This is a genomic window from Propionicimonas sp. T2.31MG-18 (assembly GCF_964266745.1).
Classification (GTDB): Bacteria; Actinomycetota; Actinomycetes; order Propionibacteriales; family Propionibacteriaceae; genus Propionicimonas.
In genome coordinates, this window is record NZ_CAXWGX010000026.1 from 56571 (window position 1) to 284123 (window position 227553).

The window sequence follows — 227553 nt, forward strand, 5'->3', positions numbered from 1 at the left end:
GTCCGGGTGACACCTCCCCGCCCGCGGGTTCCCCGGACGGTATATTGACAAGGCCCGGGCAGCAACCAAGGGGAAAGTGATGCGCACGACATCGACGCCTCGTCGTCTCGCAGGACTCGTCGTCGCCTCGGTGGGCCTGGTGCTGCCGCTGGCGGTCACCGCCGCACCGCCGGCCGTGGCGGCGGACAGGACGAGCACCACAGAGGCCCGTCGCGTCGACCGCGTCAAGACCCCGAAGATCAGCTGGGTCGAGGACGTGGAGCGCGGTGGCTACACCGGCAAGGCCAAGCTCCCGCTCGACTACGACAAGCCGACCGGGTCCACCGTCACCGTCGCCCTGTTCAAGGTGCCCGCCGCCGACCCGTCCCGGAAACTCGGCACGCTGTTCCTGAACCCCGGAGGCCCCGGTGCCTCGGGCGTCGACATGGCCGCCGACGCGGTGAACTTCCTCTCCCAGTCCGTGCTCGACCGGTTCGACATCGTCGGCTTCGACCCGCGCGGGACGAACCGCTCCACCGAGGTGACCTGCTTCTCCAGCCCCGGCGCGCAGGCCTCCGCCCTGTCGGGGCTCAGCGGCGCGTTCCCGGCGGCGTCGGAGCAGTCCGCCTTCCTGGCCTCCAAGGCGAAGCTCGGGTCGGCGTGCTCCACCTACGGCGCGAAGCTGGCCTCGGCGATGTCGACCGCCCAGGTCGCCCGTGACCTGGACGTGCTGCGCCGGGCCGTCGGCGACAAGAAGCTGAACTACCTGGGGTTCTCCTACGGCAGCTACCTCGGCGAGGTGTACGCCAACCTGTTCCCCGACCGCTTCCGGGCGATCGCCGTCGACGGGGTCCTCGACCCCGTCGCCTACGCAGGGACCAGCCTCACGAAGGGGACACCGGCGAGCATCCGTCTCAAGAGCGCCGAAGGTTCGTGGGCGGCGCTGCGCGCCGGGCTCGAGGCCTGCGCGGACGCCGGAGAGGACTACTGCCTGCTCTCCGACCCCCAGGCCGACTTCGACCAGGTGGCCGCGGCCATGAAGGCGTCGCCCCTGACGATCGGCGACGGCGACGCGTCCTACCAGTACCGCTACGCCGACTTCGTCTACGACATGCTCAGCCTGCTGTACTACCCCGAGGGCATGAACTACGTCGTCCAGACCGTCGCGGCGCTGAAGCAGATGATCGACGACGGCACCCAGACCACCTCCGGCAAGGAGGCCGGCGATCGCGCCGCCGGCCTGGTGCTGGCCCTGCACGAGGCCACCGCCTCGCTGGACGCCGGCTACGACAACGGCCTCGAGGCGTACTCCAGCGTGCTGTGCACCGACGCCTACCAGCCCTCGAGCACGAGCACGTGGCTGGCCGCCACCGCCAAGGCCAACGCCCGTGCCCCTCACTTCGGGCAGCTGTGGGGCTGGACGGACGTGCAGTGCGCGACCGGCTCCTGGAAGGCGAAGGACGAGGACGCCTACCACGGCACCTACAGCCGGAACACGGCGGCGCCGGTGCTCATCGTGGGCAACTACCACGACCCGGCCACCAACTACGGCGGCGCGGTGGAGGCCAGCCTGCTGATGCCGAACAGCGTGCTCCTGCGCAGCGACTCGTGGGGGCACACGGCCTACGGCACGTCCGACTGCGTCACCGACCGCGTGGACGGCTACCTGCTCACCGGCGCGGTACCCGCCGGCACCGCCGACACGGTCTGCACCGGTGACGTGCAGCCGTTCGCGATCCCGCTGGTCGGCGACCCCGGTTCCGGCGGCGCGGGCACCATCAAGGTGCCGTCGCGCGACGGGCTGCCGAAGGTCCAGCTGCCCTGGGAGCGCACGGACGGCTGAGGGTCACTCCCGGCGCAGGAGGTCCTTGCGCAGGTGGACGAGCGTCACCTTGTCGTCCACGCGCGCCCGCCGCTGTTCGACGTAGCCCGCCGCCCGGTAGAGCCGCAGGTTCCCCTCGCTGAGGTGTCCGGTGAACAGGAGCGCCTCCGTGGCGGGAGCGGCAGCCTCCGCCCGGGCCAGCAGCGCCGAGCCGATGCCGCGCCCCTGCAGGGCCGGACGCACGGCCAGCCGGCCGATCGCGAGGCTGTCCCCGTCCACCCGCACGCGCACCGAGCCTGCGATCCGCCCGTCCCACAGAGCGACGAAGCCGTACCCGCCGGTCAGGTCGGCGAGGACGCCGTCGGCCTCCTCGCGCAACGGCGGCAGCGCCGGGTCGTCGTAGAGGCGCGCCTCCACGGCGAACGCCTCCCGCTGCACCTCGAGCACGTCCGCCACGTCGTCGGCCCCCATCGGCCGCACGATCAGTCCCTCCATCACGCCCTCCCGGCGGCATCCTTGCGCATCGGGCGGCAATCATGCGTAGTTCTACGACGGCCCAACGGCCCATCGCGGCCCTCCGGAGGCCTTATGGTGAAATGCAACCAGGGGGAGGCAACTGCCACTGGGTAGCCCCCGGGGCTTGCACGAACTGGGGGGCGAGTGCAGGGAACGCCACCACGAACCCATCCGACTCGAGCGTCCGGCAGGTTTGACTGGCCTCAATGGCCGGCCGCTCGAGTTCCGGTTCGGTGAGTTCCCGCCACTCCGGGGCTACCTGAGGGCAGCGCCTCAACCAGGCAAGGCGACGAGGAGGACCGGTGGGGGCCGGGAATCCTGGGGGCGTCGTCGAGTGACACCGGGGGCCGTACCCCGATGCACAGTTCCCACCCTCCAGAACGAGCTCGGGGGAGCCGCACTGGGTGGGACGCATCGCACGGACGGTTTTCAGCAGGCAGCTACCCGGTCGAACAGCCTGGAGGAGGACTGAGCCTCGGCCGGCCCGGAACAATTCCGGGCCGGTTTGGCTTTTCCCCTCTGTGTCGCTCCGGTGCGTGACGCTCCCGCGACCCGCGCCCGCCGCGCCCAGAACCACTCCTCGCGACCCGGAGGCCGAACCATGACCGCCACCAGAGACTCCCTGCCCGACGTGCAGTCCGACCGGCTGCCGGACGGGGCGGTGCGCGTCCTGGCCGTCCTGCTCATCGGCGCGTTCGTGGTGATCCTCAACGAGACGGCGATGAACGTGGCGCTCTCGCGGATCATGACCGACCTCGCCATCGACGAACGCACAGCGCAGTGGCTCACCACCGGGTTCATGCTCACCATGGCCGTGGTCATCCCGATCACCGGCTGGGTCATGCGACGACTCTCCGCGCGTGCCGTCTTCACGCTCGCGATGTCGCTGTTCAGCGCCGGCACCCTGATCGCCGCGCTCGGCTGGGCCTTCCCCAGCCTGCTCGCCGGCCGCCTGGTGCAGGCCAGCGGCACGGCGATCATGATGCCGCTGCTGATGACGACCGTGATGGAGCTCGTCCCTGCGTCCCGGCGCGGGCGCGTGATGGGCACGATCAGCCTGGTGATCTCCGCCGCGCCCGCGGTGGGCCCGACGATGTCCGGGCTGATCCTCCAGTTCCTGCCGTGGCGGTTCGTCTTCGTCCTCGTGCTGCCGATCGCCCTCACCATCCTCTTCGTGGGCATGCGGCTCGTGCCCACCCTGAACGAGCCGGACCCGGTGAAGCTGGACGGGCTGAGCGTCCCGCTCGCCGCGCTGGGCTTCGGGGGGCTCGTGTACGGGCTGAGCCTCGTCGGCAGCCCGACCGCAGGGTGGACGCTGGAACTGGCGCTGGCCATCGGCACGGCCTCGCTGGGCCTGTTCGTGTGGCGCCAGCTCGTGCTCCAGCGCACGGACGCGGCGCTGCTCGACCTGCGCACCTTCACCCACCCGATCTTCACCACCGCGCTGGGCGTGATGGCGATCGCCATGGCGGTGATGTTCGGCACGATCATCGCCCTGCCGCTGATCCTGCAGCAGGTCCTGCACGCCGAGCCCCTGTCCGTCGGCCTGCTCCTGCTGCCCGGCGCGCTGCTCACCGGCCTCCTCGGCCCGGTCGTGGGACGGCTCTACGACCGCGTCGGGCCCCGCTGGCTCACCGTCCCCGGCTCGCTGGCAGCCCTCACCGCCCTGGTCCTGTTCGCCCAGGTGTCGGTGGCCACCCCGTGGTGGTTCCTGCTCATCGCCCACCTCTGCCTCAGTCTCGGCCTGGCGTTCATGTTCACCCCGCTGTTCACGATCTCGCTGGGCGCGCTGCCGCCCCACCTGTACGGGCACGGCTCGGCGATGGTGGGCACCGTCCAGCAGGTGGCCGGTGCCGCCGGCACCGCGCTGTTCGTCACCGTGATGTCCACGGTGGCGGCCCGCCAGCCGCTCGGCACCACGTCCGCAGAAGCGCTCGCCGCCGGCGCGCGGACCGCCTTCCTCAGCGTCGCGGGCCTGTGGCTGATCGGCATCGCGGCCACGTTCTTCCTGCGCAAGCCGGCGGACGCCGCAGCACCGCACGCCACCCACTGAGCGCGGGGCGACCCGCCGGAGGCACACGGCCGTAAGCTCGTCTGGTGCCGACACCCGAGTTCATCCTCGCCCTGCGCGAGAAGGTGGGAACCACGCGCCTGTGGCTGTCCGGGGCGACCGCCGTCGTCGTCCGCGAGGGCGCCCGCGGCGAGGAGGTGCTCCTGGTGCGCCGCGCGGACAACGGCGAGTGGACGCCCGTGGCGGGCATCGTCGACCCCGGTGAGCACCCCCGGCTGACCGCCGTCCGCGAGGTGGCCGAGGAGACAGCGGTGACCGCGGAGGTGGTGCGGCTGGTGTGGCTGGGGGTGAGCGACGTGATCGTCTACGACAACGGCGACGAGACCCAGTACATCGACCACGTGTTCCGCTGCCGCTGGGTGGACGGCGACCCGTTCCCGGCCGACGGCGAGGCGTCCGAGACCGCCTTCTTCGCCGTCGACGCGATGCCGCCGATGTCCTGGCGGCACGCCGAGCAGGTTCGCCTCGCCCTGGCCAACCTGCCGGAGGCACACCTGGGTTGACGTCCGTCCCGACCCTCCGCGGGAGCCGGGGCGCGTGGTCGGCCGGGGCGAGCGCACCCGGCCGGGGAAGGAGCGCGATGAGCCTCGAGGTCGTCGGCATCGTCGGGGTGCTGGTGGTGGTCGCGGTGACCGCGCTGGCGCCCCGCCTGGGGGTGGCCGCACCGCTGCTCCTGGTCGGGCTGGGCCTCACCCTCGGCGTGCTGCCCTTCGTCGAGGACGTCACCGTCTCGCCGGAGTGGATCCTGGCCGTCCTGCTGCCGCCGCTGCTCTACTCGGCAGCGGTCAACACCCCCACCATGGACTTCCGGCGCGACTTCCGGCTCATCTCCGGCTTCTCCGTGGTTCTCGTGGCCACCTCGGCGGTGGTGATCGGCCTGGTGGCCACCCTGCTGATCCCCGGGCTGCCGCTGGGGTACGGGATCGCGCTCGGTGCCATCGTCAGCCCGACCGACGCCGTCGCCACCAGCATCGTGCGGCAGGCGGGCGTCACGCCGCGCGTGGTCACCGTCCTGGAGGGCGAGAGCATGCTGAACGACGCCTCGGCCCTGGTGCTGCTGCGCTCCGCCGTGGCGGCGGCCGGGGTGTCGGTGTCGCTGTGGCAGGTCGCGGGCCAGTTCCTGTGGGCGGTCGGAGCCGCGGTGGCCATCGGCTACGCGGTCGGTCGGCTGAACCTGGCCGTGCGCTCGCGGATCAGCCAGGTGCCCGGCAACGTCGCCCTCTCGCTGGTCGTGCCCTTCCTCGCGCACCTGCCGGCCGAGCACCTGGGCGCGTCCGGCCTGGTCGCGGTGGTCACGGCCGGGCTGGTGACCGGCCACGGCGCTCACCGCAGCCTGACCGCGGAGGACCGCCTGGCCGAACGCGCCGTGTGGCGGACGATCGAGCTGCTGCTGGAGAGCGCCGTGTTCCTGCTGGTCGGGCTGGAGGCCCCGGCACTGGCCGAGGACCTCGTCGCGCAGGGCGGGAGCCTTCCCGTTGCGGTCCTCGTCGCCGTGGTGGCCGGCGGCATCGCGCTCGCCATCCGTGCGGGGTTCGTGGCGTGGTCGGTGTGGTCGCTGGCCCGGCGCGCCCGGCACTTCCCCGCGCTGCGGGAGCGGCTCACCACCATGCAGGACCGGCTCGACGACGGGCAGGAGCCGCTCCCCGCGGCGGAGGCCGGGCGCGGGACCCGCCGCACGGCCCGGCGCCTGGCGCTCAAGGCGCGGGGCGCGTCAACGACGCCGCAGGAGCGGATCGGTCGCTGGCAGCGCATGGTGGGGCAGCGCCTGGCCGACCTCGACTACCTCGCCGCCCAGCAGTTCGGCTGGCGTGACGGCGTGATCCTGGTCTGGGCGGGGATGCGGGGCGCGGTGACCGTCGCGGCGGCCCAGACCCTGCCGGCGCAGGCGCCCCACCGCTCCCTGCTGGTGCTGGTGGCCGCGGTGGTCGCCGTCGGCAGCCTGCTGGTGCAGGGCATCAGCCTGGGAGCGCTGGCGACCCGCCTCGGGCTCACGGGGCAGGCCGGCGGCGACGACCCCGAGCTGTGGGCGGCCCTCCAGGCCGAGCTGGGACGCGCGGCGCTGGCGCGGCTGGCCGGCGAGCCCGACGCCTACCCGCCGGAGTTCGTGGAGCGCGTCCGCCGCAGCCTCGGCCGTGCGGCCGGCGACGACGACTTCGCCCCGGCCGGTCCCGCAGCCCGGGAACGCCTGGCGCGGCTGCGCGCGCTGCGCCTGGACCTGATCGCCGTCCAGCGGGAAGAGCTGCTGGCCCTGCGGGACATCGGCAACTACCCCTCCGGGATGCTCGATGCGGCGCTGTCCCAGCTGGACGCCGAGCAGCTGGGCCTCGAACTGCGCCGAACCTGAGTAGCATCGCCGCCAACCGACCACAGGAGGGCCCGCCGATGCTCCCGTTCGCCGAACTGCACCTCCACCTCGAGGGCACGCTCGAGCCGGAGATGGTGTTCGAGCTGGCCGAGCGCAACCGGGTTGCGCTCCCCTGGCGGGACGCGGACGACCTGCGCGGGCGCTACTCCTACGGCTGCCTCCAGGACTTCCTGGACCTGTACTACGCGAACATGGCGGTGCTGCGCACCGAGGCCGACTTCGCCGAGCTGACCGACGCCTACCTCGCCCGTGCCGCGCGGGCCGGCGTGGTGCGCGCAGAGGTGTTCTGCGACCTCCAGGCGCACACGGCGCGTGGCGTGCCGGCGCCGGTCGTGCTGTCCGGGGTGGCGGACGCCCTCGGGCGCGCGGAGGCCGACCACGGCGTGAGCGCCGGGCTGATCCTGACCTTCCTCCGCCACCTGCCCGCAGAGGACGCGGCCCGCAGCTACGCCGAGGCGATCGCGACCGGGGTGGACCTGTTGGGCGTGGGCCTGTGCTCCTCCGAGATCGGGTTCCCCGCCGCGCCGTTCGCCGACCTGTACGCGCGGGCCAGGGCCGACGGCCTGCACACGGTCGCCCACGCCGGCGAGGAGGGCGGGCCGGACTCCGTGTGGGAGGTGCTGGAGCACCTGCGGGTCGAGCGGGTGGACCACGGGATCCGGGCGATGTCCGATCCGGAGCTCGTGCGCCACCTCGCAGAGCGGCGCATCCCGCTCACCGTCTGCCCACTGTCGAACGTGCGCCTGCGCGCCGTCGGCGAACTGTCCGCGCACCCGCTCCCGGCAATGCTGGACGCGGGGCTGGTGGCCTGCGTGAACTCCGACGACCCGGCCTACTTCGGGGGCTACCTCGACGACAACATCGCCGCGGTCACCGACGCGTTCGGCCTGACGCCCGACCAGGTGGCCACGCTGGCGCGCAACAGCATCGAGGCGTCGTTCCTGCCGGCCGCCGACAAGCAACGCCTGCTCTCCACCGTGCCTGCCTGACGCGCACGGCCGGGAACCGGCGCTCGGCGGGTCAGAGGTTGCGGACCCACGCGTCGGCGAGGGGCCACAGGAACGGCACCTGGTCGGCCTCGATGAGCGCGATGACCACCGCCACGACGGTCCAGCCGATCCAGGCGCCGAGCACGTCGACGATCCGGTTCGCGAGGATCTCGTTCTCCCCGAAGCCCGGGACGTACTTCTCGAAGAACTCCCAGGCGATCGTGATGACCGCGACCAGCAGCAGGGGGACGCCCCACAGCCCGAACATGCAGCCGGCGGTCGCGTGGACCCACGACCAGCGGTCGAAGGCCACCCGGTCGATGTCCTGGGGGCCGTCGCCCTTCTTGGCGACGATGTCGCGGTAGCCCAGCAGCAGGGCGAACACCACCCAGGCGACGGTGCCGGTGATCCGGATCACCCACGTGACGGTGCTCACCCGCGGGTCGAACGTGGCCAGTGACAGGCCGAGGAAGACCAGGACGACAACGGCGAACCCGATCGCGCTCGCCCACGGGACCCCGAACGGGGAGTTCTTCTGCACCACTGCTTCGGACATGGCGGCCGATCCCTCCCGAGCCCCCACGGGCTCGTCGCCACCAGCGTGCTCCGCGGCCCGCGCGCCCGCACTGGGCAAGTGTTCTCGCCCCACCGCTGTATCAGGAAGCCGGCATCGCGCCTCGGGCACGTGGGGCCCGGCGGTGGCTCACCGGCTTGTCAGGCGCCGTCTCGGCTGGGGCCTTCCGGCACCTGACAAGCCGGGAGGGGTGACGGCCGCCGGTTGGACCCCGGGACTCCCGTGCGCGAAAAGCGCACCTCAATTCACCACTCACGCAACCCCGTGCCCACCGGACGGGGCGGCCGCGACGTGCTCCAGTTCACGTCGGCCACTCCACCACGCGTCCTGCCGGGGGTGCGTTCCCACCTGTCGAGCACTCATCCTCGGCGGGATCGACGAGGTCGGCAAGGTCAGAGGATTGCCACCGCACGACGGTGGGGCAGCCCTCGGGATTTCACCGGCGCGGGTGTACCCTCCCGCCGTCAGGCGAGCAGGTCGGCGTAGCCGGGGTTCCGGTCGAACCAGTGCACCACGTACGGGCAGACCGCGCGGACGCGCCACCGGCCCGCGGCGCGCACGTCGTCCATCGCGTACCGGACGAGCCGTCCGGCGACGCCCCGTCCGCCGACCTCCGGGAGCACCTCGGTGTGGTCGAAGGCTGCCACGTCGCCGGTCAGCTCGTAGTGCGCCTCCCCGACCGCGCGGCCGTCGATGAGCACCTCGTAGCGGTTCGCCTCGCGGTCGTGGCGGAACTCCTCTGCCATTGAGGCTCCCGTCCTCCGGCCCCACGGCCGGTGCAGCAACTGTCGCACCCCGCACCAGGTCGGCGGGGCCACCCACCCCTTACCCACCGCTATGGTCTAGAGGTGCGAACCCAGGGCGTGGCCGTGCACCCGGCGCTCCGGGCAGGGGCGCTCGCCCTGGCCGCGACCGTGCTCGTGGGGTGCCAGGCCGTCGCCGGGGTGACGCCGCCCCCGGTGTCCGCGGTGTCCGGCGCGGCCGTCCCGCCGCAGGGCGCCACCGACGCGTCCGCCTCCCCTGCCACCGCTACCGCCGTGGCCTCGGCCACCGCCACCGAGCCCGCCCCGGGGTCGCAGCACCCGACGCCGGAGGCGTCGTTGGCGGGGCGCGTGATCGTCATCGACCCCGGGCACAACGGTGTCTGGACGCGTCGCGAACTGCGGGAGGTGCCCAGCGGTAACGGGCGCACGAAACCCTGCAACTCCTCGGGGACCGCCACCAACGACGGCTATCCCGAGCACGCCTACAACTGGGCGCAGGCGAAGGCACTGGCCGCCGCGCTGCGCGCCCGCGGCGCCCGGGTGCTGCTGACCCGTCCGGACGACCACGGCGAAGGGCCGTGCGTGAACCGGCGCTCGACGCTCGCCAACGACGAGCGGGCGGACGCGCTGGTGTCGATCCACGCCGACGGCAGCTTCGCGTCGGGAGCGCGCGGGTTCCACGTGATCGTGAGCACCACGATGGCGGGCGGCTCCCCTGTCGAGAAGGCGTCCCTCGCGCTGGCCAGGACGCTGCGGCACGCGCTGGAGAGCGGGACGCCGATGCCCCGCTCCACCTACATCGGAGGGGGCAGCGCGCTCAGCCTGCGCAGCGACCTCGGCACCCTCAACCTGTCGATGCGGACGGCCGTGATGCTCGAGATGGGCAACATGCGCAACGCCAGGGACGCCCGCCTGCTGCGCTCGGCGTCCTTCCGCGAGAAGGCGGCCGAGGCCCTGGCGGACGGCCTGGTGGCCGCGCTCGCCTGAGCCGTCGGCTCACTCCTGCTCGCGCCGCTTCCGTCCCACCACCAGCAGGCCCGCGCCGGCGGCGAGGGCGACCAGCCCGACGCCGAGCGCGCCGAGGTCGGCACCGGTGTAGGCCAGGCCGCCACCGCTCGTCCCGCCGTGGCCGTCGCCGTCGTCGTCGTGGGTCGGGTCGACCACGGCCGGGGTGGTCACGAGCGCCGCCGTGCAGGTCTCGGGGCAGGAGCCGCCCGCGCCCGGGACGGCGGTGTTGGTGAACGAGGCGTTGTACGCGTCCTCGTCGACGGTGACGGTGTAGGCGAGGGTCGCCTCCTCACCCGGCTGGAGCGTCGGGACCGCCCAGGTGAGCACGGTGCCGTTCAGGGTTGCCCCGTCGGGCAGGTCGCCGAGCACCGCCCAGGCGAGCACCTCGGTGAGGTCGTCGGTCACGGTGGCCCCGGTCATCACGGCGCGCGAGGTGTTGCGCACGCGCAGCGTGTAGGTGACGTCGCTGCCGGGCACCACGGTGCTGCCGGCCACCGGGTCGGACGTCTTCGACAGCGACCAGGCCGGGCTGAAGTGCTCGGTGAGGCAGCCGTCGGCCCCGGGCTGGAGGCCGCCGGGCCCGGCCGCGCACGCGACGGCCCCGGCGCCCTCGCCCCGGGCCGCATTGGCGAGCGTGCTGCCGAACGCGTTGTCGGAGACGACCACCGAGTAGCGGAGCTCGGCGGTGCCGCCGACCGGCACGTCGGGCACCGACCAGGTGAGCTGGTCGCCGTCGAGGGCGGCCCCGTCGGGCAGGGCGCCGGTGAGGGCGGCGTCGTCGAGCAGGTCGGACATGTCGTCGTGGACGATCGCCCCGGCGACCACCACAGGGCCGGTGTTGGTGACGGTGAGCGTGTAGGTGATCACGTCACCCGGCACGACGGTGGCGCCGCTGCCGGGGTCGCTGGACTTGGCCAGCGTCCAGGCCGCGGTGTAGGCGGTGGTCTCGCAGCCGTCCACGACACAGGTGCCACCGACGCCGGCGGGAGCGGCCCGGTTGTGCAGCGTGACGCCCCGGGCGTCGTCGGCCACCCGCACCTGGTAGGTGAGCTCGGCGGTGGCGCCCGGACCGATCTCCGGCACCGCCCAGGTGAGCGTGGTGCCGTCGAGCGTGCCGCCCTCGGGCACGGCGACGAGGGACGCGTGGTCGAGGACGCCGGAGAGGTCGTCGGTGACGGCCGCGCCGGTCAGCGCGGTCCACGCCCGGTTGGTGACCGTGAGCGTGTAGGTGATCACGTCGCCCGGCGACACCACGGCGCCCGGAGCGGCGTCCGAGGTCTTCTCCAGCGTCCACGACGGCGTGTAGGCCGTGGTGCTGCACCCGTCGGGGCACGTGCCGCCGGCGGAGGCCGGGGAGGCGGTGTTCGTCACCCGCGCACCGGCGGCGGTCACGGTCGCGGTGTAGGTGACGGTGGCGCTGCCGCCGACCGGCACGTCGGGGACCGCCCAGGCCAGCGCGTCGCCGTCCCGGGTGAGCCCGGCCGGCAGCGCGCCCAGGGTGGCGTCGTCCACCACGTCGGAGACGTCGTCGGACACGGTGGCGCCGCTCAGCACGACCGGGCCGGTGTTGGTCACCGTCAGCGCGTAGGTGATCACGTCGCCGGGCTGGAGCAGGGCCGCCGGGCCGCGGTCGCTGGTCTTGGCCAGCGTCCAGGCCACCGAGTGGGACGTGGTCGTGCAGGTCGCGCACGACCCACCCACACCCGAGGGCACCACCGTGTTGGTGACCGTCGCACCATCAGCGGTCACCGTCACCGCGTACGACACCGATGCCGTCTCGTGCGCAGCCAGCGTCGGGATCGCCCACGTCAAGGTGCCACCATCGAGGCTCACACCCGCCGGCAACGCACCCAGCGTCGCATCGTCCAGCACGTCGGACAGGTCGTCGGAAGCCGACGCACCAGCCACCACACCATCGGAGGTGTTCACCGCGGTCAGCGTGTAGGTGATCACATCACCCGGCACCACGACCGCCGGCGCATCCGACGACTTCGACAACGTCCACGCCGGTGTGTGGGTGAGCGTCGCGCACGAACCCACGCACGACCCGCCCGCCGACGCCGGGGACGCCGTGTTCCGCAGGCTCACGCCCAGCGCACCCGGCCTCACCGTCGCGGAGTAGTCCAGCGACACCGACGCGCCCGGCGCCACGTCCGGCACCGCCCAGGTCAGCGTCGAACCCACCAGCGAGGCACCCGGAGGCAACACCCCGAGGTCGGCGTCGTCCAGCACATCGGACAGGTCATCGCCCACCAACGCACCACGCAACGCCGCAGGACCCGTGTTCGTCACCCTCAACGTGTAGGCCACGACCGTCCCGGGAGCCACCGTCGCGCCGTCCAGCGGCGAGGACTTCGCCAGCGTCCACGACGGCGTGTAGGTGGTCGTGGAGCACTCGTCGGGGCAGGTCCCGCCGGTCGAGGCCGGGGTCGCGGTGTTGCGCAGGGTCGCCCCCGCCACGGTGACCGTCGCGGTGTAGGTGGCGCTGGCCGTCCCTCCCGGAGCCACCGCGGGCACCGCCCAGGTGAGCGTGTCGCCGCCCCGGGTCAGCCCGTCGGGCAGGGTGCCGAGAGTGGCCTCGTCCACCACGTCGGAGACGTCGTCGGACACGATCGCACCGTTCAGCGGGGCCGGGCCGGTGTTCGTCACGGTCAGCGTGTAGCCGACCGTGCTGCCGGGTGCGACGACCGCGCCGGACGCCGGGTCGGAGGTCTTCGCCAGCGTCCACGACGGCGTGTACTGGGTGGTGGAGCAGCTGGTGCACGAGCCGGCGTCGCCCACCGGGGCGACGGTGTTGGTGATCGTTGCGCCGTCCGCGGTCACCACGGCGGTGTAGCTCACCGACGTGGACGCGCCGGGCGCGAGTGCGGGGATCGCCCAGGTGAGGGTGTCGCCCAGCAGCGTGAGCTGCGGGGAGCTGAAGGACACCGAGGCGTCGTCGACCACGCCCGACAGGTCGTCGCGGGCGAAGGCGCCCGACACGACCGCGCCGGAGGTGTTGGTGGCGGTGAGGGTCCAGGTGATGGTGTCACCGGGCACGACGATCGCGCCGTTGCCGGGGGTGCTCGACTTGGCGAGCGTCCAGGCGCCGGTGTGGGCGACGGTGGTGCAGGCGCCGGCGCACGAGCCGCCGGTGGTGGCCGGGTACGCACTGTTGGCCAGGGTGGCACCGGTCGCGCCCGCGTCCACGACGGCGGTGTAGGTGACGGACGCCGTTCCGCCGACCGGCACCTCCGGCACCGACCAGGTGAGGGTGTCGCCGGTGCGGACCAGGCCGGCCGGCAGCGCGCCCAGCGTCGCGTGCGTGACCAGGCCGGACAGGTCGTCGGACGCCTCGGCGCCGGTCAGCGGTGCTGCGCCGGTGTTGGTCACCGTGAGCGTGTAGGTGAGGGTGTCACCCGGGGCGACGGTGGCGCCGTCGGCCGGGGTGGAGGTCTTGGCCAGCGTCCAGGCCGGGGTGGCCTGCGTGGTGGTGCAGCTGTCGCAGCGCCCACCGCTGGTCACCGGGGCGGCCGTGTTGGTGAGCGTCGCGCCGGAGGATCCGGCGGCCACGGTGGCGGTGTAGCCGACCGACACCGTGCCGCCGACCGGCACGTCGGGCACGGCCCACAGCAGGGTGGTGCCGGTACGGGCGAGGCCCGCGCCGAGGTCGCCCACCAGGGCGTCGTCCAGCACGTCGGACAGGTCGTCGGACACGACGGCGCCGGACACCGTGACCGGGCCGGTGTTGGTGAGGGTCAGCGTGTAGTGGATCGCCTGCCCGGGCAGCACCTGGGCGCCCGCGTCCGCGGTCTTGGAGAGCGTCCACGCGCCGGTCGACTGCGTGGTCGCGCACCCGCCGGTGCAGCGTCCGCCTGCTCCCACGGGCACCACCGAGTTCACCACGGTCACGCCGTCGGCGCCCGTCTTCACGGTGGCGGTGTAGGTGACGCTCGCATGCTCGCCGGGGGCGAGGGTCGGGATCGCCCAGGTCAGCGTGGTGCCCGAGAGGTCGAGACCGTCGGCGGTGGCCGAGACCGCCGCGTGCGGCAGGACCCCGGACAGGTCGTCCACCGCGAGCGCGCCGCGGATCTCCGCCTGGGAGGTGTTGGTGGCGGTCAGCGTGTAGGTGATCACGTCACCGGGCGCCACGGTCGCCCCCGTCGCCGGGTCGGAAGACTTCTCCAGCGTCCAGGACGGGGTGTGCGCGACGGTGGCGCAGGTGTCGGGACAGGTGCCGCCGACGCTGTCCGGCGCGGCCGTGTTGGCCAGCCGGACGCCGTCCGCGCCGGCCTTGACGACCACGCGGTAGGCCAGCGTCGTCGTGGCGCCGGGGGCGACCTCGGGCACCGCCCAGTCCAGGGTGGTGCCGGTCAGCGTCGCGCCGGCGGGCACCGCCGGGAGGTCGGCGTCGTCGAGCACGTCGGACAGGTCGTCGGTGACGCGGGCGCCGGTGAGCGCGAACGGACCGGTGTTGGTGACGGTGAGCGTGTAGTCGAGCGTGGCGCCGGGGGTGACGGTGGCACCCGGTCCGGCGCTACTGGCCTTCGCCAGGGTCCAGGACGGCGTGTACTGCGTAGTAGTACAAGTAGTGCAGCTCCCCCCGGCGGAGGCGGCCTCAGCGGTGTTGCGCAGGGTGGCGCCGAGGGCGTCGTCGTGCACCCGCGCGGCGTAGGTGACCGATGCGGTGCCGCCGACCGGCACGTCCGGCACCTCCCAGGTGAGGGTGGTCCCGGACCGGGTCAGCCCGGACGGGAGACTGCCGAGGTCGGCGTCGTCGACCAGGGCGGAGACGTCGTCGGTGACCGTCGCGCCGGCGACGGCGACCGGGCCGGTGTTGGTCACGGTGAGCGTGTAGTGCACGGTGTCGCCCGGGTTCACCACGGTGGTGGCGTCCGTGGTCTTCGCCAGCGACCACTGCGGGCTGTAGGCGACGGTGGAGCATCCCGTGCCGCAGGCGCCGCCCTCGCCGTGCGGGGTGGCGCTGTTGGCGATCACGGCGCCGTCGGCGCGCACGCGTGCGGTGTAGGTCACGGTGCGGGTCTGGCCGGGGGCCAGCGTCGGGACCGCCCAGGTGAGGGTCGTGCCGTCCCGGGTGAGCTCGTCGCTGGTCGCGGTGACGTCCGCGCCGGCGAGCACGCCGGACAGGTCGTCGACGGCGGTGGCGCCGGTCACCGGGACACTCGAGGTGTTGGTGGCGGTCAGCGTGTAGGTGATCGTCCCGCCGGAGGCGACCGTGGCGCCGGAGGCCGGGTCGGACGTCTTCTCCAGCGTCCAGCCGGGCGTGCTCGACGTGGTGGTGCACTCGAGGCAGCGCCCGCCGGGCCCGACCGGGCTCGCGGTGTTGCGCAGGGTTGCGCCGTCGGCGTCGACCGTCACCTGGTAGGCCAGCGTGGCCGTGGCCCCGGGGGCGACGTCGGGGACCGGCCAGGTCAGCGTGGTGCCGGACAGGGTCGCCCCGTCGGGCACGGCCACCAGCGTCGCGTCGTCCAGCACGTCGGACAGGTCGTCGACGGCGCTCGCACCGTGCAGCGTCGCCGGACCCGTGTTGGTCACGGCGAGCGTGTAGGTGATCGTGTCACCGGCGTGGACGACCGGGCCCGCGTCACTGGCCTTGGCCAGCGTCCAGGCCGGCGTGGTCGCCGTGGTGGTGCAGGTGGTGCAGCCGCCGCCGGCGGAGGCAGGGGACGCGGCGTTCGTGAGCGTCGCGCCACGGGCGTCGGCGTCGACGGTCACGGTGTAGGTGACGGACGCGGTCCCGCCGGGAGCGACGTTCGGCACCGCCCAGGTGAGGGTGTCGTCGGAGCGGGTCAGCCCCGTGGGCAGCGTGCCGAGGGCGGCGTCGTCGACGAGGCCGGAGAGGTCGTCGGTGACGGTCGCGCCGGTGAGCGGCGCGGGACCGGTGTTGGTCACGGTGAGGGTGTAGCCCACCACGTCGCCGGGGTTCACGACGGCGCCGGAGGCGGGGGTCGAGGTCTTCGCCAGCGTCCACTCCGGCGTGGTGTGCGTGGTGCCGCAGGACGCGCCACAGGTGCCGCCGGACCCGCCCGGCACGACGGTGTTGGCCAGGATCGCGCCGTCCGAGCCGTCGCGGACGGTCGCGGAGTAGGTGACCGTCCGGGTCTCGTCCGGTGCGAGGTCGGGGATCGACCAGGTGAGCGTCGTGCCGGTGAGGTCCAGCTGCGCGGAGGTGGCGGTCACGTCGGCCGCGGCGAGGACGGAGGCCAGGTCGTCGGTCGCCGTCGCGCCGGAGATCGTCGCCCGGGACGTGTTGTGGGCGGTCAGCGTCCAGGTGATGGTGTCACCGGGCTCGACCACGCCGCCGGCCGGGTCGGACGTCTTCTCCAGCGTCCAGGCCCCGGTGTAGGCGGTGGTGGCGCAGGCGGCGTCGCAGGTGCCGCCGGTGCTGGCGGGGAACGCGGCGTTGTGCAGGCGGACGCCGGTGGCGCCGGCGCGCACGACCGCGTCGTAGGTGAGGGTCACGCTGTCGCCGGGTGCGACGTCCGGCACCGCCCAGGTGAGGGTGGTGCCCGACAGCGACGCGCCGGCGGGCACGGCGCCGAGGTCGGCGTCGTCCACCACGTCGGCGAGGTCGTCGACGACCGTGGCGCCGCGGAGCGTGGCGTGCCCGGTGTTGGTGACGGTGAGCGTGTAGCCGATCGTGTCACCGGGTTCGACGGTGGCGCCGTCGCCGGGGGTTGCGGCCTTCGCCAGCGTCCAGGCGTCGGTGTAGGCGGTGGTGGTGCAGCCGAGGACGCAGTGGCCGCCCGGGCCCTGGGGCACGGCCGAGTTCGTCAGCACCGCTCCGCGCGCGTCGGCGTCCACGACCACCGGGTAGCTGACGGAGGCGACGCCGCCGACGGGGATCGTCGGCACGGTCCAGGTCAGGGTGGCGCCGTCCAGCGACAGGCCGGCCGGCAGGGCGCCGAGCGTGGCGTCGTCGAGCACGGCGGACAGGTCGTCGCTCACCCGGGCGCCGGAGACGGGCACCGGGCCCTCGTTGGCGACGGTGAGCGTGTAGGTGAGCGTGTCACCGGGTTCGACGGTCGCCCCGGACGCCGGGTCGGAGGTCTTCGTCAGGCTCCACTTCGGCGTCGACTGGGTCGTCGAGCACGCCAGGCAGGTGCCGCCCGGGCCGTTCGCTGTCACCGAGTTGGTCACCGTGACACCGGAGGCCAGCACGCGGGCGGTGTAGGTGACCGACGCGTGCTCTCCGGGCAGCAGGGTCGGGATCGCCCACGTGAGCTGGTCGCCGTCCCGGCTCAGCTGCGGCGAGCTGAACGCGACCTCTGCGTTGGCCAGGACGCCGGACAGGTCGTCGGCGGCGGTCGCGCCGGAGACGACGCCGGGCCCGGTGTTCGTGGCGGTCAGCGTGTAGGTGATGGTGTCGCCCACCGCGACGGTGGCGCCGGAGGCCGGGTCGGAGGTCTTCGCCAGCGTCCAGGCCGGCGTGTACTGGGTGGTCGTGCACGTCGCGCAGGTGCCGCCGGTGCTGGCCGGGCGCGCGCTGTTGCGCAGGGTCGCGCCGTCGTCGGTGACCCGTACCTGGTAGGTGAGGGTCGCCGTCTCGTCAGCGGCCACGTCGGGCACCGACCAGGTGAGGGTGCTGCCCGCCAGCGTCGCGCCGTCGGGGACGGCCACGAGCGCGGCGTCGTCCAGCACGTCGGACAGGTCGTCGGTGGCGGTCGCGCCGTGCAGCGTGGCCGGCCCGGTGTTGGTGACCGTGAGGGTGTAGCTGATCGTGTCGCCCGGCAGGACGGTGCCGCCGTCGGCGGCGCTGCTCGCCTTGGCCAGCGTCCAGCTCGGCGTGTACGCCGTCGTGGTGCAGGAGCCCGCGCAGTGTCCACCCGTGCCGGCCGGCGTCGCGATGTTGCGCAGCGTGGCGCCGAGCGCGCCCGCGGACACGGTCGCGGTGTAGGTGACGTCGGCCGTCGCGCCGGGGGCCAGCGCAGGGACCGCCCAGGTGAGGGTGTCCCCGGAGCGGGTCAGGCCGGCGGGCAGGGCACCGAGGACGGCGTCGTCCACCACGTCGGAGATGTCGTCGTGGACGGTGGCGCCGGGCAGGGCCACCGGGCCGGTGTTGGTCACCGACAGCGTCCAGCTGATCTCGTCACCGGGGGCGACGACCGTGCCGGAGGCCGGGACGGAGGTCTTCGCGAGCTCCCACTCCAGCGTGGAGGAGGTGGTGGCGCAGCCGCCGATGCAGGAGGCGCCCGCGCCGTGCGGCGTGACCGTGTTGCGCAGCACCGCGCCGTCCGCGCCGTCCTTGACGCGCGCGGTGTAGGTCACCGTCCGGTGGTCACCGGGGGCCATCGTCGGGATCGCCCAGGTGAGCGTGTCGCCGGCCCGGCTGAGCTCCGGCGAGGTGAACGCGACGTCGGCGTCCGCCAGCCCGGAAAGGTCGTCGGTCGCGGTGGCGCCGGAGACGACCGCGCCGGAGGTGTTACGCGCCGACAGGGTGTAGGTGATCACGTCGCCCGGCTCCACGACCGAGCCGCTGGCCGGGTCGGAGCTCTTGGCCAGCGTCCACGACGGCGTGTGGTGGACGGTCGTGCACGCGCTGCCGCAGGCCGGCGGGTTGGTCTCGCCGGTCGCCGACACGGTGTTGGTCAGGTCGAGGCCGGCCACGCCCGCCTTCACGGTGGCGGTGTAGGCCAGCGTCAGCACGGCGCCGGCACGGACGGTGCCGACCGTCCAGACCAGGTCGGTGCCCGACAGCGCCGCGCTGCCCTGGCTGGCGGCGATGTCGGCGACGTCGGCGTTGCCCAGGACGCCGGCGAGGGCGTCGGTGACCACGACGTCACGGGTGAAGCCCGTGCGCGCGCCGGTCACGGTGACCGTGTAGTGGATGGCCTGGCCCGGGACGACGGTGGCGCCGCTGGCCGGGTCGGAGGACTTGGCGACGGTGAAGCTGCCCTTGGTGCGGGTCAGCGTGTTGGTCACGGTCACCGACACCGGGGCCGCGCCGCCGGGGAGGTCGAAGCTGATCGTCCGGCCGGAGGTGGTGCCGGTCGCATTGGCGGCGCTCAGCTGCGTGGTCCAGGCGTAGGACGGGTCGTCCGGCGCGGGCGGGGTGTCCTCGGTGACCTGGCAGGCGCTGCCCACCGGGACGTCGTCCGGGGCGTTCCACGTGCTGCCCGCGGTGAGCGAGAAGGTGCCCGGGGCCGCGGCAGGGAAGCGGTCGCCATTGGCGGCCGTGCAGCGCCACGAGAACTGGTAGAGCGCGGCAGGGTCGATCGCCTCGGTGTCCCCGGTGAGCACCTTCGTCACGCCGAACGAGCCGGTGACGCGGCTGACCGGGTTGGTCACCACGATGCCGGAGCCGGTCGTCGCGACGGTGACCGGGCTGCCCAGGTCGGGCGTGCCCCACAGGTAGGAGTCGTCGGTCTTGGACGGGGCGGGCGGCTCGTCCTCGCCCGTCACCGAGCACCGGGAGCCGGCCAGGACCGGCGGGCTCGTCCACTCCGCACCCCCTGCGACCGGGCCCCAGTCGCCGGTCACCGGGTCGTCGCCCTCGTGGGTGCAGCGGTAGCGCCCGGAGAAGGTCAGGTCGGACTCGAGCGCCGCGGCGTCCACGCCGTTGCCGAGCTCGACGTTCTTGGCGACGGTGAAGGTCGCCCGCACCCGCTCGACCGTGTTGGTGACGGTCACGGACGCGGTCTCGCCGGCGGCCACCTCGACCGTGCCCGAGGCCGGGGAGTACGTGGCCGGCTGCCACGCGAAGGACCCGTCCGTGAGCTGGTCGGGCGAGAGGGTGTCCTCGACGACGGCGCAGCTCGCCGAGGCAGGGATCACCTGGTCGGACGGCCGCGCGACGACGAGGGTGCCGCCCGAGGCGGGCAGCTGCCAGCTGCCGGACGCCGCGACGGTGCCGCGGTACGTGCACGCCCAGGAGCCGCGGACGGTGAGGTCGGCGGCGAACGCCCCGGCCGGGCCGTCGTAGGCCTTCGTGATCTCGAGCCCGGACCAGCGGCGGGTCGCGGTGTTGGTGACGACCAGCTGCGCCGGCTCCGCGGCCGAGGCCACCTCGACGGTGCCGCCGAGGTCGGGCGCGGCCCAGGTGTAGGACGTGTCCAGCAGGGCGCTGTCGGACGGGGCGTCCTCCGTGGCCGTGCACTCCGCGGTGAACGGGATCAGGGTGTCGCCGGTGAGCGTGGCGGGGCCGTCCCCGGTGACCGACCAGGTGCCGGTGTAACGCTCCTGGCCGTACGTGCACGCGTAGGCGCCGGTGAACGCGGTACCCGGGCGCACGGCGTCCGCCGTGCCGCTGCCGTAGGCCTTGCTGACGGCGACCTGGCCGTAGACGCGGCGGATGCTGTTGGTGACGACGGCCTGCGGCGCGTCGTTGCCGGCCGTCACGACGGTGGTCGGGGTGCCGTTGCCGAACGCCACGGTCTGGAGGTCCCAGGCGTAGGACGCGTCGCGCAGCTGGCCGGGGGTCGGGAAGGAACCCTCGCTCACCGTGCAGGTCCAGCCGTACGGGACGCCGTCGATGGCGGTGGCCGACTCACCCGGCCGGACGGCGACGGTGGCCTCGAGGCGTCCGCTCTCGTCCGGGTCGTGCAGGTAGCAGCGCGCGGTGACGCTGAACCCGGCGAAGCTTCCGGACGGGGCGTAGCCGCCGGTCTCGCCGGCCAGCTCCTTGGCGACCGTGACCCGGCCGGTGTCGCGGCGCAGCGTGTTGGTGACGGTGAGCCGGTTCGGCTCGCCCGCCTCGACGGTGACGCCGTGGAAGGACGGCGTGGCGTCCCAGCGGTAGGACGGGTCGTCGCTCGGCGCGCCGAAGGACGTGTCCTCGGTCACGGAGCACTCGGAGCCGACGAGCACGTGCCCGGCGTCCCCGGTGAGCGTGGCGACGGTGCCCGCTGCGCTGCCGGTGGACGACCACGTGCCGCTCACCGGGTCCTCGCCGCGGTAGCGGCAGGACCACTCGCCGCTGAACCGCTGCCCGGGGTCGGCCACGCCGGCGAAGCCGCCGTCGTCGATGATCTTGGCCACCTCGACACCGGCGTAGACGCGGCTCACCGGGTTCGAGATCGCGATGTCGGCCGTGCCCGGGTCGGAGAGCTTCACCGCGTCCCCGATGGTCGGGTCGCCCCAAGCGTAGGAGCCGTCGAGCAGGCCTCCGTGGGTGGCGCCCTCGCTCGCCGAACAGGTGGAGCCGACCGGGATCCCGTCGAAAGTCACGCTGTCGCCGCCGGCGACGTCCCGCGTCCCCTGCACGCCGGTGTCACAGGTCAGGGTGACGGGGAACACCGCGCCCCCGGTGTAGCCGGCGGTCTCGCCGGTGACGGTCTTGGTGACCCGGACGCTGCCGGTCTTCGCGCTGATCCTGTCGACCGCGCGGACGCTGACCGGCTGGGCGTCGTCCGTGGTGGTGAAGGTGATGCTCCGCCCGTCCTGGCCGGTGTGCGAGGCGTCGCCGGACACGGCCAGGTCGACGCCGTCCCAGCGGTACGGGTCGATGGTCCCGGGGTCGTCGAGCTCGGTCACCGTGCAGGTGGACCCGCCGGGGACAGCCTCTGCGGGAGCCTTCGCGTCCCCGGCGTTCACGGTCAGGGTGCCGGAGATCTCGTCGCCGCTCAGCGGCGTGCAGTGGTAGCTGAAGCGGAAGTCGGCGCCGGCCGGGAACGCTGTGCCCGCCGTGCCTCCGTCCACGCTCTTGGCCACGTTGAACGAGCCCTCGGCCCGGTTCAGCGTGTTCACGACGGTCGCCTCCGCACCGTCGGTGCCGACGGCGGTCGCGTCCGGGGTCTGGGTCGACCAGGTGTAGGAGCGGTCGCCGTCCACGGGCGCGCCGGGGGTGTCCTCCGTCACGGTGCACACCGAGCCCACGAGCACGTCGACGGTCCTGGCCGTGCCCTGGCCGGTGATGCTCCACGAGCCCGCCTCCACGGTCTCGCCGTTGTTGTAGTCGCAGCGGTAGCCGCCGGAGAACGACGCGCCGGCGGTGCCCACGCCCGTGTGGTTGACGATGTCCTTGCGGATCGTGAACGGCGCGGTGACGCGGCGGATGTCGTTGGTGACCGTGACGTGCTTGGGCGCCTCGGTGTCGGGCACCTTCGCCGTGGCCGCGTCGGGGGCGGACTTCCACGCGTAGGACGCGTTGGGCAGTCCCTCGTTCCCGGTCGGGGCGTCGGTCTCTGCGACCGTGCAGGAGGCCCCGGTCGGCAGGTACGGGGTGATCGCGGTGACCGCGGACGGCCAGCTCAGCGTGAACGTCTCCGCATAGTCGGACGCCGCGCCCTGCGCGGGGGCGTTGCAGGAGACGCTGACGTCGAACGTCGTGCCGTTGGCCACCTGCGTGCCGAAGCTGTCGATCGCCTTGGTCACCTGGAGGCGCCCGTAGCCGATGCTCGTGGGATTGGTGACGGTGACGGTGCCGCTGCCGCCGCGCGGAACGGTGATCGTCCCGCTGGTGAGCCCTGCGTAGGTGGGGTCGCCCCACACGAAGCCGGCCCGCAGCAGGCTGTCGGACGGCGCCTGCTCGGCGACGGTGCAGGCCACGCCCGCGGGGACGCTCACCGGCTGCGAGCCACCGGCGGCGACCTGGACGGTGCCGCTGTACGGCGCACCGCAGTCGTACGCGATCCGGAAGTCGGCCCCGGAGCCCGCGTAGCCGGCGCCCGTGACCTCCTTGGCGAGGTTCAGGGTGACCAGGTCACGGCGGAAGTGGTTCGTGACGGTCAGCGTGCTGGTGGCGTTGTTCGCGATCGTCACGGCGCCGCCGGCGGTGTAGCCGTCCCAGGCGTAGGACGCGTCGAGGAAGTCGCCGGCCTTCGCCGACTGGTCCTCCGACGTCACCGAGCAGGTGCTGGACGCCGGGATGCCCGGGATGGTCACCGGCGTGCCGGTCGACACGTCCACCGTGCCGGAGGCGACAGTACTGCCGCCGAGCTGGCAGGAGTACGTCAGCGGGAAGGTGCGGGTCGAGCCGCCGGAGTACCCGCCGCCGGGCACGCCGGAGCGGGGCGCGACGGCCTTGGAGAGCTGGAGCGACCCCACCTGGCGCGCGTTCGGGTTGGTGATGTTGACCGTCGTGGTCGCGTCCATGGCGATCGTGACCGCCGCCGGGTTGGCCGGCGACCCCCACTCCCAGGAGGGGTTGGTGAGGTCGGTGGACGTCCCGGTGGGCGGGCTGGTCTCGACGACGGTGCAGCTGCTGTTGGCCGGGATGTAGTCGACCACGACCGGAGCCCCGGCGGTGCCGTTGGTGGCGCCGGGGTGGAGGGTCACCGTGCCCGAGCGCACTGTCGCGGTGCCGTTGGTGCAGGTGTAGGACGCGGAGAAGGCCTTCGCGGTGCCGCCGGTGTAGCCACCGCCGGTCACCGTCTTGGTGATCGCGAGCGTGCCGTAGGCGTACTTGTTGCGCACGGTGCACGTGGCGCTCTGGCCGGCGGCGAGCGTGAGGCTCGTGCCGCTCAGCGTGCCACCGGTGCAGGTCCAGGCGCCGTCCTGCACGTAGCCCGCGGTGGTCGCGGGGTTGGCCGCCACCTCGGCGAGGCTGTAGCTGCCGGCGATCACGGTGCGCGAGGTCACCGCCGCGCTCCCGCTCGCGCCGGAGATGCTGGAGGTGCCGGTCGCGGACAGCGTCCAGTCGGCCGGGGTGGCGAGTGTGCCGCTCTGGCCGGTGGTGGTGACCTGCTTGACCAGCGTCAGCGTGGCGTGCGGGGTGTAGGTGTTGGTGTAGGTGCACGTGATCGGCGCCGCGGCTGCGGACGACGTGGAGTAGTCGCCGGAGAACCGGATGCCGGCGCCGCTCACCGTGAGGCCGTCGATCACGGAGCTGCCCGACCCGTCCACGCAGGTCAGGGACGTGAACGCCCAGTCGGTGGCCGTCGGCGCGACCTCGGCGATGTTGATCGTCTGGCCGGTGACCAGGTTCGCCTGCCGGGTGGCCCGCCCCGCCGTCCCGGTGCCGGTCGGGGCGAGCGTGAAGGCACTGCCCCACGGCGAACCGGTGAGGTCGCTACTGGCGGTGTAGCTGAAAGCCGGGTACGCGGCCGGAGCGCCATACGGCGCGAGCGCCTGCTTGGCGATGGTGAGCGTGCGGACCTGCTGCACCTGGGCGTACAGGCACCCGGACGTGGTCGCGCTCTCCGGCGTGGTGAAGGTGGTGGTGACCGAGCTCAGTGATGCGACGGTGGCGTTGCACGTGCTGCCCGACTGCGGGGCCGTGAAGCCCCGGATGAGCAGGGTGTAGGTGAGCCCGTCGTAGGTGAAGGTCTGGTCGCTGATCTGGTTGAGGAACGTCGTGGTGTCGGGCACGTCAGTGCCCGAGGTCTCGTTCATCTCGTAGCTGTAGGACAGCGCCATTCCCATGAACTGGAGGTTCAGGTTTCCCCGGAAAAAGGAGTTGCCGGAGTTCAGGTAGATGCCGGTGTTCTTGTGGGCCATGCGGCCCAGGTTGAAGATCGTGCCCGGCGAGATCACAGACACCGAAGCGGGCGCGAACCCCAGCGCGCTCTGGGAGTCCAGGCTGAGTTTTTGATAATCGGCGCTGAAGCGGGAGTTGTTGGGGCAGGTGGTGCCGTTGGAGTTGCTGGTGCCGTGCGCGGCCCACACCATGCTGCCCGAGGACACGTAGGCCGTGTCGCCCGTGGTCGCGCTCGAGATCGCCGTGCCGCCCGTGTTGGCGAGGTTGCCGGTCGTCGCCGTGCCGGTCTCACTACCCAGCCGCAAACAGTCGCTGGCTTGGTAGTTCGCCGTGCCGCCGCTCGCGGACGCTGCGGTCGACCCGTAGTGCAGCGCCATCTGGGCCTGCACGTTCTGGGCAGCTGAAACTGTGATCGTCGTCGCGGCGGCGGCCGTGGTCGGGAACACGACCAGGCCGACGCAGGCCAAGGCCAAGGCCAGGACCCACGACACCCCTCGGTTTTTCAGCATGCTCATCCTTTCCCCTAAAAGAGATGACCATGTCGATGCAAAGCTATACCAAAGCTCCGCGCAATTCCAACTCTTTGACCTAATCAACCCCGTACAACGTGTGATTTGTCACCCGTTCTGGGGACAAAACAACTGCATTGTCCCCTCTTCGGGGGACGGCATTATTGGGCCATTTGTCACCATTTCGGGTGACCAGGCCCACCGCTGTTTTCACGCGCGCCGAACAGCCGGCCGGGCGTGGCCCGGCGGAGCCGTGGGGTGAGAGGCCCTGCGTGTGTCGTCCGCGTCTGGCGGGGCAGGGACGCCGGAAGCCTAGCGTCCGGCGGATGGCGACGGTGACCGCGACACGCTGCCCGGACAGCCAGAAGGGGGGCCCGCCGCCACGGGTCCCCCGGTGCGGTCCTGCTAGTCGCTGACCCCCGGCACCTTGATGAACTTGGTGTTCCCGGTGATCGAGGCCACGGCAGCGGCGAAGATCGAGGACAGGTCGCCCGCGGACGCTGCGCAGAAGTAGTTGTCGCCGTCGGAGTTCTCCAGCGCGGTGTTCCCGCTGAGATTGCAGTTCACCGCGTCGCTGTTCGCACCGCTGGCCTTGGGCGAGGCCACCTTGGCCAGCACGTCACGGACGTTGCCCTGGGTGCCGCACGTCGCGGTGTTCACGTCACCGACGCCGATCGTGATGATCTTGATGCCCTGCGCCTTGGCCAGCGTGGCGATGTCGAGCAGGTTCTTGCACGACTGCGCGAGGCCGTTGCCGACGTCCGAGCCGCCGGTGTAGCCGATGTCGTGGCTGTCGCCGAGGGAGATCGCGCTGGAGGAGCTGTTGAACAGCTCGGACGGCGCACCGTCGGTCTCGAAGATGATGACCTTCTTCGGGGTGCCGTACATCGAGCGGTCCGGCAGGCCGGCACCGGAGCTGGGCGTGTTCAGGATGTACCGCGTGGCGCCCTTCAGCGCCGCGGCCAGGTGCGTGCCCTCGTTGGTGGAGACCTTGTAGCCGCTGCTCGCCGCGGGGTAGTCCACTTTGCTGTCGGAGTAGTCGAGACAGTTGATCGCCTTGTAGATGTCCGAGCCGGTGTTCACCGCGAGGTTGTTCGTGGTCGGCGAGCCGGTCGTGTAGTTGTACGAGTAGCCGACCGGAACCCAGTTGCCGTTGAAGGTCCACAGCTTGTTGGTCTGGGGGACCTTGCTCTTGGTCGTGGCGATCGTCGTCGGGTTCTCGGCGAATGCGTTCGGGTACGAGCTGCCGCTCGCGTTCGTGGGTTCCGCCGAGAGACACGTACTCGTCGGCACGCTCTTGGCGATGGTGCCGAACGCCACCAGCTGCTGGTCGCGGTTCATTGTGAGCAGCATGTCCTTCAGGGACTGCTTCATGTTCGCGAAGGCACTGGTGCCGTTGTTCATCGATGGCGTTCGGTCCGCCATCACCACGATGTCGAGCGGGTTGGGCGCGAGCGCGCCGCACATGCCCTTGCAGGACGCGGAGCTGACGGCACCGGTGGTCCCGGTCGGGATGCCGATGGCCGGCGCGAAGACGAAGTTCACGACCTTCTGGTACGACACCTTGATGGTGTTGCACGCCGCGCCGGAGCCGCCGCAGGGCAGCAGGCAGATCTGGCCGTTGCACGCCGTGGCGGCCTGGCCCTTGACCCACGCCGTGCCCGGGTTGCAGATGCCGGGCACCTGATTCTCGTCGGGAGAGTTCGTGGTGCCGGTCTTGACCGCGACCGCGCAGTAGAGCTTGACGTCGAGCTTGGTCTTGTCGAGCTTGAGGTCGGGCGCGCTGTTGACCAGGAACTCCTTGGCGTCGGAGACGGCGGTCGTCGCGTCGGGGAGGGCGTAGCTGCCCGCCTGGGCGGCCGCGTCGACGGCGGCGCGCAGCGCCTGCCGCTCGTAGGCCAGCTTGGCAATGTCCATGCCGAGCGCCGCGCCGGCCATCAGGATCAGCATCACCAGGGCGAGGACCAGGGCCGTGGCCCCCCGCTCCCGCTCGCGGATGATCCGCCTCCGGGCCTCGCTCATTCGATTCTCATCTCGCTCGTCTTGGTGATCACCGACGTGTTCGGCAACCCGAGGAGCGCCGGGGTGAGCCAGTTGTGCGTGTAGGAGATGTTCACGATCACGGTGCCGCCGGACTCGCGCTCGGCGTCGTAGTTGCTGGAGCACGCGGTGCCCGGGCTGCCGGGCTTGCGGCAGGTCACGGTGACGACGACGTTGCTGACGGTCGGCAGGAACTTGGTCTCCGAGGTCACCACGGTCTCGATCTCGGACTTCGTGCCGAAGAAGCTGCCCGTGCGGGCAGCGTCGCGGGACGCGTTGGCGAACACCGCCTGGTTGCTGATCATGAGCCCGAAGTCGACGACCCCGAACACGAGCATGATCAAGATGGGTACGACCAACGCGAACTCAAGTGCAGCCGCACCACGCTGCAACTTGCGCGAACCCCGCAAGGTAGACACGCGCACTCCAAATTCTGCCGTATTTCGTTACTCCGGACCCCTCCAGAATTAATGCGAGTCTAGGCCCGCACCCGAACACTGTCAATGCGCTGGCGAACGGGCCAGATTAGCCCACCGGAACCTCCCGGAGGCCCAACCTCGTCCGGCGTGTCGCGCGATGATCCGAACATAAGACCTAGTCAGCGGTACTTGTGGCGAAAGGCGGCCGCGCGGGGCCGCCGGGAGGGTCACCCCTCCGGGCTACGTCAACAATTCCTAGCCGAAGCGTCCTTTTCGGGCCGCGCAAAACGGCGGTGTCACCCGTACGGGCGACATTGGACCAATTATCGTGTCACCCGTTCGGGTAACACGCTGCGACGCATTTGTCACCCGGTCGGGGGACAAAGTGCGTCGATTAGCCCTCCGCGTCGGGACGCGGCAGCCCGATCTTGTCGAGAATGCGCCGGCGTCCGCTGGTGTAGCGCAGCTCCAGGTCTCCGAAGGGCACCGATCCCCCGTCGTGCACCAGGCCGCGCGCGGTGGTTTCGCCCAGCTTCACGTCCACCCGAACGGCTCCCTCCTGCGCAGAGGCCCCCCGGGCACCGCGAGCCGAGCCACGCAGGCCGGTGAGATCGATCGCCGCGGTCGGGGCGACCAGCTTCATCCGACGCCCCTTCAGCACGATCTCGGCCACGTCGCGGCCGTCCCTACGGAAGGTCAGCAGCCCACTCATCACCGGCGTCGTCAGCATCCGTGCGATCAGCAGCACGAGTACGACGCCGGCGAGGAGGCCGACGATGCCGCCCGCCACCGGCACCAGGGTGGGCGGGAGCTCGATGGGTGCTGCGGGCACCGGCGCGGTGCCGCTGAGTTCTGGCGCGAAGGTCATGCCCAGATCGCCCTCCATGACCGAGAGCCACGGGGAACCGATCTTCGCCGACAATCCGACGGCGGCGTCGCCCCCGCCCGTCCCCGTCACCCGCGCCGTGGCGGTCAGGGTGGTGGTGCCACCCGGCGCGAGCTCCACGGAGTCCGGCAGGCCCGACAGCTCCACCTGGAGGCCGGGCGTCGGCCGGGGAGCGAGCTCGGACAGGGTCACCGGGACGTGCGGGTACACGGAGCTGATGGTCAGCTGCACGTCCACCGGCGTCCCCTTCGCCAGCGCGGCGCCCAGGTCTCCGGCCCAGGAGACGGTGAGGGGCTGGGAGACCTCGTGGTTGAGGATCTCCGCCGCGCGCAGCAGGACGAGGTCCTCACCGACGTGGGAGAACCGCTCGCCCACCTGGGAGGCCGACACCTCGCGGGCGTCCGGGAAGACCTTCTTGAGCAGACCGGCATCGGTGCTGGCCTGCAGCGAGACGGCGTAGGCAGCCACCTGGTGCTCCGCGGACAGGCCGGCGGCCCGGGTCCGCAGCGACTTCCACGCCGGCGACTTCACCGACTCGTAGTCCGAACCCGGCGCATCGAGGACGCCGTCGGTGATCAGGATCAGTGCGGCCAGCCGCCGGGTGTCGGCGCGCTCGAGTTCGGTGAGCCCCGACGCGATCGCCGTACCGAGGTCGGTGTGCTTCCCCTTGGCTTTGGCCGGCAGGCCGGCCAGCACCGCGGACCGGTTCGCGCCGACGAGGCCGCGGAAACGGCTCTTCGCCTTCGTGTCGAAGGTGAGCAGGGAGACGCGGTCGTCGGAGTCGAGGCTGTCGACGAGCTTGCCGAGCTCGCGGCGCACGCTGTCGTACCGTCCGCCGGCGTTCATCGATCCGGAGGTGTCGACCATCACCACGTAGTCGGCGGCCTCGGACGTCACGTCGAGCCCGAGCGCCGCGATGACGTCCTCGACGCCCGTCGCGGGGGCTGCGGAGGCCGGCAGGGACGCCAGCAGGGCCGCCCCGGCAATGCCCACGACAGCGGCGACCACCCTCGACCAGTTGTGCATCCTGCCCCTCTTATGTCCTCTTCCGGGTGACCGGGACTGGGAAAACATATGCATAGATGTCCTCTTTCGGGGGACCCGAACAGACGTTGTTGCACTACTTTAATACGAACTTGAGACTTCTTCGACCAAACCTTTTGACAAGCCCACCGGGCCGGTGTAATCATTCTTCTCGAAGTGACCCAGGGGGGGATGGTTTTCCGGGGTCACAGGCGGAAACCTATCCCACACACCTGAAAGGGGTCTCTCATGAAGAACCTGCCCGCAAAGATCGTCGGCTCCATCGTCGCCAAGAAGGAGCGGGGCGCCACCGCCGTTGAGTACGGCATCATGGTCGCGCTCATCGCCGCCGTCATCATCACCATCGTGGCTACGCTCGGCACCAACCTGACCACCATGTTCAGCGGTGTCGCGGACGCCATCTGATCGACCACCAGCCTGTAGCGAGGCGCCCCGGGCCGCGCCCGGGGCGCCTCGCTCGTGTAGGGGCCGGCGGCAACACCTGACGGAACCATTCCGTGCCGCCGGTTCCTGCAGAAAAATCATTGACAACTAAATACAGTCACCCGCAGGGAGGACAAATGTCACCCGGGTGGAGGACAAATGTCACCCGGGGTTCGATGTCCCCCTCACGGAGGACAACACACGAGTTACACAGCTGTTCTTTTGTCACCCGTTCGGATGACAAAATGCTCTGCCCCACCCCGGGTAGCCTGCCAAGGACCCGGCTCAAGGAACCAATACTCGCCGAACCTGCTGGCGGCAGGAGGGCGAGCGCCACCCGGCAGCACCGCTGCTGAACATTGCCATCCACTCGAGTCCTAGGCGGTCCCAATGCAACGCCGAATCATCGCCGCGGTCGCCGCGGTCCTCCTCGCCGGCATCGGCGCGGTCCTGCTGTACAGCTACGTCAACACCGCGGAGGCCCGCGCCATGTCGAACATGGCGCCGACGAGCGTCCTGGTCGTCACCAAGGTCATCCCGGCCGGCACCAGCGGCAGCGGCATCGCCCCGTACGTCGAGCTGAAGAAGCTGCCCCAGGTGGCCGTGGTCCCGGGCGCGCTGACCGACATCTCCTCGATCACCACCCTCGTCGCCGCCTCGGACATCCAGCCCGGCGAGCAGGTCCTTCCCCAGCGGTTCGTGGCCGCGGACACCACCGCCAACGGCGACGTCCAGGTGCCCACCAACATGCAGCTGGTCAGCATCCCGCTGGACGCCCCGCGCTCGGTCGGCGCCACCGTGCTGCCCGGGGACAAGATCGCCGTGTTCGTCTCCGGCGACGACACGTCCGGCAAGCCGGTCACCGGCCTCGCCCTCCGCGACGTCCTCGTGGTGAAGGTCCAGGGAGCGACCGCCGGCGACGACGGCGCCGTGCCGTCGGGCAACCAGATCGTCACCGTCGCCCTCCCGCCCGAGGACGCCACCCGCGTGGTCTTCGCCGCAGAGCACGAGCACGTCTGGCTGGCCCTGGAGCCCAAGGACGGCGGGCAGGGCACCATGATCGTGACCGGGAAGACCGTGCTGAAGTGAGCCCCGTCCTCGTCATCAGCCGCAACCCCCAGGTGGTGGGCCTGGTGCAACAGGCATGGGGTCCTGACGGCTACGCGATCGCACCCGAGCAGTTCCCGGACAACGTCCAGGTCCTTCTGGCGCACCTGCAGGGTGCGCCCCTCCCCGCCGTCGCGGTGCTCGACCCGGCCGACCAGGTCGTGGCAGCACTCGCGCTCGCGGTGGATCTCGACCGGAACTTCAGCATCGCCTCTGTGCTGGTCAGCGACCAGCCCACGCAGGTGAGCCTCGACGCCATGCGGGCCGGCGTGCGCGACATCGTCGCGCCGACCAGCCCTGTCGAGGAGATGAAGAGCGCCTTGGAGCGGGCCGCCACCCACTCCGGGCCGCGTGTGGCGCAGCAACCGGCTACAGGTGTGCCGGGTGCCGCTGCCCAGCGGGGGAAGGTGGTCACGGTGGCTTCGCCCAAAGGTGGCGTGGGCAAGACCACCGTGTCCACCAACCTCGCTGTGGGCCTCGCGCAACGCCTGCCGCAGTCGACCGTGCTCGTCGACCTCGACGTGCACTTCGGCGACGTGGCCAGCGGGCTCAACATCACCGCGGAGTTCACCCTCCCCGACATGGCGCACGGGCCGGCGGCCCAGGACGCGCTCGCGCTGAAGACCTACCTGTACCTGCACCAGACCGGCCTGTACGTCGTGCCCGGCTCGGAGTCGCCCGCCGCGGCGGACACCGTGACCAGCAGGGACATCACGAACCTGCTCGACACCCTCGCCACGCAGTTCAAGTACGTGGTCGTCGACACCGCCCCCGGCCTCAGCGAGCACACGCTGGCCGTGCTCGACCAGACCGACATCCTCGTGCTGGTCACCAGCCTCGACGTCCCCGGTGTCCGCGGGCTCCGCAAGGAACTCGACACGCTGCGCGACATCGGGCTGTTGCTGGAGTCGCGGTCGGTGGTCCTGAACTTCATGCACCCCAGCCGTGGCATCTCCGTGGCGGACGTCGAGGCGTCCATCGCCCGCAAGGTCGACTTCCAGATCCCGCAGTCCAACTCGGTGCCCATCTCGGTGAACCAGGGCATCCCGCTGCTCCAGAGTGGCAGCAGGGATCCCGTCGCCAAGCAGCTGCGTGCCCTGGTGGACTCCATCGACAACCACGAGAAGGCCGGCAACAAGGGTCGCCGGTTCCTCGACTTCGGTCACCGGAAGGAGGCGCAGCAGTGAACCTCGCAGAACGCGTCCTCGCCGCCCAGAAGGGCGAGCGCGGCATCCCGCGGGACCCCGGCGCCCCGCGGACGGTCTCCACGCCCGCCCGGGCGTTCGAGACCGGCGGCGCCCCCGTCCCCGCCGCCCCGGCGCAGGACAACGCGCCGCCCGCACCGTGGCTCCCCGTCCCGGAGTCGGCGGCCGCTCCCGCCACCGCGACGCCGGCGGTCACCTGGTCGCCCACGCCCGCCAACGGCACGGACGAGCACCGACTCGCCGCCCGCGCGCCGAGCCAGCCGATCGTCGTGGAGACCCACGACGCGCTGGCGCGGATCAAGGAGGACGCGGTCGAGCAGCTGTTCGAGCGCATGGGCAACCGCCTCAACGACCCCAACCTGGACGAGTCGGCCCTGCAGAGCCTCGTGCAGCAGGAACTCAACGGCATCATCGAGGGCGGCAAGCTTCCGCTGACCGCCCGCGAGCGGCAGCGGCTGATCCGCGAGGTGCATGACGACGTCCTCGGCCTGGGTCCGCTCCAGCCGCTGATCGACGACAAGGGCGTCACCGAGGTCATGGTCAACGGCCCGTACAAGGTCTACATCGAACGCGCCGGACGGCTGACGCTCAGCCAGGTGCGCTTCAAGGACGAGCCGCACCTGCGGCGGGTCATCGAGCGGATCGTCACCAAGGTCGGCCGCCGCATCGACGAGTCCTCGCCCCTGGTGGACGCCCGCCTGGAGGACGGCTCACGCGTGAACGCGATCATCCCGCCCCTGGCGGTGAGCGGCTCGACGCTGACCATCCGGAAGTTCTCCAAGGACGCGCTGACCGTCCCGGACCTGATCGAGAAGCACTCGCTCACGCCCGAGATCGCCGAACTGCTCAACGCCTGCGTCGTCGCCCGGCTGAACATCATCGTCTCCGGCGGTACCGGCACCGGCAAGACGACCCTGCTGAACGTGCTGTCCAGCTTCATCCCCAACGACGAGCGCATCGTCTCGATCGAGGACGCCGTCGAGCTCCAGCTCCAGCAGGACCACGTGGTGCGGCTGGAGTCCCGTCCGCCCAACGTGGAGGGTAAGGGCGAGGTCACGATCCGCGACCTGGTCAAGAACTCGCTGCGTATGCGCCCCGACCGCATCATCGTCGGCGAGTGTCGTGGCGGCGAGGCCCTGGACATGCTCCAGGCCATGAACACCGGCCACGACGGCTCGCTGTCGACGATCCACGCCAACAGCGCCCGCGACGCGCTCGCGCGCCTGGAGACGCTGGTGCTGATGGCCGGCATGGACCTGCCCCTGCGGGCCATCCGCGAGCAGGTGACCAGCGCCATCGACGTGATCGTGCAGCTCACCCGCCTGCGTGACGGCACCCGCCGCGTCACCTCCGTCACAGAGGTGCACGGCATGGAGGGCCAGACCATCACCATGCAGGACGTGTTCGAGTTCGACTACTCCGCCGGCGTCGCGCCGGACGGCCGTTTCCTCGGGACCATCCGGCCCACCGGCGTCCGCCCGGGCTTCACGCAGAAGTTCGACGACCTCGGCATCCGACTCTCTCCCGGCGTGTTCGGCAACGGCCAGCTCTGGAGCGGGGGGCACCGCTGATGGAGTTCCTCGCCTCGCAGACCGCGCTGACCCTCGGCTGGGCTCTGCTCGCCATCTCCGGCCTGACCACGGTCGTGCTGGTGACGCTGCCGAGCAACCGCCTGCCGATGTCGCGACGGCGTCCCGGCAGCGCCCAGCAGGGCTCCGGCATCCAGCGGATGGCGGACGCGGCCACCGGGACGGTGGAGAAGTTCATGCGCGGCCGCAGCGGCTCGCTGGACGCGATCCTCGACGAGGCCGGCGTGACCACGCCGGCCAAGGACCTGATCGTGATCGTCGGGGCAGCGGCCCTGGCCTGCTTCGCGCTGGGCCTCGTGCTCGGCCAGGCCGTGATCGGCGTGCTGCTGGCCCTGATGTGCCCGATGGTCGGGCGGATGATGCTGTCGGTGCTCGCCGACCGCCGCCGCCGCGCCTTCGCCGGCCAGCTGGACGAGATCCTGCAGATGATGGCCGGCAGCCTCCGCGCCGGCTACAGCCTCCCGCAGGCCGTGGCGACGATCTCCCAGGAGGCCGGGCAGCCGGTGGCCCAGGAGTTCGCGCGGGTCACCAACGAGACCCGCGTGGGCCGGTCGATGATCGAGTCGCTGGACGACGTCGCGGCCCGGATGCGCAACGAGGACTTCTACTGGATCACCCAGGCCATCGGCATCAACCGTGAGGTCGGCGGCAACCTCGCCGACGTCCTCGACTCGGTCAGCGAGACGATCCGGCAGCGGGTCCAGATGAAGCGCCAGGTGGCCTCGCTCGCCGCGGACGGCAAGCTGTCGGCGATCATCCTGATGCTGCTGCCGTTCGTGGTGGCCCTGTTCCTGTTCTTCCTGAACCCCAACTACATCATGAAGCTGTTCGCAGAACCGCTCGGCTGGATGATGATCGGGGCGGGCTTCGTCATGCTGGCCATCGGCGGCTTCTGGCTGACCAAGATCATCAACCTGAAGTACTGAGGGGAGTCACGTCATGCAACCGGTCGCCTACGCAGCCATCGCCGCGTTCACCCTCGGGCTGGGGATCCTGCTGTGGTTCGCCTTCGGCGGGGCCACCGCCGTCCGGCGGCAGACCCTGACCAACCTCAGGCGCAACCTGGACAAGCCGAAGGAGGTCGTGGCGGTCGCCCCGAACGGGCAGCGCAAGCGTCCCGGTCTCGCGGACGCCATGCGCCGCGTGGTCCCGGTGCCCCTGGTTCGGTCCATCACCAAGCTGTGGGCGGGCGCGGGACGCCCGGAGAACAACACCCCCGACCGGATCCTGTCGACGATGGCCCTGCTCGGGCTGGCCGGCAGCGTCCTCGGCGTCATGGTCTCCCGGCTGGTCCTGCCTCCGCTGGGGATCGTCGTCGGCATCGGCGTCGCGCTCCTCGGCTTCTTCTTCCCGATGGTGCGCCTCCAGAGCGTCGGCGAGGACCGCAAGAAGGCGATCACCCGGCAGCTCCCCGACACCCTCGACCAGATGAGCATCGCGGTCAACGCCGGCCTCGGCTTCGACGCGGCCATGATCCGGGTGGCCAAGAACGGTCGCGGCGAACTGGCCAACGAGCTGGTCCGCACACTGCAGGACATCCAGGTCGGGCAGACCCGGCGGGCGGCCTACGAGGACCTCGCCGAGCGCACCGGGGTGGAGACCCTGCGGCGCTTCGTCCGCTCGATCATCCAGGCGGAGGCCTACGGCATCGCGCTGTCCGACGTGCTCCAGACCCAGGCGGACGAACTCCGCCTGGAACGGCGCCAGTACGCCGAACGCAAGGCCATGGAGATCCCGGTCAAGGTGGTCTTCCCGCTGATCCTGTTCATCATGCCGGCCATGTTCATCGTCGTGATGGGGCCCGGCGTGCTGGGCATCATCCACGCCTTCTCCGGGCTGGGCTGAGCGGGTGCTCGTCCTCGCCGCGGCGGTGGTCGCCGGCCTGGCCGCGTGGGCGCTGACGCCGTTCATGCGCCGGTGCGCGACCGCCGACGCCCCGATCCTGCACGCCTGGTGGCACGTCGTGGTCGCGACCGGGCTCGGCGCCCTCGCCGGCCTGGCTCCCAGCCCGGCGGAGACGGCGGCGTTCGTCGTACTCGCGGTGGCGTCCGGCCTGCTCACGGTGATCGACCTCGCCGAGGAGCGGCTGCCCGACCGGATCGTGCTGCCGCTGATCGGTCTCACGGCCGTGATGCTCACCCTGGCCGCCTGGTCGACCGGGGCGTGGGGGTCGCTGGCCCGCGCCGGGATGGCCGCGCTCGCCCTGTTCGCGCTCTACTTCGTGATGATGGTGTTCTCGCCCGACCTCGGCTTCGGCGACGTGAAGTTCGCGGCCGTCGTGGGCGGGTTCGGCGGCTGGTTCGGCTGGGGTGCCGTGCTGCTCGGCTTCGGCGCGGCGTGGGCCACCTTCGCCGTGGCGGGCATGGTGCTGCTGGCCGCCCGCAAGCGCGACTGGAAGGGCTCCCTGGCGTTCGGCCCGTTCATGGTCCTCGGCGCGGTGCTCGGGGTGTTCTGGGCCGCGTCCCTGCTCACCTGGTAGGCGGCGGTCAGGCGTCCGGGGCGATGACCTGGTCCAGCGGCAGGCTGCGCGGCGGTGCCTGGTCGCCGCTGCGGCGGCGCGTCACGAGCACGTCGCAGTGGGCGTGCTCGACGACCTGGTCGCTGACCGAGCCCAGCAGCAGGCCGGAGAAGCCGCCAAGCCCGCGGGTGCCCACGACCACGACCTGCGCGCCCTCAGACGCCCGGATGAGTTCCCGTCCGGCGGCGCCGTGCGGTGCGGAGTAGGTGACCGGCACATCGGGGTACTCGGCCACGACCGGAGCGGTCTGTGCCTTGAGCTGCTCGAGGACGGCCTCTGCGAAGTCGTCCACCGGCGGGACGTAGCCCGGGGCCCAGGTCTTCGGACGGGGCGCGTTGCTGATCGTCCACGCGCGCACCACCACCACGGGGCCGCCGATCCTGGACGCCAGCCACAGGCCCTTGCGCAGGGCTTCGCGAGAGAAGTCGGAGCCATCGAAGCCGACCACGACCGGAGCGTGTTCCATGGGCTGACTCTAGTGCGGCGGTGGGCAACAATGGGGACAGGAGGGAGCCGCCATGAGGATCCTGATCGTCGGTACCGCCGGCCGCGATTTCCACGTCTTCAACACGATCTACCGCCAGGACCCCGCCCATCGCGTGGTCGCCTTCACCTCTGCCGAGCTCTCCGCGGGCGAACGCGGGACCTACCCCGCCTGCCTGGCCGGCCCGCTCTACCCCGACGGCGTGCCGATCGTCGCGGAGGCGGAACTGGAGGCCACGATCCGGGAGCACGGCGTCGACGAGGTGGTCTTCGCCTACTCCGAACTGGGCTGCGCGGAGGTGGCCGGCCTCGCCGCGCGCGTGCTGGCCGGGGGCACCGACTTCCATCTCGCGAACCCCCGGCGGTCGATGCTCGCCGCCAGCCTGCCGGTGATCGCCGTGACCTCGGCGCGGTCGGGTGCGGGCAAGTCGCCCACCGTCCGCTACCTCGCCGAGATGCTGCGCTCCTGGGGGCACCGCGTCGCCGTGGTGCGCCACCCCTGGCGCGCCCAGCGGTTCGGGACCGACCACCAGCACACCTTCGTCCGTGACGACGGCCACGAGGTGGACGCCTGCGGGGAACCGCAGCGCGAGCCGTTCGACGCCCTGCCCGGCATCGACGTGGTCTCCGGGCTCGACTACCAGGCCATCCTCTCGGTCGCGGAGGAGTTCGCCGACGTGATCGTGTGGGACAGCGCGGGCAGTGACCTGCCGTTCCTTCGTCCCAGCCTGCACGTCCTCATCACCGACCCCCTGCGGGTGCCCGACTCCCCCGACGACTTCCCCGGCGAGGTCGGGCTGCGCATGGCCGACGTGGTGCTGATCAGCAAGTGCGACGCCGCCGGACCGGGCCAGGTCGCCCAGGTCGAGGACGCCGTCCGACGCATGAACCCGTCCGCGGCCGTGCTGCGGGCCGACTCGCCGGTGGTGGTGGAGGGGGCGGAACGGATCGCCGGGTGCACGGTCGTCGTGGTGGAGGACGAGCTCACCCTCGACCTCGGCCCGCTGCGCCCCGGCGCCGGGGTCGCCGCCGCCCACCAGGCCGGCGCGTCCGGCATCATCAGCCCGCGCCCCCAGGCGGTCGGGAGCCTGGTGGAGGTCTACGCCCGGCACGCGGAGGCGCAGTCTGTGCTGCCGGTCACCGGCTACCGCGCGTCCGACCTCGAGGACGTGCGGGCGACCCTCGCGGCCACCCCGAGCGAGGCCGTGATCGACGCGACGAGGATCGACCTGGCGGCCACGCTCGGGCTGGAGCGTCCGGTGGCGAAGGCCGCCTACGCCATCCGTCCGCACGACCCCGACCGCCTGGCCGGGCTGGTGAGGGCGGCGCTGGGCTGAGCCCGCGCGCCGTATGATGGCTGGCCTAGCAAGGAAGGACAGCATGACGAAGGCGCGCAGCGCTGCGCAGCAGCGGGCGATCGAGCAGATCGAAACCTACGGATCCCACAACTACCACCCCCTGCCGGTCGTGGTGGAGAGCGGGTCCGGCGCCTGGCTCACCGACGTCGACGGCAACCGCTACCTGGACTTCCTCTCCGCCTACTCCGCGGTGAACTTCGGCCACTCCAACCCCGACCTGGTGAAGGTCGCCGTCGAGCAGCTCGGCAGGGTCGCGATCACCTCGCGCGCGGTCTACTCGGCCACCTACGGGCCGTTCATCCAGGCACTCGCCACCCTGTGCGGCAAGCAGATGGTGCTCCCGATGAACACCGGCGTCGAGGCCGTCGAGTCCTCCCTCAAGCTCGCCCGCAAGTGGGGCTACGAGGTGAAGGGCGTGCCGGAGGACCAGGCGAACATCATCGTGATGGAGGGCAACTTCCACGGCCGGACGATCAGCGTCATCTCGTTCTCCGACGACGACGACGCCACAGGCAGCTACGGGCCGTTCACGCCGGGCTTCCTGAAGGTGCCCTACGGCGACCTCGACGCGATCGAGGCCGCCATCGACGAGCACACGGTCGCGATCCTGGTCGAGCCCATCCAGGGCGAGGCCGGCGTGATCACCCCGCCGCCGGGGTTCCTGCCCGGCGTCCGCGAGATCGCCACGCGGCGCGGCGTCCTGATGATCGCCGACGAGATCCAGTCGGGCCTCGGCCGCACGGGCAGCACCCTGTACTGCCAGCAGGTCGGGGTGGTGCCCGACCTGTACCTGCTCGGCAAGGCCCTCGGCGGCGGCGTCGTCCCTGTGTCGGCCGTGGTGGGCGACGAGGAGGTGCTCGGGCTGCTCCGTCCGGGTCAGCACGGCTCGACCTTCGGCGGCAACCCGCTGGCGGCCGCCGTCGGCCTCGCCGTCGTGCGGCTGCTGGAGACCGGGGAGATGCAGGCCCGCTCCCGGGACCTCGGCGCGTACCTGCACGAGCGCCTGGCCGGCCTGGTCGGACGGGGTGTCACCGAGGTCCGCGGCATCGGCCTGTGGGCCGGGGTGGACGTCGATCCCGCACTCGGCCCGGCACGGGCGATCTGCGAGCGACTGCTCGACCGGGGGATCATCGCCAAGGACACCCACGGCCAGACGATCCGCATGGCCCCGCCCCTGGTGATCACCCGCGAGGAGCTCGACCTCGCCGTCGACGCCCTCGCGGAGGTGCTGGCGGAGGTGTCCTCGGAGCTGGGGCTCACTCCCGTCGGCTGAGCCCGGCGGCCGCGTTCACCGCGGCTCCCACAGCTCGACGCCGTTCTCCGTGGCCGCGAGGCGCCAGTCCGTCGACGCCTCCAGGCGCGCGCGCAGCCCGCGGGTGAGGCGTGTGGACGGGTCCAGCAGGACGCAGCCCGTTCCGTCGGGAACGACGTCGGCGGCCTCGCCGGTGTAGAAGGCGATGCTGCCCAGCAGGAACTCCCGCCCGAAGAAGTCCGCCCGTCCGTCGATCCGGACGGGGGCGTCCGGGCGGAGCAGCACCACGACGCCGCCGATGTCCGGCGCGGAGAAGACCCGGCAGCCCGCGGGAAGCCGGGCCACCACCGCCTGCTCGCGGGGCACGCCGTGCTCCGCGGCGAGGACCAGCGCGACCGGCGCGAGCACGGCCAGCACGACGGTCAGCACCACGCGCCAGAACCGCCCGGCCGTGTAGTCCCGCAGCGCGACCGCGAGCCGGCCCTGCGCGGGTCGCGGGCCACGCGGACGACGGAGCCGGTCCACGAGATGGGTGGCCACGGCGGCCACGACCGGGGCGAGGGTGACCGGCCCGATGCCGAGGAACCTGAGGGCGACCATGCCGGCCGCCGTCGCCGGCACGCCGATCATCGCCAGTGCGGCCAGGACGCGGATGTCGGAGCCCCGGCGCCACTCCCGGTACAGCCACCAGACGGCGGCGACGGCGACCAGCAGCGCGGCCACGGCCATCACGTCCCACTGGCCGCCCTGGACCGGGGCGAAGGGCGAGCTCCACTCGGTGAGCAGTCCCTGGCTGGCGTCCTGCACGGCCCGGGCGCGCTCCAGCCCTCCGGTCAGGCCGTAGGGGGACAGCAGCGGGCCGAGGACCCAGCCCGCGCCGCCGCCGGCGATGACGAGGGCGCGACGCGAGCCCGTCACCCACGGGGTGAGCGCCCAGACCGCCGCCCAGACCACCGCGAGCCCGGGGCCGAGGACGAGGAACGACAGGTGCAGCCAGTTCCCGAGCACCGACAGCACACCGGCCGCCGCCGTCGTGGTGGCCACCAGGGCCGTCGTGGACAACCCGTCGGCCCGGTCACCCAGGGCGACGACGACGCACACCGCGACGAGCAGCAGCACCTGCGCCCCCAGCGTCGCGCGGGCGCCGAGGTAGGGCAACGCGCCGGCGAACACGGCGAACAGCGCGACCAGCCCCGGAAGCGGACGGGCGCCCAGCCGCCCTCCCAGCGCCACGACCAGCGCCAGCAGCAGGACCAGCACGAGCGAGATGAAGGCGAAGAAGCCCCAGAAGCCACCCGTGGAGTAGGACAGCGCGAGCAGGACGTTCCACAGCGGGGAGTTCGGATACCAGTCCCCCGGCACGCCCGACCACGTCCAGGTGTCGGGCCGGGCGAGGGGCACGCCCGCGAGGTTCTCCGCGCCGGCTCGGATCTGCCAGTAGGGGTCGCGCTCGGCGACCCGGCCCGCGCGGGTGAGGGCGAAGGCCGCGACGAAGCCGACCAGCAGGACCCGGTCCCACGGCCGTATCGCGCGCCAGCGTCCCTTCACCCGTCCACCCCGCGTCCTCCCGACCCGTGCTGCACCAGGTGCAGCAAACCACAGGGGAGGGGAACGGACGTGGGCCGCCACGCTGGAGGTCCAGCGGTGGCGGCCCACGGTGGAGGGTCGGCGCCCCCCGATTCCGACCCGGCTCAGGCGCGGACGGCGGACACCTCGAACTCGAGGGTGACCTTGTCGCTCACCAGCACGCCGCCGGTCTCCAGTGCGGCGTTCCAGGTGAGGCCCCAGTCCTTGCGGTTGACGACGACGGAGCCCTCGAAGCCGATCCGGCTGTTGCCGAACGGGTCGACGGCCGAGCCACCGAACGTGAAGGGGACGGTGACAGCGTGGGTCACGCCCTTGATGGTCAGGTCACCGGTCACCTCGACGGTCTCGTCGTCGACGACGGCGAAGCCGGTGGCGACGAAGGTGATCGTCGGGTAGGTGGCGACGTCGAAGAAGTCGGGGCTGGCGAGGTGGCCGTCCCGGTTCGCGTCACGGGTGTCGATGCTGCCGGCCTGGATGGTGACCTCGAGGGTCGAGCCCGCCGGGTTCGAGCCGTCGACGGTGGCGGTGCCGCTCACCTCGTTGAAGGCGCCCCGCACCTTGGCGATCATCGCGTGGCGGGCGACGAAGCCGATCCGGGAGTGGGACGGGTCGAGGGTGTAGGTGCCGGCGATGTCCTGGACGCGGGTGGCGACTGCTGTGGTCATGGGGGGTTCCTCCTGATGTTGTTGAAGTCTCAACTAAAACGATAGGCGCAGATGGTTGAGATGTCAACTACCTGCCCGGATCACGGGCGTCCTCCGTCCCTCCACGGCGGTGCGGGCGCGGGGGTATGGTGACTGCACCACCGCCCGGACGGATCCCGCCCGGGCGTCCCTTCGACGGAGGATGCATGAGCAACGCGATCTTCAGCCACGACGACGTGAGCCTCGAACTGCCCCTCGCACCCGCCACCCAGGGCAACAACGGCTACGACATCACCCGGCTGCTGGGCGCGACGGGCGACACCACCCTCGACGTGGGCTTCGCCAACACGGCGTCCTGCCGCTCGGCCATCACCTTCATCGACGGCGACGCCGGCATCCTGCGCTACCGCGGGTACCCCATCGAGCAGCTGGCCGAGCACTCCACGTTCCTCGAGGTCTCCTACCTCGTCCTCCACGGCGAGCTCCCCACGCAGCAGCAGCTGGACGACTTCTCGGCGAAGATCGCGAAGTACCACGTGGTCGACGAGCGCATGCGGGAGATGTTCCGCTCGCTCCCCCGCAAGTCGCACCCGATGCCCGTGCTGTCCGCGGCCATCAACGCGCTGTCCACCTTCGCCACGTCCCGCTACGGCGAGGACGCCTTCACCCCCGACCGCGCGACCCACCTGCTGCTCGGCTCCGTGCCGACGCTGGCTGCCTACGGCTACAAGAGCTCCGTCGGCGAGCCGTTCCTCTACGCCGACTCCTCGCTGAGCTACATCGAGAACTTCCTGCGCATGTCGTTCGGGCTCCCGACCGGGCCGTACCCCTTCGACGACGCCATCACCCGCGCACTCGACGTCCTGCTGATCCTGCACGCCGACCACGAGCAGAACTGCTCGACCTCGACCGTCCGCATGGTCGGCTCGTCGGGCGCGAACATCTATGTCTCGGTCGCCGCGGGCGTCAGCGCCCTGTCCGGGCCGCTCCACGGCGGCGCCAACCAGGCCGTCCTCGAGATGCTCCAGGGCATCAGGGACGAGGGCGGCGACGTGAAGAGCTACATCAACAAGGTGAAGGACAAGAAGGACACCACCAAGCTGATGGGCTTCGGCCACCGGATCTACAAGAACTACGACCCGCGCGCGGCCATCGTGAAGCGGCACGCGGACGCCATCCTGAAGACCCTGACCGGCCAGGACGAGCTGCTCGACATCGCGCAGAGCCTGGAGGAGGCCGCGCTGGCCGACCCGTACTTCCAGGAGCGCAAGCTCTACCCCAACGTCGACTTCTACACCGGCCTGATCTACCAGGCGATGGGTTTCCCGCAGAACATGTTCACCGTCCTGTTCGCGCTCGGCCGGCTCCCCGGCTGGATCGCCCACTGGCGCGAGCAGTACACCGACCCGGCCACCAAGATCAACCGGCCGCGACAGGTGTACGTCGGTGAGGTCCAGCGGGACTACCGGGAGATCGACGCCCGCGGCTGACCGCCGCTGCCGGTATCACCGCCAGCGCGACCGGCTCCTGAAGGGGTGACGACGCCCTTCAGGAGGATCGATGCGCCCCATCAGGACAGCCGTTCTCATCGCCGCCCTCGCGCTCGCCGCGGGACTGCTGGTGCCCTCGGTGCAGGCCGCCGGAGCGGCCCCGCACACGCTGCCCGCCGTCGCCGTGCGCACCGTCGCGGTGGACGTGGACGGTGACGCGGTCGCCGACACCGTCACCGTCACGCCGCTGGCGGCGACGTCCTACTCGGTGGCCGTGCAGACCGCCGACGGCGAGGTGGCCTCCGCGACCGTCCACTCCACCATCGCCGGCGACTGGGGCGTCGAGCCCTGGTACGGGGCTGCCCGGCTCGACGGCGTCCGGGGCCACGAACTGCTGCTGCTCACCTCGGGCGGGGACGGCGTGATGTTCCGCGTCCTCACCTGGAGGTCCGGGACGCTGGTGCTCGAGGGTGCCCCGCGCTCCCTGGCGAAGGGGACGTACGACTGGTACCTCGCCGACCTCGACCAGGTGCGGTTCGGCTACCGGTTCTCCACCAGGGACGGCCGGCGGTTCGTGAAGGACGTCGAGCTGTTCGCCAGCGGCAGCCGCTGGAAGGGCACGATCGTGACCTCGGTCTGGAAGGCCGGCGCCTGGAGGCGCACCGCGACGAAGAAGGTCAGCCTGACCGCGTCCCAGGCCGCGGCCTACCGCGGGCTGGCCGGCGTCACGGTCGTGGCGAAGCCCTGATCTCCACCGGCGCCGAGCAGGGCGGCCAGCCCGGCGTCCAGCGCCGCGGCGAGGCGATCGAGGTCGGGGACGGCCTCCGGATCGGCCATCGCGGTGATCGACAGCGTGCCGGCGTAGGAGAACACGGCGAAGGCCACGGTGAGGTTGCCCGTGGCGACCGTCAGCGGCACGATCCGCTCGACCGGGCAGCCGGCCAGCAGCAGCGGCGTCACGGGACCACGCACGTTGGTGACGATGGTGTTCACCCGGCGCTGGGAGTCGATGTAGCGGCGGAACCACCCCGTACGCACCAGGAGCCGGAACGCCGGGCGCAGGATCGCGTTGCCCAGCGCCCGGGGACGGCGCTTGGCCGCCGCCGTCACCGCGGCTGTCGCGGCCACCCGCTCCGGCACGCTGCCCCCGGCTGGGACGGCCAGCGGCATGACCGCGCTGGCGTTGCCGCGCGGGCTGCCCGGCGCGTGGTAGGCGAAGGGCACCGAGCACACCAGCGTCGCCACGTCCTCCCCGCGGGCACGCAGCACGTCGCCCAGGGCTCCGGCCACCACGGCCAGCGCGACATCGTTCACGGTCCCGCCGCACCGGTGCGCGGCCGCGCGGACGGCGTCCAGGTCGCGTTCCACGGTCACGAGCCTGCGCCGTGGCCCTGTCGGCCGGTTCAGCGATGACGTCGCGACGGCGCCCGAGCCCACGACCAGCCGGACGGCCATGACCAGTTCCCACGCGGCGACCGGAAGGCGGCGGAGGCCGGCGAGGCGCCCGGCGATGTTGTCTGCCCGCAGGGCCGCGCGCGAGGGGAGCGGCTGGGGGAACGCCCCGGCGACCGGCGCCGATCCGTCGGCGAGGGCCGCCAGCACGGCGAGAGCCGCCAGCCCGTCCGCGAGAACGTGGTGCACCACGAGGACGAACGCGCGCACCGACCCGTCCGCGGCGACCGCCATGGTGGCCGCCCACAGGGGGCGGTCCCGCGGCAGCGGGGTGGTCAGCAGCGCGATGGCGAGGTCGTCGACCTCGGTGTCCCCGGCGGCCGGCCGGACGGCGAGGTGCGCGTCCAGGTCGAAGCCGGGGTCGTCCACCCACACCGGGCGCCCGCAGCCGGGCGGCACGCGGCGCATCACCTGGCGCAGGCGCGGCGCGGCCGGCAGCCGGGCGGCGAGGTGCGCGCGCAGCTCGTCCGGGCGCAGCCTCCCCTGCTCCAGCCACAGGACGCCGCCGACCTGCATGGGCACCGTGCCGTGGTCGCCGTCCAGCGACATGAGGTCGTCGGCGCTGAGCCGGTCGATGGCTGCGGCCATCCGTGGCGCCCCGGCGCGGGCCCGGCGGCTAGCCGCGCGGGGTGAGGTGGAGGACGGTCGGCTTGCTGACGTCGGCGAAGAAGTCGTTGCCCTTGTCGTCCACCACGATGAACGCCGGGAAGTCCTTCACCTCGATCTTCCAGATCGCCTCCATGCCGAGCTCGGGGTACTCCAGCAGCTCGACGCTGGTGATGCAGTCCTGGGCGAGCCGGGCGGCCGGGCCGCCGATCGAGCCGAGGTAGAACCCCCCGTGCGCCTGGCAGGCGTCCGTGACGGCCTTGCTGCGGTTGCCCTTGGCCAGCATGATCATCGAGCCGCCCGCGGCCTGGAACTGGTCGACGTAGGAGTCCATCCGGCCCGCGGTGGTCGGCCCGAACGAGCCGGACGCGTAGCCCTCCGGGGTCTTGGCCGGCCCGGCGTAGTACACCGGGTGGTCCTTCAGGTACTGCGGCATCTCCTCGCCGGCGTCCAGGCGCTCCTTGATCTTGGCGTGCGCGATGTCGCGTCCCACGATCACGGTGCCGTTCAGGCTCAGCCGGGTCTTCACCGGGTACTTGCTCAGCTCGGCGAGGATCTCGGGCATCGGCCGGCCCAGGTCGATCTCGACGACGTCGCCACCCTCCAGGTGCTCGTCGGTGGTCTCGGGCATGAAGTGCGCCGGCTCGGTCTCGAGCTGCTCGATGAACACGCCGTCGGGGGTGATCTTGCCCAGGCACTGCCGGTCGGCGGAGCACGACACCGCGATCGCCACCGGAAGGGACGCGCCGTGGCGCGGCAGCCGGACGACGCGGACGTCATGGCAGAAGTACTTGCCGCCGAACTGGGCGCCGATGCCCATCTGCCGGGTCAGCTCGAGCACCTGCTCCTCCAGCTCCACGTCGCGGAAGCCGTGGGCGCTCATCGAGCCCGAGGTGGGCAGCGAGTCGAGGTACTTCGCCGAGGCGTACTTCGCGGTCTTCAGCGCGAACTCCGCCGACGTGCCGCCGACGACGATGGCCAGGTGGTACGGCGGGCAGGCTGCGGTGCCGAGGCTGCGGATCTTCTCGTCGAGGAACTTCATCATCGACGCCGGGTTCAGGATCGCCTTGGTCTCCTGGTACAGGTAGCTCTTGTTGGCCGAGCCGCCGCCCTTGGCCATGAACAGGAACTTGTAGGTGTTCTCGTGCCCGGGGGCGGTGTCGGCGTACAGCTCGATCTGGGCGGGCAGGTTGGAGCCGGTGTTCCTCTCCTCCCACATCGTCAGCGGGGCGTTCTGCGAGTAGCGCAGGTTCAGCCGCGTGTAGGCGTCGAAGACGCCCTTGCTCAGCGGACGCTCGTCCGTACCCTCGGTGAGCACCTGCTGGCCGCGCTTGCCCATGATGATCGCTGTGCCGGTGTCCTGGCACATCGGCAGGATGCCGCCGGCGGAGATGTTGGCGTTCTTCATCAGGTCGAGCGCGACGAACTTGTCGTTCGGGCTCGCCTCGGGGTCATCCAGGATCTTCCGCAGCTGGGCCAGGTGGGCCGGGCGCAGGTAGTGCGCGATGTCGTGCATCGCGGTCTCAGCGAGCAGCTCCAGCGCCTCCGGCGCGACCTTCAGGAACGTCCGGCCGTCCGGACCCTCGACGGTCTCCACGCCCTCGGTGGTGAGAAGGCGGTACGGGGTGGGATCGTCCCCGATCGGCAGCATGTCCTCGTAGCGGAAATCGGCCATGACACTCCTTTGCTCTCGCGCCCCGCGCCACCCTTCCTCGTCGGTGAACGCGGGCAAGCCCGCCTCACTTCGTCGTCGGGTCGAACCACCGAACATCCTCCCACGGGGCGCGCGGCATCATCGCCGTTCCGGCGTACCCGGACGCCGTCGTGGGTACGATCAAAACTGTGCCGACGACGAGGTCGGTGCGGATGCTCGCGGAGGTGTGATGTTCGGCCAGCCTCGATTCGCGGCGATGAACGCCCTGATCAACGACGTCTTCGAGTCCGAGCGGGTGGTGGTCGTCGCCCATCGCGGCAGTGGTGGCGGCAGCGTCGCGGTGAACACCGCGCTCGCCGTCCGGGCGGCCCTCCTGCAGGGCGCGGCGATGGTGGAGCTGGACGTGACCGCGTCCGCGGACGGCGAGTTCTACTGCTTCCACGACGGCTACGAGGCCGAGTCGCTCGGCATCGACACCAACCTCCAGACGCTGAGCGCCGCCGAGATCGACAAGCTCTCCTACCTGTGGATGGACCGCCCGGGACGGACGGCGCGCGTGGAGCACCTGCTCCCCCTGCTGAAGGGGTTCGCCGACACCCGGGCGCTGTTCAACATCGACCGCTCGTGGTGGCGCTGGCCGAACCTGCTGAAGGCGCTGGACGGGCTGTACATGGCCCACCAGCTGCTGCTGAAGTGCCCGGCCTGGGAGGACGCGGCGCTGCAGCGGCTGCGCCAGTTCGACGTGAAGTTCCCGTTCGTGCCGATCTGCGCGACCCCCGACGACGTCTACAAGGTGGTGAACGACCCGAAGCTGAACACCGTGGGGGTCGAGCTGATCACCAACACCCGCCAGCACCCGTGGTTCTCCGCGTCGGTGGTGGAGGAGTTCCACGCCCTGGGCGTCTTCGTGTTCGTGAACACCGTCACGCTGACCACCGGCATCCCGCTGTTCGGCGGCCTCGACGACGAGCTGGCCGTCGCGTCCTCCCCCGAGGAGGCGTACGGCCCGGTGCTCGCGCTCGGGGTGGACGCGATCCAGACCGACTGGCCGGCCATCGTCCGCGACTACCGGGACGCCTGGCTGCCCACCGGCGGACGCCGCGTCGCGACCGGCTAGGACGCCGCGGGCGCCGCGGGCGCGACGGACCCGGCGGGCGCGGGGAGCACCCGTTCGGGGCGCAGCACCAGCCACAGCCCGGAGACCAGCCCGGTCAGGTAGAGCGGGTCACCCAGCGTGGAGTCGCCGAGCACGCCCCACGGTGTCGGGTCGAGGTCGGTGCCCAGGCCGCGGGTCAGCGTGACGAACGCCAGTCCCGTGGCCGCGAACAGGGTGTTGGCGAGGAACAGCAGCACGCGCGTCGACTGCGGGTAGCGGGGCGACGAGTCCGCCGTCACGTTCGCCTCGGTGGCCACGCGCCAGGCCAGCCCGAACACCAGCACCACCGGCCCACTGAAGGCCAGCGCCGCAGTGAGGGGCTCGGAGATCAGGGCGCGGTGCGGGTAGAGCACGGCGAGCAGCACCACCGTCATCACGCCGACGGCGGTCCGACGGTCGAACTCCTTGCGGGCCAGCGCCACCAGCGCCGCCACGAGGGCGACGGAGGCGGCGATCAACCCCAGGGCGTCGGTGCTGCGGTCCTGGAGCCAGCGCATGCCCGGAACCATCCCGACGAGGTCCATCAGCACCAGGACGGAGAACGCGCCCAGCGCGACCGCCTCGGCCAGCCGGGAGCGCGCGGCCAGCCGCCAGGCGACGACCAGCATGATCACGCCGAGCACGCCCCGAAGCACCACCCCCGGGTTGTTGTCCAGGAACACGTTCAGCACCGCGTCCGCGGCCGAGGAGACGCCGGGAACCCCGACGGTCGCGCTGACCGCCTGCACCACGATCAGGGGGAAGGTGACCACCACGGTCAGCGACATGGCCACGGCCAGCGGGTAGAGCCAGGCGCCCCACACCTGCGGGTAGTGCCGCGGCTGTGGCGGCGTCGCGACCCGGGCCCGGCCCAGCAGCAGCGCCGTGAGCGCCGCGGCCGCCCCCAGTGCCATCACCGCGCCGCCGAAGGCCTGCGCGGACAGCGCGTCCGAGCCGATTCCCCCCCAGGTGGCGACGGCCAGCCACACCACGGTGAGCCCGAAGCCGGCGACGAAGAGCCGGGTCCCGACCGGGCGCGAGGCCGTCGCCTGCGCACCGGTGACGACGATCTGCGCCGGCGCGGAGCCGGCCACCATCATCGCCGGCAGGATCAGCGGCTGGAGCGTGGCCAGGGCGCCCTGGAGGATCGCCGGGCGGGTGTCCATGCCCCAGTCACCCCCGGGTGCGATGATCCACGGCCCGAGCGTGGCGAGCAGCACCAGGGCGGAGACCACGAGGAGCTCCCACCACGCGTAGGCGAACCGGGCACGGACGAGGGTGAACACCACCAGGGCGAGGAAGGCCGTCACGGTGACCGCCAGCACCCGGAGGTCCAGCAGCGACCGGATCGAGAAGAACACGACGACGGACCCCCCGAGCAGCAGCAGGCCGGTCCGCATCCACCACGAGGTGTGCAGCGCGGCGGTGCTGGTCAGGATGAACGTCAGCAGCGTTGCGGCGAAGAGCAGCGGGACGGCCAGCGACGGCAGGCTGGTGGCCGCGTCGGCCGACAGGGTCAGCTCGCCGAGGCGGCGCAGCGGCACAGCGAACAGGATCGCCAGCGCCAGCAGGCCGAACAGGATCGTGGTGGCCAGGCCGACCTCGCGCAGCCCCTTCGGCCACGCTGACGGGCGGGGGCGGCCCTCGCTGACCGGCTCGACGAAGGTGATCCGGAAGACGTCGCGCCCGGCGGCGAGCAGTTCTGCGAGCACCGCCTTCACGGCAGCACCCCCACCTGGAGGCCCGCGGCCCCGTAGACGACGAGCCGCTGCTGTGAGGCAACGAGGTACGGGGTGGACCGGGTCGGGTCGCCCACCGACAGCGACCACTCCTTCACCACGCCACCGTCGGCGTCGAGCAGCACCAGCCCGGCGGCGGTGAGCATCAGCACGCGTCCCCCGCCCCCGGTGCCGGCGTAGGTGCGGGCCCCCGCCCACCTCCAGCGCCGGGCCCCGGTGAGCGGGTCGAGGGCCAGCGTCTGCGCGTCGTCGCGCAGGGCCACGACGTCACCGAGGGCCACGACGTCGTCGGCGTCCGCGTCCTCACGCACGCGCCACAGCCGGCTGCCGTCCTCCAGCGAGAGCCCGCGCACGTGGGAGCCGCCGCCCTCCGGCACCACCACGACGGACGGGCGTCCGCCGGTGCCCGCCCAGACGCCGAGGTGCTCCACCAGGCCGGTGTCGGCCGTCCACAGCTCGGCGCCGGTGGCGTCCAGGCAGCTCAGCTGGCCCGCCTGGTCGGCCACCAGGACGCGGTCGCCGGTGACCACCGGCGGCACCCGGACCTCCGCGGAAGCGGTGGAGCTCCACCGCTTCTCGCCCGTGGCGAGGTCGAAGGCCGTCACCTGCCCGTCGAGCGTCGGCACGACGACCAGCCCGCCGAGCCGGGCCGGGGTGACCACGGCGAGGTCGCCGAGCGGCTGGTCCCACAGCCACTGCCCGGCCGGGCCGTAGGCCACCAGCCGGCGGCCGGTGCCGGCCGCGACGGTGACGCCCCCGAACGTGGCGGTGGCGGTGGTGCGTCCGCCCGGACGGCCGCGCCAGGCCGCCGGCGGCGGGTCGACGGCTGTGTCGAGGGCCAGCACGTCGTGGCTGGTGACGTGGTTGTTGAACACCAGCCGGCCGTCGGGCAGCACGCCGGGCGCGCTCAGTGGGCTGAGCAGCACATTCGCCGCACCCACCTGGTTGACGGTGAGCGGGGTGAAGGTGAGCTGCTCGGCGCGGGCCCAGTCGAAACCCGGGTCGTCGGTCGCGACGGACGGCGAGGCGGGGGTGGCCGGCGCCCAGCGGCCGGCCGGGCCCTGGAAGGACGCGATGCCCGCGCCGCGGCACCACGTCACCTCGCTGTCCACCACCGGCCGGTCCCCCACGGCGTGGCGCATCGCGACGACCACGCAGCCCCGCGGGATGAGGGAGGTGTCGGCAGGGCGGAGCGCGGAGTACTCGGAGCGGTAGTCGAGGCGCTGTTCGCCGGCCGGCGTGGTCTCGACGACGACTCCGGAGGACGTCCAGGTGGCGCCGGCGGCGAGGGCTCCCGGCACGTCCAGGCGTCCGGGCAGGTAGATGCGGGTGGTGCCGTCGGAGACCACCTCCGCTTCGGCGCGGAGCCCGTCGGGGGCGACGCTGTACAGGTCGTCCTCGCGTCCGAGCGGCTCGCCCGACGGCGACTCGAACACCGTCGACAACCGGGCCAGCGCCGCGGTCTGCCAGTCGACGCCGGTCTGGCCGAGCCAGCTGTAGAACGCGGTCGGGCCCGAGCCGAGCAGCGGGGGCGCCTGGTCGAGAGCCCACTCGCTGGCGAAGGTGCCGGTGGCGCTGGCGTACCGCTGCCGGGTACCGTCGGGCGGCAGCCAGGCGGCCGCGCCGTCCTGCGGATAGGTGGTGGGACGGCCGAGCACGGCGGTGGACGCGAGCAGGGCGACGACGAGGACACCCGTCCAGACCGCAGGCGCAGCCCCCCGGCGGGGTGCGGTGCGGCTGGCCACGCGCGCAGCCTACTGAGCGGGCCCGGACGAGCGGGAGACCCGGTGGCCCGCGCCGGTCACCTCCCGCAGTTGTGCGGATCCCGGTCAGGCCCGGGCCCGGACCTGGCCCTCGATCACCTCCTGGCACAGCTGCACGGTCCCGGGCAGCAGGTCGACGCCGAGGAGCCGCGCCTGCCGGGTGACCTGGTTGACCAGTCGCCCGACCTCCGCGCCGTTGCCCGCGCGGTGCTCGGTGCGGATCCGCGCACACATCAGCAGCTCGTCGCCGGCAGCCGCGACGAGGGCCCGGGAAGCGGCCCACCGGGCCAGGTCGAGGTCGCCGCGCGCAAGTGCGCGGTCGGCGAGGACGACGCCCACGTCACGCAGCGCGCAGGCCAGGTCGGTGCGCAGCTCCTCGGCCCAGTGCCACTGGCCGGGAGCGGCGTCGGCCAGGGGTGCGCCCCGGACGAGGTCCAGCGCGGCCACGAGGGTGCTCTCGCCCACCCGGTCGATGCCGGGGGAGAGCAGCACGCGCAGCCGGTGCCAGTCCGACGTCACCCCGGGATGCAGCAGCACCCGTCCGGAGTAGGCGTCCGGGAGGTATGCCGAGCCGTCCGGCGCGGTACCCAGCCAGGCGCGGAGCCGGCTCAGGTTGGACCGCCGGGTGCCCTCCGCCACCGCGAGGCCCGCCGCCATCGCCGTGGCCGTGCTGCCGGGGTGCTCCAGCAGCCACGCGCACAGCTCGATCAGCTGCTGGCGGGAGCGGGCCGGCTCGGGGCCGGTCGCGCCCCGCAGTTCCGTGGGCCCGAGCAGCAACACCTGCGGGTGTGCCACGGCCGCCACGACTTCGACGATGTCCACGTCCTCACCTCCTGGGTGCACGCGCGCGGGAAGGGCCACCACGTTGTCGTCGCCCGCGACCTCCGGCCCGCCCCACCAGGGGGCGCGCGTCGTCGCCGGGTCGTCGGCCGCGCGGAACAGCTCGGCCACCGAGGCCCGGGTCGCCTCGGGGATGGCGTGCGCGAACAGCGCGCCCGGGGCCCCCCGGAGCCGGCCGCGCGGGGCGTCCACCGCGCCCGTCACCTGCCAGTCCGCGCCGGCGGCCGGGGACGCCGGCACGATGGCCGCCACTCCGACCGGGGGCCCGGCCAGCAGTTCGTCCAGGCGGGCGGCGACGTCGGGAGCGGCATCCCCCAGCACGCACAGGACCACCGGGGCCACGGCCTCCGCCCGGTCAGGATCACGCCGCAGCACCGACAGCGGCTCGGACCCGAGCGCCGACCGGCGGGCCTCGAGCAGCGTGCGCGCCCCGTCCAGCAACTCGTCCACGCTCGCGGCCTCCTGCACGCGCTCCGCGCCCGCGGCGCGCACCAGTCCGGCGTCGGGGCCGAGGATCACCAGCCGCGCGTCGGCCGCCCACGGCGCGCACGCGAGCTCCACCGCCATCGCTGCGAGGGAGGAGCGCCGCAGCTCGGGGTCGTCCGCGGCGACGCCGAGCACCCGGGAACGCTCCACGTCGACCAGCACCAGTTCGCCGTCCCCGGTGCTGCCGAGGCTGACCACCGCCGGGTACGGGCAGGGGTGGTCGGCACCGTCGGGCGCGGCGTCCACGTCGACGGTCCAGCGGGCCGGGTCGCCCCCGAAGCCCGGCGGCGGTTCGTCCGCCGGGCGTGCCCACTCCAGCGTGATGAGGACGTCCGACACGGTGATTCTGGCCAGCTCGGGCAGGGGGAGCCGGTGGTCGAAGCAGTGCTTCCCGATCCGGCGCAGCGCCGCGTCCAGCACCGACAGCCGGTCGGGCCGCTGCGTCGCACCCAGCGCCGTGCGGACGCGGACGGCGGCCTCGGGCGCAGGCAGGAACCGCCGCCCGACCGGGCGCTCCCGCAGCCTGAGGAAACGCCGGGCCTCGACCGCGCCGAGGATGGCGGCGGCCGCCAGGCTGCCCACCGTCCCGAGCAGGGGCAGGCCCGGCTGCCCTGTGTCGTCGTCGGGGGCGTCGTCGTCCGGGCCGTCGGTCGCCGCCGCGGTGCTGCCGCCCGCGACGGTCGAGGTCGACGTCGGTGCCCCGATGCCGGGGGTGGCGCCGGCGGTGGCGGCAGCCGTCCCGGTGGGCCCGGGCCCGGGCGCCGGCGACCCGGACGCCTCCGCCCCCACCGTCGGCTCGCCGGTGGGGGGATCCGCCTCCCGCTCCGGCTGCCGCTCGTGGCGGCGTGGCTCGGCGCGGTGGACGGGCTCGGGGACGGTGAGTCTCCAGCCGACCTCGATGTGGTCGGGGTCGTCGATGAGGTCGGGGTTGGCGGACGCGATCCGCGGCCAACGTCCGGCGGCGCCGAGGTGTTCGAGGGCCAGGCCGCTCAGCGTGTCGCCGCGCTCGACCGTCACCCGATGGGGGCGCGCGCCCCGGTCCTGCGCTCCCGCCGGGAGCGCCAGCCGGGTGCCGGGGGTGAGCTGGCTCGTCGGGTCGCGCAGCAGGTCGGGATTGGCGGCCACCAGGTCGCGCCAGCGCGCGCCGTCCCCGAGGGTGCGCTCGCTGACCGTCCACAGGTCGTCGCCCGGCTCGACGAGGTAGCCACCGGTCACCGCCGGCCCGGCCGGCGCATCCGGACCGGGCACGGCGGGAGGAGCCTGCGGAGCGGCGCGCAGGGACGGCTGGGGCTCGGGCGCGTCGACGCCCCGCGGTGCCAGCACCAGGACGGCGAGCAGCAGGCCGGCGCTCACCTGCTGGAGCCGGCCCAGCAGCGGGATCCGGACGTGTCGCCGGGCCACCAGCCCGACCACCTCGGCCACCGTGGACGCCGCGAACGCCAGCCAGGCCAGCCACCCGAGCAGGGTCAGGGCCGCGAGGAGGAGCGCCCCGTCGTCCGGGCGGCCGAGTACGGCCCAGTCGGTGGGGAGTCGTCCCCACAGCGCCAGCGCGACCGGCGCCCCGAGCAGGCCGAGCGCGAGCACGAGCAGGGCGCCGAGCGCGCGCGCCCGGCGTATCACGGCCGCCCCCGGTAGCGGTCCACGACGGCGGACGCCTCCGCGCGGACGTCGACCGCGCCCGGCCAGCCGGGCACGAGCACGTCGGACAGCGGGACCGTGCACGACACCGTGGCCGTCACCCAGGCCTGGGTCCCCACCGGCGAGGTGAGCCCGCGGGCGTCCACGTCGACGATCCAGCGGTCGCAGCGCAGCCCGCCGACGGCCGACTGGGCGGCGGCGAGGTCGCGGGCCTCACGCTCGGCCTCCGCAGGGGTGCGTGCCTGGGACGCGCCGCGCGCGGCGGCCGCTGCGGCCTGCTCGACCGCGCCGCGAGCCAGCCACGTCCGCGCGCCGCCGACGACGAGGCCGAACAGCAGCACGAGCACGGGTACCACCATCGCGAACTCGAGCGCCGCCGACCCCCGCTGGTTCACCGGGTCACCTCTTCCAGCGGCAGGACGGCCCTCTCGGAGATCGCCCCCTGACCGATGTCGAGGAACAGCGGGGCGCGACCGGACACGGTCACCACCAGGTGGCCGCCCTCGGCGTCCACGCTGACCTGCACCTGCTGGAGCCCGCCGGCGACGGCGACGCGGCGTCCCGCCTCCCTCGCGGCGTCGTCCGCCGCCGGGCCGGTGGCCCGGAGGTCGGCGACCGTTGCGGCCGCCTGCGCGGCGACCGTCCGCGAGTACAGCCAGACGCCCACCTGCACCAGCCCCAGCACGAGCAGCAGCAGTGTCGGCATCAGGATCGCCCACTGGGTGGACTCGGCCACCCCGCGCTGGTTCACGGCCGGGGCAGCTTGGCGTTCACGTAGATGGTGACCGCAGCCACCACGATGGCCGCGACGGCGACCGCGCCGCCGAGCAGGATCGCGGTCTCTGTGGACTGCGACAGGCCGCGTTCGTCGCGCCGCGGCGGCGGGCCGACCAGCGCCGCCACGAGCAGGTGCCAGTACCTCATCTCTTCTCCTTCACGGTGGATGGGTCAGCCCCCGACCAGCCGGAGCACCGGCGGGACGAGGAAGAACATGCCGAAGACCAGCGAGGGGATGACCATGAAGAAGGCCATCCGCTCCGAGACGGCGGACGCAGCGATCCGCGCCTGGGTGAGGTGGGCGTCCCGCAGTTCCCGGACGCGCGCCCGCAGCGCCCCCGACAGGGAGGCACCCGCGTCGTCGAGCGCCATGACGTCCGCGATGTCGACCAGCGCGGGCAGCTCCAGCTCCGCCCCGAGGCGACGGAGTTCGGGGTAGGGGGCTCGCTGCTCCAGCCGCGCGCGTTCCAGCGCGTCCCTGATCACGGCGAACACCGTGACGTCGCTGACGGCAGCGGCCGACCGCAGCGCCTGGCTGCCGGAGGCGTTGGCGAGCCGCTCCAGCGTCACCAGGTCGAAGTAGGTCAGCAGCGACTCGGTGGCGTCCTCGGTGAGCTCGCGGTCGGCCCCCCTGAGCACCAGGTCGGGCAGGAAGAAGCCGAGCACGCCGCACAGCAGCCCGGCGAAGGCCGGGACAGCGAGACCGGTTCCGGCGACGGCGGCGAGCACGGCACCCAGCAGGGCGGGAACGACCAGTCCGACCAGCGCGGCCACGACCTTGTGCGCGTAGTGGCGGTTGACGCTGCGGCCCGCCATCCGCAGGCGCCGGCTGGTGGCCGCGGGCACGGGGCGCCGCAGGCGCGCCCGCACCCAGGCGCCGACCTTCTCCGCCCGTCCGGTCGCCGGCTCCTCCTCGTCGAGGAGGGCGCCGTCGAGCAGGTCGAGGGCATCGGCCAGTCTCGGACGGGCCGGAAGGAGCGTCCCGGCGAGCGCCCAGGCGCCGAAGCCGAGCAGGACGCCGGTGAGGGTGGCGAGCAGCAGGGCACTCATGCCGCCCTCCGGAGGATCCGCTGCCGCGGGCGCGGAAGCGTGAGCCGGCGCAGGAGGAGCAGGGAGCCGAGGTAGGCGGCGACAAGGGCGGCCAGGAGCGCCTGCCCGAGCCCGGTCGCGTACGGAGCGAAGAACGACCCGCCGAAGGCCAGAGCGAGGCCGAGCACGACGACGGTGATGACCGTCACCTGCCGTACGACGATCCTCGGCTTGGCACGCTCGGTCTCGATCTCGCGCAGGGCGTGGAGGCGGTCCTGGATGTTGTCGGCGAGCGCGGTGAGGGTGGCACTCGCCCCGGTCCCGCCACGGCGGGCGGCCAGCGCCAGGGCGGCGAGCACCGCGTCCGCGTCCGCGCTGTCGAGCTCGTCGGCCAGCGCGAACAGCGCCTGCTCGATCGTCCACCGGTCGTCGAGGCGGACGCTCAGCACGCGCAGGTGGGGCGCGAGCAGCGCGGGCGCCTGCCGCGCGGAGACCCGGATGGCGTCGGTGATCGAGCGGCCGGTGGGCAGCAGCGAGCCCAGCGTGCGCACCCACCGGTCGAGTGCCTCCAGCAGGGCGAGGTCGCGATTCGGCGGCGCGGACAGGACGACCGGGATCCCGAAGGCGACCACCGGAACCAGCACGACCAGCAGCGGCCACCCTGTGACGGCTCCCGCCACCAGCCCGGCGAGGACGGCGGCGAGCACCTGCCACCACCGGCGGCGGACCGCCCGTCCGCCCCTTCCGTCCACAAGACTTTTCCACACCCTTGTGGACGAAGGCGGGGCACCTGTGGGCGGGCTGTGGACACCGGCGACCAGCAGGACCATTCCTCCGCTCACGAGCATCCCGCACACCGTGGCGAGCAGGGCGGTCATGCGGCATCCCAGGCGTGGGCGAAAGGCGCGAGTTCGGCGAGCAGCGCCGGGTCGGGGCTGAACCAGTCCTCCGCCTCGCCGCTCCGGTAGGCGAGGTGGGTCACGGGGCGTCCGTTCTCGATGCCGCCGGTGAGCTGCCGGATCTCGGCGACGGCCCGCGTACGCAGGCCGCCGCGCCAGGTGTCGTCCACCAGGCGTACATGGATCAGCAGGTCGATGTGGTGGGCGATCTGCCGGTAGGCCTCCTCGATGCCGAGCACACCGCCCTGCGCCACCCGCGAGGCGAGCCGGTCGATCGTCGACCCCGCGGAGTGGGAGTGCGTCGTGCTCAGCGTGCCGGCCCCCGCAGTCATCGCCTCGAACATCGCTCCGGCCTCACTGCCGCGCACCTCGCCCACCACCAGCCGGGAGAGGTTCTGCCGCAGCGCCTCGGGGATGAGGTCCGCGACGGTGAACTCGCCCACGCGCCGCCCGTCCTGCACCTCGCCCATGCCCACCCGCGACTGGAGCGCGAGCATGTTCCTGCGGTTCGGCTGCAGGTGGGTGAGCAGCTCATAATCGGTCTCGAGGGTGCCGAACCGCTCGTTCTGCGGGATCGCGGCGATGAGGGCGCGAAGAAGGGTCGTCTTCCCTGCCCCTTGATCGCCGGAGATCACCATCGACTTGCGCGCCAGCACGGCCGCGTGCAGGAACCGCGCGACCGCCTCGGGCATCATGCCGCCCGCGGCGAGACGACGCAGGTCGATGTCGGTGAGCGTGTGCTGCCGGATGGTGATGCTGGGCCGGTAGCTCAGCCCGAACCCGATGGCATGCAGGCGGAACCGGTCGCCGAGGGCGAGGGTGAGCATCGGGTGCGCGTCGTCGAAGGGACGTGCGGGGGTGACCGTCTCGCCGAGGAAGCGGATGGCCTCCACGAGCTCCGCGTCGCTGTCGGCCACGGGCGGACGGGTCTCGCGGCGCCCGTCCCCGAACTGCACGACGACCGAGTCGCAGCCGTGGATTTCGATGTTCTCCGCCTCGGGGATCTCGAAGAGCGGCTGGAGCCGGCCGAAGCCGAAGATCGCGTTCTCCACCGCGAGCGCGTACGCCTGCTCGACGGTGATCGGCCACAGCGCCTCGCCGTTGGTGCTGAGGGTGTCGGCGTGGTCGCGGACGACCGTCCGGACGATCGATCTCCCCAGCAGCCGTCGGTCCACCTCGGCGAGCGGGCGGCCGTGCTCGGCGATCGCCGCCGTGATCCGCTCGGAGGCGCGGCGCCGGAGCGCGACCACGAGCTGCCAGTCGACCGCCGGTTCGTCCGGACGGGCCTCGATCAGCCGTTCGCGCGTGAAACCGGTCTCGAAGCGGGTGTCAGCCGCCAGCAGGTCGATGTCGGCGAGGCGCTTCACGACGCCACCCGCGCACGCCCGTCCCCACCGCCCGGACGCCGGCACCCGACGACTCGCCCCGAACCCGCCTGCACCTCGGCCATCAGCCGACCCCCTCACGCCGCGGCCGCTGGACCGGGGGTGGTGACCAGGAGCCTGCCGGCGATTCCCGGGATCGTAGGCGAACCCCCCGCCGCGTTCCCAGAGTCTCGTCGCGATCTGTGGATAACTCCCGCAGGTTCGTACAGCTACCCACAGGGGCGGCTCCCGGCCTCCGTCACGCCGGCAGCTGCAACCCGTCCCCGGCGCGTTCGGCGAGCCCGTCGGCGACCAGGGACGCGATCGCCCGCTCCCGCTGGGCCGCGTCCGGCCAGTCGGCCAGCAGCCCGGCCACAGCCACCGCCTGCCCGGGAGCCTCGCGCAGCAGCTTCAGCACCGCGCCGCGCGCCTGCCGGTCACTTCCCTCGTAGCGCGCCTGCCGGCGGCGCCCGTCCCCGGTGTCGGGATGGCCGGCGAGGCGCCAGGCGCACAGCCCGGCCACCGGGCACCCGCCGCACCGAGGTGCCCGCGCGGTGCACACCACCGCGCCGAGCTCCATCGTCGCCGCGTTCATCACCGCGGCGGCCGCGGCGTCCTCGGGGAGGACCGCAGCCATCACCGCCAGGTCGCCGCGAGCGGGAGGTCCGGGCTGAGCGCGTCCCCCGATCGCGCGGGCGAGGACGCGGCGCGTGTTGGTGTCGACCACCGGGTGCCGCTCCCCGTACGCGAACACCGCGACCGCCCGGGCGGTGTAGTCACCGACCCCGGACAGGGCAAGGAGCGCGTCGACCTCCCGCGGCACCGCGCCGCCGTGCCGGTCGCACAGCTCGACCGCGGCCCGGTGGAGCCACAGCGCCCGGCGCGGGTAGCCGAGGTTCGCCCACTGGCGGACGGCCTCCGACGGCGGCTCCGCGGCCAGGTCCGACGGGGACGGCCAGCGGCGCAGCCAGGCCTCCAGGTGCGGGACGACCCGGTTCACCGGCGTCTGCTGCAGCATGAACTCGCTCACCAGGACGCCCCACGCGCCGAAGCCGGGGCGCCGCCACGGCAGGTCCCGGGCGTGCCCGGCGTACCAGGCGATCAGCGGTGGGGCGAGGTCCGGCACGCCGCTCAGCCTAGGCGCGTCCCCGCGGCCCCGGCCGACCGGCGGGGCTCCCCCGGCGTCCCGATCAGACCCTGCCGGCCGGACGCCCGCTCGGCCAGCACCTCCCCGAGGCGCCGGACGTCCTCCACGTACGCGGACGACATCAGCCGTCGCGGCGCGGGCTCCCCCGCGGCGAACACCTCGGCCTCCACCGGCTGCCAGGCGAGCTTCCCCCACACAGGGACGCCGAACCGGTGCCCGATCTCACCCGACCCGTACGGCCGGCCGGGCCCGACCACCGCAAGCCCCACCCGCTCCTCGCCGGCCGCCGCCACCACCTGCGGCAGCGACAGGCGCAGCGCGGCGAGGTCGACCAGCCGGCTGCCGGTCACCACCAGCACGCCGCTGCACACCGCCACCAGTCCGGCCGGCAGCCCGTCGGGGCCGACGCGGCCGGCGTCCACGAGGACCGTCCGTCCGGCGGCCTCCAGCGCCTGCCCGAACTCGGGCCACACGGGCGCGAACAGGTCGACCATCCCGGGGTGGGAGAAGCCGGGGAGGAAGTCTCGGCCGCCCTCGGCCAGCGGCACCGTGAGCGCGTCCAGGCCATCCACGAGCGGGCGCCGCTCCCGGTGCGCCTGGAGGAGACCGCCGAGTCCCCGTCCGGCCGGGTCGGTGCCCTGGAGGTACCCGGCCAGCACCGACTGGTCGGGCATCCGGTTGGCGTCGACGAGCAGGACGGGCTCCGGCCAGGTGAGCGCCAGGGCGACCCCCAGCGCGGTCACCCCCGGCGCGTGGCCCGCCCCGGCGAGCAGCAGGACGCTCACGGCCGGCCCGCCCGCCGCACCAGGACGAGCTGGTCGTTGGCCGCCAGGCGGGCCACCCGCTCGGCCTCGGAGGCCGCGACGCTGACGTCGACGATGGATGCGCCGTCAGGCAGCACGCCGGCCGGCGTGGCGATGCGGGCCACCACGCTGGCGCCGGGCGGCGGCTCTCCACCGTCGCGTCCGACGGGAACCAGCAACACCTCCGTACCGGGCGGCATCGGCGCGGACGGCAACCGGCCGGCGGCCAGCCGAAGGCCGAGCCGGACGCTGCCCGCTTCGACCGCAGGTTCGCCGTAGCCACGCGGGGTGAGCAGGCTCCCCTCGGCCAGGTCGAGCAGCGCGGTGCGTCCGACGACCTCGTCGATGCGGTCGGCGGGCACCGCGTCCACCCCGGCCGCCGGGACGACGGACGTCACCCCGAGGTCGGCGGCCGTGATCACCTGGTCGCGGTAGACGGTGCGCGTGACGGTGATCACCGACTGCGCGTTGCTCAAGTTGGTGTAGAGCAGCGCCGCGCCGAGACCGCCGAGGCAGACGGCCAGCAGCCCGACGGCCATCCAGCGCAGGTTCCGGCGAGCCCGCAGCGGGCTGTTCCCCTCGGCCATGGCCGACCCCCTCGCGCCGGTGCGGCTGGACCGGGGGTGGTGGGCAGGCGCGGACCGGCGATTGGGCGATCGTAGGGGACGCACCTCGCCGCAGTCAGCGGTCGGGCGAGGATCTGTGGACAACAGCGGGCGTTCGGCCGCCCTCCCGGAGTGGGGACGGGGGCCGCGGCGGGGATAAGTTGTCCCTGTGAACGTGGAAGCCCTGGCAGCCCGCTACCGCACCCTGGTGGTGACGGCCTGCGAGTGGCGTGCGATGGGCCTGGCCGAGCCGGACGCGATGGCCGATGAGGTCTTCGCACGCCTCGACCCGCGCAAGGACCACACCCTGAAGGACCTGTACAAGGCCATCGAGGCGGTCGTGTTCGCCAGCTACCAGCGCTTCTCCGACGGCATGAGCGTGCTCGACCGGCTGCGCGTCGGCGCCACGATGTCGCGACCACGCCGCAACCCCGCGGACGACTTCCTGGTGGCGCTGAGCAACCTGCGCCAGCGCGATCGCGAGCTCATCCAGCTGCGGTTCTGGGACGACCTGGACGACGACGAGGCCGCCGAGGTCGTCGGGAGCACCCGCGAGGCGGTCCGCGAGCGGCTCGCCCACGCGGGCACCCGCTACCTTTCCAAGCTGTCCCGCACGCACCCCGACCTCGCCATCAGCGACATCGAGGACACGATCCGCAGCATCAAGCCCGGCGTCCACCGCCGGTTCGAGGGCGGTTCCGCCCGGTAGCCAGGACGGGCCGTCCGTCGTCCGGCGTCCATGTCGCGCTCCGACGTCCCCCCGGCCGTAACCGCGCCACGGGGCCCCGGCCCCCGCACGCTCCGCCGAGGACCAGCCTTGTCGCCGAGGGCCAGCCCCTGTGTCGTGGCCCTCGGCCAGAAGGCTGGCGCTCGCGCGGGAAGGCTGGCCCTCGCGCGGGAAGGCTGGCCCTCAGTCGAGAAGGGACGTTGGTGAAGGGCGGCCGCCAAGGTGCTGGCGAGGTGATCAGTCGAAGATCGGGCCGACGGTCCTCGTGCGCTTGAGCTCGAAGAAGCCGGGGTAGGCCAGGACGTTGACGAAGCCGTCCCACAGGCGGCCGGCCTCCTCGCCGTTGGGGGCCGGCGAGATCACCGGTCCGAACAGGCTCATGCCGTCCACCCGGATCACCGGGGTGCCGACCTCGTCGCCGACGGCTGAGGTCACCTCCGCCTGCGCCGCGCGCAGCGCGTCGTCGTTGTCCCCGGACGCGCCCGCGTCCGCGAGCTGCACCGGTAACCCCACCTCGGCCAGGGCCGCCGCGTGCGTCGCGTGGACGTTGGGCTCGCCGCGCAGGTGGATGCGGGTCCCCAGCGCGGTGTAGAAGCTCCCGAGCTGGGCGGGGTACTGCTGCTGTACGGCCAGCGCCACCCTCGCCCCCGCCCACGACCGGTCCATCAACGCCCGGTAGCCGGGGGAGAGATCGCGGCCATCGTTCAGCACGGAGAGGCTCATCACGTGGAACACGACGTCCACCTCACGCACCCGCGAGACCTCCAGCGCCCAGCGCGAGGTCATCCAGGCCCAGGGGCACAGCGGGTCGAACCAGAGGTCCATGGTCTTGCGTGCGGCGTCCATCGGGCGAGTGTAGGTGGGTTCTGGGACCACCCGACCGCCCCCGCGGGGCGGGCTACCCTCGAACGATGATCCGCTTCGTGGTCTTCGACCTGGGCCAGGTGCTGTCGTCGCCCCCCGACCTGTACCGGACGCCGGCCGGACTCCTGGGGGTGGAGCCGGACGCCTACCAGGCGCTCTACTGGCAGCGACGCAGGGCTTACGACTCGGGCGGCTCCCGCGTGGAGTACTGGCAGCCGATCCTCGAGAGCCTGGGTGTCGCACCCAGCGGGGACCTGATCACCCGGCTCGCCCGCATGGACGCCGACCTGTGGCTGGAGCCACGCCCGGCCGCCCTCGACCTGGTCAACGGCATCTTCGGCTGGGGCGTGCGGACGGCGCTGCTGAGCAACGCGCCGCTGATCATGGGCAAGCTGATCCGCCACACCGACTGGGTGAACCTGTTCGACAAGGTGTACATCTCGGCGGAGCTGGGCTTCGTGAAGCCCGACCCCCGGGTGTTCGCCCTCGTCACCGCGGACCTGGGCGTGCAACCGTCCGAGATCGCCTTCATCGACGACCGCGAGCCGAACGTGCTCGCCGCACGGGCCCTGGGCTGGGACGCGCACCTGTGGGTCGACGACGACGACTCGCGCCGCTGGCTCGGTGACGTCTGCGGCGGCGCGCTGCCGGGGGACCCGGCCTAGTCAGCCCAGCGGGAGCAGGGCCAGGCGGTCGGTCTGCCGGCTGCCGTCCCAGCCGCCGAACACCAGCACGCCGTCCGGGCCGGCGACGACCGTCTGCCCCTCGAGGTTGCCCAGCGGGGGAGGCGACAGCAGTTCCCAGGTGCGGGCGACCGGGTCGAGCAGGTGGCCGGACGCGAGCAGCCGCCCACCGGCCACGGACGTGTTCGACCACGCCTGGCGGACGCCCTCCCCGGCGTCGGTGAGGGCGGGCAGCGCGCTCCAGTCCCCGGACGCGGGGTCGTAGATGCCGCCCATCGGGTAGCTGCGGCCCCAGTTGCCCACCTCCCCGCCGTCGGCCGAGCCGGTGTCGGGCAGCACCACCCGTCCCGCCACGGAGACCGCTCCGCCGCCGATCACGCCGGAGTCGGGCAGGCGCTGCCACGTGGAGGTCGCGAAGTCGAAGGACGCCAACCGGACGAGCGAGGGCCCCTCCGCGCCGGGGTTCGGCACCAGGTCGTGCGCGAGGAGCAGCAGCCGGCCGTCCACCCACACCGCGCCGCGGTTGAAGCTGGGCCCCAGCGGATCGTCGGGCAGCGCCGTCCAGGAGCGGGCGGACGGGTCGTAGACCTCGTCGACGGCCGTCGACTGCTCGTCGCTGCCCCCGATGCTCACCAGCCGGTCGCCCGCCGCGACGAGCCCCCCGTCACCCGAGGGCTTCGGCAGCGTGGCCCACGCGTCGGCCGCGGTGTCGTAGGCGTACACCCCGGCCACGCCGTCCCGCCACACCTGGTAGTAGAGGGTGCTCCCCACCGCCACCGGTGCGCCCGAGGCGGACACGGGCGCGTCCGCGATCGCCCGCCACTCCCCCGTGGCCGGGTCGTAGCTGGCCCCGTCGCGCAGCAGCCTGCTCGGGGCGACGCAGCTGGCGTTCGGCGGGCACGGTGCGTCGAGCTGGCCGCCGGTCAGGTAGAACCGCCCGGCCAGCCACGCCCCCGCGGCGTACGAGCGCGGCGACAGCGGTGCGGACGCGAGGTCGATCCAGCCCTGCGCCGCTCCGGCGACGCCGGCATCCTCCGCGCTCGCGGCGGCCGTCGACCGGTCCGCCGCGTCCATCGGTGCCATGCCTGCGGCCGGCTCCGGGGCGGCCGCCACGGTGCCGGAGGCCGCCGTGCCGCCGGCCGCGAGGCGGGGCAGGACGACGCCCGCAGCGAGCGCGACCACCACGACGGCCGCTGCGGCGGCCAGGCCCTTCGCCCACGGGCCCACCGTTCTGCGCCGCGGCGCGGCCGCGGTGATCTCGTCGGCGTCCAGCGGACGGAAGGCCTCCGCGGCGAGTGCCTCACGGAACGCGTCGGCGAAGGCGCGCTCCTCGCGGTCGAAGTCCTCGCTCACCGCTCCACCCCCTCCAGGCGGGCGCGCAACGCGATCAGTGCGCGGTGGACGTGGGAGCGGGCCGTCCCCTCCGGACAGCCAAGGATGTCGGCGATCTCGGCGAACGTCCGGTCCTCGTAGTAGCGCAGCACGACCGCGGCCCGCTGCATCGGCGGCAGCTCGCCGCACAGCCGCAGCGCCTGGTCGGCGTCCGCCAGCGCGTCCGCCGCGTCAGGCACCGACGGCGCCCGCCCGGAGGCCTCCGGCTCTGCGGTCGGGAACAGCCGGCGCACCTTGCGCCACGAGGACACGTGCGCGTTCACGATGCTGCGGCGCACGTAGGCGTCCACGTCACCGCGGGAGGAGATCTGCTTCCAGCGCGGGTAGAGCCCGGTGAGCGCCTCCTGCACGGCGTCGTGCGCGTCGTCGGTGTTCCGCGTGATCAGGTACGCGAACCGCAGCAGGGACGCCGACCGCAGCGCGACGTAGTCCTCGAACGTGTCGACGGCGGACGGCGCGACCACCGAAGCCGGCTCGCTCACCAGAACCCCCTGCCAGACCGTCACGCACTCTCCACGCGTGGACGGCCGTGTTCGTTGCAGCTACTCCCCGGGGTACCGCACGCGCACCTGCGAGCGGATCTCGTCGAGCACCTCCATGATCGCGATCGTCTCGTCGAGCGGCAGCTGCGGCGACTCGGTGAAGCCGTCTGCCACGAGCTGGGCGAAGTGGGCCGCCTCGTAGGCCAGGCCCTGGTGGCCGAGCACCGGGGGCGCCTCGCTGGTGATGGACTCCCCGGACGGGCTCACCAGCCGCACGCGGTTGGGCGCGTAGAAGTCGCCGTCCAGCTCGATGCGGGCCAGGCTGCCGCTGATCGTCGCCGTGGTCGGCGTCTTGGCGGCCAGGGTGCAGCTGACGAGCGCCTGGGCGTGGGGGTGGTCGGCGAAGCGGGTGAGCAGCGCCGACACCTGCCGGTCGACGCCGGTCTCGGTGAGCGATCCGCTGGCCAGGACGGCGCCCGGCCGGCCGAGCACGAACGAGGCGAACGAGACCGGGTAGACGCCGAGGTCGAGCAGCGCGCCGCCGGCGAGCTTCGGGTCGTGCAGGCGCCAGGCCCGCTCCGGCGGGATCTGCTGCCCGTGGTCTGCGGCGAATACCTCCAGCTCGCCGATGGCGCCGTCGGCGAGCAGCTGGCGGACGACGTCGGTGTGCGGCAGGAACCGCGTCCACATCGCCTCCATCAGCGCCACGCCGCGGCGGCGGGCCGCGTCCACCACCTTGCGCGCCTCGCGGGCGTTGCGGGTGAATGCCTTCTCCACCAGGACGTGCTTGCCCGCCTCGATCGCCAGCAGGGCCTGCGTGGCGTGCTCGCTGTGGGGGGACGCGACGTACACCGCCTCGACCGTGGGGTCGGCCACCAGCTGCTCGTAGGACCCGTACGCGGACGTGACACCGAAGTCGGCGGCGAACGCGCGCGCGTTGTCGATGCTCCGGGAGCCGACCGCGACGATGCGCTGGCGCGTGGACAGGCGGGCGGCGGACGCGAACTGGCGGGCGATGCCACCCGGAGCGATGACTCCCCAGTTCAGCGGCGGGGCCGCGGCGGGGTCGGGCACACGGGACGACGGCAGGACGTGAGGAAAGGCCATGCCGACAACCTACTTCGCGCACGCCCCGGACCGGGAGGGGCCGCGCGGCTTTCCGCCCCCCACGACGTCCGGACGCGCCCGCGGGAACTCCCCGGGCGTGGAATCATGGCACCCGACGGAAGGGCGCGGATGAGGACCGGCAGCGGTGTGGCGGACTGGCGGGCGGCGGCCGACCCGGAGGACCTCCGCGAGTACGACCGCTTCGGGCCGTGGATCGACCGCGTCACCGAGCCGGTCGACATGCCGCGGCGGTTCCGCCCCTGGTGGGACGAGCTGGGCGGCGTCCCGTTCCTGCTGAAGGTTCCCCGCGACTACGACCGTGCCCAGGTGCGTCCCGGCATGGACCTCTACCGGTCGGTGGTCGCGATCGGGGACGAGCGCGTCACCGTCCTGGACGCGGGCGAGCGCGAGGTCGCCCGGCGCGACATCCTCACCGGCGACGTCGTCGCGACCAACCTGTACCGCAACCTGCTGCTGGGCCGCTGGTCAGTGTTGTTGGCCGACGGCGGCTCGATGGACATCGAGTTCAACAGCGTCTCGCTGCCGGTCATCGCCCAGGCCGACCGGTTCGTCCGCCGCCTGCTGCAGGGCGAGCGCCGGCACGAGGCGCCCGCGGCCGCCGTCCGCCCGGGCGACCACTTCTTCCGCGCCGTCGCCGCCGAACTGGACGCCGCCTCCGACGAGCCGGTCCGCCCGGTGCACGTCGAGGACGCGGGCCGCCTGTGCCGCAGCCTGCGCGGGTGGCGCCGCCGCTCGGCGGGGATGATGCTGCTCGCCTCCGGCAGCGACCTGGTGATCGTGAACCGCGACCTCGCCACGCTCCCCCTGCTGCGGCGGGGCCACTACGCGTCCAACATCGAGACGATCGCGTTCGCCGGGATGACCTCGTGGTCGCTCGAGGAGCCCGAGGCAGACGACCCGCCGCGATTCGGCGCGCTGGTGATCACCTGCGGGCGCCAGGTGGTGCGCCAGCCGTTCCTCGACCGTCCGGACGGTGCCCTGGCCGCCCTGGCCGCGCACGGCGTCCCCCGGGCCTGACGCGTCCGCGGGCCCGGCCGGCGGTCAGGCCAGCGTGGCCACCATGACCGCCTTGATCGAGTGCATCCTGTTCTCTGCCTGGTCGAACACGATGGACGCCGGCGACTCGAACACCTCGTCGGTCACCTCGAGCTCCTCCAGCCCGAAGCGGGAGTAGATCGCCTCGCCGACCGTGGTCTCCCGGTTGTGGTAGGCCGGCAGGCAGTGCATGAACTTCACGTCGCTGACGCCGGTGCGCTCCAGCAGGGCGGTGTTCACCTGGTAGTCGCGCAACAGCAGGATCCGCTCGGTCCACACGCTCTCCGGTTCGCCCATCGACACCCAGATGTCGGTGTGGATGAACTGGCAGCCCTCCACCGCGGCGAGGTCGTCGGTGAGCGTGATCCGCGCGCCGGTGGTCTCGGCGATCCGCCGGGCCGTGGCCACCACGGAGGCCGGGGGCAGCAGCTTCTCCGGCGCGACCAGACGCACGTCCATGCCGAGCAGCGCGCCACCCATCAGCAGCGAGCAGCCCACGTTGAAGCGGGCGTCGCCGACGTAGGCGAAGGTGATGTCGTGGTCGTCGAGGCCGGAGGCCTCGCGCATGGTGAACATGTCGCACAGGCTCTGGGTGGGGTGCCACTCGTCGGTGAGCCCGTTCCAGACCGGGACGGAGGAGTACCGGGCGATCGTCTCCACCGTCGACTGCCACGCGCCGCGGTACTCGATGCCGTCGAACACCCGCGACAGCACGCGGGCGGTGTCGGCCGGCGACTCCTTGTGGCCGAGCTGGGACGAGTTGCCGTCCATCTGCGTGACGTGCGCGCCCTGCTGGTGGGCGGCCACCTCGAAGGCCGACCGGGTGCGGGTGGACGTCTTCTCGAAGATCAGGGCGATGTTCGCGCCGCTCAGCCGCTGGACCTCCGTGCCGGCCGCGCGGGCGGCCTTGAGCTCGCCGGTGAGGTCGAGCAGCGCCCGCCACTCACCGGGGGTGAAGTCCTGCTCCTTGAGGAAGTGCCTCCCCGTCAGCGAACCCGTCACCGCGCCTCCGTCCCGAATCGATGGGAGAACTCTGCCAGCAATGGACGGCCAGCGGTCCGCCGGATCGGGAACGTGGGCAGGACGCCCCTCCAGTCCCCCCCACCGCGCCATCCCGTCCCCCCTCCCCGCGCGGCCCCGTCCCACCCGTCCCACCCGTTGTTCCCGCTGCCGATCGCAACTCCTGCTGCCGGAATTCCGGTAGCGGCCGTTGCACTCGGCAGCAAACGCGGGGGCGAGGGCAGGGATGGAGCGAGCGGACGCGGCGTCCGATTCGGGCCCACGGTCGGTGTGGGGGCTGCGGCCGTACCATTGGGGCCATGCTCGTCCGATTCCTCGCCAGCGCCGCGGCCCTCGCCGTGGCGACCTGGCTGCTGCCGGGGATCACGCTGGCCGACGGAGACAACTGGAGCCGCGCCACCACGATGCTCATCGTGGCGGCGATCTTCGGCGTCGTGAACAGCGTCATCAAGCCGCTGTTCAAGTTCGTGACCGCGCCGCTGATCTTCCTGTCCCTCGGCCTGTTCCTGCTGGTCATCAACGCGCTGCTGCTGGAGCTGGTCTCCTGGGCGGCCGGCCAGTTCGGGCTGGGGTGGAGCGTCACCGACTGGGGGTCGGCGTTCTGGGGTGCCGTGATCGTCTCCGTCGTCAGCTTCGTCCTCAACGCCTTCTTCAAGCGGAGCGAGCAGCACCGGTGAGCGCCGACATCATGTTCGTCTGCTGGGGGAACATCTGCCGTTCCCCGATGGCCCAGGTCGTGGCCGAGGCGCATGCCGCCCGGGAGGGCCTGACCGGGATCACCTTCGGAAGCGCCGGCGTCTCGGCCGAGGAGGCCGGCAACCCGATGGACCCGCGGGCGGTCGCCACGCTCCGGGCGGCCGGGTACGCCCCCGGGCCGTTCACCGCCCACCGCATCACCGCGGACGAGGCCCGCTCGGCTGCCATGCTGATCGGCATGGAGGAGCTGCACCTCAGCCGGCTGCGCCAGCTCGTCCCGGGCGCCCACAACCTGTACCTGATGACCGACTTCGACCGCGACGCGATCCCCGGCTCCGGCATCGAGGACCCCTGGTACGGCGACGACGAGGACTTCGCCACCGCCCTGACGCAGATCGAGGCGGCGATGCCCGAGGTGATCAAGCGCGCGGCGGAGCTCGTCCGCGGGTGAGCGGGGGCGCGGCGCGCGGTCCGGACACGGGCCGCACGGAGCCAAGCCCGGCACGTCCATGGCAGGCTGGTGCCATGCACATCCTCGTTGTCGATGACGACCAGGCGGTCCGCGACTCGCTGGCCCGGTCGCTCCACTACTCCGGCTGGGAGGTGACGACGGCCAGCGACGGGATCGAGGCGCTCGCGCGCCTGTCGGCGATGCGCCCGGACGCGGTGATCATGGACGTGATGATGCCCCGGCTCGACGGCCTGGAGACCACCCGCTCGCTGCGCGCCTCCGGCAACGACGTGCCCATCCTCGTGCTGACCGCCAGGGACGCTGTCGGCGACCGGGTCGACGGCCTGGACGCCGGCGCCGACGACTACATGGCCAAGCCGTTCTCCTTCGAGGAGCTCCAGGCCCGGCTGCGCGCGCTCACCCGTCGTGCCCGCCCGACCACGGACGAGGCCGGCGCAGAGGTGCTCACCTTCGCCGACCTCAGCCTCGACCTCCAGACGCGCGAGGTGACCCGCGGTGGACGGCGGATCAGCCTGACCCGCACCGAGTTCGCCCTGCTCCAGACCTTCCTGGAGAATCCCCGGCGCGTGCTGGAGCGCAGCTGGCTGCTCAACGAGGTCTGGGGCTTCGACTTCCCGACGACCGCCAACTCCCTCGAGGTCTACATCGGCTACCTGCGCCGCAAGACCGAGGGTGAGGGCGAGGCCCGGCTGATCCACACCGTGCGCGGCATCGGCTACGTGCTGCGCGAGACCCCGCCGTGATCCGCTGGCTGCGATCCGTCCTCTCCGTCAACAACCGGCCGCTGCACGACCGGCTCGCTGCGCTGGTGTCGGCGGCCGTGGCCGGAGCGGTGGCGATCACCGGTATCGCCGCCTACATCATCACCACGGTGGCGGTCTACAACCAGCTCGACGGTGAGCTGTTCGACATCGCCGGGGTGACCGCGAGCTGGATCCGTGGCGACGTGGAGTCGATGGGCGGGCTCAACAGCGACGCGCTCGCGACCGCGAACGTGACCATGATGCTGGTCCGCTCCGACAACGCGCGCATCACGCCGCCCGGCGCCTCCACCGTGCTGGAGCCGACGGCGGCCGAGCGGGCGATCGCCCGCACCCAGATGGGTGCGACGGCGCGCACCGGCGTCGACCAGGCAGGGACGCCGTACCGCATCGTCGCCATCCCGCTGACCGACGGCACCAACCACTACGCGCTGATGCTCGGACGCCCGCTGGGGCCGACCGACCAGATCCTGCGGATCCTCGCGTTCTCGCTGCTCACGTTCGGCCTGCTGGCCGTGCTCGTCGCCGGCGCCATCGGCTGGGTGATCGCCCGCTCCGGCCTGCAGCCGATCCAGCGGCTCACCGACGCCGTCATCCGCGTCACGGAGACCGACCAGCTCGAGCCGATCGAGCTGGGGGGCATGGACGAGCTCACCGACCTGACGCGCTCGTTCAACACGATGATGGGCACCCTGGCGTCCTCCCGGGAACGCCAGCGCCGCCTGATCGCGGACGCCGGGCACGAGCTGCGCACCCCGCTGACCTCGCTGCGCACCAACGTCGAACTCCTCATCGCCGACGAGCGCCAGGGCATGCTGCCGCCGGGCGCCCGGGGGGAGATCCTGCGCGACATCGCCGCCCAGCTCGGCGAGTTCACCCAGCTGATCGGCGACCTGGTGCACCTGTCGCGCGAGGACAAGGTGGAGGCTCACCCCGAACCGATCGACCTGCGTGACGTCGTGAACTCCTCTGTCACCAGGGCGCGGCGCCGCGGGCCCGGGCTGGCGTTCGATGTCGAGGTCGAGCCGCTCTACCTCGTGGGCGAGCCCGACAGCCTCGAGCGGGCGATCACCAACCTGCTCGACAACGCGGTGAAGTTCTCCCCGCCCGGCGGGACGGTCACCGTGCGCCTGATCGGCGACCGGCTGCGGATCAGCGACGAGGGCCCCGGCATCGCCGAGGCCGACCTGCCGCACGTGTTCGACCGGTTCTACCGCTCCGACAAGGCCCGGAACACCCCCGGCTCGGGGCTCGGCCTGTCGATCGTTGCGCAGACGATCAAGGCGCACGGCGGCTGGGTGAAGGCCGGACGGTCGGAGTCCGGCGGCGCGGAGTTCACGATCCGGCTGCCCGGGTCGAGCATCCCGCCGGAGGAGGCGACCGAGGTCACCGACGGCGAAGGGACGGTCGTCCTGCCCCGCGTGCCGGGCTGAGCGTCGCGCTCGCGACGGCCCGGCGATGGTGTGGGGCAGCGGCGGCCGGGAGGGGTTTCGGCCGCCGCCGCCGGTTCATGCCCAGGTCATCCGATGGGGGTCGGACTCCGGTGGCGTGCACATCCTCTCAGGTGGTGCGTCCACTCCTCAGTAGCCACGCGACGTGTCGGCCGACACCGCGTCCCCCGACATCGCGGCCACGAAGTCCGCGGTCGCGATCGGCTTGGAGAACATCGGGTAGTCGTAGGTGATCGCGTTGGCGTGCTCGGCCTGCGAGGTGGCGCCGACGGCGTCGGTCAGCGTGTACACCTCGAACCCCTTCTCGTACGCCGAGCGCATGGTCGACTCGACGCAGCAGTTGGTCAGGAAGCCGGCCAGGACCACCGTCCGGATCCCCTTGCTGCGCAGGATGAAGTCGAGGTTGGTGGAGGCGAAGGCGTCCAGGCCACGCTTGCCCTCGAGCACGATGTCGCCCTCGGCGGGCGCCATCCGGTCGTCGATCTCGCAGCCCCAGGTGCCCTTGACGAAGGACGTCGAGTCGACGACCCCCTTGAGGATGCCGTACGGGTGTTGGGTGATCTCGTAGTAGCCCGGCTGGAACGAGATCGGGCTGTGGATGACGGTGGCCCCGGCGGCGTGGGCAGCCCCCACCGCCTCCTGGGCGTGCTCGACGGTCTTCGTCGACTCCATCACCTCGGCGACGGCCCCGTGGAGGGTGCCCCCCTCGCTGGTGAAGTCGTTCTGGAACTCGATCAGGACAAGGGCGGTGGTCTTGGGATCCATCGCTGCTCCTCTCATATCGCTGGCCCGGTCCGGCCCGGGCGTGGTCAGCGCCATTTCCAGTGGGGGTGGTCTAGGGGGTCAGGCCCGCCTGCTCCGCGAGCAGCTCGAGCACGTGGCGGTACGGCGTCCCCGTGGCACGGGTGAGGCCGAGCTCACAGGTGCGGTTGCAGCTGGCGTGGGCCTCGGCGCTCAGGGACGCGGCCTCTGCCGCCTCCCGCCGGGTGGCGGAAGCGGTGAGCTCCGGGTGCAGCATCCCGCGGTCACCGGCGAAGGCGCAACAGCCCCAGTCCAGCGGGACGTTGACCGTCTCGGCCACCGCCCGCGACACCGTCACCAGGTCGGGGTTGAGACCCATCTGGGTGGAGGAGCAGGTGGGGTGGATCGTCAGCGAGTCGAGCTTGCGGTACTCGCCGAGGACCGGCAGCACGTGCTCGGCCACGAACGCCACGGCGTCGATCACCTCGACGTGCAGGTCGGGGTCGGTCTCGAGCATGTGCCGGAAGCCCTCGGTGCAGCTGGACGCATCGCACACCACCGGCAGCCGGCCGTTGTCGGTCGCCTCCCGGATCACCGGCAGCACGCGCTCACGCATCGCCGCGTAGCCGTCCGGGATGCCCTTGCTCGACCACGGGGTACCGCAGCACAAGGCCTCGACCTCCGTCGGCACGAGCAGGGTGAGGCCGGCCTTCGCGCACAGTGCCTCGAAGCTCACCTGGACGCCGGGGCCTTCCAGCGGGCCGAACATCACGTTCACGCACGCCGGGATGTAGACGGCGTCGGGCGCCCCCTTCGGCGCCGGGCGGGCACGGGACGGGCCGCCGCCGGGAAGCTCGGCCGACCACAGCGGCACGTTGTCGGTGCCGAGCATCGCCCGTCCGAGCCTGTTCACGCCCACCAGGGCGGTCTCCAGCGGGCCGGGCAGCCGGTCGGTGATCCCCATGACGGTCGAGAACGTCGCCGTGGTGCCCTTCCAGTGCCGGGCGAGGGTGGTCCACACGGCCTTGGTGGCCGCCGGTGTGGTCTTCTCGCGCCGCAGCTTCTTCACCAGCAGCCCGGTGTTGATGAGCACCGGGCAGGCGGTGCCGCACATGCCGTCGACAGCGCAGGTGTGGACGCCCGCGTACTCGTAGTCGTCCTCGAGGAGCCGGACGAGGGCATGGTCGCCGGCCGCCTCGGCGTTGGCGATCTCGCGGCGCAGCGCGATCCGCTGGCGCGGGGTGAGGGTGAGGTCGCGGGACGGGCAGACCGGCTCGCAGTAGCCGCACTCCACGCAGCGGTCGACCTCGGGCTCGACCGTCGGCGGCAGCTTGATGTGCTTGAGGTGCAGCTCCGGGTCGTCGGTGATGATCGTGCCGGCGTTCAGCAGGCGCTGGGGATCGAACAGGTCCTTGATCGCGACCATGACCTCGTACAGCTCGTCGCCGTACTGGCGCCGGACGTAGGGCGACATCACGCGACCGGTGCCGTGCTCGGCCTTCAGCGAGCCGTCGTTGGCCAGCACGAGGTCGACCATGTCCTCGGTGAAGCCGATGTAGCGGGCCATCTGCTCGTCGTTCTCGAACCGGTCGGTGAGCATGAAGTGGATGTTGCCGTCCTTGGCATGCCCGAAGATCACCGAGTCGCGGTAGGAGTACCGCTCGAAGAGCACGGCGAGGTCGGCGCAGGTGTCGGCCAGCTTCGCGACCGGCACCACCACGTCCTCCAGCAGGGCGGTCGTCCCGCTGGTCCGGGCGCCGGCCACCGAGGTGTACAGGCCCTTGCGCAACTTCCACAGCTTGCCGCGGACGGCCTCGTCCTGGGTGAGCTCGACCGGGCCGAGGCCCAGGTCGTCCAGCGTGGGACGCGCGCCGTGCGCGAGGTGCTCGAGCTCCTCCGCAGTGGTGGCCTGGTACTCCAGAAGGAGCGCGGCCTGGGTCGACACGTCGAGCTGCTTGATCATCGCCGGGGTGTTGGGGAAGGACTGGCCCACGCGCAGCGAGGTGGCGTCCATCAGCTCGAGGGTGGCGGCTCCGGTGGCCACCAGGCCCGGGAGCGCGCGGTTCGCCGCGTACAGGTCGTCGAACACCAGCAGCGCCGACGAGGTGTGGGTGCGCAGCGGGATCGTGCGGAAGGTGGCGGACGCGACGAAGGCCAGCGTCCCCTCGCTGCCGACGATGAGGTGGGCGAGGATCTCGGGCACGGTGTCGTAGTCGACCAGCGCGTTGACGCCGTAGCCCATCGTGTTCTTCATGGAGAACTGCTGGGCGATCCTGGCCACCGACGCCGGGTTGGACACCACCCGCTCGCGCAGCCGGAGCAGGCCCTCGTACAGGGCAGGCTCGAGCGTCCGCAGCTTCTCATCCGCGTCCGGGGCCCCGGTGTCGACGACGGTGCCGGACGGCAGCACGACCACCACCGACTCCAGCGTCCGGTAGCTGTTCTCGACCGTCCCGCAGGCCATGCCGGAGGAGTTGTTCGCGACGACGCCGCCGATGGTGCAGGCGGCCTCGCTGGCCGGGTCGGGGCCGAACTTCCGTCCGTACCGGGCGAGCCGGGCGTTCAGCTGCTTGACCGTGACGCCGGGCTGCACCCGCACCCGTGCGCCGTCGTCCAGCACCTCGACGCCGGTGAAGTTGCGGCGGACGTCGGCCAGGACTCCGTCGGTACCGGCCTGGCCGGACAGGCTGGTACCGCCGGAGCGGAAGGTGAGGCCGATCCCCGCTGCTGCGGTCGCCCGGAGCAACCGGGCGACCTCGTCGGCGTCGCGGGGAGCGACGACGGCCGACGGCAGCAGCAGGAAGTGGGACGCGTCGTGCGCCAGTGCCCGGCGATCGAGTTCTCGCGTCCGCACCTGAGCGGGCTCGGCCACGCAACCGGCCAGCAGTGAGGTGAGTTCGGCCTCGGTGAGGACACCGGTCATGGCGTCGGCACCATCCAGGACAGCGGGCCGGCCTGGAGGACGACCAGGACCGTGAAGTAGGCCAGCAGGCCGAGGCTCCACAGCACCACCTTCCGGAAGATGTCGCCCTCGCGGTGGATCATGCCCACCGCCGCGGCGGCCACGGCGAGGTTCTGCGGCGAGATCATCTTGCCCATCACGCCACCGGAGGAGTTGGCCGCGGCCATCAGCACGGGGTTGAGGCCCGCCTTCTCGGCCGCGGTCACCTGGAGCAGGCCGAACAGCGCGTTGGCCGAGGTGTCCGAGCCGGTGATGGCGACGCCCACCCAGCCGATCACCGGCGACATCAGGGCGAACGCGGAGCCGACGGCGGCCAGGGCGTTGCCGAGGCTTGCGGTCTGGCCGGACAGGTTCATCACGTAGGCGAGGGCGAGGACGCTGAGCACGGTGACGATCGTGAACTTCAGCTGCTTGATCGTGGTCACGTACGCCTGCACGGCGTCCTTCGCCTTCACCTTGTAGACGAAGCAGGTGATGATGCCCGACAGCAGCAGCAGGGTGCCGGTGGCGCGCAGGTGGTCGAAGGTGAAGATCGTCGCGACCGGCTTGCCGGCGGCGTTGAGGACCGTCGAGGCCATCTTCCCGTCCTCGCCGACGGCGTTGAGGCCCGGCCAGGGGAACTTCACCTGCCCGATCGAGAGGAGCCACGCCTTCACCGCGGGGATCTGGCTGATCGAGAACACGATGATGATGATCGCGTACGGGGCGATCGCGCCCCAGATGCGGCGGGCACCGGTGGCCGTGATCTCGGGGTAGTGGGCGAGCTTGCCGGACTTCAGCGCCTCGGCCTCCTCGTCCGGGACGACGGAGTGGTCCAGCGGCAGCGGGTTGGACGGCTTCCAGAACCGCAGCATGACCAGGACGACCGCGATGGTGACCAGGGAGGCGACCACGTCGGTGATCTCGACGGTGATGTAGTTGGCGGTGATGAACTGGGCGATGCCGAACACCACGCCGGCGGTCAGGGCCACCGGCCAGGTCTGGCGGACGCCGCGCCAGCCGTCGACGAGGAAGACCAGCACCAGCGGCACGATCGCGGCGACGAACGGGGTCTGCCGGCCGGCCATCTGCGAGAGCACGTGGGTGGTGAGCTCGGGGTGGGTGGAGCTGACCGCGCCGGACAGCGCGATGATCGGGGCGCCCATGGCGCCGAATGCGACCGGGGCGGTGTTGGCCAGCAGGGAGACGACGGCCGACTTCACCGGCTTCATGCCGGCGGCCATCAGCATCGCCGCGGAGATCGCGACGGGTGCACCGAAGCCGGCGAGCGCCTCCATCAGCGCACCGAAGCAGAAGGCGATCAGGATCGCCAGGACGCGCTGGTCGTCCGAGATCGAGCGGATCAGCTGGCCGAGGCTCTCGAACCAGCCGGTGATCACCGACAGCTGGTAGACCCAGATGGCGTTGACGAGGATCCACATGATCGGGAAGGCGCCGTAGAAGGCGCCCTCTGCGGTCGCGCTGAACGCCATCGCGGCCGGCATGCCCCACCCGATGATGGCCACTGCGATCGAGGCGGCGAGGCCGATCAGGGCCGACAGCCAGGCCTTGACCTTGAAGACGCCGAGCAGGAGGAACAGGAGTATCAGGGGGAGCGCCGCGAGCAGCGCGGAGAGCGCCAGGCTCCCGGCGATCGGGGCGAGCGGTTGAGTGAACACGGGGATCTCCTCTTTGAGATTGACCAACGTGTAAGATTGTCGAACAAGTGGACTCGTTCGGCAAGGGGTTGGAGTGAGTTTGTTGCCCTAGGATTCGGCTCGCAGGAACTACGCAAGAAAGCCCAGGGGTGGAAGTGGTCCGCAACATCGTGGTGACGTCGGTCATCGACGCCGTGGTGGACGACCTGAAGGCGCAGGTCCTCGGACACGACCTGCGTCCCGGCACGCCGCTCACCGAGGCGGAGGTCGCCGCCCGCTACGACGTGGCGCGCGCCACCGCGAAGGCGGCGATCGAGCGGCTCGTGGCCGACAAGGTGCTGGTGCGCAAGAACCACAAGACGGCAAGGGTGGTGAAGCTCGGGCCGGCGGACGTCCGCGACATCTACCGCACCCGCGCCTACCTCGAGTCCGAGGTGCCGCTCGAGGCACGCGTGGCCAATGCGGAGATCGAGGCGCTGTGGCGTCAGGGGAGCTGGGACAGCGTGGACGCGGACATGCGCTTCCACACCTCGCTGATCGACGCTCTCGGCAGCGCCCGCACGAGCTCGGTCTACGGCTCGCTGGCCTTCGAGGTGAAGCTGTGCATGGCCCAGCTCCAGGGCAGCCAACGGCTGAGCCCGGAGATCATCGTGGCCGAGCACTCCCGGATCCTCGACCTGATCGACGCCGGGGACGCCTCCGGCGTCGCGGCGATGCTCGACGAGCACCTGGCCCGCGCCCGTGAACTCCTCGCCGGTGCCCTGGGCGGCGTGCCCGGGCCGGAGGCCGAGCGGCCGTCGACCGCGCTGATGGCGCAGCTGCCGGGCTGACGCCCGCCTGTCAGGGGTACGGCCAGGGGTTGGAGGTGCAGCCCCCCAGGTCCTCGGCCTGCGGCATCATCACCGGCGCCGGCTTGCCCTTCTTGGCGCAGTCCTGGCTCTTCTCCCCCAGCAGCCGGCCCACGCCGTGGTTCACCAGGTAGGCCTGCCAGGACGCCCTGCTGACGTAGGTGGAGGGCATCCCCTTCCACCACGACGCGTCGAGCACGGTGTCGCCGCCGTCCACGCAGCTGCCTCCGCCGTCGAGGCCGCACAGCTTCTTCGCCGTCGCCGGCGAGGCGAGGGTGATCGTGAAGTCGGCCTTCTTCGCGTCCGCGACAAGGGCGAAGCGGACGCTGCCGCTGCCGGCCCAGCTGCGGGGGTCGTTCAGCACATCGGCCACCTGGCGTCCCACCTTGTCGGCGTCGAGCTTCGCCGAGGTCTCCACGCGCAGCGCGTAGCGGTGCAGCGTTCCCGACGAGCCAGCGGCGTCGACGCTGAGCCCCGCGGTGTCGAACCGGCCCGACGACCCCACCTTCGGCCAGCTCGTCGACGGTTCCGGTGAGGGCGAGCCCGACGGCTCGCCCGTTGCGGTTCCCGACGCGGACGGCGTGGGGGTCGGCGTCGGGGTCGTGGGGGCGGGGACGGGAGTGACCGACGCGGTCGGCCGTCCGTCGCGGTGCACCGGGGCGGACAGGGCGTTCGCGCCGACCACCAGCGCCACCACCAGCAGCGCGGCGACGGCCGCCGACACCCAGGTGAGGGGACTGATCCGGGCTCCCGCTCCCCGCGTGGCGCCGCGCACGGTCTCGCGGAGCGCCGTCCAACGGTTCGGCGGGGTGGGCTGGGTCACCGTCCCAGACTAGGGGGCGATCCGGTGCCCCCCATGGTGCGACGCGGGCGGACGCGGGGAAGGGCCCCGGTCACCGGTGCCGGGACGCGGAAGCGCCGGCCGTCCGTGGAGGGACGACCGGCGCAACCGGAAACGAAATCAGGCGGCGACGACACCCACGGTGATGTGGGCGACCACACCGGCGGTCAGCTTGATGCCGACCAGGTGGCTGCCGACCGTCTTGATCGGCTTGGCGATCTCGACCGCGCGCTTGTCGAGGGCCGGGCCACCGGCCTTCTTCACCGCGAGGACGATGTCGCCCGGGGTCACCGCGCCGAACAGCTTGCCGGTCTCGCCGGCGTGGGCGGGCAGGGAGACCTCGAGGGCCTCGAGCTGCTCGCGCACCTGGACGGCGTGCTCGGTGCCGCGGATCTCGCGGGCGTCACGCGCCCGCTTGATGCCCTCGATCTGCTTCTCCGCACCGCGGGTCCACTTGATCGCGAAGCTGCGCGGGAGCAGGAAGTTGCGGCCGTAGCCGTCCTTCACCTCGACGACGTCACCGGGGACGCCCAGGTGCTCGACGGGGGCGGTCAGGATGAGCTTCATGTGTGCCTCCCCCTTCTCAGCGAGCGGTCGAGGCGTAGGGCAGCAGCGCCAGTTCGCGGGCGTTCTTCACCGCGATGGCGACCTTGCGCTGCTCCTGCACCGAGAGTCCGGTCACGCGACGAGCGCGGATCTTGCCCCGCTCGGAGATGAACTTCCGCAGCGTGGCGGTGTCCTTGTAGTCGATCGTGCCGATGCGAATGCTCTTCGCGGGGGCGATCTTCTTCGATTTCAGCGGCTTGCGCTGTTGGGCCATTGTGGTGCTCTCCTTGGTTCATGAAAGCCCGGCTCGTGCCGGAATGACGTGTGTGGTGCCGCCCCGAGGGCCTCGGGCGCGGCGTGGGGGATCAGAACGGGGGTTCCTCGCTCTGGGCCGAGGCCCAGGGGTCGGCACCCGCGGACCGATCGCTCTGCCCGCCCGAGTTGTTGCTCCAGCCACCGCCGGAACCGGACGAGCCGCCGGAGTACGAGCCGCCGCCACCGCCGGATGAGCGGGTGACCTTGGCGGTCGCGTACTTCAGCGCGGGACCGATCTCCTCGACGTCCACCTCGAAGACGGTGCGCTTCTCACCTTCCCGGGTCTCGTACGTGCGCGAGCGCAGCCGGCCCTGGACGATGACCCGCATCCCCTTGGTGAGGGATTCGGCCACGTTCTCGGCCGCCTGTCGCCAGACCGCGCAATTGAGGAACATGGCGTCGCCGTCCTTCCACTCATTGGTGGTGCGGTCGAACGTGCGCGGCGTGGAGGCGACGGTGAAGTTCGCCACGGGTGCCCCGGACGGGGTGAAGCGCAGTTCCGGGTCGGCGGTCAGGTTGCCGACCAGGGTGATGAGGGTTTCGCCAGCCATGTGGATGTCTTTCGATCGGACGTCATCAGGACCCCCCTAGCGTGTCAGGTGCCACCGACAGCGCGCGAGGGTTCGCTGTGGATCAGTGCAGGTCGGGACGGATCACCTTGGTCCGCAGGATCTGCTCGTTCAGGGTGAACTGGCGGTCCAGTTCCTTCACCACGGCCGGCTCTGCGGTCAGGTTGATGACGGCGTAGATGCCCTCGGACTTCTTCTTGATGTCGTACGCGAGGCGACGACGGCCCCACACATCGATGTTGTCCACGGTGCCGCCGGCCTTCGTCAGTCCTGCGAGCGGCTTGTCCAACAGGCCGTTCACCTGACGCTCGTCGACCTCGGGATCAATGATCACCACGACTTCGTACTTGCGCATACGCGAACTCCACCTCCTCTGGTCTCTGGCGGCCATGGGCGCTTCCCATGGCAGGAGGGCGTAGCAGTGGCCGTCACGGGACGGCCGAAGAGCAAGCGTACCGGCAGCGGGCGGGCGGGGGCCAATCGCGCGCGGCGGAGACGCGCGGCGTCCGCCCGGGTTCCGGGCGGGAGGGTCAAGACCCGCACCGCGGGTGGTCGCCGGCCACTACGCTGCGGCCCAACCAGGTTCGGGGGAGGCACCCATGCGCAATCGGCTCGCGGCCGTCGTCGCCACCGCCGTCGCCGCTGCGCTGCTGTGGTCGGCGCCCGCTCCGGCAGCCGTGGGGAAGACCCCGCCGCCGCCCGCGTCCCTGGCGACGAACACCATCGACGCCCACCTCGGCTACATGCCGCAGACCACGTGCACGCCCACGGCCAAGCCGGGGACGAAGGCCCTGCTGTCGCTGCTGATCGCCACCTGGGGCGGCGGCTCGTCCGGGATCTCCCGCGCGTGCAGCGTCGGCGCCACCTCGGAGCACAAGGAGGGTCGCGCCCTGGACTGGCACATGGACATGAAGTCGTCGAGCCAGCGCTCGAGGGTCGACAAGGCCCTGGCGTGGCTCACGGCCAACAACGGCGAGGTCGCCTACCGGCTGGGCGTGATGTACATCCTGTGGAACCAGCGCATCTGGTCGGTGTACTACCCCGAGCTCGGCTGGCGGAAGATGGCCGACCGCGGCTCCTACACCGCCAACCACAAGAACCACGTGCACATCTCGCTGTCCTGGGACGGCGCGATGAAGCAGACCTCCTGGTGGACGGGCGTCCCGGTGTCCTCGCCGCTGAACAGCCGGTGCGGCACCGGCGGCGCGCGCGCCTGCCTGCCCACGATCGCCCGCGGCACCCTGCCCTGGCCGTACCAGCACACCGAGGTACCGGCATCGTTCCTCCCCGCGCCGTGGACGACGCCCGGTATCGGCGGGGGACCGCAGGTGGACCGCACGCTCACCGCGGTGCCCGGCACCTGGGTGCCCGAGGGCGCGGAGCTCGGCTACCAGTGGCTCGCCGACGGCCGGCCCATCCAGGAGGCCACCGCACCGACGTTCGTGGTCACGCCGGACCTCCTGGGCGCGGCGATCCGGGTGCGGGTCACCGCGACGTCGGAAGCGGGATCGACCACGAAGACCTCCGACGGCACGACGGAGGTGGTGAAGGCCCGCTTCGCCCAGGCGCCGAAGCCGGTCCTCACCGGCACCGTCGCGACGGGCCGGACCGTCACCGTGGAGACCGGCGCGTGGGCGCCGGCGCCCGACAGTCTCACCATCACCTGGAAGCGGGACGACCGCACGATCAGCGGCGCGAGCGGAGTGGGCGCCACCACCTACACCCCCACCGCGTCCGACACCGGCGACCGGCTGACCGTGACGGTCACCGCGCGCCGCGCCGGCTACACGACCACGTCGGTGACGTCGGCGGCCACGACGGTCGCCAGGGGTGCCTTCGACACCACCCCCGTGCCCACGGTGTCCGGCGAGCCGGTCGTCGGGGGGCAGCTCACCGCCGACCCGGGCACGTGGGAGCCCGCGGCCACGATCTCCTACCAGTGGTACGCGAACGCGAAGAAGATCAGCGGGGCGACCCGGCAGTCCTACCGGCCCACCGCGGGCCGGGTCGGCGCACAGGTGCAGGTGCGGGTGAAGGCCACCCGTCCCGGCTACACGACGGTCTACCTGAAGTCGGTCGCGGTCGTCGTCGCCGCCGCCTGAGGGTACGCGGACGGGCTCACGGCCCCGTGAGCAGGACGAGCACCGTGATCGCGAGGGCGAGGCTGACCAGCGCCAGCACGGCGACCGCCACCTGCCAGTGCCGCACCCCGCCTGCGACCCCGGCGTCCACCGGATCGCCGGTCGCGGAGAAATAGGCCTCGGACGCGGCGACGAATTCCCGCTCGGCATCGGTGAGCAGGCGCTTGCGCCGGGCCCGGTCGACCCAGGAGTCGAACATGGCCAGTCGCCGCACCGGGATCAGCGCTGCCGGATCGCGCCCGCTGCCGATCCAGACGTCCGCGCAGCTGCGCAGCTTCTCCATCACCACGAGGTCGTCGCGATGCTCGGCCAGCCAGCCGCCCAGGCGCCCCCAGTGCGCGAGCAGCGCCTGGTGGCTGATCCGCACCTCGTTGTCGACGGTGGTGAGCATCCGCGCCGCGACGAACGCCTCCATCGCCGGACGTGCGGTCGCGTCCACCTCCGACAGCGGGACGGTCTCGCGCACCAGCACGTCGCCGGCCACGCGCACCAGGCGCAGGAACAGCCGCTCCGCCGCGGCCTTCTGCTCCGGCTCGAGCGCGAGGTAGACCTGCTCGGCCAGCCCTCCACAGCTCGCGCGATGCCGCCGGCGGCGTGGTAGTCGGCGGCCGTGAGCCGACGGCCGTTCCCCACGGCCCAGATCAGCAGCAGGGCGTTGGACAGCAACGGCAGCGCGCCCGCGCCGATGCGGTCCGCCGGCCCCGGCGCGAGCTCCTCCAGCAACACCCGGACCAGGTCCTCGTCCACGGCCACCCCGAGCGCCTCCGCCGGGCGGACGATGACCTCCCGGCACTCCTCCCTGGTCAGCGCCCCCAGCAGGACCGGTCGCGACAGGGCCTCCTGGAGCAGGGGCTCGAGGCTGGCGGCCTCGAACGCGTCCGACCTCATCCCCACCACCACGACCGCCCGCTGCGACAGCGCCTCCAGCGCGGCGAGGAACGAGCGGCGGACCGCTTCGGGCAGGGCGAGCGCCTCCTCCAGCTGGTCGACGACCACCAGCTGCCGGCCCGGCTCCCCGGCGAGCGCCGGCGTCTCGTCCGCGAGCAGCCGGATCACGGTGAGCGCCGTGCCACCCCAGCCGGCCAGCGCGCCGCCGGTGGCCTCGCGGCCCAGCAGGCCGGCGGCGAGCAGCGATGACTTCCCGCTGCCGGAGGCGCCCACGAGCGCGATCATCCCGGTGCCCTCGCGGGCGGCGAGCTCCAGCACCGCGTCCGCGAGGCGGGCGCTCTGGCCGGAGCGGCCGAAGAACAGGTCCTTGTCCGCAACGCGGTACGGACGCAGCCCGAGGTAGGGGGACTGGCCGCTGCGCAGCGCCGGCTCCACCCCCGTCCAGCTGTCGTCCCACAGGTCCTCCGGCACGGCGTCGACGAGGTCGAGGTGCTCGAGGAGCTTCAGGTAGTTGCCGCGCAGCGCCGGCGTGGGGAAGTGCTTGCCGTTGAGCCAGCCCTGCGCCGTGGTCGCGGGCACGTCGGCGATCCGGGCGACGGCACGGATCGAGAGGTGGTGTCGCTGGCGTGCGTCGTTCACCAGGGAGGCGAACTCCTGGCGACTCGCGGGGGTGGACATGACGTGATTGTGTCAGCGCCAGCCCACCGGCCCCGCGCTATTCGGAATTCTTCGGATGCGGAACGTCGTCCAGCCACAGGGCCGGGTGAAGGAGTTCGGACAGCTCCAGCGCCTCGACGAGCACGAGGAATTTCGGACGGAGCGCCGGCGTGGGGAAGTGCCGGCCGGCGAGCCAGCCCTGCACGGTGGCCGCGGGGACGCCTGCGATCCGCGCGGCGGACCGGATCGAGAGATGCCGGTCCAGCCTGGCCTGGTTGATCAGGTGGGCCAGCTCGGAGCGGGTCGGCCGGTTGTGCACAATGCTCCTGTCGGGGGTGTGGCCGACCTGGGGGTGACCGGGCCGACGCGGACAGACGTAGGTGCAGGCACGAACCAGGGAATGAAGCGTTCGGCCGCGCCAACGTCTTTGACTGCGATCACCGCCATGATCGCGCGTCCCCTCTACGGTTGGCCGGACAGAACCAGCGCCCCCCAGCCCTGGTCGTGCGTGCCTGCTCCCCTAGTGAATCGTCCTTACCCGCGTCGGATGCGCAGCGTCCACCGACTTCGTACAGACTCATACACCTTCGTCCCTCAGATCCTCGCCCAGGTGCGATAACCACCGTCGAGGTTGCGGACGCGGCGGCCGTGCTGGGCGAGCGTCCGGGCGGCCAGGTAGCCGCGCAGGCCGACCTGGCAGTGCACGATCACCTCGTCCGCCACCTCGTCCAGGCGCGCGCGCAGGTCGTCGACCGGGATGTTCACCGCGCCGTCCACGGTGCCACGGGCGTACTCCGCGGGCGTCCGGACGTCGATCAGCTGGACGCCCCTGGCGACCTCGCCGGCGACCTCGTGCCACTGGATGGTCTCGGTGAGCCCGTCGCGCAGGTTCTCCGCGATGAAGCCGAGCATGTTCACGGGGTCCTTGGCCGAGCCGAACTGCGGCGCGTAGCTGAGCTCGAGGTCGGCGAGGTCGGACGCGGTGAGGCCGCCCCGCATGGCGGTCGCGATGACGTCGATGCGCTTGTCGACGCCGGCGCCGCCGACGCCCTGCGCGCCGAGGATCGCGTCGGTTTCCGCGTCCACCACGAGCTTGAGGCTCATGCCCTCCGCGCCGGGGTAGTAGCCGGCGTGGTTGGCCGGGTGGCTGTGGATCACGCGGATCCTCCGGCCCGCGGCGACCGCGCGCTTCTCCGTCCAGCCGGTGGCGGCGGCCACCAGGCCGAAGGCACCGACGATCGCCGTGCCGAGCACCGTCCGGGACGCCACGGGGCGGCCGGCAATCACGTCCGCGACGAGGCGGCCGTGACGGTTCGCGGGGCCGGCGAGGGGCACCAGGGCCTGGTCACCGGTGACCGCGTCGCGCTTCACCACGGCGTCGCCGACGGCGAAGACGGCCGGGTCGGACGTGCGCTGGTGCTCGTCGACCAGGATGCCGCCGCGGGCGCCCAGCTCCAGGCCGGCGTCCTCGGCCAGGCGGGTCTCCGGGCGGACGCCGATCGCCGCGATCACCAGGTGCGCGGGCAGCGTGGTGCCGTCGGAGAGCTCGACGGTGTCCGCGCCGATGCTCGCCACGGACGCTCCGGTGCGGACGTCCACGCCCTTCTTCACCAGGTGCTTGGCCACCAGCGCGGCCATCTCGACGTCGAGCGGGGCGAGGATCTGGTCGGCGAGTTCGACGACGACCACCTTCAGTCCGCGCTCGGTGAGGTTCTCGGCCAGCTCGATGCCGATGAAGCCGCCACCCATGATCACCGCGGTGGGCTCCGCGGAGGCGTCGGCGCCACCGCCCAGGCGTTCGCGCTCGGCCTGCTCGAGGACGGTGTCCACGGCGGAGGCCATCGCGTCGGTGTCGCCGATGTTGCGCAACGCGAGCGCGCGCTCGACGCCCGGGATCGGGGGCACGAACGGCGCCGCTCCGGGGGCGAGGACGAGGGCGTCGTAGGACTCGGTGTACTGCTCGCCGCTGGCGAGGTCGCGCACGAGCACCGTGCGGGCCGCGCGGTCGATGGCGAGCGCCTCGGTGTTCACCCGGACGTCGATGCCGAAGCGCGCCTTCAGGCTCGACGGGGTCTGCAGCAGCAGGGCGTTCCGGTTGGAGATCACCCCTCCTACGTAGTAGGGGAGCCCGCAGTTCGCGAACGACACGTGGCCGGAACGCTCCAGCACCACGATCTCCGCGGCCTCGTCGAGCCGCCGCAACCTCGTCGCGGCCGACATCCCGCCCGCGACACCACCGATGATCACCGTCTTCATGGCGCTCACTATACCCCCCGGGGTATCCAGATTCCGAATCGGACGTGCGCGCGCGGGCCTTCGGCACCAGCCTGGGGAACCTCCGTGGCGCACCGTCCCCAGCCAACCACCGCACCGGCGGACGCGCCGGCGGATCGGGGAACTCGGGCCGCCAGGACCGGGAGACTGCGAGCCGGGCGACCCGCGGGGAGCGTCAGTGGCGCGGCCTGCCCGCCCGCGAGTACATCTCGTCGACGAGCTGGGCGAACCGGCGCTCGACCTCCTTGCGCTTCACCTTGAGCGTCGGGGTGAGCAGGCCGTTCTCCTGGGTGAACTCCTCCACCAGCAGCCGCAGGTCGCGGATCTGCTCGTAGCCGGGAAGCTTGGCGGTGAGCTCGCCGGCGCGACGGCGCAACTCGTCGAGGATCGCCGGGTGCGAGAGCAGCTCGTCCCGGTGCGCCCAGGTGATCTGGAGCTGCCGCGCGATGTCCTCCAGGTGGGGCAGCGACGGCGCGACCAGCAGCGTGAGGTAGGGACGGTTGTCGCCCAGCAGAAGCGTGTACTCGAAGAGCGGGTCCGCGGCGAGCAGGCCCTCGATCGAGGCCGGGGCGACGTTCTTGCCGTTGCTGGTGACGATCAGGTCCTTGATCCGGTCGGTGATCCGCAGGTAGCCGTCCTCGTCCAGTTCACCGACGTCACCGGTGTGCAGCCAGCCGTCCACCAGCACCGCTGCGGTGTCGTCCGGCCGTCCCCAGTAGCCCGTCATCACGTTCGGCCCGCGGTAGCAGATCTCCCCGGCCTCGGCGATCCGCACCTCGGCACCGTCGATCACGCGGCCGACCGTGCCGAAGCGGAAGCCGGTCGGGGAGGGGAAGCTCACCAGCGGGGACGCCTCGGTGAGGCCGTAGCCCTGGAGCACCAGGAGCCCGCAGGCGAAGAAGAACTCCTCGATCTCGGTGCGCAGCGGCGCGCCGCCGCAGGCCAGCACCTTCTTGCGTCCGCCCATGGCGTCGCGGATGCTGCTCAGCACCAGCTTGTCGGCGACCTTGAACCGGACGATCAGCGAGCTGCTGCGCGGCACCCCGTCGCGCACCGCGCCGTGGAACTCCGCGCCCACCCGCAGCGCCCAGGCCATCAGCCGTTGCTTCAGCGGGGAGTCGGCCACCTTGTCGCGGGCGGCGAGGAACACCTTCTCGTACAGCCGCGGGACGCTGACCAGCAGGTTCGGGCGCGTGCGCACCATCGCCTCCGCGACCGTCCGCGGGTCGGGGACGTAGGTGTTCAGTGCGCCGGAGGTGACCACCACGTACGTCCACGCCCGCTCCAGCGCGTGGCTGAGCGGCAGGAAGCACAGGGAGACGTCGGTGTCGGCGAGGTCGAAGTAGCGGTTCAGCACGTCCACCTGGTGGGTGAACCCACGGTGGGTGAGCATCACGCCCTTCGGCTCGCCGGTCGTCCCGGAGGTGTAGATGATCGTCGCGAGGTCGTCCGCGCTCGCGGCGGCGAGGCGCTCGTCCACCGCCGCCATGTCGGCCGGCGCCTCGGCGAGTTCCTGGGCGAGGGTGGTCGCCCCCGGCACCTCCGCGAAGCCGACCACGCGCTCCAGCGCCGGGAGGTGCGCACGAACCCCCTCGAGCTTGTCCGCCTGCTCCGGCCCGGAGACGAAGATCAGCCGGGCGCCGGAGTCGGCGAGGATGTGGTGGACCTGGTGAGGAGTGCTGGTCGGGTACAGCGGCACGGAGACCAGGCCCGCCGTCGCGCAGGCCAGGTCGGCCAGCGTCCACTCGGGCAGGTTGGGCGCGAGGATCGCCACCCGGTCGCCGGGCTCCAGGCCGAGCGCGACCAGGCGCGCCGCGAGGGCGCGGACGTCGGTGAGGAGCTCGCCGTAGGTGCGGACGCTGCCCTCGGCACCGTCCACGCTCGTGGCCGGGCGCGACGCGTGGGCCGCGGCCGCCTCGGCGAACCTGACCGCCAGATGACCCCTGTCCATGTGAGCTCCTTCGCGTCCGGACCTGACTCAAACCTACTCCACCGTAGGTAGTCCCGTCCCGTCGCCGGGGGCAGACTGGGACGGGCGAGGAGGATCGATGGAAGACCCCGGGGTGAGGGAGCTGGACGAGTTGCTGCGCGGCCTGCGTCCGGAGCGCCGGCCGGGCGAGTACGTGGTGGTCAGCACGACGAGCGAGTCGACGCTGCCCGCGCTCGCGACGGTGGTCGAGGACGAGGGCACAACGCTCGTGCTGGAGCGGCACCACGCGGACGCCTTCCGCCTCGAGCACACCGCGACGTTCGCCTGGATCACGCTCACCGTGCACTCCTCGCTCGAGGCAGTGGGACTGACCGCGGCGGTGTCCCGGGCGCTGGCCGCGCAGGGCATCCCGTGCAACGTGCTCGCCGGCTTCCACCACGACCACCTGCTGGTTCCCTTCGACCGGGCGGACGACGCGCTCGCCGTCCTCGAAGGGCTGTCCACGGCCGGCCGGGCCTGACGTCCGACCCCCTGCCTAGACTGCTGCCCATGCGGATGGGAGCGCACGTCGACCAGGAGGACCCGATCGCCGAGGCCAGGGCGCGCGGGGCGGTACTCAGCCAGTTCTTCCTCGGCGACCCACAGGCCTGGAAGGGCCCGAAGGTCGCCTACCCGGGAGGCGCGGAGGCGCTCAGGGCCGACGCCGAGGCCGCGGGCGTCGCCCTCTACGTGCACGCGCCGTACGTGCTGAACCTCGCCTCCACCAACAACCGCATCCGGATCCCCAGCCGCCAGCACCTCCAGAAGCAGCTCACCGCCGCGGCCGAGATCGGTGCGGCCGGGCTCATCGTCCACGGCGGCCACGTGCTGGCCACCGACGACGCGGCTGTGGGGTTCGACAACTGGCGCAAGGCCATCGACGGGCTGAGCATCGACGTGCCCCTGCTGATCGAGAACACCGCCGGCGGCGCGAACGCGATGGCCCGCCACCTCGACCGGCTGGCGCAGTTGTGGGACGCGATCTCGCACTCCCCCAACGCCGACAAGGTCGGCTTCTGCCTCGACACCTGCCACGCCCACGCCGGCGGCATGGAACTGCTCGGCCTCGTCGACCGGGTGCGCGCGATCACCGGACGCATCGACCTCGTCCACGCCAACGACTCCCGCGACGCCTTCGACTCCGGCGCCGACCGCCACACCAACTTCGGCCAGGGGTTCTGCGACCCCGAGGGCGTCGCAGAGGTCGTCGCCACCGCCGGGGCACCGGTGGTCGTGGAGACCCCGGGCGGGGTCGAGGGCCAGCGGGCGGACCTCGACTGGCTGGCTTCGGTCGCCGGCTCGAGGGACTGAACGCTTTCGGTTCGGCCCGCAGGACTTTCGATTGGCCTGACCAGCCACCGGCGAGGGCCGATTCCGCCGTCCGCCGTCCGGAACACCCCTCCGACGGCGATAGCCTGACCCGGTGAGCAACAGCATCTACGTCGCTGCGCCGGAGGGGCTGACGGGCAAGTCCATGGTCGCCGTGGGCATCATCGAGGCCCTCACCAGGACCGTGAGCTCGGTCGGCGTGTTCCGTCCCGTCGTCCGCAGCGGGTCCGAGGACGCGATCCTGCACACCCTCCTCGGCCAGGCCGGGATCGACCAGAGCTACGAGGACGCCGTGGGCGTCACCTACGAGGACGTCCACCACGACCCCGACGCCGCGCTGCACCGCCTGGTCGAGAAGTTCGCCGGCATCAAGGAGAAGTACGAGTCGGTCGTGATCCTCGGCTCGGACTACACCGAGACGACCTCGCCGACAGAGCTCACGTTCAACGCCCGCGTCGCCGCCAACCTGAACACCCCGGTGGTGCTGGTCGTCTCCGGCCGCAACCGGACCCCGGAGGAGATCCGCTCCGCGGCCGAGGGCGGCCTCGCCGAGTTCTCCGCCCACCACGCCAAGGTGATCGCGGTCATCGCGAACCGGGTGTCGCGGATCGACCGCGCCTCCAGCGAGGAGGTCGACCCGGCCGACCTGGACGCCGTCCGCGCCGAACTGTCGAAGCTGCCCGGCGTGGTCACCGCCGCGCTGCCGGCCGACCGGCTGCTCGCCGCGCCCACCGTCCGCGCCCAGTTCGAGGCCGTCGAGGCCAACCTCGTGCTCGGCAACCCCGAACTGCTCGACCGCGAGAGCCAGGACATCCTGGTGGCCGCGATGACCCTGCCCAACGTGCTGCGGCGGCTCACGCCCGAGTCGACCGTGATCATGCCGGGCGACCGCTCGGACATGCTCCCCGGCCTGCTGCTCGCGCACGCGTCCGGCTCGTTCCCGCGACTGGCCGGCATCATCCTGCTCGGCGGCTACGAAATCCCCGACACGATCGTCACCCTCGTCGACAGCATCCACAACGAGCTGCCGATCGGGCTCACCCAGCTCGGCACCTACACCTCGTCGGACCGGATGTTCCGCCTCGAGGGCGCGATGACGTCCAGCCCCCGGAAGGTCGAGGTCGCGCGCCGGCTGTTCTCCGAGCACGTGGACACCTCTGCGCTGCTACAGGCGCTCCAGGTGCACCGCTCCGAGGTGGTCACCCCCCTGATGTTCGAGCACCAGCTCCAGGACCTCGCCCGCTCCGACCGCCGCACGATCGTGATGCCGGAGTCCACCGACGACCGGATCCTCGCCTCTGCCGACATCCTGCTCCAGCGCGGCGTGGCCAACCTGATCCTGCTGGGCGACGCCCAGGCCATCAAGCTGCGCGCCACCCAGCTGGGGCTGAGCCTGCTCGGCGTCCAGGTGGTCGACCCGAACGACCCCGAGCTCGTCGAGCGCTTCGCCGCCGAGTACGCCCGGCTCCGCGCCCACAAGGGCGTGAGCCTGGAGCAGGCGCGGGAGAAGCTGAAGGACCTGTCGTACTTCGGCACGATGATGGTGCACCTCGGCATGGCCGACGGCATGGTGTCGGGCGCGATCAACACCACCGCGAACACGATCCGCCCCTCCCTGGAGTTCATCAAGACCAAGCCCGGCGTGCGCGTGGTGTCGGGCTCATTCCTGATGTGCATGCCCGACCGCGTGGTGGTCTACGCCGACTGCGCGGTGAACCCCGACCCGACCGCGGAGCAGCTGGCCGACATCGCGATCAGCTCCGCCGAGACCGCGATCGCCTTCGGCATCGAGCCGCGCGTGGCGATGCTCAGCTACTCCACCGGCACCTCGGGCTCCGGCGCGGACGTCGACAAGGTGCGTGCCGCGACCGAGCTCGTCCGGGAGCGGATGCCGGAGCTCGCGCTCGAGGGCCCGATCCAGTTCGACGCCGCCGTCGACCCGGTGGTCGCCCGCACCAAGCTGCCCGACTCGCCGGTGGCGGGACGGGCGACGGTGTTCATCTTCCCCGACCTGAACACCGGCAACAACACCTACAAGGCCGTCCAGCGCTCCAGCGGCGCGGTCGCCATCGGTCCGGTCCTCCAGGGCCTGAACAGGGCCGTGAACGACCTCTCCCGCGGCGCGCTGGTCGAGGACATCGTCAACACCGTCGCCATCACCGCCATCCAGGCGCAGGCGGACCCCCGAGGAGGGAACTCGTGAGCACCCCGATCCTGCTGCTGAACTGTGGTTCCAGTTCGATCAAGTACCAGGTGATCGACGTCGACACCGAGGCGGTGGTGGCCTCCGGCATCATCCAGCGGATCGGTGAGGAGTCCGGCAGCCTGGACCACAAGCTGGACGGGGAAACCGTGCATGTCGACCGTGGCTTCCCGAACCACTCCCGGGCGCTGAACTACCTGGTGCGGGTGTTCAGCGCGCACGGCCCGGAGCTCGACACGATCCGGGCGGTCGGGCACCGCACCGTCCACGGCGGGGAGCGGTTCCGCTCCACCGTGGTGATCGACGACGAGGTGCTCGAGGGGCTGCGCGAACTCTCCCCCCTGGCCCCCCTGCACAACCCGCCCGGCATCGCCGGCATCGAGGCCGCCCGCGAGGCGCTGCCCGACGTCCCGCACGTGGCGATCTTCGACACCGCCTTCTTCGCCACCCTGCCCCGGGAGGCCTACACCTACGCGATCGACACCGAGACCGCCAGGGCGCACGGCATCCGCAAGTACGGCTTCCACGGCACCTCCCACAGCTACGTGTCGAAGAAGGTCGCCGAGATCCTCGGACGCGACTACGCCGAGCTCAACCAGATCGTGTGCCACCTGGGCAACGGCGCGTCCATCTCGGCCATCCGCGGCGGGGTCGCCGTCGACACCTCGATGGGCCTCACCCCGCTGGCCGGCCTGGTCATGGGCACCCGCTCCGGTGACGTCGACCCCGGCCTGCACGCGTTCCTCGGCCGCGAACTCGGCCTCGACCTCGCCGGCGTCGACAACCTGCTGAACAAGAAGTCCGGCATGCTCGGGCTGTCCGGCGTCACCGACTTCCGCGACCTGCTCGAACTGATCCACGACGGGGACGAGGCCGCGGAACTCGCGCTCGACGTGTACTGCCACCGGCTGCTCAGCTACATCGGCTCCTACCTCGCCGTCCTCGGACGGGTCGACGTGCTCACCTTCACCGCCGGCGTCGGCGAGAACAACCCGGTCGTCCGCGCCAAGGTCGTGAACCGGCTGGCCGCTCTCGGCTTCGTCCTCGACGAGCAGGCGAACCAGGCGCGCTCGAAGGACCCGCGGGTGATCTCCACCCCCGACTCGCCCGTGACCGTCATGGTGGTGCCGACCAACGAGGAGCTGGCCATGGCCCGCGAGGCGAAGGCCGCCATCTCCTGACGGCGCCCGGCCCTACGACAGGGCGAAGTCGACCGCGGCCTGCGCGTGCAGGCGGGTGGTCGCGAAGACGGGGAGTTCCACGTCCCCCGGGCCCACGAGGAGTTCGATCTCGGTGCAGCCGAGGATGACTCCTTCGGCGCCGCGCGCGGCGAGGCGTCCGATCACCTCGACGAAGGCGGCGCGAGAGGCGTCCTCCACCCGTCCAAGGACGAGTTCTGTGTAGATCACGCGGTCGACCAGCGCGCGGTCGCCGGCGTCCGGGGTGAGGACGGTGAGCCCGCGCGCCACGAGCCGGTCCGCGTAGAATGACTCCTCCATCGTGAACCGCGTCCCGAGCAGGGCGACCGTGCCGAGCCCCGACGCGACCACCGCGTCGGCCGTCACGTCGGCGAGGTGCAGCAGCGGGACGCCGATCGCCGCGGCGACGGTGTCGGCCACCTTGTGCATGGTGTTGGTGCAGATCAGCACCGCGTCCGCCCCCGCGGCCTCGAGGCCCCGGGCCTGCCCGGCGAGCAGGTCGCCCGCCGCGTCCCACCGGCCCGCGGACTGCATGGCCTCGATCTCGGCGAAGTCGACCGACGCCAGCACGCACCGCGCCGAGTGCAGGCCGCCCAGGCGCTGCTTCACGCCCTCGTTGAGCAGTCGGTAGTACAGGGCGGAGCTCTCCCAGCTCATGCCACCGATGAGGCCGATGCAGCGCATGGGCCCGATGCTAGTGCCGCCCCCACCGGGGCGCCGCCCGTCCGCCGTCCACAGGCTCTGTCCACAGTGGGGATAACTACACCGATGTCATTCCGTGGGCTCACCGCGGGTTTCGGCGCGCACGAGCCCGGCTCTTCCGCGCGCTCCTGTGTCGCCGCGGGCTTCGACGCGCCTGCGGCCCCGAATTGAGGGCATTTGCGCGCCGAAACCCGCGGCGACCTCTGAGCGGTGGCCGGGCCGGCGCCGGTGCGCGCCGAAACCCGCGGTGGGCGCTGGGCGCGGAACGTCGTTTGTTCGTGCCTGTGGGCGGGTACGGGGAGGGTGAAGCGCGAATCGACGTGCACGCAAGGAGGTAGCCATGACCGACAGCGTCAACGAGTACGGGCTGGGTACGCCCGACACGCAGGACGAATCCCCGGTGGCCGACGACTTCACCACCGATCCCCTCGCCCACGGCCTGGGCGCACGCGACGTGGCCGACGACGAGGGCCACGACAGCGTCCCGGAGGGCGGGCGCCGCAACCACCTCGAGCACGGCATGGTCGGTGCCGGTCCGGACGAGACGGTGGACGCACCCCCGAACGATCCGCTGCGCCACGGGTTGGGCACAGCGGACCGGGCGAACTGATCCCATCCCCCGCACGGCCGGGCCACCTCCTGGTGGTCCGGCCGTCGCCGTGTCAGCCCCGGGAGAGGCCGCCGGCCAGCAGGCCGATGCCGAACTCGTAGGCCTCGTCCGTGCTGCCCCCGAGCTGGAAGCCGCCGAGGGCCTCCATCCGCAGAAACCCGGACGCCCAGGCCGTCACCGTCCGCGCCGCGTCCAGTGCCCGCTCGGGGCCGGCGAGTTCCTCGCTCACGCGCAGCACCGGCGCGACGGACGCGGCGAACAGGGCCGGGTCCGGGGCCATCGCCGCCGGCAGGGGCGTGAACAGCAGCCCGTAGGCGGACGGGTCCCGCCGGGCGAAGTCCCGCAGCGCCGCGGCGAGCGCACGCAGGTCGCGCTCGGCGTCCCCGGTGTGCGCCGCGTCCTCCAGCAGCGTGCCGACCTCGGCCAGCACCTGTTCCGCGACCAGCCGGACGAGCGCGGAGCGGTCCTGCACCCGCTTGTACAGCGAGGGGGCACGGACGCCGACGCGCGCGGCCACCCGCTGCATGGTCAGCCCGTCGAGGCCCTCGGCGGCGAGCACCTCCCGGCCGGCGGCGACGATCGCGGCCACCGACGTCCGCGGGACGGTGGGCATACGCACTCCTTCTGATGGCTATTGCTCTTAGCCTTAATGGCTAACTACTCTAGCCATGGCGTCATCATGACACGACCGGCACGAGGAGGACCATGCTCACGCTCACCAATCTCGCCCTCCGCTTCGCGCTGGAGCTCGCCGGGCTCGTCGCGGCCGGCTACGCAGCCAACGCCCTCGTCGACGGGCCGCTGCGTTGGCCGGCCACCGTCGCCGCGCCCGTGGCCCTGGCGGTCCTCTGGGGCCTGGTCGTGGCCCCCAACGCCACCAACGGCCTCGCCCCGCACACCCGCGAGGTGATCGGCTCGGCCGCCCTGCTGGTGGCCGCCGCGGCGGTCGCGCTGGCGGGCCGGCCGGTGCCGGCCGCCGTGCTCGCCGGGCTGGTCGTCGCCAACACCGTCGTGCTGCTCGCCACCCCCGCGGAGGTGACCCGATGAGGCTCGCGGACGGCCTGCACCGGGTCGGCAACGACATCGTCGCCTGCTACCTCGTCGCCGATACCGACGGGGTCACCCTGTTCGACGCCGGCCTGGCCGGCCAGTGGAACGAGTTCCTCGCCGAACTGGCGGCGATGGGACGCACCCTCGGCGACGTGCGCGCCGTGGTGCTGACGCACGGGGACGAGGACCACCTCGGGTTCGCCGAGCGGCTGCGCCGTGACCACGGCGTGCCGGTCTGGGTGCACGAGTCGGACGCCGGCCGCGCGCGCGGCGAGGGCAAGCCGCCGGTGGCCTGGGGACGCGTCCGCCCCCTGCCGCTGCTGCGCTTCCTCGGCTACGCCGCCGGCAGGGGCGGCCTGCGCACCACCTACCTCCGTGAGGTGCGGACCTTCACCGCCGGGGAACGGCTGCCGGTGCCGGGCGCACCGCTGGTCGTCGGGATGCCCGGGCACTCCCCCGGCAGCGTCGCGCTCCACGTTCCCGCGCTCGACGCGGTGGTCGTCGGGGACGCCCTGACCACGCGCCACGTGCTCACCGGAGAGGAGGGCCCCCGCCCCGCGCCGTTCACCGACGACCCGCGGGCCGCCCTCGACTCCCTCGCCGCGCTGGAGCGGCTGGACGCCCGGTGGGTGCTGCCCGGGCACGGCGCGCCGTGGGACAGGGGTACCGCGGAGGCGGTCCGGCACGTCCGGCAGGCCACGCCCGTCGGCTGAGTCCCGTCCTGCTGATGCTCCCGAACCGGGAGGTCAGCCCCGACCGGTCGCCCACAGGCCGAGCACCAGCAGGTCCTCGCGCAGGTAGTTCGCGGCCCAGAAGTACCAGGGCGTGCGGCTGCTCGCGTGGGTGGCGTCCGGGCCGGCCGCCGCGGCGATGCGCCCGGCCCGGTACACGTGGAACTCGTCGGTGACGAACGCCACCCGGTAGCCCGCCGGCAGGCGAGCGTCGAGCAGCGCGCGGGAGAACGTGAAGTTCTCCTCGGTGGAGGTGGCCCGGTCCTCGACCACGATCCGGTCGTCGGGGACACCACGGGCGCGCAGGTACTCGCGCATCGCGACGGCCTCGGGCAGGTCCTCCTGCGGCCCCCGCCCCCCGGTGACCACCAGCAGCGCCCGCGGGTTCCGCGCGTGGTAGTCCACGGCCCGGTCGAGGCGGCCGGAGAGGGTGCGCGAGAGTTCGCTGCCGTGCACGGCAGCACCGAGGACGATCACCGCGTCCTCGTCGTGGCGGACGTCGTCCGCGGTGCCGACCACGGCCAGGAACGCCGACAACGGCACGACGAGCAGGGCCACCAGGACCGCGACGGCGGTCAGCCACCGGACGCGGCGCAGGCGCGGGAACCAGCCGCCCCACGCCAGCAGGCCGAGCCCGAGGAGGGCCGCGGCGCCCGTCCCGACGGTGAGGTTCGCGGTGAGGGCCAGCCAGGCGGCGTTCGCGGTGAGGGCGGCACCGAGGACGAGCAGCAGCGTGCGCAGCACCCGTCCGCCGGCTCCCATGGCCGCCACCCTAGCCCGGTGCCGGACGCGGCCCCGCGGGCGCGCGACCGGCTCAGGCGGCGTCGTCGTCGGTGGTGACCCGGGCGACGTGCAGCGAGAGGTAGGACACCTCGTCGTCGGTCAGGGACGCCCCGAGGCGGAGCTCCAGCAGGGCGGCGAGCCGCACCGCGCACTCGGCCGCCCGGGGGTAGGCGTCGCGGATCGCCACGCCGATCGTGGAGTGCTCACCGCTGAGCTGGCGGTGCTGGTGGATGCGCACGAACAGGTAGCGCAGGTGGGTGACGAACCGTCCGACGCTCACGCTGCCGGAGTCGAGCGGCAGCCCGTACGACTGCTCGATGACCGCCACCATCTGCTGGATGATGCCGGTCATCTTGTAGGTGTAGGAGAGGTCGCCGGTGGCGAACCCCGCGTTCACCAGGTGCAGCGCCAGCCCGACCGCCTCCACCTCCGGCAGCGGCACCTCCGCGGCACGGTTGATGGCGTGCAGCAGCGCGAGCGCCTGCTGGTACTCCTCGTTGTACAGGTGCTGCACCTCGGCGAGCAGCGGGTACTCCAGGTCCATGCCGAGCGCGACCCGGCGCAGCGCGAAGCTGACGTGGTCGGCCAGCGCGATCACCAGGGACGGGTTGCGCGACACCGTGTCGAGGCCGACCTCGGCCAGCGCCTGCCCGACGAGCTGGATGTGCTCGGGCGGGATGCCCGAGAGCAGGTGCGCCAGGTGGTCGGGATCACGCCCGTCCACCGGGACGAAGACCCGGACCACCTTCTCCGGGTCGACGGCCTGGCCCGGCCGGGCCTGGAATCCCAGGCCACGGCCGGTCAGGATCACTTCGCGTCCGGCATCGTCCAGCGCGAGGACGAGGTTGTTGTTGAAGACGCGTGCGATTTCCATCTCAGGTCCGGTCGAAGCCTCTAGGGGGTCACATCAATGATGGGGTCCCCGAGGGCCACGACGTCGGACGTCCGCGGAACAACCGCCTCCAGGGTCATGGTGTTGATCACCACGACCACGGTGGTGGTGTCGTACCCCGCTGCCTTGATCGCGTCGAGGTCGACGTTGGCGAGTACGTCGCCGGCCATCACGTGCTGGTCCTTGGCGACAGCGACGGAGAAGCCCTTGCCGTTGAGCCGGACGGTGTCGATGCCCACGTGCACCAGCACCTCCACGCCGTCGTCGGTCTTGATGCCGAAGGCGTGGCCGCTGTCCGGGACGGTGACCAGCACGCCGGAGACCGGGGCGACGACCCGTCCGGAGCTGGGCTCGATGCCGACGCCCTCACCGAGGGCCTTGGACGCGAACACCTTGTCCTTCACGTCGGCCAGCGCGACGACCTTGCCGGCCACCGGGGCGGCCACCACGTCGGTGCGGACCAGCGTGGCCACGCCACCGCCGGCAGCTGCGACGGCCGCGGGAGCGGCGGACGGGGCGGCGAGGGCCTCGGCCTTGCGGGCCTTCTCCATGGCGAGGTCGGCCTCGGCCTGGGCGCGATCGGCCTCCTCCTCCGCCTTCTGCTCCGGGGTGCGGTAGTCGGAGATGATGACCAGGATCATCGCGGTGGCGAACGCCGCGGCGATCGAGATGCCGTAGACCCACATCGGGCTGAACACCGGGATGGTGAGCAGGGAGGTGAAGGCGAACACGCTGGTCTTGACGCCGCCGCTGGCCCAGCCGAGCAGGCCGGTGAGGACGCCGCCGACCGCACAGCCGATGAGCATGCGGGGGTAGATCCGCTTGTAGCGCAGGTGGATGCCGTACAGGGACGGCTCCGAGATGCCGCCGAGCAGGCCGGCTGCGAGGGCACCGGTCGCGACCTCCTTCATCTCGGTGTTCCGGTTGCGCCACGCGATGAACAGCACGCCGGCGGTCGCGCCGAAGCAGGCGAAGTTCCACGAACCCATGGGGCCCTGGATGAAGTCGTAGCCGAGGGTGTTGATGTTCACCAGCATGAGCGCGTTCAGCGGCCAGTGCAGGCCCAGCGGCACGAGGAACGGGTAGAGCAGCGGGATGATGATCGCGAACACGATCGGGGCGCTGGTGTTGAGCCACGCGAGTCCGGAACCGAGGCCGTTACCGAGCCAGATTCCGAGCGGGCCGATCAGGAATGCGGTCACCGGAATCATGATCAGCATCGAGAAGAACGGCACGAAGACCATCTGGATGTTCTCCGGGAACACCTTCTTCAGCGCCTTGTAGACCAGGGCGAGAACGGCGACCATGATCAGCGGCACGAACACCTGGCCGCCGTAGTCGTTCAGCTGCATCGGCAGGCCGAAGATGTTGGCGACGCACGACTGGGTGCCCAGCAGCGGGTTGGTGGTACAGACGGTGTCTGCCGCCTTCGACAGGCTGATGAACTCGGGGGTCATCATCGCGCCCATCACCGTCGCGCCCACCCACGGGTCGACGTTCAGCTTCTTGGAGGCGTTGTAGGCGACCATGATCGGCAGGAAGTAGAACACCGCGCGCCACATGGCGTCCCAGAACACCCAGCCGGCCGGCTTGTCCGCGGAACGGAAGTCGATGATGCCCAGGGCGTCGAGCACCGCGGCGAACGCGATGATCAGCGACGCGCCCAGCAGCACGCCCAGCAGCGGCCGGAACGAGTCGGACAGGTACTCGAAGAACGCGTCCAGCCAGGCGACCTTGCCGCGGGCCTTGGCCCGCTCGCGGGCCTTCACGTCGGCGTCGGAGACGCCCTTGCCGACGTTCGCCATCGCCGGCAGGTTCATGATCTCGTTGAAGGTGGTCTGGACGCCGCCGCCGATGACCACCTGGTAGCGGTCGCCGCTCTGCGGCACGGCCCCCATCACGCCGGGCACCTTCTCGACGGCCTTCACGTCGATGCCGGAGGCGTCCTTCAGTTCGAACCGAAGGCGCGTGGCGCAGTGCGTCAGGCTGAGGACGTTGTCAGCGCCGCCGACGGCGTCGACGATCGCCTCCGCCGTACTTCGCTTCGTCGTGGACTCCATTGTCGATTTCCTTTCCCCGTTCTGGCCCGAAAAACAAAAAAGACCCGAGACGCACTGTGTGCATCTCAGGTCTTGCCCCGCATGGGTAACAACCCTGTTCGAGCGACTCGCTCGCCAACGAGGGTAATCCCGGTGGCGCGGGCGCGTCAATCGCGACGTTTCACGAACAGCTCGCACTCGGTGTCGTAGTAGCGGTCGGTGGGCCCGAGGCGGGTCATGCCGAGGCGCTCGCACACCGCCTGCGAGGCCAGGTTCTGGGGGTAGGTGACGGCGTACACCTCGGTCAGGCCGTGCGCCCAGGCGTTCTCGACCAGGCGCCCGCCCGCCTCGGTGGCGTAGCCGTGGCCCCACGCCCGCGGGTGCAGGTGCCAGCCCACCTCGGTGTCGGCGGTGGGCTCCCCGGTGCCGCTGGCCGGCAGGAGCTTCATCAGGGCCGAGCCGACCGGGAGGTCCTCACCCTTCGGCACGATCGCCCACACCCCGTGCACCTCCCCGGTCAGGGCCGACCAGCGGGCGAGGGCGGCCTCGGCGTCGGACCGGTCGATCCACGCCTGCGGGGTGGCGCCGAGGTAGCGGGCCACCTCCCAGCGGGAGTAGATGTCGAAGGCGGCGTCGACGTCGTCGTCGGTCCAGGGACGCAGCACGAGGCGGTCGGTCAGGAGCGTCACGGGCATGGACGCCACCCTAGCCCGGCGGCGATCATGGGCCGGTGCACCCCTTCCCCGATCCCGCCCGGCGTGCCCGGCTGGCCCGGCGGCACGGCCTCCACCCCGGCCACCGTCTCGCCGACGCCGTGTCCGTGACCGCTGCGATGACGGTGCTGCACGCGACCGAGGCGCCCACCGTCCACCTGGCCGTGGCCGCGCGGAGCGAAGGGGTGACGATCGCCGACGTCGACGCCGAGCTCTACCGGCGCCGGACACTGGTGAAGCAGCTCGCAATGCGGCGCACGCTGTTCGTCTTCCCGCGCGACCTGCTGCCGGCGGCCTGGGGGAGCGCCTCGGCCCGGGTCGCCGCAGCAGAGGGACGCCGGCTCGCGGCCGACATCGAGAAGGCGGGGGCTGCCGCGGACGGTTCGGCCTGGCTGGAGGAGGCGGCCGCTGCCGTGCTCGAACGCCTCGCCGGCGGCGAGGAGCTGGACGCCGCCACCCTGCGCGGCGAGGTCCCCGCGCTGGCCACCCGGATCGTGTTCGGCAGCGGCAAGTGGTCACAGGAGGCGCCGGTCGCGCCCCGCCTGCTGACGGTGCTGGGGGCACGCGGCCTGCTCGTGCGCGGGAGCAACGGCGGCCACTGGCGCCTCTCGAAGCCGCGGTGGACGCCGATGGCCTCGTGGCTGGGCGAGGAGCCGGCGCCCCTTCCGGAGGCGGCCGGCTACGCGGAACTCGTCCGGCGCTGGTTGTGGACGTTCGGCCCCGGGACCGAGGCCGACCTCGTGTGGTGGCTCGGCGCGACGAAGGCGGCCGTGCGTCGCGCGCTCGCGGACGTGGCGGCGGTCGGCGTCCGCCTGGACTCGGGCGAGACCGGCTGGGTGCTGCCGGGCGACGAGGAGCCGGACGTGCCGGTGGAGCCGTGGGGGGCGCTGCTGCCCACGCTCGATCCCACAACGATGGGGTGGAAGCAGCGGGACTTCTACCTCGACCCCGACGACGTCCCGTTCCTGTTCGACAGCGTCGGCAACGCCGGCACCACCGCCTGGTGGGACGGCCGCGTGGTCGGCTGCTGGGTGCAGGACGCCGACGGGACCGTGCGGGTCGTGTACCGCCGCGACCCCGGTTCGGACGCCCGCGCGGCCCTGGCGCACGAGGCGGCCCGCTTGACGGACTGGATGGGCGGCGAGGTGGTCACGAACGTGTTCGCGTCCCCCCAGGTGCGGGGCGAGCGCCTGCGCTGAGGCCGTCCGGCGGCCGGCGCACCGCCGAGGTTTGACGCGGAGGGCGGGGAGCGCGCACTCTGGACGGCATGTGGAACTGACCTCTCGCCCTGTCCCCGCGATCGAAGGTCTTCCGTGTCCGCATCCCTCCTGCTCTCCGGCGTCGCCGCGTCCTTCGGCGCCCGCCCGCTCTTCTCCGGCCTCGACCTGACCCTCGCGCCCGGAGACGTCACCGCGCTCGTCGGGCCCAACGGGTCGGGCAAGACCACGCTCCTGCGGATCGTCGCGGGCGAGCACGCCGCCGACAGCGGCACCGTCCGGCTGTCGCCCCCGGGCGCCAGCGTCGGCCACCTGCCGCAGGCGCCGCCCTCGCCGCAGGACACGATCCTCGGCTACGCCCGGCGCCGCACCGGTGTCGGCCCCGCCCAGGAGGCCTTCGAGGCCGCAGCCGACCGCCTCGCCGCGGGGGTGGAGCAGGCAGGGGAGCGGTACGCCCACGCCCTTGACGCATGGCTCGCGCTCGGCGGCGCCGACCTCGACGTGCGGCTGGCCGAGGTGCTCGCCCGCCTCGACCTGGACGTCGCCCTCGACCGTCCGCTCGGCAGCCTGTCCGGCGGGCAGGCGGCGCGGGCCGGGCTGGCGACCATCCTCGTCAGCCGCTACGACCTGCTGCTGCTGGACGAGCCGACCAACAACCTCGACGCCGCCGGCCTCGACGCGCTCACGGCGTTCGTCCGGGCCGTGGGCTCGCCGGTGCTGCTGGCCTCGCACGACCGGGACTTCCTGGACGCGGTGGCCACGTCGGTGCTCGAGCTCGACATCGCGCAACAGGCGGTGAACGCCTACGCCGGGGGCTGGACGGCGTACCGGGAGGAACGCGCGCGGGCCCGCGCCCGGGCCGTCGAGGACTACGAGGCCTCCCTTGCCCGGCGGGACGCCCTCCTCCAGCAGGCGCGGCGCAAGACCGAGTGGGCGCGGGAGGGCCGGGCCAGGGCGGATCGCCTGGGCCCGGGGAACAAGCTGGAGAAGAAGTACCGGGAGGACCGCGCGCGCCGGATGGACCAGCGCGCGGCACGCGTCCGCGACGCCGTCGAGCGCCTGCCGGAGGTGGAGCAACCCCGCAAGGAGTGGGAGTTGCGCTACGCCATCGGCGAGGCTCCCGCGCCCGCCGAGGTGGTGCTCACCCTCGAGTCGGTGGTCGTGGCGCGCGGCGGGTTCCGGCTGGGGCCGGTGTCGGCCCAGGTCGCGCGGGGGGACCGGGTGGCACTGCTCGGGCCGAACGGCACCGGCAAGTCCACCCTGCTGGACGCCGTGCTGGGCGTCCGCCCCCCGGCGTCCGGACGGGTCTCGTGGGGCACCCGCACCCGCGTCGGGACGATCGACCAGGGCCGCACGCTGGTCGGCGGCACCCGCCCGCTGGCGGAGGTGGTCTCCGCCCGCCTCGGCGATCCCGACCCGGTCGTGGTGCGGACGCTGCTCGCGAAGTTCGGGCTGGGGCCGGAACACGTCGGACGGCCCTGCGACACGCTCTCCCTCGGCGAGCGGACGCGCGCCGCGCTGGCCGTCCTCCAGGGCGGCGCGGTGAACGTCGTCGTGCTCGACGAGCCGACGAACCACCTCGACGCCGCGGCCATCGAGCAGCTGGAGGCCGCCCTGGGCGCGTTCTCCGGCACGCTGCTGATCGTCACCCACGACCGCGCGCTGCTCGACGGGCTGGCGCCGTCGGCCACCTGGGCGTTCCGGCGCGACGGCGACGAGGCGACGGTGGAGGTCCTTGCGGCGGGCTGAGCCGGGACGGCCGGGTCCCTCAGAAGGCGAGCAGCGAGAGCGACCCGATCGTCGGGTCGAGCAGGCGGGCCAGCAGCAGTGCGGTGCCGGCGGTGCCGACGAACAGGCCGAGGCAGCCGTCCGCGCGGACGCCGCCCGGCCAGTCCAGCGGGTCCTCCGGAGCGGTCGCCAGCAGGTCGGACGCGATCCGCCGCGCGGCCTCGAGGTGCGCGGGTTCGCCGAACACCTCGGCGGCGAGCACGAGCACGTCGAGCGGGCCGCCGGCACCGTGGCACAGCGTGAGCCCGCCCGGGACGGCGGCCAGCCCGCCGGAGCGCGCCAGCGCCGCGAGCCGGGTGAGTTCGCGCCCGCAGGCCAGCACGCCGGCGTGCGCCTCCGCGGCGAGCGCCTCCGCCGGATAGTCGAGGGCGAGCCCGAGCTGGAGCAGCCGCAGCCGCACCGCGGCGATGCCGGCGGCGCCGTGGCACCACATCACCGGGTAGGTGGGCGGACCGTCCCCCCGAAGGTCCGGCCACCCCCCGGTGACGGGATCGAACCAGGCCGCCTCCCAGCGCAGGCCCGCCGCCACCAGCGGCAGCGCCCGTCCGGCGACCTCGGGGACGGCGGCCGCGGCCTCGGCGAGCGCGAGCACGACCCCGGAGACCCCGTGCGCCAGTCCGCACAGCGCCTCCTCCTCGGGCCAGCACGCGCCTTCGCCGTCGCGGCGCGCGCCGTCGACGAGCGCGTCGACGACCGCGGCCACCTCCCTCGACCCCGTGCGGACCAGCGCCAGCAGGTCGCCGGCCAATCCCCCGCCGAGATCGAAGCCCCTGCCCCCGACGGGTGCGGAGCACGTCCTTGCGGCCGCGAGGTCCACCCCGGTGGACCCGCCGAGCAGGCCGGGCGCGCCCTCCGTCGCGCCGGCGGCCCGTCCGACATCGCGGCCGAGGGTGCGCAGTGCCCAGGCGATGCCCGCGTTGCCGTCGTAGAGCGCGCTGCGACCAGCGCTCAACGCCAACGGTTCCCCCCTCTGGTCGAGCTCCCAGGTCCCCCATCCGCACTGGTTCCCCTGGGGCACTGCGCACGTCTGCAGGGCGTCCACGCACCGGGCGAGCGCACGCTCCACCGGCGGGACGCCGACCGGCTCCGCGGTCATCGTCGTCCTCCTCGAAGATGGGGACGGTCCGGGTCGAGCCCGGCGGCGCGGAAGGCCGTCGCCGCGGTGTCGAGCGGGTCGCCACCGGCGGCGAAGCCGTCGGCCAGGACCTCGCACCGCTGCTGGCCGAAGCTCTGTTCCGTGCCCGGATCCTCTGCCCAGCACATGCCGGGCACCAGCGGCGCGGCCAGCGGCACGGCACCGGCCGGGTCGACGAGATCGGCCAGCGGCGGCAGCAGGGCGAACACGGCGTCGCGGTCGGCGTCGCGGACGTAGAGCACGACGGCGTCCGGACGGGCGAGCATCTCCGGCTGCGCCGCGACCTTCAGCGACCAGGCCAGCCCGGCGCCGTCCAGCGCGTCCGGAAGCCGGCGGGCGAGCTCGAGCACCCGGTGCGGCAGCACGGCGAAGTACACCCGGGTCACGTCGGGTCGGGCGCTGGTGACGTCCCAGCCGCCACCCCAGGCCCGCCACCAGCCCTCGGCCTCGTAGCCGCCCGCACGGGCAACAGCGACCACCACGTCCCCGGTCCTGGCGGGACGCCCGGGTCGCCCGGGCACCGAGTAGTCGCCGAGCGACACCGCACGGGACGCCCCGTCCGGCCCGGTGACGACGATGGTGCCGGCCAGGCCGGTGCCGGTGACCCGGCAGCCCGGGGCCCAGCGGCGGCTGTGCGCCACCCGGAGCTGGCCGGCGAGCGGGGGAGCCCCCGGCGCGGGCGCCGGGGCCTCCACCCCCTCCCGCGCCGCGGCGTACCAGCCGGCGTACAGGTCCCCCCCGGCCTGCCACACCCGGTACGCCTCGCGGATCGCCTGCTCATGCATGGACGCACTCCCTCCGGTGCGCCCCTGCCGCCCGGCGGGCCTGGTCGAGCAGGGTCGTCACGCTGCCGTCGGCGTCCGGCGTCCCCCCGCCGACCAGGACGCCGACGGCCTGCTGGTAGGCCGCCACGAGCAGCCGCACGCACCACAGCGCGTGGGCCGGCTCCGGAGCGGGACCTCCCGCGGCGCGGTAGGCCGCGTGGAGGCGTCGCCAGGCGAGTTCGCTCCAGCCGGGTGCGACCAGGCCGGCCACGACGCGGGCACCGGCCAGGTCCCAGGACGGGTCGCCCCGGCCGGCGGACTCCCAGTCGATGAGCCGCGCGCCGTCGGGCCCGACCAGCACGTTCGTCGCGCTGACGTCCCCGTGTGCCCAGCCCTCGGCCCGCCAGGCGGCCTTCGCAGCGAGGGCCACGTCGGCCAGGTCGGCCGCCGTCTCGAGCACGCGGGCGGGCACCTCGTGGTGCCGGGCGGAGTGCATGTGGGGCGGGAGCGCGTCCCGCATCGGCCAGGGCAGGTCCATCGCCGGAGTGGACGATCCGGCGCGCAGGCGGTGCAGGCCCGCCAGCGCGACCCCGACGGACGCGAACGCCTCGCTCAGCGCCCCGACGTCGCCGGACTGCGAGAGCTCGGCGAGGGAGCGTCCCTCGACCGCGGACAGCCACAGTTCGTGCGGGGTGCCCTGCGGGAGCGCCCGCGGCGCGGTGCCGGACGCGGCCAGGCGGCTGACCACCGCACGTTCGCGGGCCACCGTGTCCTCGCCGTTCAGCAGCGCCGCCTCACCCGTCCCCTTCACGAACGCCACCGGACGCCCGTCCCGCGCGAGGCACAGCACGGGGTTGGACCCGTCGATCCGGGTCACGGTCACCACGCCCGCCAGCGCAGAGGACGCGTCCACCAGCCCGGTGCGAACGGCCTGGGCCAGCACGGCGGCGGCGCTCGTCACGACGCCCCTCCCTGGAGCTCGACGCGCAGCTCCCGCACCTCCACCGGTACGCCGGAGACCTCGCCGGGGACGCGCGCCCTGTCGGCGGCGGCGGTCGCCGGGTCGACGTAGACGACGATCCCCGCGACGGTCCCGACCTCGCCGATGTCCACGCCGGTGACGCCGGGCAGCGCGAGGAACGCGTCCTCCACCTGCTCCTTGACCGGGCGTACCCGCTCGGCGTCGGCAGCGGAAAGGGCCATGGCTCCTCCTTCGGGTCGGTTATGGGAGCGGACATGCCGTCGCCTGATACGAGGGGGCCCCGGCGATCTCGCGCCGGGGCCCCCGTCGTGCGAACCACTACTGTCCGGTGCCCTGTTCCAGGCCGGCGAGGTAGGCGGCCCAGTACGAGGCGTCCATCGCCGGGCCGGTCACACCCGGGTCACCGGGGGTGCAGGCCAGGCTCGGGCACGCCAACGTCGGGCAGGCCAGGGTCGGGCAGGCCAGGGTCGGGCAGACCAGCGTCGGGCAGGCCCTGGTGGGGCACACCAGGGTCGGGCAGACGCGGGTGGGGCACACCCGCGTCGGGCACAGCCGGGTCGGGCACGTCACCACGGACGGGCAGGCGATGCTCGGGCAGACCGCCCACGACAGCCGCGGCACCAGGGTGTCGCCGATGCCCTGCGCGTCCCCGGCCTCCTGCGCGGCCGGTGCGGCGGCCCCGCTCGCCGCGGCGTAGCCCTCGGCGTAGCCCGCCGAGTACGCGTCCGCCTCGCCGTACCCGTAGTCGAGCTGCTCGCCGTCGAAGCCGTCGACGGGGAACTCCACCGGCCCACCGGGCGGCCCACCGCACACCGGCCCGGACACCACGCAGATCGGCGTCCGGGTGATGTCGTTGCAGACCACCGGCATCGTCGGGCAGACGATCGTCCGGGTCGGGCAGATCGTCAGCAGGCTCCGGCAGACGACGGCCAGCGTGTTCACGCAGCCGGTGGCCGGCCGGGTGAAGCAGGTCGCAGCCCGCGTCGGGCAGAGCACCGGCGTGGACGGACAGACCACGCGGGTGAACCGCTCGCAGATCACCGGCGAGGTCAGCGTGAACGTCCCTCCGGTGAGCATGGTCACGTCCAGCTCGCCGAGGACGTCGGCGATCGGGTTGGCGAAGGTGTTCGCCCCGTCCGTCGAACCGGCGAACAGCAGTCCCACGACGTGCCTGTCGTCGGTCATGATCACCGATCCCGAGTCCCCGTGGTCGGAGAAGCGCGTCGACCGCGTGGTGTCGGTGGCGATGCGCAGCTGGTTCCTCAGCGTCCGCAGCCCCACACCGTCCCCGTAGTCGACGGACACGGTGAAGTCGAGCGACTCCACGGTGCCGTAGGTGAGCTCGGTCGTGCGCCCGCGCTTGCGGACGGCCTGGTGCAGGACGGCGGCCGCCGTGCCCGCCACCGCGCCGATCCCGGTCACCTCAGCCTTCCACGCGCGCCCGGCGTCCAGTCGGGTGACCGACCCGTCCACGTGCTCGCTGATGACCGCCCGGGCGAGCGTGCCGAACTCGTCCCCGGGCGGGCTGCCCCCGTCCACGCGGCCCGGCTGACACTGGCGGTCGGACGTCGACCACCCGGTGTCCACCGCTGCCACGTGGAAGTTGGACAGCGCCATGGTGTCGCCGGTCGCGTTGTCCCTGACCAGCGCGCCGAGCGTGCCCACCATCACGTAGTTGCCGGGGGTCTCGACCTCCGGCGGCGTGAGGTAGAAGCTGCGCGAGGGTCCCATGGAGATCCCGCCCAGCAGCGGGGTGTAGGTGCCCGCGTCGACGAGGGCGTCGGTCCCCAGGCGCTCCCAGCGGGGCGACTGGAGCTCGATGCTCATCTCCTGCACGTCGGTCCGGATGCCGTCGATCTCCGCCGGGATGGCGTTGGCCTTCGACAGCCGCCCGGGCGGCACCTTCTTGTCGACGTAGACCACGATCGACAACTCGCCTGTCGGCCTGCCGTCGGTGATCTTCTCCGCGATGTCCACGGCGTTGACGCCGGGACGCGCGATGAGCTCGTCCTCCACCCTGGCCTTGACCGGTCGGATGGCGGCCCGAATCTCGTTGTTCATGGCCTGATCCCTTCCCTCCCCCTCGGTGTGGGGTCGTCGGCCATCCGACCCGGGTGCACGACAGGTGATACCGGGCGGCAGCGGTGTATCAGGAGGGGGGAAGGATGCCTCTAGGAAAGTGCGCAGGCCGACTTCTACGCTGAGACCGGCCGGTACGACGAGGGAGGCTCCCGTGATCCGTGTGCTTGACCCTGCCACCGCTGTGCAGCGGCCCGTGCGGGCGCGGAGATGGGAGGACGGCGACCGGCGCAGGGCGCCCGCGCAGCTGCGGCCCACCGTCTACGTGGCCGAGAAGCTGCTGGTCCGGGGGGACCAGACCGACCAGGGCCTCGAGCCGAAGGTCGCCACCCTGCTGGCCGAGCGCTTCGGCTGGACGCTCTCGCCGGTCGGCAAGCCCGAGCCGCGCCGGGAGTACCGCCTGGACGTGAAGCTGGAGTCGCGGCGTCCCCAGGTGCTCACCCTCTCGGTGGCCGAGGGCAGGCTGGCCGCACCCCCGGACGCCTGGCTGGCGCTCCAGCACATCGCCGACGAGTTCCCTGAGCTCGCCGGGGAGTTCGAGTTGGTGCACGTGCTCGCCGCGACCACGCTCACCGGCATCGGGGGCTACTGGAGCGGCATCGGCGGCTACTGGAGCGGGATCGGCGGCTACTGGAGCGGCATCGGCGGCTACTGGAGCGGGATCGGTACCTCCAGCACGCCCGGCGAGTACGGAGTGCCCGGCCTGGGCGGCCGCTCCCCGGTCGCGCTGGTGGTGGCCGACCCGGCGCTCACCGCGCCGAAGGTCGCCCGGCCGCCCGTGGTGGTCATGCCCGACACCGGCATCGGCGTCCACCCCTGGTTCCGGGACCTCTCCGCCCAGCCGCTCGCCTTCCCGCCGCCGCCGGCCTCCGGCGTCGAGGTGAAGGGCTCCCCGGTGGCGGACGTCGACGACGGCGTCACCGACTACCTCACCGGCGACATCCAGCGACTCGCGGGGCACGGGACCTTCATCGCCGGCATCGTCCGGCAGGCCTGCCCGTCGGCACGACTGGAGGCGCACGCGGTGATGGCGTCCTCCGGGGTCATGGAGGAGGACGTCCTGCTCGACGACCTGCACGACCTGCTCGAACGGCAGCTCGGCGCCCTCGAGTCCGGCGACGCCGCCGCAGTGGTGGACGTGCTGACGCTGTCGGTCGGCTACTACCACGAGGAGGGTGCGGACGCCGACGACGCCAGCATCGCGCAGGTGCTGCGCGACCTCGGGCGGGCCGGCGTGCTCGTCGTCGCCGGCGCCGGCAACGACGCCACGACCGAGCCGATGCTGCCGGCCGGCTTCGCCGCCGGGCCGGCGGAGGCGTCCGCGCTGCCGCTGGTGAGCGTGGGCTCGCTGAACCCCAACGGGGCGTCGGTCTCGCTGTTCTCCAACGCCGGGGAGTGGGTGACCACCTACCGCACCGGCGCCGCCATCGTCTCGACGCTGCCGGTGAACATGAACGCCGGGGTGCAGTCCTCGTCCCGCGTCGACGGGGACGCGTCCCTCACCCCCGCCCAGCGGCGGGCCCTCCACGCGGGCGTCGGGCAACCCCCGAGGGACCGCAGCACGATCGACCGCGACGACTACTCCGGTGGCTTCGGCGTGTGGAGCGGCACCTCCTTCGCCACCCCGGTGCTCGCCGGCGAGCTGGCCCGGGCGCTGCTGGAGAAGGGCACGGACGCGGTCGACCTGTCCTCGATGCTCGACCGCGGCTGGGCCGCGCTGTCGTCCGTCCTCGGGCTGGACCGGCCGTGAGTGCCACCGCCTCGCTCGGCGCGCGCGCGGCGCAGGCCTTCGTCGCCTACCGGGACGGGGACCGCGAGCAGCTACGCGAACTGGTCGCCCTGCTGACGCCGCTGCTGTGGCACACCGCCCGCTCCCAGCACGCGCCCCGCGAGATCGCGGAGGACGCCATCCAGACCGCGTGGCTCCGCCTGGTGGACGCCGCGGACACCATCACCGACCCCCGGGGGGTCGTCTCCTGGCTCGTGGTGACCGTGAAGCGCGAGACGTGGCGGCTGCTGCGCCTTGCCGGCCGGGAGACCACGCCGGAGTCCGGCGTGCCCGACGTCACCGACGCCGTCACGCCCGAGGACGCCGCCGTCTCCGGCGACCAGCAGCGGGTGCTGTGGGCTCACGTCGACGAACTGCCCGAACGCTGCCGGGCCCTGCTCCGGGTGATCGCCTTCGCCCCGGCTCCCGACTACGCGGGGGTCGCGGCCAGCCTCGGCATGCCCGTGGGCAGCATCGGTCCCACGCGCGGACGGTGCCTGGCCAAGCTCCGCGCGATCCTGCTCTCCGACCCCAGATGGGAGGCCTGACATGCCCGAAGAGTTCCCTGACGGCCTCATCGACGAGGTGGACGAGCGAATCCTCGCCGGCCTGGCGACGCTGTACGAGACCATCGACCCGGTGCCGCCGGGCCTGCTGGAGCGCATCGACTTCGCCCTGGCGGTGGCCGAGCTGGAGGCCGACATCGCCGAGCTCAGCCGCGGCGAGCTGGTCGGCGTCCGCGGCGAGGAGACCGACTCGGTCACTTTCACCAGCGGGACGCTGAGCCTGATGGTGACCACGGCCGCCTCCGCCCACCACGTCCGGATCGACGGCTGGGTGACCAGCCCCGGTGCAGAGGTGGACGTCGTCGGTGAGGGGCTGACCCGCACCACCGTGGCCGACGAGGCCGGGCGCTTCTCGGTCGAGGGCGTCCCCCGCGGGCGGGCGCACTTCGTGGTCCGCCGCGAGGGCTACCGTCCGGTGATCACGCCGTCGATGGAGATCTGACGACGACGGTTCCTGCACAGGCCCTGGCCCGCGCGCGGGACCTGCGGCTCGCGAGCCTGGCGGACAACGCCGCCGGGCGGGCCGTGCGCGCCGCCCGGACGCTGCGGACCGCGCTGTCGCTCCTGCCACCCGTGGACGCCCCGGCACCGCGCGAGGTGGACGTCGTGCGGGTGTCGTGCCTGCTCACGCTCGCCCTGTCGGAGCTGGCGACCGGGGGGCTGGTCGCGGCAGAGCCGCACCTCGCCGACGCCCGGCGGATCGCCGGGGACGACCCGGAGCTGCTGGCCCGGTGGCGCTGCCAGCGGGGGAACATCCTGGGCCGGTGCGGCGACTTCGCGACAGCGGCCGCCGAGCTGGCCGTCGTGGTGGACGAGCCGCAGTGGTTCACCACCGTCGAGCGCTGCGCGATGCTGCTGAACCGGGGCATGGTGTTCGTCGAGCTGGGACGCCCGGAGGAGGCGGCGGCTGCCTTCCGCGGCGCGTCCGCCCTGGCCGCGGAGGCCGGCGACCCCCGGCACCTCTTCATGGCCGAGCACAACCTCGGCTACGCCCTCTACCTCACCGGCGACCTGCCCGCGGCCCTGGCCACGATGGCGGCGGCAGAGGAGATGCCCGCGGACGTCTTCCGGGGCCCGTCGCTGCTCGACCTGGGCCGGGTGCTGGGAGAGGCGGGCCTGCTGGACGAGGCCCTGTCCGCGCTCGACCGTGCCCGGCGCGCCTGCCGCCCGCGGCAGGACCAGCTCCTTCGCGCGGAGATCGACCTCGAGCGCGCCCGCATCCTGCGCCTGGCCGGCGAGGTCGCGGAGGCCGCCGCAGCCGCCCGCGCGTCCCGCGAGCGGTTCGCGCGGCTGGGGGCCGCCGCACCGGCGGCCCGGGCCGATCTCACCGTGCTCGACTGCGCCCTCAGCCGTGGCCGGGGCCTCGCCCGCGTGCTCGACGGGGCACTGGCCGACGAGGCGGTGGCCGTCGACCTCGGGGACGCGGAACTGCGCGCCCGCAGCATCGCCGTGGCGGCCGAGGCCGCCGCGCGCCTGGGACGGGTGGACGTCGCCCGCGCGGCGTTGCGGCGCTACCCGTCCGACTCGTTCGGGCTGGTCGTGCACCTGCGCCACGCCTACGCCGCGGCGCTCACCGACGTGGCGTCCGGGCGATCGCCGGGACGCCGCCTGGCCGCCGCGGCCTCGGACCTGGCGGCCAGCCAGGCGGTCAGCGCGTCGCTGGATTCGCGCGCGGCCCGCAAGGTGCTCAGCCTCCGGCTGGCCGGCCTCGACACCGCGCTCGCGGTCGGCCGCGGGCCGGGCGCGGTGCTGGCGTCCCTGGAGCGGTGGAGCAGCCGGGGACTTCCGGTGGTCCGTCCGCCCGACGATCCCCGCCAGGCGGCGCTGACCCGCCGCCTGCGGGCGCTGTCGCAGGCGTTGCGGGACGAGCCGTCCGGGCCGGGCGCCGCCGGGCGCCGCATGGAGGTCGACCGCCTCCAGCGGGAGCTGCTCGACCTGGGGCTCGCGCAACGACAGGCGGACGCCACGTCCCACCCGCTGCCCACGCTGGAGGAGGCGCTCGACACCCTCGCCGGGGAGGGCCGCGCGCTGCTGCGGCTGTTCGCGCACGAGGGGGCCCTGTGGGGCGTGGCCGTGGTGGGGGGCCGCCGGCGGCTGGCGCGGCTGGCCGGCCTCGGCGAGTGCCTCGAGGTGACCCGGCGGCTGCGGGCGGACCTGCGCGCCGCAGCCCACCAGCCGCCCGCCCCGCTGGGCGCCGCCATCGCGTCGTCGCTGGCCGCCGGGCTCGGCTGGCTGGACGACGCGGTCCTCGGGCCGTGGCGGCCGGGGCCGTCGACCGGGCTCGTGGTGATCGGCAGCCACGCGGTGGCGTCGGTGCCGTGGGGGCTGCTGCCCACGCTCGGCAGCGTCCCGGTCACCGTCGCCCGTTCGGTGACCGAGTGGGCGGCGGGGCGGAGCGTGACCGCCCGCCCGGCGGTGCAGGTGCTCACCGGTCCCGGGCTCACCCACGCCGACGCGGAAGGACGGCGCGTCGCTGCGTCCTGGCCATCGGCCCGGCTAGCGGTGCAGGCGGGGGCTTCCGAGCTCGTCGCAGCGCTGGAGGGGGCGGACGTGGTGCACGTGGCGGCGCACGGGCAGCACCGGGCGGCCAGCCCGCTGTTCTCCTCGCTGCGCATGGCCGACGGCGAGGTCTTCGCCCACGAGTTGCCCGCCGGGCGGGTGCGGGCGCGGCACGTCGTGCTGTCGGCATGCGACGTCGGGACGGCCCAGGTGCGTCCCGGCGACGAACCCCTCGGACTCGCCGACACGCTGCTCTCCCTCGGGGTCGGCTCGGTCGTGGCCGCCGTCGCGCCGGTGGCCGACGACACCACCGCAGCGGTGATGGCCGCCTACCACCGGGGCCTGCGCCGCGGGCTGCCCAGCGACGAGGCCCTCGCCGCCGCCGGGCCGGGCTCGCCGTTCGTCGTCCTCGGCTCGCCATGGCGCTCTCGAGAGGAGGCGGATCCGGCGGGCTCGGACACCTTCCCCGCGGGGTGATCGAGTATTACCCTGTACTACATGCCCGCACCGCAACGTCGCACGCTCGTGTACTCCGTCCGGCTCAGCCCGCAGGAGAGCAACGCCATCCAGAAGATCGCGGACGCCCGCCACCTGCCGGCGTCCACCCTCGTCCGCGCCTGGATCCTCGACCGGCTCGACGCCGAGCAGCGGGCCTGATGCTCGGATCCAAGCCCACCCTGGCCGGAGGGGTGGTGACGCTGCGTCCGGTGACCGCCGCGGACGCCGCCACCCTCAAGGAGCTGATGGCCGACCCCGAGGTCGGCGTCCTCACCGGCTCGGTGCACTCCCGGGCGGAGGCCGCGGACGAGCAGTACACCCTCGACCAGCTGCGCGAGGTCTACGGACGCTGGGCGGTCGCGGAGGACCGCGTGGTGTGGGTGATCGTCGAGAACGCCACCGGACGCGTCGTCGGCGAGTCGGTCCTGAACGACCTCGACGAGGACAACCTGAGCTGCGGCTTCCGGATCTGGATCAGCGGCGCCACCGGACGCGGGCTCGGCACGGAAGCCGTCCGCCTGAGCGTCGGCCACGCCTTCGCCGTCGGACTGCACCGGGTGGAGCTGGAGGTCTACGACTTCAACCCGCGCGCCCGGCACGTCTACGAGAAGGTCGGGTTCGTGCACGAGGGCACCCGACGCGAGGCCCTGCGGTTCGAGGACGGGTGGGTCGACTGCCACGTGATGGGCCTGCTGGCCACGCAGTGGCGCGGGTGAGTCCGGCGCCGCCGGGCGATGTGGCAGGGTTCGGGTGAGCGAAAGGACTGCGATGCGGTTGTTGTTCCTCGGTGCCGGGGCCATCGGCACCTACGTGGGCGGCTCGCTGGCCGCCGCCGGGCACCACGTCACCTACAGCGAGCAGCCGGAGGCCGCCGCCGTCATCGCCGAGCAGGGGCTCCGGCTGACCAGGGACGGGCGCACGACCTCCGTCCGCGACTTCGCCATCTTCGGCTCCGCCGCCGAGGCGCTCGCCGCGGGGCCGCACGACGCGTGCGTATTCGCCCTGAAGTCCTTCGACACCGAGCCGGCCCTCGACGGGCTGGTCGCGACCGGCGCAGAACTGCCACCCGTGCTGTCGCTGCAGAACGGGGTGGACAACGAGCCGGCGATCGCCGCCCGCCTCGGCGCGGACCGGGTGATCACCGGGACGGTGACGACCGCCGTCGGCAAGCCCGGGATCGGACAGGTGGTCGAGGAGAAGCGCCGCGGCATCGGCATCGCCCTGGACCACCCCCTCGGCGAGCGCCTGGTCGCCGCGCTGAACGACGCCGGGCTGAACGGCGTCGGCTACCCGCACGCGGGGCCGATGAAGTGGTCGAAGCTGCTCACCAACCTCACCGGGAACGCGACCTCGGCGATCCTCGACGAGCCGGTCTCCGCGCTGTTCGCCGACCGGCGGCTGTACGAGGTGGAACTCGCCGTCCTGCGCGAGTGCCTCGCCGTGATGGAGGCCCTCGGCCACAAGCCGGTCGACCTGCCCGGCACCCCCGTGCGCGCCCTCGCGCTCGCGGCGACACGGCTCCCGCGCTTCATCGCCCAGCCCGCGCTCACCCGGGCCCTGGGCGGCGGACGGGGCGACAAGATGCCGTCCTTCCACATCGACCTGCACTCCGGGCGCGGCCGCACGGAGGTGCGCTACCTCAACGGCGCGGTGGTCCGCCACGGCGAGCAGCACGGCGTCCCCACCCCGGTGAACCGCGTCCTCACCGAGACGCTCGAGGCGCTCAGCGCCGGCACCCTCAGCCTGGAGACCTTCCGCCACTCCCCGGAGGCGTTGCTCGCCCTCCTGTGAGGCCGGTCAGCCCCCGGCCAGGTGGACGGGGATCCTGCGGTGGCCGAAGTCGCCGGCGGCGTCGGCGAAGCAGCCGGCGATGACGGCGTCGCAGTCCGGGCAGCGGCCGTCCGCGGTGAGGCGGTACTCGAGGATCTGGTACCAGTCGCGCCGCACCAGGGCCTGGCCGCACTCCGGACACCAGGTGGTCTCGCCGTCCGGGTCGCGCACGTTGCCGGTGTAGACGTGGTGCAGCCCCTCCTCCCGGGCGATCCGGCGTGCCCGGCGCAGCGTGGAGGGCGGAGTCGGCGGGACGTCCATCAGGTGGTGGGACGGGTGGAACGCGGAGAAGTGCAGCGGGACGTCCGGGCCCAGCTCGCCGGCGACCCACCCCGACAGCCGGCGCACCTCGTCGTCGGTGTCGTTGTGGCCGGGGATCAGCAGCGTCGTCAGCTCCACCCAGACCGGCGTCTCGTGCACCAGGTAGCTGATGGTGTCCAGCACCGGCTGCAGGTGCGAGCGGGTCAGCCGGGCGTAGAACTCCTCGCTGAACGACTTCAGGTCGACGTTCGCCGCGTCGATGTGGGCGAAGAACTCCCGCCGCGGCTCGGGGTTGACGTAGCCGGCGGTCACCGCGACCGTCTTCAGGCCCTCCTCGTGGCAGGCGTCCGCGGCGTCCATCGCGTACTCGGCGAAGATCACCGGGTCGTTGTAGGTGAACGCCACGCTGCGGCAGCCCCACTGCGTGGCCGCCCGGGCGATCGACGCCGGCGAGGCGGCATCCTGCAACCGGTCGGCGTCCCGGGACGTGCTGATGTCCCAGTTCTGGCAGTACCGGCAGGCGAGGTTGCAGCCGACCGTGCCGAAGGAGAGCACGCTGCTGCCCGGGTAGAAGTGGGCCAGCGGCTTCTTCTCGATCGGGTCGACGCAGAACCCGGACGCCAGCCCGTAGGTGGTCAGCACCAGCTGCGACCCGTCGCGCCGCCGGACGAAGCAGGCGCCGCGCTGGCCGTCCCTCAGCTTGCACTCCTGCGGGCACAGGTCGCACTGGAGCCGGCCGTCGTCGAGGGCGTGCCACCAGCGCGCGGGACGGGGCGTCGCCATGTCGTCACCCCCGGCCGGCCAGCGTCGGTGCCGGCACCGCCGGCTCCTGCTCCTGCCAGCTGGTCACGGTGAAGCGGGCCACGCAGAGCTCCAGGTCCCAGAACGACACCGGAAGCCCCGCCTTGTGCAGCAGGTGCTCGACGAAGTCCTCCGGGTCGGACAGCTGCTCCCACACCTGGGGGAGGAACACCCCCCGGTGCCCGTGCCAGGACAGCACCACCCCGTCGACGCCGGGATGCAGCCGCGCGAGCAGTTCGGTGCGCGAACAGCACTCCACCGGGCTCATCGGCGAGAGCACCGACACCTCGATCCGCACCCGCGGCACCTCCTGCGCGGCGACCGGCGGGAACCGCGGGTCGTGGAAGGCCGCGGCGCACGCGTTGCGCAGCACGTCCTCGCGCAGGGTGCGGTGAGGCTCGATCGAGCCGATGCACCCGCGCAGCCGCCCGCGCTCGGTGAGCGTCACGAACGCCGCCCCGGGGTCGTCCAGCCAGTCGGGGTCGTCCGGGGATCGCGCGGGACGGCTTCCCCGGGAGGCGATGGCCCCGCGGGCGAGGCCCAGCAGGACCGTGCCTGCCCGGGGGTCGGACGCAGGCCCGGAACGCTCGGCGGTCTTGCGGGCGCTGGTCGGGTTCAGGTCAACCTTGGTCACTTCGCACCTCCTCGAAACGAACGGTGGCGTAGCCCACGACCCTGGCGCGGTCGCCGGCGGTGTCTCCGGAATTGCGGGCGTCGACGAGCACCGGGCGCAGCCCGCGCGCCCGCGCGACGACGACCATGCCGTTCACCCCGACGGCCCCGCACGCCCGGCGCTCGGGCAGCGGCCACTGCAGGGCGAGGATGCGCCGCACGGTGTCGGCGTCCATCGCCCTCGCGTCCGCGTAGGGCCGGTAGTGGGACAGGTCGGAACTGATCAGCACCAGCGTCTCCGGCCCTCCCCAGCACGCCTCGATCACCTGGGCGACGTCCTCCGGCGTGGCGTCCCCCACCACCAGCGGCAGCAGCGTGAAAGCGTCGAGCACGCTCTGGAGGAAGGGGAGCTGGACCTCCAGGGAGTGCTCGCGCTCGTGCGGAGCGTCCCACCGGACGACCTGCGGCAGGCGCAGCAGCCCGTCCGCGGGCTCGACCGGCACTTCGCCCAGGGGCGTCGCGAAGCGGTCGGACGTGGGCAGGGCGAGCCCGGGGAACGGCACGTAGTGGGACGGGCCGAGCAGGACCACCCTGCTGATGCGGGTGCGCAGAGCCTCCACCTGGACATAGCCCAGAGCTGCGGTGGGGCCGGAGTAGGCGTAGCCGGCGTGGGGGACGATCATGGCCCGTGGCGGGCTTCCCGGGACGCCGCTCGTGCGGGCCGCGGCGAGCAGGCGGTCGAGGTCACGGCGAAGGTCATCGGGTCGCCCGGGGTAGAAGCGCCCGGAGACTGCGGGTTGACGTACGGTCGCCATCGACATCGCCCCCACCCCAGACGCTACTCCGCTCGTGCGGGCCTCGGGGAGCCCGGCGGCGAAGAACCGCCGGAACATGGTGGGGTCGTGGCCGTCGGGATCGCGGCCCGCGGGGGCCTGCGCGGCAGGCCCTTCCGGAGGGGGTGAACGTCGGGCCGGGAGCGCCTCTCGGCGCGTGGCCGCTCGTAGCGGCGAATGTTGGAGCCCGGGGCTACCGCGGCCCGACGCCTCGGACAGGATAGGCCGTCGCCTCCCCGGAACCAAGCACGCCCGGTTACTCCAGCTCGCCCGCCCGCCACAGCCGGGCACCCGCGGCGAGGTCGTCGGCCATGACCTGGAGGCGCCCGGCCTGGATCACCGCGCGGGCCCCTTCCGTGACGTCCGCACGGCCGGAGGAGACCACGCGGCAGAACGCGGCGGCACGTTCGAGCGCCACTGCGAAGTCGCCGTCGAACACGCCGTGCAGGATCTCGTCCGCGACCCGCCGCACCTCGTCGGGGCCCGGCGGCTCCACCCCGGCGACCGCGTGGTTGGGCTCGGTGAAGCGGATCCCCGCGGCGTACTCGCGCGCGGCGCCGTGCGGGTCGGTGGTCACCCACTCCCGCAGGAGGTACAGCCGCCAGAGCACCCCCGGGAGCGAGCGGGCGGGACGGGACGCCCACAGGTCGGCCAGCGTGCCGAGCCCGATGTCGTCGGCGAGCGCGACGAGCCGCGCGGTGACGGCGGGATCGGTGGCCGCCCGTCCGGTGTGCAGCAGGGCCGCCGCCGTCTCGTGGGCGGCGTGCAGCTGCGCGATCGGGTCGGACGGCTGCCCGAGCGCCTCCAGCGCACCCGGCTCCCGATAGCTCGGACGCCTCGGCTTGTGCGGCTCGCTCATCGGGCAAGGGTAGCCCGCGCGCCCGTCCCACCCTGCCCGCGCCCCCCGCCCCACCCCCCGATCCGCGTTCGCTGCCGAAAGCAACTCGCGCCACCGGAATTCCGGTGGCGCGAGTTGCGCTCGGCAGCAGGAACGGGGGAAGGGCGCGGGCCGACGCGGCCGGCGAGGGGGGGGTCCGGCCTCAGGAGGCCAGGACCTCCTCGATGGACGTGTGGTCGTGACCCCAGGCCTCGGCGACCGGTCCGCTGGTGAGCACGCCGTCGAACGTCGACAGGCCACGGGCCAGTGTCGTGTCGGACGCGAGCGCGGCGCGCCACCCGAGGTCGGCGATGCGGGTGACGTAGGGCAGCGTGGCGTTGGTCAGCGCGTAGGTCGAGGTCACCGGGACCGCGCCCGGCATGTTCGCCACGGCGTAGAACACCGCGTCGTGCACCCCGTAGGTGGGGTCGGCGTGGGTGGTCGCGTGGGTGTCGGCGAAGCAGCCGCCCTGGTCCACGGCGATGTCGACGAAGACCGAGCCGGGCTTGGCGCCGGCCACCATCTCGTTGGTCACCAGCTTGGGCGCCCGCGCACCCGGCACCAGCACGGAGCCGATCACCAGATCGGCGTCGCGGATCGCCGCCTCGATCGCGTACGCGGTGGACATCTGGGTCTTCACCTGGCCGGCGAACTCCGAGTCGAGCTGCACCAGCCGGTCGGTCGAGATGTCGAGGATGGTCACGTCCGCACGGAGGCCGTGCGCGATCTGGGCCGCGTTCAGGCCGGCCACGCCGCCGCCGATCACGACCACCTTGCCCGGGGTGACGCCGGGAACGCCGGGCAGCAGCACCCCGTCCCCACCGGCGTGCTTGAGCAGCGCGTTGGTGCCGGCGAGGACGGACAGGCGTCCGGCCACCTCGCTCATCGGACGCAGCAGCGGCAGCGCGCCGGCGTCGGTCTGCACGGTCTCGTAGGCGATCGCCGTCGTGCCGGACGCGAGCAGCGCCTCGGTCTGCGGGCGGTCGGCGGCGAGGTGGAGGTAGGTGAACAGCACCTGGTCGGCACGCAGGAACCCGTACTCGGCGGCGATCGGTTCCTTCACCTTCAGCAGCAGGTCGGCGGTGCCCCAGACGTCCGCGGCGTCGGGCACGATGGTCGCGCCGGCGAGGGTGTAGGCGTCATCGCTGATCGCCGAGCCGACCCCGGCACCGGCCTGGACGAACACCTCGTGCCCGCGGCGGGTGAGGTGGTCCACCCCGGCGGGGGTGATCGCGACGCGGTTCTCCTGGCTCTTGATCTCGGTGGGGATGCCGATCTTCATGGGTCTGCTGCCTTTCCGTCTCCCGGCCTGCCACCGGTGGTCGGCAGAAAGTGTGGCGGCCTCGCCCGTCCGTACGCCTCCCGCGGAAACGAGATCGAAAGAATCCTCGGCTACCCTGCAACACGTGACCGGCAAGGGTGTTACGGGCCGGGCGGAGCGGCCGAAGAATCCCCGCGCGCTGGACGGGATCGACCGGCGCCTGCTTCGCCTGCTGATGCGCAATGGACGCGTCTCGAACAGTCGCCTCGCACAGGAGGCGAGCGTCGCGGAGTCGACCGCGCACACGCGCGTGGCCGGGCTGATCGAGTCCGGTGTCATCCGCGGCTTCCACGCCGCCGTCGACCTCGCTGCGGTCGGCTTCCCGATCCAGGCGCTCATCCTCGTCCGGCTCCAGGACAGCGCCCGTCCACGGCTGCGCGAGGAGGCGCACCGGCTGGCGTCCTGTCCCGGCGTGCTGGACGTGTTCTTCCTCGCCGGGCAGTACGACCTCGCCGTCCGCGTGGCCGCGGCCAACACGTCCGACCTGCGCGACTTCGTGGTCAACGAGCTGAGTCGCCACCCCGAGACGGCCGGCACGGAGACGTGCCTGATCCTCGAGGACGTCCGCGGCGAACTGCCGCCGCTCGGCGACTGAGGCTCAGCGCTCCTGGAGGCAGAGGACGCGGCCGTTCCCGCCGGGCGCGCCCTCCCAGTAGGACGCGTCTGCCGCCGCGACGTCCGCGCACGGGTCGGTCGTGTCCGTCGTCTCCGGCTGGTTCTCCACGATGGAGATGACGGTGTACTGCGCCTCCGCGGAATCGCACTGCACGGACTTGACCTCGTTCTCGGACACCTGGGCCAGGCAGTCGCCCACCTTCGCGCCGTGCACGTCGAACTGGCTCAGCGCGTAGAAGAGCCCCAGCCCGCCCAGGACGACGGCGATCGCGATGCCGACGATCAGGCGGACCTTGCCGCCCTTGGGCTTCTCCGGGACGGGCGGGGCAGCCGGCAGGTAGGCGCCCGGCTCGAGGTAGGGACCCTGCTGTGGTGTGCCGGCCGGCACACCGCCGGGGACGGACTGCGGGTACTCGGCGCCGGTCGGCTGGGGGTGCTGCGTGGTCATCGTTTCCTCTCCGCGCCGCACCCTAGAGCACCGTCACCCCGTCCTGCGCCGAAAACCCCCGACTGGACCGTTCCGTCCCGCCCCACGCCCGTTCCCGCCACCGATCGCAACGCTCGCCACCGGAATTCCGGCAGCAAGCGTTGCGATCGGGAGCGAACGCGGGGGGAGGGACGAGTGGGACGCGGGCCCGACACCGGTGGCACGCCGACACCGGTGCCCGTCCCACCCACGCCCCGTTCCCGCTGCCGACTGCAACCCTCGCCACCGGAATTCCGGCAGCAGGAGTTGCGATCGGGAGCAAGCGCGGGGGGAGGGACGAGTGGGACGGCGGCCCGACACCGGTGGCAGTCCGACGCAGACCCGTCCCACCCACGCCCCGTTCCCGCTGCCGACTGCAACCCTCGCCACCGGAATTCCGGCAGCAAGCGTTGCGATCGGGGGCGAACGCGGGGGGTGGGGCAGGTGGGACGGGTGGGACGCGGGCGCGCGGCCCGACCGGCTCAGCCGCGGCGGACGAGGCCGGTCTCGTAGGCGAAGAGGACCAGGCCCACGCGATCCCGGATCTGGAGCTTGGCGAGCAGACGGGTGATGTGGGTCTTCACGGTGCCCTCGGCCATGTAGAGGCGGCGGGCGATCTCGGCGTTGGTCGCCCCGGCGGCGATCTCCACCAGGACCTCCTGCTCACGGTCGGTGAGGACGGCCACCCGGGGGTCCGCACCCTCGGGGCTCGCCGGCAGGGTGGGCACGACGTGGTCCAGCAGGCGGCGGGTGGCGGACGGCGCCATCACGGCCTCGCCGGCGGCGACCGTCCGGATCGCGTTGAGCAGGTCTCCGGGACGCGCGTCCTTCAGCATGAAGCCGCTGGCCCCGGCCTTGAGCGCGCTGAACACGTACTCGTCGAGGTCGAAGGTGGTGAGCACCAGCACCTTGGTGGGCACGTCGGCCGCCACGATCCGCCGCGTCGCCTCCACGCCGTCCATCACCGGCATACGGATGTCCATCAGCACCACGTCACAGGGCACCGACATCACACCGGCCACCGTCTGTGCCCCGTCGGCGGCCTCGCCGACCACCTGGAGGTCCTCCTCCGCCTCGATGAGCATCCGGAAGCCGCTGCGCACCAGCTCCTGGTCGTCGGCAAGGAACACCCTGATCATGCTCACTCCTCCACGCTCGCCTGCACCGGCACCGGCAGCGTCGCGGTCACCTGGAACCCTCCACTCGGCCGCGCGCGGGTGACCAGGCGTCCGCCCATCGCCGAGATCCGCTCGTTCATGCCCCGCAACCCGTGCCCCGGGCTCTGAGGCACCGCGGACGGGGTCGCCACGCCATTGTCCAGCACGTCGATCGAGATCTCCCGCATCCCGTAGGTGATCGTGACCATGGCCGTCGCCTGGGGCCCGGCGTGCTTGAGGAAGTTCGTCAGCGCCTCCTGCACCACCCGGTAGACGGTCAGCTCCAGCGCCTGCGACACCCCCCGCGGAGGCTGCCCGTGCACCGCCAGCTGCACCCGGTCGCTGGTCCGCGCCACGAGGTCGGGGATGTCGGTGAAGCGTGGGGTGGGCGTGAACTCGGCCTGGCTGCGCGACTCGGGCGCGTCCCTGAGGACGCCGAGGATCCGACGCATCTCGCTGAGCGCCTCCCGTCCGGTCTCCGCGATGGTGGTGAGCGCCTGCGTCGCGGCCTCCGGCTTCTTGGCCGCGAGCGCCTTGCCGCCCTCGGCCTGCACGATCATCACCGAGAGCGAGTGGGCCACGATGTCGTGCAGCTCGCGCGCGATCTGCGTCCGCGCCCGGGACTCGGCCAGCCGGGTCTCCTGCTCACGCTCGAGCAGCATCGTTCGGTACCGCTCCTCCGCCACGAGGACGCGGTCCTGGTGCGCCTCGCTGGACTCCCGCACGCGGCGCCCGATCGCGTAGGGCGTGATGACCAGGCCCATGCAGACGAACCAGGCCAGCGTCAGCCAGATCAGCTGGCGGAGGCTGGGGTTGCTCCAGTCGTCGAGGATCCAGCGCACGGGGCCCAGCACCGAGCCCACCGCCCCGATCGCGAGCACCACCCGGGCCATCGGTCCGGGCACCCAGCGGGCGACCGAGTAGGCGACCACGGGCACCGCGACCAGGGTGGCCATGGGGTCGGAGGAGAAGGCCAGCTGCATCAGCCCGGCGAGGGTGACCCCCGCCAGGGCGAGCAGGGGGGAGTGCCGCCGCAGCACGAGCGAGCCGATCATCAGCACAGCGCTGACCAGGGGCCCGAGGGCGAGCACCCACTGCCCGCCGGCGGCGCCAGGGAGGTCGCGCACCCCGTACGGGGGGACGGTGAGCAGGCCGAGCCCGGCCGCCAGCGCGGCGTCCAGCACCCAGTCGTGCCGGGTCGCGCCGGGCGGGAAGAGCAGGTCTCGATGCATCGGTGCCAAGCGTACGGCCCCACTACCATGGCAGGAGTCGATGGGAGGGGCTCCATGTCGCCACGCCTGGCCGGGCTCTGGCTGGTGCTCGCCCTGCTCGTCTCCGGGTGCGACGCAGGGACGCCGGGAACCGGCTCCGCGAGCCCCGGGGAGCAGGCGGCGAGCACCGCATCACCCACCCCGTCCGAGCCTCCGGTCGCCGCGCTGGTCGTGGGCGACTGCACGGGCGACGTCGACCTGTCGGGAGCCTCGATCACCGGCGTGCCCGCGGTGCCCTGCACCGGCTCGCACTACTACGAGGTGCACGGCGTGATCCCGGTCACCGGGGAGGCGTGGCCGGGAGCGGACGCCCTCGGTGAGCAGGCCAAGACCGCCTGCACCGCCAGCTTCACGACCTACGTCGGCGTGGCGGCGGAGTACAGCCGCTACACCTCGGCCTACCTGGCCCCGGACGAGACCGCCTGGGCCGTCCCGGCGAACCGTGCGATCACCTGCCTCGCGGGGTCGGCGGACGGCGGGCTGGTCGGCTCGGCCAAGGGCGACACCCTGATCTTCCCCGTGGAGGGGCAGTGCACGGGGCCGCAGGATGTGACGGCGCAGGCCCTCAAGGTGCTCGACTGCGCGGCCGCCCACTACTACGAGGTCTTCGCCACCAAGGAGATCACCGGCAGGAAGCCGCCGACCACGGCGGAGGAGCAGAAGCTCTTCACGTCGGTGTGCCAGCAGGGCTTCAAGGAGTTCGTCGGGGTGGACGTGGGCAAGTCGAAGTACGAGGTGACGTACTTCCTCGCCGGCGCGGACGTCTGGACCAAGGTGGCCGACCACCGGATCGTGTGCAGCGCCGGCTCCCCCGGGGGTGGGGTGAAAGGCTCGCTGAAGGGCGTGAAGAAGTAGCTCAGCCCCCGAGGAGGTCGGTGAAGTCGACCACCTCGAACTCGTCGTCCCCGGCCGGCGCCCCGGCCATGACCAGCGGGGCGAACGCCTGCGCCGCGCGTGCGATGCGCCGTTCGAGCTTGCCGGACGCGCTGCCCCAGTCCTTGGTCGCAGCGAACACCGGATGCGGGGCGACGCGAGCCTTCAGGTAGTAGAACAGCGGCAGCATCGCGTGCTCGACGACAAGGGAGTGCCGGGCGGTGCCACCGGTCGCGGCGAGCAGCACGGGACGGTCCCGCATCACGTTCTCGTCGAGGGCGTCGAAGAACAGCTTGAACAACCCCGAGTAGGAGCCGTTGAACACCGGGGTCACCGCGATCACGCCGTCCGCCTCACGCACCAGGTCGAAGGCCTCCCGCAGCCGCGTCCCCGGCACGCGGGTGGCGAGGTGGTGGGCGAGTTCGACGGCGAGCGTCCGCAGCTCCACCTGGGTCACCTGCGGCTGGCCGCCGGCGGCGGTGACCGTCGCGGCCGTCGCCTCTCCCAGCCGCTCGCCGAGCAACCGGCTCGAGGACGGGATGCTGGTGCCGGCGCTGATCACGACGATCCGGGTCATCGGGCCACCTCGACCGCTTCGGCCACCGGGTACGGCGAGCGCCCGGTGACGTCGTCCACCGCCGCGGGCGCCGCCGGGGCAGGCTCCTCGCCCGCGTCCTGCGCCGCGCGGGCGGCGACCAGGGACGCGTGCGTCGGCGCCTCGGGGATGTGCGCCGGACGGCCCTCGGCGAAGCCCTTGCGCAGCTCGGGCAGGATCTCGCCGAGCAGGTCGAGCTGTTCCAGCACGGTCTTCAGCGGCAGGCCGGCGTGGTCGACGAGGAACAGCTGGCGCTGGTAGTGGCCGACCTCGCGGGTGAACGACAGCGTCCGCTCGAGCACCTGCTGGGGCGAGCCGACGGTGAGCGGGGTCTCCGCCATGAACTCCTCCAGGCTGGGCCCGTAGCCGTACACCGGCGCGACGTCGAAGTAGGGGCGGAACTCGGCGATCGCGTCCTGGCTGTTGCGACGCATGAAGAACTGCCCGCCGAGACCGACGATGGCGGTGTCGGCCGGGCCGTGGCCGTGGTGCTCGAAGCGGCGCCGGTACAGGTTCACCATCCGCTTGGTGTGCGACATGTTCCAGAAGATGTTGTTGTGGAAGAAGCCGTCGCCGTAGTAGGCGGCCTGCTCGGCGATCTCCGGGGAGCGGATCGAGCCGTGCCAGACGAAGGGCGGCACCCCGTCCAGCGGACGCGGGGCGAGCGTGAAGCCCTGCAACGGCGTGCGGAACTTGCCCTCCCAGTTCACCACGTCCTCGCGCCAGAGCCGCCGGAGCAGCGCGTAGTTCTCGATCGCCAGGCCGATGCCGTCGCGGATGTCCTTGCCGAACCAGGGGTAGACCGGACCGGTGTTGCCGCGTCCCATCATCAGGTCGACGCGGCCTTCGGCCAGGTGCTGGAGCACCGCGTAGTCCTCGGCGATCTTCACCGGGTCGTTCGTGGTGATCAGCGTGGTGGCCGTCGACAGCAGGATCCGTGAGGTCTGCGCGGCGATGAAGCCCAGCAGCGTGGTCGGCGAGGACGGGTGGAACGGCGGGTTGTGGTGCTCGCCGGTGGCGAAGACGTCCAGCCCGATCTCCTCCGCCTTCTTCGCGATCGCGACCGCAGCGAGGATCCGCTCGTGCTCGGACGGGGTACGTCCGGTGGTCGGGTCCTGGGTGATGTCACCCACGCTGAAGATGCCCAGCTGCATGAGAGGTCGCCTCCGATAGTTGGATATTCAACTACTACGAACACCCCGCGAGGTGCAGCTATTCCCCATATGGGGACGCCGGGTGCGCGGCGACGATGGAGGGGCCGACCGTGAGGAGGCACATGCTCCGACAGTCCATCGTGGCGTCCTGCGCTGTCGCCCTGCTCGCCGGGTGCGCCCCGGCACCCCCGGTCCGGCCACCCGCCACACCGGAGCCGACTCCGCTGACGCCCCGGATCGTCGCGGGGATCACCCAGGAGCACCTGCCCGACGGCGCTGCGTCCTACGCTGCGGGAGCCCCGGGAGCGGTGGGAGCTGCCGTCCACTACCGCGCGACCGGGAGGGTGCCCGCGTGGACGGTGACGGTCAGTCTCGGTCCGACCCCCGGCTGGCTGGCCCCCAAGGCCTGCCGCGCGGTGTCCGGCGCGCCGCGCGCCCACTGCTTCCGCGAGGGAGAGGTCCGCGTCGCCTGGCCCGACGAGGGCACGGAGGTGTTGCTGGTGGCGCCGCGGCGGGACGGCTTCGCCACCGTCCTCGCTGAGGGCAGGGCGTGGGACGGCGATCCGCGGCGCGGCGACCTACCCGTCGAGCTCGACGCGCTGCTGGAGCTGGCCCGTGACCCGCGGCTCGACGCGACCACCGACCCGCGCCTTCCCCTCCGGGCCGAGAACCTGCCCAACTGGCGCGACGACCTCGCCTGTGACCGCGCGCGCAGGGCGGGGACGACCAGCCTGCCGGCGAGCGCCTCCACCGGGGGGACGGGGGCCGCGACGCCGCAGGCCTTCGCCGCGCTCCTGGCCGCAGAGGTGAACGCGCGGTGCGTCGGGGAGTGGGAGGGGACGCCGGCAGAGGTCGGCGCGGTCGCCTACCTGGGCGGCGGCACCGAGTGGCTGGCCGCCTACGTGACGACCGACCCGACGGCCGGTGACTGCCCCGCCGGGTGGGAGACCTGCGGCCGGGTGGACGGCGCGACCATCGCCTACCGCTTCGACCGGCCCGGGACGTCCCCGGCCAAGGTGTGGCTGAGCAGGCCGATCGCCGACGGCTTCGTCGTGCTCCAGCAGGCCAGCCGCAAGGCGGACGCGCGTACCCGGGTGTTCCCGGTCGCGATGGCGACCATGCGTCGGCTGCTCGCCGACAACCGCTTCGCCTTCACCGTGACCAGCGGCCTCACGACGGCCGGCAACAACCTCCCGCTGTGCTGGCGGATCGCGCCGCGGGTCGACGCGCCCGCCACGGTGGCCCCCGACCCGCCACGCGGCTGAGCGCGTCGGCGCGCGGGACGCCGGTCGCCGTGCGCCCGTCCGCCACAATGAACCCATGACCCCGCTCGCCATCGAATGGACCTGGCCGGACACCCCGATCGCCCTCGCGGTGGTGATCGTGCTGTTCCTGCTCGCCCGCTGGCTGATCGTGCGGGGCATCACCCTGGCCACCAGGACCGCGCTCAAGCGGGCCCAGGACCAGCGCAATCACCCGGACTCCCGGACCCAGCGCATCCTCGCGATGGCGACCGGGTCGGACCACGAACGCTTCGAGCAGCGCGTCAACACGATCGGCTCGCTGCTGCGCAACCTGACCTCTGTCATCGTGGGCACCCTGCTGGTGCTCACGATCCTCGCCGTTCTCGACGTGCCGCTCGCCCCGCTGCTCGCCTCGGCGGGCGTCGGCGGCATCGCCCTCGCGTTCGGCGCGCAGAGCCTGGTCAAGGACTTCCTCTCCGGCATCTTCATGATCCTCGAGGACCAGTACGGCGTCGGCGACCTGATCGACACCGGCGACGTCCGCGGCACCGTCGAGGACGTGGGCCTGCGCGTGACGCGGCTGCGCGACCCGTCCGGCACGGTCTGGTACGTGCGCAACGGCGAGGTGCTGCGGGTCGGGAACCAGAGCCAGGGCTGGTCGACCGCGATCGTGGACGTCCCGGTGGCCTACGACGAGGACGCGGGGAGGGTGATCGGCATCCTCGAGCAGGTCTCGGCAGAGATGGAGGAGGACGCCGCGTTCGCCGACGTACTGCTGGAGAAGCCGACCGTCGCCGGCGTCAACGCCGTCACCGCCACCGCGATGACCATCCGGGTGATCGCCAAGACGGCCCCGAACCAGCACTGGGGCGTCCAGCGCGCGCTCCTGGAGCGGGCGCTCGGCGCCCTGGGCAGGGCCGGCGTCCGCAGCCCCGCGCCGCACCTGGGCGTCCTTCCGGACTGAGCCGGCAGCGCGGGGCCCAGTCCGGCGCGGGGACTAGTTCGGCGCGGGGACTAGTTCGGCGCGGGCGCCTTCGCCAGGGCCCGCGTGGAGCCCACGCTCGCCACGATCACGCAGGCCATCGCCACCAGTTCCACCCAGCCCAGCTGTTCACCCAGCACCAGCAGGGCCGCCAGCGCCGCCGCCGCCGGTTCGAGGCTCATCAGGATGCCGAACACCCCGGCGGGGATCCGCCGGCGGGCGACCATCTCCAGGCCGTAGGGGATCACGGAGCTGAGCACGCCCACCACCACGGCGAGGACGGCCACCCGCGGCTGCCACAGCGAACTGCCGCCCGCCACCAGGCCGGGTACGAGGAACACCAGGGCGCCCACGAGGCTGCCCACGCTGACGCCGGTCACCCCCTCCCACGCGGCACCGGTCGGGCCGGACAGCACGATGTACGCGGCCCACGCGGCACCGGCGAGCAGGGCGAAGCCGATGCCCGCCCAGTCCACCGTCGTCGGGAAGACACCGAGCAGGGTGACGCCGACCGCGGCCAGGCCCACCCAGACGAGGTCGCGGGCCCTGCGCGAGCCGACCAGTGCGACCGCGAGCGGCCCGAGGAACTCGATGGTCACCGCCAGCCCGATCGGGATCCGGGCGAAGGACTGGTAGATCGCCCAGTTCATGGTGGCCAGCGCGATGCCGTAGCCGATCACGACCCGCCACTCCGGCCAGGTCCGTCCCCGCAGCCGGGGGCGGGCGAAGACCCAGAAGATCGCCGCGGCCGCGGCCATCCGGAGCCAGGCGACCGCCGTGGGGTCGGTGAGCGCGAACAGCGACTTCGCGAACGCCGCGCCCACCTGCACGGAGACGATCGCACCGAGGACCAGCCAGACCGGGCTCAGCCAGGCCGGCAGGCTCCGCGGTGCGGGCGGGCGAGCGCTCATGCCAGAGCGGCGCAGCGCGCGTGCGCGGGACAGGTCAGGAGGTGGTCGTTGAACATCCCGACCGCCTGCGCGAACGCGTAGACGATCGTCGGCCCGCAGAACCGGAAGCCGGCGCGCTTCAGGCGCCTCGAGAGCGCGTCCGTCCGGGGGTCCGTGGCCGGCACCTGTGCGAGCGCGGTCAGCTCACGCTGCACCGGACGCCCGTCCACCGCGCTCCAGACGAAGGCGGCGAACCCGCCGTCGGACTCGATCTGCTGCCACGCCCGGGCGTTGCCGATGGCGGCCTCGATCTTGCCCCTGTGCCGCACGATGCCCGCGTCGCCCAGCAGCCGGACGACGTCCGGCTCACCCCAGCCGGCGATGACGTCGGGGTCGAACCCGGCGAACGCTGCCCGGAAGTTCTCCCGCTTGCGCAGGATCGTGTACCAGGACAGGCCGGCCTGGAAGCCGTCGAGCACGAGCTTCTCGAACAGCGCCCGGGAGTCGCGTTCCGGGACGCCCCACTCGTCGTCGTGGTAGGCGACGTACAGCGGATCGGTGCCGCACCACCCGCAGCGCTCGCCCATGGCGTCCTCCCTCCCGTCCGGTCATCGTATTGCCCGCCACCCCCGGTCACCCGGCCGCGACCGCCAGCCGCCCGTGCTCCGGCACGACCACCGGCGTCCTCGTCACCACCACCCGCGCTCCGGCACCACCCGCCCTCGTCACCACCACCCGCGCCACCTGCGCCCTCGTCACCACCAGCCGCACTCCCGCCACCACCCGCCCTCGTCACCGCCACCCGCGCTCCGGCACCACCCGCCCTCGTCACCACCAGCCATGCCCTCGCCACCTGCGCCCTCGTCACCGCCACCCGCACTCCCGCCACCACCCGCACTCCCCCACCACCTGCGCTCCCGCACCACCTGCGCTCCCGCACCACCACCCCACCCCTCTCCCCGCATCGATCCCGCCCGTCTCCCGCCCGCGATGCCCACAAAGCGGACCGAAACCGCCGACGTCGGCGGTTTCAGTCCTCTTTGGGCGAGAGAGGCGGAGCGGGCGGCTGGACGATCGGCGGGGACGGACTCCCGTCCCGTCGAGGGCCAGCCTTGATGCCGAGGGCCAGCACACCGGAGCTGGCCCTCGGTCAGAAGGCTGGCCGTCGCGGATGGCGGCTGGCCCTCGCGGACGGGGACTGGCCCTCGCGGACGGGGACTGGCGCTCGCGGATGGGGGCGGGGCCTCGCGGACGGGGCGCTCCTCACCCGGGCGCGGGCGGACGCTGGTGGCGATGAGGCGAGGGACGGATCGCGCGGTTTTCGGCGTGGGGACGCTGACCCAGACAGTAGTGTCGCGGTGTGGACGCACCCTGGGTCAGGCACTACCAGCCGGGGGTACCGGCAGAGATCGAACTTCCCACCGAGTCGCTGGTGGCGCTCTACGAGCGCTCGGTCGCGGAGGCCGGCAGCCATGTGGCCACCGAGTTCTTCGGACGCACCACCACCTACACCGAACTGGGCGACCAGATCGCCCGCGCCGCAGAGGGGTTGCGCCGCCTCGGCGTCCAGGCCGGCGACCGGGTGGCGATCATCCTGCCGAACTGCCCCCAGCACATCGTGGCGTTCTACGCCGTGCTGCGCCTGGGCGCGGTCGTCGTCGAGCACAACCCGCTGTACACCGAGCGCGAGCTGCGGCACCTCTTCGAGGACCACGCCGCCCGCGTCGCGATCAGCTGGGACGCGGCCGTCGGCAAGCTCAAGGCCATGCCGGGCGACCTCGCGCTGGAGCACATCGTCTCGGTGAACCTGCTCAAGGCGTTCCCGACGATCAAGCGGCTCGCGCTGCAGCTGCCGGTGAAGAAGCTGCGCGAGACCCGCGACCGGCTCACCCGGCCCGCGCCCGGCACGCTGCCGTGGGAGAAGCTGCTGGACGCGCCGCCGCTGGTCGCGTCCCACCCCCGGCCCGGGGTGCACGACCTCGCGGTGATCCAGTACACCTCCGGCACCACAGGGGTGCCGAAGGGCGCGATGCTCAGCCACTTCAACCTGTTCAGCAACGCGCGGCAGGGCGAGGCCTGGATGCACGGCGCCCAGTACCGCAAGGAGACCTTCTACGCGATCCTGCCGCTGTTCCACGCCTTCGGCATGACGCTGTTCCTGACCTACGGCGTGCTCAAGCAGGCACGGATCGTGCTGTTCCCCGCCTTCGACGTCGACCTGGTGCTGGATGCGGCGAAGAAGTCGCCGCCCACGGTCTACTGCGCGGTGCCGCCGATCTACGAGAAGACCGCGCTGCGTGCCCGCGAGCGGAAGATCAGCCTGCGCTCGGCCAAGTACTGCATCTCGGGGGCGATGAACCTGCCGGACGCGGTGGTCGAGCTGTGGGAGTCGGTCTCCGGCGGGCTGCTCGTGGAAGGCTACGGCATGACCGAGGCGTCCCCGGTGTGCCTGGGCAACCCGTTCGCGCCGTCGCGGCGCACTGGGACGATCGGCGTCCCGTTCCCGTCCACGCAGATGCTGGTCGTCGACCCGGACGACCCGACGCGCGAGGTCGCGCAGGGCGAGCGCGGCGAGCTGCTGATCAAGGGCCCGCAGGTGTTCGGCGGCTACTGGAACAACCCCGAGGAGACCGCCAAGGCGCTGCTGCCCGGCGGCTGGCTGCGCACCGGTGACGTGGTGACGGTGGACGCCGACGGCTTCACCACGATCGTCGACCGGGTGAAGGAGCTGATCATCACCGGCGGCTTCAACGTGGCGCCGTCCGAGGTGGAGAACGTGCTTCGTGGCCACCCCGACCTCACCGACGCCGCCGTGATCGGCGTCCCGGCACCGTCGGGCGGGGAGAAGGTGGTGGCCGTCGTGGTGCTGCGTCCCGGCGTCGGGCTGGACGAGGACGCGCTGCGCCAGTACTGCCGCGAGCGCCTGGCCGGCTACAAGGTGCCCCGCCAGGTGGTGGCCGCCGGCGACCTGCCCCGCTCGATGCTGGGAAAGGTGCTGCGCAAGCAGGTGCGCGAGGAGTTCGTGGCCGGCTCCCGCTGAGTCAGCGGGCCGCCTGGAAGTCGTCGACGACGACCTCCTCCTCCACGCGGCGCCACGGCAGGACGCCCCAGCCCGACTCGCGCACCAGGTAGGCGACGGCGACCACGACGGCCAGTGCGCAGGCGATCGCACCGATCGCCAGCGTCCAGCGCGGGCCGAAGGCGTCGCCGACCCAGCCGATCACGGGGGCGCCCAGCGGGGTGCCCCCGAGGAAGATCGCCTGGTACAGCGCCATCACCCGGCCGCGCATGACCGGCTCGGTGGACAGCTGGACGGACGCGTTCGCCGCCGTCATCACGGTCAGCGACGTGAGCCCGGTCGGGATCAGGAACGCCGCGTACCACCAGTAGGTCGGCGCGACGGTGAGGACGCCGACGCACAGCGAGAACCCGGCCAGCGCCCCGATGATCAGGCGCAGGCGCAGCTGCGTCCGCCGTGCCGCCAGCAGGCCGGCCGACAGCGACCCGATCGCGAGGATCGAGCCCAGCAGCCCGTACTGCTCCGCACCGACGTGGAACACCTCGGTGGCCATGAGCGCGTTGGTCAGCTGGAAGTTCAGCCCGAACGTCCCCAGCATGAACACCAGGAACATCAGCAGGATGATGTCCGGGCGCGAGCGGACGTACCGCACCCCGGCCATCACCGACCCCTTCGCCCGTGCCCGGGGCGCAGGGGTGAGGTCCGAGGGGTCCATCATCACCAGCGCCACCATCACCGCGACGAAGCTGAGCCCGTTGAGCAGCAGCGCGGGCCCGACCCCCCACCAGGCGATCGTGAGCCCGGCGACCGCCGGCCCGATCAGCCGGGCGGCGTGGAAGGACGTGGTGTTCAGCCCGACGGCGTTGGCGATGAGCTTCTCGCTGACCATCTCGGGCGCGAACGCCTGCCGGGCCGGGCCGTCGAAGGCCGCGGCCACGCCCTGGAGCGCCGCCAGGACGTAGACGTGCCACAGCTGCGTCCACCCACCCAGCACCAGCGCGGCCAGGGTCAGGCCCACCAGCGCGAGGCCGACCTGGGTCCAGATCAGCATCCGCCGCTTGGAGATGCGGTCGGCGAGCGCCCCGGCGTACGGGGCGAGCACGGCGATCGGCAGGAACTGCAGCCCGGTGACGATGCCGAGGGCTGTCGAGGAGTTGTCCGTGAGCATCGTCAGCACCAGCCAGTCCTGGGCGACGCGCGCCATCCAGGTGCCGACGTTCGAGATCAGCCCCCCGGTCCAGAACAGCCGGTAGTTCCGGATCCCGAGGGACGAGAAGGTGGGGACGTGCTCGACGGTGGCAGCACTCACTTCTCCAGCACCCGGTTCAACAATCTGGTCGCCTCTTCCAACAGCTTCTGTTCGTCCTTCGTCAGCCCCTCCAGCTGGTGGAGCATCCAGTCGTCCCTCGCCCGTGCGACCCGGTCCATGGCCGCCCGGCCGGCGTCGGTGAGCTCGAGGAGCTTCGAGCGCCCGTCGCTGGGGTGGTCGTCGCGGGCCACGAGGCCGCGCTCCACCAGGCAGTTCACGGTGCGGGTCATGCTCGGCGGCGACACCCTCTCGATCTCGGCCAGCTCACCGGGGGTGAGGGGTCCGGACTTCAGCTGCGACAGGGCGCTCACCTGGTGGGGCGCGAGCTCGTCGGCCGACTCGAACCGGACCCGGCGGCTCACCCGCTGGCACGCGATGCGCAGGTCGTTCGCCAGGCCGGAGAGGGTTTCGGGAGTCATGATGCTTAGCTTAACTCATTAGCTTGGCTAAGTATTCCTCCAGGCAGGGGCCGGTGGGGACGTGCGGTGGCCTCAGAGCGAGGACGCCCAGGCGAGGAGCCGCGGGTCGTCGAGCGCGGGCAGCAGCCAGTCCGCGCCGAGCTCGCCGGCCTCGGGCGAGGGGACGCCGATCACCCGCAGGCCCGCGGCGTGCGCCGCAGCGGTGCCCGTCGCGGTGTCCTCCAGCGCGACCGCCCCGACCGCAGGGACGCCCAGAAGGCGGCAGGCGGACAGGTACAGGTCCGGGGCGGGCTTGGGCACCGGCACCTCGTCGGCGGCCACCACGGCCCCGAACGCGTCGCGCAGCCCCGCCCGGCCCAGCGCCGCGTCCAGGACGAACCGCGGCGAGTTGCTCGCCACGCCGATCGGCAGCCGCCCGGACAGCAGCTCGACGAGTTCGAGCGCGCCCGGCATGGGTTCGGCGCTGGTGGCGATCACGTCGCCGATCGCGTCGAGCAGTTGCGCGAGGATCGCCTCCTCGTTGCCCTGCTCGCCGAAGATCGAGGCCATCAGCTCGACCGACCCCGGCACGCTGCGTCCGATGAACAGGGCCTTCTGCTCCGGCCCGTACGGCAGGCCACGGGTGGCGAACACCGCGGTCTCCGCGACCGTCCAGCACGGCTCGGTGTCGAGCAGGAGGCCGTCGCAGTCGAACACCACCCCGGACGGGCGCGGGAGGCCCAGCGCCTCCGGCCGGACCCCCGGATCAGTCATCGCCGCCCGCCGCGGGGGCCCCGGACGCCGTGGCGCCGTCCCCGGGGTGCCGCTCCGCCCACCAGGCGAGCAGCTCGCGGGTGGCCCGCTCCTGCCCGAGCGGACCCTCCTCCATGCGCAGCTCCATCAGGAACCGGTAGGCCTGTCCGACCTCCCGCCCCTCCGGGATTCCCAGCAGTTCCATGATCTGCGTGCCGTCGAGGTCGGGACGGATGGCGTTCAGCTCCTCGCGCTGGGCGAGCTCGTCGATCCGCCACTCCAGCTCCTCGTACGCGCGGCGCAGGTTCTGCGCCTTGCGCTGGTTGCGGGTCGTGCAGTCCGAACGGGTGAGGATGTGCAGCCGCTCGAGCTGGTCGCCGGCGTCGCGGACGTAGCGCCGCACCGCGGAGTCCGTCCACTCGCCCTCGGCGTAGCCGTGGAACCGCAGGTGCAGCTCCACCAGCGTGGCCACGGCCTTCGTCTCCTCCGAGGAGAAGTGCAGGGCCTGCATCCGCTTGGCGGCCATCTTCGCCCCGACGACGTCGTGGTGGTGGAAGGAGACCTTGCCGCCGGGCTCGAAGCGCCGCGTGCGCGGCTTGCCGATGTCGTGGAAGACCGCCGCGAGGCGGTTGACGATGTCGGGCTCGTGCCCGCGCAGCCTCTCCAGCTCGATCGCCTGGTCGAGCACCGTGAGGGTGTGCTCGTAGACGTCCTTGTGGCGGTTGTGCTCGTCGCGTTCCATCCGCAGGGCGGGCAGCTCCGGCAGCACGATGTCGGCGATCCCGGTCTGCACCAGCAGGTCCAGGCCCGGACGGGGGTTGTCGGTGAGCAGCAGCTTGACCAGCTCGTCGCGGATCCGCTCCGCGGAGACGATCGTGATCCGGGACGCCATCTGGGTCATCGCCCGCACCACGTCGGGGTCGGGACGGAAGCCGAGCTGGGACGTGAACCGCGCGGCGCGCATCATCCGCAGCGGGTCGTCGGAGAACGACAGCTCCGCGGCGGCGGGGGTGCGGATGACCTCGGCCCGCAGGTCACCCAGTCCGCCGAACGGGTCGAGCAGCGCGCCGTCGGTCGTGCGCAGGGCCATCGCGTTGACGGTGAAGTCGCGGCGCACGAGGTCGCCGCCGAGGTGGTCGCCGAAGACCACGTCCGGCTTGCGGGTGTGGTCGGCGTACGTGTCGGCCCGGAAGGTGGTGATCTCCACCTGCCAGTCGGTGCCGTCGTCCTCGGTGATCCGGCACGCGATCGTGCCGAAGGCGCGGCCCACGTCCCAGACGGCGTGCGTGACCTTCCGCACCAGCGCCTCGATCTCGTCCGGGCGCGCGGAGGTGGTGTAGTCGAGATCGTGTCCCAGGCGTCCCATCAGCGCGTCGCGTACGGACCCGCCGACGAGGTACAGCTCGTGCCCGGCGCGCTCGAACTGGTGGGCGAGTCGCCGGACCTTCGGGCCTGCGGCCAGCACGTCGTCCAGCGCTGCGCGCTGCTCTTCGGTCACCGGGGGCACGACCGCGTACTCTACCGGCCGCCCCGCGCGGCCGGGTCGCGCGCCGGCCCGCACCGCGAGGAACCCGCGCCGGGCCGGGCGGGTGCAGGGACGAGGGCCGACCGGCGCCCCGTACGATAAGACGGTGATCGGCAGCTCCAGGCACAGGCGTCGTGCCGTGGCGTCCCTGCTGGCCGGTCTCTCCGCCACCGCCGGCCTCCTGCTGGCCACGCCGACCCCCGCGCACGCCGCCGAGCCCGAGCTCACCTTCACCATGACCGCGCTCAAGGTGTCCGGCTACGGCAAGGACGACACCGTCACCCTCTCCGGGACGGTGGTCAACACCGGCAGCGTCCCCGCCTTCGGAGTGCAGGCCATCCTGTGGCGCTCCCGGGACGCCATCCGCGACCTCGCCACGCTCCGGCGGGCCGGCACCAGCACGGTGCTCGGGGCCCGGCTGCCGATCAGCTCCGACCACTACGTGGTGGTCAGCACCTCGGCGGAGGCGTTCAACCCCGGACAGAGCGAGCAGGTCACCCTGCGCGCCACGATCGGCGAGCTGGGCTTCGACGTGCGCGGCGCCGCCTTCCCCTTCGGCGCGGACGTGATCGCCAACACCGACTCGGGCGCCACCGCCAACTTCCGCAGCATGGGCGAGCTGCGCACCTTCGTGAACATCCCCGGCACGGAGAAGGTGCCGGTCACCTCCGTCGTGCTGCTGACCGACCCGCCCACCAAGCTCGTCGACAACCTCTTCCGCAACGACTCCCTGGCCCAGGACCTGACCGGCCGCCTGGGCACCCTGCTGGACGCCGCCGCGCGCCCGGGCATGAACTGGCTGATCGACCCCGCCCTCCTCGACGAGGTGCGCGACATGGCGGACGGCTACCAGGTCGTCTCGGGCGAGACAACGGTCCCCGGCACCGGCCAGGACGCCGCCAAGGCCTGGCTGGCGCGCTTCGAGGGCCTGGAGGACCGGTTCGGCGGACGGACGCTGTTCGCCAACCCCGACCTCACCGGGGCGAGGGCGGCCGGCGACGAGCTCGTGGTCGCCCGCTCCGAGCGTGCCGCGGCGAAGGTGCCCGGCCTCGACGACCTGCCGCTGGTCGTCGTGCCCGCCGGCACGCAGCTCACCACGGCGACCTACGACCTCATCGCCTCCTCCGACCCGGACGCGGTCGTGGCCACCAACACCGTCGCGGCCGGCGCCCTCCAGGCCGGCACGCCCGGCCACCCGCCCGTCCTGGGGGCGTCCGGCGCTCTTCCGGGCACCACGGACGCGCCGCAGAACCTACGGCGCCAGTACGCCCTGGCCACGTCCGTGGTCGCCGGCGCGCGCGGTGAGGTCCGCCTGCTGCGCACCCCGGCCGACGTCGAGCAGGACGAGGCGGCGATGGGCAGCTGGCTGGTGCGCCGCAGCCTCGACGAACTCCTGGAGTCGACGCCGGGCGTGAGCACGGTCGGGCTCGTGTCCGCCCGTCCCGCGCGCCTGCCGACCGAGGCGTTCGAGGAGCTCGGCCGGCTCGAGAGCGACTTCACCGCCTTCGCGGAGCTCGCTCCCGATTCCAGCCTCCCGGCCCAGTCGGACGCCGCGGTGTCGCGTGCGGCATCGTCGGCCTGGGTGGGCGACACGACCGGTTTCGACGCCCACCTGCGCGACCTCTCCCGGCTCGTCAGCCTGCCCGAGGTCGGGCGGTCGGTGCACCTCGACGCCAGCCCGCGGTTCGTGATGTCCTCGCGCACGAACCAGTTCCCGGTGACGGTGACCAACAACCTCACCGAGCCCATCCGCGTGCAGGTGCGGGTGACCACCGCCAACGAACTGCGGCTCACCGTCCCGCCGTCGGAGGTCGTGACCGTGGAGCCCGACCAGAGCGTGACGGTGAACGTGCGCCCGGAGGCCACCTCGAACGGGCTGGTCACTGCCCGGGCCTACGTCGCCACAGAGAGCGGACGGCGGGTGACGCCCGACATCGCGATCACCGTCGAGATCACCGACCTCGGCGTGGTGGCCTGGATCATCGTCGGGGTGTCGACGCTGGTGCTGGTGGGCGCCACCGCCTGGCGCATCCGTCAGGTGCGCCGCCGGGCGTCGACCACCGCACCGGCACGCGACGGCGGCCCCGTCACCCCAGAGGCAGGCGAATGACGGACACGAGCCCCGCCGGCGGGCGCCGCCTCATCAACGCCACAGCGGTGATGGCGTCCGGCACGATGGCCTCGCGCGTGCTGGGCCTGGTGCGCACCGCCCTGCTGGCGTTCGTCATCGGCAACGGCACGCTCCAGGCGGAGGCGTTCAACTTCGCCAACACCGTGCCCACGTCCCTCTACCTGCTGCTCGCCGGCGGCACCCTCAACAACGTCCTCGTGCCGCAGATCGTGCGCGCGGTCAACCACGACGAGGACGGCGGCAAGGCGTTCATCGACCGGATCATCACCGGCTTCCTGCTCGTCCTGGGCGCCCTGACCGTGGTGGTGACGGCGGCGACGCCACTGGTGATGAGCCTGTACACCTCGGCCATCTGGCGCACGCCCGAGATGGCCGACCACTGGCAGTCGCTGCTGCTGATGAGCTACATCTGCATGCCGCAACTGTTCTTCTACGGCGTCTTCTTCCTCATCGGGCAGGTGCTGAACGCCCGCGAGAAGTTCGGCCCGATGATGTGGGCGCCGACGGTGAACAACCTCGTCTCCATCATCGTCTTCAGCGCCTACCTGTGGCTGTGGGGCAGCGAGGGCGCCCTCGGCGGCGAGCCGTTCACCACGGCGCAGGCGTGGCTGCTCGCCCTCGGCTCGACGATCGGCATCCTCGTCCAGACCCTGGTCCTGCTGCCGTACCTCAAGCGGGCGGGCTTCTCCTACCGTCCCCGGTTCGACCTCAAGGGCACCGGCCTGGGACGGACCTTCCACGTCGCGAAATGGATGGTCGGCTACGTCGCGCTCACCTCGGTCGCGCAGATCGTCGTGTCGAACCTCGCCTCCGCCGCCGCACCGAGCGCCGGCGCGCAGGCGGCCGGCGGCGGCTGGACGGTCTACCAGAACGCCTACCTGATCTGGATCCTGCCCCACTCGCTGCTGACCGTCTCGCTGGCCACGGCGATGCTGCCCGCGGCGTCCCGCTACGCGGTTGCCGGCGACCGGTCCGGCGTCGCTGCCGAGACCACGAGGGCCCTGCGGCTGGCGACCACCTTCCTGCTGCCGGCCAGCATCGGGCTGGCGGTGCTCGCCGACCCGGTCACCCGGATCATCTACGGCAACGGCAGCGGCGCGAACGACTACGTCTTCATCACCTGGGCGCTGATCGGCTTCGCGATCGGCCTGGTGCCGTTCACGATCCAGTACCTGTACCTGCGCGCGTTCTACGCGATGGACAACACGAGGACCCCGTTCCTGCTGCAGATCTGGATCAGCGCGGCCAACGCCCTGTTCGCCGTCGTCTTCGTGCTCGCGTGGGACGACCCGGGGACGGTCGCCGCGCGCCTGGCGCTGTCGTACTCGGTGTCGTACTTCATCGGTGCGGTGATCACCCACCGGGTACTGCGCCGCCGCCTGCCCGAGTTGCCGGGAGTCGAGACCCTGCGGCACCTGGGGCGCCTGGCCGTGGCCACGGTGCCTGCCGCACTGCTGGCGTGGGTGATCAGCTGGTGGTTCGAGCGCTACCCCAGCCTGCTGCTGCGGGTGCTCGGGCTCGCCCTGGCCGGCGTGGTGGCGGTGCTGGCCTTCTTCTTCACGGCCAAGCGGCTGGGCATCCCGGAGACCACCTCGCTGCTGGAGGTCCTCCGCCGGCCGCGGGCGGCCGTCGACCCCGACACCGACGCGGCAGGCGCGATCGCCGACGAGTCCGATGCGGAGGACGACCGGGACGCCGGCCCACCCGACCCGGACGGGGTGGGCGTCTTCGTCCCCGTGTCCGCGACGCAGCCGGCGTCCTCCGACGTGCTGGAGTTCCCCGAGCCGCCGATCGCCGGCACGCCGGAGGCGGAGGCGTCCCTCGACGGGCGCGTCCTGGGCGAGCGCTACCGGCTGGCCGAGCAACTCGCTGTCCGTCACCGGAGCCAGACCTGGCGAGCGGACGACCTCGTGCTGGGACGGCCCGTGCTGGTGCACCTGCTGGACGCCGACGACCCGGCCACCGCGGAGGTGCTGCGGCTCTCCCACGAGGCGGCGCTGGCGACGGACGCCCGGTTCCTTCGCGTGCTCGACGTGGTCGGGGACGAGGCCGGCACCGGCCCCTACCTCGTCTACGAGTACGCGGCCGGCCAGACGCTGGAGAAGGTGCTGCGCAGCGGTCCGCTGACCGGCGTGGAGGCCGCCTGGATCGTCCGGGAGGTCGCCGACGCCCTGATCGCGCTGCACGCCCAGGAGCACTACCACCGCCGGCTGAGCCCCGCCACCGTGCTGATCAGCGCCTCCGGCAACGTGAAGGTGCTCGGCTTCGCGATGAACGAGCTGAGTGGCTCCACCGACCACCTCGCCGGTGAGGCGGCGGACGTCCGCTCGCTCGGCCAGTTGCTCTACGCCTGCCTGGTCGCCCGCTGGCCGGGCGCCGACCGCTTCGGCCTGGCCGCGGCCCCGGTCGTGGAGGGCCACTGGGTGCTGCCGAGCCAGGTGCGTTCCGGGGTGGCCCCGGCAGTCGACCAGGTGGTGGACCGCATCCTGTCGCCGACCCCCCGCAACCACGCGAGCCGGCTGACCACCGCCCAGGAGGTGACCACCCAGCTGTCGCTGGTGCTGGGACCGATGGGGGCGGCCCACGACCTGCGTGCCCGCCTGCACCCCAGCGTCGACCCCGGCTCCGCGTCCGCGCCCGCGGTGCCGGTCTCGACCGTCGCGCCGCCCGTGCCGACGCCGGTGGCCAGCCGGTTCTCCTCGTCCAGCCCCGTGCAGGGGTCGCCGTCCGCGCCGCCGGCCGTCCCGGCCACCTCCGCCGGGACGGCGGGAGCCGGTCCGGTCACCGCCGACCCCGGTGCCGCCGACCCGTACGCCGAGTGGGACGACGAGCCCGAGGACTCCACCGCGCCGTTCGTGGACGAGGCCCTCAGCCGCAGCGAGTCGTTCACCCCGGTGCCCCCGCCGGCCGGCTGGCATCCCCCCGCGGCCGAGCAGGCTCCACCCCGGCGGCCGCGACGACTGCCGATCCTGATCGGGGGTCTCGGCGTGCTCGTGACCCTCGCGATCGTCGCGGCGCTGGCGCTGAACCTGCGCGCCCCGGCCGCCCCTGCGGCACCGGAGGGCACCCCGCTCGCCGTGGCCGCCGTGGACGACTTCGACCCCAAGGGCGACGGCGGCGACGGCGCGGAGAACGCGAAGACGGCCCGGAACGCCGTGGACGGCAACCCGGAGACCTTCTGGCGTACGGAGAAGTACCGCTCGGCAGCCATGGGCGGGCTGAAGCCAGGCGCGGGCCTCGTGCTCGACCTGGGGGAGGTGCGCACCGTCACCGCCGTCCGGCTGGTGCTGGCCGGCCAGCCGACCGCGGTCGCGGTGCTGGTGCCGCAGAAGGCCGGACGGTCGGCCCCGGCCAAGTCGGTGTCGCAGTGGACGCCGGTCGCGAGCGCGGACGCCGCCCCCGCTGAGGTCACGCTGACACCCGCCGAACCGGTCAGCACCCGGTTCCTGCTCCTCCACCTCTCCTCGCTGCCCGACATCGGCGAGGGGTACTTCCGCGGCGGCATCGCCGAGGTCACCGTCCTGGGTCGTTGACGGGCGGGACGGACAGGCGTCCGGCCATCACCTAAGCTACGTGGCGTAGTTTCTCGACGCTGGCTCGGGGGGGGCATGAGGAAACTGCGCTGGGGGGCGTATCTGTGCGGTCTCGGCCTGGCCTTCGCCGGCTGGACGCAGCCCCTGCCCGCGCACGCCGACACCCCGGTTCCCGCGCCGCCGGCGACGGCGCCGTCCGCTCCGACACCCGCCGAGCCAAGCCCGACCACGACCCCCGAGGCACCGGCACCGGACCCGGTGACCCCGGACGCAGCGACGAGCGGAGCACCAACCCCGGAGGCAGCGACCACGCCCGCAGAGGGCACCGCCACCCCGGTGGCACCCGCTCCGCCCACGCCCGCCCCGGGCGCGTCGTCCAGCACCGGCGGCGCGACCTACATCGTCCGGTTCCGTAACGAGGCAGGTCCGGCCGACGGCACGGCCGCGGACGCCACCCTTGCCGACCGGACCCAGCGCGAGCTCGACGCGATCCCCGGGGTGATCGCCCGGCTGACCTCGGCGCAGGCCCGCGACCTGGCGCTCGACCCCGCCGTTGCCTACGTGCAGAAGGACGCACCCGTCCACGTCGCCGACACCCAGACCCAGCCGCCGTGGGGCCTGGACCGCATCGACGAGTCCGGCCTCCCTCTGGACAGCCGCTACACCTACGCCCGGACCGGGGCGGGGGTGAAGGTGTACGTGGTCGACACCGGCATCGACGCCGACCACCCGGAGTTCGGCGGACGGGTGGCCGCCGGCGCATCGTTCGTCCCCGACGGCAGCGGCACCGGGGACTGCTACGGACACGGCACCCACGTCGCGGGCACGATCGGCGGGACGACGTTCGGCGTGGCCAAGCAGGTGACCCTGGTCCCGGTGCGGGTGCTGGACTGCAGCGGCAACGGCACGTCCGCGGCCACGGTCGCCGCCCTGGACTGGATCGCCAAGGACCACCGCTCGGGGCAGAAGGCCGTGGTGAACCTCAGCCTCACCGGCTCGTACAGCCGGGCGGAGAACGACATGGTGGCCCGCCTGGTGGCCGAGGGCGTCACCGTCGTGGCCGCAGCGGGCAACGACAGCACGGACGCCTGCGAGGCCTCGCCCGGCTCCGCGCCGGCCGCCCTGACCGTCGCGGCGACGGACGCCGCGGACCAGCGCGCGGGCTTCTCCAACGACGGGCCCTGCGTCGACCTCTACGCCCCCGGCGTGGACATCCGCTCGGCGTCCCCCTTCGGCGCGCCGGTGCTGATGTCCGGCACGTCGATGGCGAGCCCGCACGTGGCCGGCGTCGCGGCCATGCTGGTCGGCGCCCATCCGACGTGGACGCCCGCCAAGGTGGCCGCGCGCATCCTGCGGCTGAGCCTCACCAGCCGCGTCGGCGGGAACCCCGCCGGCACGCCCAACCTGCTGCTGAACATCGCCCCGAGCATCCACGCGGTCAGCCCCGCGACCGCGTCCACGGCCGGCGGGCAGGTCGTCACGGTCTCCGGGCGCCGGTTCGACGGGGTCACCGCCGCGCTGTTCGACGGCGTCCCCGGCACCGGCCTGAAGATCTCCGCCGACCACAACTCCCTCACGGTCACCACCCCGGCCCACGCCGAGGGCACGGCGCGCCTGGTGCTGGCCTCCGAGCTGTCGAACTCCAACCGCGACGTCACGCTCGCGTTCCTGCCGCCCGCTGTGGTCACGTCGGTCTCCCCGGGCGCAGGGCCCGTGGGCGGCGGGACGCCCGTCACGCTGCGCGGGAGCCGGTTCACCGGCGCCACGGCAGTCACGTTCGGCGGTACTCCGGCGGACTCCTTCACGGTGGTGTCGGACGCAGAGGTGCACGCGGTGTCCCCGCCGGGGAGCAGCGGCACGGTCGACGTGCGCGTGACCACCGCCGCCGGCCCGTCCGCGGCCCGGTCGGCCGACCACTTCGCCTACGGCAAGGTGCCGACGGTCTCTGCGGTCTCCCCGTCCACGGGGCTGACGATCGGCGGGGCGCGCCTGACCATCACCGGCAGGCACTTCTCGGCGGGCACCACGGTGCTCTTCGGCACCGTGCCGGGGACGGCGGTGTCGGTGTCCTCGTCGAAGAAGCTCTCGGTGACCGCCCCCGCCCTCCCCGCGGGCCCGGCCAGCCTCCGCGTGGTGAACCGGTACGGCCCGTCCACCGGCGTGGCCTTCACCGCGAAGGTGGCGCCCGCCCCACGGATCTCGGCGCTCTCCCCCGCGAAGGGCTTCGCCGCCGGTGGCGCGAAGGTGACCATCACCGGCAGCAACTTCCACGGCGTGACCGCGGTGACCTTCGGCCGGACGGCCGCGACGATCGTGTCCGCGTCGAGCACGAAGCTGGTGGTCCGCGCCCCCGCCCAGGCCGCGGGCGCCGTGGGCGTGACGGTGACCGGGGCGTACGGGACCGCCACGGGCGGCACCTACACCTACGCCCCCACGCCCGCCCCGGTGGTGTCGGGCGTCTCCCCGGCCAAGGGCTCACGCAAGGGCGGCACCGTCGTCATCCTGACCGGCAAGTACTTCTACGGCGTCACCGCCGTGACCTTCGGCGGCGTCCCGGGGACGCGGCTGAGCGTCACTTCCTCCACGCGGCTGAAGGTGACCACCCCCGCGCACGCCACCGGGAAGGTGGCGATCGGCGTCCGCGCCGGCGCCGGGCTGGTGTCCGCGGCGAGCTCCACGGCCCGCTTCACCTACGCCTGAGCGCGCCGCTCCGCTCGTCCGGGAGGCCGGAACCGCGCACCGGGCGGCTCCCTCGGAAGCCCCACACACAGCGGCGGCGCCGCCGGGATGGTGTCCCGGCGGCGCCGCCTGTGTCGATGAGCGTCAGATCGCGACGTCGTCGTCGACCCAGTCGAAGGTCTTGGTGACGGCCTTCTTCCAGTTGCGGTACAGGCGGGCGCGCTCGCCCTCCTCCGCCTTCGGCTCCCACCGCTTGTCCTCGGCCCAGTTGGCGATGACGTCGGCTTCGCCCTGCCAGTAACCGGTGGCGATGCCAGCGGCGTAGGCAGCACCCAGGGCAGTCGTCTCGGCGACGACCGGACGCACCACCGGCACGCCCAGCTGGTCGGCCTGGAACTGCATCAGGGTCTCGTTCATCGTCATGCCGCCGTCGACCTTGAGCTCGGCGAGCTTCACGCCGGAGTCGGCCTCCATGGCGTCCAGCACCTCACGGGTCTGGTAGGCGGTGGCCTCCAGGACGGCGCGGGCGATGTGGCCACGGTTGACGAACCGGGTGAGGCCGACGATCGCGCCACGGGCGTCGGAACGCCAGTACGGAGCGAACAGGCCGGAGAACGCCGGGACGAAGTAGCAGCCACCGTTGTCCTCGACGGACGCGGCGAGCTCCTCGATCTCCGGAGCGGAGGAGAACATCTTCAGGTTGTCGCGCAGCCACTGCACCAGCGAGCCGGTGACGGCGATCGAACCCTCGAGCGCGTAGATCGGCTTGTCGTCGCCGATCTTGTAGCACACGGTGGTGAGCAGGCCGTTCTTGGAGGGAACGATCTCCTCGCCGGTGTTCATGATCATGAAGCAGCCGGTGCCGTAGGTGTTCTTCGCCATGCCCGGCTTGAACGCCGCCTGGCCGAAGGTCGCGGCCTGCTGGTCACCGAGGTCGCCGGCGACCGGAACGCCACCGAGCAGGCCCTCTTCGCGGCCGTAGCCGTAGACCTGCGAGGACGACTTGATCTCGGGGAGCATGGACATCGGGATGCCCATGTCGGCCGCGATCTCCGCGTCCCAGTGAAGGCCGTTGAGGTCCATCAGCATGGTGCGGGAGGCGTTGGTCACGTCGGTCACGTGCACGCCACCGTTGACGCCACCGGTCAGGTTCCAGATGACCCAGGTGTCCATGTTGCCCATGACCAGCTTGCCGGCCTCGGCATCGGCGCGGGCGCCCTCGACGTTGTCCAGGATCCACTTGACCTTGGGGCCCGAGAAGTAGGTGGCCAGGGGCAGGCCGACGCGGGCCTTGTACTTGTCCTGGCCCTCGGCGCCGCCGAGCTCCTCGACGATCTTGGAGGTGCGGGTGTCCTGCCAGACGATCGCGTTGTAGACCGGGATGCCGGTCTCCTTGTTCCACACCACGGTGGTCTCACGCTGGTTGGTGACACCGACGGCCTGGATGTTCTCCTTGTTGAGGCTGGCCTTGGCCAGGGCCTCGGCGACGACCTCGCGCACGGCGTCCCAGACCTCGATCGGGTTGTGCTCGACCCAGCCGGCGCGCGGGAAGATCTGCTCGTGCTCCTTCTGGCCCACGGAGACGATCTGGCCCTCGTGGTTGAAGATGATCGCCCGAGAACTGGTCGTTCCCTGGTCAATCGCGAGGATGTACTTGTCGGCCATGGATAATTCCTTCCACGTCATTGTTCGAGAGGATGATGATTGCTTGTAGCGAGCGGGTCGGCGGCCACCGGCCCGCTCCGTTTTTCTGGCGAGACCTGGTCCGACCGGACGGGGTGCTCAGCCGCACCCCGTCCAGCCGGGATCACTGTCACTTGGGCAGCAGGACACCGCTCAGCAGACCGGCGAGAACACCACCGATGATCGGGCCGACAACCGGAACCCAGGAGTACGCCCAGTCGGAGTCGCCCTTGCCCTTGATCGGGAGAACGGCGTGCGCAATGCGCGGGCCGAGGTCACGAGCAGGGTTGATGGCGTAACCGGTGGGGCCACCGAGGGAGGCGCCGATGCCGACGACCAGGAGCGCAACGCCGAGGGCGCTGAGCCAGCCGAGGTCGGTCGACTTCCAGTGACCGGCAGCGAGGACGACGAACACCAGGACGAACGTGCCGATGACCTCAGTGATGACGTTCCACGCGTAGTTGCGGATCGCCGGGCCGGTGGAGAACACGCCGAGCTTGGTGGCCGGATCCGGCTCTGCATCGAAGTGCTCCTTGTAGGCCAGCCAGGCCAGCGTCGCACCGAGGAACGCGCCCACGAGCTGCGCGCCGATGTAGGTCATGATCGACATGGCGTCGACCGGGACACCCGCGACGAACTCCTTGGCGCCGGAAGCGACGACACCCAGGGTGACGGCCGGGTTCAGGTGGCCGCCGGACTTGTAGGACACGAGGACGCCGGCGAACACGGCGAGACCCCATCCCCAGTTGACGAACAGGAAGCCGGTTCCGTTGCCCTTCGACTTTGTCAGGGCGGTGTTGGCGACAACGCCAGCACCCAGGAGGAGCAGCATCGCAGTGCCGACTACCTCAGAGAGGAAAATGGTCCCCAGCACTTCTTTCTCACTTTCAGACGCCAGCTAGGGGCGTCAGTTTGGGCATCCCCGGGGGGACGCAGGCTCGGTGTTTTTTGTCTTCTCAGACATGAGTGGATGGAGCAGACACCCGTCCTCGCGTCGCGGCGTGCGCTGAACTCCGGAGGGAGGCGCCGCGGGGCGAGCTGGTGTGCTGTGCGACGGACAGCGGCATGCGTGTGCCATGTCCGACCTGACGGCGAGCGACAACGGTCGCCGGAGCCTCACTCGTGATCGCATCCGCCGAGGCTCTCGGGCGCGGACGCGAGGTGTGACAGTGGCCAGCGGAATCGGATTCTTCCTTGAGCTCCGGCACGAAGGCCCCAACGGTGCACGCATGCGCGGCGACCGCAGTGAGGTTCATCTGACTCCTTCGTACCCGCTGAACCACGTACAGACAGGAGGGTGCCACCACAGGAGTTCACCCCATCCCGACAGGCCCATCTTGCTAATGGTTGAACGCATGCGCTAGACCTGTGCACGAACGTGCACCGAGAGGGAGCAAGCTTGAACGAGCGCTACGAGGACATGTACCAAGCGGCCTCCCGCTACTACATACAGGGCGAGACGATGGAGAGCATCGCCCACCAGTTGCGGCTCTCGCGGTCCTCGGTGTCGCGGCTGCTGAAGGAGGCCCGGGAGAGCGGCCTGGTGCGGATCAGCCTCGCCGACCACAGCGGCTCGCAGTCCCCCCTGGCCTCCACGATCAGCCGCCATTTCGGGGTGCGCGTCCACATGGTCTCTGTGCGGGAGAACGCCAACGAGAACGTCCGTTTCGACCAGGTCGCCCGGCTCGCCGGCCGCCTGTTCACCGAGGCCGTCGACGACCACCAGCTGATCGGCGTGGCCTGGGGCGTGACGCTCTCGCACGTGGTGAAGCACCTGGGACGGCGTCCGCTGGTCGGCTCGACGGTGGTGCAGATCAACGGCGGCGCCAACCAGCGCAGCTCGGGCATCCCCTACATCGGGGAGATCCTCCAGTCCATCGGGGACGCCTTCGACGCGCGGGTGGTGCTCTTCCCCGTCCCCGCGTTCTTCGACTTCGCCGAGACCAAGCAGGCGATGTGGCGGGAACGTTCCGTGCAGAACGTGCTCAAGCTGCACCAGAAGCTCGATCTCGCCGTGTTCGGCGTCGGCTGCCTGGAGGGACGGGTCCCGTCCCACGTCTACACCGCCGGGTACATGGACACCTCGGACATGCGACAGCTCGCCGCGGACGGCGTCGTCGGCGACGTGTGCACCGTCCTGCTGCGCGAGGACGGGTCGTACTCCGACATCTCCTACAACGACCGCGCCACCGGGCTCACCCCGGCGGAGCTCCAGCGGGTCCCGCGGCGCATCTGCGTCGTGGCCGACCCGTCCCGGGCTCCCGCCGTCGTCGGCGCGCTGCGGGCCGGCACCGCGACCGACCTCGTCCTGGACGAGGGCACCGCGCGCGCCGTCCTCGACCGCGCCCGCCTCTAGCCCCTGCACGGCGCGGACGGGCCGCAGGCTGTCGATTTCCCATGACCCCGGCACGGACGTGCACGTCTGAGCGACCTTCGCCCGTGGGGGTGAATCGGCGACCCGCCCCTGATTAGCCTGAACGATGAAGAGCGCGCTGCCGCGCTGCGCTGGGTGTCGACGGAGAGCCCGGGCCGCGGGCGCCGCGAAAAAGTCGTTCGGGAGGTCTACGTGAGAAAGCTGGCTGTTGACGTCGTGGTCATCGGTGGCGGCTCGACCGGGGCCGGCGTGGTGCGCGACGTCGCGATGCGGGGCTACAGCACCGTCCTGGTGGAGCGGGCCGATCTCGGCCAGGGCACCACCGGCCGGTTCCACGGCCTGCTGCACTCGGGCGGGCGCTACGTCGTGAGTGACCCGTTGTCGGCCACCGAGTGTGCCCAGGAGAACGCGATCCTGACGAGGATCCAGTCGCAGGCGATCGAGACCACCGGTGGCTACTTCGTCACCGGGCCGGACGACGACCCCGCCTTCGCCGACAAGTTCCTCGAGGGCGCGAAGGCCACCGGGGTGCCGGCGCGCGAGATCAGCGTCGCAGAAGCGCTGCGCAACGAGCCCCGCCTCAACCGGCGCATCCTGCGCGCGATCGAGGTCGAGGACGGCACCGTCGACGGCTGGCAGCTGGTGTGGGGCGCGGCGAACTCCGCCAAGGCCTACGGCGCGCAGGTGCTGACCTACCACCGCGTGACCAAGATCGACACCGCCGACGGCCAGGTGACCGCCGTCCACTGCACGGACCTCAAGAGCGGCGAGGACGTGCTGATCGAGTGCGGGTTCGTGCTCAACTGCGCCGGCCCGTGGGCCGGCCAGATCGCCGCCATGGCGGGCGCGCACCCGGTGGACGTGATCCCCGGGCGCGGCATCATGATCGCGATGAACCACCGCCTGGTGAACCGGGTGGTGAACCGCTGCATCTACCCGGCCGACGGCGACATCCTCGTCCCCGTGCACACGGTGAGCATCATCGGCACCACGGACGTGAAGGTCGACGACCCCGACGACCTGGCGATCGAGCACGCGGAGGTCCAGCAGATGCTGGACGCCGGCGAGGTGCTCATCCCGGGCTTCCGGTCCTCGCGCGCCCTGCACGCCTGGGCCGGCGCCCGTCCCCTGATCAAGGACAGCCGCGTCTCCTCCTCCGACACCCGGCACATGAGCCGCGGCATGGCGGTCATCGACCACACCACCCGCGACGGCCTCGACGGGATGCTGACCATCGGTGGCGGCAAGCTCACCACCTACCGGCTGATGGCCGAGCACATCGTGGACGCCATGTGCGAGAAGCTCGGCGAGAAGCGTCCCTGCCGGACCGCGGACGAGGCGATCCCCGGCTCGGAGTCCGGGAAGAACTACGTGGTCACGCACCGCCTCGAGGAGCGCGAGCACGACCGGCTGGACGACCAGATCATCTGCGAGTGCGAGCTGATGAGCCGCCGGATGTTCACCGACGCGCTCGCTTCCCAGCCCAAGGGCACCTTCGACGACCTGCGGCGCCAGCTGCGGCTGGGGATGGGCCCCTGCCAAGGCGGCTTCTGCTCGATGCGCGCCACCGGCATCGCGCTGGAGAGCGGGCACATCGACATCGAGCGGGCCACCGGCCTGTTGCGGCTGTTCCTGAAGAACCGCTGGATCGGGTTGTGGCCGATCCTCTACGGCGACCAGGTGCGACAGACCGCCCTCGACAACTGGATCTTCCAGGGCACGCTCGACGTCGAGCACCTGCCCCAGCCCGAAAGTGAGGTGGCCCTGTGAGCCGCGTCGTCGTCATCGGTGCCGGCCTCGCCGGCCTGGTCGCCGCCAACCGGCTCGCGTCGGCCGGCGTGGGCGTGACCCTGCTCACCAAGGGCATCGGCGGGCTGCAACTCAGCCAGGGGACGATCGACGTCCTCGGCTACGCGCCGGACCGGGTGACGAACCCCGTCCTGACGCTCTCGGCGATCGCGTCCGCACGGCCCGGGCACCCCTACGCAGCCATCGGCGCCGCGGGCGTCCACACCGGCATCGAGTACCTCAAGCAACTGCTGCCCGACCTGCTGGTCGGCGATGCGGAGGCCAACTACCAGCTGCCGACAGCGGTGGGCGCGATCCGTCCCACCTGCCTCGTGCAGCCGAGCATGGTGGCCGGGCACCTCAAGGACGGGGCGAAGGTCGTTGTCGTCGGCCTGCGCCGGCTGAAGGACTTCCACCCGGCACTCGTCGCGGAGAACCTCGCCCGCACCACGCTCCCCGACGGCGGCCGCCTCGTCGCCCGCCCGGTCAGCGTGGACGTGCCGGCCCGTGACGCGGAGGTCGACTCCTCCGGCCTCACCTACGCCCGCGCGTTCGACGACCCCGCCTTCCGCGCCCGGTTCGCCGCGGCCCTGAAGCCCCTGCTGGGCGACGGCGAGACGGTCGGACTGCCCGCGGTGCTCGGCCTCAAGGACCGCACAGCGTGGTCGGACCTGGCCGACAAGCTCGGGCACCCGGTGTTCGAGATCCCGCTCCCGCCGCCGTCGGTGCCCGGGATGCGCCTCAACGAGGCCCTCATGGCCAGCGCCAAGGCCGCCGGCGTCCGCGTCGTCAACGGCACCCGGGCCGTCTCGGTGCGGATCGAGGACGCCGTGGTCAAGGGCGTCACCGTGGCCACGGCCGGCGCGGACCGCGAGTTCACCGCGGACGCGTTCGTGCTCGCCGCCGGCGGGTTCGAGTCCGGGGCGCTGGCCCTCGACTCCTACGGCACCGTGACCGAGACCCTGTTCGGGCTGCCGCTCGCGGGCCTGGACGCCGGTCCGCTGGTGCACGGCGACTACTGGGGGCCCGAGCAGCCACTGTTCAGCGTGGGCGTGCGCGTTGCCGGCGACATGCGGGTACTGGACGGCAACGGCGCGGTCGTCCACCCGAACCTGTACGCGGCTGGCGGCATCATCGGGGGCTCGTCCCGGTGGGCGGAGAAGTCCGGCGACGGTATCGCCGTTGGCAGTGCGGTCGTGGCCGCCGATTCGATCCTGGAGGTGCTGGCATGAGCCACGAAGGCCTTGAGTTCGCCGGGCACGAGCTGGCGAGGGCCAGCCTCGACGCCTGTGTGAAGTGCACGATCTGCGAGACCATGTGCCCGGTGTCGGCGGTGACCCCGCTGTTCTCCGGACCCAAGTTCGTCGGGCCGCAGGCCGAGCGCTTCCGCAACGGCGACAGCGTCGACCACTCGCTCGACTACTGCTCCAGTTGCGGCACGTGCACGCTGGTCTGCCCGCAGGGCGTCCAGATCGCCGAGCTGAACAGCCAGGCGCGCGCGGTGATGAAGGCCGACCACATGCCCCTGCGCGACAAGCTGATCGGCCAGACCGTGCTGATGGGCAAGGTGATGACGCCGGTGGCGCCGATCGCCAAGGCCGCGCTGAACAACAAGCCGATCCGGGCGATGATGGAAGCGGTGGTGAAGGTGCACCGGGACGCCCCGATGCCGCCTCCGCAGGGCCAGACCTTCGAGGGCTGGTTCCGCAAGCGCCCGAAGCCGTCCAGGACCCCGACCCGCGGTGCGCTGGTGTTCTTCCACGGCTGCGCGGGCGGCTACTTCGAGGTGGAGACGTCGAAGAAGTCGGTGGAGGTGCTGGAGCACCTCGGCTACGAGGTCATCGTCCCGAAGCAGGGGTGCTGCGGCCTCGCCCAGCAGTCCAACGGGCTCTTCGACCAGGCGACGGCGTCCGTGCTCAAGCTCTGCGACGACCTGCGGGCGGCCGGCACCGACCTGACGATCATCTCCTCGTCCGGCTCCTGCACCGGCATGCTCAAGCACGAGGCGCACGAGATCATGGGCGTCAGCGACGACAAGCTGAAGGACGTCGGGACGCGGATCCGCGACATCATGGAGTTCCTGCTCGACCTGCACGAGGCCGGCGAACTGCCGACCGACTTCGCGCCGATCGACATGACCGTGCCGTACCACGCCCCCTGCCAGCTGAAGAGCCAGGGCATGGGGATGCCGGCGGTCGAGGTGCTCAAGCTGATCCCGGACCTGACCGTCGTGGAGTCGGGCGCCGTCTGCTGCGGCATCGCCGGCACCTACGGCCTGAAGAAGGAGAAGTACGACATCGCCCAGGCGGTCGGACGTCCCCTGTTCGAGATGGTGAAGAAGACCAACCCCGACCTCGCCCTGTGCGACACCGAGACCTGCCGCTGGCAGATCGAGCAGTCCTCCGGCGTGAAGACCGAGCACCCGATCTTCCTGGTCCATCGGGCGTACGGCCTCTCGTAGCCCCGGACGCGAACCCGCCGGAGCCAGGAATGGTGCTCCGGCGGGTTCGTCGTCCCCAGGCCCCGCGTCCGCCCGTCCCCCCACCCGTTCCTGCCCCCGAGTGCAACTCCGGCTACCGGAATTCCGGCAGCAAGGGTTGCCTTCGGCAGCAAGCGCGGGAGGGGGAGGCCGGGACGGGGGCCTCGGCGGGGATGGTCAGGGGCGCGCGGTGAAGGGGCGGACGAAGACCGGCACCCCGGCGGTCGAGGACGCGGGGTCGTAGCGGTAGCCGGCGGCGTCGAAGTCGCGCAGCCCCCGCACCGAGCGGACGCGGTGTCGCACCAGCCAGGACGCCAGCTCGCCACGGGCACGCTTGGCGTAGAACGACACCACGGAACGGCGGCCGCGCGCGTCGGTGTCCTCGAACCTCGGGGACACGACGGGCGCGCCCAGCTCGTCGGGACGCACCGCGCCGAAGTACTCCCCGGACGCGAGGTTCACCACCACGCCCGGCCCGGGGGACGCGGCGAGGTCCTCCCGCAGCAGCGCCGTGATGGTGCCGCCCCACCAGTCGTACAACGACCGTCCCCGCTCGGTCGCGAGCCGGGTGCCCATCTCCAGCCGGTACGGCTGCATGAGGTCCAGCGGACGCAGCACCCCGTACAGGCCGGACAGGATCCGGACGGTCTTCTGCGCCTCGGTGTAGTCGCGGGTGGTGAACCGGCCGCGCACGTCCATGCCCTGGTAGACGTCGCCGGAGAACGCGAGCACCGCCGGACGCGCGTTGCGCCGCGTGAACGGGGTGGCGAAGGACGCCCACCGCCCGGCGTTCAGCGCGGCCAGCTCGTCGGAGATGTCGGCGAGGGCCGCGAGGTCGGCCACCGACTTGGTGCGCATCACCTCGACCAGGCGCTCCGCCTCCGCCAGCAGCCGCGGCTGGGACGGGGTGAGCGTGGGCAGTTTCGACTCGTAGTCCAGCGACTTGGCCGGCGACAGCAGGATGAGCACGCAGCGAGCCTATGCGCCGCACACCTGCCACCGGCAACACGCACCCGGTGCCCGCCCGCGGCGCGCGTCCGCTCCTGGCGTGATCGGGAATGCCCGCGCCCGTCGGGTGGTTGTCGGGTGTGCGTCCGGGGTGCCTCGGTAGAGTGGGCACCCTCTCCAGACCTGTACGAGGAATCATGTCCGACATCCGCGAAGTCATCATCATCGGCTCCGGCCCGACCGGGTACACCGCCGCCATCTACACCGCCCGCGCCGGCCTGAAGCCGCTCGTGTTCGAGGGCGCCCTCGCGGCCGGCGGCGCCCTGATGAACACCACGGAGGTGGAGAACTACCCCGGCTTCACCGACGGCATCATGGGTCCTGACCTGATGCTGGCGATGCGCGGCCAGGCCGAGCGGTTCGGCGCCGAGATCATCACCGACGACATCGTCTCCACCGACCTCACCGGCGACGTGAAGACCGTCACCGACGCCGAGGGCAACACCTACTCCGCCCGCGCGGTGATCCTCGCGATGGGCTCGGGCTACCGCAAGCTGGGGCTGCCCGCTGAGGAGGTCTTCAGCGGACGGGGCGTGTCGTGGTGCGCCACCTGTGACGGCTTCTTCTTCCGCGACAAGGACATCGCCGTCGTCGGCGGCGGCGACTCCGCGCTGGAGGAGGCGACCTTCCTCACCCGCTTCGCCAGCAGCGTGACGATCGTGCACCGCCGCGACGAGCTGCGCGGGTCGAAGATCATGGTCGACCGGGCGATGTCGGACCCGAAGATCCGCTTCGCCTGGAACTCGGTGGTCACCGACCTGCACGGCGACGGCACGCTCAGCGGCCTCACCCTCACCGACACCGTCTCCGGCGAGACCCGCGAACTCCCCGTCCAGGGCCTGTTCGTCGCCATCGGGCACGACCCGCGCTCGGAGATCGTCCGCGGGCAGGTGGAGGTGGACGCCGCCGGCTACGTCTTGGTGGACGCCCCGAGCACCCGGACTAACGTCCCGGGCGTGTTCGCCGCCGGCGACCTGGTCGACCACACCTACCGGCAGGCGATCACCGCCGCCGGCACCGGCTGCGCCGCTGCCCTGGACGCCGAGCGCTACCTCGCCGCCCTGTCGGACGCGGACGCTAGCCTCACCCCTGTCCCCGCCAACGCCTGAGAAGTAGGAGAACCCCATGGCCGCCGTCGCAGACGTCACCGACGCCACCTTCACCGACCTCGTGCTGAAGTCGTCCAAGCCGGTCGTGATCGACTACTGGGCCGACTGGTGCGCGCCCTGCAAGCAGCTCTCGCCGATCATCGAGGAGCTGGCCCGCGACTACGGCGACAAGGTCACCTTCCTGAAGATGGACACCAACACCAGCACCCAGGTGCCCACCCAGCAGGGTGTGCTCGGGCTGCCGACGATCCAGGTGTTCGTCGGCGGCGAGGTGGTGAAGTCGTTCACCGGAGCCAAGCCGAAGTCGGTGCTGCTGCGCGCCATCGAGGAGTACCTGTGAGCTGACGCACGTCGAGAGCCCCCGGCCCCGCGCCGGGGGCTCTCGCGTTGCTCAGGCGTGGTTCGTGCGCCCGGAGATCGCGCCGCCGGCGGGCTCGGGGGGCGTGACGGGACGCAGGGACTCCCAGAACCGCTCGAACACCCCGCGGACCCCCGCGCGCTCGCCCAGCACCGCCCGGTCGAGCTCGAGGCGCCACATCCTGTCCTCCCGCCCCCTGGTGAAGCCGACCGCCCGCAGGAAGTCCCGCGGTGGGGCCTGGCAGGTGACGGTGGTGCGGCTGCCGCGCGCGATCACGACGCGGGCCTTCCTGCTCACCAGGCCGGCCGCCGCGCCCTGCACGAGCTGGCGTCCGTACCCCGCACCGGTGGCACCGGGACGCACCCAGGCGCAGGTCAGGCGGGCGTGGCCGGGCTCGTCGGCGGGCGCCAGCAGCAGCAGCCCCTGCACCTCGTCGTCCGCGGTGAGCTTCACGCCGCACCATCCCCAGACGGTCGCCGCCGACACGGCCCCGGGATCGTCGGCGGGGATCGTGCGTCCGCAGTAGGGGCAGGCCAGCGCGGCCAGCTCGGCCAGCGTCACCATCGACACTCTCGGCATGCCACCCCCACGACGAACCGCCCACCGCTGAGGTGGGTCGGTTTCATCCTAGGCGGAACGTACGGCAGTCTGGTGCGGTGACCCTGCCAGAGCCGTCCCGCCGCGACACCCGGCTGGACCCCTACATCGACGCGTACGCGGAGCGGACGCACGGCCTGACGGTCTCGGCCGTCCGCGCCCTGTTCGCCGTCGCGAACCGGCCCGAGGTGGTCTCGCTCGCCGGCGGCATGCCGAACATCGCCGACCTCCCCCGTGAGGCCCTCGGACGCGCCGTCGACCGGCTGATCGCCGAACGCGGCACGCAGGCGATGCAGTACGGGTCGGGCCAGGGCGAGCCGTTCATGCGCGAGAAGATCGTCGAGGTGATGGCGGAGGAACACATCCGCGCGCACGCCGACGACGTCGTGGTCACCTGTGGCTCCCAGCAGGCGCTCGACCTCGTCACCCGCGTCTTCTGCGACCCGGGCGACGTGGTGCTCGCCGAGGCCCCCAGTTACGTGGGTGCCCTCGGCACGTTCCACGCCTACCAGTGCCAGGTGGTGCACGTCGCGATGGACGACGCCGGCCTCGACCCGGTGGCGCTCCGCGGGGCACTGGTGTCGCTCAAGGCGGCCGGCAAGCGGGTGAAGTTCCTGTACACGATCCCGAACTTCCAGAACCCCACCGGCGTCACCCAGACCGTCGAGCGGCGCCGGGCGATCCTCGAGATCGCCCGCGAGCACGACCTGCTGATCATCGAGGACAACCCGTACGGCCTGCTGACGCTCGGCCCGGCCCCGCTGCCGGCCCTGCGCTCGATGGACGCCGACAACGTCATCTACCTGGGCTCGTTCTCCAAGATCTTCGCCCCGGGCTTCCGGGTGGGCTGGGTGCTCGCACCCCACGCCGTCCGGGAGAAGCTGGTGCTCACCCAGGAGGCGGCGACCCTGTGCCCCCCGGTGTTCAGCCAGTTCGCGATCGCCACCTACCTCGACGAGTTCGACTGGCGCAGCCAGATCACGGTGTTCCGCGACATGTACCGCGCCCGCAGGGACGCGATGCTGGCCGGCCTGGAGGAGCACATGCTCGAGGGCACCACGTGGACGCAGCCCGACGGCGGCTTCTTCGTCTGGGTGACCCTCCCCGAGGGACTCGACTCCCAGGCCATGCTGCCGCGTGCGGTGACGGCCCGCGTGGCGTACACCCCCGGCACCGCGTTCTACGCCGACGGCATGGGCAGCCGCAACATGCGCCTGTCGTTCTGCTTCCCGACCCCCGAGCGCATCCACGAGGGCACCCGCCGGCTGGGCGAAGTGCTCGTCCAGGAGCAGGAGATGCACCGGACCTTCGGCCTGGGCACCACCACGACCCGCCACCACGACCTCACCGCCGGCCCGGCACCCGACATCAGTTAGGCGAACGACATGAACGACAACCCCACCCACGGCCCCATCGTCGTGCTCGCCGGCGGGCTCTCCCACGAGCGGGACGTCTCGCTGCGGTCGGGACGCCGCGTCGCCCAGGCGCTGCGCGACCAGGGCAAGGAGGTCGTCGAGTCCGACCTCACCCCCGACCTCATCGACCTGCTGCGCAGCCTGGAGAACCCGGTGGCGTTCCCGGTCCTCCACGGCGGGGTGGGAGAGGACGGCGGCCTCCAGCAGGTGCTGACGCTGCTCGACGTCGCCTACGTCGGCTCAGACCCGGGCGCGTGCCGCCGATCCTTCAACAAGGCCGTCGGCGGTCCCCTGGCCGCGCAGGCCGGGCTCGCCCGCCCGCGGATGGCCGCCCTGCCCCACGACATGTTCCGTGAGCTCGGCGCAGCCGCGCTGGTGGTCGCGTTGGGAGAGCGCATCGGCTTCCCCATGATCGTGAAGCCGGCCCGGGGCGGTTCCGCCCTCGGCTGCACGAAGGTCGACGCGGTCGAGGAGCTGCCGTCGGCGATGGTGGCCGCCTACTCCTACGGCGACCTTGCCGTGGTCGAGGAGTTCATCGAGGGCACGGAGGTGGCCGTCACGGTCGTCGAGCTGGACGGGGCGCCGGTGGCGCTGCCCGCGGTGGAGATCCGTCCGAACTCCGGCATCTACGACTACACGGCCCGCTACACCGCCGGTGAGACCCGGTTCATCGTCCCCGCGACGCTCGGCGACGAGGCGGCCGCGGCCTGCGCGGAGCTGGCGGTCGCCGCGCACCGGGTGCTCGGCCTGCGCGACCTGTCGCGGGCCGACATCGTGGTGCGCCCGGACGGTACGCCGGTGCTCATCGAGACCAACGTCGCCCCCGGCATGACCGAGACCTCGCTGCTGCCGCAGGCGGTCGAGGCCGCCGGCTGGGACTTCGGCCTGCTCTGCGCGCAGCTGGTGGACAACTCCTGGGCGCGCCACCTCGCCTAGATGGTCACCCGGGCGAAGCAGTGGCTCGTCGCCGTGCTCGGCGCGGCCCTCTGCCTCGCCATGCTCGCCCTCGGCCTGTGGCAGATGCGGGTCTTCGAGGACAAGGAGGCCGAGTCGGCCGCTGCCCGCGCCGCGCAGCCGCCCGTCCCACTGCTGGCGAACGTGGGCGCGGACGGCATCACCGGTGACGTCTACGGGCGCGCGGTCTCGCTCGAGGGCCGCTACGAGCCCGGCCAGCAGGCACTGGTCGTCGACGAGGACGGCACCGTGCGCGTGGTGACGGCCTTCGTCACCGACGACGGACGCGCGCTGGCCGTCGTCCGCGGGACGGTGCCGGACGCCGCGTCCGCGCTCCCGTCGCCGCCAGAGGGACGCCTCACGCAGGCGGGGGTGTTCCTGCCCTCCGAGGCGCCCGCCACCCACGCGACCCCCCCGGGGACGCTTTCGTCCGTCCGGCTCCCCCTGCTCGCGCAGGACTGGCCCCAGCAGCTGTTCCCCGGCTACGTCACGCTCGGGCCCGGGGACGCGGCCGCGCAGGGCCTGGGGGCGGCGCCCGTCCGGCTGCCGACCGGTGAGGGCTCGGTGCAGAACATCGGCTACGCGCTGCAGTGGTGGGCGTTCGCCGCCTTCGGGGCGTTCATGACGATCCGCTTCGTGCGTGCGATCGGGCGCCGTGGCGGTCTGGGTACGCTGGCGGACCAGGAGGACGAATGAGCGAGACCACGGCACCGGTGGTGCCCCCTGTCACGGCCGACCAGGTTCCCGGGATCCGCGGGGCGCTGCTGCGGTACCGGATCATGGCCTACCTCGTCGGCACGCTCCTGGTGGTGCTGGTGGTGGTCGGGATGCCGCTGAAGTACCTGGCCGGCAACTCGGTCGTCGTGATGGCCACGGGCGTGCCGCACGGCTGGCTCTACATGGTGCTGATCGCCACCGCCTACGACCTGGGCCGCCGCGTCCACTGGCCCTGGGGCCGGCTGATCCTGATCGCGCTGGCCGGCACGATCCCGTTCCTGTCGTTCTGGGCGGAGTACTCCGCGCGGAAGGACGTCCAGGCGCGGCTCCGCGAGGTCGAGCCGTCCGACGCGTCCTGATGGCCGCGCCGCCGTCCGCCGTGGTCGTCGACGTCGGCCCCGACCGCTACCCCGAGTGCCTCGCGGTGCTGCGCGCGGGCTTCGCCACGGTGGTGGACGACTACGGGATCACCGCGGAGAACACCCCGAGCAACCCGGCGTTCTGGGGTGAGGACGCCGTGGCGTCCGTGGTGGGCCGGGGGTTCTCGCTGTTCGCCGTCGAGGACGCCGCCGGGATCGCCGGCTGCGCCTTCGCGGGGCCGTCACGCTCTCGCCCGGGGACCTGGGGACTTCGGCACCTTGCCGTCCTGCCCGGGGCGCGCCACCGGGGCTACGGCGAGGCGCTGGTGGCAGAGGCCGCCCGGCGCGCCCGCGGAGACGGCGCGCACACGCTGGCCATCGGGATCGTGGCGGAGAACACCGCGCTGGGCGCGTGGTACCACCGGCTCGGCTTCACGACGGTCGACAGGACGCGCTACGACGGGCTCGTCTTCACCGTGGAGCACCTCGAACTCTCGCTCCGCTGACGACAAAGCACCGAAGCAGCTTTATCGACAAAGATGCTTATCGCTAAGTCGTCAGAATGTCGGCGATCCGCTTCAGGTCCTCCGGGCCGGCGAACTCGATCACGATCCGTCCCTTCGCGCGGCCCTCGCTGACGAGCACCCGGGTGTCGAGCCGTTCCCCGAGCTCGCGCTGGAGTTCCTCCGCCGCCGGGGAAAGCTCAACGGGCCGCGTGGAGCGCGGGGCGCGACGCGTCCCGTGCTCCCCCACCGAGACGATCTCCTCCGCGGCACGCACGGACAGTCCCTCGGCCACGATCCGCGTCGCCAGGTGCTCCATCGCGGACGCGTCGGGGAGCATCAGGATGGCGCGGGCGTGCCCGGCGCTCAGCACGCCCGCCGCCACGCGCCTCTGCACGGGAGCGGGCAGCTGAAGCAGCCGGATGGTGTTCGAGATCTGCGGACGCGAGCGCTTGATGCGGGTGGACAGCTCCTCCTGGGTGCAGGCGAAGTCGCTCATCATCTGCTGGTAGGCGGCGGCCTCCTCGAGCGGGTTGAGCTGCACGCGGTGCAGGTTCTCCAGGAGAGCGTCGCGGAGGAGGTCGGCCTCCTCCGTCCGCCGGACGATCGCCGGAATTGTCGATAAACCTGCTTGTTGACTCGCCCGGAGACGACGCTCGCCCATGACCAGCTCGTAGCCGCCCTCGTCCAGCGGCCGCACCACAATGGGCTGGAGCAGCCCGACCTCACTGATGGAGGAGACCAGCTCGGCGAGCTGGTCCTCGTCGAAGACCGTGCGCGGCTGCTTCGGGTTCGGACGGATCTCCGCGATCGGGACCTCGGCGAACCGCGCTCCCCCCACGCTGACCAGTTCCTCCGCGTCCCCGGAGGTCGGCGCGAGCTCCGGGTCCGTCCTCTGCAGGAGGTCGCCGAGGCCGCGACCCAGGCCGCTGCGCTTGGGGGTGTTCATGCGGTCTTCTCCTTCGTCTGCTCGGCTCCCCGCTCGGCGAGTTCGGTCGCGGCGTCGAGGTAGGCCTGCGCGCCGGCCGACGCGGCGTGGTAGGTGATGACGGACTGTCCGTAGCTGGGCGCCTCCGACACGCGGACCGACCGCGGGATCGCCGCCCGGAGCGTCTCGCGCGGGAAGTGCTCGCGCACCTCTGCCGCCACCTGGGACGCCAGTCGCGTGCGTCCGTCGTACATGGTGAGCAGCACGGTGGACAGGCGGAGGTGGTCATTCATCGACCCCTTCACCAGGTTGATGGTGCGCAACAGCTGAGAGACCCCCTCCAGCGCGTAGTACTCGCACTGGATCGGGATCAGGATCTCCTCCGCCGCCACGAGCGCGTTGAGGGTGAGGAGGCCGAGCGACGGCGGGCAGTCGATGAAGACGTAGTCGGGCCGGTACTTCCGGTTGAACGAGCGCAGCGCGTGCAGCAGCCGGCTTTCCCGCGCCGGCGTGCCGACGAGGCCGATCTCGGCTCCGGCGAGGTCGATCGTGGCGGGCAGCACCCACAGGCCCCGGGCTTCCGGGGACCGCTTGATGAGGGTCTCGATCGGGGAGTTGGCGGTGAGCACCTCGTAGGTGCCCTGGATCCCCTCGTGGTGTTCGATGCCCAGGGCCGTGGACGCGTTGCCCTGGGGATCGAGGTCGATGACGAGGACGTTGAGGCCGCCCATGGCGAGCGCCGTGGCCAGGTTCACGGCGGTCGTTGTCTTGCCGACGCCACCCTTCTGGTTCGCGATGACCAGCGTGCGCGTCCTCGCCGGCTTGGGAAGCGTTGTTTCACGTGAAACATCGAAGTCGAGGTCGTCGGGTTCCAGGCCCGGCGGGTCGCCGAACTCCGGCTCGTCGAAGACGACACGACGCGGGGTGGGCGGGGGAGTGATCGTCATGAAGCTCCTGAGGCGCTCGCTGTTTCACGTGAAACATCAGGATAGGGCTTCTCGCGGACAGACCCGTCCGCCCACCCCCCACAGTCACAACGCGCCAAGAGACCGCGACGGGCGGTCGCGCGGACGCCGGCGAACCAGTCCAGCGGCCGCAGGGTCCTCAGCGCCCGACGACGACGGCGAACGTCTCCTCGCCGCTGACCGGAACCACGAGACGATGGACCTCGCCCACCAGTCCCTTCCGGCGCAGGAGCCCACGGGCATCCTCGAGCTCCGCGCCCGCGGTCGAACCCTTGAGCGCGACCACACGCCCGCCCGGCGCCACAAGGGGAAGGCACCACCCGAGCAGCCGGGGGAGCGGCGCCACGGCCCGCGAGGTCACCACGTCGTACTGCGCACGGTGCTCCTCCGCCCGTCCGCGTACCACGCTCACCCGGTCGGCCAGCCCGAGCTCCTCCACGGCCAGCTCCAGGAAGGACACCCGCCGCAGGAGCGACTCCAGCAGCGTGACCCGCAGGTCCGGCCGGAGGATCGCCAGAGGCAGGCCCGGCAGGCCGGCCCCGCTCCCGACGTCGACCACCGAAGCACCCTCGGGAAGCAAACCTGCGCCGGCCACCGAGTTCAGGACGTGCCGCTCCCACAGGCGCTCGCCCTCGCGGGGACCGATCAGGCCCCAATCGATTCCTCGACTTGCCAATATGTCGACATAAGATGAGATGGCCGACGCGCCGTCCCCGAAGAAGGAGGCGGGCGCGCCGGCCATCAACTGCTCAGTCCTTGGGCAGCACCACGACGCGGCGGTGCGGCTCCTCGCCCTCCGACTCGCTGATCAGGCCTGCGGCCGCCACCGAGTCGTGCACGATCTTCCGCTCGAACGGGTTCATCGGGGCGAGGCGCACCGGCTCACCGGAGTCCTTCACCTCGTCGACAGCGTCCCGGGCCAGGTCCTGGAGGACCTTGCGCCGCTTGTCGCGGTGGCCGCCCACGTCCAGCATCAGCCGGCTGCGGTGACCGGTCTCGGTCATCACGGCCAGGCGCGCCAACTCCTGGAGCGCCTCGAGAACCTCGCCGTCCTTGCCCACGAGCACGTCGCCCTCGGTCAGGATCGAGACGTGCGCACGGCCACCCTCGGTGTAGGTGTCGATGTCGCCGTCCAGGTCGGCGATGTCGAGGAGTTCCTCCAGGTAGTCGGCGGCGATCTCGCCCTCGTTCTCCAGCGCCGCCTCCTTCTTCGACCTGCTGCCCTCGGGCGCGGCCTCCGCGTCGGCGTCGACGGCCTCCACGGCCTCGTCGTCGGACACAGCGTCGATCACGTCGTTCTGCTCTTCGCTCACGTTGTCGTACTCCTTGTTGCTACTGCTTGCGGGCGGCGCGGCTGTTCTTCTTCGGCTGCTGCCGCTGGATGACCTGCCGCTGAACCGACGAGCCGTCTCCAGCGGCGCTGTCGGTCGCGACGGGGGCGTCGGCGCCGGCGGCGCCACGGCCCTGGCGGGCCACCTTCGTCGGGTCGTAGGCCTGCGCCGGGGTCTTGCGGGAGGTGCCGCGGCGCTTGGCCGCGATGGCGTCGGGATCCTTGCCCTTGGCGCGCATGCGCTCCTCCCAGTCGACGTACGCCGGGGTGCCGGGAGCAGGGTTGTTGTGGATCAGGATGTACTGCTGGCCCATCGTCCACAGGTTCGTCGTCAGCCAGTAGATCAGCACGCCGATCGGGATGCTCACGCCGCCGATCGCGTAGATCGCCGGGAACAGGTACAGCATCATCTTCTGCTGCTGCGCCATCTGCCCGGTCAGCGCCTCCGGCGGCATGTTCTTGCGCATCAGCTGGAGCTGGGTGATGAACAGCACGCCCGTCATCAGGATGATCAGGGTGAGCGCCACGATCTGGGTCGGCCCGAAGCTGGTCATCGGCATGAAGGTCGAGGAGATCTTCGCGCCGAACACCGTCGCGTTCTGCAGGGACGCGGCCAAGGCAGGGTTCTGCTCGAAGAAGTAGCCCAGCGGCGTGCCGTGGGACACGCTGTTGAGCACGTAGAACAGCGCAAGGAAGATCGGCATCTGGAGCAGCAGCGGCAGGCAGGACGCCATCGGGTTCACGCCCTCGTCCTTGTACAGCTGCATCGTCTCGCGGCCGAGGCGCTCGCGATCGTGGCCGTACTTGTCGTTGAGCTCCTTGACCTTCGGCTGGATGAGCTGCATGTTGCGCGCGGAGTTGATCTGGCGCACGAACAGCGGGATCAGCGCCGTCCGGATGGCCATGGTCAGCAGCACGATGGACGCCGCCCAGGTGCCCCCCCAGTCGGGGTCCAGGCCGAACATCGTCAGCAGGCTGTGGAAGCCGACCAGGATGCCGGACACCGCCCAGTACAGCGGCGTCATCATCGCGCCGAGCATGCCCAGGAAGTCGTCCCACAGGTTCAGCGGGAGGAGCAGGAGGGTAGTCACGTCAGTTCACCTCGTGGGCACACGCGTGCGCCCGGTCAGCGGCCGGGGAGGCCGGAGTGGTTCTGGCAGCCTGTTCGGCAGCCCAGTCTTCAGCGGCCGGGGTACCGGGCACCGGGTCGTACCCGCCCAGGCTCCACGGGTGGCAGCTGGCGAGCCGGCGGGTCGCGAGCCAGGTGCCCTTCACCGCACCGTGGACGGTCACCGCCTCCAGCGCGTACGCGGAGCAGGTCGGGTAGTACTTGCACACATTGCCGTACAGCGGGCTGATCACCGCTCGATAGGCCTTCAGCAGTCCGATCAGGAGGTACTTCATGCCGCCAGCCGATCCAGGCAGGTGGCGAAGGCGAGCCGGAACTCGCCGGCCAGGTCGTCCGCGACGGCCGACGGTGGCAGCGCCCGGACGACGACGTCCACCCCGAACGGGGCGGACGGGAGGGCCGCGGCTGCGGCGTGCCGCAGGCGGCGCCTCACGCGGTTGCGGTGGACGGCGTTGCCGACGGCCTTGGAGACGATGAAGCCTGCCCGCGACACCGCACCGGCCCCGTCCACCACCGCAGACCGGCGCGCGTGCACCACCAGGGTGGCGCGTCCGCAACGGACGCCCTGGCGCAACGTGTCGCGGAAGTCCCCAGGGTTACGCAACCGCGACCGGGCGGGCAGCACCTCGTGCCGGCTCAGCCGGCCAGGCGGACGCGGCCCTGACGGCGACGGGCCGAGATGATCGCGCGCCCGGCGCGGGTGCGCATGCGGGTACGGAAGCCATGGGTGCGGCTGCGACGCCGGTTGCTCGGCTGGAAAGTGCGCTTGCTCACGCGAATGCTCCCAAGTTCGTCTTTATCGGATCAGATGCGCCCACCTGGACGCACGGATGTCGCGACAGCGACTGCCCAACTCTACGCGGCAGCGACGACCCCCGGCAAACCAGACACTTCGCGGTACACACGTCGAGCCGACACGCCGTGCTGGCATGATCTTCTTCGCAAACCGTTTGCGCGGCCCGCCAGACCTCGCTAGGTTGCTCTAGGCCACCCCGGGACGTCCGTCGTCCCGCGATCCGTGCAACCATGATGCACAGTCTGTGGACAACAGTGTGGAAACCTGGCTGGGGCAGGTAGTGAGGAGCCGAAGCAGGACCCATGACGCAACCACCCCCACCCCCCACCGAGCCCGTCGCGGCCGCGCAGCTGGAGGCTGCCTGGGCCCACGTGTGGGAGTCGTCCGACCCGGTGACCCGGGGCTGGCTGCAGGGCATGCGTCCGGTGACGATCCACGACTCGCTGGTGATCCTCTCCGTCGCGAACGACTTCACCAGGGACCGTGTCGAGTCCCGCCTGCGTCCGGCGATCGAGCAGCAATTCTCGGAGTACTTCTCCCGCCCCATCCGCCTCGCCATCGACGTGGATCCCTCGATCGGTGACGGCGAGCCCGTCCTCCCGGTCCCGCAGGCCGCCCCCGAGCCCCCGCCGCCGGCGAGCTCGCGTCCCAACGGCGGACGCGTGAACGGCGACCGCCTCAACCCCAAGTACTCGTTCGAGACCTTCGTCATCGGCAACTCCAACCGCTTCGCGCACGCGGCGGCCGTGGCCGTCGCCGAGGCGCCCGGCAAGGCGTACAACCCCCTGATGATCTACGGCGACTCGGGGCTGGGGAAGACCCACCTGCTGCACGCCGTCGGCCACTACATCCGCAACTACTACGACCGGGTGCGCGTGAAGTACGTCTCGACCGAGGAGCTCACCAACGACTTCATCAACGCGGTCTCCGACAACCGGACGGCGGACTTCCGCCGGCAGTACCGCGACGTGGACGTGCTGCTGATCGACGACATCCAGTTCCTCGAGGGCAAGATCCAGACCCAGGAGGAGTTCTTCCACACCTTCAACACCCTGCACACTGCACAGAAGCAGATCGTGCTCACCTCCGACCGGCCCCCCAAGGGCCTGGAGGCGCTGGAGCCGCGACTGCGCAGCCGCTTCGAGTGGGGCCTGATGACCGACATCCAGCCGCCCGACCTGGAGACGCGTATCGCGATCCTGCGCAAGAAGGCCGCTGCCGAGCGCCTCACCGCCGGGCCGGACGTGCTCGAGTTCATCGCCAGCAAGATCCAGACCAACATCCGCGAGCTCGAGGGTGCGCTGATCCGGGTGACCGCCTTCGCCAGCCTCAACCGCCAGGAGGTCGACCTGGCGCTGGCCGAGGTCGTCCTGCGGGACCTGATCCCCGAGGGTGCCGAGACCCAGATCTCGTCCACCGCGATCATGACCCACGTCGCGGACTACTTCGGGATCACCGTCGAGGACCTCTGCGGGCAGAGCCGCACGCACGTGCTGGTGACGGCCCGCCAGATCGCCATGTACCTGTGCCGCGAACTCACCGACCTGTCACTGCCGAAGATCGGCCAGCTGTTCGGCGGCCGCGACCACACCACCGTGATGCACGCCGACCGGAAGATCCGCCAGCTCCTGCGCGAGCGTCGCAGCGTGTTCAACCAGATCACCGAGCTCACCAACCGCATCAAGCAGTCCCCGCTGCGCTGAGGCCGTCGCGCGGTCCCATCCGCCTGCCGTCGACCGGCCCTGTCGCTCTGCCCGGCCCACGTCCGCCTCACCCGCTGCCCGTGCTGTCCCCCGTGCGGGGGACACTGTGCACCGCTGTGGATAACCCGGGGGATAACCGCCCGCGGCTGTGAAGTACTCAGCCGGCCCTCAGCGTCGTCCGCAAATCCTCCCCGTGTGATTCCGGGTTGTGCACAGCGGCCGTCCACAGCCGACACGCCGTCCGGGCAGGGGTGACGCCGGTTGTCCACGGGATCCACAGGCGCTATGACCCCTACGAATTGAAAGATCTCCCATGAACTTCAAAGTCACGCCGTGCACATGCTGGGGAAACGCAGCCTTCTCAGTTCTGGGGGGTGCGCGCCGATATGATCAACCGACCACGCGTGTGAGTTCTAGGGAGCAATGGTGAAGATCCGTCTCGACCGCGACGTCCTGGCCGAAGCAGTGCAGTGGGCAGCCCGCAGCCTGCCCACCCGTCCGAGCGTCCCGATCCTGGCCGGCCTGCTGGTGAAGGCGTCCGGCAACCAGGTCGTGATGAGCAGTTTCGACTACGAGACCTCCGCCCAGATCACGGTGAAGGCCGAGGTCGCGGACGAGGGCGTCGCCCTCGTCTCGGGACGCCTGCTGGCCGACATCGCCCGTTCGCTGCCGAACAAGCCGGTGGACATCTCGGCGGACGAGACCCGCATGGAGCTGGTCTGCGGCACCGCGCGCTTCACCCTGCAGACGCTCCCGGTGGCCGACTACCCGGCGCTGCCGGAGATGCCCGAGGCCACCGGCACGATCCCCAGCGAGGAGTTCGCGAAGGCCGTCGGCCAGGTCGTCGTCGCGGCCGGACGCGACGAGCTGCTCCCCGTCTTCACCGGCGTGCGCATGGAGATCGAGGGCGAGACCCTCTCGCTGCTGGCCACCGACCGCTACCGCATGGCCCTGAAGGAGCTCGACTGGGCGCCGCGCAGCCGGGGGGAGGGCGCTGCCCTGGTGCCGGCGCGCGTGCTGGCCGAGACCGCGAAGAGCATGACCGCGGGCGAGCAGGTGACCCTGAGCCTGTCTTCGGCGGCCACGGGTGACGGCCTGATCGGCTTCGAGGGCACCGGCGCGGCCGGCGTCCGCCAGATCACCACGCGCCTGCTGGACGGCGAGTTCCCGAAGGTGCGCCACCTGATGAACGTCCAGGCGAGCGTCAGCGTCCGCGCCAACACCGCAGAGGTGATCGCCGCGGTGAAGCGCGTCGGCCTCGTCGCAGAGCGCAACACCTCGCTGCGCATGCTCATCGGTGACGGCTCGATCACCCTCGAGGCCGCGACCGGTGACCAGGCACAGGCCGTCGAGGCGCTGGAGGCCATCGTCGAGCAGCCCGCCGGTGACTCCGGGATGAGCGCCGCCGGCTTCAATCCGCACTACCTGTCCGACGCGCTCGCGGCCCTCGACGCCCCCTACGTGCAGTTCTCGTTCACCCAGCCGGGCAAGCCCTGCCTGCTCACGGGCCTCAACGAGCTGGACGGGGAGCCGCTGGCCGACTACAAGCACGTCATCATGCTGATGCGCCTGCCTGCGTGAGATCCGACGTCGCGTCCGACCCCCGCCGCCCGAGCAGCGCCGGCGCGGGACCGACCACGCCGCCCCGGGCCTGACCATGTTCGTCACCCACCTGAGCCTGGCCGACTTCCGCTCCTACCCGCTGGCGGAGGTGCCGCTGGAGGCCGGCGTCACCGTGTTCACCGGCGCCAACGGCCAGGGCAAGACCAACCTGGTCGAGGCCGTCGAGTTCCTGGCCACGCTCGGGTCGCACCGCGTCGCCGCAGAGGCGCCACTGGTGCGGGCCGGGGCGCCGCGGGCGCTGGTGCGGGCGCGGGTGCAGGCCGGCCTGGACGACGCCCGGAGCCTGCTGCTGGAGATCGAGATCATCCCCGGACGCGCGAACAAGGCTGCGCTCAACCGGTCTCCGCTGCGGCGGCCGCGCGACCTGCTCGGCGCGCTGCGGGTCGTGCTGTTCTCGCCAGAGGACCTCGCGATCGTGAAGGGCGACCCGAGCGAGCGGCGCCGCTTCCTCGACGACCTGCTGGTGGCGCGCTGGCCGCGGCTGGCCGGCGTCCGCGCCGACTACGACCGGGTGCTCAAGCAGCGTTCGACCCTGCTGAAGTCGCTGTCCGGGCGCGGCCCGCGCGCGGTGACCGACGACGTCGCGGCCACCCTCGAGGTGTGGGACGGCCAGCTGGCCGCCTTCGGTGCCGAGATCGTCGCCGCCCGGCTCACCACGCTCGCGCAGCTGCGTCCACACCTCGTGGACGCCTACGCCGGGATCGCCCCGACCAACAACCTGGCCGGGGCGGCCTACCGCTCCTCCGCCGTCCCCGACGCGCTCGTGGAGCGGGTGGAGTCGGGGGACGCGGCCGTGCCGGACGTGGTCGGGCAGCTGCTGGCGGCCATGCGGGAACGGCGGGGCGAGGAGATCGCCCGCGGGCTGTGCCTGGTCGGCCCGCACCGCGACGACGTGACGCTGACCCTCGGTGACCTCCCGACGAAGGGCTACGCGTCCCACGGCGAGTCGTGGTCGAGTGCGCTGGCGCTGCGTCTGGCGTCCTTCCACCTGCTGCGCGCTGACGGGATCGAACCCGTCCTCGTGCTCGACGACGTGTTCGCAGAGCTCGACGAGACCAGGCGCGACCGCCTCGCCGACATGGTCGCCGACGCCGAGCAGGTGCTGATCACCGCCGCCGTGGCAGCCGATGTGCCGGCGAGACTGGCGGGTCGCCGGTTCGCGGTGCAGGCTTCCTCCGTGGTCCTCCTCGACGCCGACACCCCGCCCGTCCCGCCGGACGACGGCGACGTCACGGCCGCGCGCTGATGCCCGGACCGGACGACACCCGTCCCGACGGTGGCGAGCACGACCCGCAGGGCCTCGACGTCGCCCGGCGGATCGCCCGCGCCGCGCGCGGGGCTGCGCCGAAGCCGGCACCCAGGAAGAAGCCCACGGGCAGGCGCCCGGACGACCCGACGCCGCTGGGCGACCTGCTCAAGGAGGTCATCGCGGAGGAGGGGTGGACGCGCGAGGTCAGCGTCCACCAGCTGCTCGCACGGTGGCCCGCCCTGGTCGGCCCGGTGAACGCCGCCCATTCCGTGCCCGAGGGGTACGCCGACACCGTGCTGACCGTCCGCGCGGAGTCCTCGACGTGGGCGACCTCGCTGCGGACGATGGCGCCGCAGCTCGTGGCGGTGCTGAACGAGCAGCTCGGCCAGGGCACGGTGACCCGCGTCGTCGTGCTCGGACCCGAGGCGCCCACCTGGAAGAAGGGACGCCGTTCCGTCCCGGGCCGCGGCCCCCGCGACACCTACGGGTGACCCCCTCCACCCCCCTCCACCCCGCCGAGGGCCAGCCTTGTTGCCGAGGGCCAGCACCCCGGTACGGGCCCTCGGACGGAGGGCTGGCCCTCGGCAAGGTGGGGGACGAGCGACTACCGTCGAGGGATGCGGATCCGGCAGTGGGTGACCCCGGTGGTGCTGGCCGCCTGCCTGGCGGCCGGCGGGTGCACGCCCGCCACCACCGGCGGCGCGGGGCAGGAGCCGTCGGCCGGTGGAGCGTGGGCCGGGGGCGCCCCGCTAGGGACGCCGTCGGCGACGACAGCCGCGAGCGACCCCCGTCCCACCTCCCCGGCGACCTCCGCCCCTTCCGCCACGCCTCGCCAGCTGTGCACGGCGGCGCTGCCCCGGCGCACCCTGCTCGCCTGGGGGGCCGGCACGGTCGGGGAGTTCCGGGCCTACCGGTACGGGCCGGAGGGCCGGCGTCCGCCGCTGGCGAACGCCTTCCCCGGGCTCGGCGACGAGACTCCCGGCGCCTGGTGCGCGACCCGTCCCGCCCCGCAGGCCACCGCCTGGTGGGCGATCGTGCCCGGACGGGAGCCGAAGCGCGCACTCACGGTCGTGGGCACCGGCGAGGGCAGGCGCCTGGGTGAGGTGTCGGGCCCGCCCGCCGTCCCCTGAACCGGGAGGAACCTACCCGGAGCGGCGATTTGGACGTCTGCGGGCCCCGGATGCGTACCCGCCCCTGTACGAACCCCCGTGAGGGCCTCCGAAACGCCAATTCGGGCCTCTGAGGACCACATGGTGGGAGTTGGTGCGCGGGATTTTGTGGCCGATCAGGTAGAATCACGCGCGTATCCGAGAGTGCCGCCACTGTTCGAGTCGGTGGCGCTTTCTCATGTCCGAAAGGGAACACCTGAGTGACTGACGAGCCTATCGTCGCCATGTCCGCAGCAGAGGCGGCCCACGTCGCGGAGGGCAGCTACGACGCCTCCGCGATCACCGTCCTCGAGGGCCTGGAAGCCGTCCGCAAGCGGCCGGGCATGTACATCGGCTCCACCGGCGAGCGCGGCCTGCACCACCTGGTCTACGAGGTGGTCGACAACGCGGTCGACGAAGCACTGGCGGGCTACTGCGACGCCATCCTGGTCGAGTTGCTGGACGGCGGTGGCGTTCGCGTCACCGACAACGGCCGCGGCATCCCGGTCAAGGAGCACCCCAAGGAGAAGATCTCCGCGCTCACCGTCGCGCTGACGATGCTCCACGCCGGCGGCAAGTTCGGCGACGGCGGCTACAAGGTGTCCGGCGGCCTGCACGGCGTGGGCGTCTCAGTGGTGAACGCGCTGTCGGACTCCCTCACCGTGGACGTCTGGCGCGACGGCCACCACTGGCGCCAGAGCTTCAGCCTCGGCGACCCGAACGAGCCGCTCCAGCAGCTCGAGGCGAGCCAGGAGACCGGCACCACGGTCACGTTCTTCGCGAGCCCCACGATCTTCGAGACAACGAACTACTCCTACGAGACCCTGGCCACGCGCTTCCGCGAGATGGCGTTCCTCAACAAGGGCCTGAAGATCACCATCGCCGACCGGCGCTCGGCAGCGGTGGAGGAGGCCGACGAGGAGGACTCCGACGTCGAGCCGCGGCTGCGCGAGCAGACGTTCCAGTACGCCGACGGGCTGATCGACTACGTGAAGTACCTGACCGGCAACAAGGAGACCATCCACTCCTCCGTGATCGCGATCGACGCGATCTCCGAGGAGCAGCGGATGAGCCTCGAGGTGGCCATGCAGTGGAACTCGTCGTTCAACGAGAGCGTCCACACCTTCGCCAACACGATCAACACCCACGAGGGCGGAACCCACGAGGAGGGCTTCCGCGCGGCGCTCACCAACACGGTGAACAAGTGGGGCGAGACCTGGGGGATGATCAAGAAGCGCGAGGACCGCGTCTCCGGCGACGACATCCGTGAGGGCCTGACCGCGATCATCTCTGTGAAGCTGTCCGAGCCGCAGTTCGAGGGCCAGACCAAGACCAAGCTGGGCAACACCGAGGCCCGCTCGTTCGTGCAGAAGGTCGTCAACGACCTGCTCGGCGACTGGTTCGAGAAGAACCCGTCCGAAGGCAAGGACATCGTGCGCAAGAGCCAGGCGGCCGCGTCCGCCCGGCTCGCCGCCCGCAAGGCGCGCGACATGGCCCGCAGCCGCAAGGGCCTTCTGAACAAGGGGCAGTACGGCAAGCTGAGCGACTGCTCCTCGACCGAGCCGGCCGAGTGCGAGGTGTTCATCGTCGAGGGCGACTCCGCCGGCGGTTCGGCGAAGGGCGGACGCGACCCGCGGACCCAGGCGATCCTGCCGATCCGGGGCAAGATCCTGAACGTCGAGAAGGCGCGCCTGGACAAGATCCTGCAGAACAAGGAGGTCGAGGCGATCTTCAACACCCTCGGCACCGGCGTCCAGGACGACTTCGACGTGGACAAGCTCCGCTACCACAAGATCGTGCTGATGGCCGACGCCGACGTCGACGGCGCCCACATCCGCACGCTGCTGCTGACGCTGCTGTTCCGGTTCATGAAGCCGCTGATCAACGCCGGCCACATCTACCTCGCCCAGCCGCCGTTGTTCCGGCTGCGCTGGTCGAACGCCCCGCACGAGCTCGCGTATTCCGACGAGGAGCGCGACCGGCTGCGGGACGCCGGCTTCGCCGCAGGCAAGAAGCTGCCGAACGTGAACCCGATCCAGCGCTACAAGGGCCTCGGCGAGATGGACGCGGGCGACCTGTGGGACACCACCATGGACCCGGCCAAGCGCTCGCTCCTGCAGGTGACGCTGGAGGACGCGGCCGCCGCCGACGAGATGTTCACCATCCTGATGGGCGAGGACGTCGAGCAGCGCCGCAGCTTCATCCAGCGCAACGCCAAGGACGTCCGGTTCCTCGACATCTAGCCACCCACCCCGCTGGTCGCGCACGACGTGATCAGCACCCCGCACCGAGTCCGGCCGTTCCCACGGGATCGACGAGCCGGAGGCGACAAGGAGACACCGAATGACTGACGGCCCAGACGAGCCCCAGGTCGAGGAGCACACCGAGGACGTCCAGGCCCTCGCCCCGACGATGGCGAAGACCGAGGAGATCGACCTCCAGGTGGAGGTGCAGCGCTCGTACCTCGACTACGCGATGAGCGTGATCGTCGGACGGGCGCTGCCCGACGTCCGCGACGGCCTGAAGCCGGTGCACCGCCGCGTCCTCTACGCCATGTACGACGGCGGCTACCGTCCCGACCGCGGCTGGAACAAGTGCTCCCGCGTGGTCGGCGAGGTGATGGGCCTGTACCACCCGCACGGTGACTCGGCGATCTACGACACCCTCGTCCGGCTCGCGCAGCCGTGGGTGATGCGCCACCCGCTGGTCTCCGGCCAGGGCAACTTCGGCTCCCCGGGCAACGACCCGGCGGCGGCGATGCGGTACACCGAGTGCAAGATGGCGCCGCTGGCCATGGAGATGGTTCGCGACATCACCGAGAACACCGTCGACTTCAGCCCGAACTACGACAACCGCGAGATGGAGCCGACCGTCCTCCCGGCCCGGTGCCCGAACCTGCTGGTCAACGGCTCCACCGGGATCGCGGTGGGCATGGCGACGAACATCCCCACGCACAACCTGCGCGAGGTCGCCGAGGCCGTCCAGTGGTCGCTGGAGAACCCGACCGCGTCCAAGGAGGAGCTGCTCGAGGCGGCCATGGAGCGGGTGAAGGGCCCCGACTTCCCCAACGGCGCGCTGATCGTGGGACGCAAGGGCATCGAGGACGCGTACCGCACCGGGCGCGGCTCGGTGATCATGCGGGCGGTCATCGAGATCGAGGAGGACCGCAACGGGCGCACCCAGCTCGTGGTGACCGAGCTGCCGCACATGTGCAACCCGGACAACCTCGCGGTGAAGATCGCCGAACTGGTGAACGCCGGCAAGCTCAGCGGCATCGCCGACATCCGCGACGACTCCTCCGCCCGCACCGGGCAGCGCCTGGTGATCCTGCTGAAGCGGGACGCGCAGCCGCGCGTGGTGATGAACAACCTGTACAAGCACACCCAGCTGCAGGACACGTTCGGCTGCAACATGCTGGCCCTGGTCGACGACGTGCCGCGCACGCTGCGCCTGGACCAGTTCATCACCTACTGGATCCGGCACCAGATCCAGGTGATCCAGCGGCGCACCGCGTACCGGCTCGCAGAGGCGCAGAAGCGGGCGCACCTCGACCGCGGCCTGGTCGCAGCGCTGAACCGGCTGGACGAGGTGCTGGCGCTGATCCGGGCGTCCCGGACGGCCGATGCCGCGCGCGAGGGCCTCAAGGACCTTCTCGGCATCGACGACGACCAGGCGCTGCACATCCTGAACACGCAGCTTCGCCGGCTCGCCGCGATGGAGATCCAGCAGATCGTCGACCGGCTGGCCGAGATCGAGCGGCTGATCACCGACCTCAACGACATCCTCGCCCGGCCCGAGCGGCAGCGGCAGATCGTCTCCGACGAGCTGGCCGAGATCGTCGAGAAGTACGGCGACGACCGGCGGACGCGGATCATCGCCGCCGACGGCGACCTGTCCGACGAGGACTTCATCCCCGACGACGACATGGTGGTCACGATCACGCGCGGCGGCTACGCCAAGCGCACCCGCACCGACCTGTACCGCACCCAGAAGCGCGGCGGGAAGGGCGTCCGCGGGGCGTCGCTGCGGGCGGACGACGAGGTCGACCACCTGTTCGCGACCACCAACCACCACTGGATCCTGTTCTTCACCAACCTCGGCCGGGTGTACCGGGCGAAGGTGTGGCAGCTGCCGGAGGCCGGACGCGACGCGAAGGGCGGCCACGTGGCTGGCCTGCTGAGCTTCCTGCCCGACGAGCGGATCGCGGAGGTGCTCACGCTGCGCACCTACGACGACGCGCCGTACCTGTTGCTGGCCACCCGCAACGGCCTGGTGAAGAAGACCGAGCTTCGGGCCTACGACTCGCCGCGCCAGGCGGGCGTCATCGCGATCAACTTCCGCGAGGGCGATGACGAGCTGATCGGCGCGGCCCTGTGCAGCGCTGCCGACGACGTCCTGCTGGTGTCGCGCAAGGGGCAGGCCATCCGGTTCGCCGCGGACGACGACCAGCTGCGTCCGATGGGACGGGCGACGTCCGGTGTCACCGGCATGAAGTTCCGCGACGGCGACGCGCTGCTGAGCATGTCGGTGATCGGCGCGGACATGCCCGAGGACGACCGGTTCGTGTTCACGGTCACCGATGGCGGCTTCGCCAAGCGGACAGCGGTGAGCGAGTACCGCCAGCAGGGCCGTGGCGGCCTGGGCATCAAGGCGATGAAGCTCAACGAGGATCGCGGGTCGCTCGTCGGCGGCCTGGTCGTGCAGGAGTCCGACGAGGTGATCGCGATCAAGGTGAGTGGGCAGATCACCCGCTCGGCCGTGGCCGGGGTGCCGGCGAAGGGCCGCGACACGATGGGCGTGAAGTTCGTCGGCGTGGCCGAGGACGACGCGGTGTCGGTGATCGCGCTCAACCCCGAGTCCAGCACTGAGGACGACGAGAACGGCGCGGTTGTCCCGGACGCGAGCGCTGAGGGTACCGTTGAGCCCCAGAAGCCGACGGCGGCCACCGCCGCTGACGCCGAGGAGGAGAAGGGTGACTGAGCGACAAGGCACCGTGGACGGTCAGTCCGAGGAGGCCGGCACCGCGCCGCAGTGGCGCGTGGAGGGCTCCGATTCCGACGCGTACGGGGACGGTGGCCTGGGCGACACGGTCGTCCGGATCCCCGTGATCACCGACGACAGCCCCAAGCCCCCGGCCCGGCCGCGGACCCGCACCGGCCGCACCGGCAACCAGCCGAAGGTCGGCGCGGACGGCCACCCGGTCGCGTCCACGTCTGCCCCTGCCAGCCAGGCACCGGCCGCGCAGCCCGCCCCGGCGCAGCCGAAGCCGCCGCTGGACTCCCCGACCGTGGTGACCGCGCCCGTTGCTGCTGCTGCCATGGCGGCGCCGGCGCCCGTCCTGCCGCCCCCGCCCACGTTCGGCCCGCCGCAGTCGTTCGCCGAGCCGACGATCGCCCAGCCGATGGCGCAGCCGGTCAAGCCGGCGCCGTCCCCGGCCGCCGCGGGCGCGCCGGCGTCCAAGACCTCGACGCTGCGCCGCAGCCGCAAGGCCCGGCTGAGGCTGGCGAAGGTCGACCCGTGGTCGGTGATGAAGACGGTGTTCCTGTTCTCGATCGCCTTCGGGATCATGTTCTGGGTGTCGGTGTCGGTGGTGTGGACGGTGCTGGTGAACTCCGGCCTGTTCGACGCGATCAACAAGCAGATCGTCGACCTGCTCTCCAGCCCGACCAGCCAGGCCACCTGGCGCATCGAGGACTACGTGAACGCCAACAAGGTGCTCGGCATCACGGCCCTGCTCGCCGTGGTGAACGTGGTGATCTCGACCGCGCTCGGCACCCTGACAGCGTTCCTGTACAACCTCAGCGCCAACATCCTGGGCGGTCTGGAGCTCACCCTGTCGGAGGACTGAGGGCTGAATCCGTCCCACCGGCGCCGCTCAAGTTGAGCCTGTCCACCGGAGTCGGTAACGTTTCCTCCTGCGTGTTCCGCGCAAGCGGGCCTATAGCTCAGACGGTTAGAGCGCTGCCCTGATAAGGCAGAGGTCACTGGTTCAAGTCCAGTTAGGCCCACCATCGCGTCCGCACTCGGTTCGAGTGCGATGGCATCCCGTGATCACCCTCCCGGCAGCCGACCTGGCCCCTCACAACCAGGTATCTCGCGCCCCCTCCCTCCCACGCTCCGCAAAGTGGACCGAAACCACCGACATCGGCGGTTTCGGTCCACTTTGGCGTGGTGGGGAGGCGGGGGGCGTGAGTTGGGGGGGAGGTGCGTGTTCCACCCGGCGCCGGGCATCGCGGGGCTCGGGGGTGCTTAAACGTTTGCGCATGGTGGTGGAGGTCTGCTACTGTCCACTTAAACGTTTATGCATCGAAGGTGACGCAGTGGACAGACAGGTGTTCTCGAAGCCGGCCGATGGGTGGGTGGGCGACGTGATCCCGTTCGCCGACGGGTCCCGCGCGCAGCTCTACTACCTGCACGACGCGCGGGATCCCCGACGTCCCGGAATGGCGTGGCACCGCTACGAGACCGCCGACTTCGCCGAGTACGAGGACCGCGGGGAGGCGTTGCCCCGAGGAAGCGCGAGCGCGCCGGACCTGAACGTCTACACCGGCAGCATCGTCGAGGCCGACGGGCTCCTCCACGCCTTCTACACCGGCTACAACGCCGCCGTCCACGACGCCGGCCACCCGGCGCGCCAGCTCGTGATGCACGCCACCCGCGCCCCTTGGGACGAGGCCTGGACCAAGCAACCAGCGCACACCTTCGGCGCCCCGGAGCACTACGAGCCGGTGGACTTCCGTGATCCGTTCGTCTTCCGCCCCGATCCGGACGGGCCGTGGCGCCTGCTCGTCATCGCCCGGCGGGCCGAGGGGGCCGACCGCCGTCGTGGGGTCATCCTCGAGTACACCTCAGACGATCTGGCGGCGTGGACACTGCAGGGCGAGTTCTGGACGCCGAACCGCTACGTGGCGATCGAGTGCCCGGAGGTGTTCGCGTTCCAGGGACGCTGGTACCTCGTCTTCTCCGAGTTCTCCGATCGCTTCGCCACCCACGTCCGCGTGGGGCCGACCCACCGCGGCCCGTGGTCGGTACCGGCCCTCGACACGATCGACGGCCGGGCCTTCTACGCGGCCAAGTCGCTGGAACTGCGGGGACGCCGCTACTTCGCCGGCTGGGTCCCGACGAGGGCGGGCGGGGCCGACGACGGCGCCTGGGAGTGGGCGGGTTCGCTCGCCGTGCACGAGGCGACGAGCCTGCCCGACGGCTCCCTCGCGGTGCGGATGCCGGAGGCGCTGCGGTCGAGCTTCGCCCGGCCGGCCGCGCTGGACCTCGACCCGGTCGTGGGGGAGTGGACGCGGGCCGCCGGAGGACTGACCGTCTCCCGGACCGACGGTGCCGCCGCCGCGGTGAGCCCGCCCGTGCCCGACCGGTACCTGTTCGAGGTGACGATCGAGGCGACCGCCGGCACCGTCGAGTGCGGGGTGGTCCTTCGAGCCTCTTCCGACGCGTCCGAGGGCTACCTGATCCGCATTGAACCGCGGCGCAACCGGCTGGTGTTCGACCGGTGGCCCCGCCTGCGCACCGGACCCGCCCAGTGGCAGATCTCCGGCGACGTCCCCTTCGCCCCCGAACTCGAGCGTGACCTCCCGGAGGCCGGGGGTCGCTATCAGCTGCGCATCGTCGTCGAGGGAACCATCTGCGTCACCTACGTGAACGACCAGGTCGCGATGAGCGCACGCATCTACGACCACCGCGCCGGCGGAATCGGCCTGTTCGTCGGGGACGGAACCGCCAGCTTCACCGATATCTCCATCGCAACCAGATAGATCACACTCTCTCAAGGAGGAGAAGGAACCATGAAGAAGCACCTTGCCGCTCTCGCCGGGGCGGTGACAGCACTCGGGCTCGCCCTCGCCGGCTGCTCCGGGCCGGCCGCACAGCCCGCGCCCACCGCGACCGAGATCGTGCCGCGGCAGATCTCCTGGCTGCTGTCGCGACCCGCCGACGGGTCGGTCATCACGATCGTGAAGAAGCTCGCCGAGGAGTACGCGGCCACGCACCCGGGCTTCTCGCTCAACCTGATCACCACGCCTGACCGGCCGTCCTACCTGCAGAAGCTGCAGACCCTCGCCGCGGCGAACCAGCTGCCCGAACTCTTCGACACCGACGCCACGCCCTTCACCCAGAAGCTGGTGAAGCAGGGGAAGCTGGTCGACGTCGAGGCGATGCTCACCGACCTCGGCCTGCTCGACAAGTACCGCCCGCTCGCGCTCGACTACCAGCGGTTCGACGACAAGGGCCTCTACATGGTGCCGTTCGAGTTCGAGATGGAGTTCTTCTGGTACAACAAGGCCCTGTTCGAGAAGGCAGGGGTCGGTGTTCCGAAGACCCTCGACGACATCGCCACGCTGTGCAAGCCGCTGCGCGACTCCGGCGTGATCCCGATCTCCGTCGACGGCCAGGACGGCTGGCCCCTGCTCCGCTACATGTCCTACTACCCCTTCCGCGTCGCCGGCCCGGACTACATCGACCAGCTCAAGCGCGGCGACGCCAAGATGGGCGACGAGGTGGGTTCGAAGGCGGTGAACTGGATGGCGTCCCTCGGCTCCAGCGACTGCTTCCAGGACGGCTTCTCCTCCCAGGGCTACACCGATGCACGGGACCTGTTCACCAGCGGCAAGTCCGCCATGTACCAGATCGGTACCTGGGAGCTCGCCAGCCTGACCAGCAAGGACCTGCCCGCCGACGTCCGCGACAACGTGGACTTCTTCACCCTTCCCACCGTGGACGGCGCGGTCACGGCCGACAACGAGTACACCGTGGTGTCCGGCATCGGCATGGCCGTCAGCAAGCAGACCTACGACCCGCTGATGAAGGACTTCCTGAAGTTCGTCCTCGACCGCTACTCCGAGCGGCTCGCGCAGTCGGGCCACCTGACGCCGATGAAGGGCTACGAGCCCACGATCCCGGCGGGCTCGAGCGAGCTGTACAAGCGGGCCCTCGCGGAGGTCGACAACCTCGGCGACCGGATCGCCTTCCCCTGGGACACCAAGCTCGACCCCACGACCAACACCCTCATGCAGCAGGAACTCACGCTGCTCGTCCAGGGCGACAGCACGCCGGAGGCGTTCACGCAGAAGATCGATGCCTCGATCGCCGAGAACGGTCCCAAGTTCTTCGGCTGACCCACCCGCCGGGTGTCGCCCCTCCCCTCGGGCGGCACCCGGCCCACCAAAGGACACGACATGCTTCCAGGACGCTCACGCGCTTCGGTGCTGGTCTTCCTCCTCCCGCCCCTCCTGCTCTACGTGGTGGCGGTCGCGGTGCCGATCGTGCAGTCGCTGGTCCTGAGCTTCTTCTCCTGGGACGGCGTGACCGACCTGCAGGCGGTGGGTGTGGCCAACTACGTGAAGATGTTCACCGCCGACCCCATCTTCTGGCGGGCCTTCGGCAACACGATGGTGTACCTCGCGGTGTGCCTGTTCTTCCAGCTCGGGGTGGCGCTGTTCGTCGCGAACCTGCTCAGCTACGCCGGCCGTGGCAAGGAGGTCGCCAAGACCCTCTACCTGCTGCCGGCGATCATCTCCACCGTCGCCATCGCGTTCCTGTTCCAGCGGATCTACTCCTACGAGCCACCGGGCCTGATCAACCAGCTGCTCGGCGCCGTCGGACTGGGCGACTGGGCCCGACCGTGGCTGTCGGAGGTGGACACGGTGCTGGTTGCGGTCTCCGCACCGGAGGGGTGGCGCTTCACCGGCCTCTACATGCTGATCCTCTACGCCGCGATCCTCGCCGTGCCGAAGGAGCTGGAGGAGGCGGCCCGCCTCGACGGGGCGTCGACCTGGCAGGTCTTCGCCCACGTCCGCTTCCCGTACATCCGCCCGGTGTGGGTGACCACCATGATCATGGCCTCGACCTACAGCCTGCGCGGCTTCGACATCCCCTACCTGCTGACCAACGGCGGGCCGGGCCAGGCGTCCGAGCTCCTGACCACCTACATGTTCAAGACGGCCTTCCGCAGCACCGACTTCGGCTACGCCAGCAGCATCGCGGTGTTCATCGTCGTCGAGTGCATCGTCGCGGTCGGGCTCATCCTGGCCCTGCTCCGAAGGGGGGCGAACGCATGACCGACCTGATCTCCGTGCCGGAGCGGCGCCGTCGCCTGCACCTGGCCAGGACCTTCGCCAGCCTGCTGGTGTTCCTCATCGTCCTCGTGCAGGTCTACCCCCTGCTGTGGCTGTTCGTCACCAGCCTCCGTCCGGCGCAGGAGTTCGCCTCCGGCAACGCCTTCGGACTGCCGGGAGCCCTCACCTGGGACAACTACGCCCGCGCATTCGCCTCGGCGGACCTGTGGCGCTACATCCTCAACAGCTTCGTGGTCACCGCCGTGTCGAGCCTGCTGATCGTGTTGCTGGGGATGATGGCCGCCTACGCGATCAAGGTCCTCGGCTTCCGCGGCAGCCGGGTCGTGATGGGGGCCTTCCTGCTCGGCATCATCGTGCCGGTGCAGATCGCCCTGGTGCCGTTGTTCATCAACTACTCGCGGGTCGGCCTGCTGAACACCTATGAGTCGATGATCATCCCGCTCGTCGGCTTCGCCCTTCCCACCTCGGTCTACCTGTTCATCTCCTTCTTCGACTACATCCCGCGGGAGACCTACGAGGCGGCCGCGCTCGACGGCGCGGGGCCGTTCCGGGTCTTCTTCGAGATCACGATGCCGTTGTCGACGAACACCGTCGTCACCGTGGTGTTCGTCAACGGGATCTTCATCTGGAACGACTTCATCTTCGCGAACACCTTCGTCTTCGAGGAGAACCTCAAGACGATCCCGCTGGGCCTGCAGAACTTCATCGGCGCCATGGGTTCGGTCGACTGGACCGCCACGTTCGCGGCCGTCTGCGTTACCGTGACCCCGCTGCTCCTCGTGTTCCTGGTGATGAATCGCGCGATCATCTACGGTCTCGAGAGCGGCGCGACCAAGGGCTAGGGGTGACGAGGATGCACAGCACGGGTTCCGGCGTCGAGCCGGGCTCCTCCGCTCCGGTCACGCTGCACGACGTGGCCAGGCGGGCGGGGGTCTCGGTCGCGACCGTCTCCTATGTGGCCAACGGGCGGACGAACGTCCGGCTCTCCGATGCCACCCGGAGGCGGGTGCAGGCGGCGATCGACGAGCTCGGCTACCGGCCGAACGCCCTGGCCAAGAACCTGGTCAAGGGGACGTCGACGTTCATCGGCCTCGTCGCGGACGGCGTCGCGACCACCCCGTTCGCCGGACAGATCATCCACGGGGCACAGGACGAGGCCTGGCGGCACGGCTTCGTCCTGCTCGTCGCGAACACCGATGCCGACCTCCAGGTCGAGCGCGAGGCGATCGAGATGATGCTGGAACACCAGGTGCGGGGGATCCTCTACTCCACCTGGTACCACCGGGAGATCTCCGTACCAGCCTCCCTCCTGCAGGCGGAGATGGTCCTGGTCAACTGCTACGCCCCCGGGTCTGCGGCCCGGGCCGTCGTGCCCGACGAGGTGCAGGGCGGACGCACGGCCACCGAGCAGCTTCTGCGCCAGGGTCACCGTCGGGTGGCCTTCGTGAACACCACCTGGGAGTCGCCGGCCCGGACGGGGCGGCTCGCGGGCTACCGGCAGGCGCTCGCTGCGGCCGGTATCGAGTTCGACCCGACGCTGGTGATCGACGCAGAACCCAACCAGGAGGGCGGATACGGCGCCTACGAGCGGTTGAGCAGGCTGGACGCCACAGGTGTCTTCTGCCACAACGACCGCGTGGCGATGGGGTTGTACGACGCCGTCCGGGTGCGTGGGCTCAAGGTTCCCGCCGACCTGGCCATCGTCGGGTTCGACAACCAGGAAGTGATCGCCGCCCACCTGCGCCCGCCGCTCACCACCGTCCAGCTCCCTCACTACGAACTCGGCGCGACGAGCGTCCGCGTCCTCCTCGGCCTCGACCCGGCCCCTCCCGGAGAGATCACCAGGCTCGCCTGCCCGCTGGTGCTGCGCGAGTCCGCAGGGGCGGACGGCTGACGGCAGCCGGTGGGTTCAGCGCCAATCACGCCCCGTTCCCATCTCCCCCTCCCCCTCCGCGCGCAAAGTGGACCGAAACCGCCGACATCGGCGGTTTCGGTCCACTTCGCGGGACGTGAGGGGAGGCGCTCAGGCGAGGCTGCCGCGCAACAGGCTGTCGCCGGAGTGCTGGGGACGGTCGTCGAACTGCTCGCGGGAGATGTCGACGATCACGTAGCCCTGGTCGATCAGGCTGCGGGTCACCCGGAAGTCCTGCTCGGTGGCGTCGCTGGGCAGGACGCCGATCGACACCATCCGCTTGAGGTCGGAGTTGATCAGCCACACCTCGAGGTAGCCGTCGCCCGGGTCGAGCGGCTTCACCTGCACACGCAGGTCGAGGGCGCGGCCGCGGCTGGAGAGCAGTTCCGCCTCGCCGCCGCGGGTACCGGTGTCCAGCGTGTCCAGCTGGGCCTGGGCGATCACCTGCGGCCGCGGCGCGACCAGGTCGGGGACGACCTGTGTGCCGACCACGCCGGCGACCACCCCGACGGCCGCGGCGATCGCGATCCAGCCGAACCTCGGACGCCGCCTCGCGGCGAGCTCGTCCACCCCCGACGATCCGGACTCCGGAGGGGGTGCCGGCGCCGTGGGCACCGCCGGTGACACCGGCACAGCGGCGTCCGTGGCCACCTCGTCGCTGATCGCCCGCCACACCGAGTCCGGAGGTGCGACCAGCTCCTCCCCGGACGACTCGCGGACGAGCGCCAGCGTCTCGGCCAGCTCGGCGATGAACGCCTGGCAGGAGGCGCAACCCTCCGCGTGCGCGGCGTCCTCCGCCCCGACCGGCTCGCCGAGGGCGAGCCTGGCCAGCGTCTCCTCGTCAGGATGCATCGGCTCTCACCCCCCGGATGTTCTCTCTCAACTGCAGCAGACCCCGCCGGATGTGGCTCTTCACCGTACCCAGCGGCAGGTCCAGGCGCCGCGCGATCTCTTCATGCGTCTGCTCCTCGGCGAACGCCAGCTTCAGGATGGTCGCCCTCGGCTCACCCAGGGAGGCCAACGCGTGTGCGACGACGACACGGTCGGTGACCGCGCCGTCCAGGGACGCCGTCGCGGGCTCCGCGGGCTGGGCGGCGACCGCGTGCAGGTTGCGGACGGTTCGTGCGCGTTGTGCCAGCAGGTCGGCGACGGCGTGCCGGGTGATGCCCACCAGCCAGGCCGCGAGCGGTCCCTGGCCGGGATCGAGGTTGTGTCGTCCGCGCCAGGCGGCGACGAACACCTGTTGGGTCACGTCCTCGGCATCGTGGTGGTTGCCCAGCGCGCGCAGCGCCAGGGTGTGGACGAGGCGGGAGTGCCGCTCGTACACCGCCGCCAGCGCGTCGGCGTCCCCGTCGCGCAGGCGGACGGCCAGGTCCTCCTGTGGGAGGGCGCTGTCGCTCGGCACCTCTTCAGCATAGGTGGGACCGGCCCCTCCGGCGAGGGTCGCCGGGAAGGGGCCGGTGCCCACGTCGGTCAGAGGTTCAGCGGACGCAGCACAAGGGTGATGCCGTGCGCGATCTGCTTGTTGCCCTTGTTGATGTCGAGCGCGCGCGGGTTGACCCAGGGGTTGGCGTCGTTGCGGTCGAGGTCCTTCAGCACGATCAGCGGCAGCCACTTGCTCTTCACGTCGACGGTGATCGAGGCACCGGGGAGCGCGGTGGCCAGGGACGCGCCGTCCGCCTTCACCGCGTCCTTCGCGCGGATCGTGGCGCCCGGTACCACGTGGTAGAGCAGGACGCTCTCCACCGCGTCCACGCCGACGGCCGCCACCAGCTGGTCGAACGTCTTCTTCTCGGTGGACGGCCAGCGCCCGGTCAGGTCGTGCACGAGCACCTGGAAGGCGCGGTCGTTGGGGATGAACGCGGTCAGCGGCACCGACCCGTCGGCCAGGACGCCGACCGGGCTGGAGGGCTTGGCGGCCAGGACGGCGAGCACCGCCTCTGTGACGATGTCGTAGTCGTACCAGTTGCGGTCGAAGGTGTTCCCGTCGGAGGTGAGCACCGCGGCGAGGCTGCGCTCGCCGGGCGAGGTCGTGGTGGCACCGGCCGGGGCTGCGGCCAGCCCGGCGGCCAGGATGCCCGTGAGGGCGACGGCGCCCAGTCGGGTCAGCGTGCGTCGAAGCGTCATGGTGTGGTCCCTTCGCTCAGGCTGCACCGGCGTGCAGCTCGACTCCTCTTCGGCGCGAGCGGGCCGTCCGGATGCACCCGATCCGGCGAACCTGCGGTGCCTGCGTAGAACTGCGCACCATGCATCCGTGCGTCCGGCCCGGACGGAAGAAGGGGCAAGCAACACCGACCGAAAGGACCGACCATGAAGAGCATCCTCACCGCTGCCGCGATCATCGGACTGGGCCTCGTGGCCACCGGGTGCACCGCCACCACGCCGGCCGCCCCGTCCCCTTCCGCGCCGGCCACGTCGGCGGCGTCCAGCCCGGCCCCGACGATGAGCGAGTCCGCGGCGCCGGACATCGTCGACACCGCCGTCGCCGCCGGCGACTTCACCACCCTCGCCCAGGCACTGACCGCGGCCGGCCTGGTCGAGACGCTGAAGGGCGAGGGTCCCTTCACCGTCTTCGCTCCCACCGACGAGGCGTTCGCGAAGCTCCCCGACGGTGCCCTCGACGGCCTGCTGAAGGACAAGGAGGCCCTCACCGGCGTCCTGACCTACCACGTGGTGCCCGGCGAGGTCATGGCCGCACAGGTGGCCGGCATGGACGGCCAGAAGGTGACCACGGTGCAGGGTGGCACGTTCACCGTGAACGTGAAGGACGGCAAGGTCAGCCTGACCGACGGCGCCGGCAACACCGTGAACGTGGTCAAGACCGACATCACCGCCAGCAACGGCGTGATCCACGTGATCGACGGGGTGCTCCTGCCCTCCAAGTGAGCGCGCCGCGACACGAGGGGCCGTCCCTTCGGGGGCGGCCCCTTCTGCACGCCCGCCCGACGACGAGAAGTGCAAGCGGTCCACACCCCCGTGCCCGTCCCCGGCTGCGGGCCTGAACGGACGCCCGCCCGGCCCGGCGCCGGGCGCACCTTCGTCCGGTTCGGGCCTTCCCTGGCCCGTGCCCGGCGTAGGGTTCGTCGCACAGCCACACCGGTGACACGCCGCCGGACAGGGCCGGGTGCGGGAGCGCTTCCACACCCGACCGGGGGGAGAACGAACCATGACGCCCGTCGACATCGTCGGCTGGAGCGCGACCGTGCTCGGCACGATCCTCGGCGTCCCCCAGCTCGTCCGGCTGCTGCGCACCCGCAGCGTCGCGGGCCTCTCGCTGATCGCCTGGCAGGCGACGCTGTCGATCAACATCGGCTGGACGGTGCACGGCCTGCTGATCGGCCAGCCCCCGCAGGTCGTCACCAACGTGCTCGCCCTGCTCACGACCGTCCCGATCCTGGTGCTGATGGCCCGCGGGCTCGACCGTCCGGTTGCCGCGACGCTGCTGCCCGGGGCGGTCCTGGGGGTGGCGATGATCGCGATCGACCTGCTGCTGGGCTCTGCGGCGTACGGGGTGGTGGTCACCGTCCCGAGTGTGGTGATCGCCGGCGGCCAGACGGTCGAGCTCGCGCGCGCCCGGGACGTCCGCGGGCTGTCGCCGGTGTTCCTCGTGCTCGGGCTGGTGAACATCACGCTGTGGGAGACGTGGGGGCTCATGGTCGGTGACTCCGGCACCATGATCGCGGTCTCGATCGCGATGGCGATCGGGGTGGTGAACTTCGTCTGGTTCGTCCTCCGCCGACTCGGCCTGCGGGCCCTGTTCCCCAGGGACGAGGACGAGGACGCCGTCCCGCTGCTGCCGGCCGTCGGGGAGTAAGCGGCTTCCGGCCCGGACCTGCCGCGTGGACGCACCGGCGGACCGGCCGTCCGCCCGTGCGACAGTGGGCACGTGCCCCCCGCCGACCGATACCGCGCCGTGGACTCCCCGCGCGCCTGGTTCATGTGGGCGCTGGGGGCGCTCGCCTACGTCGTGGCCGTGATGCAGCGCACCAGCTTCGGGGTGGCGAGCGTCCAGGCGACGGAGAGGTTCTCGGCCGGCGCCTCGCTGGTGAGCCTGTTCGTGGTCGTCCAGCTGCTCACCTACGCCGTGATGCAGGTGCCGGTCGGCGTGCTCGCCGACCGGTTCGGCACCCGCCTGGTGGTGGCCGGCGGCGGCGTGCTGATGTGCCTGGGCCAGCTCGACCTGGCGGTCAGCACCAACGTGGTGTCGGCGATCATCGCCCGCGTCCTGCTGGGCGTCGGGGACGCGATGACGTTCGGCTCGGTGCTGCGGCTGCTGCCGGCCTGGTTCGGGGCCGGACGGATCGCCGTGCTCAACCAGCTGACCAGCATGGTCGGACAGGCCGGGCAGGTGCTGAGCTCCGTCCCGCTGGCAGCCCTGCTCGGGGCGGCCGGCTGGACGGTGGCCTTCACGGCCGCGGCGGCGGTGTCGGCCCTGACCGCTGTGGTCGTCCTCGCGCTGATGCGCAACGCCCCGCCCGGAGTGGTCCCGCCGGTCAGCCCGCCCGACGTGGGCCTGCGGCAGCAGGTGGCCAACGTGCTCCGCGTCCCGGCGTCGCGACTGGGCTTCTGGATCCACTGGATGTGCTCGTTCTGGGTGATGACCTTCACCCTGATGTGGGGCTACCCGTTCCTGATGTCCGGGCTCGGCTACCCGCAGCCGGTCGCCGCGGGCCTGTTCACGGTGATGGTGCTGGCCGGCGTCCCGCTCGGCCCGCTCGTCGGGGTGCTCAGCCGGCGGGCACCCCTCCAGCGGACGAACCTCGCGCTGCTGGTCTCGCTGTCCGTCGCGCTCCCGTGGCTCGCGGTGCTGCTGTGGCCCGGCCCGGCGCCGATCTGGCTGCTGGTCGTGCTGATGGCCGGCCTCGCCGTCGCCGGCCCCGGCTCCTCGGTCGGCTTCGACGTGGCCCGCGCCCACAACCCCCTCCACCAGATCGGCACGGCCAGCGGGCTGGTGATCGTCGGGGGCTTCCTCGCCGCCGTGCTCAACGTGTGGGTGATCGGCGTGGTGCTCGACCTCCTGGGCGGCTACTCCCCGGTGGCGTTCCGGTGGGCGATGGCCACCCAGTTCCTGTTCTGGGGGGTGGGTGTCGCCGGCGCCTACGTGGCGCGGGCCCAGGTGCGGCGGCTGGACGCGGCCCGCGGCGTCCGTCACGAGCGGCTCGCCGTCGTGCTGCGCAGGGAGGTCGCCAACGCGCTCGTGCAGTGGCGGCTGTTCCGCTCCCCGGAGTCGGCCGGACCGGAGCTCGGCGCCCTCGAGCTGGTGGTGGACGACGGGCGCGTGGTGCGGGTGGCCGCCCTCCAGCCCGGCATCGGCGGACGCCTGGTCGCCATCGACGTCCCGCCGCCGGACGCGTCCGCGTCGTGGTGGGACGACCGCGTCCGTGACTACCTCGACCTGGTCGCGACGCCCGACCTGGAGGTGGGCGCGATCGAGGTGCGCTGCCCGGACGCGGACTCCGCGGCGGCCGCCCGCCTCGCCATCGCCGCCGCCCTCCGGGCCCGCCAGGTGGTCCTGCCGGTCGAGGTGAACAGCTGGGCGCGGGGCTGAGGGCCCGCCCGGCCCGACGGCGTCCCCGCCGACCCTGCGCTGGCTAGAGTGCGGGCATGGACGTGGCGTCGCTGCCCTGGGTGCCGGTCGCGGGCTGTCGTGCCCCGACGGTGTGGCGGGAGCACGACGGTATCGGCGTCCTCGACCAGACCCTCCTGCCGTACGAGCGCGCCACCCGCCACCTGTCGAGCGTGGACCAGGTCGCGGAGGCCATCGGGGTGATGCGCGTGCGCGGCGCTCCCCTGATCGGCGCCACGGCCGCCTACGGCGTCGCCATCGCGATGACCGTGGACGCGGGTGACGCGGCGCTCGACGCGGCCGTGGTCCTGCTGGGCGGTACCCGGCCGACCGCCGTCAACCTTCACTGGGCCCTGGAGCGGATGGCCGGGCGGCTCCGCCCCCTCCCTGCGGCGGATCGTCCCGCCGTCGCGTGGGCCGAGGCGGAGGCGATCGCTGACGACGACGCGGCCCTGTGCGCGGCGATCGGACGTCACGGGGTGCCCGTCCTGCGGCGGCTCGCCGAGCAGCGGGGAGGCCCGGTGCGCGTGCTCACCCACTGCAACGCCGGCTGGCTGGCGACATGCGGGATCGGCACAGCGCTGGCGCCGGTCTTCACCGCCGTCGCCGACGGCGTGCCGGTGGAGGTGGTGGTCAGCGAGACCCGCCCGCGCAACCAGGGCCTGCTGACCGCCTGGGAGCTCCGCGAGGCGGGCGTGCCGCACACGCTGGTCGCCGACAACGCCGCCGGGTTCCTGCTCGCCACCGGCGCGGTGGACGTGGTGATCACCGGCGCGGACCGCATCGCCGCCAACGGGGACGCGGCCAACAAGGTCGGCACCTACCTGAAGGCGCTGGCCGCCCACGCCGCGGGCGTGCCGTTCCACGTCGCGGCCCCGTCCTCGACCCTCGACCTCGCCTGCCCCGACGGCGCAGCCATCCCGATCGAGGACCGCGGGCAGGACGAGGTGTGCACCGTCCGCGGCCTCGACGCCACCGGAAGGGTCGCTGAGGTCCGCCTGGCACCGGCGGGGACGCGCACGGCCAATCCCGCGTTCGACGTCACCCCGGCGCACCTGGTCAGCGGCTACATCACCGAGCGCGGGGTGCTCGGCGCCGCCGCCCTGGCCGACGTCTTCGGAAGGAGCGGCCGATGAGCGCCGTGATGGACGCCCGCACGCGCCTGGTCGCCACGTTCCGCGCGATGGCGGATGCGGGCCTGAACCACGGGACGTCCGGCAACGCCAGCGTCCGCCTGGTCGGGGAGGGCACCGCGTTCCTGGTGACCCCGAGCGGCCGACCGGTGGAGACCGTCGCCCCGGAGGACCTCGTGGCGATCCGGGACGGCCACGCCGACGGCGCGCTCGAGCCGTCCTCGGAGTGGCGGCTGCACGCCGACCTGTACGCGGCGTTCCCCGAGGCCGGCGCGGTCCTGCACGCGCACTCGTCCTTCGCCACCGCGCTGGCCTGTCGCCGCCAGGACCTCCCGGCCTTCCACTACCTGCTCGCGCTCTTCGGCGGCACCACGGTGCGCTGCGCCGACTACGCCACGTTCGGCACCCAGGAGCTCTCCGACGCCGCAGTGGCCGCGATGGACGGGCGCCGCGCCTGCCTGCTGGCCAACCACGGCATGGTGGTGCACGGGCGTGACCTCTCCCACGCGCTGCTGCTGGCCGTCCAGCTGGAGACGTTGTGCGAGCAGTACTGGCGCGCCTGCCAGCTGGGCGAGCCCGTGCTCCTCACCGACGCGGAGATGGCCGCGGCGCAGGCGCAGTTCGACCGCTACGCGCGCCTCACCGGGAACCCGGGCTGACCTCAGCCGGCGCGCGGGTGCTGTGCCGGGGGATCCTGCGGGAGCAGCCGGGCCAGCTCACCGACCAGGGCGGCCACGTCCTCGGGGGCGAGCCGAACCGTCGCCACGCAGGTCTGGTCCTGCCACACCGACAGCACGACGCGCTCGGTCTCCGCGTGGCGGGCAATCCGCAGGGTGCGTCCGCTGCGGTCCCGACCGGCCAGCGTCGCACCAACCCTGGGCAGGGGTGACACCGTCACGCTTCCAGCATCGCACCGGGTCCGGGGCCGGGGAAGTGGCCGAAGTGCCCGCCGGCGGGTCAGGCGCCGGGCGGACACGGTCCCCGGTTGGCCCTCACTACCGCGAGGGAGCCCTGGCAGTGCCTCCGGACGTCGTCGCCGGGGAGGTTGGGGCCGTCGCCTATCCTGACGCGCATGCCGTACGCCTACCTGCCAGAGGCCGTTTCGCGGGACGAGGTCGACGCCCTGCCGGGGGCAACGGTGCTCCAGTTCGGAACGGACTGGTGCGGGTACTGCCGTGCGGCCGAGCCGGCGATCGCCTCGGTCCTGGGCGAGGCGGACGGACTGCGCCACGTCCTGGTCGAGGACGGCAAGGGCCGTCCGCTCGGCCGCTCCTACCGCGTGAAGCTGTGGCCGACGCTGATCTTCCTCGCCGACGGCGCGGAGGTCGCCCGGGTGGTGCGGCCCTGGGGTACCGACGAGCTGGCCGAGGCCATGACCCGGCTGCGGGCGGAGACGTCCACGTCCTGAGCCACGCTTCCGCGGGTGAGTCGACGCGGGGGAGTCGATAGGCTCGGGGCGTGTCGAACCTCGTCCTCACCGTCGTCGGCGACGATCGCGCCGGCCTTGTCGCCGCCCTGGCCGATGTCGTCAGCGCGCACGGCGGCAACTGGGAGCACAGCCAGCTCGCCGAGCTCGCCGGAACCTTCGCCGGGATCGTCGTGGTCTCCGTCCCCGACGACCGGCTCGCCGACCTCACCGCTGCCCTCGGCCAGCTCGACGGGCTGCTGAAGGTCACCGCCCACCCCGGGTCGGACGCGCCCGCCGTCCCCGCGCAGAAGGACCTCACCCTGACGGTGCTGGGCAACGACCACCCGGGCATCGTGCGCGACATCTCCGCGGTGCTGAGCCGGCACGGCGCCAGCATCGAGAGCCTCACGAGCGAGAGCAGGGAGGCGCCGATGTCGGGCGGGCGGCTCTTCGAGGCGACCGTGGTGGCTCGGCTCCCGCAGGGCGCCGAGCCGGCCACCATCGCGGCGGACCTCGAGCGCCTGGCCGCGGAGATCCTGGTGGACATCAGCCTCACCGGGGAGTGAGCCGTGACCGGGCTCGCCGGACGCCAGGTCGCGGTCAGCGGCCCCGGTGACGCGACGCCGGAGGAGTGCGCGACCGCCCGGGAGCTGGGGCGGCTGCTCGCCCGGGAGGGCGCCGTCGTCCTCACCGGCGGGCTCGGCGGGGTGATGGCGGCTGCTGCCGAGGGTGCCCGCGAGGCGGGCGGGCTCGCCGTCGGCCTGCTGCCGGGGACGGACCGGGCCGCCGGCTCGCCGGCGCACGGGGTGCTCATCGCCACGGGACTCGGGGAGCTCCGCAACGGGGTGCTGGTGCGCGCCGCCGATGCCGTGGTCGCGGTCGGCGGCAGCTGGGGCACCCTGAGCGAGGTGGCGCTGGCGCTGCGCACCGGACGGCCGCTGGTCCGCATCGGCGGCTGGACGCTGCCGGAGCCGGCCGGTGTGGACGCGCCCGACGCCGGTGCGGCGATCAGCGCGCTGTACGACCTCCTGGGCTGACGCCGCGCCGCGACCGCCCGCGCGGCGGGGGATGGCTACGCTGGGCCGACGCCGCACCGCGGCAACCCGACCCGCCAGTCGCACCCTCAGGAACCGTCATGAGCTCCCCGTCCCGCGCCCTCGTCATCGTGTCCGGTGGCGCCGCCCACAGCCCGTTCACCACGCCGGACGCCGCCTGCCGCGGCGGCCTCCCCGCCGGCACCACCGACACCTTCCTGAGGGAGGGCCTGCTCGCCGCGGGCCACGAGGTGTTCACCGCGCCGGCGCACGTGGGCGCCGGGCAGGCTCTGGCCGACGAGGCCGAACCCGGCTTCAGTGCCCCGCCGGAGGTGCTTCCCGCGGAGGTGACCATCAACTCCGCCGGCACGATCGACGGCGCCGGGCACCACCTGGCGGGCTTCCTCGCGCTGCTGTCGCAGCGCTACGGCTACTCGTCCTTCGACCTCGTCGCGCACTCGATGGGCGGGCTGTTCAGCAGGGCGGCCCTGCGTGTGCTGCGCGACGCGGCGTCCCCGCTCTGTGTCCGCAGCCTGACCACCATCGGCACGCCGTGGACGGGCTCCTTCGCGGCGGAGGTGGAGGCCGGCCAGCGTGATCCCGCCGACCTCGCGGGCGACCCGCGGTTCGCCGCGGTGCTCGCCGGGTTCTCCGCGGAAGCCGCGTCCGCCCCGCGCGACGGCGCCGCGGAGCAGGTGACGAGCGGCTACCTCGCCGGTGCCGACGGGTGGAACGCGCGGCAGGGGGGCCTGCTGGACGGGCTCACCGTCACCCTGGTCGGCGGCGCGGCGTTCACCGCGGACGGCCCGCGCTCGGCCTGGCCGAACGACGGGCTGGTGAGCCTGCGCAGCGCGTTGGCGCAGGACGTCCCCGCGTCCGTGCTGCCCCACCGGGTGACGCACACCTTCGACGACGTCCACTCGTTGTTCTTCGCCGGGCAGTTCGGGCTGCCGGTCGAGCGTGCCCTCACCTGGGATCCCGCCGTCCTCGCGGTCGTGGCGGACGCCGTCGCGCGGGAGGCATAGGTCCGGACAGCCGAACGCCCGCCGTCCGGAGTTCCGGAACGGCGGGCGTCACCACGGTGGTCGCGGTCAGCTCACGTTGAAGATGCTGACCCCTCCGGGGCCGACCAGAAGGCCGACCACGATGAGCACGATGCCCCACAGCATCTGGCCCCTGACGAGGGCGAAGATGCCCGAGATCACGAGGATCGCGGCGAGGATCCACAGAAGGAGTGCCATTGGTGTCGTCCTTTCTTCGGCTTACTTGAACGCGTCCTTGGCCTTCTCGCCGGCCTGCTTGACATCGGCGACGGCCTGCTCGGCCTTGCCCTCGGCCTCGAGGCGCTCGTTGTCGGTGAGCTTGCCCCAGCCTTCCTTGACCTGGCCCTTCACCTTGTCGGCGGTGTTCTCCGCCTTGTCGTCGATACCCATGAGGTTCCTCCTCGTGTCGTCCTGCGCTTTCGAATACTGGGTACCCCGCCCGTCGCCCCCGCAAACCGCGAGAGCCAGGCCCCCGCGCCGAGGGCCAGCCCCCCGCGCCGAGGGCCAGCCTTGACGCCGAGGGCCAGCACCGGTGTGCGAGCCCTCGGACGCAAGGCTGGCCCTCGGGGTTTGCGGGCCAGCCGTGGCGGGCCAGCCGTGGCGGGCCAGCCGGGTGGCGGGCTAGCCGTGGCGGGTCAGCTGGGTCAGCCGGCGAGCGGCTCGCGCTCGGTGAGCGCGTCCCGGGCCCGTCCCAGGCTGCGGCGCAGGATGCGGGACACCTGCATCTGGGAGACGCCGAGGCGCCGTCCGATCTCTGCCTGGGTGCAGCCCTCCTCGAACCGCCACTTCAGCACCATCCGCTCCCGGCGGGTGAGGCCGGACAGCGCGCGCTGCAGCGCGAGCCGGTCGACCAGCTGGTCGGTGTCACCGTCCACCGAGAGGGTGGCACCGAAGCTGGTTCCGGACTCGGAGTCGACCGGCGCGTCCAGCGACCAGGGACGGTAGCTGCCGTCGGCGGTGGTGGCCTCGCGGACGAGGCCCGCGTCCACCCCCAGCTCCTCGACGAGCTCGGCCGTGGTGACGCTGCGGCCCAGCTGCTGTTCGAGTTCCTGGCCCTGGCGGCTGGCCCGGGCCCGCAACTCCTGGATCCGGCGCGGTGGCCGGACCATCCAGCAGTGGTCGCGGAAGTGGCGCTTCAGTTCGCCGGTGATCGTCGGGACGGCGAACGCGACGAAGCTGCGCCCCTCGCCGGGACGGAAGCGGCGGACGGCGAGGAACAGGGCGACCCTGGCCACCTGCACCAGGTCGTCGCGGTCGGCACCCCGGTTCGCGTAACGGTTGGCGAGCGCGTCGCAGAGGCCGAGGTTGGCCTCGACGAGCTCTTCGGTGAGTGACTGCCTCTCGGCGTCGTCGGTGCAGCACTGCAGTCGCCCGAGGAGTTCCTCGGTGCGTGCTTCACGGGTGCGGGTATCAGCAGGGACGCTGGAAGCGGGCGCGAGGCCACGTGCCATCGTCGTCTCCTTTCGGAGCAAGACGTCGGAGTCGGCACGTGGTTTGACCGCTCAGACGCTCCGAATCTGCCAAAGCTGCGGTCTGCGGGTCAAGGCGGGGGTGGCCGGAAGTGGGTCCCGACCGCTCGCCGGAGGGGCGGGAGTAGGCAATTCCGCTCCCCGGCGAGCCGGGATCAGTTGTTGGGGATGGCGCCCTGGGCGTTCTCGAGGTGGGCACGGACGAACCACTGGAACTTCTCCAGCTCGCCGGTGTGTCCGATCAGCAGGTCCTGGGTGACCAGGTCGAGGTCCTCCAGCTCCTCCATCGCGGTGCGGTTGGACTCCACGACGCCGTCGTAGACCTTGTCGAGTTCCTCGAGGTGGGCCTGCACGAGGTCCCGGCCCAGCGGGTAGTCCTCCCAGCTTCGGGTCGCGACGATCGCGCCCGGCGTCCCCTTCGGCGAGGCGCCGAGGGCCGCGATGCGCTCTGCGACCTCGTCGGCGTACAGCCGCACGAGCTCGACCTGCGGGTCGATCATCTCGTGGACGCCGATGAAGTTCGGCCCCACCACGTTCCAGTGCACGTGCTTCAGCGTGAGGTGCAGGTCGCTGTAGCAGACCAGCCTCTCCTGGAGGATCTGGACGACCCGCGACGACTCCTCGCGGGTCAGTCCGGGCAGGGTGAACCGGGTCCTGGCGCTCTTGGCCATGGGTGTGCCTCCTTGGTTGGACGGACGGATACGGCCGTCCCTTACCCCGGGGCGCCGGGCCTCAGACGCCGCTCAGCACCGCCGCCAGCCACACCCCGGCCGCAGCGAGGGCCAGCCCGAGCTCTGCGATCATGCCGAGCCCGGTGGCCTTCAGCCCGACCAGCGCGGACGCCCACGCCCGCCTCGGCTCGCGCAGCCGCGCGTACTCCGCCAGGAACAGCCCGAGCGGGAAGAACAGCAGCAGCCCGACGACGGGAATCACGAAGAAGCCCACGATGCCCGCGATGCCGGCCGCAATGAGGGAGCGTCCCGGTACCCCCGCGGCCCTGGTGTGCCGCGCCTGGATGAACCAGGTGACGAGCGCGCCGGTCGCCAGCAGCGTGGCGCTCGCGGCGAACACGAGCCAGCCGGCGGTGGTGTTGGTCACGGCGGCCCACACCAGCACGCCGGCACCGATCAGGAGAGAGCCGGGCAGCACGGGGACGACGATCCCGACGAGCCCGACCAGCACGGCCAGCCCGACCAGCAACTCCAGCACGATTTCGTCCTCCCGGTGTACGACCCTGTCGAATAGTGTGCCCGGGCGGACCCAACGACCGTCCGTCGTTAGGGTGGTCGGGCGGCGTGACACGCGCCGTCCGACCGTCCAGGAGACCCAGATGAACCCTTCCGTGCGCACGCCCGTGCAGGCCCCCAGCAACGCCGCCTACGCCGCGGCCCGCGCGCTGAGCGACGGCCAGGCCAAGCCGCTCGGGGCGCTCGGCGAGCTCGAGCACCTGGCCGCCTGGGTCTCGTCCTGCCAGGGGGTGTGCCCGCCGCGGCAGCTGGACGACGTGCGCGTGGTCGTCTTCGCCGGAGACCACGGCATCTCCGCGGACGGGGTGTCGGCCTACCCGGCCGCGATCACGCCGGCCATGGTGTACGGCATCGCCGGGGGCCACGCGGGCGTCTCCGCGCTCGCCGCGGCCAACGGGGTGACGGTGTCGATCTACGACATCGCGGTGGCCGTGGACTTCCCCGACCTGCCGGCGGAGATCTCCCGGTTCAAGGTGCGGACGTCCTCCGGTGCGATCCACCTCGCCGACGCGCTCACCCGTGCAGAGGTCGAGCAGGCGATCGCCGCGGGCGACACGATCGCCGCGGAGCAGGTCGCCGCCGGGGCGCAACTGCTGATCTCCGGCGACCTGGGCATCGGCAACACCACGGTGGCGGCGGCGCTGATCGCCGCGTCCCTCGGCGTGCAGCCGGCTGCGGTCACCGGCCGCGGCACCGGCATCGACGAGGGCACGCTCGCGCACAAGACCACCCTGATCGAGGCCGCCCTCGCCCGGGCGGGAGAGCGCGTCGCCGATCCGGTCGAGCGACTCGCCGCCCTCGGCTCGGCCGACTTCGCCGCCGCGGTCGGGTTCATCAGCGGCGCGGCCCGCCGCGGGGTGCCCGTGCTGCTGGACGGGGTGATCGCGGCCGCGGAGGCGCTGGTGGCCGAGGACTACCAGCCCGGGACGAGGGCGTGGCTGCAGGCCGGCCACCGCTCGACGGAGCCGGGCCAGGCGCTCGCGCTGGACCGGCTGGGCCTGCGTCCGCTGGTCGACCTGTCGATGCGGCTCGGCGAGGGCAGTGGCGCAGTGCTCGCCGTCCCGGTGGTGCGTTCGGCGGTGGCGGCCCTGCTGGGGATCGCCCAGCTCTCGGACCTGGCATGAGCCTTCCGGGCCTGCGGCTGGCGGTCGGGTTGCTGACCGTCGTCCCGGTGCGTCCCCCCGACGAGCTGGGACGCCCGCAGGCCCGCGCGGCGATGCTGCTGGCCCCGCTGGCCGTGCTGCCGGTCGCCGCGCTCTCGGCGGCGCTGGGCTGGGCAGCGGTGGCCGTGGGGCTGCCGTCCCCGCTCGCCGGCGTGCTGGTCGTGGCGGCGCTGGCGATGGGCACCCGGGCCATGCACCTCGACGGGCTGGCCGACACCACGGACGGGCTGGGGTCCGGGAAGCCGGCCGGGGCAGCGCTGGAGATCATGCGCCGCGGCGACGTCGGGCCGATGGGCACCGTCTCGCTGGTGCTGGTGCTGCTGGCCCAGGCCCTGGCGGCCGGCACGGTGCTGGAACGCCCGTGGGGATGGCTCCCGCTGCTGGTGGCGGTCTGCGGCGCCCGCGCGGCGCTCGCCCTCGCCTGCCGCCGGTCGGTGCCGGCGGCGCGTCCGGACGGGCTCGGCGCCCTCGTCGCGGGGAGCGTTCCTGCTCCCGCCGTGGTGGCGGTGTGGGTTGTCGTGCCCGCAGCCGGTGCCGGGGCAGCGCACCTGTCCGGGCAACCGTGGTGGATCGCCGCCTGCGCGGCCCTCGCCGCGCTCGGCGCGGCGTGGTGGCTGCTGGCCAGGGCCGTCCGCCGGTTCGGGGGCATCACCGGCGACGTGCTCGGCGCGCTCGTCGAGGTCGCCGCCACCGTCCTGCTGGTCGGCGCGGCGATCGGCTAGCTCCCGGCGCCGCGATCCCCGGCGTAGCGGACGGCGATGCCGGTCAGCACCACGTCGAGGTACTCCTCGAACCGCGCGTCCGGATCCGAGCGCAGATGCGCAGCACCCTCCCTGACCAGGGGCACGTCTGCGGCCGCGACCTCGTCGGTCTCGACCAGCAGCGAGTGGTCGGTGGAGGCGAGCATCTGCTCCTCGATCACGAAGCCGACGACCAGGGCCGTCACGAGCTGGACGGCCGCCGTCCCGTGCTCGGTCGGCAGGCCGGTCTGCGTCCACCGGTCCATCCACTGCTGCTGCGAGCGCAGGATGTCGGGGTCGGTGACGCGGGTGCCGCTGAACGTGCGGGCCCCGTCCCGGTGTGCGAGCAGCTCGCCGCGGATCACCCGGGCGTACCCGGCCAGCCCCTCACGCCAGTCACGCGGCTCTGGCTGCTCGGCGAGCGTGCGCGCCATCCGGCGACGCACCTCCGTGCCCATCTCGTCGAGGATCTCCTGCTTGCTGGACACGTGCCAGTAGAGCGCGGGCGCACGTACGCCCAGCCTCTGGGCGAGGGCGCGCGCCGTCAGCGCGTCGATCCCGTCGGAGTCCAGGAGTTCGAGTGCGGCTTCCACGATTCGTTGGCGGCTGATTCCTTTGGCCACCCCGACACGCTAACACCGCCCCCACCATGTCCAGTGGAGGGTCAGGCGTCCAGGGGCCGTCCGGCGACCATCAGCACCACCCGGTCGCACGCCTGCGCGACCCGCTGGTTGGTGCGTCCGAGGTGGTCGGCGAACAGGCGTCCCGACCGGTACTCCGAGACCAGGCCCCAGCCCACCTCGTTGGTCACCACGACGACGTCGCCGGCGTGGCCGGCGATCGCAGAGACCAGGCCGGAGACCTCCGTGTCGAGCTGTGGCAGCCACGTGGACTCGTCGGCCTCCCACGCCTGCCAGGCGTCGAACAGCCGGGTCAGCCAGGTGCCCAGGCAGTCCACCAGGACGGGTCCCGGAGCGGACGCCACCGTCTCGCCGAGGGCGAGGGTCTCCACCGTCCGCCACGAGGACGGACGCCGCAGCTGGTGCGCGGCCACCCGCGCCGCCCACTCCGCGTCCACCGCGGGGTCGGCGGGATACCCGGGCGTGGCGTAGGTGACCGTCGTCGAGGGGTCGAGCAGCGACTCGGCGTAGCGGGACTTCCCGCTGCGCACCCCTCCGGTGACCAGCACGTGTGCCATGGCCCGAACCCTACTAACGTCAGCGGGGTGTTCGACGACTACGTGTCCACCGGGCGTCTCGCCCCACCCGCCGACGTCCGCCGGATCGTCGACCGGGCCTGGCAGGACGTCCGCACGGTGACCGAGGGGGAGAACTCCGAGGTCTACCCGGCGCTGGCCGTCGCGGACCCCGAGCAGTTCGGGCTGTGCGTGGTGGGCACGGACGGGGAGGTGTTCGAGGCCGGGGACGCGGAGGCCGGCTTTGCCCTGATGAGCGTCGCCAAGCCGTTCACCTTCGCCCTGGTGTGCGCCCACCTCGGCGCCGAGCGCGCGCGCGAGGAGCTCGGTGCCAACGCCACCGGCCAGGCGTTCAACGCGGTCGAGCCGGTGCTCGCCGCGCCCGGGGGGCGCACCAACCCGATGGTGAACGCGGGCGCGATCGCCACCTGCAGCCGGTTGCCGGGCGCGGACGTGGACGCGCAGTGGGAGCACCTGCGGGCGGGGCTGTCGGCCTTCGCAGGCCGGGAACTCCGCGTGGACGACGACCTGTACGCCGGTGTCAGCGCCACCAACTTCCGCAACCGCGAGCTCGCCGCCGCCCTGGAGGCGAAGGGTGCCCTGGCGACCCCTCCGGAGGACGCGCTGGAGCTCTACACCCGGCAGAGCTGCCTGCTGGTCACCGCGCACGACCTTGCCGTGATGGGCGCGACGCTCGCCGACGGCGGCATGAACCCGTTGACCCGCGAGCCGGTGGTCGCGCCCGACCTGGTGCGTCCCGTCCTGGCGGTGATGGCCACCGCCGGCATGTACGAGCGCTCCGGCGACTGGCTGTACGACGTGGGCCTGCCCGGCAAGTCGGGCATCGGGGGCGGCGTGCTCACGGTCTCGCCCGGCAAGGGCGGCCTGGGCAGCTTCTCCCCGCGCCTGGACGAGGCGGGCAACAGCGTCCGCGGGGTGAGGGTGGCCGCGCGCCTGGCCCGCGACCTCGGCCTGGGGCTGTTCGCGTCCCGGCCCGCCTGAGCGGGGAGCGACGGACGGCTCCCCCGCGGGGAGACCCGTCCGCGTCCCCCGTGCGTCAGTAGCCGATCGCCTGAAGGGTGCTCCGGATCGCCGCGGCGGACTTGTTCAGCATGCCGATCTCGTGGGCGTCCATCGGGAACTCGAAGACGCGCTGGATGCCGGCCGGACCGACGAGGCTGGGCACGGACAGCGCGACGCCGGAGACGCCGCGGTAGTCGGTGAGCACGCTCGACAGCGGCCAGATCTTGCGCTGGTCGCCGAGGATCGCCTCGACGAGACGGGCGCCGGCGAGGCCGATCGCGTAGTTCGTGGCGCCCTTGCCCTCGATGATCGAGTAGGCGGCGTGCACGGTGTCGTGGGCGATCGAGGCGAGCACCTCCTCGGAGAACACGCGGTTGCCGTCGAGGTCGGTCCAGTCCCGGATCGGGATCTGCGCGATCGAGGCGGACGACCAGATGGGGAACTCGGTGTCGCCGTGCTCGCCGAACATGGCCGCGTGGACGTTGGACAGCGAGACGCCGGCCCGCTGCGCGATGGCCCAGCGCAGGCGGGACGTGTCGAGCAGCGTGCCGGTCGACAGCACGCGGCTGACCGGCAGCCCGCTCACCTTCTGCGCGACGACGGTGAGCACGTCGCAGGGGTTGGTGACCAGGACGAGGACGGCGTTCGGCGCCTGCTCGAGCAGGTCGGGCACGAGCTTGGTCATGATGCCGGCGTTCACGCCGGCCAGCTCGAGCCGTGTCTGGCCCGGCTTCTGGCGTGCCCCTGCGGTGATCACGATCACCGAGGAGTCCTTGGCGACGCTGATGTCGGCGCCGCCGGTGACCACGGAGGTCGGGGTGAACTGGGTGCCGTGCGAGAGGTCGTGGACCTCGGCCTCGACCTTCTTGGCGTCGATGTCGTACAGCGCGATCTGGCGGGCGGAGCCGCGGATCAGCGATGCGTAGGCGATGGAGGTACCGACCGATCCCGCCCCGACGACGGTGAGCTTCGAGTTGGCGAGGTTCAGGCTTTCCAGGGACGCAGCTGTCATGCCGCCAGCCTATCGAGCGGGCGCCCCTGCCGTTCCCTCGGGCAGGACGACGAGAGAGCGCACCAGGCGCTCCAGCCCTGTGCGCCAGGCGTCCTCCCAGTCGGTGCGTCCGCTGAGGATCGCGTCCAGGCGCGTGTGCTCGCAGTAGGCGTCGAGGGTGAGCATGAGTTCGTCGATGGGCAGCAGCAGCCGTGCCCGCTGGCGCCGGAGGGCGTCCGCGAGGGCGGCGATCGCGAGCTGGACGGCCTCCTGCTCGACCGCGCGGAGGGCCGAGCGGAACGACGGGTTGCGGAACGCGTACAGCCGCAGCTCTGTGCGCACGAGAACCCAGTTGTCGTCGAGGGTGTTGCCGATGTCGAGGACGGCGACGACCTTCGCGATGATCTCGTCGAGGGAGTGCGCGCTGACCGGTGCGTCCGGGATCATCGCCAGCGCGCGGCGGGTGGTGGCGAGCAGCTGCTCACCGCGCTGGTGGACGATCTCCAGGCAGAGGTCCTCCTTGGACTCGAAGTTGCTGTAGAACGCGCCGCGGGTGAAGCCCGCGCGCTCGCAGATCTCCTCGACGCTCGACCCAGCGATGCCCTTCTCGGCGAACAGGGCGGCGGCGGCGACGACCAGCCGGTCGCGGGTCTGCTGCCGCCGGTTGCTCACCACGGTGCTGCTCACTCCCACCTCCGCGTTCGTCGCGTCCTGCCGTGTTTGGATACATCACTGTATCGGATACAGTTCTGTATCGCACGTCGTCAACAGGAGGAGTTGGGGTGTCGTCGTTCCTGTATCGGATCGGCCGGGCGAGCTTTCGCCGTCGGGGCCGGGTGCTGGCCGGCTGGCTCGTCGTGCTCGCCCTCCTGGGCCTGCTGGCGGCCACCGTCGGTGGCAAGTACGACGACTCGTTCAAGATCCCGGGCGCGGAGTCGACCATCGCGCTCGACCAGCTGCGGGTGACCTTCCCTGAGGCGGCGGACGCCACGGCGACCGTGCTGATCACCGCGCCGGAGGGCTCCCGGATGGACGACCCGCACGTGAAGGCCGCGGTGAAGCAGTGGACGCGGGACCTCGAGGCCCTGCCCTACGTCAACGGCGTCATCGGCCCCTACAACGAGCACATCGACGGCCTGATCAGCGAGGACGGCCGCAGCGGGCGGGCGACCGTCCGCGTGCAGGGCACCACGTCCACCTTCAGCGACGCCCAGCGCGAGGAACTCACCGAGACAGCCCAGAGCCTGCACGGCAGCCTTCCGGGGTCCCGCGTGCTCGTCGGCGGTGAGGTGTTCTCGATCCACCTGCCGCGGCTCAGCGTGGTCGAGGGCCTCGGCCTGGTCGTCGCGCTCGTCGTGCTGCTGGTCACCCTCGGCTCCTTCGTCGCCTCCATGCTGCCCATCGCGACGGCGATCGCCGGCGTCGTGGCGGGTGTGATGATCGTCCAGGTCGGCGCAGGCGTGATCGAGGTGAGCTCGACCACGCTGATCCTGGCGATCATGCTCGGGCTGGCCGTCGGCATCGACTACGCGCTGTTCATCCTCTCCCGCCACCGCGACCAGCTCGCCGGGGGCATGGACGTGGAGGAGTCCGCCGCCCGCTCGATCGGCACCGCCGGGTCCGCGGTGGTCTTCGCCGGGCTCACGGTCGTGATCGCCCTCGTCGGCCTGAGCATCTCCGGGGTGCCGTTCCTGGCGGTCATGGGCATCTTCGCCGCGGTCACCGTGGCCGTCGAGGTGCTGCTCGCCCTCACCCTGCTGCCCGCCCTGATGGGCTACGTCGGCGAGCGGCTGCGCCCGGGCCGGCGCCGGAAGGCCGCGCCGGTGGACGCGGGGGGTGCGCCGCCGGAGGCCGCCGCGGCCACGCCCACGACGCCGGCCGCGCCGCGGTTCAACGCGTCCGCCTGGTGGGTCGGGGTGGTCACCCGGTGGCCGGTGGTCACCATCGTCGTCGTCCTGGTCGGCCTCGGCGCCCTCGCGCTGCCCACCAAGGACCTCTATCTCGCGCTGCCGACCTCGGGACGGTCACTGCCCGGCACCCAGGACCGCGAGACCTTCGACGAGATCAGCCGCATCTTCGGCGTCGGCTACAACGGCCCGCTGATCGTCACCGGCTCGATCGTGGAGTCCGACGAGCCGCTCGACATCATGGACTGCCTCAAGGCCGACATCGAGGCCATGCCCGGGGTGGAGATGGTGGCCGCGTCCACGCCCAACAGCAACGCCGACACCGGCATGGTGCAGATCGTGCCCACCACCGGCCCGGACGACCCGGCCACCGCCGACCTCGTGCAGCGCCTGCGCGACCGCCACGGCCACTGGAAGGAGGCCTGTGACATCGACACCGCGATCACCGGCTTCACCGCGGTCCAGATCGACGTCACCAACCGGCTGCGCGACGCCCTGCTGCCGTTCGGCATCTTCGTGGTCGGGCTGTCGCTGGTGCTGCTGACCATGGTGTTCCGGTCGGTGTGGGTGCCGCTGAAGGCCGCGCTCGGCTACCTGCTCAGCGTCGGCGGCGCGTTCGGCGCCACCACCCTGGTCTTCAACCAGGGCTGGTTCAAGGAGGTCATCAACCTGCCGGAGGCCGGACCGGTGATCAGCTTCCTGCCGATCATCATGATGGGCCTGCTGTTCGGCCTGGCCATGGACTACGAGGTCTTCCTCGTCTCCCGGATGCGCGAGGAGTTCGTGCACGGCAACACCGAGCGGTCGGTCGAGGACGGCTTCGTCCACTCGGCCAAGGTGGTCGTCGCGGCGGCCCTGATCATGTTCAGCGTGTTCGCCTTCTTCGTGCCGAACGGCGAGGGCGCGATCAAGCCGATCGCCTTCGCGCTGGCCGTGGGCGTGGCGCTGGACGCGTTCGTGGTGCGGATGACGCTGGTGCCCGCGGTGATGAAGCTGCTCGGCCGCCACGCCTGGTGGCTGCCGTCCTGGCTGGACAAGCGGCTGCCGGTGCTCGACATCGAGGGCGAGTCGTTGACCCGCCAGGTGCACCTGGCCGACTGGCCGGTCCCCGGCGACACCGCTGCCGTGGTCGGCGAGGGACTCACCGCCGTCGCGGGCGGACGGACCCTGTTCGCCGACGTCGCCGTGCGCGTCGAACCCGGCGAGGTCCTGGTGATCGAGGGCGAGCACGCCCAGCGCCGTGCCCTCGTGCTGGCGATCGCCGGACGGGTGAAGCTGACCGGCGGGAACCTCAAGGTGCTCGGCCATGTGCTGCCGGAGGAGTCGCCCGTGCTGCGCGCGCAGGCGCCGCTGCTGGGGCCGTCGGTCGCGCACTTCGGGCGGGTCCTGAAGGGCCGGTCCGGCGGGCTGGTCTGCGTCGACAGCGCCGACGAGCTCTCCGACGTCCAGGACCGCTCGCTGCACCGCGCGCTGGCCGCGTCCGCCGAGGCCGCCGAACCCACGACCTGGGTGCTCGGCGCGATGCCCGGCTCCGATCTCGAGGCCCGGCTGCCGGTAGCCCACCGGGTGCTGAGGCTGGCGTCCCACCACGCCCTGGAAGGAGCGACCCGATGAACGTCGAACAGCTGAACTCGCGGCCCGCGCGCTGGTACACCCTCGCCGGGCTGGTGGTGGTGCCGCTGCTCGTTGCCGGCGGCTTCCTGTTCGCCGGGGTGAACGCCGGCGACCGTCTGCACACCGTCAAGGCCGCCGTGGTGAATCTCGACGAGCCGGTCACAATCGACGGCCAGTACACGCCGCTGGGGCGCCAGCTCACCGCGAACCTCGTCGACTCCCAGCGCACGGAGAACCTCACCTGGGTGCTCGACAGCGAGGAGAACGCCCGGGCCGGCATCGCGACCGGCAGCTACGCCGCGATGGTGGTGATCCCGGAGAACTTCTCCGCAGCGGCCACGTCGTTCTCGAAGGACGCCGACGAGGCGGAGCAGGCGACGATCGAGGTGACCACCTCGCCGGTCGCCGGCGTCGCCGACGCCACGCTGGGACGCCTGGTCGCCAGCGAGGCGGCCGCCATGCTCAACTCCACGCTCACCGAGAGCTACCTCGACCAGATCTACATCGGCTTCAACGACCTCGGCAAGCAGTTCGTCACCCTCGCCGACGGGTCGGACCAGCTCGCCGACGGTGCCGCGCAACTCGCCGACGGTGTCGGCCAGGCCGCGGACGGGGCAGGGAAGCTGGGCACCGGCAGCCGGCAGCTGGCCGACGGCCTGGGCACCATGAAGACCCAGACCGCGACCCTGCCCAAGGACATCCGCAAGCTCGCCAACGGCGTGGCCGACTACGTCGACGGCGTCGACCAGCTCGTCACCCAGTCGGCGCAGGGCCAGCAGGCGATCATCGCGAACCTCGGCCAGATGGCCGACCAGTTCGGGAACCTCGCCGCGAACGCCCAGCTCGTGCAGGGCGCCACGGCCGCCGCAGAGCAGGCCGCGTCAGCGCAGGTGCCCTGCCCGACGTTCTCGGCCGATCCGGCCACCCAGGCCGCGATGTGCCAGGCGTTCGAGGGCGGGCGCAGCGCCGGCGCGAGCGTCGGTGCTGCCGTGGGCGTCGGCGCGGCCGGCCAGGCGGCCGCGCAGGGCGTCACCCAGTTCCAGCAGGGGCTGGAGGCGGCGGCGAGCGACCCGGACACCGCCGCGCAACTCGCCCAGCTGACCAAGGGCGGCGCCAAGCTCGCCAAAGGCACCGGAGACCTCGCCGACCAGATGCCCAAGCTGGTCAGCGGCATCGCGCAGAGCGCGGACGGGGCCGACCAGCTCGCCACCGGCGTGGAACAGCTCGGCGCCGGCCTCGTGGACGCGCACGCGGGCAGCACCCAGCTCGCCGACGGCCTGCGCGAGATGGCCGACGGCATCGCCGACGGCAAGGACAAGCTGCCGCACTACTCGGCGTCCGACCGGGAGAACCTGTCCACCGTGGTCGCCTCGCCGATCGACACCGGCGCGCTCAGCGGGCTCGCCGACCCGAACGTGGGCTGGATCAGCCTGGTGCTGGTGCTCGCCCTGTGGCTGGGGGCACTGGCCACCTACGCGATGGTGAAGGCGGTGGGCGCGGGGCTGCTCAACTCCGCAGAGCCGACAGCCCTGCTGATCGGTCGCGCACTCCTGCCGGGCCTGGTCGTGGTGGGCGCCCAGGCGGTGCTGGTCGCCGCCCTCGCCCGGTTCGGGCTCGACATGTCGCCGCAGGAGTGGCTGGCGGTCACCGGCGTGCTGTTGCTCGCGGGCGCCACGTTCGTGGTGGTCAACCACGCGCTCGTCGCCTGGCTGGGCGGCCTGGGACGGCTGCTGTCGGTGCTGTTCGCGGTGCTGACGACCGCGTCCGCCCTGACGGCTGCGGCGCCCGCGGTGTTCGCCGCGCTGCGTCCGTTCTCGCCGCTCACCCCGGCCCTGGACGCGGTCCGCGCCATCCTCACCGGCTCGGCGGGCGTCTCGATCTCGACCCTGACGCTCGTCGGCTGGCTGCTGATCGCGCTCACCGCGAGTGCGGTGGCGATCGCCCGTCGCCGGACCACCACCCTTGCCGCCGTCCTCGCCGGCGCCTGAGGCCCGCAGGAGCGGCGGCGGGCCGCCGAGGGGCGACCCGCGCAGGACGGGCTCAGCGGCGGGCGGCCCCGTCGACCGGTGACTCGATCGGGTCCGGGGGCTCGAGAGGCTGGACGTCCATGCCCTCGGGCGGCTCGAGCGGGGTGACCTCGCCGGCGGGCTGCTCGAGCGGCCGGAACTCCACGGGGGCCGGCGGCTCCAGCGGGCGCACCTCGCGGGCGGCGGACGCAGCGTCCCGCTCGGCCTGTGCCGCCGCAGAGCGCAGGGCGACGGCGCGTGCGAAGTCGGCCTGGGTCGGCATGCCGTAGGCGCGCGCTGTGGTGTCGTGCATCTCGACGACGTAGCGGTGCAGCCGCTCCGAGAACTGGTGGGCGATCTCGCCGGGGGCCGCCCGCAGCGGGCGGCCGAAGACGACGTGCACGTGCGGGCGTCCCGGCACGGGGACGTTCGCGCCGTACGGCATCGCGGCGTAGGCGCCGACGAGGGCGATGGGCAGCACGGGCACGTTGCGGGAGATGCTCAGCGCGGCCGCGCCGGGGGTGAAGTTCGCCATCGCCCCGGTCCGCGAGCGGGTGCCCTCGGGGAAGATCAGGATCGGCACGCCCTCGTTGACCAGCCGCGCGGCGAGGCCGCGGTGCCCGGTGCGGTTCGCGTGGCCCTGCCGCTGGACGGGGAACGAGTTGAAGAAGAGGGCGGTCGGCAGCGCCTTGTACCAGTTGCTGAAGAAGTAGTCGCCGGCGGTCGCCGCGGCCAGGTTCTTCGACAGCCGGCGCGGCAGGGCGCCGTAGATCAGCGGCGCGTCCAGGTGGCTGGAGTGGTTGGCGATGACCACGAACGGCGGCTTCAGCGCCTCCAGGTTGCGTACGCCGTGCTCGTGCACCGTGACCGCCGACCAGATGTACGGCTTCATGATCAGGTGCTGCGCGACGAACCGCGCCGTCCCCGGCGCGGCGGACGTGTACCTGTTCAGCTTCGGTTCACTCACCCGAATCCTCTCCAAGGGAACCTCGTCATTGTGACGCACGATGGGGCCGGGGGTCACTACTGCCGGCTCCTGGTGAGAATCCGTGACGCCCGGCGCACAGCCGCCCTCGGCACCAGCCGGCTGAGCAGGAGCGCCGCCTTCCACCGCGTGGTGGGAACGGAGATCACCCGTCCCCGGGCGACGTCGGCGAGGGCTTCGCGGACGCAGCGGTCGGCGTCCACCCACACCCGGTCGGGGATCGCCGCCGTGCGCATTCCGGCCCGTCCGTGGAATTCCGTGCGCACCCACCCCGGGCACAGCGCGGTCACCGTGACGCCGGTGCCGTGCAGTTCGTTCGCGAGGCCCTCGGAGTAGGCCTTCACCCACGCCTTGATCGCGGAGTAGTGGCCCTGTGCGATCCACGCGGCCAGCGAGGACACGTTGACGATGCACCCGCGGCCACGGGAGCGCATCGCGCGTCCGGCCGCCCCGCCCAGGATGAGGACCGCCAGGCACATCACGTCGAGGGCGTTCTCGTGCTCGGCGACCTCCCGGTCGAGCAGCCCCGTGTGGAGGCCGAACCCGGCGTTGTTGACGAGCACCTCCACCGGGCGGGACGGGTCCTCCACCCGTTCGGCCACCCGCAGCACGTCCGCGCGGACCGAGAGGTCGGCCGGCAGCACCTCCACCCCCACCCCGTGGCGCGCCCTCAGCTCCGCTGCCGTCGCCGCGAGGCGTGTGGCGTCCCGGGCGACCAGCACCAGGTCGTCGCCGCGGGCGGCGAGCGCGCGGGCGAAGGCGGCCCCGATGCCAGAGGTCGCCCCGGTGATGAGTGCGGTGGGCATGCCGGGAACATACCCCGATCGGCTACGCGCACAGCAGGTCCGCCCGCGTCGACAACCGGCGCAGGGCCCGCGAGCACCGCCACCGGACCAGCTCGGGGGTGGTGCCCAGCACCGCCGCTGCCTCCGCGCTCGTGCGGCCCGCGACGTACACCGTCCACAGCGTCCGGTGGGTCTGCTCGTCGATCAGCCCGAGGCGCAGGGCCTCACCGAGGGTGGCCGCCGCGTCCGGCCCGTCGGGCAGGACGCCGGCGGGGTCGAGGTCTCCCCAGGGGCGCGCGGGGAGCGGGCGAGGCAGTCGCCGGTGCACGGCCCAGGCGAGGTTCACCGCGATCGCCCGTGGACGCCGCTCGAGCGGGTACTCCGCGATCGCCAACCAGAGCTCGGACAGGCCCTCGGGAAGCGTTCCTGGACGTCGCGAGCACAGGAGTACGACCTTGCCGAGCAGGGCCTGGAACACCACCCGGTGCGCCCGCGGGTCGCCGGCCGCCGCCAGCCGGAGCAGGGCGCCGAGGACCTCGTCGGGCCGGTCGCGGACGAGGGCGAGCACGTCCGCCAGGTCCCGGGCGCCGGTGAGCGCCGGCTCGCGGGCCGCCCACGACGTCGCGGCCTCTGCGCGTATCGCGCGCCACTCCTCGTTCAGTGCCGCCAGCACCTGCCGTCCGCTCATCGGGGCAGCCTGCCGGGCGGGTGTTGCCCGGGGTGTTGCCCGGGAGGGGTGCAACGTTGTCGGCTCCGCACGCGCGGATGTGCACGTTCGCTAACGATTGGGTGACAACGGCCGTGGAGGCTGTTTGAAACGTTCGATCGGCCTTATCATGAGAACGTACTCATTCGGGGCCGGCGGCCCGATCTCCGCCATTCATGATCGCCCAGGGGGACGCTCGGATATCCAGCGGCCCCCTGGTGCCATTCCGGGGCCCGCGACGGCCGTCCCGGGGTGCGGAACCGCTGCTCAGCCCCGCGTGTAGTGGGCGAACGCCCGCTCGAGGAACTCGTCCAGGTCGCCGGTCTCCCCGTCCCGCCCTCCGCGCCCGATCACGAGGGTGGGCGGGATGGGGGACGGCGTCACGCCCGTGAAGCGTGCGAAGGTCGAGCCGGCGGTCACCAGCTGGAAGTAGCGGCCGTCGGGCGCCACCGCGAGGGTACGCGCGCGGTTGAGGTACCAGCCCACCAGGCCGGTCTTCACCCGCTGGCCGCTCAGCAGCGTTGCCTGGAGCGGCTCGGGTGTCGCGCCGGCCTCCGCCAGCCGGCGCAGGAACCCGTCCAGCTTCACCTGGGCCGCCAGCGCCTCTGCGTTGGCCTGCGCCTGCGCCAGCTCGTGCCTGCGGCGCGCGTCCGCCTGTCGTCGGCTCTCGTCCGCCATCTGCTCAGGCTAGTACGGCCACGGGCGGTTGCCCGGGGCTCCTAGGCTGGGACCCGCCGAGTGAGGGGGTGTGGATGGATCCGATGACCGACAACGGGACGACCGGGCGTCGTCTCGTCGAGCGGTTGGCCATCGGCGTCCTCATCGGCGTGGTGGCGATCTCCGTGGGTGGCGCGGCCCTGCTGGCCGTCTACCTGAACCGCATCGGTGACGCCGCGGACGGCCTGGATCGCGCGGAGGCGCTGGGCGCCTACCCCGGGCGGCCCGAACCCGTGGTCGTGGACGGCATGAACGCGGTGAACTACCTGCTGATGGCCCGCGACTCCGCCGGTGAGCTGGAGGCGGTGCTGATCGCGCACCTGTCCGCGTCGCGCCGCGACCTGACCCTGGTGGCGCTGCCCGTCGACCTGCTTCCCGGCACGTCCCAGACCCTCGCCGCGAGCTACGCGGTCGACCCGCTGCGCACGGCGAAGGACGTGGAGCAGCTGACCGGCGCTCGGATGGACCACCAGGTGCACCTCGGGCTGGACGGCTTCGCCGGCGTGGTCGACATCCTCGGCGGCGTCGACCTCGGCGGCGGGCGTCTCGACGGGGCCCAGGTGCGCGAGCGCATCGACGCCGCCCCCGACGACCTGACCCGCTCGGCCTGGACGGCGGACCTGCTGCGCGCGACCCTGGCGCGGGCCAGCATGGGTGTCGCGATCACCGACCCCAACCGGTTCGACAAGGTGATGGACACCCTGACGCCCTGCCTCACGGTCGACGCCGGACTGACCGGCGACGAGGTGCGCCTGACGATGGTGGAGTCGCGGGTGAAGGCCAGCGAGGTGCTCACCTGGCCGCTGGCGACCGTTCCCGGCAGCCTCGGCGAAGTGGCCGACCCGGTGGCACTCGCACGCCTGCGCGCGGCGCTGGCCACCGACACGTTCCCTCCGGACGGCGGGCCGGAGGTCGTCCCGGCGACCGTGACGTCGACCCCGCACACCTCGGTGGCCGGCTCCACGACGCCGATGGGACCGGCGAGCCCGGTGCCGGCGTCCACCAGCGCACCCGCCCCGGGCGGGACGTCCTCACCGGGGGCGGGCAGCTCGCCGACCAGCGTGGCCGACGGGCGTCCGACCGCCACCTCGACGGCGGGCCGCTAGCGGTACGCTCGCCCCGTGCGCACCCTGATCTCCTGCACCCTCGTCGCTGCCGGCGTCACCGCGCTGGCGTGGTGGTACTGGAAGGACTCCACGCGCGCCAGCGCGGAGGCCTGGGCCGCCGGGACGGACCGCGTCCGCTGAGGCGGCGTCACCGGCCCGGCCGGAAGGTTCAGTCCAGGTAGTCGTCGTCCGGGCCGGAGGACTCCTGCTCGAGGACGCGGCGCAGCGCCTCGCCCACCGCCACCGCGTGGTCGGACGGGTCGTGCATGACGTTCAGGCGATCGTGCAGCCCGGGGTCCGCGGACGCTGCCCAGGCGAGAAGGTCGAACACCTCGAACTCCGCCTCGACGGGGTCGCCGTGCCGGTCGAACTTCAGCCAGAGGTCGAGGCAGGCCGGCGGCCACCCGTCCCCGTAGGACTCCTCGATGCCCAGGCCGGGGTACGCGCGGACGAAGGACTCCGGGTCCGCCTCGAACAGCACCGCGGTGACGTCGTCGTCCTCGCTGGTGGTGACCGAGTTGAACTCCAGGCCGAAGGGTGCGAGCTCGTCGGTGAGGGCGTCGATGTAGCCGTCCGGGATCTCCATGGACCCACGCTAGTCCACGCCCGCCCCCCGCCGAGGGCCAGCCTTGTCGTCCAGGGCCACGACACCGGGGCCGGCCCTCGGCCACAAGGCTGGCCCTCGGCGAGGGGGGACGGCATGAGGTGGCGGCGGACGGGGTAGTGGTCGTCCGTGAGGGACGAGGGGGCACAGCGCGCATGACGTCGCTGGAGGGACCGGTCGCGAGGGCGGTGCGCCGGATCCGCGACTACGTCGGCACCAACGCCGCCCTGCTGGCCACCGCCGCCATCGGTGCGGCGTTGTTCGCCGGCCTGATCATGCTGAGCGCGGATGTCTACGAGGCCGTGGCGGACGCCGACGGCGTCAGCCTCCTCGACCAGCCCGCCCTGGACCTCGCCCTCTCGCTGCGCACCCCCGCAGGAGAGCGGGCCGTGACCGGCTTCACCAATCTCGGCGACACCCCCTCGATGGTGTTCATCACGCTCACCGTCGCCGCGGCCCTCTACGCGCACTGGCGACGCCGCTCGATCCTCCTGCTGGTCGGCGTCGCGGCGAGCGGTTCCCTGGTCTTCACGGCCGTGGGCAAGACGCTCGTCGGACGCACGCGGCCGCCGTTCTCGTCCGCGGTGCCCCCCTACGAGCACGCGCCCTCCTTCCCGTCCGGCCACACCCTCAACGGCACCGTGATCGCGCTCACGTTCGCCTACCTCGCGTGGTGGCTGGCCAAGGTCTTCTGGGTGCACGTGCTCGCCCCGGTCGTCGGCGCGCTCTGGGCGATCGCGATGGGCCTGAGCCGCGTGTACCTGGGCCATCACTGGCTCACCGACGTGATGTTCGGCTGGGCGTTCGGGCTCGCCTGGCTCGCGCTGCTCATCACCGTCCACCGGGTGCTGCTGCGGCTCGACCGGCGCGACCGGGTCGTCGCGGAACACGGGGGTGTGCCCGCCCGGGCGCCGTCGAAGGTCCTCGAGCCGGGAGCCCCGGAGGAGACGCCGGCCGCCGCCCGGCGGTCCGGGACGGCGGGTTCCCCACGCCGGACGGCACCACCACAGGACCGCCCCGAGCGGGAGGAGAAGCCATGACCGCACTGGTTCGTCACCGCACCGGCACGCGGGTGCCCTCTGTCGGCGACGTCGTCCGGGACCTGGCCGTGCGCGCGGCCCCCCCGGCGCTCGCGCTGCTGGGGCTCGGCCTGGTGGTCGGCTACGTCGTCGTCCCCCCGCTGTCGGTGTGGACGGGGGAGGACCGGCTCAGCAGCCTCCTGCAGGCGGGCCGGACGCCGTTCCTCGACGGGTTGGCGCTCGCGGCGTCGACGATCGGAGGCGTGACCGGCAACGCGGTGATCTGTGTGGTGTCGATGCTGGTCGTGTGGGTGATCTCACGTCAGTGGTGGCTGGTGACGCTCCCTCTGGTCGCGCTCAACCTGCACATCTTCGTCCACATCGTCACCTCGACCCTCGTCTCCAGGGACCGCCCGGCCGTCGCGCACCTCGACGTCGGACAGCCGACGGCGAGCTTCCCCAGCGGTCACATGGGCGCGACGACAGCGCAGTTGCTGGTGATGGCCCTCTTCCTCCGGTGCGTGCTGAGGAGCCTCGCCGCCCGCCTGGCCGTCGTCGCCACCTTCGCGGTCTACCTGCTGGTGCTGGGCTGGTCGCGGGTCTACCTCGGCATGCACCACCCGACGGACGTCGTGTGGGGAGTGGTCAACGGGGTGGCCTGCGGGCTCATCGCGTGGTGGTACCTGCGCTCGGGCTCCCCGCAACGACAGGGTGGGGCGGAGACCTCCGGACGCGCGGTCACGTCCGTGCCCGACGGGCGCGGCTGAAGGAGTACAGGCCGAAGGCGGCGAAGCCGGCGGCGACGAGAAGGACGATCACCGGCCCCCAGGGCAGGGCGACCATGTCGCGGAGCGCTCCGTCCAGGCCCCGCGACCTCGACGGGTGGTGCGTCACACCGGCGGCGACGACGCCGACCCCGATCGCGATGAAGGCGATCCCGCGGGCGATGTAGCCGACCTTGCCCGCGACGACGGTCAGGCGGCTGGGAGCGCCGGCCAGGTCCTCGCGGAACTTCTCCGTCCACCCCTTGTGGAGGTGGTAGGCGCCGACGCCGGCGACGGCGACGCCGGCCAGGACCACGAGCGCCTGGCCGAACGGCAGGTCCATCAGCGCGGCGGTGGCGCCCCCGGCCTGGTTCGCTCCGGAGGAGCCGGAGCCCGTCAGGAACGAGACGGCGCCGGAGGCCAGGGCAAGGTAGACCACGGCCTTGGCAGCGGCCTTGGCCCTGTCACCGGCCCCGGGACCGCGGACACACTCCCCGACCTGCCAGAGGGCGAGGAGGGCGAAGGCGACGACGATCGCGACCAGGACGATCTTGCCGAAGGGCGTCCCGGCGATGACGGCCATCGCTCCGGACGGGTCGGCGTTCGCGTCGTGCCGCCCGAGCGCGACCCCCACGCCGAGCCAGGCGATCAGCAGGTGGAGGATGCCGTTCACGGCGTAGCCGGCGCGCGCGCCCAGGTCCACCACGCGGTTGTCCGTCGCGCTCCGTGCGACGTCGGACAGCCCGTCCGCGACCCCTCCGGCTCCCGATGACTGCTGCGATGTTGCCACGATGCCCCTCCATCTCCTCGGCGATGGAGTAGTACCCCCGCGGACGGCTCGTCCGAACCTGCCCGCGTGAGCTCACGGACGTCGCACGTGCCGGCGTGGGCGGGCGGGGACCCCGGGGCGGCTGGACGGACGCTGGCGCGCCGGGGACGGATCGTCGCACTGCTCCCCTGACAAGGGGCGACGGGTGGAGCATAGGGGACTCGAACCCCTGACCCCCTGCTTGCAAAGCAGGTGCTCTACCAACTGAGCTAATGCCCCGCGCGGCGCCCATTCTCGCATCCGGATCGGGCCCTTCCCAAACCGTGGGGCGCCCGCCGGCAGGAACCGGCATCCGCCCTTGTCAGGGGGCAACGACCAGGGTCAGGGCACCGTGCCGGGCGCTGTCCGAATCGTGAAATTCGGGTCCGCCATCTACCCTTGAAGCCATGTGGTCGAAGCGGGAAGAGGTGGATTACGCCCTCCAGCGGCGCAATGCGCTGCAGGCGCTGCGGCGTCCCTCCCGCTCCCTGGACGGCACCGACGTGTGCGACGCGGACCCCCTGCTGCTGCGCGCCGCGCTGCACCACGGCGAGGAGTCCGGCGTGCCCTGCCCGATCTGCTCGGCCCCCCGGCTGGTGAACCTGCACTACGTGTTCGGCGACCAGTTGGGCCAGTACTCCGGACGGATCCGCTCCACCGCCGAACTGGAGCAGATGCAGTCCGAGTACGGCGAGTTCACGGTTCGCGTCGTCGAGGTCTGCGTCGACTGCGGCTGGAACCACATGATCCTTTCCTTCCTGCTGGGCGACGGCGTGAAGCGCCGCCCGCCCCGCCGTCAGCGGACCGTCGAGGACATCTATGGCTGAACCCAAGCGCTCCGCCGGCACGCGGAACGCCACGAAGACCACGACCGGCAAGGGCCGGCGCAAGAGCCCGCTGTGGCGGCGCATCCTGCTGTGGACCCTGTCGATGTTCCTCGTCGTCGGCGTCATCGGGGCCGGCGTGGTCGCGTACGCGTACATGACGATCAAGCTGCCCGACCCCAACTCGGACTTCCGCACGAACACGACCTTCGTCTACTACGCCGACGGCAAGACGAAGATCGGCTCCTACCAGGTGCAGAACCGGCAGACGATCCCCTACGACGCGATGCCGCAGAACGTGAAGGACGCGATCGTCGCGGCCGAGAACCGCACGTTCTGGACCGACCCGGGCATCTCGGCGTCCGGCCTGTTCCGCGCCGCGCTCGGGGTCGTGGGCCTCGCCCCCGCGGACGTGACCGCCTCCGGCGGCGGGTCCACGCTCACCCAGCAGTACATCAAGATCATGTACCTCACCCAGGAGAAGACCTTCACCCGCAAGGCGAAGGAACTGCTGCTCGCGGCCAAGATGGGCCAGACGCTGAGCAAGCAGGACATCCTCGAGGGCTACCTGAACACGGTCTACTTCGGCCGCGGCGCCTACGGCATCGAGGCGGCGGCGCAGGCGTACTTCAACGTCCCCGCGTCCAAGCTCGACCTCGCCCAGTCGGTGGCCCTCGCCGCGATCGTGAACTCCCCGGGCAACCTCGACCCGGCGCAGGGCGACAAGCAGGCCGCCGACCTGCTGGAGCGGTACCAGTACACCCTCAACGGCATGGTCGAGATGGGCGCGATCACGGCTGCGGAGAAGGCCGAGATCTACGACTCCCTGCCGAAGTTCCCGAAGCAGGCACGGGACTCGCAGTGGGGCGGCCCGAAGGGCTTCCTGCTGAGCATGGTGAAGCGTGAACTGCTGGCCAACGGCTTCACCGAGGAGCAGATCACCGGCGGCGGGCTGAAGGTCGTCACCACCTTCGACGCCGACGCCCAGGACGCAGCGGTCGCCGCGGCGCAGAAGATGACGCTGCAGGCCGCCGCCGGGAAGAAGAAGGCGGCCAAGCAGCTGCACGCGGCGATCGCCTCCGTCGACAACGCCACCGGGGGCGTGATCGCGCTGTACGGCGGCCCGGACTTCCTGAAGAGCCAGTGGAACTGGGCGAACAACCCCCGTCCGACCGGTTCGACCTTCAAGACCTACGCGCTGGCCGCCGCGCTGCGCAACGGCTGGACGCTGACCGACAAGCTCAACGGCAACTCGTTCACGCCGAAGGGCGACTCCGTCCCCGTGCACAACGCGGACGGCAACCACGGCACGGTGACGCTCCAGAACGCCACCACGCACTCGATCAACTCCGCCTTCGTCGACCTCGTGACACAGATCCCGAACGGGCCGGCGGAGGTGCAGCGCGCCGCGGAGGACGCCGGCCTGCCGGTCGACGGCCACTGGGACCTCAGCAACCGCATCCCGCTGGGCAACTCCGAGGTCAGCCCGCTGAACCAGGCGATCGGCTACTCCACGTTCGCCAACCAGGGCATCCGGCACACCGCCCACGTCGTCAAGGAGGTGTTCGACGCCGACGGCAACAGCCGCTACGTCGCCGACACCGAGGGCACGCTCACCATCGACGCCGACGTGGCCACCGACGTCACCTACGCGCTGACCAAGGTGACCCAGGACGGCACCGGCTACCGCGCGTCCCAGCTGGGCTACCCGGTGGCCGGCAAGACGGGGTCCGCGTACTACAAGACGCCCAACGGCGTTGGCGAGAAGATGGTGGCCGCATGGTTCGTCGGCTACACCCGCCAGGTGACCACGGCCGTGATGTACGTCAAGGGCCCCCAGGGCACCGACGACCTGGGACGGCACTTCTTCGGCTCGACGTTCCCGCTGTCGACCTGGCTGGAGTACATGAAGACGGCCATGCGCGGCCTGGACCGGCTCGAGTTCGACCCGCCGACCACGCGCACCTCGACCCAGACGCCGAAGCCCAAGCCGACGCCGACCGTCACCGCGACACCGACCCCGACGGCGACCGACGTCCCGACGTCCACCGAGTCGCCGACCACCGATCCGACCACCGAGCCGACCGCCACGACGACGCCGACCACCTCGCCCACGGCCACCGAGGCGAAACCGGGCGATCCGACCGCCAAGGGCCCCTAGGATCACGGGGTGAGCAACCCAGGGCCGGTGCTGTCGAGAGTGCTCGGCGGCCCGCTCGGTCGCCACGCCCGGCCCGGTGGGCTGTGGTTCTCCCCGGCACCGTGGACGTACCTCGCCCTCACGGTCTCGTGGTTGATCGTGATGGTGCGGCAGATCCCCTGCCAGAACACCTCCAACCAGTACCTGCCGTGGATGTGCTACTCCGACATCCCCGTCCTCTACTACTGGCGTGGTCTCAAGGACGGCCAGATCCCGTTCCTCCAGACCGACCTGGAGTACCCCGTGCTCACCGGGGCGTTCATGGAGTTCTCGCGCCGCCTCGTGCTCGCGTTCGGCGGCCAGAGCCGCCCCGGGCTGAGCGGCGACGAGGTCGCCCACGCCACGCAGCTGTTCTTCGGCATCACGGCCGTGCTGCTGTTCGTGCTGATGGGCGTCCTGGTCTGGGCCCACCTCCAGATGCACCGTCCCTGGGACGCGCTGCTGATCGCGATCTCCCCGGCCATCTGGACCGCGGGACTGATCAACTGGGACGCGCTCGTGCTCGCGCTGACCGCCCTCGGCCTGCTGGCGTGGTCGCGGCGCGCGCCCGTCTGGGCCGGGGTGTGGCTCGGGCTCGGCGTCGCGGCGAAGCTGTATCCGGCGCTGCTGCTGATCCCGCTCACGGTGCTGTGCGTGCGCACCAACCGCATCAAGCCGTTGCTGCTCGCCTACGCCGGGGCGGCCGCGTCCTGGGTGGCGGTGAACCTCCCGGTCTACCTGATGGCGCCGCAGGGGTGGCTGAACTTCTGGACGTTCAACGTCGAGCGTGGCGGTGACCTCGGCTCGATCTGGTACGTGCTGGGACTGATGGACATCCAGATCGCGTCGGTCTCGAGGCTCGAGGCGGCGTTGATGGTGGTCGGCACGATCGCGATCTGCGCACTGCTGATGCTCATGCCGCGCCGCCCGCGGCTGGCCCAGGGCGCGTTCCTGATCGTCGCCCTGTTCCTGATCGTGAACAAGGTGTACTCCCCGCAGTACGTGCTCTGGCTGCTCCCGCTGCTGGTGCTCGCCCGTCCCCGGCTGGTCGACTGGGTCGCCTTCAGCCTCGCGGAGACCGCGTACTTCGCGGCGATCTGGGGACACCTGGACCACGGCCTGGCCAACGGTGCCGGTCAGGACCGCCTGTACTGGGCGGCCGTCTTCCTGCGCGTCGCCGTCCAGCTGTGGCTGTGCGCGCGCGTCGTGCGCGACATGGTCGACCCGTCCCGCGACGTCGTGCGCGCAGGGGGAAGGGACGACCCGGACGGCGGGGTGCTCGACGAGGCGCCGGACGCCGCCTGGGTGCGGCGGTTCGTCCGCGTCCCGGCCACGACGTGACCCGCGGCGCCGGCCGGGCGGCTCCCGTCGCCGACGCCCGACTCGTGGTGCAGGCGTGGGTGGGCACCCGCCTGGTGATGGTCGTGGTCGCCGTGTGGGTGATGCTGGCCGAGCATCGCGCGGTCGGCGACGTCCTCGGCAACTGGGACGTCGCGCACTACCTCGGCATCGCCGAGAACGGTTACGCGGAGCCGAACTCGATCGCGTTCTTCCCCGGCTGGCCGCTGCTGGTACGCGTGGCCTCGCTGACGGGGCTGCCGGCGCTGTGGGCAGGGGTGCTGCTGGCCCTGGCCGCGTCCGGGGTCGCCGCGGCAGCCCTCCACCGGCTCGCCGGGGCGCCGGCGGCGATCGCCTGGCTCCTCGCGCCCACCGCGGTCTTCACGCTGGTGCCCTACACGGAGTCGCTGTTCTGCGCCGCCGCCTTCTGGGCATGGGAGCGGGCCACGGCGAAGCAGTGGGGCGCGGCGGCCGTCCTGGCAGCGCTGGCGGCGTCCGTGCGTGTGTCCGGGCTGTTCCTGATCGCAGCGCTGGCCGTGCTGGCGCTCACCCAGGCCGGGTCGTCGCGGGAGCGTGGACGGCGGCTGCTGTGGCTCGCCCTGCCGGTGTCGGTGGTGGCGGCCTACGTGGGCTACCTGTTCTCGGTCACCGGCCGCTGGACGGCGTGGTTCGACGCCCAGGCCTCGGGGTGGGCCCGGGGTTTCGCGTGGCCGTGGGACTCGCTGCGGCACACGCTCGAGGTGCTGGAACCCGGCGCGTACGCCGACCACCCGGAGTGGCAGTGGGTGTTCCTCGCCGAGCTGGTGAGCATGGTGGTCGGACTGCTGGTGACGGCGATCTGCCTCGTCCAGCGGCGCTGGGCCGAGGCCACCTGGGTCGGCCTGCAGGTGCTGGCCTTCGCGACCTCGTACTGGTTCATGAGCGTGAACCGTGCCGTCCTGCTGTGGTTCCCGCTGTGGATGCTGTTGGGACGCCTGGCCGAGAGCCGTCGTCGCCTGCCCACCTGGCGGGCGGTGCTCATCGGCCTTGCCGTGGCCGGTGCGCTGGTGGTGCAGGCGGTCTGGTCGTGGCTGTTCTTCACCGGCCGCTGGGCGAGCTGAGACGGGTGCCGGTGTGGCGGGCGCGCCGCTGCTGACCTGAATTCATCGCTAGAGGAATGAAGGGGGACGGGCGCCCCGGGTGCGCGAACGGGCCCCGTGCGGGTACTTCCTCTGGTGACGGCGACGCAGCCGTCAGGGAACTGGGAGGACCGGATGGACAACAACACGCTGGTGTGGATCGTCGTGGCGGTGGTGGTGGTCGCGGTGGTGCTCGGCCTCGCCATGGCGCTGGGGAGGCGGAACCGGGCGCGGCTGGAAGCCCACAGGGCCGAGAAGGCCGCTGAGCTGGCGAACCGCGGACAGGAGTCCGAGCTGCGGGCGCGGGAGCAGGCGGCCGAGGCGGCCCGGCAGCAGGCGGATGCCCAACGGGCGCGCATGGAGGCCGAGCGACTCGAGCGAGAGGCGCGGGACCGGGCGGAGGACGCGGAGCGCGCCCGGCGCGCGGCACAGGCCGACCTGGAGAACGCCGCCCGGCTCGACCCGTCCGCCGGCTCGACGCCGCGGCGGGTGGAGGACGCCGGGGTCGATCACCGGGCCGCGCGCGGGCAGGAGCGTGCGGCGAGCGGCGACCTGGGCGGGTACGCCGCGGGCGGGCAGCAGCCCGTCCTTCGGCCCGAGGACGCCACGCGACCCGAGGGGCGCTGAGCGACCGGGAGCGACGGGCCGGTCCACTCCGTGGGTCGGCTCTCGCTCCCCGGGCTGGGGGATCCGGACTGCCCGGAATTCCCCAGCCCAGGGCACGAAGCGCGTGTCACGGCACGGGCCGGCGATTGACACCTTTGGTTACGTAACCGTAAGTTATTGGGTGCTGCCGGAGCCCACGCCACCGAGGAGAACCCTTTTGACCGAGCCCGCAGGCACGACCGCGACGGACCCGGGCGACGTCCCCGTCCAGTTGCTCGCTCCCGATGGACGCCGCGTCGACCACCCCGACTTCGCCTTCACCGGCACGGACGCCGAGATCGCCGCCCACCTGCGCGACATGGTGCTCACCCGGCGGATCGACACCGAGGCGACCGCGCTCCAGCGCAAGGGCGAGCTCGGCCTGTGGCCGCCGCTGCTGGGCCAGGAGGCCGCCCAGATCGGCTCGGCCCGCGCCACGCGCGACCCCGACCTGGTCGTCCCGTCCTACCGCGAGCACGGCGTGGCCTGGTGCCTGGGGGTCGACCCGATCGATCTGCTGGGCACCTTCCGCGGGACCGACATGGTCGACTGGCCCTCACGTCCGGACGGGTTCCACCTGTACTCGTTCGTGATCGGCACGCAGACCCTCCACGGCGTGGGGATGGCGATGGCGCTCCAGCGCGAGCACCGGGTGGGCAACGACGACGCCGCGGCCAACGGCGCGGTGGTGGTCTACTTCGGGGACGGGGCGACGAGCCAGGGCGACGTGAACGAGGCCTTCGTGTTCGCGGCCTCCGCGAACGCGCCGGTGGTGTTCTTCTGCCAGAACAACCAGTACGCGATCAGCGAGCCCACCTCGCTCCAGTCGCGGATCCCGCTGTACCGGCGTGCCGCGGGGTTCGGGTTCCCCGGCGTCCGCGTCGACGGCAACGACGTGCTCGCCGTCCAGGCCGTGACCACGTGGGCCCTGGAGCACGCGCGCCGCGGCGGCGGGCCGGTGCTGGTGGAGGCCTTCACCTACCGCATGGGCGCCCACACCACGTCCGACGACCCCAGCAAGTACCGCACCCGCGACGAGGAGGGCGAGTGGGGCGCGCGGGACCCGATCGCGCGGGTCAGGTCCTACCTGCTCTCCGCGGGCGCGATCGACCAGGCCTGGCTCGACGACCTCGCGGCGGAGTCCGAGGCCCTCGCCGAGCGGCTGCGGGCGGGCTGCCTCGCGCTGCCCGAACCCGAGCTGGCCGACCAGTGGCGCAACGTGTACGCGACCACTCCCGACCGGCTCGTCCGCCAGCGCGAGGAGTACCTCGCCTACGAGGCGTCCTTCGCGGAGGAGGCCCGATGAGCACGATGACGATGGCCAAGGCCCTCAACGCCGGCCTGCGCAGGGCCCTCGCGGACGACCCGAAGGTGCTGCTGGCCGGGGAGGACATCGGCCGCCTCGGCGGCGTCTTCCGGATCACAGAGGGCCTCCAGGCCGAGTTCGGCGAGGACCGGGTGATCGACTCGCCCCTGGGCGAGGCGGGCATCGTCGGCACTGCTGTCGGGCTCGCGCTGCGCGGCTTCCGTCCCGTCGTCGAGATCCAGTTCGACGGGTTCGTGTACCCCGCCTTCGACCAGATCGTCTCGCAGGTCTCCCGGATGCGGTTCCGCTCGCACGGCCGTCTCGGCGTGCCGATGGTCGTCCGCATCCCCTACGGCGGCGGGATCGGTGCGATCGAGCACCACAGCGAGTCGCCGGAGGCGTACTTCGCGCACACGCCCGGCCTGAAGGTCGTCACCCCGTCCAACCCGCTGGACGCGTACTGGATGATCCAGCAGGCCGTGGCCGACGACGACCCGGTGATCTTCTTCGAGCCGAAGCGTCGCTACCACGAGAAGGGAGAGGTCGACGTCGAGGCCGAGCCGCTCCCGCTGTACTCCTCCCGCGTGGTCACGCCCGGCACGGACGCCACCCTGCTCACGTACGGCCCGATGGTGCGCACCTGCGTCCAGGCCGCCGTGGCCGCCGCGGAGGAGGGCCGCTCGCTGGAGGTGGTCGACCTACGCTCGCTCTCGCCGCTGGACGACGAGGCGGTCTTCGCGTCCGTGCGGCGCACCGGGCGCGCGGTCGTCGTGCACGAGGCGGTCGGGACGCTCGGACTGGGCGCCGAACTGGCCGCCCGCATCCAGCAGGAGTGCTTCTACGAGCTCCAGGCGCCTGTGCTGCGGGTCACCGGCTACGACCTTCCCTACCCGCCGAGCCGGGTGGAGGATGGCTACCTGCCCGACCTCGACCGGGTGCTGGACGCCGTCGACCGATCACTGGCCCACTGAGGGGATCTCGGAACATGAACGAGTTCAAGCTGCCCGACCCCGGTGAGGGACTGCTCGAGGCCGACATCGTGTCGTGGAAGGTGGCCGTCGGCGACACCGTCGCCGTGAACGACATCCTGCTCGAGATCGAGACGGCCAAGTCGCTGGTCGAACTGCCCTCCCCGTACGCCGGCGTCGTGCTGGCGATCCTTGCCGACGAGGGCGCCACCGTCGAGGTGGGCGCCCCGATCATCCGCATCGGCCGGCCGGACGAGGCGTCCGCGTCCGTCCCCTCGCCCGCGACGAGCGGCGCCGGCCCGGCCACCCCGCCGGCAGTGGCGCCGGCGTCCCCGGCGTCCGAGGCACTGCTGGTGGGCTACGGGGCGAAGTCCGGGACGGCGACCCGCCGTCCGCGCAAGGGGCAGGTCGCGGACGCGCCGCCGGCCGCGTCCGTCCCGGCCGTGGCTGCGCCGGCCACCGTGGCGGTTCCCGCGGTCGAGCCGGCTCCCGCGCAGGGAGCGGTCGCCGCCGTCGAGCCCGCAGCGGTGCCGCGCGCGAAGCCACCCGTCCGCCGTGTCGCCCGCGACCTCGGGGTCGACCTCGCCACGGTTGCACCCACCGGACCGGGCGGGACGATCACCGCGGACGACGTCGTCGCTGCCGCCGGCGGCGGTTCGGCACCCGCGCGGGCGGTTTCCGTGCCGCAGGACGGCGAGCGTCGGATCCCGCTGAAGGGCGTGAGACGGCAGATGTTCCGCAGCATGACCGCCTCGCTCGCGGTCCCGCAGGCGACCGCGTTCGTCGAGGTGGACGTCACCGCCACGATGCAGCTCATCGACACGCTGAAGCGGCGCCGGGACTTCACCGGCCTGCGGGTCTCCCCGCTGGCGGTGTTCGCGAAGGCCGCCTGCCTGGCGATCGAGCGGATCCCCGAGCTGAACTCGCGCTACGACGCGGCCTCCGACGAGATCGTGCTGCCCCAGGACGTGAACCTCGGCATCGCCGCGGCCACCCCGCGCGGACTGCTCGTGCCGAACATCAAGGGCGCCAACCGGATGAACCTGCTCGAGCTCACCCGGGCGGTCAACGACCTGGTGCCGCTCGCGCGGGAGGGGAAGGTGCCGCCGGCCGCGCTCAGCGGGGGCACCTTCACGATCACGAACATCGGCGTCTTCGGCGTCGACGGCGGCACCCCGATCCCCAACGAGGGCGAGGCCGCGATCATGTGCCTGGGCACGATCCGGCGCAAGCCGTGGGTGGTCGGCACCGGCGAGCACGAGCGCATCGAGCCCCGCTCGGTGTGCACCGTGACGATCACCTTCGACCACCGCCTCGTCGACGGCGAGATGGGCTCGAAGTTCCTCGCCGACGTCTCGACGATCATGTCCGACCCCGCCCTGGCGCTGCTCTTCTGACCTGCTCGGGCGGTCCGCGACCGTCCGCCCACCCCGCCCCTGGCGCGGGGGGCGCGCGGAGCCCGGGACCGCCCGTCCCTCTCCGCGTTCGCTGCCGAGTGCAACCTTTGCTGCCGGAATTCCGGTAGCGGGAGTGGCGATCGGCGGCGAACGCGGGGCGGGAGTGGCAATTGGGGGCGAACGCGGGGCGGGAGTGGCGATCGGGAGCGAACGCGGTCTTGGCGGGAGTGGCGGTCGGGGGCGAGCGCGGGGCGGGGCCGGGGGCCGGCAGTCACCCGCAGGGACGGACGGCGAGCCGGCGGCGGGGGTTCTAGAGTTCAGGGCGTGTCCACACGTGACGATGTGCTGATCCCCGTCGACGCGCTCCCGGCGGCCCTCGAGGCCGGGGCGCAGTTGCTGGACGTCCGCTGGACGCTCGGCGAGCAGCCCGGCAGCGGCTTCGGCCGCTACCTGCAGGGCCACCTCCCGGGTGCCCGGTTCCTCGACCTCGAGGCGGTACTCACCGGACCCACCACCGACCCGACGCGGGGACGCCACCCGCTCCCCGACGCCGACCAGCTCGGCGCCGGCCTGGGCGCCCTCGGCGTCGACCCCTCCCGTCCGGTCGTCGTCTACGACGAGCCCGGCAGCTTCGCCGCGGGCCGTGCGTGGTGGGTGCTGCGGTGGGCCGGGCTCGACGTCCGGGTACTCGACGGTGGCCTGCCCGCCTGGGTGGCGTCGGGACGCGGCCTCGAGACCGACGAGCCGGACGCGGCCCCCGGGCGGCCGCTCCTGCTGACGACCGGTCACCTGCCCATGCTGGACGCTGACGAGGTCGCCGCCTTCGACGGCGTCCTGATCGATGTCCGCGGCCCCGCGCGCTACCGCGGCGAGGTCGAGCCGATCGACCCGAGGGCCGGCCACATCCCCGGGGCGGTGAACCGCCCGGTCACCGGCTTCTGGGACGCCGACGGGCTCCTCCCCCGGCCGGACGCCCTCGCGGACCTGCTCGCCCTCCCCGAGGGGCGTCCCGTGGCCGTGTACTGCGGCTCGGGCGTCTCGGCGGCCCAGGTGGTCCTTGCCCTGGCCAGCCTCGGCGTGGAGGCGGCGCTCTACCCGGCGTCGTGGTCGGGGTGGTCCAGCGATCCCGACCGTCCGGTCGCCACCGGGGTGGAGTGATGGTCGCGCCGGGCACGTCCAGCATCGCCACCACGCGGCTCGACCACCTCCGCGCCAACCTCGGCGCGGTGCGTGCGCGTGTCGGCGGACGCGCGGTGCTGGCCGCGGTGAAGGCGGATTCGTACGGCCACGGCGCGGTCGAGGTGTCGCGCATGATCGAGCGGACGGGCGCCGCCGACTGGCTGGGGGTCGCCACCGTCGGCGAGGGGCTCGAACTGCGCGCCGCCGGCATCACCCTGCCCGTGCTCAAGCTCTCCGTCGCCCGGGGCGAGGAGGTCGCGGCGGCCGTCGCCGCCGGGCTCACGCTCTGCGTGGTCGACGAGGACTCGATCCTCGAGGCCGGCGCCGCGGCGACCGCGCTCGGGACGACCGCGTCCGTGCACCTGAAGGTCGACACCGGGATGCGCCGGATCGGCTGCGAGCCGGAGCTCGCCCCTTCCCTCGCCCAACGGGTGGACGCCACCCCCGGCGTCCTGCTGGAGGGGCTGTTCTCGCACCTGCCGATCTCGGACTCCCCGCGCGGGGAGGAGTTCACGCGCGGCCAGGTCGAGCTCTTCGCCCGGACCGCCCGCGAGGTGGAGGCGGCGCGCGGGCCCGTCCCGCTGAAGCACCTCGCCAACTCCGGTGCGGTGCTCGGCCACCCCGACACGTGGTTCGACCTCGTGCGGCCAGGGATCATGATCTACGGCGCCTACCCCGACCCGGAGGCCGCCCGGACCGTGCCGCTGCTGCCCGCGCTGGAGTGGCGGACGCGGGTGAGCTTCGTGAAGCGCGTGGTCGCCGGCGAGACGGTCGGCTACGGGCGCACCTGGACGGCGCCCCGGGACACCTGGATCGCCACCGTCCCTGTCGGCTACGGCGACGGCTACTCGCGGCTGCTGTCGAACCGGGGACGGATGCTGGTCCGCGGCCGCTCGTACCCGATCGCCGGCCGCGTGTGCATGGACCAGACCATGATCGACCTCGGCCCTGACACGGACGTGACGGTCGGCGACGAGGTGGTCCTGGTCGGACGCAGCGGCACCGACGAGATCACCACGTCCGAGATCGCCGGGCTCATGGGCACGATCCCCTACGAGGTGACCTGCCTGATCACCCGACGGGTGGGCCGCGAGACCGTCGGGTAGCGGCGCCCTACTGGCGCGGGATGGACGCCTGGTGGCGGGGGATGAACTCCCGCCGGGCGTAGGCGGCGAGGCCGAAGGTGAGCCAGCCGTCCACCGCCGCGCCGACGCCTCCGCCGACCAGCGGTATGCGTCGCACCACGACCACGGCGACGTGCTTGCCACCGATGCGTCCGGCGAGCGAACCCATCACGCGCTCGCTGATCGTCCTCTCCAGCGCCGGGTCGAACACCGGCGCTGTCGCCACCGCGAGCGGTGAGGACGGCAGCTTGCCGTCCGCGACGAGGCGACGGACCTCGTCGTCGCCCAGCATCGCGAGGGTGAGGGCCGCGCGGACGCGGCGGTCGTCGACGTCGTAGCCGCGCAGGTGGGCGATCGCGGCGATCATGCGGACGCCGAGCACCGCCATCCCGGCGATGTTGGCCGGCAGCCCGACCGGGAGGGTGAGCAGCCCGCCGACGCTGGTCATGAAGCCCTGCGCCGACGCCATGCTGACGTGGTAGCGGACGAGCGCGTCGATCGCGCCCTCGCGGTCGGCCTTGGACTGCAGCGAGCGCGCAGCCGTGGCCTTCGCGCCGGGGAACGCCGGGCTGCCGTCGATCGCGAAGTCCACGATGCTGCGCAGCAGGCCGCCGGCCACCTCCGGGGTCCGGGTGACCAGTTGCTTGCCGAAGTCACTGGCGGCGTTCGCCATCGGCCGTCCCCTCTCGCTCGACAGCGACCAGCCTAGGTCGGCGCGCCGCGCGCGTCTGCGGCGCGGGCCCCGGAATCACCCGGGCTCGTCCCCGACCGGTGCCGCGATCGAGTCGGAACGTACCCGCGCCGAGCGGCGGTGTCGGGAGCGGCTGGCAGAATCGGGCCATGGCACGACGCCCGGGGATCTTCGGGCCCGCGAAGGAGTGGCCCGCTCAGGACCTGATCGCGTTCTCGTCGGAGTTCGACGAGGGCCTGGTGCTGGCCGCGTACAGCGAGGGCGTGTTCCCGATGCCGCTGCACGACTCCGGCTTCGGGCAGATGGGCTGGTGGTCGCCGGTGCAGCGCGGCGTCCTGCCGCTGGACGCCCTGCGCGTCACACGCTCGCTGCGCAAGTCGGCCCGTCGCTACACCACCACCGTCGACACGGCGTTCGCCGACGTGCTGAGCCGGTGCGCGGACCCGCGACGCCCGCACGGGTGGATCGACGCCGACATCCGCCGCGTGTACACGTCGCTGCACGAGCGGGGCCGCGTCCACTCGGTGGAGACGTGGGACGCCGACGGGCGCCTGGTGGGCGGCCTGTACGGGGTGTCGCTCGGCGGGTTGTTCGCCGGCGAGTCGATGTTCCACGATCCGGTGCACGGCAGGGACGCGTCGAAGGTGGCCCTTCTCGCCCTGGTCGAACGGCTGTCCGACGAGCATGCTGAGGAGCGCATCGTGGACGTCCAGTGGCAGACCGAGCACCTGTCGGGGCTGGGCGCGATCGAGGTGGAACGTGAGGAGTACCTCGCGTTGCTGGCCGAGGCGCTGGCCGTGCCGGAGCCCGCCTGGCCGAGGAAGGAGAC

The 227553-nt window shown here is 72.4% G+C and carries 205 protein-coding genes, 2 tRNA genes and 1 pseudogene (1 of these 208 cut by a window edge); 105 read left to right on the top strand and 103 right to left on the bottom strand.

What is annotated here, in order from left to right; translation table 11 throughout:
• Positions 1-79: 79 nt before the first annotated feature.
• Positions 80-1822: an alpha/beta hydrolase gene (locus ACFQQJ_RS10890; RefSeq protein ID WP_377106405.1), complete on the top strand. Its 1743-nt coding sequence runs from the start codon at positions 80-82 to the stop codon at positions 1820-1822.
• A gap of 3 nt (positions 1823-1825) precedes the next feature.
• Here the strand turns inward: ACFQQJ_RS10890 and ACFQQJ_RS10895 are convergent, their stop codons facing one another.
• Complete coding sequence (locus ACFQQJ_RS10895; RefSeq protein ID WP_377106406.1) at positions 1826-2296, bottom strand: GNAT family N-acetyltransferase; 471 nt, start codon at positions 2294-2296, stop codon at positions 1826-1828.
• Positions 2297-2918: 622 nt separating this feature from the next.
• On the opposite strand from ACFQQJ_RS10895, the gene ACFQQJ_RS10900 reads away from it, so the two are divergent.
• From ACFQQJ_RS10900 to ACFQQJ_RS10915, 4 genes are all read left to right on the top strand, one after another.
• Positions 2919-4370, top strand: coding sequence for a DHA2 family efflux MFS transporter permease subunit (locus ACFQQJ_RS10900; protein WP_377106407.1), 1452 nt, complete (start codon positions 2919-2921; stop codon positions 4368-4370).
• Between the two features lie 44 nt (positions 4371-4414).
• A complete protein-coding gene (locus ACFQQJ_RS10905; protein ID WP_377106409.1) occupies positions 4415-4891 on the top strand; it encodes an NUDIX domain-containing protein in 477 nt (158 codons plus the stop codon).
• Positions 4892-4968: 77 nt separating this feature from the next.
• The gene (locus ACFQQJ_RS10910) at positions 4969-6732 is read left to right on the top strand and encodes a cation:proton antiporter (protein ID WP_377106411.1); all 1764 of its coding nucleotides are present in this window, start codon (positions 4969-4971) and stop codon (positions 6730-6732) included.
• 38 nt (positions 6733-6770) lie between these two features.
• A complete protein-coding gene (locus ACFQQJ_RS10915) occupies positions 6771-7742 on the top strand; it encodes an adenosine deaminase (RefSeq protein ID WP_377106413.1) in 972 nt (323 codons plus the stop codon).
• A 31-nt stretch (positions 7743-7773) separates the two neighbouring features.
• On the opposite strand, the gene ACFQQJ_RS10920 is transcribed toward ACFQQJ_RS10915, so the two are convergent.
• Complete coding sequence (locus tag ACFQQJ_RS10920) at positions 7774-8298, bottom strand: hypothetical protein (protein ID WP_377106415.1); 525 nt, start codon at positions 8296-8298, stop codon at positions 7774-7776.
• Between the two features lie 482 nt (positions 8299-8780).
• Positions 8781-9149: a GNAT family N-acetyltransferase gene (locus ACFQQJ_RS10925; RefSeq protein WP_377106416.1), complete on the bottom strand. Its 369-nt coding sequence runs from the start codon at positions 9147-9149 to the stop codon at positions 8781-8783.
• A gap of 15 nt (positions 9150-9164) precedes the next feature.
• On the opposite strand from ACFQQJ_RS10925, the gene ACFQQJ_RS10930 reads away from it, so the two are divergent.
• A complete protein-coding gene (locus ACFQQJ_RS10930) occupies positions 9165-10067 on the top strand; it encodes an N-acetylmuramoyl-L-alanine amidase (RefSeq protein WP_377106418.1) in 903 nt (300 codons plus the stop codon).
• 9 nt (positions 10068-10076) lie between these two features.
• Here ACFQQJ_RS10930 and ACFQQJ_RS10935 read toward each other — a convergent pair whose 3' ends face one another.
• From ACFQQJ_RS10935 to ACFQQJ_RS10950, 4 genes are all read right to left on the bottom strand, one after another.
• The gene (locus tag ACFQQJ_RS10935) at positions 10077-24953 is read right to left on the bottom strand and encodes a DUF5979 domain-containing protein (RefSeq protein WP_377106420.1); all 14877 of its coding nucleotides are present in this window, start codon (positions 24951-24953) and stop codon (positions 10077-10079) included.
• Between the two features lie 405 nt (positions 24954-25358).
• Positions 25359-26975 (bottom strand): hypothetical protein, encoded by a 1617-nt coding sequence (locus ACFQQJ_RS10940; protein ID WP_377106422.1) that lies wholly within the window; start codon positions 26973-26975, stop codon positions 25359-25361.
• Positions 26972-27418 carry a TadE/TadG family type IV pilus assembly protein gene (locus tag ACFQQJ_RS10945; RefSeq protein WP_377106424.1) on the bottom strand — a complete coding sequence of 149 codons (447 nt, stop codon included), beginning with the start codon at positions 27416-27418 and terminating at the stop codon, positions 26972-26974. Before ACFQQJ_RS10945 ends, ACFQQJ_RS10940 begins: the two co-directional genes overlap by 4 nt.
• 388 nt (positions 27419-27806) lie before the next feature.
• Positions 27807-29324 carry a vWA domain-containing protein gene (locus ACFQQJ_RS10950; RefSeq protein WP_377106426.1) on the bottom strand — a complete coding sequence of 506 codons (1518 nt, stop codon included), beginning with the start codon at positions 29322-29324 and terminating at the stop codon, positions 27807-27809.
• Positions 29325-29570: 246 nt separating this feature from the next.
• Between ACFQQJ_RS10950 and ACFQQJ_RS10955 the strand changes: the two genes are divergently transcribed.
• The 7 genes from ACFQQJ_RS10955 to ACFQQJ_RS10985 all read left to right on the top strand — a co-directional run bounded on the left by ACFQQJ_RS10955 (position 29571) and on the right by ACFQQJ_RS10985 (position 36145).
• Positions 29571-29747: a Flp family type IVb pilin gene (locus tag ACFQQJ_RS10955; RefSeq protein ID WP_377106428.1), complete on the top strand. Its 177-nt coding sequence runs from the start codon at positions 29571-29573 to the stop codon at positions 29745-29747.
• 408 nt (positions 29748-30155) lie between these two features.
• Positions 30156-30854 carry a Flp pilus assembly protein CpaB gene (gene cpaB, locus ACFQQJ_RS10960; protein WP_377106430.1) on the top strand — a complete coding sequence of 233 codons (699 nt, stop codon included), beginning with the start codon at positions 30156-30158 and terminating at the stop codon, positions 30852-30854.
• Positions 30851-32059, top strand: coding sequence for a CpaE family protein (locus ACFQQJ_RS10965; RefSeq protein ID WP_377106432.1), 1209 nt, complete (start codon positions 30851-30853; stop codon positions 32057-32059). Before cpaB ends, ACFQQJ_RS10965 begins: the two co-directional genes overlap by 4 nt.
• Positions 32056-33648 carry a CpaF family protein gene (locus ACFQQJ_RS10970; RefSeq protein ID WP_377106434.1) on the top strand — a complete coding sequence of 531 codons (1593 nt, stop codon included), beginning with the start codon at positions 32056-32058 and terminating at the stop codon, positions 33646-33648. The genes ACFQQJ_RS10965 and ACFQQJ_RS10970 overlap by 4 nt, the downstream gene beginning before the upstream one ends.
• Positions 33648-34592: a type II secretion system F family protein gene (locus tag ACFQQJ_RS10975; protein ID WP_377106436.1), complete on the top strand. Its 945-nt coding sequence runs from the start codon at positions 33648-33650 to the stop codon at positions 34590-34592. The genes ACFQQJ_RS10970 and ACFQQJ_RS10975 overlap by 1 nt, the downstream gene beginning before the upstream one ends.
• A 13-nt stretch (positions 34593-34605) precedes the next feature.
• A complete protein-coding gene (locus tag ACFQQJ_RS10980) occupies positions 34606-35511 on the top strand; it encodes a type II secretion system F family protein (protein ID WP_377106438.1) in 906 nt (301 codons plus the stop codon).
• A gap of 4 nt (positions 35512-35515) precedes the next feature.
• Complete coding sequence (locus tag ACFQQJ_RS10985; protein ID WP_377106439.1) at positions 35516-36145, top strand: prepilin peptidase; 630 nt, start codon at positions 35516-35518, stop codon at positions 36143-36145.
• A gap of 7 nt (positions 36146-36152) precedes the next feature.
• Here ACFQQJ_RS10985 and ACFQQJ_RS10990 read toward each other — a convergent pair whose 3' ends face one another.
• Positions 36153-36650 carry a universal stress protein gene (locus tag ACFQQJ_RS10990; protein WP_377106440.1) on the bottom strand — a complete coding sequence of 166 codons (498 nt, stop codon included), beginning with the start codon at positions 36648-36650 and terminating at the stop codon, positions 36153-36155.
• Between the two features lie 52 nt (positions 36651-36702).
• Between ACFQQJ_RS10990 and ACFQQJ_RS10995 the strand changes: the two genes are divergently transcribed.
• Together ACFQQJ_RS10995 and rocD are read left to right on the top strand one after the other, a co-directional pair.
• Entirely contained in the window at positions 36703-38004 is a 1302-nt protein-coding gene (locus ACFQQJ_RS10995) for a GTPase (RefSeq protein ID WP_377106442.1), read from the top strand.
• A gap of 43 nt (positions 38005-38047) precedes the next feature.
• Positions 38048-39298, top strand: coding sequence for an ornithine--oxo-acid transaminase (gene rocD, locus ACFQQJ_RS11000; protein WP_377106443.1), 1251 nt, complete (start codon positions 38048-38050; stop codon positions 39296-39298).
• A 15-nt stretch (positions 39299-39313) separates the two neighbouring features.
• On the opposite strand, the gene ACFQQJ_RS11005 is transcribed toward rocD, so the two are convergent.
• Together ACFQQJ_RS11005 and ACFQQJ_RS11010 are read right to left on the bottom strand one after the other, a co-directional pair.
• Positions 39314-40825 (bottom strand): hypothetical protein, encoded by a 1512-nt coding sequence (locus ACFQQJ_RS11005; protein WP_377106445.1) that lies wholly within the window; start codon positions 40823-40825, stop codon positions 39314-39316.
• Between the two features lie 143 nt (positions 40826-40968).
• Positions 40969-41529, bottom strand: a complete 561-nt coding sequence (locus ACFQQJ_RS11010; RefSeq protein ID WP_377106447.1) for a YceI family protein — start codon at positions 41527-41529, stop codon at positions 40969-40971.
• 185 nt (positions 41530-41714) lie between these two features.
• Between ACFQQJ_RS11010 and ACFQQJ_RS11015 the strand changes: the two genes are divergently transcribed.
• Positions 41715-42998, top strand: a complete 1284-nt coding sequence (locus tag ACFQQJ_RS11015) for a citrate synthase (protein WP_377106449.1) — start codon at positions 41715-41717, stop codon at positions 42996-42998.
• Positions 42999-43068: 70 nt separating this feature from the next.
• Positions 43069-43746: a hypothetical protein gene (locus ACFQQJ_RS11020; protein WP_377106451.1), complete on the top strand. Its 678-nt coding sequence runs from the start codon at positions 43069-43071 to the stop codon at positions 43744-43746.
• On the opposite strand, the gene ACFQQJ_RS11025 is transcribed toward ACFQQJ_RS11020, so the two are convergent.
• Positions 43704-45038: a wax ester/triacylglycerol synthase domain-containing protein gene (locus tag ACFQQJ_RS11025; RefSeq protein WP_377106453.1), complete on the bottom strand. Its 1335-nt coding sequence runs from the start codon at positions 45036-45038 to the stop codon at positions 43704-43706. The two genes, ACFQQJ_RS11020 and ACFQQJ_RS11025, sit on opposite strands and share 43 nt — an antisense overlap.
• 28 nt (positions 45039-45066) lie before the next feature.
• On the bottom strand, positions 45067-46731 hold the full coding sequence (locus tag ACFQQJ_RS11030; protein ID WP_377106454.1) for a fumarate hydratase: 1665 nt from the start codon (positions 46729-46731) through the stop codon (positions 45067-45069).
• 235 nt (positions 46732-46966) lie between these two features.
• Between ACFQQJ_RS11030 and ACFQQJ_RS11035 the strand changes: the two genes are divergently transcribed.
• Positions 46967-47827 (top strand): glycerophosphodiester phosphodiesterase family protein, encoded by an 861-nt coding sequence (locus ACFQQJ_RS11035; protein ID WP_377106456.1) that lies wholly within the window; start codon positions 46967-46969, stop codon positions 47825-47827.
• Here the strand turns inward: ACFQQJ_RS11035 and ACFQQJ_RS11040 are convergent.
• From ACFQQJ_RS11040 to ACFQQJ_RS11095, 12 genes are all read right to left on the bottom strand, one after another.
• Positions 47824-49566, bottom strand: a complete 1743-nt coding sequence (locus tag ACFQQJ_RS11040; protein ID WP_377106458.1) for a hypothetical protein — start codon at positions 49564-49566, stop codon at positions 47824-47826. The two genes, ACFQQJ_RS11035 and ACFQQJ_RS11040, sit on opposite strands and share 4 nt — an antisense overlap.
• A complete protein-coding gene (locus ACFQQJ_RS11045) occupies positions 49563-51329 on the bottom strand; it encodes a PQQ-binding-like beta-propeller repeat protein (RefSeq protein ID WP_377106460.1) in 1767 nt (588 codons plus the stop codon). Before ACFQQJ_RS11045 ends, ACFQQJ_RS11040 begins: the two co-directional genes overlap by 4 nt.
• A gap of 84 nt (positions 51330-51413) precedes the next feature.
• The gene (locus ACFQQJ_RS11050; protein WP_377106462.1) at positions 51414-54293 is read right to left on the bottom strand and encodes a LysM peptidoglycan-binding domain-containing protein; all 2880 of its coding nucleotides are present in this window, start codon (positions 54291-54293) and stop codon (positions 51414-51416) included.
• The gene (locus tag ACFQQJ_RS11055; protein WP_377106463.1) at positions 54290-54706 is read right to left on the bottom strand and encodes a TadE/TadG family type IV pilus assembly protein; all 417 of its coding nucleotides are present in this window, start codon (positions 54704-54706) and stop codon (positions 54290-54292) included. Before ACFQQJ_RS11055 ends, ACFQQJ_RS11050 begins: the two co-directional genes overlap by 4 nt.
• Positions 54703-55062 (bottom strand): TadE/TadG family type IV pilus assembly protein, encoded by a 360-nt coding sequence (locus ACFQQJ_RS11060; protein ID WP_377106465.1) that lies wholly within the window; start codon positions 55060-55062, stop codon positions 54703-54705. The genes ACFQQJ_RS11055 and ACFQQJ_RS11060 overlap by 4 nt, the downstream gene beginning before the upstream one ends.
• Positions 55059-55235, bottom strand: a complete 177-nt coding sequence (locus tag ACFQQJ_RS11065; protein ID WP_377106466.1) for a hypothetical protein — start codon at positions 55233-55235, stop codon at positions 55059-55061. Before ACFQQJ_RS11065 ends, ACFQQJ_RS11060 begins: the two co-directional genes overlap by 4 nt.
• A gap of 24 nt (positions 55236-55259) precedes the next feature.
• Positions 55260-56138, bottom strand: a complete 879-nt coding sequence (locus ACFQQJ_RS11070; protein WP_377106468.1) for a hypothetical protein — start codon at positions 56136-56138, stop codon at positions 55260-55262.
• A complete protein-coding gene (locus ACFQQJ_RS11075; protein WP_377106469.1) occupies positions 56135-56995 on the bottom strand; it encodes a type II secretion system F family protein in 861 nt (286 codons plus the stop codon). Before ACFQQJ_RS11075 ends, ACFQQJ_RS11070 begins: the two co-directional genes overlap by 4 nt.
• The gene (locus tag ACFQQJ_RS11080) at positions 56992-58359 is read right to left on the bottom strand and encodes a CpaF family protein (protein ID WP_377107049.1); all 1368 of its coding nucleotides are present in this window, start codon (positions 58357-58359) and stop codon (positions 56992-56994) included. Before ACFQQJ_RS11080 ends, ACFQQJ_RS11075 begins: the two co-directional genes overlap by 4 nt.
• A gap of 280 nt (positions 58360-58639) precedes the next feature.
• Entirely contained in the window at positions 58640-59506 is an 867-nt protein-coding gene (locus tag ACFQQJ_RS11085; protein ID WP_377106471.1) for an A/G-specific adenine glycosylase, read from the bottom strand.
• Between the two features lie 5 nt (positions 59507-59511).
• Positions 59512-60312 (bottom strand): hypothetical protein, encoded by an 801-nt coding sequence (locus ACFQQJ_RS11090; RefSeq protein ID WP_377106473.1) that lies wholly within the window; start codon positions 60310-60312, stop codon positions 59512-59514.
• Entirely contained in the window at positions 60309-60917 is a 609-nt protein-coding gene (locus ACFQQJ_RS11095; protein ID WP_377106475.1) for an SAF domain-containing protein, read from the bottom strand. The genes ACFQQJ_RS11090 and ACFQQJ_RS11095 overlap by 4 nt, the downstream gene beginning before the upstream one ends.
• 187 nt (positions 60918-61104) lie before the next feature.
• Here ACFQQJ_RS11095 and ACFQQJ_RS11100 point away from each other — a divergent pair, with 187 nt between their 5' ends.
• Positions 61105-61644 (top strand): sigma factor-like helix-turn-helix DNA-binding protein, encoded by a 540-nt coding sequence (locus ACFQQJ_RS11100; RefSeq protein ID WP_377106477.1) that lies wholly within the window; start codon positions 61105-61107, stop codon positions 61642-61644.
• Positions 61645-61899: 255 nt separating this feature from the next.
• Here the strand turns inward: ACFQQJ_RS11100 and ACFQQJ_RS11105 are convergent, their stop codons facing one another.
• The gene (locus tag ACFQQJ_RS11105) at positions 61900-62508 is read right to left on the bottom strand and encodes a disulfide bond formation protein DsbA (protein ID WP_377106479.1); all 609 of its coding nucleotides are present in this window, start codon (positions 62506-62508) and stop codon (positions 61900-61902) included.
• Positions 62509-62573: 65 nt separating this feature from the next.
• On the opposite strand from ACFQQJ_RS11105, the gene ACFQQJ_RS11110 reads away from it, so the two are divergent.
• Complete coding sequence (locus tag ACFQQJ_RS11110) at positions 62574-63191, top strand: HAD family hydrolase (protein WP_377106481.1); 618 nt, start codon at positions 62574-62576, stop codon at positions 63189-63191.
• On the opposite strand, the gene ACFQQJ_RS11115 is transcribed toward ACFQQJ_RS11110, so the two are convergent.
• The 3 genes from ACFQQJ_RS11115 to ACFQQJ_RS11125 are packed head-to-tail and all read right to left on the bottom strand — an operon-like array spanning position 63192 to position 66190.
• On the bottom strand, positions 63192-64562 hold the full coding sequence (locus ACFQQJ_RS11115) for a hypothetical protein (protein ID WP_377106483.1): 1371 nt from the start codon (positions 64560-64562) through the stop codon (positions 63192-63194).
• Positions 64559-65083, bottom strand: a complete 525-nt coding sequence (locus tag ACFQQJ_RS11120; protein ID WP_377106485.1) for a SigE family RNA polymerase sigma factor — start codon at positions 65081-65083, stop codon at positions 64559-64561. Before ACFQQJ_RS11120 ends, ACFQQJ_RS11115 begins: the two co-directional genes overlap by 4 nt.
• Positions 65084-65143: 60 nt before the next feature.
• Entirely contained in the window at positions 65144-66190 is a 1047-nt protein-coding gene (locus ACFQQJ_RS11125; RefSeq protein ID WP_377106487.1) for a Gfo/Idh/MocA family protein, read from the bottom strand.
• A 129-nt stretch (positions 66191-66319) separates the two neighbouring features.
• Between ACFQQJ_RS11125 and ACFQQJ_RS11130 the strand changes: the two genes are divergently transcribed.
• The gene (locus ACFQQJ_RS11130; protein WP_377106489.1) at positions 66320-67228 is read left to right on the top strand and encodes a hypothetical protein; all 909 of its coding nucleotides are present in this window, start codon (positions 66320-66322) and stop codon (positions 67226-67228) included.
• A gap of 24 nt (positions 67229-67252) precedes the next feature.
• Here the strand turns inward: ACFQQJ_RS11130 and argF are convergent, their stop codons facing one another.
• A complete protein-coding gene (gene argF / locus ACFQQJ_RS11135) occupies positions 67253-68248 on the bottom strand; it encodes an ornithine carbamoyltransferase (RefSeq protein ID WP_377106490.1) in 996 nt (331 codons plus the stop codon).
• A 317-nt stretch (positions 68249-68565) separates the two neighbouring features.
• Here argF and ACFQQJ_RS11140 point away from each other — a divergent pair, with 317 nt between their 5' ends.
• The 4 genes from ACFQQJ_RS11140 to ACFQQJ_RS11155 all read left to right on the top strand — a co-directional run bounded on the left by ACFQQJ_RS11140 (position 68566) and on the right by ACFQQJ_RS11155 (position 71628).
• On the top strand, positions 68566-68943 hold the full coding sequence (locus tag ACFQQJ_RS11140; RefSeq protein WP_377106492.1) for a phage holin family protein: 378 nt from the start codon (positions 68566-68568) through the stop codon (positions 68941-68943).
• Complete coding sequence (locus ACFQQJ_RS11145) at positions 68940-69413, top strand: low molecular weight protein-tyrosine-phosphatase (protein ID WP_377106494.1); 474 nt, start codon at positions 68940-68942, stop codon at positions 69411-69413. The genes ACFQQJ_RS11140 and ACFQQJ_RS11145 overlap by 4 nt, the downstream gene beginning before the upstream one ends.
• Positions 69414-69487: 74 nt before the next feature.
• Complete coding sequence (locus tag ACFQQJ_RS11150; RefSeq protein ID WP_377106496.1) at positions 69488-70177, top strand: response regulator transcription factor; 690 nt, start codon at positions 69488-69490, stop codon at positions 70175-70177.
• Positions 70174-71628, top strand: a complete 1455-nt coding sequence (locus ACFQQJ_RS11155; protein ID WP_377106498.1) for an ATP-binding protein — start codon at positions 70174-70176, stop codon at positions 71626-71628. The genes ACFQQJ_RS11150 and ACFQQJ_RS11155 overlap by 4 nt, the downstream gene beginning before the upstream one ends.
• A gap of 147 nt (positions 71629-71775) precedes the next feature.
• On the opposite strand, the gene ACFQQJ_RS11160 is transcribed toward ACFQQJ_RS11155, so the two are convergent.
• The 3 genes from ACFQQJ_RS11160 to ACFQQJ_RS11170 all read right to left on the bottom strand — a co-directional run bounded on the left by ACFQQJ_RS11160 (position 71776) and on the right by ACFQQJ_RS11170 (position 77007).
• A complete protein-coding gene (locus ACFQQJ_RS11160; protein WP_377106499.1) occupies positions 71776-72411 on the bottom strand; it encodes a cysteine hydrolase in 636 nt (211 codons plus the stop codon).
• Between the two features lie 70 nt (positions 72412-72481).
• A complete protein-coding gene (locus ACFQQJ_RS11165; protein WP_377106501.1) occupies positions 72482-75310 on the bottom strand; it encodes an FAD-binding and (Fe-S)-binding domain-containing protein in 2829 nt (942 codons plus the stop codon).
• A complete protein-coding gene (locus ACFQQJ_RS11170; RefSeq protein WP_377106503.1) occupies positions 75307-77007 on the bottom strand; it encodes an L-lactate permease in 1701 nt (566 codons plus the stop codon). The genes ACFQQJ_RS11165 and ACFQQJ_RS11170 overlap by 4 nt, the downstream gene beginning before the upstream one ends.
• Positions 77008-77135: 128 nt before the next feature.
• Between ACFQQJ_RS11170 and ACFQQJ_RS11175 the strand changes: the two genes are divergently transcribed.
• The gene (locus tag ACFQQJ_RS11175) at positions 77136-77816 is read left to right on the top strand and encodes a GntR family transcriptional regulator (protein WP_377106505.1); all 681 of its coding nucleotides are present in this window, start codon (positions 77136-77138) and stop codon (positions 77814-77816) included.
• Between the two features lie 10 nt (positions 77817-77826).
• Here the strand turns inward: ACFQQJ_RS11175 and ACFQQJ_RS11180 are convergent, their stop codons facing one another.
• The 5 genes from ACFQQJ_RS11180 to rpsF all read right to left on the bottom strand — a co-directional run bounded on the left by ACFQQJ_RS11180 (position 77827) and on the right by rpsF (position 80460).
• Positions 77827-78657: a DUF3152 domain-containing protein gene (locus tag ACFQQJ_RS11180; protein WP_377106507.1), complete on the bottom strand. Its 831-nt coding sequence runs from the start codon at positions 78655-78657 to the stop codon at positions 77827-77829.
• 138 nt (positions 78658-78795) lie between these two features.
• Positions 78796-79242: a 50S ribosomal protein L9 gene (gene rplI, locus ACFQQJ_RS11185; protein WP_377106509.1), complete on the bottom strand. Its 447-nt coding sequence runs from the start codon at positions 79240-79242 to the stop codon at positions 78796-78798.
• A 16-nt stretch (positions 79243-79258) separates the two neighbouring features.
• Entirely contained in the window at positions 79259-79495 is a 237-nt protein-coding gene (gene rpsR, locus ACFQQJ_RS11190; RefSeq protein ID WP_377106511.1) for a 30S ribosomal protein S18, read from the bottom strand.
• A 91-nt stretch (positions 79496-79586) separates the two neighbouring features.
• Complete coding sequence (locus ACFQQJ_RS11195) at positions 79587-80087, bottom strand: single-stranded DNA-binding protein (RefSeq protein WP_377106513.1); 501 nt, start codon at positions 80085-80087, stop codon at positions 79587-79589.
• An 82-nt stretch (positions 80088-80169) separates the two neighbouring features.
• Positions 80170-80460, bottom strand: coding sequence for a 30S ribosomal protein S6 (gene rpsF, locus ACFQQJ_RS11200; RefSeq protein WP_377106515.1), 291 nt, complete (start codon positions 80458-80460; stop codon positions 80170-80172).
• Between the two features lie 244 nt (positions 80461-80704).
• On the opposite strand from rpsF, the gene ACFQQJ_RS11205 reads away from it, so the two are divergent.
• Entirely contained in the window at positions 80705-82207 is a 1503-nt protein-coding gene (locus tag ACFQQJ_RS11205) for a hypothetical protein (protein WP_377106517.1), read from the top strand.
• Positions 82208-82223: 16 nt separating this feature from the next.
• On the opposite strand, the gene ACFQQJ_RS11210 is transcribed toward ACFQQJ_RS11205, so the two are convergent.
• The 5 genes and pseudogenes from ACFQQJ_RS11210 to ACFQQJ_RS11230 form a co-directional block, all read right to left on the bottom strand.
• Positions 82224-82886: a hypothetical protein gene (locus tag ACFQQJ_RS11210; protein WP_377107051.1), complete on the bottom strand. Its 663-nt coding sequence runs from the start codon at positions 82884-82886 to the stop codon at positions 82224-82226.
• A pseudogene (locus ACFQQJ_RS11215) lies at positions 82823-83812 on the bottom strand (hypothetical protein); the annotation flags it as partial. The pseudogene ACFQQJ_RS11215 and the gene ACFQQJ_RS11210, both read right to left, overlap by 64 nt.
• A 37-nt stretch (positions 83813-83849) precedes the next feature.
• On the bottom strand, positions 83850-84110 hold the full coding sequence (locus tag ACFQQJ_RS11220) for a hypothetical protein (protein ID WP_377106518.1): 261 nt from the start codon (positions 84108-84110) through the stop codon (positions 83850-83852).
• A 275-nt stretch (positions 84111-84385) separates the two neighbouring features.
• Positions 84386-86047: an FAD-dependent oxidoreductase gene (locus tag ACFQQJ_RS11225; RefSeq protein ID WP_377106519.1), complete on the bottom strand. Its 1662-nt coding sequence runs from the start codon at positions 86045-86047 to the stop codon at positions 84386-84388.
• A 193-nt stretch (positions 86048-86240) separates the two neighbouring features.
• Complete coding sequence (locus tag ACFQQJ_RS11230) at positions 86241-88016, bottom strand: AMP-dependent synthetase/ligase (protein WP_377106521.1); 1776 nt, start codon at positions 88014-88016, stop codon at positions 86241-86243.
• Between the two features lie 97 nt (positions 88017-88113).
• Between ACFQQJ_RS11230 and ACFQQJ_RS11235 the strand changes: the two genes are divergently transcribed.
• The 4 genes from ACFQQJ_RS11235 (at position 88114) to ACFQQJ_RS11250 (ending at position 92747) form a co-directional block, all read left to right on the top strand.
• Positions 88114-88515 carry an ACT domain-containing protein gene (locus tag ACFQQJ_RS11235; protein WP_377106523.1) on the top strand — a complete coding sequence of 134 codons (402 nt, stop codon included), beginning with the start codon at positions 88114-88116 and terminating at the stop codon, positions 88513-88515.
• Positions 88516-88544: 29 nt separating this feature from the next.
• A complete protein-coding gene (locus ACFQQJ_RS11240) occupies positions 88545-89345 on the top strand; it encodes a deoxyribonuclease IV (RefSeq protein WP_377106525.1) in 801 nt (266 codons plus the stop codon).
• A gap of 112 nt (positions 89346-89457) precedes the next feature.
• A complete protein-coding gene (gene pta, locus ACFQQJ_RS11245; RefSeq protein ID WP_377106527.1) occupies positions 89458-91566 on the top strand; it encodes a phosphate acetyltransferase in 2109 nt (702 codons plus the stop codon).
• The gene (locus tag ACFQQJ_RS11250; protein ID WP_377106529.1) at positions 91563-92747 is read left to right on the top strand and encodes an acetate/propionate family kinase; all 1185 of its coding nucleotides are present in this window, start codon (positions 91563-91565) and stop codon (positions 92745-92747) included. Before pta ends, ACFQQJ_RS11250 begins: the two co-directional genes overlap by 4 nt.
• 12 nt (positions 92748-92759) lie before the next feature.
• Here ACFQQJ_RS11250 and ACFQQJ_RS11255 read toward each other — a convergent pair whose 3' ends face one another.
• Positions 92760-93449 carry an aspartate/glutamate racemase family protein gene (locus ACFQQJ_RS11255; RefSeq protein WP_377106531.1) on the bottom strand — a complete coding sequence of 230 codons (690 nt, stop codon included), beginning with the start codon at positions 93447-93449 and terminating at the stop codon, positions 92760-92762.
• A 358-nt stretch (positions 93450-93807) separates the two neighbouring features.
• On the opposite strand from ACFQQJ_RS11255, the gene ACFQQJ_RS11260 reads away from it, so the two are divergent.
• Complete coding sequence (locus ACFQQJ_RS11260; RefSeq protein ID WP_377106533.1) at positions 93808-94077, top strand: hypothetical protein; 270 nt, start codon at positions 93808-93810, stop codon at positions 94075-94077.
• A 52-nt stretch (positions 94078-94129) separates the two neighbouring features.
• Here the strand turns inward: ACFQQJ_RS11260 and ACFQQJ_RS11265 are convergent, their stop codons facing one another.
• Positions 94130-94690, bottom strand: a complete 561-nt coding sequence (locus ACFQQJ_RS11265) for a TetR/AcrR family transcriptional regulator (protein ID WP_377106535.1) — start codon at positions 94688-94690, stop codon at positions 94130-94132.
• A 92-nt stretch (positions 94691-94782) separates the two neighbouring features.
• Here ACFQQJ_RS11265 and ACFQQJ_RS11270 point away from each other — a divergent pair, with 92 nt between their 5' ends.
• Together ACFQQJ_RS11270 and ACFQQJ_RS11275 are read left to right on the top strand one after the other, a co-directional pair.
• Positions 94783-95124, top strand: a complete 342-nt coding sequence (locus tag ACFQQJ_RS11270; protein ID WP_377106536.1) for a DUF2568 domain-containing protein — start codon at positions 94783-94785, stop codon at positions 95122-95124.
• Entirely contained in the window at positions 95121-95840 is a 720-nt protein-coding gene (locus ACFQQJ_RS11275) for an MBL fold metallo-hydrolase (protein WP_377106538.1), read from the top strand. The genes ACFQQJ_RS11270 and ACFQQJ_RS11275 overlap by 4 nt, the downstream gene beginning before the upstream one ends.
• 33 nt (positions 95841-95873) lie before the next feature.
• Here the strand turns inward: ACFQQJ_RS11275 and ACFQQJ_RS11280 are convergent, their stop codons facing one another.
• The 4 genes from ACFQQJ_RS11280 to ACFQQJ_RS11295 form a co-directional block, all read right to left on the bottom strand.
• Positions 95874-96620, bottom strand: a complete 747-nt coding sequence (locus ACFQQJ_RS11280) for a YdcF family protein (RefSeq protein ID WP_377106540.1) — start codon at positions 96618-96620, stop codon at positions 95874-95876.
• 52 nt (positions 96621-96672) lie between these two features.
• Positions 96673-97515: a PRD domain-containing protein gene (locus tag ACFQQJ_RS11285; RefSeq protein ID WP_377106542.1), complete on the bottom strand. Its 843-nt coding sequence runs from the start codon at positions 97513-97515 to the stop codon at positions 96673-96675.
• 20 nt (positions 97516-97535) lie between these two features.
• Positions 97536-99593, bottom strand: a complete 2058-nt coding sequence (locus ACFQQJ_RS11290) for a glucose PTS transporter subunit IIA (RefSeq protein WP_377106544.1) — start codon at positions 99591-99593, stop codon at positions 97536-97538.
• A gap of 146 nt (positions 99594-99739) precedes the next feature.
• The gene (locus tag ACFQQJ_RS11295) at positions 99740-100267 is read right to left on the bottom strand and encodes a GNAT family N-acetyltransferase (RefSeq protein ID WP_377106546.1); all 528 of its coding nucleotides are present in this window, start codon (positions 100265-100267) and stop codon (positions 99740-99742) included.
• Between the two features lie 35 nt (positions 100268-100302).
• Here ACFQQJ_RS11295 and ACFQQJ_RS11300 point away from each other — a divergent pair, with 35 nt between their 5' ends.
• Complete coding sequence (locus ACFQQJ_RS11300) at positions 100303-101484, top strand: winged helix DNA-binding domain-containing protein (RefSeq protein WP_377106548.1); 1182 nt, start codon at positions 100303-100305, stop codon at positions 101482-101484.
• Positions 101485-101598: 114 nt separating this feature from the next.
• The gene (locus ACFQQJ_RS11305) at positions 101599-103251 is read left to right on the top strand and encodes an ABC-F family ATP-binding cassette domain-containing protein (RefSeq protein WP_377106550.1); all 1653 of its coding nucleotides are present in this window, start codon (positions 101599-101601) and stop codon (positions 103249-103251) included.
• A 19-nt stretch (positions 103252-103270) separates the two neighbouring features.
• On the opposite strand, the gene ACFQQJ_RS11310 is transcribed toward ACFQQJ_RS11305, so the two are convergent.
• The 5 genes from ACFQQJ_RS11310 to ACFQQJ_RS11330 all read right to left on the bottom strand — a co-directional run bounded on the left by ACFQQJ_RS11310 (position 103271) and on the right by ACFQQJ_RS11330 (position 108232).
• Positions 103271-104386 (bottom strand): lanthionine synthetase LanC family protein, encoded by a 1116-nt coding sequence (locus tag ACFQQJ_RS11310; RefSeq protein ID WP_377106552.1) that lies wholly within the window; start codon positions 104384-104386, stop codon positions 103271-103273.
• Positions 104383-105210, bottom strand: coding sequence for a T3SS effector HopA1 family protein (locus ACFQQJ_RS11315; protein WP_377106554.1), 828 nt, complete (start codon positions 105208-105210; stop codon positions 104383-104385). Before ACFQQJ_RS11315 ends, ACFQQJ_RS11310 begins: the two co-directional genes overlap by 4 nt.
• Positions 105203-106150: an aminoglycoside phosphotransferase family protein gene (locus tag ACFQQJ_RS11320; RefSeq protein WP_377106555.1), complete on the bottom strand. Its 948-nt coding sequence runs from the start codon at positions 106148-106150 to the stop codon at positions 105203-105205. Before ACFQQJ_RS11320 ends, ACFQQJ_RS11315 begins: the two co-directional genes overlap by 8 nt.
• A complete protein-coding gene (locus ACFQQJ_RS11325) occupies positions 106147-106392 on the bottom strand; it encodes a hypothetical protein (RefSeq protein WP_377106557.1) in 246 nt (81 codons plus the stop codon). Before ACFQQJ_RS11325 ends, ACFQQJ_RS11320 begins: the two co-directional genes overlap by 4 nt.
• Positions 106393-106489: 97 nt before the next feature.
• Complete coding sequence (locus tag ACFQQJ_RS11330; protein ID WP_377106559.1) at positions 106490-108232, bottom strand: hypothetical protein; 1743 nt, start codon at positions 108230-108232, stop codon at positions 106490-106492.
• Between the two features lie 172 nt (positions 108233-108404).
• Between ACFQQJ_RS11330 and ACFQQJ_RS11335 the strand changes: the two genes are divergently transcribed.
• The 7 genes from ACFQQJ_RS11335 to ACFQQJ_RS11365 all read left to right on the top strand — a co-directional run bounded on the left by ACFQQJ_RS11335 (position 108405) and on the right by ACFQQJ_RS11365 (position 115372).
• Positions 108405-110000: a S8/S53 family peptidase gene (locus ACFQQJ_RS11335; protein ID WP_377106561.1), complete on the top strand. Its 1596-nt coding sequence runs from the start codon at positions 108405-108407 to the stop codon at positions 109998-110000.
• Positions 109997-110566, top strand: coding sequence for an RNA polymerase sigma factor (locus ACFQQJ_RS11340; RefSeq protein WP_377106563.1), 570 nt, complete (start codon positions 109997-109999; stop codon positions 110564-110566). The genes ACFQQJ_RS11335 and ACFQQJ_RS11340 overlap by 4 nt, the downstream gene beginning before the upstream one ends.
• Position 110567: 1 nt before the next feature.
• Positions 110568-111026, top strand: a complete 459-nt coding sequence (locus tag ACFQQJ_RS11345; RefSeq protein WP_377106565.1) for a carboxypeptidase-like regulatory domain-containing protein — start codon at positions 110568-110570, stop codon at positions 111024-111026.
• An 83-nt stretch (positions 111027-111109) separates the two neighbouring features.
• Positions 111110-113560: a CHAT domain-containing protein gene (locus ACFQQJ_RS11350; protein ID WP_377106567.1), complete on the top strand. Its 2451-nt coding sequence runs from the start codon at positions 111110-111112 to the stop codon at positions 113558-113560.
• Between the two features lie 21 nt (positions 113561-113581).
• Positions 113582-113740 carry a DUF6290 family protein gene (locus ACFQQJ_RS11355; RefSeq protein WP_377106569.1) on the top strand — a complete coding sequence of 53 codons (159 nt, stop codon included), beginning with the start codon at positions 113582-113584 and terminating at the stop codon, positions 113738-113740.
• Positions 113740-114297, top strand: a complete 558-nt coding sequence (locus ACFQQJ_RS11360; protein WP_377106571.1) for a GNAT family N-acetyltransferase — start codon at positions 113740-113742, stop codon at positions 114295-114297. Before ACFQQJ_RS11355 ends, ACFQQJ_RS11360 begins: the two co-directional genes overlap by 1 nt.
• Positions 114298-114331: 34 nt before the next feature.
• Positions 114332-115372, top strand: a complete 1041-nt coding sequence (locus ACFQQJ_RS11365; RefSeq protein ID WP_377106573.1) for a ketopantoate reductase family protein — start codon at positions 114332-114334, stop codon at positions 115370-115372.
• 6 nt (positions 115373-115378) lie between these two features.
• On the opposite strand, the gene amrS is transcribed toward ACFQQJ_RS11365, so the two are convergent.
• From amrS to ald, 5 genes are all read right to left on the bottom strand, one after another.
• Positions 115379-116455 carry an AmmeMemoRadiSam system radical SAM enzyme gene (gene amrS / locus ACFQQJ_RS11370; protein ID WP_377106575.1) on the bottom strand — a complete coding sequence of 359 codons (1077 nt, stop codon included), beginning with the start codon at positions 116453-116455 and terminating at the stop codon, positions 115379-115381.
• Positions 116456-116459: 4 nt separating this feature from the next.
• Entirely contained in the window at positions 116460-117107 is a 648-nt protein-coding gene (gene amrA / locus ACFQQJ_RS11375) for an AmmeMemoRadiSam system protein A (protein WP_377106577.1), read from the bottom strand.
• Complete coding sequence (amrB, locus tag ACFQQJ_RS11380) at positions 117094-117900, bottom strand: AmmeMemoRadiSam system protein B (protein ID WP_377106579.1); 807 nt, start codon at positions 117898-117900, stop codon at positions 117094-117096. Before amrB ends, amrA begins: the two co-directional genes overlap by 14 nt.
• Before the next feature lie 274 nt (positions 117901-118174).
• The gene (locus ACFQQJ_RS11385) at positions 118175-118777 is read right to left on the bottom strand and encodes a hypothetical protein (protein WP_377106581.1); all 603 of its coding nucleotides are present in this window, start codon (positions 118775-118777) and stop codon (positions 118175-118177) included.
• Positions 118778-118958: 181 nt separating this feature from the next.
• Positions 118959-120077, bottom strand: a complete 1119-nt coding sequence (gene ald, locus ACFQQJ_RS11390) for an alanine dehydrogenase (protein ID WP_377106583.1) — start codon at positions 120075-120077, stop codon at positions 118959-118961.
• Positions 120078-120201: 124 nt separating this feature from the next.
• Between ald and ACFQQJ_RS11395 the strand changes: the two genes are divergently transcribed.
• A complete protein-coding gene (locus ACFQQJ_RS11395; RefSeq protein ID WP_377106585.1) occupies positions 120202-120711 on the top strand; it encodes an Lrp/AsnC family transcriptional regulator in 510 nt (169 codons plus the stop codon).
• 3 nt (positions 120712-120714) lie between these two features.
• Here the strand turns inward: ACFQQJ_RS11395 and ACFQQJ_RS11400 are convergent, their stop codons facing one another.
• The 3 genes from ACFQQJ_RS11400 to ACFQQJ_RS11410 all read right to left on the bottom strand — a co-directional run bounded on the left by ACFQQJ_RS11400 (position 120715) and on the right by ACFQQJ_RS11410 (position 123586).
• Positions 120715-121179, bottom strand: a complete 465-nt coding sequence (locus ACFQQJ_RS11400; protein WP_377106586.1) for a hypothetical protein — start codon at positions 121177-121179, stop codon at positions 120715-120717.
• Positions 121180-121679: 500 nt separating this feature from the next.
• Complete coding sequence (locus ACFQQJ_RS11405; RefSeq protein WP_377106588.1) at positions 121680-122336, bottom strand: response regulator; 657 nt, start codon at positions 122334-122336, stop codon at positions 121680-121682.
• A 2-nt stretch (positions 122337-122338) separates the two neighbouring features.
• Entirely contained in the window at positions 122339-123586 is a 1248-nt protein-coding gene (locus ACFQQJ_RS11410; protein ID WP_377106589.1) for a sensor histidine kinase, read from the bottom strand.
• A gap of 54 nt (positions 123587-123640) precedes the next feature.
• Between ACFQQJ_RS11410 and ACFQQJ_RS11415 the strand changes: the two genes are divergently transcribed.
• Positions 123641-124480 carry a septum formation family protein gene (locus ACFQQJ_RS11415; protein ID WP_377106591.1) on the top strand — a complete coding sequence of 280 codons (840 nt, stop codon included), beginning with the start codon at positions 123641-123643 and terminating at the stop codon, positions 124478-124480.
• Between the two features lies 1 nt (position 124481).
• Here ACFQQJ_RS11415 and ACFQQJ_RS11420 read toward each other — a convergent pair whose 3' ends face one another.
• Both ACFQQJ_RS11420 and ACFQQJ_RS11425 read right to left on the bottom strand, forming a co-directional pair.
• Entirely contained in the window at positions 124482-125075 is a 594-nt protein-coding gene (locus tag ACFQQJ_RS11420; RefSeq protein WP_377106593.1) for a CE1759 family FMN reductase, read from the bottom strand.
• Positions 125072-126247: an LLM class flavin-dependent oxidoreductase gene (locus tag ACFQQJ_RS11425; RefSeq protein WP_377106595.1), complete on the bottom strand. Its 1176-nt coding sequence runs from the start codon at positions 126245-126247 to the stop codon at positions 125072-125074. Before ACFQQJ_RS11425 ends, ACFQQJ_RS11420 begins: the two co-directional genes overlap by 4 nt.
• A gap of 122 nt (positions 126248-126369) precedes the next feature.
• Here ACFQQJ_RS11425 and ACFQQJ_RS11430 point away from each other — a divergent pair, with 122 nt between their 5' ends.
• Together ACFQQJ_RS11430 and ACFQQJ_RS11435 are read left to right on the top strand one after the other, a co-directional pair.
• Complete coding sequence (locus tag ACFQQJ_RS11430; protein WP_377106597.1) at positions 126370-127512, top strand: hypothetical protein; 1143 nt, start codon at positions 126370-126372, stop codon at positions 127510-127512.
• Between the two features lie 55 nt (positions 127513-127567).
• The gene (locus ACFQQJ_RS11435; RefSeq protein WP_377106599.1) at positions 127568-128455 is read left to right on the top strand and encodes a mechanosensitive ion channel family protein; all 888 of its coding nucleotides are present in this window, start codon (positions 127568-127570) and stop codon (positions 128453-128455) included.
• A gap of 50 nt (positions 128456-128505) precedes the next feature.
• Here ACFQQJ_RS11435 and ACFQQJ_RS11440 read toward each other — a convergent pair whose 3' ends face one another.
• Genes ACFQQJ_RS11440 through ACFQQJ_RS11450 form a run of 3 tightly spaced genes read right to left on the bottom strand, consistent with a single transcriptional unit; the run spans position 128506 to position 130146 of the window.
• On the bottom strand, positions 128506-129384 hold the full coding sequence (locus ACFQQJ_RS11440) for a DMT family transporter (protein WP_377106601.1): 879 nt from the start codon (positions 129382-129384) through the stop codon (positions 128506-128508).
• Positions 129381-129950: a DNA-3-methyladenine glycosylase I gene (locus ACFQQJ_RS11445; protein WP_377106603.1), complete on the bottom strand. Its 570-nt coding sequence runs from the start codon at positions 129948-129950 to the stop codon at positions 129381-129383. Before ACFQQJ_RS11445 ends, ACFQQJ_RS11440 begins: the two co-directional genes overlap by 4 nt.
• A gap of 46 nt (positions 129951-129996) precedes the next feature.
• A complete protein-coding gene (locus ACFQQJ_RS11450) occupies positions 129997-130146 on the bottom strand; it encodes a hypothetical protein (RefSeq protein ID WP_377106605.1) in 150 nt (49 codons plus the stop codon).
• Positions 130147-130723: 577 nt separating this feature from the next.
• On the opposite strand from ACFQQJ_RS11450, the gene ACFQQJ_RS11455 reads away from it, so the two are divergent.
• On the top strand, positions 130724-132403 hold the full coding sequence (locus ACFQQJ_RS11455; protein ID WP_377106607.1) for a long-chain-fatty-acid--CoA ligase: 1680 nt from the start codon (positions 130724-130726) through the stop codon (positions 132401-132403).
• 1 nt (position 132404) lies between these two features.
• Here ACFQQJ_RS11455 and ACFQQJ_RS11460 read toward each other — a convergent pair whose 3' ends face one another.
• The 4 genes from ACFQQJ_RS11460 to ACFQQJ_RS11475 all read right to left on the bottom strand — a co-directional run bounded on the left by ACFQQJ_RS11460 (position 132405) and on the right by ACFQQJ_RS11475 (position 136349).
• Positions 132405-133691, bottom strand: coding sequence for an MFS transporter (locus ACFQQJ_RS11460; protein ID WP_377106608.1), 1287 nt, complete (start codon positions 133689-133691; stop codon positions 132405-132407).
• Entirely contained in the window at positions 133688-134110 is a 423-nt protein-coding gene (locus ACFQQJ_RS11465) for a MarR family winged helix-turn-helix transcriptional regulator (protein ID WP_377106610.1), read from the bottom strand. Before ACFQQJ_RS11465 ends, ACFQQJ_RS11460 begins: the two co-directional genes overlap by 4 nt.
• Before the next feature lie 72 nt (positions 134111-134182).
• On the bottom strand, positions 134183-134863 hold the full coding sequence (locus ACFQQJ_RS11470; protein ID WP_377106612.1) for an HAD family hydrolase: 681 nt from the start codon (positions 134861-134863) through the stop codon (positions 134183-134185).
• A complete protein-coding gene (locus ACFQQJ_RS11475; RefSeq protein ID WP_377106613.1) occupies positions 134856-136349 on the bottom strand; it encodes a CCA tRNA nucleotidyltransferase in 1494 nt (497 codons plus the stop codon). Before ACFQQJ_RS11475 ends, ACFQQJ_RS11470 begins: the two co-directional genes overlap by 8 nt.
• A gap of 124 nt (positions 136350-136473) precedes the next feature.
• Between ACFQQJ_RS11475 and ACFQQJ_RS11480 the strand changes: the two genes are divergently transcribed.
• From ACFQQJ_RS11480 to ACFQQJ_RS11490, 3 genes are all read left to right on the top strand, one after another.
• Positions 136474-138477 carry a DUF6049 family protein gene (locus ACFQQJ_RS11480; RefSeq protein WP_377106615.1) on the top strand — a complete coding sequence of 668 codons (2004 nt, stop codon included), beginning with the start codon at positions 136474-136476 and terminating at the stop codon, positions 138475-138477.
• Complete coding sequence (murJ, locus tag ACFQQJ_RS11485) at positions 138474-142031, top strand: murein biosynthesis integral membrane protein MurJ (RefSeq protein WP_377106617.1); 3558 nt, start codon at positions 138474-138476, stop codon at positions 142029-142031. Before ACFQQJ_RS11480 ends, murJ begins: the two co-directional genes overlap by 4 nt.
• A gap of 75 nt (positions 142032-142106) precedes the next feature.
• A complete protein-coding gene (locus ACFQQJ_RS11490; RefSeq protein WP_377106619.1) occupies positions 142107-144731 on the top strand; it encodes an IPT/TIG domain-containing protein in 2625 nt (874 codons plus the stop codon).
• Positions 144732-144854: 123 nt separating this feature from the next.
• Here ACFQQJ_RS11490 and glpK read toward each other — a convergent pair whose 3' ends face one another.
• Together glpK and ACFQQJ_RS11500 are read right to left on the bottom strand one after the other, a co-directional pair.
• The gene (glpK, locus tag ACFQQJ_RS11495; protein WP_377106621.1) at positions 144855-146375 is read right to left on the bottom strand and encodes a glycerol kinase GlpK; all 1521 of its coding nucleotides are present in this window, start codon (positions 146373-146375) and stop codon (positions 144855-144857) included.
• Positions 146376-146523: 148 nt separating this feature from the next.
• Positions 146524-147264 carry an MIP/aquaporin family protein gene (locus ACFQQJ_RS11500; RefSeq protein WP_377107052.1) on the bottom strand — a complete coding sequence of 247 codons (741 nt, stop codon included), beginning with the start codon at positions 147262-147264 and terminating at the stop codon, positions 146524-146526.
• Positions 147265-147792: 528 nt separating this feature from the next.
• Here ACFQQJ_RS11500 and ACFQQJ_RS11505 point away from each other — a divergent pair.
• From ACFQQJ_RS11505 to ACFQQJ_RS11520, 4 genes are all read left to right on the top strand, one after another.
• Positions 147793-148749: a sugar-binding transcriptional regulator gene (locus ACFQQJ_RS11505; protein ID WP_377106622.1), complete on the top strand. Its 957-nt coding sequence runs from the start codon at positions 147793-147795 to the stop codon at positions 148747-148749.
• Positions 148750-148959: 210 nt separating this feature from the next.
• Positions 148960-150537: an anaerobic glycerol-3-phosphate dehydrogenase subunit GlpA gene (glpA, locus tag ACFQQJ_RS11510; protein ID WP_377106624.1), complete on the top strand. Its 1578-nt coding sequence runs from the start codon at positions 148960-148962 to the stop codon at positions 150535-150537.
• Positions 150534-151787: a glycerol-3-phosphate dehydrogenase subunit GlpB gene (gene glpB / locus ACFQQJ_RS11515; protein ID WP_377106626.1), complete on the top strand. Its 1254-nt coding sequence runs from the start codon at positions 150534-150536 to the stop codon at positions 151785-151787. The genes glpA and glpB overlap by 4 nt, the downstream gene beginning before the upstream one ends.
• Positions 151784-153016: an anaerobic glycerol-3-phosphate dehydrogenase subunit C gene (locus ACFQQJ_RS11520; protein ID WP_377106627.1), complete on the top strand. Its 1233-nt coding sequence runs from the start codon at positions 151784-151786 to the stop codon at positions 153014-153016. The genes glpB and ACFQQJ_RS11520 overlap by 4 nt, the downstream gene beginning before the upstream one ends.
• Positions 153017-153211: 195 nt before the next feature.
• Here the strand turns inward: ACFQQJ_RS11520 and yaaA are convergent, their stop codons facing one another.
• Positions 153212-154003 carry a peroxide stress protein YaaA gene (gene yaaA / locus ACFQQJ_RS11525; RefSeq protein WP_377106629.1) on the bottom strand — a complete coding sequence of 264 codons (792 nt, stop codon included), beginning with the start codon at positions 154001-154003 and terminating at the stop codon, positions 153212-153214.
• A gap of 176 nt (positions 154004-154179) precedes the next feature.
• Here yaaA and trxB point away from each other — a divergent pair, with 176 nt between their 5' ends.
• Together trxB and trxA are read left to right on the top strand one after the other, a co-directional pair.
• A complete protein-coding gene (gene trxB / locus ACFQQJ_RS11530; RefSeq protein ID WP_377106631.1) occupies positions 154180-155151 on the top strand; it encodes a thioredoxin-disulfide reductase in 972 nt (323 codons plus the stop codon).
• A gap of 16 nt (positions 155152-155167) precedes the next feature.
• On the top strand, positions 155168-155491 hold the full coding sequence (gene trxA, locus ACFQQJ_RS11535; RefSeq protein WP_377106632.1) for a thioredoxin: 324 nt from the start codon (positions 155168-155170) through the stop codon (positions 155489-155491).
• Between the two features lie 51 nt (positions 155492-155542).
• On the opposite strand, the gene ACFQQJ_RS11540 is transcribed toward trxA, so the two are convergent.
• Positions 155543-156088 (bottom strand): GNAT family N-acetyltransferase, encoded by a 546-nt coding sequence (locus tag ACFQQJ_RS11540; protein ID WP_377106634.1) that lies wholly within the window; start codon positions 156086-156088, stop codon positions 155543-155545.
• A gap of 77 nt (positions 156089-156165) precedes the next feature.
• Here ACFQQJ_RS11540 and ACFQQJ_RS11545 point away from each other — a divergent pair, with 77 nt between their 5' ends.
• From ACFQQJ_RS11545 to ACFQQJ_RS11565, 5 genes are read left to right on the top strand one after another with little or no spacing between them, the layout of a single operon-like run.
• Positions 156166-157482 (top strand): PLP-dependent aminotransferase family protein, encoded by a 1317-nt coding sequence (locus ACFQQJ_RS11545; protein WP_377106635.1) that lies wholly within the window; start codon positions 156166-156168, stop codon positions 157480-157482.
• A 9-nt stretch (positions 157483-157491) separates the two neighbouring features.
• Positions 157492-158457, top strand: a complete 966-nt coding sequence (locus ACFQQJ_RS11550) for a D-alanine--D-alanine ligase (protein ID WP_377106637.1) — start codon at positions 157492-157494, stop codon at positions 158455-158457.
• A complete protein-coding gene (locus ACFQQJ_RS11555; protein WP_377106639.1) occupies positions 158458-159171 on the top strand; it encodes an SURF1 family protein in 714 nt (237 codons plus the stop codon).
• Entirely contained in the window at positions 159168-159551 is a 384-nt protein-coding gene (locus tag ACFQQJ_RS11560; protein ID WP_377106641.1) for a DUF3817 domain-containing protein, read from the top strand. Before ACFQQJ_RS11555 ends, ACFQQJ_RS11560 begins: the two co-directional genes overlap by 4 nt.
• Complete coding sequence (locus tag ACFQQJ_RS11565; protein ID WP_377106642.1) at positions 159551-160057, top strand: GNAT family N-acetyltransferase; 507 nt, start codon at positions 159551-159553, stop codon at positions 160055-160057. The genes ACFQQJ_RS11560 and ACFQQJ_RS11565 overlap by 1 nt, the downstream gene beginning before the upstream one ends.
• 43 nt (positions 160058-160100) lie before the next feature.
• Here ACFQQJ_RS11565 and ACFQQJ_RS11570 read toward each other — a convergent pair whose 3' ends face one another.
• From ACFQQJ_RS11570 to rpmH, 8 genes are all read right to left on the bottom strand, one after another.
• Positions 160101-161003, bottom strand: a complete 903-nt coding sequence (locus ACFQQJ_RS11570; RefSeq protein WP_377106644.1) for a ParB/RepB/Spo0J family partition protein — start codon at positions 161001-161003, stop codon at positions 160101-160103.
• Positions 161000-161929, bottom strand: a complete 930-nt coding sequence (locus tag ACFQQJ_RS11575) for a ParA family protein (protein ID WP_377106646.1) — start codon at positions 161927-161929, stop codon at positions 161000-161002. Before ACFQQJ_RS11575 ends, ACFQQJ_RS11570 begins: the two co-directional genes overlap by 4 nt.
• A 157-nt stretch (positions 161930-162086) precedes the next feature.
• The gene (gene rsmG, locus ACFQQJ_RS11580) at positions 162087-162689 is read right to left on the bottom strand and encodes a 16S rRNA (guanine(527)-N(7))-methyltransferase RsmG (RefSeq protein WP_377106647.1); all 603 of its coding nucleotides are present in this window, start codon (positions 162687-162689) and stop codon (positions 162087-162089) included.
• Between the two features lie 7 nt (positions 162690-162696).
• Positions 162697-163260 carry a protein jag gene (locus ACFQQJ_RS11585; RefSeq protein ID WP_377106648.1) on the bottom strand — a complete coding sequence of 188 codons (564 nt, stop codon included), beginning with the start codon at positions 163258-163260 and terminating at the stop codon, positions 162697-162699.
• A gap of 19 nt (positions 163261-163279) precedes the next feature.
• Positions 163280-164317 (bottom strand): membrane protein insertase YidC, encoded by a 1038-nt coding sequence (yidC, locus tag ACFQQJ_RS11590; RefSeq protein WP_377107053.1) that lies wholly within the window; start codon positions 164315-164317, stop codon positions 163280-163282.
• 52 nt (positions 164318-164369) lie between these two features.
• Complete coding sequence (gene yidD, locus ACFQQJ_RS11595) at positions 164370-164681, bottom strand: membrane protein insertion efficiency factor YidD (RefSeq protein WP_377106649.1); 312 nt, start codon at positions 164679-164681, stop codon at positions 164370-164372.
• Entirely contained in the window at positions 164678-165031 is a 354-nt protein-coding gene (gene rnpA / locus ACFQQJ_RS11600) for a ribonuclease P protein component (RefSeq protein ID WP_377106651.1), read from the bottom strand. Before rnpA ends, yidD begins: the two co-directional genes overlap by 4 nt.
• Before the next feature lie 11 nt (positions 165032-165042).
• Complete coding sequence (gene rpmH, locus ACFQQJ_RS11605) at positions 165043-165180, bottom strand: 50S ribosomal protein L34 (RefSeq protein WP_377106653.1); 138 nt, start codon at positions 165178-165180, stop codon at positions 165043-165045.
• Positions 165181-165504: 324 nt separating this feature from the next.
• Between rpmH and dnaA the strand changes: the two genes are divergently transcribed.
• The 14 genes from dnaA to ACFQQJ_RS11675 all read left to right on the top strand — a co-directional run bounded on the left by dnaA (position 165505) and on the right by ACFQQJ_RS11675 (position 182904).
• Complete coding sequence (gene dnaA / locus ACFQQJ_RS11610; RefSeq protein ID WP_377106655.1) at positions 165505-166905, top strand: chromosomal replication initiator protein DnaA; 1401 nt, start codon at positions 165505-165507, stop codon at positions 166903-166905.
• A gap of 426 nt (positions 166906-167331) precedes the next feature.
• Complete coding sequence (gene dnaN, locus ACFQQJ_RS11615) at positions 167332-168486, top strand: DNA polymerase III subunit beta (protein ID WP_377106657.1); 1155 nt, start codon at positions 167332-167334, stop codon at positions 168484-168486.
• Between the two features lie 76 nt (positions 168487-168562).
• On the top strand, positions 168563-169774 hold the full coding sequence (gene recF, locus ACFQQJ_RS11620; protein WP_377106659.1) for a DNA replication/repair protein RecF: 1212 nt from the start codon (positions 168563-168565) through the stop codon (positions 169772-169774).
• Positions 169774-170268: a DUF721 domain-containing protein gene (locus tag ACFQQJ_RS11625; RefSeq protein ID WP_377106660.1), complete on the top strand. Its 495-nt coding sequence runs from the start codon at positions 169774-169776 to the stop codon at positions 170266-170268. Before recF ends, ACFQQJ_RS11625 begins: the two co-directional genes overlap by 1 nt.
• A 126-nt stretch (positions 170269-170394) precedes the next feature.
• A complete protein-coding gene (locus tag ACFQQJ_RS11630; protein WP_377106661.1) occupies positions 170395-170907 on the top strand; it encodes a hypothetical protein in 513 nt (170 codons plus the stop codon).
• A 263-nt stretch (positions 170908-171170) separates the two neighbouring features.
• Positions 171171-173168 (top strand): DNA topoisomerase (ATP-hydrolyzing) subunit B, encoded by a 1998-nt coding sequence (gene gyrB / locus ACFQQJ_RS11635; RefSeq protein WP_377107055.1) that lies wholly within the window; start codon positions 171171-171173, stop codon positions 173166-173168.
• Positions 173169-173337: 169 nt separating this feature from the next.
• A complete protein-coding gene (gene gyrA / locus ACFQQJ_RS11640; protein ID WP_377107056.1) occupies positions 173338-175905 on the top strand; it encodes a DNA gyrase subunit A in 2568 nt (855 codons plus the stop codon).
• The gene (locus ACFQQJ_RS11645) at positions 175898-176773 is read left to right on the top strand and encodes a DUF3566 domain-containing protein (RefSeq protein WP_377106663.1); all 876 of its coding nucleotides are present in this window, start codon (positions 175898-175900) and stop codon (positions 176771-176773) included. The genes gyrA and ACFQQJ_RS11645 overlap by 8 nt, the downstream gene beginning before the upstream one ends.
• A gap of 86 nt (positions 176774-176859) precedes the next feature.
• Positions 176860-176936, top strand: a tRNA-Ile gene (locus tag ACFQQJ_RS11650).
• Positions 176937-177245: 309 nt separating this feature from the next.
• Entirely contained in the window at positions 177246-178691 is a 1446-nt protein-coding gene (locus tag ACFQQJ_RS11655) for a GH32 C-terminal domain-containing protein (RefSeq protein ID WP_377106665.1), read from the top strand.
• 30 nt (positions 178692-178721) lie between these two features.
• Positions 178722-180050, top strand: coding sequence for an ABC transporter substrate-binding protein (locus ACFQQJ_RS11660; protein ID WP_377106667.1), 1329 nt, complete (start codon positions 178722-178724; stop codon positions 180048-180050).
• A 60-nt stretch (positions 180051-180110) separates the two neighbouring features.
• Complete coding sequence (locus ACFQQJ_RS11665; RefSeq protein ID WP_377106668.1) at positions 180111-180992, top strand: carbohydrate ABC transporter permease; 882 nt, start codon at positions 180111-180113, stop codon at positions 180990-180992.
• Positions 180989-181852, top strand: coding sequence for a carbohydrate ABC transporter permease (locus tag ACFQQJ_RS11670; RefSeq protein WP_377106670.1), 864 nt, complete (start codon positions 180989-180991; stop codon positions 181850-181852). The genes ACFQQJ_RS11665 and ACFQQJ_RS11670 overlap by 4 nt, the downstream gene beginning before the upstream one ends.
• Positions 181853-181863: 11 nt before the next feature.
• Entirely contained in the window at positions 181864-182904 is a 1041-nt protein-coding gene (locus tag ACFQQJ_RS11675; protein WP_377106672.1) for a LacI family DNA-binding transcriptional regulator, read from the top strand.
• 129 nt (positions 182905-183033) lie between these two features.
• On the opposite strand, the gene ACFQQJ_RS11680 is transcribed toward ACFQQJ_RS11675, so the two are convergent.
• The 3 genes from ACFQQJ_RS11680 to ACFQQJ_RS11690 form a co-directional block, all read right to left on the bottom strand.
• On the bottom strand, positions 183034-183774 hold the full coding sequence (locus ACFQQJ_RS11680; protein WP_377106674.1) for an anti-sigma factor: 741 nt from the start codon (positions 183772-183774) through the stop codon (positions 183034-183036).
• On the bottom strand, positions 183764-184327 hold the full coding sequence (locus tag ACFQQJ_RS11685) for an RNA polymerase sigma factor (RefSeq protein ID WP_377106675.1): 564 nt from the start codon (positions 184325-184327) through the stop codon (positions 183764-183766). The genes ACFQQJ_RS11680 and ACFQQJ_RS11685 overlap by 11 nt, the downstream gene beginning before the upstream one ends.
• A 68-nt stretch (positions 184328-184395) precedes the next feature.
• On the bottom strand, positions 184396-185049 hold the full coding sequence (locus ACFQQJ_RS11690; protein WP_377106677.1) for a fasciclin domain-containing protein: 654 nt from the start codon (positions 185047-185049) through the stop codon (positions 184396-184398).
• Between the two features lie 183 nt (positions 185050-185232).
• Here ACFQQJ_RS11690 and ACFQQJ_RS11695 point away from each other — a divergent pair, with 183 nt between their 5' ends.
• From ACFQQJ_RS11695 to ACFQQJ_RS11715, 5 genes are all read left to right on the top strand, one after another.
• Positions 185233-185808, top strand: coding sequence for a fasciclin domain-containing protein (locus ACFQQJ_RS11695; protein WP_377106679.1), 576 nt, complete (start codon positions 185233-185235; stop codon positions 185806-185808).
• A 280-nt stretch (positions 185809-186088) separates the two neighbouring features.
• On the top strand, positions 186089-186736 hold the full coding sequence (locus ACFQQJ_RS11700; RefSeq protein ID WP_377106680.1) for a SemiSWEET family sugar transporter: 648 nt from the start codon (positions 186089-186091) through the stop codon (positions 186734-186736).
• A 72-nt stretch (positions 186737-186808) separates the two neighbouring features.
• Positions 186809-188470: a nitrate/nitrite transporter gene (locus tag ACFQQJ_RS11705; protein ID WP_377106682.1), complete on the top strand. Its 1662-nt coding sequence runs from the start codon at positions 186809-186811 to the stop codon at positions 188468-188470.
• Positions 188471-188526: 56 nt separating this feature from the next.
• Entirely contained in the window at positions 188527-189624 is a 1098-nt protein-coding gene (mtnA, locus tag ACFQQJ_RS11710; protein ID WP_377106684.1) for an S-methyl-5-thioribose-1-phosphate isomerase, read from the top strand.
• Positions 189621-190280 (top strand): class II aldolase/adducin family protein, encoded by a 660-nt coding sequence (locus tag ACFQQJ_RS11715; protein WP_377106686.1) that lies wholly within the window; start codon positions 189621-189623, stop codon positions 190278-190280. The genes mtnA and ACFQQJ_RS11715 overlap by 4 nt, the downstream gene beginning before the upstream one ends.
• 2 nt (positions 190281-190282) lie before the next feature.
• Here ACFQQJ_RS11715 and ACFQQJ_RS11720 read toward each other — a convergent pair whose 3' ends face one another.
• On the bottom strand, positions 190283-190519 hold the full coding sequence (locus ACFQQJ_RS11720) for a hypothetical protein (RefSeq protein WP_377106687.1): 237 nt from the start codon (positions 190517-190519) through the stop codon (positions 190283-190285).
• 174 nt (positions 190520-190693) lie between these two features.
• Between ACFQQJ_RS11720 and ACFQQJ_RS11725 the strand changes: the two genes are divergently transcribed.
• The 4 genes from ACFQQJ_RS11725 to ACFQQJ_RS11740 all read left to right on the top strand — a co-directional run bounded on the left by ACFQQJ_RS11725 (position 190694) and on the right by ACFQQJ_RS11740 (position 193088).
• Positions 190694-191029 (top strand): thioredoxin family protein, encoded by a 336-nt coding sequence (locus tag ACFQQJ_RS11725; protein WP_377106688.1) that lies wholly within the window; start codon positions 190694-190696, stop codon positions 191027-191029.
• Positions 191030-191079: 50 nt separating this feature from the next.
• The gene (locus tag ACFQQJ_RS11730) at positions 191080-191595 is read left to right on the top strand and encodes a glycine cleavage system protein R (protein ID WP_377106690.1); all 516 of its coding nucleotides are present in this window, start codon (positions 191080-191082) and stop codon (positions 191593-191595) included.
• 3 nt (positions 191596-191598) lie between these two features.
• Positions 191599-192066, top strand: coding sequence for a TIGR00725 family protein (locus tag ACFQQJ_RS11735; RefSeq protein ID WP_377106691.1), 468 nt, complete (start codon positions 191599-191601; stop codon positions 192064-192066).
• A 98-nt stretch (positions 192067-192164) separates the two neighbouring features.
• A complete protein-coding gene (locus tag ACFQQJ_RS11740; RefSeq protein ID WP_377106693.1) occupies positions 192165-193088 on the top strand; it encodes an esterase/lipase family protein in 924 nt (307 codons plus the stop codon).
• A gap of 66 nt (positions 193089-193154) precedes the next feature.
• Here the strand turns inward: ACFQQJ_RS11740 and ACFQQJ_RS11745 are convergent, their stop codons facing one another.
• From ACFQQJ_RS11745 to ACFQQJ_RS11765, 5 genes are all read right to left on the bottom strand, one after another.
• Positions 193155-193304, bottom strand: coding sequence for a GPGG-motif small membrane protein (locus tag ACFQQJ_RS11745; protein WP_377106695.1), 150 nt, complete (start codon positions 193302-193304; stop codon positions 193155-193157).
• A 21-nt stretch (positions 193305-193325) separates the two neighbouring features.
• Positions 193326-193496 carry a CsbD family protein gene (locus ACFQQJ_RS11750; RefSeq protein WP_377106697.1) on the bottom strand — a complete coding sequence of 57 codons (171 nt, stop codon included), beginning with the start codon at positions 193494-193496 and terminating at the stop codon, positions 193326-193328.
• A gap of 254 nt (positions 193497-193750) precedes the next feature.
• Positions 193751-194557 (bottom strand): sigma-70 family RNA polymerase sigma factor, encoded by an 807-nt coding sequence (locus tag ACFQQJ_RS11755; RefSeq protein ID WP_377106699.1) that lies wholly within the window; start codon positions 194555-194557, stop codon positions 193751-193753.
• Positions 194558-194730: 173 nt separating this feature from the next.
• Entirely contained in the window at positions 194731-195246 is a 516-nt protein-coding gene (locus ACFQQJ_RS11760) for a Dps family protein (protein ID WP_377106701.1), read from the bottom strand.
• A 61-nt stretch (positions 195247-195307) separates the two neighbouring features.
• Complete coding sequence (locus ACFQQJ_RS11765) at positions 195308-195784, bottom strand: DUF456 domain-containing protein (protein ID WP_377106703.1); 477 nt, start codon at positions 195782-195784, stop codon at positions 195308-195310.
• Positions 195785-195905: 121 nt separating this feature from the next.
• On the opposite strand from ACFQQJ_RS11765, the gene cobT reads away from it, so the two are divergent.
• Together cobT and ACFQQJ_RS11775 are read left to right on the top strand one after the other, a co-directional pair.
• Positions 195906-196946, top strand: coding sequence for a nicotinate-nucleotide--dimethylbenzimidazole phosphoribosyltransferase (cobT, locus tag ACFQQJ_RS11770; RefSeq protein WP_377106705.1), 1041 nt, complete (start codon positions 195906-195908; stop codon positions 196944-196946).
• Positions 196943-197707, top strand: coding sequence for an adenosylcobinamide-GDP ribazoletransferase (locus ACFQQJ_RS11775; protein ID WP_377106707.1), 765 nt, complete (start codon positions 196943-196945; stop codon positions 197705-197707). The genes cobT and ACFQQJ_RS11775 overlap by 4 nt, the downstream gene beginning before the upstream one ends.
• Here the strand turns inward: ACFQQJ_RS11775 and ACFQQJ_RS11780 are convergent.
• Both ACFQQJ_RS11780 and ACFQQJ_RS11785 read right to left on the bottom strand, forming a co-directional pair.
• A complete protein-coding gene (locus tag ACFQQJ_RS11780; RefSeq protein WP_377106708.1) occupies positions 197704-198348 on the bottom strand; it encodes a TetR/AcrR family transcriptional regulator C-terminal domain-containing protein in 645 nt (214 codons plus the stop codon). The two genes, ACFQQJ_RS11775 and ACFQQJ_RS11780, sit on opposite strands and share 4 nt — an antisense overlap.
• A gap of 41 nt (positions 198349-198389) precedes the next feature.
• Positions 198390-198923, bottom strand: a complete 534-nt coding sequence (locus ACFQQJ_RS11785; RefSeq protein ID WP_377106710.1) for a bifunctional adenosylcobinamide kinase/adenosylcobinamide-phosphate guanylyltransferase — start codon at positions 198921-198923, stop codon at positions 198390-198392.
• Positions 198924-198950: 27 nt separating this feature from the next.
• Between ACFQQJ_RS11785 and glsA the strand changes: the two genes are divergently transcribed.
• Positions 198951-199922, top strand: a complete 972-nt coding sequence (gene glsA / locus ACFQQJ_RS11790; protein WP_377106711.1) for a glutaminase A — start codon at positions 198951-198953, stop codon at positions 199920-199922.
• Positions 199923-199977: 55 nt separating this feature from the next.
• Here glsA and ACFQQJ_RS11795 read toward each other — a convergent pair whose 3' ends face one another.
• Positions 199978-200955 (bottom strand): L-lactate dehydrogenase, encoded by a 978-nt coding sequence (locus ACFQQJ_RS11795; RefSeq protein ID WP_377106712.1) that lies wholly within the window; start codon positions 200953-200955, stop codon positions 199978-199980.
• 9 nt (positions 200956-200964) lie between these two features.
• Positions 200965-201621, bottom strand: coding sequence for a TetR/AcrR family transcriptional regulator (locus ACFQQJ_RS11800; protein WP_377106713.1), 657 nt, complete (start codon positions 201619-201621; stop codon positions 200965-200967).
• A 95-nt stretch (positions 201622-201716) separates the two neighbouring features.
• Between ACFQQJ_RS11800 and ACFQQJ_RS11805 the strand changes: the two genes are divergently transcribed.
• Together ACFQQJ_RS11805 and ACFQQJ_RS11810 are read left to right on the top strand one after the other, a co-directional pair.
• Positions 201717-204455, top strand: coding sequence for an MMPL family transporter (locus ACFQQJ_RS11805; protein ID WP_377106715.1), 2739 nt, complete (start codon positions 201717-201719; stop codon positions 204453-204455).
• Positions 204452-206443, top strand: a complete 1992-nt coding sequence (locus tag ACFQQJ_RS11810) for a YhgE/Pip family protein (protein WP_377106717.1) — start codon at positions 204452-204454, stop codon at positions 206441-206443. Before ACFQQJ_RS11805 ends, ACFQQJ_RS11810 begins: the two co-directional genes overlap by 4 nt.
• Positions 206444-206495: 52 nt before the next feature.
• Here the strand turns inward: ACFQQJ_RS11810 and ACFQQJ_RS11815 are convergent, their stop codons facing one another.
• From ACFQQJ_RS11815 to ACFQQJ_RS11830, 4 genes are all read right to left on the bottom strand, one after another.
• The gene (locus ACFQQJ_RS11815) at positions 206496-207428 is read right to left on the bottom strand and encodes a 1-acyl-sn-glycerol-3-phosphate acyltransferase (RefSeq protein ID WP_377106719.1); all 933 of its coding nucleotides are present in this window, start codon (positions 207426-207428) and stop codon (positions 206496-206498) included.
• 56 nt (positions 207429-207484) lie between these two features.
• Positions 207485-208252, bottom strand: a complete 768-nt coding sequence (locus tag ACFQQJ_RS11820) for an SDR family NAD(P)-dependent oxidoreductase (RefSeq protein ID WP_377106721.1) — start codon at positions 208250-208252, stop codon at positions 207485-207487.
• 22 nt (positions 208253-208274) lie between these two features.
• Entirely contained in the window at positions 208275-208919 is a 645-nt protein-coding gene (locus ACFQQJ_RS11825) for an RNA polymerase sigma factor (RefSeq protein ID WP_377106722.1), read from the bottom strand.
• 285 nt (positions 208920-209204) lie between these two features.
• Positions 209205-209615: a hypothetical protein gene (locus ACFQQJ_RS11830; protein WP_377106724.1), complete on the bottom strand. Its 411-nt coding sequence runs from the start codon at positions 209613-209615 to the stop codon at positions 209205-209207.
• Positions 209616-209689: 74 nt separating this feature from the next.
• Between ACFQQJ_RS11830 and ACFQQJ_RS11835 the strand changes: the two genes are divergently transcribed.
• Both ACFQQJ_RS11835 and ACFQQJ_RS11840 read left to right on the top strand, forming a co-directional pair.
• Positions 209690-210760 carry a hypothetical protein gene (locus ACFQQJ_RS11835; RefSeq protein ID WP_377106725.1) on the top strand — a complete coding sequence of 357 codons (1071 nt, stop codon included), beginning with the start codon at positions 209690-209692 and terminating at the stop codon, positions 210758-210760.
• A 15-nt stretch (positions 210761-210775) separates the two neighbouring features.
• Positions 210776-210901, top strand: coding sequence for a hypothetical protein (locus ACFQQJ_RS11840; protein WP_377106726.1), 126 nt, complete (start codon positions 210776-210778; stop codon positions 210899-210901).
• A 28-nt stretch (positions 210902-210929) separates the two neighbouring features.
• Here the strand turns inward: ACFQQJ_RS11840 and ACFQQJ_RS11845 are convergent, their stop codons facing one another.
• Complete coding sequence (locus tag ACFQQJ_RS11845; protein ID WP_377106727.1) at positions 210930-211346, bottom strand: hypothetical protein; 417 nt, start codon at positions 211344-211346, stop codon at positions 210930-210932.
• 173 nt (positions 211347-211519) lie between these two features.
• Between ACFQQJ_RS11845 and ACFQQJ_RS11850 the strand changes: the two genes are divergently transcribed.
• Positions 211520-212404 carry a phosphatase PAP2 family protein gene (locus ACFQQJ_RS11850; protein WP_377106729.1) on the top strand — a complete coding sequence of 295 codons (885 nt, stop codon included), beginning with the start codon at positions 211520-211522 and terminating at the stop codon, positions 212402-212404.
• A complete protein-coding gene (locus tag ACFQQJ_RS11855; protein WP_377106730.1) occupies positions 212401-213150 on the top strand; it encodes a phosphatase PAP2 family protein in 750 nt (249 codons plus the stop codon). Before ACFQQJ_RS11850 ends, ACFQQJ_RS11855 begins: the two co-directional genes overlap by 4 nt.
• On the opposite strand, the gene ACFQQJ_RS11860 is transcribed toward ACFQQJ_RS11855, so the two are convergent.
• Complete coding sequence (locus ACFQQJ_RS11860) at positions 213122-213937, bottom strand: DUF1206 domain-containing protein (protein WP_377106731.1); 816 nt, start codon at positions 213935-213937, stop codon at positions 213122-213124. The two genes, ACFQQJ_RS11855 and ACFQQJ_RS11860, sit on opposite strands and share 29 nt — an antisense overlap.
• Before the next feature lie 185 nt (positions 213938-214122).
• Positions 214123-214195 (bottom strand) — tRNA-Ala (locus tag ACFQQJ_RS11865).
• 167 nt (positions 214196-214362) lie between these two features.
• Between ACFQQJ_RS11865 and ACFQQJ_RS11870 the strand changes: the two genes are divergently transcribed.
• From ACFQQJ_RS11870 to alr, 10 genes are all read left to right on the top strand, one after another.
• Positions 214363-214782, top strand: a complete 420-nt coding sequence (locus ACFQQJ_RS11870) for a DUF5318 family protein (protein ID WP_377106732.1) — start codon at positions 214363-214365, stop codon at positions 214780-214782.
• Complete coding sequence (locus ACFQQJ_RS11875; RefSeq protein ID WP_377106734.1) at positions 214775-216940, top strand: transglycosylase domain-containing protein; 2166 nt, start codon at positions 214775-214777, stop codon at positions 216938-216940. Before ACFQQJ_RS11870 ends, ACFQQJ_RS11875 begins: the two co-directional genes overlap by 8 nt.
• 9 nt (positions 216941-216949) lie before the next feature.
• The gene (locus ACFQQJ_RS11880; RefSeq protein WP_377106736.1) at positions 216950-218299 is read left to right on the top strand and encodes a glycosyltransferase family 87 protein; all 1350 of its coding nucleotides are present in this window, start codon (positions 216950-216952) and stop codon (positions 218297-218299) included.
• Positions 218296-219396: a mannosyltransferase family protein gene (locus ACFQQJ_RS11885; protein ID WP_377106738.1), complete on the top strand. Its 1101-nt coding sequence runs from the start codon at positions 218296-218298 to the stop codon at positions 219394-219396. Before ACFQQJ_RS11880 ends, ACFQQJ_RS11885 begins: the two co-directional genes overlap by 4 nt.
• A gap of 153 nt (positions 219397-219549) precedes the next feature.
• Positions 219550-220041 carry a hypothetical protein gene (locus ACFQQJ_RS11890; protein WP_377106740.1) on the top strand — a complete coding sequence of 164 codons (492 nt, stop codon included), beginning with the start codon at positions 219550-219552 and terminating at the stop codon, positions 220039-220041.
• 196 nt (positions 220042-220237) lie between these two features.
• Complete coding sequence (locus ACFQQJ_RS11895) at positions 220238-221365, top strand: thiamine pyrophosphate-dependent dehydrogenase E1 component subunit alpha (RefSeq protein WP_377106741.1); 1128 nt, start codon at positions 220238-220240, stop codon at positions 221363-221365.
• Positions 221362-222336, top strand: coding sequence for an alpha-ketoacid dehydrogenase subunit beta (locus ACFQQJ_RS11900; protein WP_377106743.1), 975 nt, complete (start codon positions 221362-221364; stop codon positions 222334-222336). The genes ACFQQJ_RS11895 and ACFQQJ_RS11900 overlap by 4 nt, the downstream gene beginning before the upstream one ends.
• Before the next feature lie 14 nt (positions 222337-222350).
• Positions 222351-223730, top strand: coding sequence for a dihydrolipoamide acetyltransferase family protein (locus ACFQQJ_RS11905; protein ID WP_377106744.1), 1380 nt, complete (start codon positions 222351-222353; stop codon positions 223728-223730).
• Between the two features lie 324 nt (positions 223731-224054).
• Positions 224055-224888: a sulfurtransferase gene (locus tag ACFQQJ_RS11910; protein WP_377106745.1), complete on the top strand. Its 834-nt coding sequence runs from the start codon at positions 224055-224057 to the stop codon at positions 224886-224888.
• Positions 224888-226015, top strand: a complete 1128-nt coding sequence (alr, locus tag ACFQQJ_RS11915) for an alanine racemase (protein ID WP_377106746.1) — start codon at positions 224888-224890, stop codon at positions 226013-226015. Before ACFQQJ_RS11910 ends, alr begins: the two co-directional genes overlap by 1 nt.
• A gap of 7 nt (positions 226016-226022) precedes the next feature.
• On the opposite strand, the gene ACFQQJ_RS11920 is transcribed toward alr, so the two are convergent.
• Positions 226023-226706 (bottom strand): EcsC family protein, encoded by a 684-nt coding sequence (locus tag ACFQQJ_RS11920; protein ID WP_377106747.1) that lies wholly within the window; start codon positions 226704-226706, stop codon positions 226023-226025.
• 167 nt (positions 226707-226873) lie between these two features.
• Between ACFQQJ_RS11920 and aat the strand changes: the two genes are divergently transcribed.
• Positions 226874-227553, top strand: the 5' portion of a protein-coding gene (gene aat / locus ACFQQJ_RS11925) for a leucyl/phenylalanyl-tRNA--protein transferase (RefSeq protein WP_377106749.1). It continues 10 nt past the right edge of the window; 680 of the gene's 690 nt are visible here — the first part of the coding sequence; the start codon lies at positions 226874-226876; its stop codon lies off the right edge, out of view.

Bases quoted from the DNA above. Each gene is read 5' to 3' on its own strand.
- ACFQQJ_RS11550 (WP_377106637.1), top strand. From the start codon at position 157,492: ATGAACGACAACCCCACCCACGGCCCCATCGTCGTGCTCGCCGGCGGG.
- ACFQQJ_RS11255 (WP_377106531.1), bottom strand. From the start codon at position 93,449: ATGCGCTGCATCGGCCTCATCGGTGGCATGAGCTGGGAGAGCTCCGCC.
- ACFQQJ_RS11665 (WP_377106668.1), top strand. From the start codon at position 180,111: ATGCTTCCAGGACGCTCACGCGCTTCGGTGCTGGTCTTCCTCCTCCCG.
- ACFQQJ_RS11570 (WP_377106644.1), bottom strand. From the start codon at position 161,003: ATGAACACCCCCAAGCGCAGCGGCCTGGGTCGCGGCCTCGGCGACCTC.
- ald (WP_377106583.1), bottom strand. From the start codon at position 120,077: ATGAAGATCGGCATCCCCACCGAGATCAAGAGCCAGGAGAACCGCGTC.
- alr (WP_377106746.1), top strand. From the start codon at position 224,888: ATGGTCGCGCCGGGCACGTCCAGCATCGCCACCACGCGGCTCGACCAC.
- ACFQQJ_RS11360 (WP_377106571.1), top strand. From the start codon at position 113,740: ATGCTCGGATCCAAGCCCACCCTGGCCGGAGGGGTGGTGACGCTGCGT.
- ACFQQJ_RS11810 (WP_377106717.1), top strand. From the start codon at position 204,452: ATGAACGTCGAACAGCTGAACTCGCGGCCCGCGCGCTGGTACACCCTC.
- ACFQQJ_RS11260 (WP_377106533.1), top strand. From the start codon at position 93,808: ATGACCGACAGCGTCAACGAGTACGGGCTGGGTACGCCCGACACGCAG.
- ACFQQJ_RS11295 (WP_377106546.1), bottom strand. From the start codon at position 100,267: ATGCCCGTGACGCTCCTGACCGACCGCCTCGTGCTGCGTCCCTGGACC.
- ACFQQJ_RS11150 (WP_377106496.1), top strand. From the start codon at position 69,488: ATGCACATCCTCGTTGTCGATGACGACCAGGCGGTCCGCGACTCGCTG.
- ACFQQJ_RS11110 (WP_377106481.1), top strand. From the start codon at position 62,574: ATGATCCGCTTCGTGGTCTTCGACCTGGGCCAGGTGCTGTCGTCGCCC.
- ACFQQJ_RS11345 (WP_377106565.1), top strand. From the start codon at position 110,568: ATGCCCGAAGAGTTCCCTGACGGCCTCATCGACGAGGTGGACGAGCGA.
- ACFQQJ_RS11035 (WP_377106456.1), top strand. From the start codon at position 46,967: ATGAACGCCCTGATCAACGACGTCTTCGAGTCCGAGCGGGTGGTGGTC.
- rplI (WP_377106509.1), bottom strand. From the start codon at position 79,242: ATGAAGCTCATCCTGACCGCCCCCGTCGAGCACCTGGGCGTCCCCGGT.
- ACFQQJ_RS11555 (WP_377106639.1), top strand. From the start codon at position 158,458: ATGGTCACCCGGGCGAAGCAGTGGCTCGTCGCCGTGCTCGGCGCGGCC.
- ACFQQJ_RS10995 (WP_377106442.1), top strand. From the start codon at position 36,703: ATGAGGATCCTGATCGTCGGTACCGCCGGCCGCGATTTCCACGTCTTC.
- ACFQQJ_RS11445 (WP_377106603.1), bottom strand. From the start codon at position 129,950: ATGGGCGAGCGCTGCGGGTGGTGCGGCACCGATCCGCTGTACGTCGCC.
- ACFQQJ_RS11225 (WP_377106519.1), bottom strand. From the start codon at position 86,047: ATGAAGACGGTGATCATCGGTGGTGTCGCGGGCGGGATGTCGGCCGCG.
- ACFQQJ_RS11740 (WP_377106693.1), top strand. From the start codon at position 192,165: ATGAGCTCCCCGTCCCGCGCCCTCGTCATCGTGTCCGGTGGCGCCGCC.
- ACFQQJ_RS10940 (WP_377106422.1), bottom strand. From the start codon at position 26,975: ATGAGCGAGGCCCGGAGGCGGATCATCCGCGAGCGGGAGCGGGGGGCC.
- ACFQQJ_RS11430 (WP_377106597.1), top strand. From the start codon at position 126,370: ATGCTCCGACAGTCCATCGTGGCGTCCTGCGCTGTCGCCCTGCTCGCC.
- ACFQQJ_RS11325 (WP_377106557.1), bottom strand. From the start codon at position 106,392: ATGGCCCTTTCCGCTGCCGACGCCGAGCGGGTACGCCCGGTCAAGGAG.
- ACFQQJ_RS11265 (WP_377106535.1), bottom strand. From the start codon at position 94,690: ATGCCCACCGTCCCGCGGACGTCGGTGGCCGCGATCGTCGCCGCCGGC.
- amrS (WP_377106575.1), bottom strand. From the start codon at position 116,455: ATGGCGACGCCCCGTCCCGCGCGCTGGTGGCACGCCCTCGACGACGGC.
- ACFQQJ_RS11235 (WP_377106523.1), top strand. From the start codon at position 88,114: ATGGAAGACCCCGGGGTGAGGGAGCTGGACGAGTTGCTGCGCGGCCTG.
- recF (WP_377106659.1), top strand. From the start codon at position 168,563: ATGTTCGTCACCCACCTGAGCCTGGCCGACTTCCGCTCCTACCCGCTG.
- ACFQQJ_RS11280 (WP_377106540.1), bottom strand. From the start codon at position 96,620: ATGGGAGCCGGCGGACGGGTGCTGCGCACGCTGCTGCTCGTCCTCGGT.
- ACFQQJ_RS11330 (WP_377106559.1), bottom strand. From the start codon at position 108,232: ATGAACAACGAGATTCGGGCCGCCATCCGACCGGTCAAGGCCAGGGTG.
- ACFQQJ_RS10935 (WP_377106420.1), bottom strand. From the start codon at position 24,953: ATGCTGAAAAACCGAGGGGTGTCGTGGGTCCTGGCCTTGGCCTTGGCC.
- ACFQQJ_RS11870 (WP_377106732.1), top strand. From the start codon at position 214,363: ATGTGGTCGAAGCGGGAAGAGGTGGATTACGCCCTCCAGCGGCGCAAT.
- dnaA (WP_377106655.1), top strand. From the start codon at position 165,505: ATGACGCAACCACCCCCACCCCCCACCGAGCCCGTCGCGGCCGCGCAG.
- ACFQQJ_RS11875 (WP_377106734.1), top strand. From the start codon at position 214,775: ATGGCTGAACCCAAGCGCTCCGCCGGCACGCGGAACGCCACGAAGACC.
- ACFQQJ_RS11760 (WP_377106701.1), bottom strand. From the start codon at position 195,246: ATGGCCAAGAGCGCCAGGACCCGGTTCACCCTGCCCGGACTGACCCGC.
- ACFQQJ_RS11520 (WP_377106627.1), top strand. From the start codon at position 151,784: ATGAGCCACGAAGGCCTTGAGTTCGCCGGGCACGAGCTGGCGAGGGCC.
- ACFQQJ_RS11130 (WP_377106489.1), top strand. From the start codon at position 66,320: ATGAGGACCGGCAGCGGTGTGGCGGACTGGCGGGCGGCGGCCGACCCG.
- ACFQQJ_RS11075 (WP_377106469.1), bottom strand. From the start codon at position 56,995: ATGACCGCCCTGCTCGCCACGGTGTGCGGGATGCTCGTGAGCGGAGGA.
- ACFQQJ_RS11065 (WP_377106466.1), bottom strand. From the start codon at position 55,235: ATGAGGTACTGGCACCTGCTCGTGGCGGCGCTGGTCGGCCCGCCGCCG.
- ACFQQJ_RS11160 (WP_377106499.1), bottom strand. From the start codon at position 72,411: ATGGATCCCAAGACCACCGCCCTTGTCCTGATCGAGTTCCAGAACGAC.
- ACFQQJ_RS11435 (WP_377106599.1), top strand. From the start codon at position 127,568: ATGACCCCGCTCGCCATCGAATGGACCTGGCCGGACACCCCGATCGCC.
- ACFQQJ_RS11675 (WP_377106672.1), top strand. From the start codon at position 181,864: ATGCACAGCACGGGTTCCGGCGTCGAGCCGGGCTCCTCCGCTCCGGTC.
- ACFQQJ_RS11310 (WP_377106552.1), bottom strand. From the start codon at position 104,386: ATGACCGCGGAGCCGGTCGGCGTCCCGCCGGTGGAGCGTGCGCTCGCC.
- ACFQQJ_RS11410 (WP_377106589.1), bottom strand. From the start codon at position 123,586: ATGCATCGAGACCTGCTCTTCCCGCCCGGCGCGACCCGGCACGACTGG.
- ACFQQJ_RS11795 (WP_377106712.1), bottom strand. From the start codon at position 200,955: ATGACAGCTGCGTCCCTGGAAAGCCTGAACCTCGCCAACTCGAAGCTC.
- ACFQQJ_RS11920 (WP_377106747.1), bottom strand. From the start codon at position 226,706: ATGGCGAACGCCGCCAGTGACTTCGGCAAGCAACTGGTCACCCGGACC.
- ACFQQJ_RS11030 (WP_377106454.1), bottom strand. From the start codon at position 46,731: ATGGCCGATTTCCGCTACGAGGACATGCTGCCGATCGGGGACGATCCC.
- rsmG (WP_377106647.1), bottom strand. From the start codon at position 162,689: ATGGCCGGCGCGCCCGCCTCCTTCTTCGGGGACGGCGCGTCGGCCATC.
- rpsR (WP_377106511.1), bottom strand. From the start codon at position 79,495: ATGGCCCAACAGCGCAAGCCGCTGAAATCGAAGAAGATCGCCCCCGCG.
- rpsF (WP_377106515.1), bottom strand. From the start codon at position 80,460: ATGCGCAAGTACGAAGTCGTGGTGATCATTGATCCCGAGGTCGACGAG.
- ACFQQJ_RS11750 (WP_377106697.1), bottom strand. From the start codon at position 193,496: ATGGGTATCGACGACAAGGCGGAGAACACCGCCGACAAGGTGAAGGGC.
- ACFQQJ_RS11700 (WP_377106680.1), top strand. From the start codon at position 186,089: ATGACGCCCGTCGACATCGTCGGCTGGAGCGCGACCGTGCTCGGCACG.
- ACFQQJ_RS11755 (WP_377106699.1), bottom strand. From the start codon at position 194,557: ATGGCACGTGGCCTCGCGCCCGCTTCCAGCGTCCCTGCTGATACCCGC.
- ACFQQJ_RS11465 (WP_377106610.1), bottom strand. From the start codon at position 134,110: ATGACTCCCGAAACCCTCTCCGGCCTGGCGAACGACCTGCGCATCGCG.
- ACFQQJ_RS10915 (WP_377106413.1), top strand. From the start codon at position 6,771: ATGCTCCCGTTCGCCGAACTGCACCTCCACCTCGAGGGCACGCTCGAG.
- ACFQQJ_RS11670 (WP_377106670.1), top strand. From the start codon at position 180,989: ATGACCGACCTGATCTCCGTGCCGGAGCGGCGCCGTCGCCTGCACCTG.
- ACFQQJ_RS11315 (WP_377106554.1), bottom strand. From the start codon at position 105,210: ATGCATGAGCAGGCGATCCGCGAGGCGTACCGGGTGTGGCAGGCCGGG.
- ACFQQJ_RS11745 (WP_377106695.1), bottom strand. From the start codon at position 193,304: ATGGCACTCCTTCTGTGGATCCTCGCCGCGATCCTCGTGATCTCGGGC.
- ACFQQJ_RS11270 (WP_377106536.1), top strand. From the start codon at position 94,783: ATGCTCACGCTCACCAATCTCGCCCTCCGCTTCGCGCTGGAGCTCGCC.
- ACFQQJ_RS11415 (WP_377106591.1), top strand. From the start codon at position 123,641: ATGTCGCCACGCCTGGCCGGGCTCTGGCTGGTGCTCGCCCTGCTCGTC.
- rocD (WP_377106443.1), top strand. From the start codon at position 38,048: ATGACGAAGGCGCGCAGCGCTGCGCAGCAGCGGGCGATCGAGCAGATC.
- gyrB (WP_377107055.1), top strand. From the start codon at position 171,171: ATGTCCGCAGCAGAGGCGGCCCACGTCGCGGAGGGCAGCTACGACGCC.
- ACFQQJ_RS11285 (WP_377106542.1), bottom strand. From the start codon at position 97,515: ATGGAAATCGCACGCGTCTTCAACAACAACCTCGTCCTCGCGCTGGAC.
- ACFQQJ_RS11165 (WP_377106501.1), bottom strand. From the start codon at position 75,310: ATGACCGGTGTCCTCACCGAGGCCGAACTCACCTCACTGCTGGCCGGT.
- ACFQQJ_RS11845 (WP_377106727.1), bottom strand. From the start codon at position 211,346: ATGGAGATCCCGGACGGCTACATCGACGCCCTCACCGACGAGCTCGCA.
- ACFQQJ_RS11690 (WP_377106677.1), bottom strand. From the start codon at position 185,049: ATGACGCTTCGACGCACGCTGACCCGACTGGGCGCCGTCGCCCTCACG.
- ACFQQJ_RS11125 (WP_377106487.1), bottom strand. From the start codon at position 66,190: ATGGCCTTTCCTCACGTCCTGCCGTCGTCCCGTGTGCCCGACCCCGCC.
- ACFQQJ_RS11440 (WP_377106601.1), bottom strand. From the start codon at position 129,384: ATGAGCGCTCGCCCGCCCGCACCGCGGAGCCTGCCGGCCTGGCTGAGC.
- ACFQQJ_RS11205 (WP_377106517.1), top strand. From the start codon at position 80,705: ATGCGCAATCGGCTCGCGGCCGTCGTCGCCACCGCCGTCGCCGCTGCG.
- ACFQQJ_RS11025 (WP_377106453.1), bottom strand. From the start codon at position 45,038: ATGGCCGCAGCCATCGACCGGCTCAGCGCCGACGACCTCATGTCGCTG.
- ACFQQJ_RS11850 (WP_377106729.1), top strand. From the start codon at position 211,520: ATGACGTCGCTGGAGGGACCGGTCGCGAGGGCGGTGCGCCGGATCCGC.
- ACFQQJ_RS11230 (WP_377106521.1), bottom strand. From the start codon at position 88,016: ATGGACAGGGGTCATCTGGCGGTCAGGTTCGCCGAGGCGGCCGCGGCC.
- ACFQQJ_RS11290 (WP_377106544.1), bottom strand. From the start codon at position 99,593: ATGGAGTCCACGACGAAGCGAAGTACGGCGGAGGCGATCGTCGACGCC.
- trxA (WP_377106632.1), top strand. From the start codon at position 155,168: ATGGCCGCCGTCGCAGACGTCACCGACGCCACCTTCACCGACCTCGTG.
- ACFQQJ_RS11785 (WP_377106710.1), bottom strand. From the start codon at position 198,923: ATGGCACACGTGCTGGTCACCGGAGGGGTGCGCAGCGGGAAGTCCCGC.
- ACFQQJ_RS11490 (WP_377106619.1), top strand. From the start codon at position 142,107: ATGAGGAAACTGCGCTGGGGGGCGTATCTGTGCGGTCTCGGCCTGGCC.
- ACFQQJ_RS11010 (WP_377106447.1), bottom strand. From the start codon at position 41,529: ATGACCACAGCAGTCGCCACCCGCGTCCAGGACATCGCCGGCACCTAC.
- glpK (WP_377106621.1), bottom strand. From the start codon at position 146,375: ATGGCCGACAAGTACATCCTCGCGATTGACCAGGGAACGACCAGTTCT.
- yidC (WP_377107053.1), bottom strand. From the start codon at position 164,317: ATGCTCGGCGCGATGATGACGCCGCTGTACTGGGCGGTGTCCGGCATC.
- ACFQQJ_RS11630 (WP_377106661.1), top strand. From the start codon at position 170,395: ATGCGGATCCGGCAGTGGGTGACCCCGGTGGTGCTGGCCGCCTGCCTG.
- ACFQQJ_RS11140 (WP_377106492.1), top strand. From the start codon at position 68,566: ATGCTCGTCCGATTCCTCGCCAGCGCCGCGGCCCTCGCCGTGGCGACC.
- ACFQQJ_RS11405 (WP_377106588.1), bottom strand. From the start codon at position 122,336: ATGATCAGGGTGTTCCTTGCCGACGACCAGGAGCTGGTGCGCAGCGGC.
- ACFQQJ_RS10900 (WP_377106407.1), top strand. From the start codon at position 2,919: ATGACCGCCACCAGAGACTCCCTGCCCGACGTGCAGTCCGACCGGCTG.
- ACFQQJ_RS10975 (WP_377106436.1), top strand. From the start codon at position 33,648: ATGGAGTTCCTCGCCTCGCAGACCGCGCTGACCCTCGGCTGGGCTCTG.
- ACFQQJ_RS11905 (WP_377106744.1), top strand. From the start codon at position 222,351: ATGAACGAGTTCAAGCTGCCCGACCCCGGTGAGGGACTGCTCGAGGCC.
- ACFQQJ_RS10955 (WP_377106428.1), top strand. From the start codon at position 29,571: ATGAAGAACCTGCCCGCAAAGATCGTCGGCTCCATCGTCGCCAAGAAG.
- ACFQQJ_RS11540 (WP_377106634.1), bottom strand. From the start codon at position 156,088: ATGCCGAGAGTGTCGATGGTGACGCTGGCCGAGCTGGCCGCGCTGGCC.
- ACFQQJ_RS10895 (WP_377106406.1), bottom strand. From the start codon at position 2,296: ATGGAGGGACTGATCGTGCGGCCGATGGGGGCCGACGACGTGGCGGAC.
- ACFQQJ_RS11020 (WP_377106451.1), top strand. From the start codon at position 43,069: ATGCGCCCCATCAGGACAGCCGTTCTCATCGCCGCCCTCGCGCTCGCC.
- ACFQQJ_RS11660 (WP_377106667.1), top strand. From the start codon at position 178,722: ATGAAGAAGCACCTTGCCGCTCTCGCCGGGGCGGTGACAGCACTCGGG.
- ACFQQJ_RS11855 (WP_377106730.1), top strand. From the start codon at position 212,401: ATGACCGCACTGGTTCGTCACCGCACCGGCACGCGGGTGCCCTCTGTC.
- ACFQQJ_RS11275 (WP_377106538.1), top strand. From the start codon at position 95,121: ATGAGGCTCGCGGACGGCCTGCACCGGGTCGGCAACGACATCGTCGCC.
- ACFQQJ_RS11070 (WP_377106468.1), bottom strand. From the start codon at position 56,138: ATGAGTGCCCTGCTGCTCGCCACCCTCACCGGCGTCCTGCTCGGCTTC.
- ACFQQJ_RS11830 (WP_377106724.1), bottom strand. From the start codon at position 209,615: ATGGCGGACGAGAGCCGACGACAGGCGGACGCGCGCCGCAGGCACGAG.
- ACFQQJ_RS11890 (WP_377106740.1), top strand. From the start codon at position 219,550: ATGGACAACAACACGCTGGTGTGGATCGTCGTGGCGGTGGTGGTGGTC.
- ACFQQJ_RS11195 (WP_377106513.1), bottom strand. From the start codon at position 80,087: ATGGCTGGCGAAACCCTCATCACCCTGGTCGGCAACCTGACCGCCGAC.
- ACFQQJ_RS10920 (WP_377106415.1), bottom strand. From the start codon at position 8,298: ATGTCCGAAGCAGTGGTGCAGAAGAACTCCCCGTTCGGGGTCCCGTGG.
- ACFQQJ_RS10990 (WP_377106440.1), bottom strand. From the start codon at position 36,650: ATGGAACACGCTCCGGTCGTGGTCGGCTTCGATGGCTCCGACTTCTCT.
- mtnA (WP_377106684.1), top strand. From the start codon at position 188,527: ATGGACGTGGCGTCGCTGCCCTGGGTGCCGGTCGCGGGCTGTCGTGCC.
- ACFQQJ_RS11385 (WP_377106581.1), bottom strand. From the start codon at position 118,777: ATGAGCGAGCCGCACAAGCCGAGGCGTCCGAGCTATCGGGAGCCGGGT.
- ACFQQJ_RS10980 (WP_377106438.1), top strand. From the start codon at position 34,606: ATGCAACCGGTCGCCTACGCAGCCATCGCCGCGTTCACCCTCGGGCTG.
- ACFQQJ_RS11015 (WP_377106449.1), top strand. From the start codon at position 41,715: ATGAGCAACGCGATCTTCAGCCACGACGACGTGAGCCTCGAACTGCCC.
- ACFQQJ_RS11105 (WP_377106479.1), bottom strand. From the start codon at position 62,508: ATGGACGCCGCACGCAAGACCATGGACCTCTGGTTCGACCCGCTGTGC.
- ACFQQJ_RS11355 (WP_377106569.1), top strand. From the start codon at position 113,582: ATGCCCGCACCGCAACGTCGCACGCTCGTGTACTCCGTCCGGCTCAGC.
- ACFQQJ_RS11725 (WP_377106688.1), top strand. From the start codon at position 190,694: ATGCCGTACGCCTACCTGCCAGAGGCCGTTTCGCGGGACGAGGTCGAC.
- ACFQQJ_RS11425 (WP_377106595.1), bottom strand. From the start codon at position 126,247: ATGCAGCTGGGCATCTTCAGCGTGGGTGACATCACCCAGGACCCGACC.
- murJ (WP_377106617.1), top strand. From the start codon at position 138,474: ATGACGGACACGAGCCCCGCCGGCGGGCGCCGCCTCATCAACGCCACA.
- ACFQQJ_RS11900 (WP_377106743.1), top strand. From the start codon at position 221,362: ATGAGCACGATGACGATGGCCAAGGCCCTCAACGCCGGCCTGCGCAGG.
- ACFQQJ_RS11715 (WP_377106686.1), top strand. From the start codon at position 189,621: ATGAGCGCCGTGATGGACGCCCGCACGCGCCTGGTCGCCACGTTCCGC.
- cobT (WP_377106705.1), top strand. From the start codon at position 195,906: ATGAACCCTTCCGTGCGCACGCCCGTGCAGGCCCCCAGCAACGCCGCC.
- ACFQQJ_RS11820 (WP_377106721.1), bottom strand. From the start codon at position 208,252: ATGCCCACCGCACTCATCACCGGGGCGACCTCTGGCATCGGGGCCGCC.
- yidD (WP_377106649.1), bottom strand. From the start codon at position 164,681: ATGAAGTACCTCCTGATCGGACTGCTGAAGGCCTATCGAGCGGTGATC.
- ACFQQJ_RS10910 (WP_377106411.1), top strand. From the start codon at position 4,969: ATGAGCCTCGAGGTCGTCGGCATCGTCGGGGTGCTGGTGGTGGTCGCG.
- ACFQQJ_RS11240 (WP_377106525.1), top strand. From the start codon at position 88,545: ATGCGGATGGGAGCGCACGTCGACCAGGAGGACCCGATCGCCGAGGCC.
- ACFQQJ_RS11400 (WP_377106586.1), bottom strand. From the start codon at position 121,179: ATGACCACGCAGCACCCCCAGCCGACCGGCGCCGAGTACCCGCAGTCC.
- ACFQQJ_RS11625 (WP_377106660.1), top strand. From the start codon at position 169,774: ATGCCCGGACCGGACGACACCCGTCCCGACGGTGGCGAGCACGACCCG.
- ACFQQJ_RS11825 (WP_377106722.1), bottom strand. From the start codon at position 208,919: ATGAGCGGACGGCAGGTGCTGGCGGCACTGAACGAGGAGTGGCGCGCG.
- ACFQQJ_RS11565 (WP_377106642.1), top strand. From the start codon at position 159,551: ATGGCCGCGCCGCCGTCCGCCGTGGTCGTCGACGTCGGCCCCGACCGC.
- trxB (WP_377106631.1), top strand. From the start codon at position 154,180: ATGTCCGACATCCGCGAAGTCATCATCATCGGCTCCGGCCCGACCGGG.
- ACFQQJ_RS11470 (WP_377106612.1), bottom strand. From the start codon at position 134,863: ATGACTGATCCGGGGGTCCGGCCGGAGGCGCTGGGCCTCCCGCGCCCG.
- ACFQQJ_RS10890 (WP_377106405.1), top strand. From the start codon at position 80: ATGCGCACGACATCGACGCCTCGTCGTCTCGCAGGACTCGTCGTCGCC.
- ACFQQJ_RS11835 (WP_377106725.1), top strand. From the start codon at position 209,690: ATGGATCCGATGACCGACAACGGGACGACCGGGCGTCGTCTCGTCGAG.
- ACFQQJ_RS11680 (WP_377106674.1), bottom strand. From the start codon at position 183,774: ATGCATCCTGACGAGGAGACGCTGGCCAGGCTCGCCCTCGGCGAGCCG.
- amrB (WP_377106579.1), bottom strand. From the start codon at position 117,900: ATGGCGACCGTACGTCAACCCGCAGTCTCCGGGCGCTTCTACCCCGGG.
- ACFQQJ_RS10950 (WP_377106426.1), bottom strand. From the start codon at position 29,324: ATGCACAACTGGTCGAGGGTGGTCGCCGCTGTCGTGGGCATTGCCGGG.
- ACFQQJ_RS11420 (WP_377106593.1), bottom strand. From the start codon at position 125,075: ATGACCCGGATCGTCGTGATCAGCGCCGGCACCAGCATCCCGTCCTCG.
- gyrA (WP_377107056.1), top strand. From the start codon at position 173,338: ATGGCGAAGACCGAGGAGATCGACCTCCAGGTGGAGGTGCAGCGCTCG.
- ACFQQJ_RS11560 (WP_377106641.1), top strand. From the start codon at position 159,168: ATGAGCGAGACCACGGCACCGGTGGTGCCCCCTGTCACGGCCGACCAG.
- cpaB (WP_377106430.1), top strand. From the start codon at position 30,156: ATGCAACGCCGAATCATCGCCGCGGTCGCCGCGGTCCTCCTCGCCGGC.
- ACFQQJ_RS11095 (WP_377106475.1), bottom strand. From the start codon at position 60,917: ATGGCCGAGGGGAACAGCCCGCTGCGGGCTCGCCGGAACCTGCGCTGG.
- ACFQQJ_RS11695 (WP_377106679.1), top strand. From the start codon at position 185,233: ATGAAGAGCATCCTCACCGCTGCCGCGATCATCGGACTGGGCCTCGTG.
- ACFQQJ_RS11575 (WP_377106646.1), bottom strand. From the start codon at position 161,929: ATGACGATCACTCCCCCGCCCACCCCGCGTCGTGTCGTCTTCGACGAG.
- ACFQQJ_RS11775 (WP_377106707.1), top strand. From the start codon at position 196,943: ATGAGCCTTCCGGGCCTGCGGCTGGCGGTCGGGTTGCTGACCGTCGTC.